Annotated in this window: 190 protein-coding genes and 16 pseudogenes (1 of these 206 only partly in view); 97 read left to right on the top strand and 109 right to left on the bottom strand. The window is 69.2% G+C overall.

What is annotated here, in order from left to right:
- On the top strand, positions 1–290 hold the final stretch of the coding sequence (locus ACH492_RS11480; RefSeq protein ID WP_398985189.1) for a hypothetical protein. The gene continues 1,204 nt to the left of window position 1, outside the view; only the last 290 of its 1,494 coding nucleotides appear in the window; its start codon lies beyond the left edge, outside the window; the stop codon is at positions 288–290.
- Between the two features lie 70 nt (positions 291–360).
- On the opposite strand, the gene ACH492_RS11475 is transcribed toward ACH492_RS11480, so the two are convergent.
- Together ACH492_RS11475 and ACH492_RS11470 are read right to left on the bottom strand one after the other, a co-directional pair.
- Complete coding sequence (locus tag ACH492_RS11475; protein ID WP_398986195.1) at positions 361–1,797, bottom strand: PP2C family protein-serine/threonine phosphatase; 1,437 nt, start codon at positions 1,795–1,797, stop codon at positions 361–363.
- A gap of 238 nt (positions 1,798–2,035) precedes the next feature.
- Positions 2,036–2,596: a DM13 domain-containing protein gene (locus ACH492_RS11470; protein ID WP_398985187.1), complete on the bottom strand. Its 561-nt coding sequence runs from the start codon at positions 2,594–2,596 to the stop codon at positions 2,036–2,038.
- 189 nt (positions 2,597–2,785) lie between these two features.
- Here ACH492_RS11470 and ACH492_RS11465 point away from each other — a divergent pair, with 189 nt between their 5' ends.
- A complete protein-coding gene (locus tag ACH492_RS11465; RefSeq protein ID WP_398985186.1) occupies positions 2,786–3,157 on the top strand; it encodes a DUF4440 domain-containing protein in 372 nt (123 codons plus the stop codon).
- Between the two features lie 77 nt (positions 3,158–3,234).
- Positions 3,235–5,347 (top strand): annotated as a pseudogene (gene ligA / locus ACH492_RS11460) (NAD-dependent DNA ligase LigA).
- 170 nt (positions 5,348–5,517) lie between these two features.
- Here ligA and ACH492_RS11455 read toward each other — a convergent pair.
- Complete coding sequence (locus ACH492_RS11455; RefSeq protein ID WP_398985184.1) at positions 5,518–7,413, bottom strand: Xaa-Pro dipeptidyl-peptidase; 1,896 nt, start codon at positions 7,411–7,413, stop codon at positions 5,518–5,520.
- A 197-nt stretch (positions 7,414–7,610) separates the two neighbouring features.
- Between ACH492_RS11455 and ACH492_RS11450 the strand changes: the two genes are divergently transcribed.
- The 5 genes and pseudogenes from ACH492_RS11450 to ACH492_RS11430 form a co-directional block, all read left to right on the top strand.
- A complete protein-coding gene (locus ACH492_RS11450) occupies positions 7,611–8,099 on the top strand; it encodes a GNAT family N-acetyltransferase (protein ID WP_398985182.1) in 489 nt (162 codons plus the stop codon).
- Between the two features lie 268 nt (positions 8,100–8,367).
- Positions 8,368–9,135, top strand: a complete 768-nt coding sequence (locus ACH492_RS11445; protein WP_398986193.1) for an ABC transporter substrate-binding protein — start codon at positions 8,368–8,370, stop codon at positions 9,133–9,135.
- Positions 9,102–9,932, top strand: a complete 831-nt coding sequence (locus tag ACH492_RS11440) for an amino acid ABC transporter permease (protein WP_398985180.1) — start codon at positions 9,102–9,104, stop codon at positions 9,930–9,932. Before ACH492_RS11445 ends, ACH492_RS11440 begins: the two co-directional genes overlap by 34 nt.
- A gap of 7 nt (positions 9,933–9,939) precedes the next feature.
- Positions 9,940–10,785, top strand: a complete 846-nt coding sequence (locus tag ACH492_RS11435; RefSeq protein ID WP_398985178.1) for an amino acid ABC transporter ATP-binding protein — start codon at positions 9,940–9,942, stop codon at positions 10,783–10,785.
- A 446-nt stretch (positions 10,786–11,231) separates the two neighbouring features.
- Positions 11,232–11,567, top strand: a pseudogene (locus tag ACH492_RS11430) (SDR family NAD(P)-dependent oxidoreductase); the annotation flags it as partial.
- A 69-nt stretch (positions 11,568–11,636) separates the two neighbouring features.
- On the opposite strand, the gene ACH492_RS11425 reads toward ACH492_RS11430, so the two are convergent.
- From ACH492_RS11425 to ACH492_RS11390, 8 genes are all read right to left on the bottom strand, one after another.
- The gene (locus ACH492_RS11425) at positions 11,637–12,536 is read right to left on the bottom strand and encodes a hypothetical protein (RefSeq protein WP_398985176.1); all 900 of its coding nucleotides are present in this window, start codon (positions 12,534–12,536) and stop codon (positions 11,637–11,639) included.
- Positions 12,533–13,543, bottom strand: a complete 1,011-nt coding sequence (locus ACH492_RS11420; RefSeq protein ID WP_398985174.1) for an SPFH domain-containing protein — start codon at positions 13,541–13,543, stop codon at positions 12,533–12,535. The genes ACH492_RS11425 and ACH492_RS11420 overlap by 4 nt, the downstream gene beginning before the upstream one ends.
- Positions 13,544–13,674: 131 nt before the next feature.
- The gene (locus ACH492_RS11415; RefSeq protein ID WP_398985172.1) at positions 13,675–15,375 is read right to left on the bottom strand and encodes a PKD domain-containing protein; all 1,701 of its coding nucleotides are present in this window, start codon (positions 15,373–15,375) and stop codon (positions 13,675–13,677) included.
- A gap of 242 nt (positions 15,376–15,617) precedes the next feature.
- On the bottom strand, positions 15,618–16,196 hold the full coding sequence (locus ACH492_RS11410) for a dihydrofolate reductase family protein (RefSeq protein WP_398985170.1): 579 nt from the start codon (positions 16,194–16,196) through the stop codon (positions 15,618–15,620).
- A gap of 83 nt (positions 16,197–16,279) precedes the next feature.
- Positions 16,280–16,984, bottom strand: a complete 705-nt coding sequence (locus ACH492_RS11405; protein ID WP_398985168.1) for a hypothetical protein — start codon at positions 16,982–16,984, stop codon at positions 16,280–16,282.
- Positions 16,981–18,600 (bottom strand): serine/threonine-protein kinase, encoded by a 1,620-nt coding sequence (locus tag ACH492_RS11400; protein WP_398985166.1) that lies wholly within the window; start codon positions 18,598–18,600, stop codon positions 16,981–16,983. Before ACH492_RS11400 ends, ACH492_RS11405 begins: the two co-directional genes overlap by 4 nt.
- A gap of 124 nt (positions 18,601–18,724) precedes the next feature.
- Positions 18,725–19,465, bottom strand: a complete 741-nt coding sequence (locus ACH492_RS11395) for a carbonic anhydrase (protein ID WP_398985164.1) — start codon at positions 19,463–19,465, stop codon at positions 18,725–18,727.
- A gap of 89 nt (positions 19,466–19,554) precedes the next feature.
- Positions 19,555–20,451, bottom strand: coding sequence for a YbhN family protein (locus tag ACH492_RS11390; RefSeq protein WP_398985162.1), 897 nt, complete (start codon positions 20,449–20,451; stop codon positions 19,555–19,557).
- 294 nt (positions 20,452–20,745) lie between these two features.
- On the opposite strand from ACH492_RS11390, the gene ACH492_RS11385 reads away from it, so the two are divergent.
- Positions 20,746–21,462 carry a flavodoxin family protein gene (locus tag ACH492_RS11385; RefSeq protein ID WP_398985160.1) on the top strand — a complete coding sequence of 239 codons (717 nt, stop codon included), beginning with the start codon at positions 20,746–20,748 and terminating at the stop codon, positions 21,460–21,462.
- 16 nt (positions 21,463–21,478) lie between these two features.
- Here the strand turns inward: ACH492_RS11385 and ACH492_RS11380 are convergent, their stop codons facing one another.
- Entirely contained in the window at positions 21,479–22,372 is an 894-nt protein-coding gene (locus ACH492_RS11380) for a LysR substrate-binding domain-containing protein (RefSeq protein WP_398985158.1), read from the bottom strand.
- Positions 22,373–22,680: 308 nt separating this feature from the next.
- Between ACH492_RS11380 and ACH492_RS11375 the strand changes: the two genes are divergently transcribed.
- The 7 genes from ACH492_RS11375 to ACH492_RS11345 are packed head-to-tail and all read left to right on the top strand — an operon-like array spanning position 22,681 to position 39,066.
- A complete protein-coding gene (locus ACH492_RS11375; RefSeq protein ID WP_398985156.1) occupies positions 22,681–29,412 on the top strand; it encodes an SDR family NAD(P)-dependent oxidoreductase in 6,732 nt (2,243 codons plus the stop codon).
- Positions 29,405–33,973, top strand: a complete 4,569-nt coding sequence (locus tag ACH492_RS11370) for a beta-ketoacyl synthase N-terminal-like domain-containing protein (RefSeq protein WP_398985154.1) — start codon at positions 29,405–29,407, stop codon at positions 33,971–33,973. The genes ACH492_RS11375 and ACH492_RS11370 overlap by 8 nt, the downstream gene beginning before the upstream one ends.
- Entirely contained in the window at positions 33,963–34,331 is a 369-nt protein-coding gene (locus ACH492_RS11365; RefSeq protein ID WP_398985152.1) for a phosphopantetheine-binding protein, read from the top strand. Before ACH492_RS11370 ends, ACH492_RS11365 begins: the two co-directional genes overlap by 11 nt.
- Before the next feature lie 8 nt (positions 34,332–34,339).
- Positions 34,340–35,155, top strand: coding sequence for an alpha/beta fold hydrolase (locus ACH492_RS11360; protein ID WP_398985150.1), 816 nt, complete (start codon positions 34,340–34,342; stop codon positions 35,153–35,155).
- Positions 35,152–36,321 (top strand): glycosyltransferase, encoded by a 1,170-nt coding sequence (locus ACH492_RS11355; protein WP_398985147.1) that lies wholly within the window; start codon positions 35,152–35,154, stop codon positions 36,319–36,321. Before ACH492_RS11360 ends, ACH492_RS11355 begins: the two co-directional genes overlap by 4 nt.
- Positions 36,318–38,180, top strand: coding sequence for a methyltransferase domain-containing protein (locus ACH492_RS11350; RefSeq protein ID WP_398985146.1), 1,863 nt, complete (start codon positions 36,318–36,320; stop codon positions 38,178–38,180). The genes ACH492_RS11355 and ACH492_RS11350 overlap by 4 nt, the downstream gene beginning before the upstream one ends.
- Before the next feature lie 4 nt (positions 38,181–38,184).
- Positions 38,185–39,066, top strand: a complete 882-nt coding sequence (locus tag ACH492_RS11345; protein WP_398985144.1) for a galactokinase — start codon at positions 38,185–38,187, stop codon at positions 39,064–39,066.
- Positions 39,067–39,189: 123 nt separating this feature from the next.
- Here ACH492_RS11345 and ACH492_RS11340 read toward each other — a convergent pair whose 3' ends face one another.
- The gene (locus ACH492_RS11340) at positions 39,190–39,570 is read right to left on the bottom strand and encodes a cupin domain-containing protein (protein ID WP_398985142.1); all 381 of its coding nucleotides are present in this window, start codon (positions 39,568–39,570) and stop codon (positions 39,190–39,192) included.
- Between the two features lie 216 nt (positions 39,571–39,786).
- On the opposite strand from ACH492_RS11340, the gene ACH492_RS11335 reads away from it, so the two are divergent.
- Both ACH492_RS11335 and ACH492_RS11330 read left to right on the top strand, forming a co-directional pair.
- Positions 39,787–40,713 carry a YbhN family protein gene (locus tag ACH492_RS11335; protein ID WP_398985140.1) on the top strand — a complete coding sequence of 309 codons (927 nt, stop codon included), beginning with the start codon at positions 39,787–39,789 and terminating at the stop codon, positions 40,711–40,713.
- Between the two features lie 63 nt (positions 40,714–40,776).
- Positions 40,777–41,157: a hypothetical protein gene (locus tag ACH492_RS11330; protein ID WP_398985138.1), complete on the top strand. Its 381-nt coding sequence runs from the start codon at positions 40,777–40,779 to the stop codon at positions 41,155–41,157.
- A 254-nt stretch (positions 41,158–41,411) separates the two neighbouring features.
- On the opposite strand, the gene ACH492_RS11325 is transcribed toward ACH492_RS11330, so the two are convergent.
- On the bottom strand, positions 41,412–42,203 hold the full coding sequence (locus ACH492_RS11325) for a peptidoglycan recognition protein (protein ID WP_398985136.1): 792 nt from the start codon (positions 42,201–42,203) through the stop codon (positions 41,412–41,414).
- Positions 42,204–42,265: 62 nt separating this feature from the next.
- Complete coding sequence (locus ACH492_RS11320; protein ID WP_398985134.1) at positions 42,266–44,533, bottom strand: FUSC family protein; 2,268 nt, start codon at positions 44,531–44,533, stop codon at positions 42,266–42,268.
- A 160-nt stretch (positions 44,534–44,693) separates the two neighbouring features.
- Here ACH492_RS11320 and ACH492_RS11315 point away from each other — a divergent pair, with 160 nt between their 5' ends.
- Together ACH492_RS11315 and ACH492_RS11310 are read left to right on the top strand one after the other, a co-directional pair.
- Positions 44,694–45,236: a hypothetical protein gene (locus tag ACH492_RS11315; RefSeq protein WP_398985132.1), complete on the top strand. Its 543-nt coding sequence runs from the start codon at positions 44,694–44,696 to the stop codon at positions 45,234–45,236.
- A 19-nt stretch (positions 45,237–45,255) separates the two neighbouring features.
- On the top strand, positions 45,256–46,152 hold the full coding sequence (locus ACH492_RS11310) for a DMT family transporter (protein WP_398985130.1): 897 nt from the start codon (positions 45,256–45,258) through the stop codon (positions 46,150–46,152).
- A 28-nt stretch (positions 46,153–46,180) separates the two neighbouring features.
- Here the strand turns inward: ACH492_RS11310 and ACH492_RS11305 are convergent, their stop codons facing one another.
- From ACH492_RS11305 to ACH492_RS11295, 3 genes and pseudogenes are all read right to left on the bottom strand, one after another.
- A complete protein-coding gene (locus ACH492_RS11305; protein ID WP_398985128.1) occupies positions 46,181–46,426 on the bottom strand; it encodes a hypothetical protein in 246 nt (81 codons plus the stop codon).
- Between the two features lie 131 nt (positions 46,427–46,557).
- Positions 46,558–46,671 (bottom strand): annotated as a pseudogene (locus ACH492_RS11300) (DUF664 domain-containing protein); the annotation flags it as partial.
- 167 nt (positions 46,672–46,838) lie between these two features.
- The gene (locus tag ACH492_RS11295; RefSeq protein ID WP_398985125.1) at positions 46,839–47,363 is read right to left on the bottom strand and encodes a hypothetical protein; all 525 of its coding nucleotides are present in this window, start codon (positions 47,361–47,363) and stop codon (positions 46,839–46,841) included.
- 90 nt (positions 47,364–47,453) lie between these two features.
- On the opposite strand from ACH492_RS11295, the gene ACH492_RS11290 reads away from it, so the two are divergent.
- Positions 47,454–48,356 (top strand): GNAT family N-acetyltransferase, encoded by a 903-nt coding sequence (locus ACH492_RS11290; protein WP_398985123.1) that lies wholly within the window; start codon positions 47,454–47,456, stop codon positions 48,354–48,356.
- A gap of 17 nt (positions 48,357–48,373) precedes the next feature.
- Here ACH492_RS11290 and ACH492_RS11285 read toward each other — a convergent pair whose 3' ends face one another.
- Positions 48,374–49,573 carry a YncE family protein gene (locus ACH492_RS11285; RefSeq protein ID WP_398986191.1) on the bottom strand — a complete coding sequence of 400 codons (1,200 nt, stop codon included), beginning with the start codon at positions 49,571–49,573 and terminating at the stop codon, positions 48,374–48,376.
- Between the two features lie 279 nt (positions 49,574–49,852).
- On the opposite strand from ACH492_RS11285, the gene ACH492_RS11280 reads away from it, so the two are divergent.
- Positions 49,853–50,515, top strand: a complete 663-nt coding sequence (locus ACH492_RS11280; protein WP_398985121.1) for a TetR/AcrR family transcriptional regulator — start codon at positions 49,853–49,855, stop codon at positions 50,513–50,515.
- 40 nt (positions 50,516–50,555) lie between these two features.
- Here ACH492_RS11280 and ACH492_RS11275 read toward each other — a convergent pair whose 3' ends face one another.
- A complete protein-coding gene (locus tag ACH492_RS11275) occupies positions 50,556–51,551 on the bottom strand; it encodes a GlxA family transcriptional regulator (protein WP_398985119.1) in 996 nt (331 codons plus the stop codon).
- A gap of 71 nt (positions 51,552–51,622) precedes the next feature.
- On the opposite strand from ACH492_RS11275, the gene ACH492_RS11270 reads away from it, so the two are divergent.
- Positions 51,623–52,951 (top strand): APC family permease, encoded by a 1,329-nt coding sequence (locus ACH492_RS11270; protein ID WP_398985117.1) that lies wholly within the window; start codon positions 51,623–51,625, stop codon positions 52,949–52,951.
- Here the strand turns inward: ACH492_RS11270 and ACH492_RS11265 are convergent.
- Complete coding sequence (locus tag ACH492_RS11265) at positions 52,943–53,704, bottom strand: alpha/beta hydrolase (protein WP_398985115.1); 762 nt, start codon at positions 53,702–53,704, stop codon at positions 52,943–52,945. The two genes, ACH492_RS11270 and ACH492_RS11265, sit on opposite strands and share 9 nt — an antisense overlap.
- 174 nt (positions 53,705–53,878) lie before the next feature.
- Between ACH492_RS11265 and ACH492_RS11260 the strand changes: the two genes are divergently transcribed.
- On the top strand, positions 53,879–54,496 hold the full coding sequence (locus tag ACH492_RS11260) for a hypothetical protein (RefSeq protein ID WP_398985113.1): 618 nt from the start codon (positions 53,879–53,881) through the stop codon (positions 54,494–54,496).
- On the top strand, positions 54,496–54,852 hold the full coding sequence (locus tag ACH492_RS11255) for a hypothetical protein (protein WP_398985111.1): 357 nt from the start codon (positions 54,496–54,498) through the stop codon (positions 54,850–54,852). Before ACH492_RS11260 ends, ACH492_RS11255 begins: the two co-directional genes overlap by 1 nt.
- A gap of 154 nt (positions 54,853–55,006) precedes the next feature.
- Here the strand turns inward: ACH492_RS11255 and ACH492_RS11250 are convergent, their stop codons facing one another.
- Entirely contained in the window at positions 55,007–55,444 is a 438-nt protein-coding gene (locus ACH492_RS11250; protein ID WP_398985109.1) for a hypothetical protein, read from the bottom strand.
- Positions 55,445–55,522: 78 nt separating this feature from the next.
- Here ACH492_RS11250 and ACH492_RS11245 point away from each other — a divergent pair, with 78 nt between their 5' ends.
- Both ACH492_RS11245 and ACH492_RS11240 read left to right on the top strand, forming a co-directional pair.
- The gene (locus ACH492_RS11245) at positions 55,523–56,107 is read left to right on the top strand and encodes a hypothetical protein (RefSeq protein WP_398985107.1); all 585 of its coding nucleotides are present in this window, start codon (positions 55,523–55,525) and stop codon (positions 56,105–56,107) included.
- Positions 56,108–56,234: 127 nt separating this feature from the next.
- Positions 56,235–58,820: an ATP-binding protein gene (locus tag ACH492_RS11240; protein WP_398985105.1), complete on the top strand. Its 2,586-nt coding sequence runs from the start codon at positions 56,235–56,237 to the stop codon at positions 58,818–58,820.
- Positions 58,821–59,034: 214 nt separating this feature from the next.
- On the opposite strand, the gene ACH492_RS11235 is transcribed toward ACH492_RS11240, so the two are convergent.
- A complete protein-coding gene (locus ACH492_RS11235; protein WP_398985103.1) occupies positions 59,035–60,063 on the bottom strand; it encodes an ArsR/SmtB family transcription factor in 1,029 nt (342 codons plus the stop codon).
- A gap of 433 nt (positions 60,064–60,496) precedes the next feature.
- On the opposite strand from ACH492_RS11235, the gene ACH492_RS11230 reads away from it, so the two are divergent.
- Both ACH492_RS11230 and ACH492_RS11225 read left to right on the top strand, forming a co-directional pair.
- Positions 60,497–60,736, top strand: coding sequence for a hypothetical protein (locus tag ACH492_RS11230; protein WP_398985101.1), 240 nt, complete (start codon positions 60,497–60,499; stop codon positions 60,734–60,736).
- A 74-nt stretch (positions 60,737–60,810) separates the two neighbouring features.
- Positions 60,811–61,782, top strand: a complete 972-nt coding sequence (locus ACH492_RS11225) for a hypothetical protein (protein WP_398985099.1) — start codon at positions 60,811–60,813, stop codon at positions 61,780–61,782.
- A gap of 31 nt (positions 61,783–61,813) precedes the next feature.
- On the opposite strand, the gene ACH492_RS11220 is transcribed toward ACH492_RS11225, so the two are convergent.
- From ACH492_RS11220 to ACH492_RS11200, 5 genes and pseudogenes are all read right to left on the bottom strand, one after another.
- Positions 61,814–62,578 carry a YqjF family protein gene (locus ACH492_RS11220; RefSeq protein ID WP_398985097.1) on the bottom strand — a complete coding sequence of 255 codons (765 nt, stop codon included), beginning with the start codon at positions 62,576–62,578 and terminating at the stop codon, positions 61,814–61,816.
- A 56-nt stretch (positions 62,579–62,634) separates the two neighbouring features.
- Positions 62,635–62,926 (bottom strand): annotated as a pseudogene (locus tag ACH492_RS11215) (SAM-dependent methyltransferase); the annotation flags it as partial.
- A 54-nt stretch (positions 62,927–62,980) separates the two neighbouring features.
- Entirely contained in the window at positions 62,981–64,600 is a 1,620-nt protein-coding gene (locus ACH492_RS11210; protein ID WP_398985095.1) for an FAD-dependent monooxygenase, read from the bottom strand.
- 44 nt (positions 64,601–64,644) lie between these two features.
- Positions 64,645–64,770 (bottom strand): annotated as a pseudogene (locus ACH492_RS11205) (arsenical-resistance protein); the annotation flags it as partial.
- Between the two features lie 174 nt (positions 64,771–64,944).
- The gene (locus ACH492_RS11200; RefSeq protein WP_307665357.1) at positions 64,945–65,256 is read right to left on the bottom strand and encodes a helix-turn-helix transcriptional regulator; all 312 of its coding nucleotides are present in this window, start codon (positions 65,254–65,256) and stop codon (positions 64,945–64,947) included.
- A gap of 147 nt (positions 65,257–65,403) precedes the next feature.
- On the opposite strand from ACH492_RS11200, the gene ACH492_RS11195 reads away from it, so the two are divergent.
- Together ACH492_RS11195 and trxB are read left to right on the top strand one after the other, a co-directional pair.
- Complete coding sequence (locus ACH492_RS11195; RefSeq protein ID WP_398985093.1) at positions 65,404–65,823, top strand: arsenate reductase ArsC; 420 nt, start codon at positions 65,404–65,406, stop codon at positions 65,821–65,823.
- Entirely contained in the window at positions 65,820–66,776 is a 957-nt protein-coding gene (gene trxB, locus ACH492_RS11190; RefSeq protein WP_398985091.1) for a thioredoxin-disulfide reductase, read from the top strand. Before ACH492_RS11195 ends, trxB begins: the two co-directional genes overlap by 4 nt.
- A 122-nt stretch (positions 66,777–66,898) precedes the next feature.
- On the opposite strand, the gene ACH492_RS11185 is transcribed toward trxB, so the two are convergent.
- From ACH492_RS11185 to ACH492_RS11160, 6 genes are all read right to left on the bottom strand, one after another.
- Positions 66,899–68,215, bottom strand: a complete 1,317-nt coding sequence (locus ACH492_RS11185) for a phytase (RefSeq protein ID WP_398985089.1) — start codon at positions 68,213–68,215, stop codon at positions 66,899–66,901.
- A 325-nt stretch (positions 68,216–68,540) separates the two neighbouring features.
- Positions 68,541–69,479 (bottom strand): carbohydrate ABC transporter permease, encoded by a 939-nt coding sequence (locus tag ACH492_RS11180; RefSeq protein WP_398985087.1) that lies wholly within the window; start codon positions 69,477–69,479, stop codon positions 68,541–68,543.
- The gene (locus ACH492_RS11175) at positions 69,476–70,816 is read right to left on the bottom strand and encodes a carbohydrate ABC transporter permease (RefSeq protein WP_398985085.1); all 1,341 of its coding nucleotides are present in this window, start codon (positions 70,814–70,816) and stop codon (positions 69,476–69,478) included. Before ACH492_RS11175 ends, ACH492_RS11180 begins: the two co-directional genes overlap by 4 nt.
- 11 nt (positions 70,817–70,827) lie before the next feature.
- Positions 70,828–72,159: an ABC transporter substrate-binding protein gene (locus ACH492_RS11170; RefSeq protein WP_398985083.1), complete on the bottom strand. Its 1,332-nt coding sequence runs from the start codon at positions 72,157–72,159 to the stop codon at positions 70,828–70,830.
- 38 nt (positions 72,160–72,197) lie between these two features.
- Complete coding sequence (locus ACH492_RS11165; RefSeq protein ID WP_398985081.1) at positions 72,198–73,871, bottom strand: glycoside hydrolase family 13 protein; 1,674 nt, start codon at positions 73,869–73,871, stop codon at positions 72,198–72,200.
- Positions 73,872–74,072: 201 nt separating this feature from the next.
- Positions 74,073–75,344, bottom strand: coding sequence for an ABC transporter substrate-binding protein (locus ACH492_RS11160; RefSeq protein WP_398985079.1), 1,272 nt, complete (start codon positions 75,342–75,344; stop codon positions 74,073–74,075).
- 166 nt (positions 75,345–75,510) lie between these two features.
- Here ACH492_RS11160 and ACH492_RS11155 point away from each other — a divergent pair, with 166 nt between their 5' ends.
- From ACH492_RS11155 to ACH492_RS11145, 3 genes are read left to right on the top strand one after another with little or no spacing between them, the layout of a single operon-like run.
- Positions 75,511–76,017, top strand: coding sequence for a PadR family transcriptional regulator (locus ACH492_RS11155; RefSeq protein ID WP_398985077.1), 507 nt, complete (start codon positions 75,511–75,513; stop codon positions 76,015–76,017).
- The gene (locus ACH492_RS11150; RefSeq protein ID WP_398985075.1) at positions 76,014–76,835 is read left to right on the top strand and encodes an ABC transporter ATP-binding protein; all 822 of its coding nucleotides are present in this window, start codon (positions 76,014–76,016) and stop codon (positions 76,833–76,835) included. Before ACH492_RS11155 ends, ACH492_RS11150 begins: the two co-directional genes overlap by 4 nt.
- A gap of 2 nt (positions 76,836–76,837) precedes the next feature.
- On the top strand, positions 76,838–79,147 hold the full coding sequence (locus tag ACH492_RS11145) for an FtsX-like permease family protein (protein ID WP_398985073.1): 2,310 nt from the start codon (positions 76,838–76,840) through the stop codon (positions 79,145–79,147).
- Between the two features lie 140 nt (positions 79,148–79,287).
- On the opposite strand, the gene ACH492_RS11140 is transcribed toward ACH492_RS11145, so the two are convergent.
- Positions 79,288–80,049 (bottom strand): DeoR/GlpR family DNA-binding transcription regulator, encoded by a 762-nt coding sequence (locus tag ACH492_RS11140; protein WP_398986189.1) that lies wholly within the window; start codon positions 80,047–80,049, stop codon positions 79,288–79,290.
- A gap of 215 nt (positions 80,050–80,264) precedes the next feature.
- Between ACH492_RS11140 and ACH492_RS11135 the strand changes: the two genes are divergently transcribed.
- Both ACH492_RS11135 and ACH492_RS11130 read left to right on the top strand, forming a co-directional pair.
- Positions 80,265–80,978, top strand: a complete 714-nt coding sequence (locus ACH492_RS11135) for a TetR/AcrR family transcriptional regulator (RefSeq protein ID WP_398985071.1) — start codon at positions 80,265–80,267, stop codon at positions 80,976–80,978.
- A 190-nt stretch (positions 80,979–81,168) separates the two neighbouring features.
- Entirely contained in the window at positions 81,169–82,044 is an 876-nt protein-coding gene (locus tag ACH492_RS11130; protein WP_398985069.1) for a universal stress protein, read from the top strand.
- A gap of 24 nt (positions 82,045–82,068) precedes the next feature.
- Here the strand turns inward: ACH492_RS11130 and ppk2 are convergent, their stop codons facing one another.
- The gene (ppk2, locus tag ACH492_RS11125; protein WP_398985067.1) at positions 82,069–82,884 is read right to left on the bottom strand and encodes a polyphosphate kinase 2; all 816 of its coding nucleotides are present in this window, start codon (positions 82,882–82,884) and stop codon (positions 82,069–82,071) included.
- A 37-nt stretch (positions 82,885–82,921) separates the two neighbouring features.
- On the opposite strand from ppk2, the gene ACH492_RS11120 reads away from it, so the two are divergent.
- The 3 genes from ACH492_RS11120 to ACH492_RS11110 all read left to right on the top strand — a co-directional run bounded on the left by ACH492_RS11120 (position 82,922) and on the right by ACH492_RS11110 (position 88,553).
- Positions 82,922–85,306 (top strand): phosphoketolase, encoded by a 2,385-nt coding sequence (locus ACH492_RS11120; protein WP_398985065.1) that lies wholly within the window; start codon positions 82,922–82,924, stop codon positions 85,304–85,306.
- A 98-nt stretch (positions 85,307–85,404) separates the two neighbouring features.
- Positions 85,405–86,103, top strand: coding sequence for an HAD family hydrolase (locus ACH492_RS11115; protein ID WP_398985063.1), 699 nt, complete (start codon positions 85,405–85,407; stop codon positions 86,101–86,103).
- Positions 86,104–86,105: 2 nt separating this feature from the next.
- Complete coding sequence (locus ACH492_RS11110) at positions 86,106–88,553, top strand: glycoside hydrolase family 65 protein (protein WP_398985061.1); 2,448 nt, start codon at positions 86,106–86,108, stop codon at positions 88,551–88,553.
- A 7-nt stretch (positions 88,554–88,560) separates the two neighbouring features.
- Here ACH492_RS11110 and ACH492_RS11105 read toward each other — a convergent pair whose 3' ends face one another.
- Both ACH492_RS11105 and ACH492_RS11100 read right to left on the bottom strand, forming a co-directional pair.
- Positions 88,561–88,854, bottom strand: coding sequence for a DUF1876 domain-containing protein (locus ACH492_RS11105; protein WP_307665383.1), 294 nt, complete (start codon positions 88,852–88,854; stop codon positions 88,561–88,563).
- Between the two features lie 108 nt (positions 88,855–88,962).
- Entirely contained in the window at positions 88,963–90,948 is a 1,986-nt protein-coding gene (locus ACH492_RS11100; protein WP_398986187.1) for an APC family permease, read from the bottom strand.
- 273 nt (positions 90,949–91,221) lie between these two features.
- Between ACH492_RS11100 and ACH492_RS11095 the strand changes: the two genes are divergently transcribed.
- Positions 91,222–92,223: a D-cysteine desulfhydrase family protein gene (locus ACH492_RS11095; protein WP_398985059.1), complete on the top strand. Its 1,002-nt coding sequence runs from the start codon at positions 91,222–91,224 to the stop codon at positions 92,221–92,223.
- Positions 92,224–92,296: 73 nt separating this feature from the next.
- Here ACH492_RS11095 and ACH492_RS11090 read toward each other — a convergent pair whose 3' ends face one another.
- Positions 92,297–93,064 (bottom strand): acyl-CoA thioesterase, encoded by a 768-nt coding sequence (locus ACH492_RS11090; RefSeq protein WP_398985057.1) that lies wholly within the window; start codon positions 93,062–93,064, stop codon positions 92,297–92,299.
- Positions 93,065–93,292: 228 nt separating this feature from the next.
- Here ACH492_RS11090 and ACH492_RS11085 point away from each other — a divergent pair, with 228 nt between their 5' ends.
- From ACH492_RS11085 to ACH492_RS11070, 4 genes are all read left to right on the top strand, one after another.
- Entirely contained in the window at positions 93,293–93,592 is a 300-nt protein-coding gene (locus ACH492_RS11085) for a DUF1876 domain-containing protein (protein WP_398985055.1), read from the top strand.
- 98 nt (positions 93,593–93,690) lie between these two features.
- Positions 93,691–94,416 (top strand): hypothetical protein, encoded by a 726-nt coding sequence (locus ACH492_RS11080; RefSeq protein WP_398985053.1) that lies wholly within the window; start codon positions 93,691–93,693, stop codon positions 94,414–94,416.
- Positions 94,413–94,931 carry a SixA phosphatase family protein gene (locus ACH492_RS11075; protein WP_398985051.1) on the top strand — a complete coding sequence of 173 codons (519 nt, stop codon included), beginning with the start codon at positions 94,413–94,415 and terminating at the stop codon, positions 94,929–94,931. The genes ACH492_RS11080 and ACH492_RS11075 overlap by 4 nt, the downstream gene beginning before the upstream one ends.
- A 162-nt stretch (positions 94,932–95,093) precedes the next feature.
- Positions 95,094–95,603 carry a DUF664 domain-containing protein gene (locus ACH492_RS11070; RefSeq protein WP_398985049.1) on the top strand — a complete coding sequence of 170 codons (510 nt, stop codon included), beginning with the start codon at positions 95,094–95,096 and terminating at the stop codon, positions 95,601–95,603.
- Here ACH492_RS11070 and ACH492_RS11065 read toward each other — a convergent pair.
- The 5 genes from ACH492_RS11065 to ACH492_RS11045 form a co-directional block, all read right to left on the bottom strand.
- Positions 95,575–98,031 carry a SpoIIE family protein phosphatase gene (locus tag ACH492_RS11065; RefSeq protein WP_398985047.1) on the bottom strand — a complete coding sequence of 819 codons (2,457 nt, stop codon included), beginning with the start codon at positions 98,029–98,031 and terminating at the stop codon, positions 95,575–95,577. The genes ACH492_RS11070 and ACH492_RS11065 overlap by 29 nt on opposite strands.
- A 2-nt stretch (positions 98,032–98,033) precedes the next feature.
- Entirely contained in the window at positions 98,034–100,163 is a 2,130-nt protein-coding gene (locus ACH492_RS11060) for a SpoIIE family protein phosphatase (protein ID WP_398985045.1), read from the bottom strand.
- 367 nt (positions 100,164–100,530) lie between these two features.
- The gene (locus ACH492_RS11055) at positions 100,531–101,004 is read right to left on the bottom strand and encodes an ATP-binding protein (RefSeq protein WP_398985043.1); all 474 of its coding nucleotides are present in this window, start codon (positions 101,002–101,004) and stop codon (positions 100,531–100,533) included.
- Positions 101,001–101,195 (bottom strand): DUF5999 family protein, encoded by a 195-nt coding sequence (locus ACH492_RS11050; protein WP_398985041.1) that lies wholly within the window; start codon positions 101,193–101,195, stop codon positions 101,001–101,003. Before ACH492_RS11050 ends, ACH492_RS11055 begins: the two co-directional genes overlap by 4 nt.
- 210 nt (positions 101,196–101,405) lie before the next feature.
- Complete coding sequence (locus ACH492_RS11045; protein WP_398985039.1) at positions 101,406–103,559, bottom strand: ATP-binding protein; 2,154 nt, start codon at positions 103,557–103,559, stop codon at positions 101,406–101,408.
- A gap of 227 nt (positions 103,560–103,786) precedes the next feature.
- Here ACH492_RS11045 and ACH492_RS11040 point away from each other — a divergent pair, with 227 nt between their 5' ends.
- Positions 103,787–106,090, top strand: a complete 2,304-nt coding sequence (locus ACH492_RS11040) for an ATP-binding protein (protein ID WP_398985037.1) — start codon at positions 103,787–103,789, stop codon at positions 106,088–106,090.
- An 80-nt stretch (positions 106,091–106,170) separates the two neighbouring features.
- On the opposite strand, the gene ACH492_RS11035 is transcribed toward ACH492_RS11040, so the two are convergent.
- The 4 genes from ACH492_RS11035 to ACH492_RS11020 all read right to left on the bottom strand — a co-directional run bounded on the left by ACH492_RS11035 (position 106,171) and on the right by ACH492_RS11020 (position 112,786).
- A complete protein-coding gene (locus ACH492_RS11035) occupies positions 106,171–107,592 on the bottom strand; it encodes a cytochrome P450 (protein WP_398985036.1) in 1,422 nt (473 codons plus the stop codon).
- A 3-nt stretch (positions 107,593–107,595) separates the two neighbouring features.
- The gene (locus ACH492_RS11030; RefSeq protein WP_398985034.1) at positions 107,596–108,690 is read right to left on the bottom strand and encodes a terpene synthase family protein; all 1,095 of its coding nucleotides are present in this window, start codon (positions 108,688–108,690) and stop codon (positions 107,596–107,598) included.
- Positions 108,687–109,796 carry a polyprenyl synthetase family protein gene (locus tag ACH492_RS11025; RefSeq protein ID WP_398985032.1) on the bottom strand — a complete coding sequence of 370 codons (1,110 nt, stop codon included), beginning with the start codon at positions 109,794–109,796 and terminating at the stop codon, positions 108,687–108,689. The genes ACH492_RS11030 and ACH492_RS11025 overlap by 4 nt, the downstream gene beginning before the upstream one ends.
- Positions 109,797–109,990: 194 nt before the next feature.
- Positions 109,991–112,786: an ATP-binding protein gene (locus ACH492_RS11020; protein WP_398985030.1), complete on the bottom strand. Its 2,796-nt coding sequence runs from the start codon at positions 112,784–112,786 to the stop codon at positions 109,991–109,993.
- Positions 112,787–113,267: 481 nt separating this feature from the next.
- Here ACH492_RS11020 and ACH492_RS11015 point away from each other — a divergent pair, with 481 nt between their 5' ends.
- Positions 113,268–115,250, top strand: a complete 1,983-nt coding sequence (locus tag ACH492_RS11015; RefSeq protein WP_398985028.1) for a diguanylate cyclase domain-containing protein — start codon at positions 113,268–113,270, stop codon at positions 115,248–115,250.
- Here the strand turns inward: ACH492_RS11015 and ACH492_RS11010 are convergent.
- Complete coding sequence (locus ACH492_RS11010) at positions 115,224–116,408, bottom strand: aminotransferase class I/II-fold pyridoxal phosphate-dependent enzyme (RefSeq protein WP_398985026.1); 1,185 nt, start codon at positions 116,406–116,408, stop codon at positions 115,224–115,226. The genes ACH492_RS11015 and ACH492_RS11010 overlap by 27 nt on opposite strands.
- A gap of 678 nt (positions 116,409–117,086) precedes the next feature.
- Here ACH492_RS11010 and ACH492_RS11005 point away from each other — a divergent pair.
- From ACH492_RS11005 to ACH492_RS10985, 5 genes are all read left to right on the top strand, one after another.
- Positions 117,087–118,172 (top strand): ABC transporter substrate-binding protein, encoded by a 1,086-nt coding sequence (locus tag ACH492_RS11005; protein ID WP_398985024.1) that lies wholly within the window; start codon positions 117,087–117,089, stop codon positions 118,170–118,172.
- 85 nt (positions 118,173–118,257) lie between these two features.
- The gene (locus ACH492_RS11000; RefSeq protein WP_398985022.1) at positions 118,258–119,940 is read left to right on the top strand and encodes a sugar ABC transporter ATP-binding protein; all 1,683 of its coding nucleotides are present in this window, start codon (positions 118,258–118,260) and stop codon (positions 119,938–119,940) included.
- Positions 119,937–120,908, top strand: a complete 972-nt coding sequence (locus ACH492_RS10995; protein ID WP_398985020.1) for an ABC transporter permease — start codon at positions 119,937–119,939, stop codon at positions 120,906–120,908. The genes ACH492_RS11000 and ACH492_RS10995 overlap by 4 nt, the downstream gene beginning before the upstream one ends.
- Positions 120,905–121,969: an ABC transporter permease gene (locus tag ACH492_RS10990; protein WP_398985018.1), complete on the top strand. Its 1,065-nt coding sequence runs from the start codon at positions 120,905–120,907 to the stop codon at positions 121,967–121,969. The genes ACH492_RS10995 and ACH492_RS10990 overlap by 4 nt, the downstream gene beginning before the upstream one ends.
- Positions 121,970–122,073: 104 nt before the next feature.
- The gene (locus ACH492_RS10985) at positions 122,074–123,138 is read left to right on the top strand and encodes a LacI family DNA-binding transcriptional regulator (RefSeq protein ID WP_398985016.1); all 1,065 of its coding nucleotides are present in this window, start codon (positions 122,074–122,076) and stop codon (positions 123,136–123,138) included.
- Positions 123,139–123,383: 245 nt separating this feature from the next.
- Here the strand turns inward: ACH492_RS10985 and ACH492_RS10980 are convergent, their stop codons facing one another.
- From ACH492_RS10980 to ACH492_RS10965, 4 genes are all read right to left on the bottom strand, one after another.
- Positions 123,384–124,220, bottom strand: coding sequence for a carbohydrate ABC transporter permease (locus ACH492_RS10980; protein WP_398985014.1), 837 nt, complete (start codon positions 124,218–124,220; stop codon positions 123,384–123,386).
- Positions 124,217–125,197: a carbohydrate ABC transporter permease gene (locus ACH492_RS10975; protein ID WP_398985012.1), complete on the bottom strand. Its 981-nt coding sequence runs from the start codon at positions 125,195–125,197 to the stop codon at positions 124,217–124,219. Before ACH492_RS10975 ends, ACH492_RS10980 begins: the two co-directional genes overlap by 4 nt.
- A 13-nt stretch (positions 125,198–125,210) precedes the next feature.
- Positions 125,211–126,506: an ABC transporter substrate-binding protein gene (locus ACH492_RS10970; protein ID WP_398985010.1), complete on the bottom strand. Its 1,296-nt coding sequence runs from the start codon at positions 126,504–126,506 to the stop codon at positions 125,211–125,213.
- Between the two features lie 64 nt (positions 126,507–126,570).
- Complete coding sequence (locus ACH492_RS10965) at positions 126,571–127,803, bottom strand: aminotransferase class V-fold PLP-dependent enzyme (protein ID WP_398985008.1); 1,233 nt, start codon at positions 127,801–127,803, stop codon at positions 126,571–126,573.
- Between the two features lie 431 nt (positions 127,804–128,234).
- On the opposite strand from ACH492_RS10965, the gene ACH492_RS10960 reads away from it, so the two are divergent.
- Together ACH492_RS10960 and ACH492_RS10955 are read left to right on the top strand one after the other, a co-directional pair.
- The gene (locus tag ACH492_RS10960) at positions 128,235–128,951 is read left to right on the top strand and encodes a FadR/GntR family transcriptional regulator (protein WP_398985006.1); all 717 of its coding nucleotides are present in this window, start codon (positions 128,235–128,237) and stop codon (positions 128,949–128,951) included.
- Between the two features lie 67 nt (positions 128,952–129,018).
- On the top strand, positions 129,019–129,213 hold the full coding sequence (locus tag ACH492_RS10955; RefSeq protein WP_398985004.1) for a hypothetical protein: 195 nt from the start codon (positions 129,019–129,021) through the stop codon (positions 129,211–129,213).
- A gap of 406 nt (positions 129,214–129,619) precedes the next feature.
- Here the strand turns inward: ACH492_RS10955 and ACH492_RS10950 are convergent, their stop codons facing one another.
- Complete coding sequence (locus tag ACH492_RS10950; RefSeq protein ID WP_398985001.1) at positions 129,620–130,543, bottom strand: glutamate ABC transporter substrate-binding protein; 924 nt, start codon at positions 130,541–130,543, stop codon at positions 129,620–129,622.
- Between the two features lie 78 nt (positions 130,544–130,621).
- A pseudogene (locus tag ACH492_RS10945) lies at positions 130,622–130,808 on the bottom strand (amino acid ABC transporter ATP-binding protein); the annotation flags it as partial.
- A 205-nt stretch (positions 130,809–131,013) separates the two neighbouring features.
- On the opposite strand from ACH492_RS10945, the gene ACH492_RS10940 reads away from it, so the two are divergent.
- The gene (locus ACH492_RS10940) at positions 131,014–131,520 is read left to right on the top strand and encodes a GNAT family N-acetyltransferase (RefSeq protein WP_398984999.1); all 507 of its coding nucleotides are present in this window, start codon (positions 131,014–131,016) and stop codon (positions 131,518–131,520) included.
- 467 nt (positions 131,521–131,987) lie between these two features.
- Positions 131,988–133,361, top strand: a complete 1,374-nt coding sequence (locus tag ACH492_RS10935) for a DUF1996 domain-containing protein (RefSeq protein ID WP_398984997.1) — start codon at positions 131,988–131,990, stop codon at positions 133,359–133,361.
- Between the two features lie 105 nt (positions 133,362–133,466).
- Here the strand turns inward: ACH492_RS10935 and ACH492_RS10930 are convergent, their stop codons facing one another.
- The 7 genes from ACH492_RS10930 to ACH492_RS10900 form a co-directional block, all read right to left on the bottom strand.
- Positions 133,467–133,775: an SCO5918 family protein gene (locus ACH492_RS10930; RefSeq protein ID WP_398984995.1), complete on the bottom strand. Its 309-nt coding sequence runs from the start codon at positions 133,773–133,775 to the stop codon at positions 133,467–133,469.
- Between the two features lie 55 nt (positions 133,776–133,830).
- A complete protein-coding gene (locus ACH492_RS10925) occupies positions 133,831–134,229 on the bottom strand; it encodes a CBS domain-containing protein (RefSeq protein WP_398984993.1) in 399 nt (132 codons plus the stop codon).
- A 58-nt stretch (positions 134,230–134,287) separates the two neighbouring features.
- Positions 134,288–135,835, bottom strand: coding sequence for a DEAD/DEAH box helicase (locus ACH492_RS10920; protein ID WP_398984990.1), 1,548 nt, complete (start codon positions 135,833–135,835; stop codon positions 134,288–134,290).
- 364 nt (positions 135,836–136,199) lie between these two features.
- Positions 136,200–136,403, bottom strand: a complete 204-nt coding sequence (locus ACH492_RS10915; RefSeq protein WP_069775160.1) for a cold-shock protein — start codon at positions 136,401–136,403, stop codon at positions 136,200–136,202.
- 499 nt (positions 136,404–136,902) lie between these two features.
- Entirely contained in the window at positions 136,903–137,250 is a 348-nt protein-coding gene (locus ACH492_RS10910) for a MerR family transcriptional regulator (RefSeq protein WP_398984988.1), read from the bottom strand.
- 708 nt (positions 137,251–137,958) lie between these two features.
- Positions 137,959–139,443, bottom strand: a complete 1,485-nt coding sequence (locus tag ACH492_RS10905) for a UDP-N-acetylmuramoyl-L-alanyl-D-glutamate--2,6-diaminopimelate ligase (RefSeq protein WP_398984985.1) — start codon at positions 139,441–139,443, stop codon at positions 137,959–137,961.
- A 741-nt stretch (positions 139,444–140,184) separates the two neighbouring features.
- Complete coding sequence (locus tag ACH492_RS10900) at positions 140,185–140,466, bottom strand: hypothetical protein (protein ID WP_398984983.1); 282 nt, start codon at positions 140,464–140,466, stop codon at positions 140,185–140,187.
- Between the two features lie 183 nt (positions 140,467–140,649).
- Between ACH492_RS10900 and ACH492_RS10895 the strand changes: the two genes are divergently transcribed.
- Positions 140,650–141,111, top strand: coding sequence for an SRPBCC domain-containing protein (locus ACH492_RS10895; protein WP_398984980.1), 462 nt, complete (start codon positions 140,650–140,652; stop codon positions 141,109–141,111).
- A gap of 424 nt (positions 141,112–141,535) precedes the next feature.
- Here the strand turns inward: ACH492_RS10895 and ACH492_RS10890 are convergent.
- Positions 141,536–141,697: pseudogene (locus ACH492_RS10890) on the bottom strand (transposase); the annotation flags it as partial.
- Positions 141,698–141,761: 64 nt separating this feature from the next.
- Here ACH492_RS10890 and ACH492_RS10885 point away from each other — a divergent pair.
- Positions 141,762–142,007: a hypothetical protein gene (locus tag ACH492_RS10885; RefSeq protein ID WP_398984978.1), complete on the top strand. Its 246-nt coding sequence runs from the start codon at positions 141,762–141,764 to the stop codon at positions 142,005–142,007.
- A gap of 73 nt (positions 142,008–142,080) precedes the next feature.
- Here the strand turns inward: ACH492_RS10885 and ACH492_RS10880 are convergent, their stop codons facing one another.
- From ACH492_RS10880 to ACH492_RS10870, 3 genes and pseudogenes are all read right to left on the bottom strand, one after another.
- Positions 142,081–142,539 carry a PaaI family thioesterase gene (locus tag ACH492_RS10880; protein WP_398984976.1) on the bottom strand — a complete coding sequence of 153 codons (459 nt, stop codon included), beginning with the start codon at positions 142,537–142,539 and terminating at the stop codon, positions 142,081–142,083.
- Between the two features lie 249 nt (positions 142,540–142,788).
- Positions 142,789–143,367 (bottom strand): annotated as a pseudogene (locus ACH492_RS10875) (helix-turn-helix domain-containing protein); the annotation flags it as partial.
- The gene (locus ACH492_RS10870; protein WP_398984975.1) at positions 143,364–144,626 is read right to left on the bottom strand and encodes a beta-ketoacyl-[acyl-carrier-protein] synthase family protein; all 1,263 of its coding nucleotides are present in this window, start codon (positions 144,624–144,626) and stop codon (positions 143,364–143,366) included. The pseudogene ACH492_RS10875 and the gene ACH492_RS10870, both read right to left, overlap by 4 nt.
- Before the next feature lie 67 nt (positions 144,627–144,693).
- Between ACH492_RS10870 and ACH492_RS10865 the strand changes: the two genes are divergently transcribed.
- Positions 144,694–145,308 (top strand): TetR/AcrR family transcriptional regulator C-terminal domain-containing protein, encoded by a 615-nt coding sequence (locus tag ACH492_RS10865; RefSeq protein WP_398984973.1) that lies wholly within the window; start codon positions 144,694–144,696, stop codon positions 145,306–145,308.
- Between the two features lie 600 nt (positions 145,309–145,908).
- A complete protein-coding gene (locus ACH492_RS10860; RefSeq protein WP_398984971.1) occupies positions 145,909–146,082 on the top strand; it encodes a hypothetical protein in 174 nt (57 codons plus the stop codon).
- Positions 146,083–146,223: 141 nt separating this feature from the next.
- Here ACH492_RS10860 and ACH492_RS10855 read toward each other — a convergent pair whose 3' ends face one another.
- A complete protein-coding gene (locus ACH492_RS10855) occupies positions 146,224–146,613 on the bottom strand; it encodes a RidA family protein (RefSeq protein WP_398984969.1) in 390 nt (129 codons plus the stop codon).
- A 72-nt stretch (positions 146,614–146,685) separates the two neighbouring features.
- On the opposite strand from ACH492_RS10855, the pseudogene ACH492_RS10850 reads away from it, so the two are divergent.
- Positions 146,686–146,834: pseudogene (locus tag ACH492_RS10850) on the top strand (LysR family transcriptional regulator); the annotation flags it as partial.
- Between the two features lie 110 nt (positions 146,835–146,944).
- Here ACH492_RS10850 and ACH492_RS10845 read toward each other — a convergent pair.
- Both ACH492_RS10845 and ACH492_RS10840 read right to left on the bottom strand, forming a co-directional pair.
- Positions 146,945–148,000: an asparaginase gene (locus ACH492_RS10845; protein WP_398984967.1), complete on the bottom strand. Its 1,056-nt coding sequence runs from the start codon at positions 147,998–148,000 to the stop codon at positions 146,945–146,947.
- Between the two features lie 3 nt (positions 148,001–148,003).
- Positions 148,004–148,255: a hypothetical protein gene (locus tag ACH492_RS10840; protein ID WP_398984965.1), complete on the bottom strand. Its 252-nt coding sequence runs from the start codon at positions 148,253–148,255 to the stop codon at positions 148,004–148,006.
- A gap of 160 nt (positions 148,256–148,415) precedes the next feature.
- On the opposite strand from ACH492_RS10840, the gene ACH492_RS10835 reads away from it, so the two are divergent.
- Entirely contained in the window at positions 148,416–149,339 is a 924-nt protein-coding gene (locus ACH492_RS10835; protein ID WP_398984963.1) for a LysR substrate-binding domain-containing protein, read from the top strand.
- A 163-nt stretch (positions 149,340–149,502) separates the two neighbouring features.
- On the opposite strand, the gene ACH492_RS10830 is transcribed toward ACH492_RS10835, so the two are convergent.
- Together ACH492_RS10830 and ACH492_RS10825 are read right to left on the bottom strand one after the other, a co-directional pair.
- Positions 149,503–149,871, bottom strand: coding sequence for a hypothetical protein (locus tag ACH492_RS10830; protein ID WP_398986185.1), 369 nt, complete (start codon positions 149,869–149,871; stop codon positions 149,503–149,505).
- An 8-nt stretch (positions 149,872–149,879) separates the two neighbouring features.
- Positions 149,880–150,137, bottom strand: coding sequence for a hypothetical protein (locus ACH492_RS10825; protein WP_398984961.1), 258 nt, complete (start codon positions 150,135–150,137; stop codon positions 149,880–149,882).
- Between the two features lie 161 nt (positions 150,138–150,298).
- Between ACH492_RS10825 and ACH492_RS10820 the strand changes: the two genes are divergently transcribed.
- Entirely contained in the window at positions 150,299–150,523 is a 225-nt protein-coding gene (locus ACH492_RS10820) for a hypothetical protein (protein WP_398984959.1), read from the top strand.
- On the opposite strand, the gene ACH492_RS10815 is transcribed toward ACH492_RS10820, so the two are convergent.
- Positions 150,518–151,453, bottom strand: coding sequence for a LysR family transcriptional regulator (locus ACH492_RS10815; protein ID WP_398986183.1), 936 nt, complete (start codon positions 151,451–151,453; stop codon positions 150,518–150,520). The genes ACH492_RS10820 and ACH492_RS10815 overlap by 6 nt on opposite strands.
- Positions 151,454–153,184: 1,731 nt before the next feature.
- Here ACH492_RS10815 and ACH492_RS10810 point away from each other — a divergent pair.
- Positions 153,185–154,108, top strand: a complete 924-nt coding sequence (locus tag ACH492_RS10810; protein WP_398984957.1) for a glutamate ABC transporter substrate-binding protein — start codon at positions 153,185–153,187, stop codon at positions 154,106–154,108.
- Here the strand turns inward: ACH492_RS10810 and ACH492_RS10805 are convergent.
- Entirely contained in the window at positions 154,102–154,251 is a 150-nt protein-coding gene (locus ACH492_RS10805) for a hypothetical protein (RefSeq protein WP_398984955.1), read from the bottom strand. The two genes, ACH492_RS10810 and ACH492_RS10805, sit on opposite strands and share 7 nt — an antisense overlap.
- An 893-nt stretch (positions 154,252–155,144) precedes the next feature.
- Entirely contained in the window at positions 155,145–155,483 is a 339-nt protein-coding gene (locus tag ACH492_RS10800) for a WD40 repeat domain-containing protein (RefSeq protein WP_398986181.1), read from the bottom strand.
- A 366-nt stretch (positions 155,484–155,849) separates the two neighbouring features.
- Between ACH492_RS10800 and ACH492_RS10795 the strand changes: the two genes are divergently transcribed.
- From ACH492_RS10795 to ACH492_RS10780, 4 genes are all read left to right on the top strand, one after another.
- The gene (locus ACH492_RS10795; RefSeq protein ID WP_398986233.1) at positions 155,850–156,014 is read left to right on the top strand and encodes a hypothetical protein; all 165 of its coding nucleotides are present in this window, start codon (positions 155,850–155,852) and stop codon (positions 156,012–156,014) included.
- Positions 156,011–156,226: a hypothetical protein gene (locus tag ACH492_RS10790; RefSeq protein ID WP_398984953.1), complete on the top strand. Its 216-nt coding sequence runs from the start codon at positions 156,011–156,013 to the stop codon at positions 156,224–156,226. The genes ACH492_RS10795 and ACH492_RS10790 overlap by 4 nt, the downstream gene beginning before the upstream one ends.
- A gap of 310 nt (positions 156,227–156,536) precedes the next feature.
- The gene (locus ACH492_RS10785; RefSeq protein ID WP_398984951.1) at positions 156,537–156,953 is read left to right on the top strand and encodes a peptidase inhibitor family I36 protein; all 417 of its coding nucleotides are present in this window, start codon (positions 156,537–156,539) and stop codon (positions 156,951–156,953) included.
- A 232-nt stretch (positions 156,954–157,185) separates the two neighbouring features.
- Positions 157,186–157,620, top strand: coding sequence for a VOC family protein (locus tag ACH492_RS10780; protein ID WP_398984949.1), 435 nt, complete (start codon positions 157,186–157,188; stop codon positions 157,618–157,620).
- 375 nt (positions 157,621–157,995) lie between these two features.
- Here ACH492_RS10780 and ACH492_RS10775 read toward each other — a convergent pair whose 3' ends face one another.
- Positions 157,996–158,946, bottom strand: coding sequence for an ISAs1 family transposase (locus ACH492_RS10775; protein ID WP_398986179.1), 951 nt, complete (start codon positions 158,944–158,946; stop codon positions 157,996–157,998).
- Positions 158,947–159,019: 73 nt separating this feature from the next.
- Positions 159,020–159,517 carry a helix-turn-helix domain-containing protein gene (locus ACH492_RS10770; RefSeq protein WP_263267636.1) on the bottom strand — a complete coding sequence of 166 codons (498 nt, stop codon included), beginning with the start codon at positions 159,515–159,517 and terminating at the stop codon, positions 159,020–159,022.
- Between the two features lie 102 nt (positions 159,518–159,619).
- Between ACH492_RS10770 and ACH492_RS10765 the strand changes: the two genes are divergently transcribed.
- Positions 159,620–160,264: a dihydrofolate reductase family protein gene (locus tag ACH492_RS10765; protein ID WP_398984947.1), complete on the top strand. Its 645-nt coding sequence runs from the start codon at positions 159,620–159,622 to the stop codon at positions 160,262–160,264.
- Between the two features lie 759 nt (positions 160,265–161,023).
- On the opposite strand, the gene ACH492_RS10760 is transcribed toward ACH492_RS10765, so the two are convergent.
- From ACH492_RS10760 to ACH492_RS10740, 5 genes and pseudogenes are all read right to left on the bottom strand, one after another.
- Positions 161,024–162,562: a carboxylesterase/lipase family protein gene (locus ACH492_RS10760; RefSeq protein WP_398984945.1), complete on the bottom strand. Its 1,539-nt coding sequence runs from the start codon at positions 162,560–162,562 to the stop codon at positions 161,024–161,026.
- A gap of 197 nt (positions 162,563–162,759) precedes the next feature.
- Positions 162,760–163,737, bottom strand: a complete 978-nt coding sequence (locus ACH492_RS10755; protein ID WP_398986177.1) for a zinc-binding dehydrogenase — start codon at positions 163,735–163,737, stop codon at positions 162,760–162,762.
- 292 nt (positions 163,738–164,029) lie between these two features.
- Positions 164,030–165,742, bottom strand: a complete 1,713-nt coding sequence (locus tag ACH492_RS10750; RefSeq protein WP_398984942.1) for a glycerol-3-phosphate dehydrogenase/oxidase — start codon at positions 165,740–165,742, stop codon at positions 164,030–164,032.
- A gap of 93 nt (positions 165,743–165,835) precedes the next feature.
- Positions 165,836–167,353 carry a glycerol kinase GlpK gene (gene glpK / locus ACH492_RS10745; RefSeq protein WP_398984940.1) on the bottom strand — a complete coding sequence of 506 codons (1,518 nt, stop codon included), beginning with the start codon at positions 167,351–167,353 and terminating at the stop codon, positions 165,836–165,838.
- A gap of 54 nt (positions 167,354–167,407) precedes the next feature.
- Positions 167,408–167,871: pseudogene (locus tag ACH492_RS10740) on the bottom strand (MIP/aquaporin family protein); the annotation flags it as partial.
- Between the two features lie 1,047 nt (positions 167,872–168,918).
- On the opposite strand from ACH492_RS10740, the pseudogene ACH492_RS10735 reads away from it, so the two are divergent.
- A pseudogene (locus tag ACH492_RS10735) lies at positions 168,919–169,215 on the top strand (hypothetical protein); the annotation flags it as partial.
- Here ACH492_RS10735 and ACH492_RS10730 read toward each other — a convergent pair.
- Together ACH492_RS10730 and ACH492_RS10725 are read right to left on the bottom strand one after the other, a co-directional pair.
- Entirely contained in the window at positions 169,194–172,796 is a 3,603-nt protein-coding gene (locus tag ACH492_RS10730; protein ID WP_398984938.1) for a hydantoinase B/oxoprolinase family protein, read from the bottom strand. The pseudogene ACH492_RS10735 and the gene ACH492_RS10730 overlap by 22 nt on opposite strands.
- Positions 172,793–173,057 (bottom strand): annotated as a pseudogene (locus ACH492_RS10725) (hypothetical protein); the annotation flags it as partial. The pseudogene ACH492_RS10725 and the gene ACH492_RS10730, both read right to left, overlap by 4 nt.
- A 422-nt stretch (positions 173,058–173,479) precedes the next feature.
- On the opposite strand from ACH492_RS10725, the gene ACH492_RS10720 reads away from it, so the two are divergent.
- Both ACH492_RS10720 and ACH492_RS10715 read left to right on the top strand, forming a co-directional pair.
- On the top strand, positions 173,480–173,809 hold the full coding sequence (locus ACH492_RS10720; protein ID WP_398984936.1) for a transposase: 330 nt from the start codon (positions 173,480–173,482) through the stop codon (positions 173,807–173,809).
- Between the two features lie 165 nt (positions 173,810–173,974).
- On the top strand, positions 173,975–174,595 hold the full coding sequence (locus ACH492_RS10715; RefSeq protein ID WP_398984933.1) for a hypothetical protein: 621 nt from the start codon (positions 173,975–173,977) through the stop codon (positions 174,593–174,595).
- 130 nt (positions 174,596–174,725) lie between these two features.
- Here ACH492_RS10715 and ACH492_RS10710 read toward each other — a convergent pair whose 3' ends face one another.
- Positions 174,726–175,613 carry an MIP/aquaporin family protein gene (locus ACH492_RS10710; RefSeq protein ID WP_398984931.1) on the bottom strand — a complete coding sequence of 296 codons (888 nt, stop codon included), beginning with the start codon at positions 175,611–175,613 and terminating at the stop codon, positions 174,726–174,728.
- Between the two features lie 792 nt (positions 175,614–176,405).
- Here ACH492_RS10710 and ACH492_RS10705 point away from each other — a divergent pair.
- The 3 genes from ACH492_RS10705 to ACH492_RS10695 all read left to right on the top strand — a co-directional run bounded on the left by ACH492_RS10705 (position 176,406) and on the right by ACH492_RS10695 (position 178,857).
- Positions 176,406–177,512 (top strand): PP2C family protein-serine/threonine phosphatase, encoded by a 1,107-nt coding sequence (locus ACH492_RS10705; protein ID WP_398984929.1) that lies wholly within the window; start codon positions 176,406–176,408, stop codon positions 177,510–177,512.
- Positions 177,513–178,129: 617 nt separating this feature from the next.
- Positions 178,130–178,351, top strand: a complete 222-nt coding sequence (locus ACH492_RS10700) for a hypothetical protein (protein ID WP_398984927.1) — start codon at positions 178,130–178,132, stop codon at positions 178,349–178,351.
- A gap of 11 nt (positions 178,352–178,362) precedes the next feature.
- Positions 178,363–178,857: a hypothetical protein gene (locus ACH492_RS10695; protein WP_398984925.1), complete on the top strand. Its 495-nt coding sequence runs from the start codon at positions 178,363–178,365 to the stop codon at positions 178,855–178,857.
- Positions 178,858–179,055: 198 nt separating this feature from the next.
- On the opposite strand, the gene ACH492_RS10690 is transcribed toward ACH492_RS10695, so the two are convergent.
- The 3 genes from ACH492_RS10690 to ACH492_RS10680 all read right to left on the bottom strand — a co-directional run bounded on the left by ACH492_RS10690 (position 179,056) and on the right by ACH492_RS10680 (position 180,010).
- On the bottom strand, positions 179,056–179,526 hold the full coding sequence (locus ACH492_RS10690) for an SMI1/KNR4 family protein (protein WP_398984923.1): 471 nt from the start codon (positions 179,524–179,526) through the stop codon (positions 179,056–179,058).
- 95 nt (positions 179,527–179,621) lie between these two features.
- Entirely contained in the window at positions 179,622–179,795 is a 174-nt protein-coding gene (locus ACH492_RS10685; RefSeq protein ID WP_398984921.1) for a hypothetical protein, read from the bottom strand.
- A gap of 47 nt (positions 179,796–179,842) precedes the next feature.
- Positions 179,843–180,010 (bottom strand): hypothetical protein, encoded by a 168-nt coding sequence (locus ACH492_RS10680; RefSeq protein ID WP_398984919.1) that lies wholly within the window; start codon positions 180,008–180,010, stop codon positions 179,843–179,845.
- A gap of 90 nt (positions 180,011–180,100) precedes the next feature.
- On the opposite strand from ACH492_RS10680, the gene ACH492_RS10675 reads away from it, so the two are divergent.
- Positions 180,101–180,595: a peptidylprolyl isomerase gene (locus ACH492_RS10675; protein ID WP_307665431.1), complete on the top strand. Its 495-nt coding sequence runs from the start codon at positions 180,101–180,103 to the stop codon at positions 180,593–180,595.
- A gap of 285 nt (positions 180,596–180,880) precedes the next feature.
- Here ACH492_RS10675 and ACH492_RS10670 read toward each other — a convergent pair whose 3' ends face one another.
- A complete protein-coding gene (locus ACH492_RS10670) occupies positions 180,881–181,603 on the bottom strand; it encodes a GntR family transcriptional regulator (RefSeq protein WP_398984917.1) in 723 nt (240 codons plus the stop codon).
- A 519-nt stretch (positions 181,604–182,122) separates the two neighbouring features.
- Between ACH492_RS10670 and ACH492_RS10665 the strand changes: the two genes are divergently transcribed.
- The gene (locus ACH492_RS10665) at positions 182,123–184,444 is read left to right on the top strand and encodes a collagenase (RefSeq protein WP_398984915.1); all 2,322 of its coding nucleotides are present in this window, start codon (positions 182,123–182,125) and stop codon (positions 184,442–184,444) included.
- Positions 184,445–184,925: 481 nt separating this feature from the next.
- On the opposite strand, the gene ACH492_RS10660 is transcribed toward ACH492_RS10665, so the two are convergent.
- The gene (locus ACH492_RS10660) at positions 184,926–185,450 is read right to left on the bottom strand and encodes a hypothetical protein (RefSeq protein ID WP_398984913.1); all 525 of its coding nucleotides are present in this window, start codon (positions 185,448–185,450) and stop codon (positions 184,926–184,928) included.
- Positions 185,451–185,947: 497 nt separating this feature from the next.
- On the opposite strand from ACH492_RS10660, the gene ACH492_RS10655 reads away from it, so the two are divergent.
- On the top strand, positions 185,948–186,586 hold the full coding sequence (locus ACH492_RS10655) for a hypothetical protein (RefSeq protein WP_398984911.1): 639 nt from the start codon (positions 185,948–185,950) through the stop codon (positions 186,584–186,586).
- Positions 186,587–186,627: 41 nt separating this feature from the next.
- Here the strand turns inward: ACH492_RS10655 and ACH492_RS10650 are convergent.
- The 3 genes and pseudogenes from ACH492_RS10650 to ACH492_RS10640 form a co-directional block, all read right to left on the bottom strand.
- Positions 186,628–187,364, bottom strand: a pseudogene (locus ACH492_RS10650) (SAM-dependent methyltransferase).
- 249 nt (positions 187,365–187,613) lie between these two features.
- On the bottom strand, positions 187,614–187,841 hold the full coding sequence (locus ACH492_RS10645; protein WP_398984909.1) for an acyl-CoA carboxylase epsilon subunit: 228 nt from the start codon (positions 187,839–187,841) through the stop codon (positions 187,614–187,616).
- A 58-nt stretch (positions 187,842–187,899) separates the two neighbouring features.
- Positions 187,900–189,474, bottom strand: a complete 1,575-nt coding sequence (locus ACH492_RS10640; protein ID WP_398984907.1) for an acyl-CoA carboxylase subunit beta — start codon at positions 189,472–189,474, stop codon at positions 187,900–187,902.
- 765 nt (positions 189,475–190,239) lie between these two features.
- Between ACH492_RS10640 and ACH492_RS10635 the strand changes: the two genes are divergently transcribed.
- From ACH492_RS10635 to ACH492_RS10620, 4 genes are all read left to right on the top strand, one after another.
- A complete protein-coding gene (locus ACH492_RS10635; protein ID WP_398984905.1) occupies positions 190,240–190,791 on the top strand; it encodes an ATP-binding protein in 552 nt (183 codons plus the stop codon).
- A gap of 244 nt (positions 190,792–191,035) precedes the next feature.
- Positions 191,036–192,232, top strand: coding sequence for an MFS transporter (locus ACH492_RS10630; RefSeq protein WP_398984903.1), 1,197 nt, complete (start codon positions 191,036–191,038; stop codon positions 192,230–192,232).
- 364 nt (positions 192,233–192,596) lie between these two features.
- The gene (locus ACH492_RS10625) at positions 192,597–194,798 is read left to right on the top strand and encodes a nitrate- and nitrite sensing domain-containing protein (RefSeq protein ID WP_398984900.1); all 2,202 of its coding nucleotides are present in this window, start codon (positions 192,597–192,599) and stop codon (positions 194,796–194,798) included.
- Positions 194,798–196,096: an ABC transporter substrate-binding protein gene (locus ACH492_RS10620; RefSeq protein WP_398984898.1), complete on the top strand. Its 1,299-nt coding sequence runs from the start codon at positions 194,798–194,800 to the stop codon at positions 196,094–196,096. The genes ACH492_RS10625 and ACH492_RS10620 overlap by 1 nt, the downstream gene beginning before the upstream one ends.
- 38 nt (positions 196,097–196,134) lie before the next feature.
- Here the strand turns inward: ACH492_RS10620 and ACH492_RS10615 are convergent, their stop codons facing one another.
- On the bottom strand, positions 196,135–196,845 hold the full coding sequence (locus ACH492_RS10615) for a GntR family transcriptional regulator (RefSeq protein WP_398984895.1): 711 nt from the start codon (positions 196,843–196,845) through the stop codon (positions 196,135–196,137).
- 300 nt (positions 196,846–197,145) lie between these two features.
- Between ACH492_RS10615 and ACH492_RS10610 the strand changes: the two genes are divergently transcribed.
- The 6 genes from ACH492_RS10610 to ACH492_RS10585 all read left to right on the top strand — a co-directional run bounded on the left by ACH492_RS10610 (position 197,146) and on the right by ACH492_RS10585 (position 203,591).
- Positions 197,146–197,940 (top strand): putative hydro-lyase, encoded by a 795-nt coding sequence (locus ACH492_RS10610; RefSeq protein ID WP_398984893.1) that lies wholly within the window; start codon positions 197,146–197,148, stop codon positions 197,938–197,940.
- 53 nt (positions 197,941–197,993) lie between these two features.
- Positions 197,994–198,758: a LamB/YcsF family protein gene (locus ACH492_RS10605; RefSeq protein ID WP_398984891.1), complete on the top strand. Its 765-nt coding sequence runs from the start codon at positions 197,994–197,996 to the stop codon at positions 198,756–198,758.
- Positions 198,755–199,429 (top strand): allophanate hydrolase subunit 1, encoded by a 675-nt coding sequence (locus ACH492_RS10600; RefSeq protein WP_398984889.1) that lies wholly within the window; start codon positions 198,755–198,757, stop codon positions 199,427–199,429. Before ACH492_RS10605 ends, ACH492_RS10600 begins: the two co-directional genes overlap by 4 nt.
- A complete protein-coding gene (locus tag ACH492_RS10595) occupies positions 199,426–200,319 on the top strand; it encodes a biotin-dependent carboxyltransferase family protein (RefSeq protein ID WP_398984887.1) in 894 nt (297 codons plus the stop codon). Before ACH492_RS10600 ends, ACH492_RS10595 begins: the two co-directional genes overlap by 4 nt.
- Before the next feature lie 385 nt (positions 200,320–200,704).
- Positions 200,705–201,979, top strand: a complete 1,275-nt coding sequence (locus ACH492_RS10590) for an MFS transporter (protein WP_398984885.1) — start codon at positions 200,705–200,707, stop codon at positions 201,977–201,979.
- A 79-nt stretch (positions 201,980–202,058) separates the two neighbouring features.
- On the top strand, positions 202,059–203,591 hold the full coding sequence (locus ACH492_RS10585) for an HD domain-containing phosphohydrolase (protein ID WP_398984883.1): 1,533 nt from the start codon (positions 202,059–202,061) through the stop codon (positions 203,589–203,591).
- Positions 203,592–203,857: 266 nt separating this feature from the next.
- Here ACH492_RS10585 and ACH492_RS10580 read toward each other — a convergent pair whose 3' ends face one another.
- Complete coding sequence (locus ACH492_RS10580) at positions 203,858–204,553, bottom strand: lysostaphin resistance A-like protein (RefSeq protein WP_398984882.1); 696 nt, start codon at positions 204,551–204,553, stop codon at positions 203,858–203,860.
- Between the two features lie 220 nt (positions 204,554–204,773).
- On the opposite strand from ACH492_RS10580, the gene ACH492_RS10575 reads away from it, so the two are divergent.
- Entirely contained in the window at positions 204,774–205,202 is a 429-nt protein-coding gene (locus ACH492_RS10575; RefSeq protein WP_398984880.1) for a nuclear transport factor 2 family protein, read from the top strand.
- A gap of 268 nt (positions 205,203–205,470) precedes the next feature.
- On the opposite strand, the gene ACH492_RS10570 is transcribed toward ACH492_RS10575, so the two are convergent.
- The 6 genes from ACH492_RS10570 to ACH492_RS10545 form a co-directional block, all read right to left on the bottom strand.
- On the bottom strand, positions 205,471–206,283 hold the full coding sequence (locus tag ACH492_RS10570) for an alpha/beta fold hydrolase (RefSeq protein ID WP_398984878.1): 813 nt from the start codon (positions 206,281–206,283) through the stop codon (positions 205,471–205,473).
- A 277-nt stretch (positions 206,284–206,560) separates the two neighbouring features.
- Positions 206,561–206,764, bottom strand: coding sequence for a cold-shock protein (locus ACH492_RS10565; RefSeq protein ID WP_307665468.1), 204 nt, complete (start codon positions 206,762–206,764; stop codon positions 206,561–206,563).
- 424 nt (positions 206,765–207,188) lie between these two features.
- Positions 207,189–207,380, bottom strand: a complete 192-nt coding sequence (locus ACH492_RS10560) for a DUF6381 family protein (protein ID WP_307665469.1) — start codon at positions 207,378–207,380, stop codon at positions 207,189–207,191.
- An 86-nt stretch (positions 207,381–207,466) separates the two neighbouring features.
- Complete coding sequence (locus ACH492_RS10555) at positions 207,467–207,790, bottom strand: aspartate/glutamate racemase family protein (protein WP_398984876.1); 324 nt, start codon at positions 207,788–207,790, stop codon at positions 207,467–207,469.
- 16 nt (positions 207,791–207,806) lie between these two features.
- Positions 207,807–208,061 (bottom strand): aspartate/glutamate racemase family protein, encoded by a 255-nt coding sequence (locus ACH492_RS10550; RefSeq protein WP_398986175.1) that lies wholly within the window; start codon positions 208,059–208,061, stop codon positions 207,807–207,809.
- 362 nt (positions 208,062–208,423) lie between these two features.
- Complete coding sequence (locus ACH492_RS10545) at positions 208,424–210,427, bottom strand: BTAD domain-containing putative transcriptional regulator (protein ID WP_398986173.1); 2,004 nt, start codon at positions 210,425–210,427, stop codon at positions 208,424–208,426.
- Positions 210,428–210,547: 120 nt separating this feature from the next.
- Between ACH492_RS10545 and ACH492_RS10540 the strand changes: the two genes are divergently transcribed.
- The gene (locus ACH492_RS10540; RefSeq protein WP_398984874.1) at positions 210,548–211,438 is read left to right on the top strand and encodes an alpha/beta fold hydrolase; all 891 of its coding nucleotides are present in this window, start codon (positions 210,548–210,550) and stop codon (positions 211,436–211,438) included.
- 131 nt (positions 211,439–211,569) lie between these two features.
- Here the strand turns inward: ACH492_RS10540 and ACH492_RS10535 are convergent, their stop codons facing one another.
- The 3 genes and pseudogenes from ACH492_RS10535 to ACH492_RS10525 all read right to left on the bottom strand — a co-directional run bounded on the left by ACH492_RS10535 (position 211,570) and on the right by ACH492_RS10525 (position 212,623).
- Complete coding sequence (locus ACH492_RS10535; RefSeq protein WP_398984872.1) at positions 211,570–211,746, bottom strand: hypothetical protein; 177 nt, start codon at positions 211,744–211,746, stop codon at positions 211,570–211,572.
- 15 nt (positions 211,747–211,761) lie between these two features.
- Positions 211,762–211,941 (bottom strand): annotated as a pseudogene (locus ACH492_RS10530) (helix-turn-helix domain-containing protein); the annotation flags it as partial.
- On the bottom strand, positions 211,919–212,623 hold the full coding sequence (locus ACH492_RS10525; RefSeq protein ID WP_398984870.1) for a TetR/AcrR family transcriptional regulator: 705 nt from the start codon (positions 212,621–212,623) through the stop codon (positions 211,919–211,921). The gene ACH492_RS10525 and the pseudogene ACH492_RS10530, both read right to left, overlap by 23 nt.
- Positions 212,624–212,807: 184 nt before the next feature.
- Between ACH492_RS10525 and ACH492_RS10520 the strand changes: the two genes are divergently transcribed.
- Entirely contained in the window at positions 212,808–213,860 is a 1,053-nt protein-coding gene (locus ACH492_RS10520; protein WP_398984868.1) for an alcohol dehydrogenase catalytic domain-containing protein, read from the top strand.
- 324 nt (positions 213,861–214,184) lie between these two features.
- Here ACH492_RS10520 and ACH492_RS10515 read toward each other — a convergent pair whose 3' ends face one another.
- The 3 genes from ACH492_RS10515 to ACH492_RS10505 form a co-directional block, all read right to left on the bottom strand.
- Positions 214,185–216,074, bottom strand: coding sequence for an ABC transporter ATP-binding protein (locus ACH492_RS10515; RefSeq protein WP_398984866.1), 1,890 nt, complete (start codon positions 216,072–216,074; stop codon positions 214,185–214,187).
- A 152-nt stretch (positions 216,075–216,226) separates the two neighbouring features.
- A complete protein-coding gene (locus tag ACH492_RS10510) occupies positions 216,227–216,577 on the bottom strand; it encodes a winged helix-turn-helix transcriptional regulator (protein ID WP_398984864.1) in 351 nt (116 codons plus the stop codon).
- A gap of 544 nt (positions 216,578–217,121) precedes the next feature.
- Positions 217,122–218,126, bottom strand: a complete 1,005-nt coding sequence (locus ACH492_RS10505; RefSeq protein WP_398984862.1) for an aldo/keto reductase — start codon at positions 218,124–218,126, stop codon at positions 217,122–217,124.
- 88 nt (positions 218,127–218,214) lie between these two features.
- Here ACH492_RS10505 and ACH492_RS10500 point away from each other — a divergent pair, with 88 nt between their 5' ends.
- The 4 genes from ACH492_RS10500 (at position 218,215) to ACH492_RS10485 (ending at position 223,183) form a co-directional block, all read left to right on the top strand.
- Positions 218,215–219,096 carry an AraC family transcriptional regulator N-terminal domain-containing protein gene (locus ACH492_RS10500; protein WP_398984860.1) on the top strand — a complete coding sequence of 294 codons (882 nt, stop codon included), beginning with the start codon at positions 218,215–218,217 and terminating at the stop codon, positions 219,094–219,096.
- 468 nt (positions 219,097–219,564) lie between these two features.
- Complete coding sequence (locus tag ACH492_RS10495) at positions 219,565–219,990, top strand: hypothetical protein (protein WP_398984858.1); 426 nt, start codon at positions 219,565–219,567, stop codon at positions 219,988–219,990.
- Positions 219,987–222,149 (top strand): NACHT domain-containing protein, encoded by a 2,163-nt coding sequence (locus ACH492_RS10490; RefSeq protein WP_398984856.1) that lies wholly within the window; start codon positions 219,987–219,989, stop codon positions 222,147–222,149. The genes ACH492_RS10495 and ACH492_RS10490 overlap by 4 nt, the downstream gene beginning before the upstream one ends.
- Complete coding sequence (locus tag ACH492_RS10485) at positions 222,149–223,183, top strand: DUF6801 domain-containing protein (RefSeq protein WP_398984854.1); 1,035 nt, start codon at positions 222,149–222,151, stop codon at positions 223,181–223,183. The genes ACH492_RS10490 and ACH492_RS10485 overlap by 1 nt, the downstream gene beginning before the upstream one ends.
- Positions 223,184–223,420: 237 nt before the next feature.
- Here ACH492_RS10485 and ACH492_RS10480 read toward each other — a convergent pair whose 3' ends face one another.
- Positions 223,421–223,552, bottom strand: coding sequence for a hypothetical protein (locus ACH492_RS10480; protein ID WP_398986231.1), 132 nt, complete (start codon positions 223,550–223,552; stop codon positions 223,421–223,423).
- A gap of 378 nt (positions 223,553–223,930) precedes the next feature.
- Here ACH492_RS10480 and ACH492_RS10475 point away from each other — a divergent pair, with 378 nt between their 5' ends.
- The 3 genes from ACH492_RS10475 to ACH492_RS10465 all read left to right on the top strand — a co-directional run bounded on the left by ACH492_RS10475 (position 223,931) and on the right by ACH492_RS10465 (position 228,199).
- Positions 223,931–225,046, top strand: coding sequence for a peptidoglycan-binding protein (locus tag ACH492_RS10475; RefSeq protein WP_398984851.1), 1,116 nt, complete (start codon positions 223,931–223,933; stop codon positions 225,044–225,046).
- 346 nt (positions 225,047–225,392) lie between these two features.
- Positions 225,393–225,725 carry a putative quinol monooxygenase gene (locus tag ACH492_RS10470; protein ID WP_398984850.1) on the top strand — a complete coding sequence of 111 codons (333 nt, stop codon included), beginning with the start codon at positions 225,393–225,395 and terminating at the stop codon, positions 225,723–225,725.
- Between the two features lie 674 nt (positions 225,726–226,399).
- Entirely contained in the window at positions 226,400–228,199 is a 1,800-nt protein-coding gene (locus ACH492_RS10465) for a VanW family protein (RefSeq protein WP_398986171.1), read from the top strand.
- A gap of 149 nt (positions 228,200–228,348) precedes the next feature.
- On the opposite strand, the pseudogene ACH492_RS10460 reads toward ACH492_RS10465, so the two are convergent.
- Together ACH492_RS10460 and ACH492_RS10455 are read right to left on the bottom strand one after the other, a co-directional pair.
- Positions 228,349–228,468 (bottom strand): annotated as a pseudogene (locus ACH492_RS10460) (glutamine synthetase); the annotation flags it as partial.
- Positions 228,469–228,897: 429 nt separating this feature from the next.
- A pseudogene (locus tag ACH492_RS10455) lies at positions 228,898–229,212 on the bottom strand (IS200/IS605 family accessory protein TnpB-related protein); the annotation flags it as partial.

The following is a 229,212-nucleotide window of genomic DNA, read 5'->3' as shown; positions in this document are numbered from 1 at the left end:
CGCTGGAGCTGCGCGAGGGCGGCCGGCAACGCTCTAAGATCTTCGACTACATCTCACTGGCATCGGCGTGCTTCATCGCCGACGACCCCGAACAGGCCGACCGCTACGCCAGGCTGGCGCTCGTCTCGATGGGGGAGACCTCCTCGCACCGGACGTGGGACAGGCTCCGCGAGATGTACCGGCTGACCGGGCACTACGCGGAATACGCAAAGATCCAGGATCTGCGCGAGGAAATCCAGCTGGCCCTGCCCAACAGCCCCTCGAGGAGGTCGAGGAGCACCGATATCTAGCCCGGGTTCCCGGAGTCCCGGGATTCAGCAGCGCCCAGGCTTACGAGGGTCCAGCCAGGCTTACGAGGCTCTACGAACGGATCCTCGCGACCATCACACAGGCGTCGTCCTCGCGGTCGTCCTCACCGCATTCCTCGACGACCGTCCGCACGCACTCCTGCGCGCTGCGGGCCTCGGCGAATCGCGGCGCCAGCCCCAGCAGGCGGTCCGTGTTGCCCACCTCGGCGGCGCTCGTGCGCGTCAGCCCGTCGGTGTGCAGGACAAGCAGATCGCCGGGGAGCAGCTGCAACTCGGCCTGCTCATAGGCGGCACCGGACGTCGCACCGAGAAGCACCCCGTCGGGCTGCTTCAGCGCACGCCCCGTCCCGTTGCGGAACAGCAGCGGGGCGGGGTGTCCCGCCTGCGCCCAGGTCAGGGTCCGGCTCGCCGGGTTGTAGCGGCAGCACACCGCACTGCCGAGCGCGGGCTGCACGGAGGTCTCCAGCAGCTCGTTGAGATGCGCCATGAGCTGTCCCGGCCTGATCCCGGCCACGGCCATCCCACGCAGCGCACCCAGCAGCATCGCCATCGCCGATGTCGCCGTCACTCCATGGCCCGTGAGGTCTCCGACACTCAACAGTGAGTCGCCGTCGGGGAGTTGGAGCGCGTCGTACCAATCACCACCGATCAGTGCGCTGTTCGTGGAAGGCAGATAGTACGCGGCGACATCCAGCACGGCGGGTCCGTCGAGCGGGAACTGCAAGGAGCCCCGCCACGGCGGAAGGACGGCTTCCTGCAACTCGACCGCGACCCGGCGCTCCGTCTGTGCGAAGTGCTGCCTGCGCTCCAGCGAGTCACGGCTCTCACGCACCGCCCGCTGGGTGCGGCGCAGTTCGCTGACGTCCCGCAGGACCGCCCACATGGAGGCTGTGGACCCGTCCGAGTCGAGCACCGGCTCGCCCATCATGTGGACCGTACGGACCCGGCCGTCGGCCCGCATCATGCGGAACTCGCCGTCGATGGGACGTCCGTCGACCAGACAGTCCGTGACCAGCGCGGTGAGCAGCGACTGGTCCTCCTCGAACACGATGGAGGGCAGTTCGTCCAGGGACATGGGGCCGCTCTGCGCGGAGCGCCCGAGGATCTGGTAGAGCTCGTCGGACCAGCTCACCTCGTCGGTGAGGAGATTCCACTCCGCGCTGCCGACCCGGCTGAGCAGCGATCCGGTGCTCTGGGCGCTGTCAGCCTCGTACGCGGCGAGCTCGTCCTCGAAGACTCCGGCGGTCTCATCCGGCAGACCTTCCTTGAGCTGGTCCAAGTGCGCGCCGAGATCGTCGAGATGATGGACCGCCAGGTCACAGAGCGCTCGCTGCCATCGCCCCTGCGGGTCGTACTCGTCCGGCATTGCGTCCCGGCGCACGGCGTCCACGTCGCCGCGCAGCCGACGCGTGCGGGTGATCAGCGCGTCGACGGTGCCGCGCTCGGGCGGCTGCGGGGCGGGACGGTCCGCGAACACATGGGACGGCATGTCGTACTCCGATACAGGCGCGGCCACAGCCAAGTCTCTACAAAGGACCAGTAATGACTGTTGCACAGGCTGCGACGGCCCGTAAGGGATTTGGCAACACTCGATACGGTGGTGCCGCTGGAATATGCCACAGGCCGTCATGGGGGCGCGGCGGCTCGGCGGACGGTGGGGTCCGCCGAGAGCCTCCTTTCTGACGGGGCGTGCGCGCGCCGCGACATTCGTTGCGGACGGGCGAGGGTCAGGCGCGGGCGAGCGGCGCGGCGCCGAAGGAGACGTCGAAACGGTCGCACCAGATGCTGACGCTGGTGTACCGATTCAGATCGAGGCCGGCGGGCAGCGCGTAGTTCTGGTCGCCCTTGTTCCCCTTGAGCTTGCCCAGGCTGACGTACTTTCCGTCGTCGAAGACGCGCCAGCCCGCAGTGCCCTCCTTCACCGGGGCATCGGTGATCCATACGCGCAGATCGGGCCCGTTGCTCGTATCGAGGTTCTCCAGCCGGAGGGTGCGCGTCCCGTCCGCCAGCTGCAGGACCGTCACCGAGCCGCTCGTCCGGTGCTCATGGCTGATCAGCTTGCCGGAAGCCAGGGTCCGGGGCCCTGACGGCGTGGGCGTTTTCGCCCCGGCTGCGGGCTTGCCGGCATCCGGGGTCGCGGTCGCTGCGGGGAGGGCGTCCCGCACGGTCTCGTCCACCCACAGCTTCCACGGCTGGAACCAGTACAGCCCCACGCCGGCCACCGCCGCTCCGACGACCAGTGCCACCACACCCCACGGCCTGCCCAGCCACTTCCGCACGCGCCCCACCGTCGTCTCCTGACGTCCACCGGCCGTCGACCGGGCGTGTCCCGGGTCCGACCTGGTCTCAATTCAACGGCAGGGCGAGCAGTTCGGCACCGCCGACCCTGATGACGAAAGTCTTACGTCGCGCGGACCGTCGTCCCGTGGTCACTGGCCTGACGGGCGGCAGGCCGCCGAGAGGCATAGGCTCCCGCCATGAACGCCGAGGAGGAGCAGTCGGTCGATGCCGCCGTCGAGGGGGAACTGCGGCTCCTGGATCCCGCGGTCCGCGCCTTGCCCCACCTGGTCTCCGAGCTGCTGGACCCGGAGTTCTTCGAGTTCGGGGCATCGGGCGCGCGCTACGACCGTACGACGATCCTGTCCGCCATCGCCCCCTCGCCCACTGAGCGGGTGAACGCCACCGGCGTCAGCGAGCTGTCCGGGAAGCTGCTCGCTCCCGGCCTCGTCCAGGTGACCTACGTGTCGGACCAGAGCGGTCGCCTGGCCCGGCGGAGCTCCCTGTGGCGCAGAACGGCGGAAGGCTGGCGGATGTACTTCCACCAGGGGACGCTGATCAGCGCGGAGTAGCGCCCGGAGAGCCGCGGGCCTGCCGCCCCGGCGGGCGGGTGCGCGGGCCGGGGCCGTTGTCAGTGGTGGGCGGCAGTATGAGAGCCATGACGACTTCGACTGCCGCTCACGCCGCCGCCGCTGCCCTCGCCGACTCCGCCGCGTATGCCGAGGCGGTCGATACCGCGACGCAGGCCGCCGCCGCGTACTACGCGACGGGCGAGAGCACCCTCGACGACGATGCGTACGAACACCTGGTGCGCGGCATCGCCGCGTACGAACAGGCGCATCCCGGCGAGATGTCGGCCGCGTCGCCGACCGGCAAGGTCGCCGGTGGGACAGCCGTCGGGGACGTGCCGCACACCGTGCCGATGCTGTCGCTCGACAACGTCTTCTCCGCCGAACAGCTGCAGTCGTGGGCCGCCTCGGTGGAGCGCCGGATCGGCAGGCCTGTCGAGCAGTGGAGCGTCGAGCCGAAGCTGGACGGCCTCGCCATAGCCGCCCGCTACGAGCACGGCCGGCTCGCCCGGCTGGTCACCCGTGGGGACGGGAGCGCGGGCGAGGACGTCTCGCACGCCATCGGCACGGTCACCGGCCTGCCGGGCCGCCTCACCGAGCCGGTCACACTGGAGGTGCGCGGCGAAGTCCTCATGACCAACGAGCAGTTCGAGCAGGCCAACACGGTGCGCACGGCGCACGGCGGCGCTCCGTTCGCCAATCCGCGCAACGGAGCGGCGGGCACGCTGCGCGCCAAGGACCGTGAGTACACCGTCGAGATGACCTTCTTCGGCTACGGCGCACTGCCGCTGCCCGCCACCGGCGAGGCGCTCGCCGAGCAGCTGGGGGAGTGGCCGCACAGCAGGCTCATGGCGTACGTCGCGGGCCTGGGCGTGCACACCGCCGAGACCACTGCCGTCGCGCCCCGCACCCTGACGGAGGTCGACGACATCCAGGCGCGCGTCGAGGAGATAGGGGCGCTGCGCCCGGAGCTGCCGTTCGGCATCGACGGCATTGTCATCAAGGCGGACCTCGCCGCCGACCAGGCCGCGGCCGGGTCCGGATCGCGGGCCCCGCGCTGGGCGATCGCGTACAAACTGCCCGCCGTGGAGAAGGTCACGACTCTGCTCGGTGTGGAGTGGAACGTGGGGCGCACCGGCGCCATCGCACCCCGCGCCGTCCTGGAGCCGGTCGAGATCGACGGATCGACCGTCAGTTACGCAACCCTCCACAACCCCACCGACATCACCCGCCGCGACCTGCGCATCGGCGACCGGGTGATGGTCTACAAGGCGGGTGACATCATTCCGCGCATCGAGGCGCCGGTGGCCCATCTGCGCACCGGCGACGAGCAGCCGATCGTCTTTCCCGAGGTGTGCCCGCAGTGCGGCTCCGACATCGACACCTCCGAGCAGCGCTGGCGGTGTGTGCGGGGACGAGACTGCCGACTGGTGGCCTCCCTCTCGTACGCCGCCGGGCGCGACCAGCTCGACATCGAGGGCCTCGGGGTGACCCGCGTCGTCCAGCTCGTCGAGGCGGGCCTGGTCACCGACTTCGCCGACCTGTTCACGCTCAGCCGGAGCCGGCTCCTCGAGCTGGAGCGGATGGGGGAGACCAGCACCGACAACCTCCTGGCCGCCATCGAAGGGGCGAAGACGCGGCCCCTGTCCCGGGTGTTCTGCGCGCTCGGCGTACGGGGCACGGGTCGCTCCATGTCGCGTCGTATAGCCCGTCACTTCGCGACGATGGAGCAACATACGCGCCGCCGATGCCGAAGCCCTGCAGCAGGTCGACGGCATCGGCGTGGAGAAGGCCGCACTGGTGGTCGCCGAGCTCGCCGAACTGGCTCCGCTCATCGACCGGCTCATCGCGGCGGGCGTCAATATGACCGAGCCCGGTGCGACCCCGCCGGCCGAAGGAGGAGACGGCGACGACGGACCCGCTGCGGACGCCGGCCCGCTGGACGGGATGACCGTCGTCGTCACCGGCGCCATGGCCGGAGCGCTGGAGAAGCTCTCCCGCAACCAGATGAACGAACTCGTCGAGCGGGCCGGCGGCAAGTCCTCCTCCACCATCTCCAAGCGCACCTCGCTCCTCGTGGCCGGTGAGAACGCCGGATCCAAGCGGGAGAAGGCCGAGCAGCTGGGCACCAGGATCGTCACCCCGGACGAGTTCGCCGTTCTGGTCGGCGACTTCCTCGACCGGAACGGCTGACCGGGCGGGCGGCACGCGTCGGGCTCCGCCGCGCGCTTCCTCAGCCGCGGCGTTCGACCGTGCCGCGGCTGAGGAAGGCCAGCCGTGCCCGCTTCTCCGGCTTGTCGATCTCGGGCCCGAGCCCCTCGTATCCGGCGCACGGCTGAGGCCCGCCGGGCAGGAGCAGTTCGCTACCGCCCGACCGGCAACGTGACGCTGCTGACCCCGCTCCGCACCGTCAACCGCGTCCCCGCCGGATGGCGAAGCGTGTGGTCGTAGTCCGTCGAGATCAGCACCACACCCAGCCGGTGTCCCTTCTTGAACACATAGTCCTGCGGCTGCATCCCCCACCCCAGCCGGTACTCACGCCCTTCCACGACCCGTTCCTGCCACGCGATCGAGTTGCGGTTGCGGGCATCGAGCCAGCCGCGCGAGACAATCTTGAAGTCCGCGGTCTCGGTGCGGTGCGTCGTCCGGTAGGTGCAGCCCGTGTCGGACGGGATGCCCTCGCCGTAGCAGACCAGCTTCGAGGTGTCCGCCACCGTGCCCGCCGTCGCTCGCGTGTCCGTTCCGTAGTCGACCAGCAGCGCCGTCACGTACGGCGACGTCCCGTCCAGTGAGGCCCGTACCGACACTTCCGGCACGCCGCTGACCCGCAGATCCCGGGACAGCGGGCCGGTCGTGTACGCGAGCCGGTTCGGGTTCGCCGCGTCCGGGCCGGCCACCAGTGCTTCCGCCCTGACCGTGCGTCCAGCGTCCGACAGCGACTGTTTCTCCGACGGACCGGGCAGCGGCGCGAGGCCGTCCGCGTTCAGCCGCAGCGTCAGATCGCGTGTGCCGCGCGCCGGCCAGTCGGACTGCTGACGCCAGCTGAAGTCCGCCTGCTCGACATCGACCGGAGGCGCGTCGAGGGCGCCGTTGTCCAGGTCGTACAGCCAGTAGTCGAACCACTGGTGCAGCTGCCCGAGCCACTCCTCCATCCGAAGCGGCATCGGATTGATGTGACCCGCCTGATGCAGCCACAGCTTGCGCGGCACGTCGTGCTTCTTCAGGGCGTCCCACAACTGCCCGAAGTGCTGGGTCTTCACATTCCAGTCGTTGCCGCCGTGCACGGCGAAGACCCCGGCCCTGATCTTCCGTACGCCCTTGAGGTAGTCGCGCTCCGCCCAGAACCGGCTCCAGTCACCGGTCGTACGGTCCTGTTCCGCCGTCAGCCGGTCCAGCACGCCCTTGCAGATCTCCCGGTCGGTGCGGCTGTAGACGTACTTGGCGAGGATGTCGGTGTCCTCGCCCTGGTAGCCGCCCGGTGCCACGACCCCGCCGTTCGCCCGGTAGTAGTCGTACCAGGACGAAATTCCCGAGATCGGCACGATCGCCTTCAGGCCCTCAACTCCCGTCGTGGCCACGGCAGTGGGCAGCGTCCCGTTGTACGAGATCCCCATCATCGCGGTATTGCCCGTCGACCAGGCCGCGCCGACCGGCCTGCCGTCCAGGTCCCAGCCCCTGGCCCGGCCGTTCAGCCAGTCCACTGCCGCCTTCGCGCCGAGCGTCTCGTCGCGGCCGCCGGAGGTGGGGCACCCGGTCGAGCCGCCCGTGCCGACGCTGTCGACCTGCGCCACCGCATAGCCGCGCGGCAGAAAATAGTTGTCCGTATAGCCGGGGAACGGAACGGAAGGACCGACGAGGCCGGGCACCCGCTCCTCACTGGAGAGCCGCCTGCCGGCCGGCAGGCCGTCCTCGTCCAGATCCACCTCGTGGTACGGCACATCGTTGCCGCCGCCCCAGTACGGACTGGCCTCGATGATCGTGGCGACCTTCAGCCCGGCGTCGGTCTCCTTCGGCCGCAGGATCCGCATCCGTACGGTGTCGAGCCGCCCGTCACCATCGCTGTCCGTCTCCGTCTCGACGTCCACCTGCTGCGAGATCGCGTCGGCGCGGGAGAAGGCGGGCTGGGTCTCATTGCCGACGATCTTCAGCGCGGGGTCGTCCGCCTGCGCGGCGGGGGCGGGCAGCGCCGCCAATAAGGAAGCTGCGACGGCGGCGACGCCCAGCCGCCGTGCCGTACGTACAACGGTGGGTCTCGCCATCGTGTCTCCAGAGCCGGGAAGTGACGATCACGCGGGAGCGCGCGCACATTCCACCGCGTGCGAGCCGCCCCGCGCCAGACCGCAACTCCTGCCACGCACGCCCCGTGTGAGAAGGGAGGCCGCTCCAGTGGCGAAGACGGCCGGCCGCCGCCTTCTGCCCATTCGTGGACGGGCGACCGGCAAGTAATACTCTCCACATGACTTCGCGGATGACGGGCGCAGGCGGCGGCGCGCGGCGGGAGGCTGTACGCATCAGACGAGCCACCGCCCGTGACGCGAAGCGGCTCACCGCACTCGTAATCAAGTCCCGCGCCTACGAGGGCCAGTACGCCTCGGTGATCGCCGGATACCGGGTGGGCCCCGACTACATCGAGACCCACCACGTCTTCCTGGCCGTCGGCGAAAACGAGAGGGTGCTCGGCTTCTACGCCCTGATCCTTTCCCCGCCGGAGCTGGACCTGATGTTCGTGGCAGACGCCGCCCAGGGCCTCAGCATCGGTCGCCAGCTTTTCGAACACATGATCGACGAGGCGCGCGACGCCGGGCTCACCGCCGTGCGCATCGTCTCGCACCCGCCGGCTGAGGGCTTCTATCGCAGCGTGGGCGCGCAGCGGATCGGCACGGTGAGCGCGAATCCGCCCGCTGTGATGTGGGACCGCCCCGAACTGGTCATCCCGATCCCGTAGCGCGGGAGCGGGCCGGTTCCGGTCGGTGCGGCGACAGGAACACGGGTCCCGTACCGCACCCGCCGCCGGTCAGGCAGTGCACGCATCGTGGACAGCTCCGTCACCCCGCACCCCGAGTGCCTTACGATCTCCGACGGACGGTAGCGTCGAGGCGACCGCCCGAAGTGCACAATTATGGAGGTCAACCGTGTTCAGGACGGCCAGCGGACATCGCAGTCACCGCACCAGCATCCGGGCCCGTGCCACTGCCGGTGCCGTGGCGGCGGGGATGTTCCTTGCCGTGGGCTGTTCCTCCGGCGACGACGGACCGGGCGAGGCGGCGGGCGGCGTGCCCGTGGTGTCCAAGGGCAAGCTGACCACCTGCACGCACCTGCCCTACCCGCCGTTCCAGTTCGAGCAGAAGGGCAAGGTCGTCGGCTTCGACGTGGCCCTGATCGATCTGGTGGCGAAGAACCTCAAGGTCGAGCAGGAGATCCTGGACACGCCGTTCGAGAACTTCAAGACCGGCGCCTTCCTGAACTCCGGCAGTTGCGATCTCGCCGCCGCCGGCATGACGATCACGGACGAGCGCAAGAAGAACGTGGACTTCTCCGTCCCGTACTTCGACGCCACGCAGGCGCTGCTGGCGACGAAGAAGAGCGGCGTGACGTCCCTGGCGGACATCAAGGCCAAGAAGAAGAAGCTCGGAGCGCAGGCGGAGACCACCGGCGAGAGCTACGCCAAGTCGCAGGGCTTCGACCCGGTCGCGTTCGAGAGTTCGGACGCGGTGCTCAACGGGCTGCGTACGGGCCAGGTCGACGCCGTCGTCATCGACTACCCGGTCGTCCAGGGCTGGCTCAAGGACAAGGCGAACGCCGCCGAGTTCACGCTCGGGCAGAACATCGAGACCGGTGAGCAGTACGGCTTCTCGGTGAAGAAGGGCAACAAGAAGCTCCTCGCCGCGATCAACAAGGTGATCAACGACGCACGCGCGGACGGCACGTACAAGAAGCTGTACGAGCAGTGGATCGGCCCGCTGCCCCAGGGCAAGTCGTGACCTCTCGGCTTACCAGGCGCCAGCGGCGCCGCGTCTCGCAGGGCATCCAGTACGCGGTATTCGTCGCGGCGCTGATCGTGATCGGCTTCCTGGCCGACTGGGGACGGCTGCAGAACCAGTTCGCGCAGAAGGACCTCGCCAAGGAGCTCTTCCCGGCGATCATCACCACCGCCCTGCGCAACACGGTGATCTATACGCTCTCCGGATTCATCTTCGGCCTGGTGCTCGGCCTGGTCATCGCCTTGATGCGGCTGTCGTCCGTCGCCCCCTACCGGTGGGTCGCGAGCGTCTACATCGAGTTCTTCCGTGGCCTGCCCGCCCTGCTGATCTTCATCTTCGTGGGTGTGGCGGTGCCGCTGGCGTTCCCCGGTACGCAGATTCCCGGCGGTACGTACGGCAAGGTCGCCCTCGGTCTCGGTCTGGTCGCCGCCGCCTATATGGCGGAGACGATCAGGGCGGGCATCCAGGCGGTGCCCAAGGGGCAGATGGAGGCGGCCCGTTCACTGGGCTTCTCGCACGCCCGGGCCATGGTGTCGGTGATCATCCCGCAGGCGTTCCGCATCGTGATCCCGCCGCTCACCAACGAGCTCGTCCTGCTCTTCAAGGACTCCTCGCTGGTGCTGTTCCTCGGCGTCACCCTCGAGGAGCGGGAGCTGACCAAGTTCGGCAGGGACCTGGCCAGTCAGACCGCCAACTCCACCCCGATCCTGGTCGCCGGGCTCTGCTATCTCCTCGTGACCGTGCCGCTGAGCTTCGTGGTGCGCCGCCTCGAGGCCCGCGCCGACAAGGCCAGGTGAGGACGAGATGTCACAGAAGACGGAGACGGTGGACAGCATGGGCACGGACGGCCCGGAGATCGAGATCCGGGGGCTGCACAAGTCGTTCGGGGACAACGAGGTGCTGCGCGGCATCGACCTGGACATTGCCCGGGGCGAGGTGGTGTGTGTCATCGGTCCTTCGGGTTCGGGCAAGTCGACGCTGCTGCGCTGTGTGAACCTGCTGGAGGAGCCGACTTCGGGCCAGGTCTTCGTCGGCGGCACGGAAGTCACCGATCTCGACGTGGACATCGATGCGGTACGCCGCCGTATCGGCATGGTCTTCCAGCAGTTCAACCTGTTCCCGCACCTGAACGTGACCGAGAACCTCACGCTGCCCCAGCGGCGGGTTCTGGGCCGGAACAAGGCGAGCGCCGCGGCCGTCGCCCGGGAGAACCTGGAACGCGTCGGCCTCGCCGACAAAGCGGACGCCTATCCGGCGCAGCTGTCCGGCGGGCAGCAGCAGCGGGTGGCGATCGCGCGGGCGCTGGTGATGGGCCCCGAGGTGATGCTCTTCGACGAGCCGACCTCCGCGCTCGACCCCGAGCTGGTGGGCGAGGTGCTTTCCGTGATGCGGCTGCTGGCCGCCGAGGGCATGACGATGATGGTCGTCACCCACGAGATGAGCTTCGCCCGGGAGGTCGCCGACCGTGTCGTGTTCATGGACGGCGGCGTCATCGTCGAGCAGGGCCCGTCCGCGCAGGTCGTGGGTGATCCGCAGCACGAGCGGACCAGGAACTTCCTGATGCGCATCCTGGATCCGGCCGCGGCCGAGGCCCCGGTCGAGGACGCCGGGCCCGATGTCCGTAAGCCGGTTGACGGTCCGTCCGAATGATGTTGGGATCCCACGTCAGCGTCGCGGTGTACCCGGCAAAGAGACCGCCGTGGGCATGGAGGCGCCGCATCATGGGACAGCCATGGACGCACCCATCGAGCCGGACGGCCGCATCGCGGCCCTCGGCAACCAGCTGATCGACTTCCACCTTCGCTCCGAGAGGAGCTCGCCAGGCTTCGCGAGGACGCCGAAGCCTGGCTCGACGGCCGGGCGGAGCGGCCGCGTGAACTGCGGGCGCACTGCCTGGCCTTCTGCTCGGCGGTGAGCCGGCATCACACCGGCGAGGACGCCGGGGCCTTCCCCGCTCTCGGCGAGCTTCACCCGAACTGCGGCCGGTGCTCGAAGAGTTGGGCCGCGACCATCACGTAGTGGCCGGGATCCGGCGCGGACTGGAAGAGCTGCTCGGGCGGCCCGGTCCGGACACGGAGCCCGTGGACGCACAGCGCGTACGGACAGCCCTGTCCTGGATCGCCTTCCCCACCAGCGCCGCCTACTGCGCGGCCAAGTCGGCCGAGTGGTCCGTCACCAACTCGCTGCGGGTGCAGCTGGCCGAGCAGCAGACCCTGGTGACGTCCTTGCACGTGGGATACATGGACACGGACATGGCCGCGAAGGTCGACGCCCCCAAGAGCGATCCGGCGAAGGTCGCCCACCTGGCGCTCGACGGCATCGAGGCGGGCGAGTACGAAGTCCTCGCCGACGAGATCAGCGGGCAGGTCAGGGCCGGGCTCGCGGCCGGCCCCGCCGCGCTCTACCCGCAGCCGGCGCAGGCCCGCGGCTGAGACGTCCCGCGGCTCCTGTTTCCCGGCGGGTGCCGCGGGACACCCCACCGCGCTGCGTCGCCTGCGCGCTCAGAGCAGGAGGCGCAGCGTGGTGGCCGCGATGCCGAGCCGGACCGTCTGGCCCCAGGTGAGTTCCAGTGCGTCGCTCTCGATCCCGTCGCCGAAGGCGACCAGCCGGTCGGACTCGACGACGAGCCGCAGCTGATCCGTGCGTTGCAAGGTGCCCTCGACCAGTGAGGTGCCGGTGGCGGGGGAGGGCCAGGCCTCGCGTACGAACCAGACGAGCCGCGGATCGGCGGGGCCCGGGAGCGTCAGCGTGCTGCCGCGCTCCTGCCACAGGGACCGCAGCCAGCCGGTGGAACCGGTCCCGGTGCCGACCAGGACGCCGGAGGAGGCCTGCGCCTCGGGCGGCGCTGCCTCGTCGTCATGCCCGATGCGGTAGCGGGCGGTCTGGTGCCCCGGCGCGCCGAGGTAGATCTCGTTGAGGGCCAGGAGTCGCTGGGTGTCGTCTGCGACTGCCTCCACCATCGTGAGTTCTTGCGTCGTGCCCCGGGGAGCGGCTGCCGCGGGGAGCAACATGGCCGCGTCGGCCACGTGGTGGCGTACCAGGACGCCCGGATTGCGGCCGGGGTCGGTGTCGATCCCGATCACCGGCTGGCCGGACAGGTACTTGGCCGCGTTGGCCACCAGCCCGTCCTGACCCACCACGACCACCACGTCCTCGGGGGCGAACAGAAAACGGTCGAGGTCCGCTCGTTCCACCCGGGCCTGGCGCCACTGCAGCGGAATCGCCGCCGCCACCTGCGCGAGCACCCGCCGCGCACGGTGGTGGCGCTCGGTAACCTCCTCGATGCCGCGCCCGCGAGAACGAAGGAAGAAGCCCGCCTGGCCGTGCGTGCCGTGCCGGGCGAGCAACTCCTCGTACTCGGTGGTGCGATGCACGAGCACCGCGCGCGGCGCGAGGCTCACGCCTGCTCCCCGTGGGGGCGGCCGAGCTTGGCCAGCAGGCCGGTGAGGACGTCGGGGGAGACGGTGAGGCTGTCGATGCGGGGCAGGTTCTCGGCCAGCAGGGTGCCGGTCAGGGCGTGCAGGGTGGCGGCGTCCACGTCGGCGTGCACCCGCAGCCATGCGGCCTGGGCCTGGGCGCGTGCCTCGCCGACCTCGCGTGCCGCTTCGGCTTCGGCCCTGGCCAGCCGGACCGTACGCGCGGCCTCCGCCTCCGCCCGTACGCCGTCGGCCGCGGCGCTCTCCTCGGCCTCGCGGCGCGCGTTGGTGCCGCGCTGGTCGACCAACTGCTCCTCCCGGCGGGCCAGTTCGATCTTGCTGGCGAGTTCGTTCTCGGCGATGGCGCGCTCGCGCTCCACGGCCACGGCGCGCCGCTCGTACGTCGCCCGGTCCGCCTCCTGCTGTATCTGCTCCCGCGCCGGGGTGCGCAGCGCCCGCTCGACCTCGGGCTCGGGCCGCAGGGCGACGACGCGCACGGCGACGACGGCGATTCCGGTGGCGTCCAGCCGGGGCTCGGCGGCCAGCCCCTGGCCTATCCGGTCCCGTACCGATGCGACGCCGTCCACCAGTGCTGCCGCCAGCGGTGTGCGGGCCAGCACGTCGAGAGCGTGCTGCTGGGCGGTTTCGGTGAGGAGGGTGGAGAGCTGCTCCAGCGGGGCGCCGCGCCAGACGCCGGTGTCAGGGTCGATGGAGAAGTCGAGACGGGCGGCGGCGGTGGCCGGATCGCTGATCCGGTACGTGACCGTCGCCTGCACCGTGACGTCCTGGAAGTCGGACGTACGGGCGTGGAAAGCCATGGCCAGTTCCCGGTCGTCGACCGGGACTTCGCACAGCGCGGCGGTCAGGGCGCGGAACCAGAAGCTCAGTCCGGGGCCGTCGTGGACGAGCCGTCCGCGCTTGTGGTGGCGGACATGGGCGGTGGGCGCGGAGCGAAGATGGCGCCATCCGAAGCGCCTGATGATGTCGGCCATGACAGCCTCCCCTTTTCGTCGTACCGACGATATAGAGACAAGGGCTTATCGTCAATACGACGAAAGGTGACGTTCCTGTCGAGCCGAGGGGGCGGCTCGAAGGTGCGAGCCGCCCCCTCGGGCGGAAGCCGTCAGCTCACGGTGACGGTGTGCGCGGCCTCGGTCAGTACCTGCCGGCCGTCCTCGGCGGTCACCACCAGCCGCGGCAGATACGGACCTTCCCGGCCGTAGGCGTGAGTGACACTCGACTCGCTCGTCTCCTGCTGCGTGCCGTCACCGAATTGCCAGCGGTAGCGGTTTCCGACGGCGGGCTGCCTCCCGTCCACTGTCACGGTCAGCCGCACCTCACTGCCGACAGGCGCGTCCTTCGGGACGCTCAGCAGCGCCCGGGGCCCGCCGGGCGGCAGCCTGAACCACTCGCGGACGCTGGGGTTGAGAAGGAACGAGTCGGCGTACTGCCGGGCGCCGTCGATGTCCGGGTGGGCGACGGCCGCCGACAGACACTGCGCCGGAGTCGGGCTCAGCTCCGGGCAGGCTCGTGTGCGCAGCGCGAGCGCCGGGTCGGCGACCGGGGTGTTCCAGACGGTGGAGTGCGGGGCGAGGACAGCGCTGTCCACAGTGAACAGGCCATCGGCAGCGACCGCGTACGGGCCGTCCGTGGAGGATTCGTTGGCCGCGGCAGCCGCCTTGCGATAGGCGTCGTTCGCCAGTTGGGTGTACTGCTCGTAGCGTTCCGCCGCCTGGCCGAGCGTGCCCTTGCAGGTGGTGAGCCGTGCGCCGGTCAGACCCCGGCCGGAGCAGGTGCTCGCCGGGAGCGGGGCACTGCTGCGGCTGAGCGCGAAGTAGAAGTCGGCCACGATCACCTTCGGCCGCCCCGGCAGGGAATGAGCCTTCTCGATCGCCGCCTGCATGCCACGGCCGCCATATCCGACCTTCGCACCGCTGAAGTACGGCACGTCCTTCGCCGGGTTCTCCGCTGCCGCGCCGATCCCCGAGCATTCGCGCCGCACGGCCTCGGGCAGGTTCTTCGAGCCGGGTGTGATGGCGGCCGCGATACCGAAGAACGGGTCCATGTCATTGATGCACCCGTTGACCACCACCAGGTCGAGACCATAACCGCCCGCCCGGGCCTGCGCGCCCGCCTGCTCCAACTGGCAGAAGATGTCTGGCACTTGCTGTGTGACCTCGCCGAACTCCATCTCCCCGTCGTCGTCCGGGTCCTGCTTCTCGCTGCTCCGCAGACAGGCCGAGTCGTCGTTGCCCGCGGGGAGTTCTGGCGCGTCGAGCACCGCGCCGGAGATCGAGTAGTCCATGTGCTGATGCCCACGCCCGGTGGCGCGGCCGAGCAGCTCGCCCGTCAGATACGGGAACTTGTGGTCGTGGTCCAGGCCCTGCCCCCAGACCACGGAGTCGCCGACGGACGCCACACGCACCGGGTCGCAGCCCCGGCGGACGGTGTCTCGCCAGACCTTGCCGTAGGGGCCCGCCTTCCCGTCGGCGGCCGACGAGACGATGTGGGCGTCGAACTGCAAGGCGGTGTCCGTCGCCGGAACCCGGTCGAACGGGATGCTGAACTCCGCCGTGCCCACGCTCGCGTCCATGGCGACGCGCCCGACGGCCAGCTGCTCCCCACCGGCGCGCACGCGCCACTCCACGGTGGCCCCGGCTTTCGCCGCCGCCGGGTCGTACACCTGGACTCGGCCCCGTACGGGCCCGCTGCACACCGGATTCGGCGTCAGATCGACATCGAGGACGAGAGGGTACGCGGATCCGGGCGGGCCGGCCGTCTGCGCTGCGGCGGGGAGTCCGCCCAGCAGCTGGCCGAGGAGCACCCCGGCCACTCCCACGGCGGCCGGCCGCCGCGCCGTGACGGATAAGCGGGATACCCCCGTCCCGCGAGGCGCGGAGCCCCCACCGCCGTCCGCCCGCTGCCGTGTCACCCGTCGTAGCCAAGCGTCGATCACATCAACACCCCTGATTCCACTGCTGTTTGGATCCTTTACGCAGTGATCATGGCTGGCGGGCAGGGGGCCGAACCGCGAGCCGGGGGCTAGGGCGGAGTGAGACTGGTCACTTACCCACAGTTATCGAGCGCCGTCCGGTAGCGCAGCAGCACGATGCCCGAGTTGAACGGCCGGGTCTCCACCAGTCGCAGCCTCGGGATCTTGGTCGCGTCCGCGAAGAGCCGCCGGCCGTGCCCGAGGACGACCGGGTAGACGAACAGCCGGTACTCGTCGACGAGCCCGGCCGCGATGAGAGCGTGCACGAGGCTGATGCTGCCCGTCGTGACGATGTCCTTGCCCGGCGTGGATTTGAGGGCCTGAACCTCATCGTGGAGGGGTCCTCGCAGCACGGTCGTGTGCTGCCAGTCGGGGTCGCGCAGCGTGCTGGAGGCGACGTACTTCGACACGGCATTGAGATAGTCGGTGACGCCCGTCGTGTCGTCCGTCTGTTTCGGCCAGTAGCCGTGCATCTCCTCGAATGTCACCCGGCCCACGAGGAAAGCGTCGGCTGCCGCCATATGCGCACCCAGTACCGCCTCGAGGTCGGACTGATCGGCTTCCGCATCGTCGCCGGCCGGACTGAACCAGCCCGCTGTCGCATCGATGACGCCGTCGAGAGTGATGTTCTCGGTGACGATCAGGTCTCTCATGTCGGGGCCTCCGCAGTCGGCACTGGTCTGTCAGTGAGGACCGTTTCGGCCGACCGGACTCATCGGTCTCGTGCCGCGGAGATTCAGGCGCACCGGTACATGAAGTGCGTGGAGGCGGTGTGCCGGGTCGGCGAGATGATCCGCAGTTCCGCGCCGGCCCGGTACTCGCCCCGGCCGTGGAACGTCCACAGCAGATGCAGCCGTGCCTGCTTCTGGCCGCGCGTCATCTTCTCCCGCAGCAATTCCGAGGCGGTGCCGTCGCTGCGTACCCAGCGATACGTGACGGTGCCGGACCGTCCGTTGGTCTTCACGACGCCCACGACGTCCGCCGTGCCGTCACACCCGGGTCCCTCCACCGCGGTGCGGACCGTCACGTCGCCCACGGCCAGGGCGGGCCCGTAACGCTGCCAGGCGAGGAAGGCCAGCACGGCCAGCAGTACGGTCCCGGCCAGGGCGTACCGGCGCAGCCCTGAGCGGCGGCGATCGGGGGGCTGCGGACCGGCAGGCCGGCCGGGCAGTGTGCCGTGCCAGAGCTCGGCGGTGGTGTTGTTGGGGTTGTGCCGGTGGACGGCCGCGGTCACTCCGGGGCCGAAGCGGAGGACCTCGCCCTCCACCCGGTCGGGGGCGACGCTCGCCGGCTGCCTGCCCTGGACCAGTGTGGCTCTCTCCGTCACAGGCTCCGGGGCGGGCCGTTCGAACCAGTGACTGCCCAGCGCGGTCGCGCTGTACCCGTCGCTCTCGGCCTCGTCGCGAGTGGGGCCGTCGTACGGACTCCGTGGATCTTTCATTGGATGGTGCACCGCCGGATCAGGATCTGCTGCGAGGAACTGCCGTTCGCGGCGGCCGGGTTCGTCGTGGCCCGTACACCCCAGTAGCAGCCCTTTCCCTGGAAGGTGTGATCCAGGGTGATGGTGTACTGCGTGGCGCCGCTGCGCTCGAAGGCCTGTGAGCCGTCCTGCGCGCCCAGTTCGCCCTTGGCGTTGCCGGTGAACCACTCGATGACGATGGTCACCGGGCCGGTCCCGTCCGTCGCGACGTCGATGGACGCGGATGCCCCCGTTGTACTCGTCTGCCGCAGGCTCGACACGGATACCGACTTCACGCGCACGGGAGGAGTGGCGGGAGCGGACGGGCTGGTTTCGGTGGGCGGCGCGGACGTCGGCGTCGGGGAAGCCGCTGTCGACGACGGAGGGGGTGACGGCGGCCCGGTGGTCGCGTCGGCGGAGGGAGAAGCGGAAGAAGGCGAAGGGGAGCTGTCGGGGGAGGGGCTGCCGGTCGGCGACGGGCTTGCGGAAGTGGGCCCGTCCCCGGGCGAGGTGGTGGCCGCGCCCGGTACCGCGCTGGTGGTGGCGAGGGCCTGAGCAGTCGTCTGCCGGGAGTCGTCCCCCTTCGCTCCCGCGGCGATGGCGACCATCACGGCCACCACCAGCGCGGCGACGCCCGTCAGCACTCCCCGCAGGCCCGGTTTCCAGCTGCCGCCCCAGCCGCCGCCCACTGCCGTCGTGGCCAGCTCGGTGGTCCCCGCGGCCTGGCCCGAGGCCGAGGGAAAGAGCAACGGCAGGAGGGCGGCGAGCGCGGCGAGTCTGCGCTGGCCCCGCTCCTCCCAGTCCGGGCCGTAGGCGGCCCCGGCGATCTCTTCCAGTTCCGCGACGAACGCCGCCGCGTTCTCGGGCCGCTCCTGCGGCTCCTTCGCCATACCGCGCCTGATCAGCGGGCGCACGGGCTCCGGGGTCTCTTCCTCGGGAACCGGTGCGCCGATGTGCTGCAGCGCAAGCTCGGCGAAGTTCTCGCCGGAGAACGGTTTGCGGCCGGTGAGGCATTCGTAGAACGTCGCGGTCGCGGCATAGACGTCGGCCGCAGGGGAGGCGGGCTCCCCGTTCCACTGTTCCGGGGCCATGTACGCGGGAGTGCCGGCCACGCCCGGCGTGCTGCCGCGGCCTGCGGCGATGCCGAAGTCGACGAGCTTGGAGGAGCCGTCCGCCGCGACCAGGACGTTCTCCGGCTTGTAGTCGCGGTGGACGACACCCGTGCGGTGGGCTGCGGCCAGCCCCAGCAGCGAGCCCTTGAGCACCACCAGGGCTGCTTCGGGGCCGGTGGCGCCCTCCCGCAGCAACAGCGTGCGCAGGGCGATGCCGTCGACCAGCTCCATCACGATGGCGGCGCCCTGCGGCGCCTCTACGTATTCGTACAGCCCCACCACATACGGCGAATCCAGGCCACCGAGCAGACGCGCCTCTGCCCGGAACTCCTGGACGAAGGCGGAGTCCGTCCGCAGCCTCTCGCTGAGGTATTTGACGGCCACGGGCACGCCGGTGGCGTCATGAACAGCCAGGACGACCCGCCCGCTGCCACCGGAACCCAGCTCCCGGGACTCCGTGTACCCGGGCACCGACCATGCATTCATCCTGCCCCCCTAGGCACCGCGGCAGAATAGCCCACCTGCTCTCCCCATGACAGACACACTTCCGTCACGACTGGTTCCCGCGAGGGCGAGGGCGAGGGCGAGCGGCACTGGCGAGGGGCGACGCTCAGTGGACCGCGTGGACGAGTTGTGAATGCAGCTCGTAGCGGGCTCCAACGATGGCGAGGTCCCCGGCCGCCACCTTGTCGGCGAGATCGGGCTCGGCGGCGAGGCGTGAGCGGACCAGGCCGACGTTGCGCGTGACGGTGGAGTCGACGCGGGCGTCGCCGTGCTGGCTGTGGTCTATGGCCGGGCGTATCTGCTCGGCCAGGTACTGGATGTGTGCGGGAAGCTGTTCTCCGGCCTCGTCCGCGTGGACGGCCGCGGACACCGCGCCGCACGACTGGTGTCCGAGGACCAGGATCAACGGTATGTCCAGTTCCAGTACGCCGTAGGCGATGGAGCCCAGGACGGCTTCGTCCAGTACCTCGCCGGCCGACCGCACCGTCAGCAGGTCGCCGAGCCCCTGGTCGAAGACCAGCTCCGGCGGTACGCGCGAGTCGATGCACCCCAGGATGACCGCGAACGGGTGCTGACCCGGCACGAGCGCCTGGCGCACGGACGGGGACTCGTGGGGGTGCTGCTGCTGGAATCTGCGCCACCGCCGGTTGCCGGCGGACAATGCGCGCAGCGCCTCGTCCGGGGTGACTTGCTGTGTGCGCGGGGCCGGTATTCGGGGTGCGGCCGTGGCGGGTGTGGTGCCGAGTGTGAGGCCCGCGCCGACCGTGGCGGTTCCCGCGAGGGCGGCACGGAGCAGAGCACGACGTCCTGTGCCGGCAGGCACGGGCTGGTGTCGGTTCAGAATCATGCCGTGAACCCAACCACCGTCGGACGGTTCGCGATTCGTGTTTGTGATCTGTTGGCGCATTTATGAACTGATCATGGCGGGGACCGGTCTCAGATCACCTTCGAGCGGACCAGGACACCGAGCACCAGGGCGCCGGGAACCAGTGGCAGCCACACCGTGATGATCCGGTACCCGAGGACGACGGACGTGGCCACCGCGATCGAAACCCCGGTGGTGACAAGGGCGATGACGAGCCCCGCGTCCACCGAGCCGATGCCGCCAGGTGTCGGTACGACGGCGGCCAGGGTGCTCCCGGCAAGGTAGGCGATCCCGATGTGGACCATCGGCACGGACACGTCCAGGGCCATCGCCACGGCGACCAGTCCCGCAGCCTGAATGGTGGGATAGGCCAGCGCGCCGCCCCACAGGGCCAGCACTCTCGTGGGCCTGCTGTGCACCGAGCGTGCGTCGCTCAGCGCGGTGTCGACAAACGCGCGGACGGCCCTGCGCAGCGGCCGTACCGTCCCAAGCGTCACCGCCACCGCGCAGACCAGGCATCCCGCCACGAGCAGCAGCGGGCCTGCCGCGTCCGGCATGAGACCCTCCAGTCGCAGCGCGTTCGGAGAGGCGGCGAGCAGCACGAGCAGCAGAGCGATGCGGCCGGTGCCCGCCGCCAGCATGTGCAGGGCCAGAGCGGCACAGGACCGCGACAGCGAGAGCCCGCAGCGCTGGAGAAAACGCAGATTGACCGTGCCCGCGCCGAGGCCCGCCGGGAGGAGATGGTTGGCGGCTCCGGCGGCGAATTGCGTCACGAAGAGCCGCACCGCGGGGAGCGGTTCGAGGGTCGCTCCCTGCCGTGTGAAGGAGACGGCGACCCAGCCGAGCACAGTGAGTGCGGCGGCCACCAGCAGCCAGCGCTGGTTGGCCGAGAGGAGTTCGCTGCCGCCTGCCGTGATGAGAGGCCAGTGCTGGGCCGCCCAGAGGCCGACGGCAGCGATCGGCACCATGCAGGCGATCTGTCGCAGTGGCAGTCCCCGGAGGGGGTTTGCACGGGGGGTGGCCATGGCCTCGGTTTGTCTCCGCTCCGCACACACCGCCAGGACAACGTCGCGTCACCAGGCTGCCCACGGTGTGCGACGCGCAGGTGCCGTACGGCCGACCGGCGTGGGGCGCGCCGATTGCCGGAAGACGACGGCGTCACCTGGCGTACCGCTGTGAGCGCACGGCGCGCGCCTGCGTGCGCTCGTGCCCCGAGGGCAGCAGTCTGGTGCTGGTGTCCCACCCCTACGAGGAGACGGCCGATGCCCGCGACGACGTACCGCTACGACGGGCTGCGCGCCCTGTTCGTCAACTGCACGCTCAAGCGCTCCCCGGAGACCAGCAACACCGAGGGCCTGATCGAAAAGAGCCGCGCCGTCCTGGACCAGAACGGCGTCGCGACCGAGGTGATCCGCGCTGTGGACCACGACATCGCGACCGGTGTCTGGCCCGATATGACCGAGCACGGCTGGGAGAGTGACGCCTGGCCCCAGCTGTACGAAAAGGTCATGGCCGCTGACATGCTCATCCTCTGCGGGCCCATCTGGCTCGGCGACAACAGCTCCGTGATGAAGCAGGTCGTCGAGCGCCTCTACGCCTGCTCCAGCATCCTCAACGACCGTGGCCAGTACGCGTATTACGGCCGAGTCGGCGGCTGTCTGATCACCGGCAACGAGGACGGCGTCAAACACTGCGCCATGAACGTCCTCTACAGCCTCCAGCACCTCGGGTACACGATTCCGCCGCAGGCCGACGCCGGCTGGATCGGCGAAGCCGGTCCGGGCCCGTCCTACCTGGACCCGGGTTCGGGTGGCCCGGAGAACGACTTCACCAATCGCAACACGACCTTCATGACGTGGAACCTCATGCATCTCGGCGCAATGCTGAAGCAGGCGGGCGGCATCCCGGCCCACGGCAACCAGCGCTCCGAATGGGACGCCGGCTGCCGCGACGACTATCCCAACCCCGAACACCGCTGACCCCGTCGGCCCGGATTCAGCCGGCGGGTTCCCGTACGGGTGTGTTGTGCCGGGCGTGCGACAGGAAGGCTCGGGCGCTGCGGCTGAGCGGGCCGCGCGGGTGCACGATGCCGACGGCGCGCAGCAGCGGCGGGGTGAAGGAGCGGACTTCGACGCGGTGGCCGAAGGCCCGTAACACCATGTCCCGGTACCAGATCAGCGAGCCACGCCCGTTCACGACGCTTGTCACCCAGGCCAGCCGCTCGTCCGCTTCCACCACCGCCACAGGACGCACCCCGAGTCGGCCGAACATCGCCTCGAGCTCAATGCGCCGGCCCGTGCCGGGAGTGGGCAGCACCATCCGCAGGCCACCGAGCATCCGGAACGGCATCGGGTCGGGCAGCCCGGAGCCCGGTGGCGAGATCAGGACGACCTCGCGGTCCTGAAGGTGGTGCGTGGACAACTCCTTGTCGACCGGGAGATCGACCAGGCCCAGTTCCGCCACGCCGTCGGTCAGAGCGCGTATGAGCGCCTCGCGGCTGTCGTGCGGGAGCAGGCGTACTTCGATGCCGGGGTGGCGTTCGGCGAAGGAAGGCACCAGGTCGGCGGCGAGGTCGAGGGAGAGGGTCGGGGTGGCGGCCACGATCAGTTTGGCGTGCGCTCTGCCGCCGTGTGCCGGGCCGATGTCCTCGATAGCCGCCACGGCGTCGAGGACCGTGCGAGCCAGGCGTACGACACGGGCGCCCTCGGGTGTGAGGGTCGCCCCCCGGCCCTTGCGGTCCAGGAGCTCCACGCCCACTCCGCGTTCCAGGGCCTGGATGGAGCGGGAGAGGGCGGGCTGGGCGACGTAGACGGAGCTCGCCGCGGCTGTGATGGAGCGGCAGTCCGCGACGGCGACGAGGTAGCGCAGCTGTTGCAGTGTGGGGGTCATGGGCGGACGTTAACCGCCGGGCAGTGCAGGGTGTAAGAGGCGTGTTGCTATCAAGTGCCCAGCTCTACAAGGAAGTTGATATCAAGTCAGGTTGCGTTCCATACCGCTGCGGCATGGGTGGCGGATGTGCGTTGACAGTGCGGCCCCCTCGCCGCAGGATGCAACGCGGCATCACACGTTACCCGTCGGTTACTTCTCGCCGGGTGCCCGTACACGTCCTCTGCCTGCCGCGATCCGACCGTCGCACGGCCTGAACCACCGCTCCCTCGCCCGGCCCTGGTGGGAACCCCGGAACCCAAGGAGAGCCCGTGATCTCTCAGCCCGCCCGGCAAGCAGGCCGGGACCTCGTCGTCGTGGTCAGCCCGTTCGAGGAGCCCGACGCCCCGATGGTCGCGGCCGCGGGACGGGCCGGTGCGCTGGGCCTGCTCGACCTCGGCAGGGATCGCGACCGGGCGCGCACCGCGATGGCCGGGCTGCGGGGCCGCTACGGCGTCCGCCTGCCGGCCGGATGCCCGCTCACCCCGGACGAACTGCCCGCCGCCGTGGAGACCGTGCTGCTCACCGAGCCCTGGTGGCGCTCCGGCACGGAGGTCTGGGCGGCCGGTGGCAGGCGCCAGGTCTGGGCCGAGGTCATCAGCCCCGCCGAGGCTGCGGCCGCCGTCGCCGCCGGCGCGGCCTGCCTCGTCGCCAAGGGACACGAGGCCGGCGGCCGGGTCGGCGAACTGACCACTTCCGTACTGCTGCAACGGCTGCTGGCCGACCCCGAGTTGACCGTGCCGGTTCTGGCGGCAGGAGGCATCGGCCTGCACACGGCGGCCGCGGCCGTCGCGGGCGGAGCCGCCGGCGTCGTACTCGACACGCAGCTCGCGCTCACCACCGAAGGGGCGGCCCGACTTCCCGCCGCCGTCGAGGCCGCGATCCGGGCCATGGACGGCAGCGAAACCACCCTCGTCGCGGGCTACCGTGTGTACACCCGTCCCGACCTGGCACCGCCGAAAGGGAACATCGCCGAACTCCTCGGCGCCCGCGGCCTGCACACGCAGCCACTACCCATCGGACAGGACGGGCCGATCGCCGCCCGGCTTGCCTCGCGCCACCGCACCACCGGCTCCGTCGTACAGGCCGTCAGGGCGGCCATCACCGACCACCTCGAAGCGGCAGTACGAGCCCGCCCCCTCCAGCAGCGCCCGGGCGAACGCCGCCTGCCTGTGGTCCAAGGCCCCATGACCCGCGTCAGCGACCGGCCCGCCTTCGCCTCCGCCGTGGCAGAAGCGGGCGGGCTGCCCTTTCTGGCCCTGGCCGTGATGGACGGCCGGGACGTGCGCGAGCTGCTCAGTGAAACCGCCGAGCGCCTGGCCGGCCGGGACTGGGGTGTCGGACTGCTCGGCTTCGCCCCCGACGAACTACGCCGCGAACAGCTCGCCGCCGTGGCCGGGATAGGGCCCCCGTACGCGATCATCGCCGGCGGCCGGCCCGCCCAGGCCGCCCCACTCGAAGCCGCCGGGACCCGGACGTATCTGCATGTGCCCTCCCCGGGACTGCTGGAGCAGTTTCTCGCCGAGGGAGCGCGCAGGTTCGTCTTCGAAGGGCTCGAATGCGGCGGCCACATCGGCCCGCGTGCCGCCTTCCCGCTCTGGGAGGAGCAGATCGAGCGGCTGCTCGCGTGCCCGTACGCCGCCGAACTCGACGTGCTCTTCGCCGGTGGTATCCACGACGAGCGATCCGCGGCGATGGCGATGGCAGCCGCCGGTCCGCTCGCCGAGCGCGGGGTCCGGACCGGCGTCCTCATGGGCACCGCCTATCTGTTCACCGAGGAGGCCGTCGCCGCCGGAGCCGTGCTGCCCGGCTTCCAGCGGACGGCGATCGAGTGCGAGTCCACCGAGCTGCTGCGCACCGCCCCCGGTCACGCCACACGCTGCGCAACGACGCCGTACGCCGATGCCTTCACCGCCACCGCACGGCGGCTTCGGCAGGACGGCGCGAGCCCTCATGAAGTCTGGGAGGAGCTGGAAAAACTCAACCTCGGGCGGCTGCGGATCGCCAGCAAGGGCCTGCGCCACACCGGCGCGGGCGCCGTCCCGGTGGACGAGAAGGAGCAGCGCCGCGAGGGCCTCTACATGCTCGGCCAGATCGCCACCGCCCGCACCGCCACCACCACGGTCGGGGCCCTGCACGCCCAGGTGACCGAGGGAGCGACGGCCCTGCTCGCCGAGCGGGCGGAGCAGCTCCGCAGTCTGCCGGCCAAGGACGACCGGCACGACGAAGCCCCGCTCGACATCGCCGTCGTCGGCATGGCCTGCCGCTACCCCGGTGCGGACGACCTTGCCGGGTACTGGTCGAACGTCGTCGCCGGGACCGACTCCGTCACCGCAGTGCCCGCCGGCCGCTGGGACACCGCCGCCTACCACGATCCCGACCCGGCGCGGGCCGGGGAGCGGACCCCGTCCCGGTGGGGCGGCTTCCTGCCGCCCGCGCCGTTCGACGCACTCGCCCACGGCATCGCCCCGGCCTCGCTCGGCAGCATCGAACCCGTGCAGCTGCTCGCACTCGACATCGCTGCCCGCGCCCTAGCCGACGCCGGTTACGCGGGGGAGCGGCACTTCGACCGCTCCCGCACCTCGGTCGTCTTCGGCGCCGAGGCGGGCACCGATCTCGCGGGCGCCTACGGCTTCCGCGCACTGCACCCCGGCTACCTCGGTGAGCTGCCGCCCGAGCTGGACGCCCAGCTGCCCCGGCTGACAGAGGACTCCTTCCCCGGCGTGCTCGCGAACGTCATCGCCGGGCGGGTCGCCAACCGCCTCGACCTCGGCGGCGCCAACTGCACCATCGACGCCGCCTGTGCGTCCTCGCTCGCCGCCCTCGACCTGGCCTGCAGGCAACTGCGCGACCGGGACAGCGACATGGTGCTGTGCGGCGGCGCCGATGTGCACAACGGCATCAACGACTACCTGATGTTCGCCTCCGTACGCGCCCTGTCGCCCACCGGCCGGTGCCGCCCCTTCGACGCCTCCGCCGACGGCATCGCCCTCGGCGAAGGCGTCGCCTGCCTCGTACTCAAGCGACTGGCGGACGCCGAACGCGACGGCGACCGCATCTACGCCGTCGTCAAGGCCGTCGGCGCCTCCAGCGACGGACGTTCCCTCGGCCTCACCGCACCCCGCCCCGAAGGGCAGCGTCGCGCACTGGAACGCGCCTACCGGCGAGCCGGAGTCACGCCCGCCGAGATCGGCCTCGTGGAGGCACACGGCACGGGCACCGTCGTCGGGGACAGCACCGAACTGGCCGTCCTCACCGAGGTGTTCGCAGATGGCGACACGGGCTCCTGCTCGCTCGGCTCGGTCAAGTCGCAGCTCGGCCATACGAAATGCGCGGCGGGCCTGGCCGGGCTCGTCAAGGCGGCTCGGGCCGTGCACTCCGGCGTGCGGCCGCCGACCCTGCACCTGACCAGCCCCAACCCCGCCTGGCAGCCGGATACCAGCCCCTTCTGCTTCGACACCGAGGCCAGGCCGTGGGCCGCGCCCGCCGGGCAACGGCTCGCCGCGGTCAGTGCCTTCGGCTTCGGCGGCACCAACTACCACGCGGTCCTCGCCGGCTACGGGGATGCGGGCGAGCCCGCACACGGGCTGGATGCCTGGCCCGCCGAGCTGTTCTGCTTCCGGGGCACCGACCGTGTGGCCGCACTCCGTGCGATCGACCGCCTCGCCGCCAGGCTGGAACAGAACGACGCGGCGGGACGTCCATGGCCGCTGCGCGACCTCGCCGCCGAGACCTCTGCCGGAGAGTGCGAGATCCAGGTCGCGGTCGTCGCCGAAAGCCTCGACGACCTGGCCGCCAAGCTGGACCTGGCCCGGGACTTCGCCACCGGCGAGGGCATACATGTGCGCAACGACGCGGGCGAGTCGGGCCGGACCGCCTTCCTCTTCCCTGGGCAGGGCAGCCAGCGTCCTGGCATGCTCGGCGATCTGTTCATCGCCTTCCCCCGGCTGCGGACGATGCTGTACGCAGCGGACCCGCGCCGCGTGAGCAGGATGTTCCCGTCAGCAGCCTTCACGCCCGAGGAACGGGCAGCCCAGCGCGCCGCCGTCACCGACACCCGGACCGCCCAGCCCGCCCTCGGCCTCACCGGCGCCGCCGCGCACCTCCTGCTCACGACGCTCGGCATACGTCCCGACTGCACGGCAGGCCACTCCTACGGCGAACTGGTCGCCCTCTGGGCCGGCGGTGTCTATGACACCGCGACCCTCCTCCGGCTCAGCGACCGCAGGGCCGACGCGATCCTCGCCGCCGCCGGTGACGACCCCGGAGCGATGGCCGCGGTGCCCGCCCCGCCGGGGGAGCTGCCGGAACTGCCACCCGGCTGTGTTGTCGCGAACCACAACTCGCCGTCCCAGTGCGTCATCTCAGGGCCCACGCAGGCGGTCGACGCCGCGATCGGCGCGCTGCGCGACGCGGGCATCGCCGCCGAACGCATCCCGGTCGCCTGCGCCTTCCACAGCGGCGTCGTCGCGGGCGCCGCCGACGCGCTGGCCGCGGAACTGGCCGGTTCGGCCGTGGCCGGGCCCGCGGTCCCGGTCTGGTCGAACACCACCGCGCGCCCCTACCCCGCCGACGCGGTGGGCGTACGGGAGTTGCTGGCCCGCCAGCTCGCCGAACCCGTGCGTTTCGCCGAGCAGATCGAGGCCATGTACGCCTCCGGGGTACGGACCTTCGTGGAGGCCGGGCCTGGCCGGGTGCTCACCGGGCTCGTCGGCCGCATCCTGGGCGACCGGCCGCACGCCGCCGTCCCGCTCGACGTCCCGGGCGAACACGGGCTGAGCCGCCTGGTGACCACGCTGGCCGAACTCGCCGCGGCGGGCGTCCCGTTCGACCCGGAGCCTCTGTTCAAGGGCCGTACCTCGGCCCTGCCCGCCGAGACGCCCAGGCGCGCCGGCTGGCTGGTGGACGGCCATCTCGTACGGACGGCGGACGGCGAAGCAGTGGCGGGCGGCCTGCGCCCGGCCCGGCGAGTGGCGGCGGCCCCTGCCCCGGCGGCCGCGGACCGGCGGGAGGACGCCGTACTGGAGTACCTGCGCGGAGCCCGGGAGCTGGTCGCCGCGCAACGGGACGTCCTGCTGGGCTACTTGGGGGCCGACCGCGTGCCGCTACCGGCGACCGCACCCGCGCGGGAGCCAGAACCCCTCGCGCCCCGGCCCGCCGCCGACGAGTCCCAAGCCGGCCCCCTGACGCGCGAGCAGCTCATGGACGCCGTACTGGAGATCGTCCATGTCCGCACCGGTTACCCGAGGGAGATGCTCGATCCCGCACTCGATTTGGAAGCCGACCTATCGGTGGACTCCATCAAGCGGGTGGAGATCATCGGTGCGCTGGCCGACCGCATCGGGCTGCCGCGCGGTCAGGACGGCCCGGCGGAATCGGCCGTCGAGGAACTCTCCCGGCTGAAGACCATCAGCGGCATCGTCGACTGGATTGTCGCGCGAGGACCTGTCACCGAGCCTGAAGCGCCCCCGGCCGCCGAGGCGCCCAAGCACCAGGACGCGCCTCGCCCGACGCTGCCCGCGCGACTCCTGGTCGAGGTCGCTCCCGTGGGGCCGCCCACCACCCGCGACCCGGCCGATGTGCTACCCGGCCTGCGGTTCGCCGTCGTCGACGACGGCCTCGGGGTTGCCCTCGCCCTCGCCGCCGCGCTGGAGTCGCACGGCGCCGAGGTGCGCACCCTCCACCCCGACCGCCTGGCGGACGCCGCCGGGACCGACGGCGTCGTGGACCTCAGCGCGCTGCGCCCCGTCCCGGACCCCGTGCTTCCGGAGACCTTCGGCGCATTGCGCGCGACATTGACGGCGGGCACACGCCGACTGCTGCTCGTCACCGGACGCGGCGGAGCGTTCGGCCGTTCCGTGCCGTCACACGAATCGCCGGTCCCCGCCGATCCGATCCCCGGCGTGGGACTGTACGGCTTCGCCCGTACCGCGGCGATCGAACACCCCGGCACCGCCGTGCGCGCCGTGGACATCGACCCCAAGGACCGCCCCGAGCGGATCGCCGCCCATCTGATCGCCGAACTGTGCGCCCCCGAGGAGCCAGTGGTCATCGGCTACACCAACGGCACTCGCAACACTCTGCGCACCGTCGCCGTCCCCCTCCCCGTCAGCGAAGCGGCGCCACCGCTTCCGATCGGCCGCGACGCGGTGGTGCTGCTCACCGGCGGGGCTCGTGGCATCACGGCTCGTACGGCCATCGCCATCGCCGAAGCCACCGGCTGCCACATCGAACTCATCGGCCGCACCCCGCCCCCCGACGACGCCGAGGACCCGGCAGTCGCCCACGCCCACGACAGGGTCGCCCTGCGTGCGGCCCTCGTACGGCAGGGCCTGCGCACCCCCGCAGAGATCGAGACGGCCGCGACCCGCATCCTCGCCGCACGCGAGATCCGTACCACCCTCGCCGTCCTCACCTCCACTGCCGCTTCCGTGCGCTATCACGCGGCGGACGTCACCGACGCAGATGCCGTACGCGCGGTCATCCGCGACGTACGTACGCGCCAGGGCCGCCTCGACGGCATCGTGCACGGAGCCGGAATCCTCGAGGACAGGCTGCTGCGCGACAAGGCCCCGGCGTCCTTCGCGCGGGTGTTCACCACCAAGGTCGACGGCGCCCGCCATCTCGCCGACGCCGCCGCGGACCACGGCGACGGCCCCAGCCCCGCCTTCCTGGTCATGTTCGGCAGCATCGCAGGCGTCCTCGGCAACCGCGGCCAGGCCGACTACGCGGCAGCCAACGACGCCCTGGACACCCTCGCGGCCACCCCGGCCTGGTCGCGCCGCTTCCCCGGCCGGGTCCTCGCCATCGACTGGGGCCCGTGGGCGGCGGAGGCAGGCGGCATGGTCACCCCGGAGCTGGAGCGGATGTACGCGAGCCGCGGCATCCCGCTCCTCGATCCGGCCGCGGGCACGGCCGCGTTCCTCGCCGAGCTGGCGCACGGCACCACCGGCCAGGTCGTACTCCTCGCGGAAGAGGCTTCGGGGGAGAGCTCCCATGCCTGACCGCGGCCCCCGCCCGGCCGACGCCGCCATCATCGGCATGGGCGCCGTCTTCCCCGGGGCCGCCGACCTGGCCGCGTACCGTCGTAACCTCTTCGCGGGCACGGACGTCATCAGCGAAGTACCACCCGGCCGCTGGGACCCGCAGGTCTACTACGACGCGAACGGCACCGAAGGACCTGCGCGTAGCGATCACTTCTACTGTCGGCGCGGCGGTTTCATCGACGACCTCACCGCCTTCGATCCGACCCGATTCGGCATCATGCCCGCGGCCGTGGCCGGTGCGGAGCCCGACCAACTGCTCGCCCTGCGGGTCATCGCCGAGGCCGTGGCCGATGCCGGAGGCGAGGAGCGGCTGCCCGCCGACCGCTCCCGGATCGGCGTCATCCTCGGCCGTGGCGGGTTCATGGGCGTCGCCACCGCCCGCCTCGACCAGCGCGTGCGCACCGCCCACCAGCTGGCCGCGACGCTGCGCGAACTCGTTCCCGAACTGGGCGAGGAGCGGATCAAACAGGTCCGCGAAGCCTTCCAGGCGGGGCTGGGTCCCGAGCGGCCGGAGGCGTCGATCGGCCTCGTACCCAGCTTCACCGCCGCCAGGGCCGCCAACCGCCTCGACTTCCGCGGCCCCGCCTACACCCTCGACGCCGCTTGTGCCTCCTCGCTGCTCGCCGTCGAGCAGGCGGCCGGCCTGCTGGCGTCCGGCAGCTGCGACCTGATGGTCGCCGGAGCCGTCCACCACTGCCATATCGCCACACTCTGGAGCGTCTTCACCCAGCTGCGGGCGCTCAGCCCGAGCCAGCAGATCCGCCCCTTCGACCGCCGCGCCGACGGAACGCTGCTGTCCGAAGGCACGGGCGTCGTCCTCCTCAAGCGCCTCGCCGACGCCGAACGCGACGGCGACCGCGTCTACGCCGTCGTACGAGGCGTCGGCGTGGCCGGCGACGGCCGGGCCGCGAGCCTGATGAGCCCCCTGGTGGACGGCCAGGCACGCACCCTGCACCAGGCCTGGGCGCAGGCCGGCCTGGACCCGGCAGCGCCCGGCGCGCTCGGTCTGCTGGAGGCGCACGGCACCGGAACGCCGGTCGGTGACGAGGCCGAACTCACCACCCTGGCCCGCGTCTTCGGTCCGCGCACGGCAGGCGCCGAGCCGGTCGCGATGGGCTCCGTGAAGTCGATGCTCGGTCACACCATGCAGGCTTCCGGGATGGCCGGGCTGATCAAGGCCGTACTCGCGGTGCACGACGGGACGCTGCCGCCGACGCTCCATCTCGACGAGCCGCACGAGGGCTTCGCCAGGACGCGTATGCGCCCGGTGACGGTGGCGGAGCCCTGGGACCGCGGGAGCGCGCCGCGACGCGCGGGCGTGAACGCCTTCGGCTTCGGCGGGATCAACGCGCATGTGGTGCTGGAGGAGGCGCCGGGGGCCTTCGCCGCGGGCCACCTGCTGGGGCCGGGCCGACCGGTAGCGGCAGCGCGCGCCTCCGCGCCGACCGACGATCCCGAGGTGACGCTGCTGGCCGCCAGTACTCCCGGCGAACTGGGCCGTTTGGTAGAGGAGTTGCGTGTTCCGGAGCAGGCGGTGCAGTCGCCCACCTCCGACGGTCCCTGCCGTCTCGCCGTGCTCGGCCTTACCCCGAAGCGCCGGGCTCTGGCCGCGGCGGTCGTTGCCCGGGGACGGCCCTGGCGCGGACGCGGCGGCGTGTGGTTCACACCGCGCCCCCTGCTCGCGCACGATGCCCGGCCGGCCCTTCTCTTCCCCGGCCTTGAGCCGGACTTCACGCCGCAGGTCGATGATGTCGCCGACCGCTTCGGGCTGCCGCGGCCCGCCCTGACCGGCGGCGGCACGCTGGTGGAACGGGCGGTGGACGCCATCGCGGTCGGCCGCTTCTTCGCCCGCGTACTCCCCGAACTGGGAATCCGCCCACGGCTGTTGGCGGGGCACAGCCTGGGCGAGTGGACCGCGATGGTGGTCGCCGGGATGTACCCGCAGCACGCCGTCGACACCTTTCTCGACTCGCTGCGGCCGGGCGATCTCGACGTCCCCGATCTGGTCTACACGGCACTCGGCTGTGGGGCGGAGCAGGCCACCGACGCTCTGCACGGCCTTGACCGTGTTGCGGTGAGCCACGACAACTGCCCCCACCAGGCGGTGCTGTGCGGCGAACCCCGCCCCGTGGCCGAAGCGCTGACCCGGCTGGCCGACCAGGGCGTACTCACCCAGGAGCTGCCCTTCCGGTCGGGCTTCCACACACCCATGTGGGCGCCCTACCTCGACCAAGTGCGCGCCGCCTTCGCCCGACTGCCGCTCCGGCCGCCGGACGTGCCCGTCTGGTCCGCGACCACGGCCGCCACATATCCGGGTGAGGAGCAGGACGTACGGGACGTGGTGTTGCGCCATCTGCTGGAGCCGGTGCGCTTCCGGGAGTTGACGACACGGTTGTACGCCGAGGGCGTGCGGGCCTTCGTACAGATGGGCCCCGGCAGCCTCCCGGGCTTCGTGTCGGACACTCTGCACGGCCGGGACCACCTCGCGGTCTCCGCGGGCGCGTCCCGGGGCGGCAACGGGCTGGACCAACTGCGCCGGCTGGCGGCGGCGCTGTGGACGGAGGGGCTGAACCCCCGCTGGGACCGGCTGACGAAGCGCGCGAATGCGGTGCTGGGGCAGGGCGTTGTGAGGTGCGGTCCGGGGTCGAACGGCACGCCGCCCGCCGAGTCGGCCGCGCCCGTCGCTGTGACCGCGCCCGCTGCCCCCGAGCCGAGTCTCGCGCGGCTCGATCTCGGCTCTCCGCTGGTGAGTCTGGGTGGCGCGGTGTCCCCGCTCCACCTGGCTCGCCCGTCCGGGAAGGCACGGACAGCCGACACTGACCAACCACCTGTACTGCTCTCGGCCCTCGACGCCGTACTGGAGGAGACGGAAGACGCGGCGCGCGCCGTCGCCGAAGCCTGGCGCGCGGCACCCGCCCCGCAGTCGCCGACGCGAACCGCCCCCAACACCCCGGACGAAACGGCGCCTGCCCACCGCACCCGGCGGCGGCTGTCCCTCGAGACCGTGCCGTACGTCCGCGACCACTGCGTCTATCTCCAGCCCGACAGCTGGCCCGATGCCTCGGACCGCTTCCCCGTCGTCCCCATGACCACGCTGCTGGAGCTCGCCGCGGACGCCGCCCGCCGCGCGGTACCCGGAGGCGTGGTGACCGGTTTCCGCGACGTTCGCGCGTTGCGCTGGCTGGCCGTCGCCCCGCCCGTCGACGCGGAGTTCAGCGTGATCCCCGCCCCCACCGGCGGCCAGGTCCGCGTGGAGATCGGCGGGTGCGCGACCGTCACCGTCGTCCTCGCCGACCGCCACTGCGTACCTCCCGCACCCGATCTCTCGGCGCTGACCCGGGAAGTACCGCCTCCCGTCAGCGCCGAGGCCCTCTACCGCGACCGGTGGATGTTCCACGGTCCCCAGTTCGCCGGCGTCCATGAGGTGACCGCTGTCGCCGACGACGGCATTCGCGGGGTGCTGCGCGCCCTGCCCGCGCCGGGCGCGCTGCTGGACGCCGCCGGGCAACTCCTCGGCCACTGGATGCAGTTGCGCCTGCCCGCCGACCGGCTGGTCTTCCCCGCGTCCCTGGACCGGATCAGCCTGTACGGGCCCGCCCCACGTGACGGCGCGCTGCTGCACGCCACCGCCCGCATTCGCGCCGTACGGCCGGGCTCCGTACACGGCGACGTGGAACTCGTAGCCCACGACGGCACCGTGTGGGCCCGCCTGGAAGGCTGGACGTACCGGCGTTTCGCGGCCGACGAGCGGGTGTGGCCGATGAAGTTCACTCCGGAGGTCTGTGGCATCGGCGAGCCGCAGCCCGGCGGCTGGTGCCTGGCCCGGCGCCGCTGGACCGACCCCGCCTCGCAGGAGCTGGTGATGCGGCGCTATCTGGGGGCCGCCGAGCGGGCGGCGTACGAGCAGCGCCCGCCGCGGGCCCGCACGGCCTGGCTGCTCGGGCGGATCGCCGCGAAGGACGCCGTACGCCAACTGCTGTGGGACGGGGGCGCGGGGCCGCTCTTCCCCGTGGAGGTCCCGGTAGGCAACGACGACGAGGGCCGCCCGAATGCGCAGGGCCCGCTCGCCGCCGGACTCCGGCTCTCCCTCGCCCACAAGGACCGGCTGGCCGTGGCGTACGCCCACCCCAGCCACGCGGTCGGCATCGACGTCGAGGCGGTCACCGAGGACCCCGCGGCGCTGAGCCGTATCGCGCTCACCGCAGACGAGCGGCGGCTGGCCGGCCAACTCGCCGCGCGTGAGGGGTTCGACCGGGCCCAGGCACTGACCGCACTCTGGTCCGCCAAGGAAGCCGCCGCCAAGGCCGAGGGCACCGGCCTGGGCGGCCACCTGAAGCAGTGGACCGTCAGCGAGGGCCCCACCGGGCTCCGCGTGCTCTCTCCGCGGGGCCGCACCCACACCGTACGGATCAGCACGGTCCACGATCTGCCCGGCCCTGACGCTCGGCCCACCGCCCATGTTGTCGCCTGGACCCAACCCCCCACCCCGAACCCCATGGAGGCCAGCCATGGCATCTGATCCCACCGCCGAACAGATACTCGCCGAGATCACCGCCATGCTCGTCGAGACAGTCGGCGACGAGTTCCTGCTCGCCGACGAGGTGACCCTGGCGACGACGTTCAACGAGGACCTGGCGCTGGAGAGCATCGAGTTCGTCGCACTCGCGGAAATGCTCCAGCAGCGGTACGGGTCAGCCGTGGACCTGATCGCCTTCCTGGCCGAGAAGGACATGGAGGAGATCCTGGCCATGACGGTCGGCGATCTCGTGTCCCATATCGCCGGCACACCCGCTCCGGCCGCCGCCGGCACACCCGCTCCGGCCGCCGCCGGCACACCCGCTCCGGCCGCCGTCGTCGCCAACGCCCCGGCCGGCTGAGCCCGGCCATGGCCCAGATTCTCGCCAACTCCCTCCGCTTCCACGTCCACCGGCTGCCCGCCGCCGACGCGGACAGCGGCGCGGGCGCGACCGCCGTCTTCCTGCACGGCCTGGTCGTCGACAACCTCTCCAGCTTCTACTGCACCCTCGCCGTCCCTGCCGCCCAGGCCGGGCACGACGTCGTCCTCTACGACCAGCGCGGCCACGGCCGCACCGAGCGCCCGGCCACCGGCTACGACATCGACACGTCAGTACGTGATCTGACCGCCGTGCTCGCCGCTCTGGGTCTCGACGAGCGCCCCGTGCATCTCGTCGGCAACAGCTACGGCGGCACGCTCGCCCTGCGCACCGCGCTCGCGCGCCCCGACCTCGTCGCCGGGCTCATCCTGATCGAGCCCCCGCTGAGTGGCCCCTGGATCGAGAACATGCTCGACACTCTCTCCGTCGCCGCCCTGGGTCTCGAAGGCAGCCAGGTGCCGCAGGAACTCGCCTCGCTCGGCGCGCGCAAGGCCGCCCGGCTGACCGCCACCGCCGACGAACTCCTCAACCGCACGACCCTGATCGACGACATCGCGGCGGCGCGGCCGTTCACTGCCGAGGACTTCGCCCGGGTGCGCTGTCCCGTGCTGGCCGTCTGCGGGGAGCATTCCGAACTCACCCCCGGGGCCCGGCAATTGGCCCGCTACGCCCCCCGGTGCACCGTCCGCGTCCTGCCGGGTCTCGGCCACGACGTGCTCCAGGGCGGCACCGGCGAGCTGCGCCGGGCAGTCCTCGACCGACTGGCCGAGGCTGCGCGACGGCAGCCCGAGGTGGTGACGGTATGAAGGTGCTGTTCGTCGTCCCGCCGCTCGCCGGGCACGTCAACCCCACGGTCGCCGTCGCCGCCGAACTGACCGCGCGCGGACACCAGGTCGCCTGGACGGGCCCCGCCGAAGTGCTCTCCGGTCTGCTCCCCGCACGTGCCACTCTCCTCCCGTCCGGCGACCGCACCGGACCTGGAGGCTACGGCGCGCTGCACGGCCGCTGGCGCGATCTGCGCGGCGTCGCCGCTCTGCGCTTCCTGTGGGAGGAGGCGCTCATCCCGCTCGCCCACGGGATGATGCCCGGAGTCGAGGCAGCGGTCGACGCGTACGGCCCCGATGTGCTGGTCGCCGACCAACAGGCCATCGCCGGAGCCGTGATCGCCCAGCGGCGCGGACTGCCGTGGGTGACATCCGCGACGACAACGGCCGAGTTCACCAGGCCCTTCGCCGGTTTCCCCAAGGTGGGGGAGTGGGTGGCGGACAGGATCGCCGGATTCCTCGCCGCATGCGGCGCACCCGCCGGCTGGGACCCGCGCTTCTCGGACCGCCTGGTTCTGGTCTTCTCCACCCCCGAGCTCCTCGGCGCGGACGAAGCCGGTCCCGATCACCACGCCTTCGTCGGACCCGCGCTCGGCTCCCGCCCGGCCGACGCCTCGCCCTTCCCGTGGCGGCGACTGGATCCCGTACGCCGCCGGGTGCTGGTCTCGCTCGGCACGCTCAACCGCGAGGCGGGCGGCCGCTTCTACACCACGGTCCTGCGGGCCGCCGGGCGTCTGGCCGACCATGTGCAACTCATTGTGACCGCACCCGCCGACCTGGTCGGCGAGGTACGGGAGGATCATGTCCTGCTTCGGGAGTACGTTCCCCAACTCCCGTTGCTGCCACACCTCGACGCCGTGGTCTGCCACGGCGGGCACAACACCGTCTGCGAGGCACTGGCCCACGGCCTGCCCCTCGTCGTCGCGCCGGTCCGTGACGACCAGCCCATCGTCGCCCAGCAGGTCGCGGCGGCCGGGGCAGGCATCCGGGTGCGCTTCGGCCGTCCTCGCGTGGACGAGATCCACGCCGCCATGAGCGCTGTCCTCGACGACCCGCACCACCGCCGGGCCGCTCGCCGCATCCAGACGTCCTTCGCCGCGGCCGGCGGTGCCGCGGCCGCGGCCGACAGGTTGGAGAAGCTGCTATGACACAGTCCCGTACTCGCGTCCCATGGGCCGCGATCGCCGCCCTGGCCGGGCTCACCGCAGGCACGGTGCGCGCCCGCCGCCGACTGGCGGCCGTACCCGTGCTGGACATGGACGCCCCTGCGGACAGGGTGCCCGCCGACGGCTGGCAACTGATCACCGCCCGCGGCGTCGAGGTCGACAAAGCCACCCTGGCCGCCGCGGTCGCCTACGCGGAACGAACCGGTCTGCAACTCCTCGACCTGGTCCCGGGCCAACTCGACACAGAACACGCACTGGGCCTGCTCCGTGATCTCGACCTCAAGGACTCACGCTTCGCCCGCACGGGCAAGGTGCGCGGCGCAGGACACGCCCTGCTGGTGGCCGACCACGTCCGGGACCGGTCGGGGGCCGAGGTGGAGACGGACCTCGACACCGTGGAACTGCACACCCTGCTCGGCCGTTTGAAGGAGTACGCCACCGCCGCGACCGGTATCGCCGTCGCCCCCGGAGTAACCGCCCCGGCGCCCGACCTCGCCGGGAGGGCCGCGGAGCTGCGCGCCCAGGGACTGCCCCCGCGCCTGGTGGCCGTCGTTCAACTGGCAGGCCTGGCGCTGCTCGTGCGCGCGGCCGCCGCGGACCGCCGCTGGGGCGCAGCGGCACTCGCCCTCTACTGGCTGCAGCCCGCCCTGGTCCTCGGCGGCCGGGGCAGCCCGCTGCGCCCGGCAGACCTGACGCGCGTCACCGCCGCACGGCCGCTGCACTGTGCCGGCACCGCCATGCGTACCGCCACGGGCGACGACCCCGGCTTGGCAGGAACGCTGTCCGAGCTGGAAGCGCTGCGGCCCGGCTACGCCGCCGACCTCAAGGAGGGCACCGACAGGTTCCTCGAGCCCCGCCGCCCCGACTGCCCCTGGTGCGGCTCCACCGAGCTGACCGTACGCACCCACATGCCGGACCTGTTCCAGGGCAAGCCGGGCCACTTCACCCTCGAACAGTGCGGGGGCTGCGGGCACACCTTCCAGAACCCCCGCCTCTCCCTCGCCGGCCTCGACTTCTACTACCGCGACTTCTACGACGGCCTCGGCGTCGGCGGCGCCGCTCATGTCTTCGGCACGATGGGCCCCTCGTACCGCGGCCGCGCCGCCATGCTCAAGCCGTTCGGCAAGCCCGCCGCCTGGCTCGACGTGGGCACCGGGCACGGCCACTTCTGCGACAGCGCCCGCGACATCTGGCCCGACACCCGCTTCGACGGCCTGGACATGGCTGCCACGGTGCGCGAGGCGGAGGCCCGCGGCTGGATCGGCACCGCCCACTGCGGTCAGTTCCCCGAGCTCGCCGCCGGGCTCGTCGACCGCTACGACACCGTCAGCATGTACCACTACCTGGAACACACCCGGGACCCGCTCGCCGAGCTCGACGCGGCCGGCGAGGTGCTGCCTCCCGGCGGGCATCTGCTCATCGAACTGCCCGACCCCGAATCCCGGCTCGCCCGTCTGCTGGGCGCGCACTGGCTGCCCTGGTTCCAGCCCCAGCACCAGCACTTCATCCCGGTCGCCAATCTCCGCCAGGCGCTGGCCGAACGCGGGTTCACGGTCCTGGCCGAGGAGCACGGCCCGGCCCACCAGTCCTGCGACTTCGTCGGCGCCGTCCTCCTCACCGCGAACCGGATCGCCCTCAACCCGTACGCCCCCTGGGGACCGGGCGACGCAACCGTGGCCCGGCGGGCGTTCCGCACAGCCGTACAGACCGCGGCGCTGCCGTGCTACGCGGCGGCCGCGGCCCTGGACTCGGCGCGCGCGGCAGTGGCCCGCGCCACCGATGGCGGCAACGCCTACCGTCTACTTGCCCGCAAGTCGCCACCGTCACCTGGGGCGAGGTGACGGAATGAGCACCCTGGACATCGCCCGCCGTCATACGGCCGACCCGCTCTTCCGGCTGGTCGCCTACGCTCTCGAATCGGCACACGACCGGCCCCGGGACACGGTGTGGAGCGCTCCGCACGCCTTCCACATCGGCTCGCCGCACCTCGTCGCCGCCGCCGGCTGGCCGGTGGCCGCGGCGGCCGCACCCCGCGACGACGGTCTCGTACGACTGAGTTCGCTCGCCCACCCGGCACAGAGCTGCGAACTCCCGCTCACCGGCCCGCCACCGCCCCACCCCGACTGGGCGGCCCGCACCTACGCCCTGCTGCGCACCATGGCCGACGCCGGATACTGCCGCGGCGGCATCGACCTGCACATCCACTCCACGCTGACCGCCGCGGCCGGTCTTTCGAGTGCCGAACCGCTGGAGTGTGCCGTGGCGCTCGCGGTCGCCGATCTGCACGTCGGACGTACAAGGCCGCGCCCGCCGCGCGACAGGCTGGCCGGCCTTGCGAGGGCCGCAGCGCCCGACGGCGACGAAGCGCTGCGCGAGGCCGTGCTGTTCGCGCGCCCCGGCCGGGCCCTGCTGCTCGGCGGTCACGGCCGGCGCCGCGTCCGCTTCGACCCGGCCGAGCACGGCGCGCGGCTGACGCTGCTGGTGACCCGCGCAGAAGACCCCGGCGCACCCGACATCCAGCGCGCTGTGGAGAGCGCGCGGCGTGCGGGTGCGACGGCCGCCTGGTGGCCCGGACTGCGGCCCGAGCGCAGCGCACTGGTGCTGCTGCCGCAGGACCGGGTGACCCATGTCCGTACGACGGTGGCCGAGGAGTTCCGCACCAGCGGACGGCGCGTGCCGCGCTTCGTGAACATCACCGTGGCGGGCGCGGCCCGCCGCGAGGAGTGAGAGCAACGAGGAGTGAGAGGGAGAAGGAGGAACACGCCATGAAACCAAGGGCCTTACCGGACCGGTCACCTGACCGAACAGCGGACCGGCCGGGAGAGCTTCGTACGGGATTTCGTACGGGATTCAGAGGCTGATGTGGTACGCCTTGCGCAGTGTCTCGTGCACCGTCCAGGTCGTACGGTCGCCCTCTCGCAGCACGCACGCCGTCCCGGGCCCGACGTCGAGCGTGTCACCGCCCTCGACGTCGATCGTGGCGCGTCCGCCGACCACGACGAACAGCTCGTTGGCCTCGGTGTCGGTGACCACGCCAGGAGTGATCTGCCAGATCCCGCGCAGCTGCTTGCCGTCGGCGGACTCCCACAGCACCTTCCCGGTCACGACGGGTTCGCCGGAGATGATCTGGGCCGGGTCGAGTGGCTCCGGCTCCAGTTCGGCGTCGGGAATGTGCACGGCGAAGGACGCGGGAGCCGGATCCGGAGCGGCGGCGTGATCAAGGTTCGTCATGGCGGGTCACCTTAGCCGGGAGCCTGCGCACATCTACCTCCGGGCCGGGCGCTGTTTCAGTCATGTGCGCCTTGCCCTTTCGTCGGCTGCTGGACACCGGTGCGTTGCACACGGCGGGCAGTGTCCTTACGTGCCCGGCGCCTCGCCGTCGCGCGGCCTGTGAATGTGGAAGGACGGCTGGCTGTGGCTTTGTCCGGGACGCCGGTCTTGCGGAGGGTGCCGCTACGTCAGATCGCGTGCCTGATCCCGCTGGTGCTGATCACCCTCTGGGTGGTGACGCACTGGTCGGTGATCGCCGAGGGGGCGGGGAGGCTGCGCGGTGCGGATCCCGTCTGGCTGCTGATCGCGGTGGCGGTGACGGGATTGTGCTGGGTGGCGGCTTCCTGCGTACGGCAGGGAGCGATCCTCGAGCGGCTGCCCGCCGGGCGGCTGCTTGCCTCGCAGTTCGCCGCGGGCGCCGCCAACCATGTGCTGCCCGCCGGCCTCGGCGCGCATGCGGTGACGCTGCGTTTCCTGCGTAACTGCGGCATTCCACTGTCCCGGGGTACGGCCTCGCTCGCCCTGTACTCCCTGGTCGAGCCGATCGCCCGCTTCGTTCTGCTGTTCGCCCTGCTGGCTGCCGTCCCCGGAGCCCTCCCACTGGACGAAATTACCCCGGACGGACGCACCCTGCTGGTCCTGCTCCTGGTGGTGGCCGCGGCCCTCGCGGTGCTGGCACTGGCTCTGTTCGCCATACGCCCGCTGCGTCGCACCGTCCGTGGCTTCCTGCACACAGCACTGACCGACGCGCGCGCCCTGCACACCCGGCCCTCCCGGGTGCTGGCACTGTGGGGCGGCGCGCTGGCGTTTCCCGCGCTGCAGGGCTGTGTTCTGGCGTCGGTGGCGGTGGCTCTCGAGGTGCCGCTGCCCTGGCTCCATGTCGCCATCGCGTACCTGGCGGCGAGCATCGCGGCAGGGATGGTGCCCACGCCGGGAGGTATCGGCTCCGTCGACGCGGCCCTGGTCCTGACGCTCGTCGCGTCAGGCGTGCCGCTCACCGTGGCCACGGCCACGGTGCTCGGCTTCCGGATCATCACGGTGTGGCTGCCGCTGCTTCCCGGGGCCCTGGTGCTGGGGGCGCTGGTTCGGTGGAAGGTGCTCTGAATCGGGCGCGCTCCCCGAGCGGATGCACGCGGCTGCCCTGATGCTGAAGGAATGCGGCATCGAGTGAGCGGTGAGATATCTGTGGGCAGCCGCCGGCCGGGAACGGCCGGGGTGCACACGGACGGGAGTACAGCGGCCTCGGTCGTGTACGAGACGCTTGCCGCGATCTTCACCCCTGCGCTGCCTGGGACCGGCGCCATCATGTCCCCTCCGGATGGGCGCCCGGTGGTGTCGACCAGGTCCTTCGACGTGCGGACCAGTCGCCCTCTGAGCACTCCCGTCCCGCTGCCCGAAGTCGTCCGCACGCGTGTCTACGGCCGCCCGGAAGACATCGAGCGCCTTGTCCGCGGACTTCAGACGTACTTCGACGTGACTGACGAGGGTCATCGCGACATCGGCTCCGGCGAGGAGGAGCGCGAGCTGCGGATTGGCCCGAACGGCTGACGGCGGCGGCGTGCCCACTGCGGCAAACCCTCAGTCGTTTGCTGACGCACTGCCACCTGACTCATGAGTCAGGTGATGGGGAGAGGTCTGCTCCGTGGCTCCCATTCCGGTAACCGGATCGGCCGTCACCCTTTCCGCCGCTCAGAGTCGACGAGGCCCGACGGCAGTGCGCCCTGAACGGGCGCGGCGACGCGCGGCGCCATGCGTCAATCGCCACCGTTCGTACATGGAGGCTCTGTGTCCGGCTCTGCGCGTCAGGGGGTGGATGCCGGGCCGACGGGTCGCGACTGGAGGCGGGCGGCTCGATCGCGGATCTGGGGGAGGAGCGTGTAGAGCGCGGCGCCGGGGCACCGCGTCCAATACCCGTCGCGGTGCCCGGAGATCGTATGGAACACGACCCGGCTTCCCTTCGGATACTTGCTGGCGTCGTTGGTGGAGACCAGAACCGTGCTGCCGCGTGGATCGACCCCGTACAGGCCGAGCTTCCACGCGGAGAGTCGGGCGATAGCCTCCAGCATGGGCGTCGGCACGGTCGAGCCTTCGCCGAAACTGCCTATCGCCGCAATGCCTACGGTGCCGACGTTGAAGCCCATGGTGTGCGCGCCGACGACAGGGTTGGCGATGCCCCCGGCACGTCCCTCGTAGATGGTGCCGGTCTGGTCGACGAAGAAGTTGTAGCCCACATCGTCCCAGTCCCGGTTCTCGGTGTGGTCGCCGGAGAGATAGCGGATCAGATCGGGGACCTCTCGTTGGGTGTAGTCGTTACCGCTGTTGGTGTGATGGATGAAGACCGCCTTGACCGCGCTCGCGGTGAGATCCGGCTTCCGTCGACGCATCGGTGCGGCCTGCCAGACCGTGCGCGGTACGACGGCCGGCCGAGCCGCGGCCCACGGGGCGGCGGGCTCGGCCCGCAGGTGAGTGGGGCGGGCCTGGCGGGCCGTGGTAGCCCGCCTGCCCGCGTCACCCGCGGCCAGCGCGGCACCGATCAGGCCTGCCGTGGCCGCCCTGCCCATGCCGCTCAGCAGCATGCGCCGGTCGATGGTCATGACCATGAGCGTAAGGCGGCACCCCTGGGTGCGCCTCCGCTGCTCGCGGACGCTCCCGCGTTCTACCAGCGGGACTTTCCGGGTGCGCCGCTCCTGAGCGGCGGCACCGAGCGCTCGATATGGCCGAGTTCCGCGGTGAGGCCCTTCAGCCACTGTTCGAGGTCGATCAGCATGGGCAGCGGTGGCCTGCCCGGTACCTCGGCGGGCGTGTGGGGCGCCGGTGGGGGAGAAGGCGTTGGCGGCGGTCTGTTGCCCGCGCAGAGGGCGGCGAGCCGAGCCGTGGTCAGAGCGAGCCGGTCCGCGGTCGTACGGGCCCAGGCGGCGGCGTCAGGGGTGACGGCGGCCGGGGGCAGATCGAACCGGGGGAGCCAGCGGGAGCCGACCAGGATGTGGTTCGCGGTGATGAGCACGGCGTGCCAGTCGGCATGCCCGGCCGAGTGCTCGCCCGGTTCGCTTCGGTACTGCGCGTACGCGGTCTCCGCGAGGCGCAGTCTGTGCAGGGTGGGGTACGTGGACGGCAGGGGCGCGGCCCCCGGCGGGTTGGCCAGCAGCGCGCCGACGGTGCCGGTGATCAGAGGCCCGTAGGAGTCCAGCAGGCCGGCCACAGTTCTTCGCACCTCCCGCCGGGCACCGGCCGGCCAGGCGAGCAGCCCGCACAGCAGACCGATCACGCTGCCCGTGACCACATCCACGATTCTGGCCTCGGCGAGCTGCCAGGAGGCGGGGGCGAGTTGGGCGAACGCGGCGGACACCACCAGGGTGAACAGCCCCTGCGCCCAGGCGATCCCGAGAAGCGGTCCGAGCGCGAAAGCCGCCAGCATGCCGGGCGCGAGCAAGGCCGCGTAGGCGTCGGTGTGCTGCCCCAGCACGAGCAGCAGCGTGCCCGCCGCCACCGCGCCCGCGAGCGTGCCGACGAGCGCCGAACGCACTGCCGCCCAGGTTTCCCCCGCGGTGGTGCGGCCCAGCGTCAGTACGGCGAGGAGAACCCAGAAGCCGTGGGACAGGTCCAGGGAACCGGCCACCAGCCGGGCAGCGCCCAGGCCCAGCGCGGTCCGGGCGGCGTTTTGGAACTGGACCGAGTGCAGCGTCATATTGCCGACGAGGCGCCGCCACCACAGGCGGGCGGTGCCGGTGTCGGCGTACCAGAAGAGCTCCCGCGGAGGGAGCGGCCGGGTGCGCCGGCCGTCGAGCCCGACGCCTACGGCGGTCTCCAGCATCCTGGCCGACTCGGCCATGCCCAGGACCGCGGCCTGGCGGCGTAGCTCCGCAACAGGCGGCACGGCTTCCGGCCGGCCGGTCGCCTGCCGGATGCGCAGTGCCTGGAAGTCCCGTATCGCCTGTTCCATGGACCCGGGCAGCGCGTTTGGCCGTCCCGTGCGCAGGGCTGCCGCAGTGGCGGCGCAGAGCGCCGCGATACGGCTGAGAAGATCGGCCGAAGCGGCGGCCGCGTCCGCGCCTCGGCGGGTCGCGGCGGTCGGCGGGTTGTCACTCAGCCGTGCCAACTGGTCCAGAAGTGTGCGGGCCGCGACACCGGCCTGCGCCATGGCACGGTCCATGCGCCCGGCCCCGGCGGGCCGCTCGGCGGGCGGCAGACGGGAGAAGCGCACCTGGTGCCCGATGGCGCGCAGCCGGTCGGCCGAGCTGTCGACCGGGCCGCCCGTCGAGCTGTCTCGAGGACCGGCGTCCGGCGCGGCGGTGCCCGCTGAAGACGCCGCGGCCCCGGTGGCGGCCCGGCCCGCGGCCTCGACGGCATCCGCCAGGCTCTCCCTGTAGGAGACGGTCGGTGGGGCAGGCAGCAGGAACACTTCGCAGGCCGCGAGCAGCAGCACGCCAAGGGTGAGGCCTGCCAGCCGCGCCCCCAGGGTGTCCGGGGCGTAGGGCGGGAAGCAGGCCAGGATGTAGAAGAGTTGCAGGCCGGGTGCCGCCCCGGCTGGGCGGGGACCCGCCACCGCCGCGAAGGCGAGCGTGAATCCGACGACCAGCATCCCGAGAACCGCCGCCCAGGTCCGTACGGCCAGCGCCGTCCCCAGGGCGACCAGAACCAGGCCGACCGGCAGCGCCCGCAGCATGACGGCGGCCCGCTGCCGCCCGGACCCGGGAATCGGCGACAGCATTCCGAGCGCCACCGGTCCGAACAGGGCGTAGATCGCCATATGGGGCTGGTGCAGCCCGTACACAAGCGGATAGAACCCGGCGGACGCGGCGACGGTGACCCGGATCGCCCGGTGCACGATCTCCGTACGCTCCGGCTTTCGCGTATCCGGCAAGGGCACATTCCTCTCAGCCGTTGCCCGCCGTGGCGGAGCTGTCGGGCGTGCGTCCTCGTCCATTGTCGGCGCGCGACCGACGGCCCGCAGCCCGGACCGTGGCCCTCCGCGCCGGGCGGTCCGGATCGCGGGGTACGGCGGGCCGGGGCCACCATGGCAGGGAGTACAACGGCCCGGCCCCGGCGGCACAGGGTGCCGGACCTTTGCGGACGTGGGAGGTCGCATGTCTTCCGAACGCGCTGCCCCGGTCATCTGGGACACGATGGAGCGGTACTTCGCTCTGCTGCAGGCTCATGTGTCCGCGGAGCGGATGCGGGACGAAATCCTCACCGACGACTTCCGCACGGGCTTCGTGGACGGTCTGATCTGGCAGGGCGAGCAGGGGCTACGGGACTTCCTCGGCGCCCGCACCGAGTTCTTCGACGAAACCCACACCGTGGAGCAGATGTCCACGCCGGTACGGCTGCCCGACGGCCGCTGGCTCGCCCACACCCGGCTGGAGTTCTTCCTGCGCCATCGCCTCGACGGATCGCCGGTGAGTGACACCTTCACCGGCAAGGCGTTCCATGTCTGGGAGTTCGCTCCGGCACCCCGGCCGGGCGACGCGTCGGGTGACGGGCGACCAGGTGATGGGCGATCAGGTGATGAGCGGGAGGGCCACTGGAGGGTGGCGGCCCAACTGGTCGAGGGATTCGCCGCCCTCGACGAGAACGCCCGACAGCTGTTCTCCCGGCCCGCGTCCGGCCTGAATCCCCGCGACCGCTGAGCCCTGGAGGCCGTCCACGGTGCATACCCTGCTGCCGGTCCTCTTCGCGCTCTGCGCGGGGCTCAGCAACAGCGTCGCCACCGTGCTGCAACGCAAGGCCGCCCTGAGCGTGCCGCGTTCCGACGGCCTGCGCGCGGGCCTGATGCTCGATCTGCTGCGGCGCCCCGTCTGGCTTGCCGGAATCCTCGCCGTCATCGCCGCGGCCATCTGCCAGGCGCTGGCTCTGGCGACCGGACCACTGACGGTCGTACAGCCCCTGTTCGTCCTCGAACTGCCCCTCACGTTGATCGTCGCTTCACTCCTGCTGCGCCGACGGCTCCCGCGCGTCGGCTGGGCGGCGGTGGCCTTCGTCGTGGTGGGTCTTGGTGTCGCCCTCGCCGCCGCGTCCCCCACGGGTAACCGCACGCATGTGCCGCTGGACCGCTGGGGCCCTGCCCTCGCGGTCTGCGTGTGCGCGGTCGTCGTGCTCGCCGTCACGGCGCTGCGGCGCACCGAGGGCCGGGTCCGCGCGGCCTGTCTGGGCACGGCCACCGCCATCAGCTACGCGCTGACCGCGGCACTGATGAAGGCGTCGATGCACATTCTGGACGATCAGGGAATCGCCGGCTTCTTCACCGCCTGGCAGACCTACGCCTTCGCGCTGGCCGGCGTGGCCGCACTCTTCCTGCTTGAGAACGCGATGCAGGCCGGCCCGCTGGTCGCCTCCCAGCCCGCCATCACTCTGGGCGACGCGCTGGTGAGTCTGGCCCTCGGCGTCACCCTCTACGAGGAGCACGTCCGCTCCGGTTGGTGGCTGCTGCCGCAACTGCTCGGCCTCGCATTGATCGCCTTGGGCGCCGTCGCACTCTCCCGGATCCCGCTGACACAGTCCGTGGTCGCGCCCGACGAGACACGGAAGAGTACGGAAGCGCCCTAGGCGAGCAGATGCGAACCCGGACCGCGCATCAAGCCGCCCGGCTGTCCTGCCCTCTGTCCTCGGGCAGGACGGTCCGAAGCCGGGCGACCAGACCGAAGAAGGAGGCCTCGTTCCCGGCCAGACCGACGGCGCGCAATGCCTCGTCGGCCTCGGCGATCGGGACAGTCAGCAGCGGAAGGGCGAGCGGGGCCTGTCGTGGGTCGCCGAGGACAGCCCGGGTGGTCTCCAGCAGCCGTACGTACGCCTGTGCCGCGGCGAGCTCAGGATCGGTCATCTCGGTTGCCTCCTTTGGAAGGTGTCGGACCGTCAAGCATCTCGCGCGGCACTGACAACGGCGGTCGCCCCGCCCCCCGGCGGCCGCTGTCGCGTCCGCCGGGAAGCCATGACCCTCAGGCCCAACAGGGCTTAGTAGTAGCCCTTTTCACCGTCCAGAAGCTCCCGGATGGTATCCACGTGACCCGCGTGCCGGGCGGTCTCCTCGACCATGTGGAGGTGCGTTCGTCGGCGACGTAAGGAGCGCGAATGCGGGGAGGCGTCATGGGCGCCGACGCTACTTCAGCGGTCGTCATGTCGTACGAGGGTTTTCACGCCGGTGAGGCACAGCTGTAGCACCGTCAGATGTCGTACCTGGTCGGCAGGTTGGAAGCAGGGCCTTGCTCAGGGGCCCGCCTGGTCCAGGGTGTGTCCTACTCGGTGTCAGGTCCCTGTGCTCGCACCTCCTGGACATGCTGGAGGGAGTCACGCAGGTCGCTCAGCCAGGTGTCCGCATTGCGCTGCACCAAGCGGACGCACCACGCCAGTGCTTCGCTGCGGCTTCGGGCGACGCCGCCGGCGATCAGTGTGTCGAGCACCTGGCGCTCGGGCTGGCGCAGGCGTGTCATCACCGGTGCGGAGACGGTGGTGTACATGGCCCGCTTGTCACCGCACTCCACACCCCACGAGACCTTGCGCCTGAACCGCCGCTCGGCCTCGCGCGCCACCTCGATGCGCTCTTCGCGCGTACGTTCCCGGAACTCCGATATACGTCCCTCCAGGGACGCGTCGCGTTCCGCCTCGGTCGCCTCGGCGCCGAGGTCAGGCTCCGGGATCCGGCCGACGACGGTGATCTCCTCACGGTCGACGGTCACGTCCAGGAGCTCACTGAAGAGTCCTTCAGGCACCCGCCCGGCGAACCAGCCGCGCAGCACCTGTTCCTGCTCGGTTGTAATCATGTAATTCAGATTAGTCAGCTGCGGCGACGGACGGAAGAGTGTCCGCCGACGGCGTAGCGAGTCACGGAATCTCTGACTAGAGTCAGAGATATGAGCGAAACAGCGGCCCAACAGGTTCGGTCGTTCAACCGCACCGTGACCCAGCGGATCGGCGCGCTCTACGACAAGTACCTCGCCCGGGACCGGCCGCTCGGTGCGTCCCGCGTGCTGTGGGAGATCGGCAACGACGGCGCCGAGGTCAGGTCTCTGCGTTTCCGTCTGGGGCTGGACTCCGGTTACCTCAGCCGTCTGCTCCGGTCCCTCGAAAGGGACGGCCTGGTGGCGACGGAGTCGGACCCGTCGGACAGGAGGGTCAGGATGATCCGCCTCACCGAGCGAGGCCGGGCCGAACACGCGGTGCTGAACGAGCGCAGCGACGACCTGGCCCGATCGCTGCTGGCCCCGCTGAGCACAGCGCAGCGTGCCCGGCTGGTGGAGGCGATGGGGGTCGTGGAGCGGCTGCTGACCGCGAGCCTGGTCGAGATCGTCGTCGAAGACCCGGCCACTGAGGCGGCCCAGACCTGCCTCCGGTCGTACTTCGCAGAACTCGACACCCGCTTTGCGGCCGGCTTCGATCCGAGCCTGAGCATTCCGGTTCAGACCGCAGAACTCACCGAACCCGCGGGCCTGCTCCTGGTCGCCCGTCTGCGGGACGAGCCCATCGGCTGTGGGGCCCTCAAGCTCCATGGCGCAAGTCCCGCCGAGATCAAACGTATGTGGGTCTCGGCGTCGGCCCGAGGTCTCGGCGTCGGTCGACGGCTCCTCGAAGAGCTGGAACAGCACGCCCGCCGACGGGGCGCCCACCTTGTGCGGCTCGAGACGAACAAGACGCTGGGCGAGGCCATCCACCTCTACCGTTCCGCCGGCTACGTGGAGGTCGCCCCCTTCAACGACGAGCCGTATGCCCACCACTGGTTCGAGAAACGACTCGACGACGTCAACTCGGGGTTGTGAGCAGCCACTCCCCGGAATCAGCCCGCGCCGGGGCCGGTCCAGTCGGCCGCCACGTGGGCGACGCGTACGCGCTGCGGATGGTCGCCCACCGCCACGGACGCGACCTTCTTCCCGGTGGCGAAGTCGATCGCGGTGACGCGGTCCGCGCCGCTCTCCGAGATGACGCAGGATGTGCCGTCGCCGCTCACGGTCGCCCAGTACGGCTTCGAGGCCGTCACCAGCGGCCCCTCCCGGAGCGTTGCCCGGTCGACGATCGTCGCGTAGTCGTCCATCGTCCCGGCGATGCACAGCTTGTCGCCCGCCGGGTTCATCGACATGCCATGGTGACGGGAGTCGTTGACCCAGGTGGTGCGGTCCTCGCTGGTCGCGGGGTTCTTCGGCAGCGTCTTCACCCGGGTGATCCGGTCGGAGGCGACGTCGTACTCGACGAAGCCGTTGAAGAAGGAGACCTGGAAGTACAGCTTCGACTCGTCCGGTGTGAAGGCGACGGGCCGGATCGCGTCGGACAGGTCCTTGCGGCCGAAGGCGTCGAGGCGCCCGCGCATGTCGATGACCTTGACCTCTTTGAAGGTCGTGGCGTCGACGACTGTGATGCGGCGATCGCCCTTCGTCCAGTCCAGCGCGGGGTCGTCCAGCGCGGTGTTGACCTCGCCGATCGACATGTTCCAGAGGTACTTGCCGCCGTTGGTGAAGACGTTCTCGTGCGGTTTGTCCCCGGTCCTGAAGGACCCGACCTGCCTGCCGGTCCGGATGTCGAGCACATGCACGGTGTTGGACGTCGAGGCCGAGACGGCCACGCGTGTGCCGTCGGGGGAGACCGCCATATGGTCGGAGCGGTAACCCGACACGGGGAAGCGCCAGTTGATCCGGCCCGTGACGAGGTCGATCGACACGACGTCGGCGAAGCTCGGGCGGGAGACGACCATGGCCGAGCCGTCGGGCGTGGAGTACATGTCGTCGACGAACTGGTCGTGTCCCTCGCCGGGGCCGTTGCGGATGCCGAGGAAGTAGATGAGCTTGACCGGGTTCAGGTAGATCTCCGCGAGCCGTTGGTCCTTGTCCGGAATGACGTTGATGCGGCCGATCTTGGAGAAGTCGCCTTTGGACGCGATGACATCGGCGGTGCCGTCCCAGTTGTTGCCCACGAGCATCACCTCCTTGAGGTCCAAGGCGCCGTCACGTGGGGCTGCCGCCGTCGCGGAACCCGCGCCCGCCATGGCGAACGCCGCGGCGAGAGCGCTGAGTAGGCGCAGGGACGCGCGGCGCTGAGGAACACGCACGGACACGATCCGCCGTGAACGCCGGCTTGTGGGCAAGGACATCGTCGTCCCTTCCGTGGGGGAGTCGGGTGCGGCTTGTGCGAAGAGCGGTGCCAGCGGCCCAATCTGAAAACGCGTGCGTTCAGATTGGGGCTACTGGAAAGTAGCCAGAGGCGGGACACTCCACAAGACTCACGACACGAGAAAATGCCAGGACCGATGAGGGAGGGAGGGCCAGTGGCGGGCAGGATCAGACAACCCACCGGCCGCTACGCGGGCAGATCCGCCGAGGAGCGGCAGGCCGACCGGCGTCAGCGGTTCCTCGACGCCGGGCTCCAGCTCTTCGGCGACAGTCCCGGTTACCGCGCCACGACCGTGGCGGCGCTGAGCGAGGCCGCGGGACTGTCGACCCGTCAGTTCTACGAGGAGTTCCGCACCCTCGAAGACGTACTGGCCGCGCTGCACCTGCAGGTCAACGACTGGGCGGAGGAAGCCGCCCTGACCGCGCTCGCAGGCGCCGACGGTCTGCCGATCGCGGAACGCGCCACGGCCACCTTCCGTGCCTACGCCGCCAATGTCACCGGCGACCCGCGTCGTATCCGCATCACGTTCGTCGAGATCATCGGTGTCAGTCCGCGCCTGGAGGAGCAGCGCCTGGCCCGGCGCTCCCGCTGGGTGGACCTCATCCGCGCGGAGGCGGCAGCGGCGGTCGAGCGAGGTGAGGCGGCGCCTCGTGACTATCGCGTCGCCGCGGCGGCCTTCATCGGAAGCGTGAACGGTCTCCTGCACGACTGGAAGGCCGGCTGGGTGGACGCGACGCTCGATCAGGTCGTCGACGAACTCGTGCAGTTGCTGCTGGGCATCCTGCGCCCGGTCGACCGGCGGCCGCCGAGCCCATAGCCCGCCCGGCCCGTAGCCCGCCCCTGCGCGTAGATCGCCCTCAGCGCAACGGGGAGGCCTGCCCGGCGACTCTCCGGCCCGCGCGATGGCGGAAGACATGGCGGTACGTCTGCGGGGACACCGTCGTGATCCGCCGGAAGTGGTGCCGCAGATTGGCCGCCGTGCCGAAGCCCGTACGCCCTGCGACGAGCTCCACCGGCTCGTCGGTGGTCTCCAGCAATTCCTGTGCCAGCCGCACCCGTTGCTCGAGGAGCCATTGCAGCGGAGTGGTCCCGAGGGTGTCGCGGAACCGGCGGGCGAAGGTGCGCTCGCTCAGCCGCGCCACGCGGGCCAGTTGCGGGACGGTGAGCGCCTCGTGGAGGTTCTCACGGGCCCACCGCAGCACCGGCTCGAGACCGGCGTCCTCCTCCGGCCGCACCAGGGGCGTGACGTACTGAGTCTGGCCGCCCTCACGGTGCGGTGGCACGACCATACGGCGGGCCACCTCGTTGGCGACCGCGGAGCCGTGGTCCCGGCGTACGAGGTGCAGGCACAGGTCGATGGCGGCCCCGCTGCCGGCCGACGTCAGGATGTTGCCGTCCTCGGTGTAGAGCGCGGACGGGGTGAAGCCGACGTCCGGGAACCGGTGGGCGAAATCGCCGATGTTCATCCAGTGCGTCGTCGCCGGCCGGCCCGTCAGCAGCCCGGCGTGGGCGAGGACGTACGCGCCGCTGCACAGCGAGACGATCCGGCGGCCCATCTCGTGCGCCTTGCGCACCGCGTCGACAAGGGGCTGCGGCGGGGCGAGCTGCACGGGGCGGGCGCACGCGGCCACGATGACCGTGTCCGCCTCGACCAGGTCGTCCATGCCGTACGGGGCGTCGACCGTCATCCCGGTCGCGCTGCGCACAGGGCCGGGCTCCGTGGCGCACATCCGCAGCTCGTACCAGGGCGCCACGATGTCGCTGCGGTCGAGGCCGAAGACCTCGCACGGGATGGCCAATTCGAAGGCGGGGCTCCCGTCCGTGACGGCGACAGCCACGATGTGTCGGCTCATGGCAGAAATTTATCGCATCATGGCAATTCTGCCGATGGTCCACAGCAGGCCAGGTCAGCCAGGGTGCACCTATGAGCCATACGAACATCCGGCCCGCACGTGGCCGACTCAGCGCACCCCAGGGCGCGGCACTTTATATCGGCGCCGTGCTGGGAACCGGCGTGATCACCTTCCCCGCGCTGGCGGCCGAGGCGGCAGGTCCCGCCTCGCTGCTGGCATGGCTCGGACTGGTAATCCTGTCCGTGCCGCTCGCCGCGACCTTTGCCGCGCTCGGCGCCCGCTATCCGGACGCCGGCGGGGTGTCGACCTATGCGCGGCTGGCGTTCGGTGAGCGGACCGCGGCGGTGGTCGGCTGGTGCTTCTACTGTGCGGTGCCGCCGGGCGCGAGCGCCGCGGCGTTGTTCGGCGGCGCGTATGTCTCTTCGGCCCTCGGCGGCGGCAGGACGACCACCGCCGTGACTGCCATGGCACTGATGGCGGTCGTCACCGCCTCCAACGCCGTGGGCCTGCGGATGACGGGGCGGGTGCAGCTTGCGCTCGCGGCGCTGCTCGTCCTGTTGCTGCTCGTCGCGGTCGGACTTTCCCTGCCGCACGCACGGATGGACAACCTCACGCCGTTCGCGCCGCACGGCTGGACTGCGATCGGATCGGCGTCGGTGCTGCTGGTGTGGAGCTTCGCCGGGTGGGAGGCCATCACGCACCTGGCGGCGGAGTTCCGGCGCCCGACCCGGGACCTGCCGCGTGCCGCGGGAGCGGCGGTCGTTGTCGTGGGCGTGCTGTACCTCGCGGTTGCGTTCGCCGTGGTCACCGTGCTCGGCTCCGCAGCGGCGGACACGGACGCACCGCTGGGCGACCTCATGGCCAAGGGTCTCGGCGGCAACGCCCGGCTGCTGGCCGCCGCGGCCGCGGTGCTGCTGACGCTGGGCACCATGAACGCGTACTACGCCGGCGCGGCGAAGCTCGGTGCCGCACTCGGCCGTGACGGTGCGCTGCCGGCCTGGCTGACCCGCGGCAGCATGGTCGGCGAGGCGCCGCGGCGCAGCCTGGGCGTCGTCTCCGGACTGGCGTTCGTGGTGCTGCTGGCCGTGGTCATGGCGGATGCCGGTGTGGAGCCGCTGGTGCTGCTGGCCAATGGTTCGTTCGTGGCGGTGTACGCGATCGGGGTCGCCGCGGCCGTCCGCCTGCTGCCGCGCCGCAGCAAGGGGCGCGCCGCGGCCCTGGCGGCACTTGTCGCGGTCCTGGCCCTGCTCGCGATGAGCGGCAGATACCTGGTCTGGCCCTTGGTGGTGACAGGAGCGGCGCTGGTCTACCTGCGGATCAGCAGACGCCGCGGGACGGCGGAGCCGACGCGTCCCGCGGACACGGCCGCCGGCGCGGGCGAACGGACCCGCTCACCATGACGGCCGCTTGCGCGGGGCGCGAGCCTCGGCAGCGGTGGCGATGACGCGAGCCACGTCCGCCCCCGCCTTGAGAGCACGCGGGTCGGTCGTGGCCCGGCAGCGGCCGAGCGCAGGGTCGTACTCGGTCGCGATGACTCCGGCGTGATCCGTATCCAGCTCCGCCAGCTGCACCGGCCAGTGCCGTGCTTGCAGCGCGGTGTGGAGCGCGCGGGAGCGGTGGCTGCTGACCATCGAATCGGCCGACCCGTGAACGAGCCGGACAGGCACCGGCGAAGCGGAGGTCTCGGCAAGATCGTGCAGGGGTACGGAGCCGGTGCTGCGGGCGGGCCGGTCGTAGTCACCGGCGATCCCGACCACCGCGGCAGGGCGCCAGCCGTCGGTCAGGTCGGGGCGCAGTGCGACGGCAATCGCGGAGCCCGCTCCGGCCGACCAGCCCGCAAGGACGATGTGCTCCGGATCCCCCCCGTGGACCGATGCGTTGTCCCGTACGTAGCGAAGCGACGCGATGAGGTGGGACCGGCCACCGTCGGCAGCGTCCGAGCGCCAGTCCGGAACGAAGACCGTCCTGCCGTACGAGGCCGTCTCCTGGGCCAATGTGGCCAGGACGTCTCGCTCGTCGGGCCCGACACCGTGCCAGAGCAGTACGCAGGACGCCGGCGTCTGGTGCCGAGCAGGTCGGTACACATCGAGGAGCCGGCTCGCCGCCCCCTCGGCGAGGACATACGGCACGGTGTGCGCTTCGGTCGTCAGCATCGTTACCCCCAGGGACTCCCCAGGGAGCGTAACGAAGGGCAGCACCCGGGTGGGCAGGCAGACCACCGCTTCTCGTCAAGACCTCACGCTGCGCCCCAGAGGCGGTCCGTTTGGCCGGCGAATTGCTGGCAACTCGCTTTGAGAAATGCCCCATCGTGAACCGGGAAGGCAGTCATGTCCACAGTCCTGATCATCGTCGCACTCGTCGCGGTGCTCGTGATCGTCTCCGCCACGGTGCTCTACCTCGGGCCGGGTAAGGGAGGTGGCCGACGAGGGCTCAAGCGGCGGTTCGGGCCCGAGTACGACCGGGCCGTCGCCGGCCACGACGGCGACACAAAGGCCGCGGAACGCGAACTGAACGAGCGCGTCAAGCGTCACGGCGCTCTGAAGGAGCGCCCGCTGGCGAACGAGACGCGTGAGCTGTACGTCGCCCAATGGACCGTTCTCCAGGAGCGCTTCGTCGAGTCCCCGGACGGGGCGGTCGCCGCGGCGGACCAACTGCTGGCCCGGCTCGCGGGGGAGCGGGGTTTCCCCGAGGCCGCGCGGTACGAGGAGCAGCTCGCCGCCCTGTCCGTGCACCACGCGGAACTGGTCGGCGGCTACCGCCGGGTCCACCGCGCGGCGCACGGGCAGGCGAGCACGGAGGAGCTGCGCGAGGCGATGGTCGACGGCCGCGCGCTGTTCGAGGCCCTGGTCACACCCCGTCCCGAGGACACCCGTGTGCACCGTTCCGGTGCGGTGGGGCTCGGTCGGCGCGGACATCTGCTGAAGCCGAAGGGGAGTGGCGCCTGATGGCGTACGAAACGGAGCGGACCGAGTCGCCCGGGCGCCCCGAGCCCTCGCGGCCGCAGGACCGGCACCCGGCGGTGCAGCTCATCCCGCCGGACGAGCGCGACAAGCTGGCGCTGCGCCTGCAACAGTCCCTCACCGGCTTTGTCGACGGACCGCGGCACGCGGTCGAGGAGGCGGCGGCGCTACTGGACGAAACCGCCAAGAGCATCACGGCCGCCCTCACCGAACGGCGTCACTCCCTCCGCGCCGGCTGGCAGAGCGCGAGTGAGGACCGATCGACGGAGGCGGACACGGAGGAGCTGCGGGTCGCCCTGCGCGCGTACCGCGAGGTGACGGAACGGCTGCTGCGCTTGTAGACCGTGGACTGCCGGCGGTTCAGTGAGAGCAGGATTCCCTCGCCACCTTGCCGGGGTTGCTGTCGGCGCTCCCCCAAGCGGCCGCGTTCGCCTCGAACTTCTGGTGCAGTGGACCGTCCTTCACGACCTCCACGAGCCCGCCGCCCTGGTCGGCTCAGACCGGGTAGTCGGCATGGCGGTACTCGTCGGTGTACGCGGAGATGACGTCCTTCCTGCCGCCCTGGTTGTTGTACATCGAGTGGCTGCCGTACCCGACGAAGATCCGCGGGTGTTCCAGGCCCCGTGCCGCGTGCCCGCGGTCGTTGTTCCAGCTCTCCGCGTCACGCCAGGCGACGACGCGGTGGCCGCCGTGGGCGCTCAGCAGCAGTCGGCCCCGGGTCCAGTCGTTGCCGTTCTTCCGCCAGACCACCTCGACGTGCTCGAAGTCGTGGCGATGCCCTGAGGGCTTGAAGCCGCTGGTGGCCTGAGCCGGCTTGCCACCCCTCGGGAGGGTGCCGTGGCGGTCGTCGCAGAGCCTTGGCGCCCTGTACACCGGCTCGGCAGCGCCGGGCGAGTCATCGTCACCCGGATGGTCGGCCGTTTTCACTCGCATGCCACCCGGGTCGCGCCATCTCGGCCGCGCTCGGAAACGCTGAGTTCCAGCCGCCTCTCCTCCAGAAATGGGAACAGCATGGCCATGTCGTCCGTCCCTGGCCCGTGGATACGTTCGCCTTACGGGTATGCGATCGCAGTGGTGCTCACCGCGACGGCGTTCGCCGCCGCCGGGCCCGCCGCGGCCGACGCAGCGCCCACCAGCCATGGTGGCGGTGACGGCAGTGCCGGTTCCAGGCCCACCGTGGTGCTGGTGCACGGCGGTGCGTTGATCGGCAGCGCCGCCGCCGGCAACCCAGAGGTGAAGTCGCTCGTCTACATATCCGCGTTCACGCCGGACAAGGGCGAAGTCCTCGGGACCAATGCCACTGCGTTCGTGGGCAAGGCCATCGCCCCCGACCTGGAGCGGTTCGAGGCCAAACATGCCCGCTCGCACCCCGTGGAGGTCAACTCCTCCCACGTCGCAATGATTTCGCACCCCGACGCCGTCACCGGTCTCATCCTCACCGGCGCCGGTGCCCAGTCGCCCGCGAAGCCGACCCTGGCCGAGACGGGCTCCAGGGCCCGGGACCTCACGGCTGTCGGCGGTGTCGCAGTGGCCACGGTGCTCGCGGGCGCGGGCCTCGTCGGGGTTACCCGCAAGCGGCGGAATTCGAAGCGCTGATGACTGAGTACTGACGTCCCCCGTCGGCCGATTGATCACCAGCAGTTGCCGCAGACGGCACCGGCTTCCTGAAAGATGGCTTGTCCTGTAGCCGCCGCACATGGGGCGTCTCGATAGCATGGGCCTTGTGACGACGCCGTTACCCAGGCCCGGAACGGTCCGGACAGCCGCTGAGTTCGTTGCCCTGCTGCGCAGCGTGAAAACCCAGTCCGGTCTCTCCTACCGGGCTTTGGAGCGCAAGGCCCGCAGGGTCGGCGACTATCTGCCGGTGAGCACTGTTGCGAGCGCGCTCAGCCGGGTCTCGCTGCCGAGTGAGGAAATGGTGGTGGCACTGGTCCGGGCGTGCGGCGGTGACCTGGCGACGGTGGCGGAATGGGTCGAGGCGCGCCGCGCACTGGCACTGCGAGAACGTTCCGCACCAGTGGCAGACCCGCCCGGGGCGGCTCCGGACCGGCCGAACGACACCACGGGGGGCGATCACGAGGACCGGAACGGGGCGAAGGGACGGCAGCTCGTCCCTTGTCTGCTCCCGCCGGACCTGCCCCTGTTCGTCGGCCGGGATGGTGAGGTGACCGAAGCCTGTCGGCAGCTCGACCAGGGAAAGCCCGGGCCGGTGACCTTATTGGTCACCGGCCCTGCCGGTGTCGGCAAGACAGCCTTTGCCGTGCGCACGGGGCATCTGCTCGCTTCCCGGTTCCCGGACGGTCAGCTCTACGTGGACCTGCGGGGCTTCGGTGACGAGCCGGCCGAGCCGTTCATGGTCCTGGGCGCCTTCCTGCGCGTGCTCGGCGTACGCGGCGGTGCGGTGCCCCCGGAACTGACCAGCCGGATCCATCTCTACCGCACCCTGCTGGCCCAGCGTCAGATGCTCATCGTCCTGGACAACGCGGCCGATGCACTGCAGGTGAGCGACCTCCTGCCCAACGGCCCACGCTGCGCCGCCATCGTCACCAGTCGAACCACGTTGGCAGACCTGGGCGGTCGCCGAATCCCCCTGAGGGTCCTGGACTCCGCAGCAGGGCTTGCCCTGCTGCGCACGATGCTGGGCCCGGACCGGACCGCCGCAGAGTCCGACTCGGCCCGGTCCATCGTGGAAACTTGCGGTGGCCTTCCCCTCGCAGTTTGGGTCGCCGGGGCACGACTGGCCGCACGACCGCATTGGCCATTGGCCAAAGTGGCCCGCGCGCTCACCGACGAGCAGCGCAAGCTCGACGAGTTGGCGGTCGGCCACATTGCCGTACGGGCCAGCCTCGAACTGACCTACCAGGGGATGGCCTCGACAACAAGGCACGCCCTGCAGATGCTCGCCCTGCTGCCTGGACCGAACTTCGACGCCTGGGCCCTGGCCGCGCTCCTGGACGTAGGCCTGTCCCACGCGGAGAAGGTATTGGATGACCTGGTCGAGGTACACCTTGTGGAGATCGGGTCGGTCGGCGCCACCGGGTTCCGCTACCAACTGCACGACCTGGTGGGGCTGCTCGGCCGGGAGCGGGCGGAGCAGGAGGTCTCGCGACAGGATCGCACGGCCGCGCTCACCCGGCTGCTTGGCGCGAGCCTGCACCTCGCCGACCTCGCCGCAGACACCCTCAGCGTTGACTTCCAAGGCATCTCACAGACCGACCTGGCATCCTGGCGGCTCTCCCCGACGGACACCGACCAGCTGCTCGCCGACCCGCTGACATGGTTCAACGACGAGCGTCAGTTCCTTATCGACGTAGTGGAGCAGGCGCTTGACAGAACACAGGTCGCGCCGGCGGCCGGGCTGGCCACCGCGCTGACGACACTCTTCCAGGTCGGAAGCCACTTCGACGACTGGGAGCGGCTCCAGGGCCGGGCACTCAAGGCAGCGCTGCACATCGGTGACAAGCGAAGCGCCACCAAACTCCACCGGTGCCTCGGCGAACTCACCACCATCCTCGACCGGTATCCGGAGGCGCTGGAGCACTTCGAGCAGGCCCTCCTGCTCGCCGAGGGGCAGGGCCCGGCTTACCGGGCCAGTGCCACGGCCGGGCTGGCCTACGTGCACCGACTGCTCGGCCAGTACTCCTCAGCCGTGTGTCATTTCGGGCAGGCCGCCGAGCTGGCCCGATCGGCGGGAAACGTCAACTGTCTCGTCTACGCAACCAACGGCATTGGCGTCATCGACCTCGAGCAGGGGCGTGTCGAGGCGGCCATGGAGCGGTTCACGGATTGTCTGCAGGTGAGCCGACTCGCGGGCTACCGGCCAGGCGAGGCTCAGGCCTTGCGATGCCTGGGACAGAGCCACCGTGCACTCGGCGCCTACCCGGCCGCCGCCGACTGCTTCCGGCAGGCCGCCTCGATCAGTGAGGACCTCGGCGACCGGCTCGGCGCCACACACGCGACCTGCTGGCTCGGGGACGTCCTGGTGCGACAGGGCGAGCATGGGGAGGGGCGCCGATTGCTGGCCCGGAGCCTTTGGAGCTACAGGGAATTCGGCAACCTCTGGGGCGAGGCGGCGACGCTCTACGCGCTCGCGGAGGCGCAACTCGTGGCCGGCCGACCGGTGTCGGCCCGCCGACGAGCTGAAGCCGCCGTCAGGCTGTGGCGGCAGATCGGCTCCCGAACCTGGCTGGCCGTCGGCCTCGACACCCTGGCCAGGGCACACACTCTGGCCGGCGACCTCGAGGCCGCGACCCGGGCTCGGGACGCGGCCACAGCGGCGCGGACAGCTTTGGACAGCGCCGGCCGATGACCGGTCGTCCGTGTTCGGACGATCCCCATCGGTCCAAGAGGAACACATCACAGCCGAGTGGAAAAGCAAGCACGTTGAAGTGCACGTTACGCACGGTCGTCGCCGGAGCTGCGGTGACGGCCGGGCTGGTTCTCATGACCGCGGCGCCGCCCGCGGCCTGATCTGCCGGGCCCCGCTGCCCAGAGGGCGCATGGGCACTGGGACTGACGGCCCGTCAGGGGCAGCCCGCGTCCTGACGAGCCAGGGGCTCAGGAGCGGTGGCCGGGCCGCTCTGGCTTTCCAGGAGTTCCAGGCCCAGGGGAGTGAGGGTGTGGTGGATGGTGTTGCGTACGCGCAGGCTCTGGATCAGGCCCGCGTCGCGCAGCACAGTGGCATGTTCGCTGGCCGACGCGGGCGAGATGTCCAGGCGGCGGGCTATCTCGCTGCCGGTGGCGTTCTCCGATCCCGCGATCATGTGGAGGGTCGCGGCCCGGGTACGGCCAAGAAGCCGGGCCAGTGCGTGGGCTCCCGTCGCGGCCGTGCTCTGTCCCGGGGAGCCGATGCGGCGGCTCACCGGGTAGACCAGGACCGGCGACAGGGAGGTGTCCCGCAACGTGATGGGCGTGCCGCTGCAGAAGTAGGACGGCACCAGCCGCAGTCCGCGCCCCTGGAGATACAGGTCCTGGTCCTGGGGATACGCGATCTGCAGCACGGGTGGATCCCAGCGCACTGTCGGGTGCAGGCCGCTCAGCAGGTGGTTCGTCCCTCCGGCCAGGAACGCTCGGGCGCGGGCCGCGCGATCGGTGTCCACCGCGGCCCGGATCTCCGCCCAGTACGGGCACAGAGCCTGCTGGTTGTAGCGGCGCAGGGCGGTGCCGAGCCCCCGCAGGGCGGCAGGCCGGCCCGCGGCGAGCGCGGTGGCCCACGACGGGAGCTTCCGTTCCTGCCCGAGAGTCGCCACGTCGGTCCGCAGCCGCGAGCGGGAGGTGGACAGGATCGTGTCGATGCCCGCTTCGGGATCGGTGACCCCGCCGGCCGGCGTCAGAAAGTCGGGCGAGTACCCGCGTGGCGGGGCGAGATGGAGCAGCGGCCGGGCGGCCGGGTCCAATGACGCCCGGACCCGGGCGCGCCATCTCTGCACCCCGATATCGCTGTCGTGGCCACCGAGTACATGCAGGCTGAGCAGAGTTTCCCAGGCGGGATCCGGTCCTGGTGCCAGGTGGATCCGGCCGAGGTCCTCTGCGCTGAAGTGGATGCGCAGCACGAACGTGCCCCCCGTAAAAAGCTGCTACCCCATTTGTCTCACTCTTCCCGCTGAACGCCCGGCGCGATAGCCCTGATTCCGCCATCCGCCGTCGTTCGGTGAGGACCGAAAGTCGTTTCTTGCAGTCCGGCTCTCTGCCTACTTTCGAGGCCAAGAACCACGGGGGTAGGCCGACGGAGGCCGCCGACGGTTTTCGCAGCCACCCCCGTCGGCAACGGAGGAGCATCATGAAATCTGCACGCCGCACGGCGGGACCTTTGCCGTCGCCGCAGCGCTGGTAGCCGGAACTACCGCTCTGGCCACCGCACCTGCATCCGCCAAGAAGACAGCCGCAGCCGCACCTGCCCAGGTCCAGCGAGCGAGCTGGGACGGCAACATCTACCTCTACTACAGCGCTTCCGGCAACAGTTCCTGGAGCAAGTACTGGGGCTGGGTGGATGACTTCGCGGGTCACACCTTCGCAGCCGGTGGTGAGGGACACGGCCGGCTGGTGAAGAACAACGTGTACCGCGCCTGGAACAACGACGTGAACCACGCTGCCCGGATCTACTACAACGAGAACCAGAACGCGAGCGGCAACGGGTACGACGACTTCTACCCCGGCGACGCCCGGGCGCTGAACAGCGGCGTGCGCAACAACAACGCCTCGCTCAGCTGGTGGTACCTCGGCTGATTCCTGCTCGGGCCCGCCCGCAGACCTTGCGGGCGGGCCCACCGCACGGCCGCACACGGGGAGGACTCGACGACATGCGGGCGCGAACGATTCGAAGTACACGGCGGCTCGGGGCGGCCCTCGCGCTGCTCGCCGCCTCGGCGGGGTGCGCGCAGGGGCGGGCGGCCGAGCCGGGGCCCACGGCATCCGGGCCGCCTCCCGTGCACGGGGTGCCGACCATGCTGGACGTCGGTTCGCTGGTACTGCCCATCGAGCCGTATCTGTTCACCGACCGCCAGGTCGCGCGACTGTTCCGGGCGCGTGCGGCCCTGACCACGGCGTGCATGCAGCGCTTTGGCCACCGCTGGTCCGCGCCGTCCGTCGCCGGCCTGGACACCGGGACACTGAACCCGGCCAACACAGCACACCGGTACGGCATCACGGATGCCGCGGAGGCGGCCCGACTCGGGTACCACCCGGCTGTCGGCACGGTGCCGAGGCAGGCCAAGAAGAAGAACCCGGGGCCTCGACCCGGGCCGCGAGGCATGCTCGCTTTGACCGGGCTCAACGACGACGGCACACCGGCACGTGCGGATGAGCGCGGGCGCACCCTCCCCCCGGGCGGATGCCAGGGCGAGGCCACAGCCGCCCTGTCGGGTGACCCACAGAAGATCGGGAACCGGGAGCTCGTCGGCGCGATCAACATCGGCAGTTACCGTGATTCACAGACTGATCCTCGCGTGGTCGAGGTCTTCCGCGCGTGGTCGCTGTGTATGCGGCGGCACGGCTATGACTACGCCGACCCCACCCGCGCGCCCGGCAAGGACCCGAGGTTCACCGGTCCGACGGCAGGCCGGGCCGAGATCGCCCTGGCCGGCACGGACGTGGCCTGCAAACGGGAGGCGAACCATCGGTGTCTGGTCCTCGGTCGACGCTGCCTACCAGCGGCGGGCGATGGCGGAGAAGTCACAGGAACTCGCCGCAGTCAAGCAGGACATCCGCATCCAGCTGGCCAACGCCGACCGGGTGCTGACGGGCCGCTGACATGGCTGACGGGGCGCTGCTGAAGGCAGGCGTGGCCGCGGACAAGGCACACCGTCAGGGCGTTGGGATGCCACCCGGGCGGGCCGGGCGTCCGAAGCGTACGGGGACGCCGGGCGAGTACAGCACGCTCACCGGGTCGCCGACCGGCTTGGGGAGGCCCGCGGCCGTGATGAGGTCCTCTTCGCACTCGACCAGCTCCGCTCGGTGCAGGGGCCAGCGTGGGTGGGTGTTCGGCAGGTACATCTGCCGTCCGAGGAAGGTGTTGTGCATGCCCCAGCGGGCCGTCAGGAAGTGCTCGAGGTCGGTGGGGTCCTGGACGCTTTCCCTGATGCGTACGGTGATCCGGCTGTGCGCGCCGCGCGGCCCCGGCCAGCGCCTGGTGCTGGTGTAGGTGATGGTGTCGTCGTTGTGGCGGATCGTCATCCGGGACCACAGGTACGGCAGCCGGAACGCCGTTCGTGCCACCGCTACGGGTATGAGGCGGGAGGCGTCGAGCGAGCGGAAGACGACGCCGCGCCTTCCGTGGGCGTCCACCGAGTAGAGGCGGACGTTGGTCTCGGGGAAGGTTCCCAGATAGGGGACGCCGGGGAGGCGGAACCAGCCGACGCGGTGCATACGGAAGGCTACGAGGCCTACATAGGTGACCCCGTCCAGTGTGTCGGGGACGGTTCCGGCCGGCAGGAGGGGGGCCACGTCCTCGGGGTCGGCGGCCCAGTGCAGGAAGGCCAGGTCGAGCCACGACTGGGTGAGCAGCGGGTTCTCGGTGGTGCTGGGCGGGTCGGCGGTTATCGGTTCCGGGGCGAGCGGTGTGAGCGACACGGCGCCCAGCATCGCAGACGCCTTTGACACAGTTGGCCCCACCCCGCCCTTTTCGCTCAGTGGCCGGCGAGAAGTGTGTAGAGCAGGGGGATCCGCGGGGTGGTGTCGGGCAGCCGCCACCATCCGCTGGGGTGGGGGTCATCCCTGGCCACCGGGGCCAGGGAGCTCGTCACTTTCGCGCAGCTTCGCGATCCGCAGGCCGGCCGAGATGAGGGCGTTGATCACCTCGTCCAGGCCGTGCATCTATTCGAAACTTTCGGCCGCGCCCTGCACGGCCTCCCCGTCGGTGTAGGTGTACGTCGAGTCCCGGCGGACGGCGCCGCGGTTGCCGAGGTAGTCATGGCGAAGACAACGACATTCGCGCCGGAGCGGAAGACCGCGTCACCGACACCGTCGAACGCATCACCGGCCGCCCGGCCCGCGGCTTCCGCGACTTCGCCGAGGGCGAGATCCGATGACGCGGTCGCTGTTCGCCGCCTCATCGGCCCGTGGCAGCCACCGGTCGAGGTATCTGAGGAGACCGGTCAGGTCCGTGCCTCCGGCGCGGTATCCGATGTAGCCGTCCGGCCGGACGAGGCAGTGGGTGATGCCCCGCCATGGCCCGCTCGTACCAAGCGTGTGGACGTGGAGCAGGTGGTCGCGACCGCCGGTGGCGGCCGCGATCCCGTCGGTGTCCCACACCTCGTGGTGCCCGCACAGGAGCAGGTGGTACCCGGGAGCGGCCGTCATCGGCTGCAGGTCGCCGGGAGAGTCGGGGAGCCGGTCACCTGCCCGCGGGCCGTGCCTGGGCGAATGCGGGCCCTCGGTCGTGGCGAGGCTGCGCCGGTAGTGGATGGCCAGCTGCGAGATGGTACGGAAGGCCGCGGCACGCAGGAAGGGAAGGCGCAGGGCCGCCGGTGCGAGGCGGGGTGCGACGTGGGCGCGGGCCAGCTTGAGCAGTGGATTGCGGCTGGTGACGATGGTGAACGCGCGGTCGGTGAAGCGCAGCACGTTCCGGCCGACGGGGGCGCGTTCACTCTCGTACGTGTCCAACAGAGCGTCCGGAGCGGCGCCACGGCAGACAAGGGCGAGCTTCCAGCCGAGATTGAGCGAATCCTGGATACCCGTGTTCATGCCCTGGGCACCGGCGGGGCTGTGGATGTGGGCGGCGTCGCCGGCGAGGAAGACGCGGCCGGCGCGGTAGTGCCTGGCGCCGCGGTTGTAGAGCCTGAAATCGGTCATCCATACGGGGTCCCGCAGGTGCAGCCGGTCGCCGGCGTAGCGGTCGACGATCTCCTCCAACTGCCCGAGTTCCACCGGGCTTTCGGTCTCATCGTCTCCCGGCGGCCGCATCGCGACCATCCGCCAGCTCGCCGGTGAGACCAGTGGGAAGAAGAGCAGGATCCCGGCCTCGGTCATGTACGCGTGCGCAGCGCCCTTCTCCAGACCGTCCACCTCCAGGTCCGCGAGCACGAACGTCTGCGGGTAGGCGTAGCCCTCGAAGCCGATACCGGCCTGCTCGCGGACCGTGCTGTGCGCACCGTCGCAGCCGACGACGTAGCGGGCGGTCACCTCCTCCTCGCTCCCGCCCTGATGCCTCAACCGGCAGGCTGCATAGGCGTTCTCGGCCGTCGGATCCATATCAAGCAACTCGGTGCCCCGCTCGACCGTCGTACCGGCCGCGGCGAGATGAGCGCCGAGAGCGCTCTCCGTCTCGGCCTGGGACAGGAAGAGCAGGAAGGGGTACGGGGTGTCGGTGACGCCGATGTCGAACAGCGGCAGGCGCACGGTACGACCCGGAAGATGCATCCGCAGCTGCACGCCCGGGTTCCCACGCGCGACCAGCTCGTCCGTCACGCCGAACGGGAAGAGGGCCTCCAGGGTCCGGGGCTGGATGGCCAGCGCTCGTGACTCCCGGGCCCGATCGAGGTTCCGGTCGATGATCCGGAAGCGCGCCCCGTACGCATGCAACTGCGCCGCAAGAGCCAACCCGGTCGGCCCGGCACCCACCACCAGTACATCGAGAGATTGACCCGCAGCCATGGCAGCAGTGTGCCGCCGAAGTGCTCACCGCGCTTGCCGTGGCATCAGCCTGCGGGGGTGAACTTGTTGCGCCAGGCCGGCGATACGTACACGAGCGCGATCAGCACCGGCACTTCGATCAGCGGGCCGACGACGCCCGACAGGGCCTGCCCGCTGGTGACGCCGGTCGTTCCAGATGATGACCATCGCGATGCAGCGGGCGAGGCCGACGATGATCAGGCCGAGTCCCATCGCGATCAGGATCCACACCGCAGGGAACCGGTCGAGCGTGGAGAGCTTGGCGACGATCGAGGCATCCTCACCGCTCTGCGGCTGCGACGCGGTGCCGGGTTCGGTCGCGGCCATCAACAGGCTCGCTTTCGGTCGGTCTCGACGGTCGTACGAGCGGTGGTGGCGAGATCCCCGAACGAACCGGCGAGCGTCTCGATGACCTCGGGTCGCAGTTTGTAGTAGGTGAAGCGCCCGCACGGCTCGGTCTCCACCACTCCGGCCTCGCGCAGTACGCGCAGATGGTTGGAGAGGTTGGTCTGCCGGGCGCCGGTCTCCTCGACCAGGTGGGTGGTGCACAGCGTCTCGTGGGCGAGCAGGGTCACGATCCGGAGCCTGAGCGGGTCGGCCAGCACCCGGATCAGGTCAGTGTCGACTGACGTCATCATGGGCTGATACTCTCACATCATCTGGAGCTGATACCAGTCCGGACTGAGCGAAGGGCCCGTGCCGCTGCTCGACTCCTTGCCCGGCTGAACCACTCTGTCCGTACACCCGCGCTGAACAACTCCGCATACTCCGCAAAGGAAGAACCGATGTCCTCCAGCCCGCTCGCCTCCGTGCTCTTCGTCTGCGTCCACAACGCCGGGCGCTCGCAGATGGCCGCCGGATTCCTCAGCCACCTCGCGGGCGACCGGATCGAGGTCCGCTCCGCCGGTTCGCTTCCCGCCGACCAGGTAAACCCGGCCGCGGTCGAGGCGATGAAGGAGGTCGGCATCGACATCTCCGGCCAGCGGCCGAAGGTGCTGACGACCGAGGCGGTTCAGGCGTCGGACTACGTCATCACCATGGGCTGCGGGGACGCCTGCCCGATCTTCCCCGGCAAGAAGTACCTCGACTGGGCTCTGGAAGACCCGGCGGGCCAGGGCGTTGAGGCCGTGCGGCCCATCCGGGACGAGATCAGGACTCTGGTCGAGGGCCTGATCGCCGAGGCAGCGCCGGAGACCGCGAAGTGACCACCGAGAACGAGATCCGCAACGTCATCGTCGTCGGCTCCGGCCCGGCCGGCTACACCGCCGCCCTGTATGCCGCGCGCGCCTCACTGGGGCCGCTGGTGTTCGAGGGCTCGGTCACCGCGGGCGGTGCGCTGGCCCAGACGACCGAGGTGGAGAACTTCCCCGGCTTCCGCGACGGCATCATGGGCCCGGAGCTCATGGACAACATGCGCGCCCAGGCCGAGCGGTTCGGCGCCGAACTGATCCCCGACGACATCGTCACCCTCGACCTCACCGGCGAGATCAAGACCGCCACGGACACCGCAGGCAGAGTCCACCGCGCCAAGACCGTGATCGTCGCGACCGGCTCGCAGCACCGCAAGCTGAACCTGGAGGGCGAGGACGCGCTCTCGGGCCGCGGTGTCTCGTACTGCGCGACCTGCGACGGATTCTTCTTCCGCGAGCACGACATCGTGGTCGTCGGCGGCGGCGACACAGCGATGGAGGAGGCGACCTTCCTCTCCCGGTTCGCCAGCTCCGTCACCGTCGTCCACCGCCGCGACACACTGCGTGCCTCCAAGGCCATGCAGGAGCGGGCCTTCGCCGACCCGAAGATCTCGTTCATCTGGGACAGCGAAGTCGCCGAGATCCACGAGGAGGACGGCAGGCTGGCCGGCCTCACCCTGCGCAGCACCGTGACCGGCGAGAGGTCCGAACTCGCGGCCACCGGCCTGTTCGTCGCCATCGGCCACGACCCGCGCACCGAACTGGTCAAGGGCCAGCTGGAGTTGGAAGGGGACGGCTACCTCAAAGTCGCCTCGCCCTCCACCCGTACGAACCTCCCTGGCGTCTTCGGCGCGGGTGACGTCGTGGACCACACCTACCGTCAGGCGATCACCGCCGCAGGCTCGGGCTGCGCCGCCGCTCTGGACGCCGAGCGCTACCTCGCCGCCCTCGCGGACAACGACACGTAGAGCGGCGAGCGGCGCCCATGGCCGCCCCGCAGAGGTGCCGGCCCGCAGCCGGGTGGGACGCCGAACCGATCAGCAGTCGGCATCTCCCGTGCTGCCGCGGGCCATCACCTCAGTCCGGTGCGTCACATGTCGGCGGCGTCGACCACCGCGCCTAGATCGACGAACTTGAAGCCCGTCGCCTCCCTCTGGCCGCCCTCGCCGTTTGGCACCGCGGGCGTCTCATGACCGTCCTGGACAACCAGAAGGCCGCGCGGATAGCGGGCGCCCAGCGGCTGGTTGAGCACAGCCGCGCCGTCGCACTCCTCGCTGCCGTCGAGCGTTGCCGAGGCGGCGCCGATCCGGAAGCCGCCCTCGTACTCGTTGTGCTCGGAGATCTCCCGGTCGTACAGCGCGAATGTGTCATCGCCCTGGCTGGAGGCCATCAGATAGCCGTCGCCGTCACGCTCCTGAAACAGCGTCAGGCCCTCGACATCGGCCGCCAGTCGCTTGCCGCCGTACCCGGGATCGGCGCCCAGGTTGCACTCCTCGGTCTGTTCGTCGTAGACGCCGGGGACGCCGTACTCCCTGACCTTGTCGACCAGTACGGGCTTGCCGCTGAGGTCGGCACGCATCCGCCAGATGCCGATGTCCTCCTGCCCGGCGTAGAGCATCCCGTTGGCCGGGTCCACGACCATGCCCTCGACCTGCGGCAGTTCATCGGGCTCGGCACACGGGCTCCAACTCGCGCCATTGGGAAGGCGGAAGGACGACGGCAGTTCGAGCGTGCGGATCTTGCGGTAGCCGACTGTGCCTGCCGCCGTCGGCTTCAGTTCCAGGAGCGCGACTGCCGTGCTGTTGCGTCGGCTGACGAGGGCGTACGGTCGCCCGGTGCTCTTGTCCGTCCAGGTCGCCAGGCCATAAGCGGTGCGCTGCTCGTTGATCTCGGACTGACTCGCGGAGAACACGGGCGCGGCCGCCGGATCCGTGACGTCGGTCAGCGGGCGTCCCGGCCGCGACGGGTCGATGCGGTAGATGCGCAGCCGGTCATTGCCGCGGTCGCTCACCACCGCGACGTCTGCGCGGCCGGCCGGCGTCCGCAGTCCGGAGACGAGGTCGACGTTGTTGAACCGGCCCGGCGCGTCCCCCGCACCGGGCGGCGCGGGCGCGGCAATCGACTGCACCTGCCTGGCATCGAGGTCGTAGACCCGCAGGCCGCCCTCCTTCGCCGTGGCGACGACCAGACTGCGGGCCGGATCGGCGGCGTTACGCCAGATCGCGGGGTCGTCGGCGTTGGCGTTACCACCCGCCTCGTCGTCGTAGAGGGCAGGGGTCTCCGCGGTGGGGGTCACCGTGGGCAGAGCGGAGGGACCGGCCTGCGCGGGGGCCGGGGCGAGGAGGGCGACAAGCGCGGCGCCGAGAGCGGCGGCTGCCGCCGGTCGTGGGGAGCGGTGCAGTCTCACTGGCGCTTCCTTAATGTCGGGGACATGCCGATGGTCCGTCAGGGAGCATCCGGCCAAAGGGCGGCGCCAAGCCGTCATCCAGGTGATGGGGCCGTGTTCGGATCGTGAATTCGCCCGGGCGGCGATGCGCCGCGGGATCTGGGCGACTGCCGGTTCGGGGGGGCCACACTCCCATTCTGGGCGAGGGAGCTGAATCTCGCGCCCGCAGCGGCTCGCACCCTCCACAATGAAGGCCCGGACCGCTCAACGGTCCGGGCGATCACGTGCTTGACGTCGGCGATGGTGCGGATCGCGGCTGATGGTCTCGGCCACGACGGTGCGCCGGCTATTTGACGGAGCCCGCCATCACCCCCTGGACGAAGTGCCGTTGGAAGGCGAAGAAGACGATCAGCGGCACCACCAGGGAGAGGAAGGCACCCGGTGCCAGTACTCCGATGTTGCTGCCGAACTGCCGCATCTCGGACTGGAGGGCGACGGTGAGCGGCTGGGACTCGCTGTCGGCGAAGAGCAGCGCGACCAGCATGTCGTTCCAGACCCAGAGGAACTGGAAGATGGCCAGGCTGGCCAGGGCCGGCCGGCCCAGTGGCAGGATCAGCCGGGAGAAGATCCGCCACTCCCCGCCGCCGTCCATCCGGGCAGCCTCCAGCATTTCGCGCGGGATCTCGGCGAAGTAGTTGCGCAGCAGGAAAATCGCGAAGGGCAGCCCATAGGCGACATGGAAGAGGATCACGCCCGGGATCGTGCCGAACAGCCCGACGGCGCCGAACAGTTTGGCCACGGGCAGCAGCCCGATCTGTACGGGCACCACGAGCAGACCCACGACCACGAGGAAGATCGCGTTGCGGCCGGGGAACTCCAGCCAGGCGAAGGCGTATCCGGCCAGCGCCGCGATGCCGACGACCAGCGCGGTGGTGGGCACAGAGATCAGGACGGTGTTCCAGAATGCCTGCGTGATGCCGGAGTCCTGGAACAGGGCGGTGTAGTTGTCCAGGGACAGCTGCCCCGGATCGGTCAGCGCCGTCCACCAGCCCTCGGCCGCGTTGTCCTGTTCGGAGCGCATCGAGGAGAGGAACAGCCCGGCCAGCGGGGTGATCCACACGAGTGCGACGACGAGCAGGACGGCCTGGACCAGACCGTTGCTGAGCCACTTGGTCAGCACGCCCAAGGGCCGCGGGCGCGGCCGGTGCGGCTGGAGGGGGACGTGGACGGAGGCCTTGGCGACCGGCTGGGACGGATTGCGCTCGATGGTGCTGCGACCGCTCATGCTCCGCTCCTTCGGAAGCGCCGGACGTTGAAGATCATGGCGGGTACGACCAGGAGCAGGAGCAGCACGCTGAGGGCGCTTCCGAGTCCCTGGTTGTTGCCGCCGCCGAAGGACACCAGCCACATCCGGGTCGCAAGCACATTGGCCTCTTCCTGGACCGGCCCGGGCGCGATGATCCAGACGAGGTCGAAGACCTTCATCACGTTGATCACCAGGGTCACGAAGACCACCGTCAGCACCGGAGCGAGCAGCGGCACCGTGATCTTCCGGAAGATCTGCCACTCATTGGCGCCGTCCATCCGGGCTGCCTCCAGGGCGTCCCGGGGGATGGCAGCCAGTCCTGCCCCGATCAGCACCATCGAGAAGCCGGTCCAGATCCACAGATAGGCACCGATGATCGCCGGGGTGACCAGAGCGGGGCCCAGCCAGGAAATGCCCTGGTAGGGGGCTGCGAAGTTCTCCGCCGGGAGCCGGACGGTGTACGAACCGGCCTCCAGGCCGGGGAAGTTGAACGAGCCGTCCGCGGCGGTGGTGGCCTTCGCGGCCACCTTTCCGTCCCGTACCGCCTCGACCGACATCCCCGGCAGACCCTTCTCGGCCGGGTCGACCTTGCCCGGCCTGCCGCCTCCGCCGGGAGTGAAGTCCAGGTAGACCACGCCCTTTACCTCGTCCGCGGCGGGCGCGGCAGAGGACGCGGCATGTGCGGGCCGGGCGCCGGACGGCATCTTGTCCGGTGCCACTCCGACAAAGCCCAGGCTGACGGACTTTCCGGGGCTGACCGTGTCGGTCGTACGGTACGAGCCGCCCGGGTCCCCGGTCAGTCCCTGGCCCTGACGGGCTCTGGCGGTGGGGTACGCGGAACGGTCGTCGAACGCGTCGTGGACGCCGACGGCCACGGCGTTGAGCACACCCCGGTTCGGGTCTTCCTCGTACGCGAGACGGAAGATGATGCCGGCGGCCAGGAACGACACCGCCATGGGCAGGAAGAGCACCAGCTTGAAGGCGGTCGCCCAGCGCACCTTCTCGGTGAGCACCGCGAGCACCAGGCCGAGACCGGTGAGCAGAACCGGCGCCACGACAACCCAGATGGTGCTGTTGCGGATCGCCTTGAGCGTCGCGGGGTCACTGAATATCTCGGCGTAGTTCTCGCCGCCGACGAAGCGGTCGCCGCTCGCGTCGAAGAGGCTTCGTCCGGCGGAGAACAGCACGGGGTAGACGACCAGCGCGCCGAGCAGCAGCAGGGCGGGCAGGACGAACACCACCGCGATGTTCCGCCTCCTGCGGTGCGCCCGCCGCCGCGGATTCGCGGCGGGGGCGGATGTGGTGAGTGCAGCCATGGTGCGCGGCCTCAGCTCTTGTACGCCTTGGCGGCCGCGGCTTCGAGCTTGGCCGCGGTGGCCTTCGGGTCCGAGGGGTCGCGCAGGAAGTCCTGGAGGAGCTTCCACTCGCCCGCGCCCTTGGTTCCGCCGAACGCGGCCGGGGCCTGGTCGGACATGTCGAAGCGCACCGAGTCTCCGGCCTCTACCAGTGACTTGGCCGTGGAGCGGGTGGTGTCATCGACGTACGAGGCGAGGTCCACGTCCTTGTTGGGGGAGAGGAAGCCTCCCGCACCGGCCCACACCGAAGCCGCTTCGGGGGTGGCCAGGAACTCCAGCAGCCGCTGCGCCGCCTTCTTGTTCTTGCCGTCCTTGAGCACCACGGCCGCGTCACCGCCGCTCACCACCGGTGCCTTGCCGCTGTCGACGCCGGGGAACGGGAAGAACTTGGCGTCCTCGCCCAGCTTCTTGCCGAAGTCGTCCTTGGCCATACCGCCCACGAAGTCGCCCTCGTAGACCATGCCGGCCTTCGGCTCGGGGCCGAAGACCTGCTCGATCGAGCCCGGGAAGTCGGTGCGCAGCGCGCCGGCCGAGCCGCCCGCCACGAGCTGCTTGTCCTTGAACACCTCGCCCAGGGTGGTGAGCGCCTTGACCACGCTGGCGTCGGTCCAGGGCAGTGTGTGGGCTGCCAGCTGGTCGTACTTCTCCGGTCCCGCCTGGGAGAGGTAGATGTTCTCGAACCAGTCGGTGAGGGTCCAGCCGTCCTCACCGGCGACGGCGAAGGCGGGCAGTCCGGAGTCGGCGAGCGTGCGGCCCGCCTTGAGCATGTCCGAGTAGCTCTTGGGCTCCGCCACTCCGGCCTGCTCGAACGCGCTCGGGCTGTACCAGACGGTCGACTTGTGGGCCGCCTTGAAGTAGAGGCCGTAGTAGGTCTTGTCGACGGTGCCGTAGTTCTTCCACACCGTGGCGAGGTTCGCGCCGGCGGTCGTTTCGGTCTTCTGCGAGAGGGGTTCGAGCCAGCCCTCCTTGGCGAACTGCTGGAGTACGCCAACCTGAGGCACCATCGCCACGTCCGGGGCGTTGCCGCCCTCGATCTTGCTGCCGACGAAGGTGGAGACGTTGTCACCGGTCGGCACGAAGACCGTCTTGGCGCCGGTCTCCTTGGTGAAGGCGTCCAGCACCTTCCGGAAGTTCTTCTGCTCGCTGCCGGTCCAGACTCCGGCCACGGTCACGGTCTGGCCGTTGAGTTCCTTGCCGCCGCTCGCCGGGCCCGGCGAGCCGCCGCAGGCCGTCGCGCCGAGGGCGAGGGTGAGTACCGCCGATGCGGCCGCCGTGGTCCGCCGGGTCGTCGTGGGTCGTCGCATGGTGACAGTCCTTCCGAGGGGTGGGAATGGTGGGTGGTTCAGGGGGTGGGGCAGTCGCCCGTCCACCACGCGGCGGTCGCTCCGGGGAGCACACCGTCCGGGCAGGGACCGCTGGAGAGGAGTGGAGTGCCCGCGACCGGCGCGGGCACGGGCTCGGTTCCGAAGTTGATCGCGCAGATCAGCCCGTCATCGCGGGTCATGGCCAGGACCTGTGGAGGCGCCTCCAGCCAGCGCAGGCTGCCCTCGCCCAACTGCGGCAGGCTGCGCCGCAGTTGAAGTCCTTCGCGGTAGAGGTGCCAGAAGGAGCGGGTGTCGGCCAGCGCCCGGTCGGTGGCGTGCTCGGCGAACCACTCGGGCTGTGGCAGCCAGGGCCGCGCGCCGGCCGCACCCTGGCTGAAGCCGAACGGTGATGCGTGGCCCGACCAGGGCAGCGGCACCCGGCAGCCGTCCCGGATGCGCGCGCGGCTGCCGGTGCGGTGGAAGATCGGGTCGGTGAGTACCTCGTCCGGCAGGTCGAGGACTTCCGGGAGGCCGAGCTCCTCGCCCTGGTAGACGTACGCGGCGCCGGGCAGCGCCAGCATCAGCAGGGCGGCGGCGCGGGCGCGTGCCGCACCGAGCCCGCTGGCCTCCACGCCGGGCTCGCCCGCGTAGCGGGTGACCGTGCGTACCTGGTCGTGGTTGTTGAGCACCCAGGTGACGGTGGAGCCGGTCCCGGCGATGTCGCGTATCGCCTCCGTGATGGTTGTCCGGAAGGCTTCGGCGTCCCACGGGGCGCTCAGCAGGTCGAAGAAGAACGCCTGGTGCAGCTCGTCGGGCCGTACGTACTCGGCGTGTTCGCGCGCCGTCGGTACGGAGACCTCGCCGACGAGCAGCCGCTCGTTGCCGTCCCGGTCCGCGTACTCTTCGCACACGGACCGCCAGCGGCGCCACACCTCGTGGACCTCGGGCTGGTTCCAGGCCAGCGGGTTCACCGAGTCCCTGGACCGCTCGTCGGCGGCGGGGTCGTCCGAGTCGGGCAGCTCGGGGTGCTTGAAGAGGCCGGCGGCGACATCGATGCGGAAGCCGTCGACACCCCGGTCCAGCCAGAAGCGCAGTACGCGCTCGAAGGAGTCGCCGATCTCGGGGTTGCGCCAGTTCAGGTCGGGCTGCTCCGGGGTGAACAGGTGCAGATACCACTGTCCCGGGGTGCCGTCGGATTCCGTGATCCGGCTCCAGGCGGGCCCGCCGAACATCGCGCGCCAGTTGTTGGGGGGCTCCGCGCCGTCCGGGCCCAGGCCGTCGGCGAAGTGGAAGCGGGCGCGGGCGGCGCTGCCGGGGTCGGCGGCGAGCGCTTCGCAGAACCACGGGTGCTCGCTGGAGCAGTGGTTGGGGACGATGTCGAGCAGCAGCTTGAGTCCGAGCCGGCGGGCGTCGGCCATCAGCAGGTCGAACTCGGCCAGGTCACCGTAGACCGGGTCGACGTCGCAGTAGTCGGCGACGTCGTAACCGTGGTCGTGCTGCGGCGACGGATAGAACGGGCTGAGCCAGATGCCGTCGACACCGAGCTTCCTGAGGTACGGCAGCCCGGCACGTACGCCGGCCAGGTCGCCGATGCCGTCCCCCGTGCTGTCGAGGAAGCTGCGTACGTACACCTGGTAGATCACCGCGTCGCGCCACCAGGAGGTGGCCGTGCGGGGGGAGTGGCCGAGGACGGCCGGAAGAGCTGTGAGCATCTCGCGTTGACCCGTTCCTGAAGGATGCGAGTGCGCCCCAGAGCGGGTGCGCTGTTATGCATGCATGTTAAGTAGGAGTGACGGCAGCGTGTCAACGATGCTGCGAGAAACGGTCCAGGTATGCCCGTATATTTGGGGGTATGCCAGAGTGGGCTGCTACTTAACAAGTAATTAGCGAGCTGAGGGAGACGGCAGGCAGATTCAGCCCTTGCGGGAGATCGATCCCAGCTCGCGGGACAGCCGTGCGACGGCCTGCTGCGGCGTCTGCCGCAGCGCCATGACGTCCTGGACGACGGCCTGCACGGCGAGGCTCACCTGGTCGTACCGAGGGCTCTTGGGGCGCGGCTCGGCCGCCAGCACGCTCTGCCGCAGTGTCGGCAGATACGGGTAGGCCCGGATCAGAGCGGGATCCTCGTACAGCGCGGCGCGTACCGGTGGCAGCGAGCCCTCGGTGAGCACCTGGCGCTGGACGCGCTCGCTGGTGAGATAGGCGATCAGGTCGGCGGCCGACTCCGGGTGCCGGGAGTGGCTGCTGACCGCGAGATTGGAGCCGCCGAGCACACTCGTGCCCGGTCCGGACGGTCCGGGCAGCGGCACCGCACCGAATGCGCCGGCCACCTTCGAACCCGGCGCGTTGGCCACCGAGTACACGTAGGGCCAGTTCCGCAGAAAGAGCAGCCGGCCGTCCTGGAAGGCCTGCCGGGACTCCTCCTCCTTGTAGCCGCGGGCCTTGGGGGAGATCCAGCCGTCCCGTACTCCGTCGGCCAGGAACTCCAGTCCGGCCCGGGCCGCGGCCGAGTCCACCGTGACCCGGGCGCCGTCGTCCCGCAGGATCGAGCCGCCCGCCGAATGAACGGCCTCGGTGGCGTTGACCGTCAGTCCCTCGTACGGCAGGAACTGGCCGGCATAGCCGTCCATGCCGTACTCGGGGGCCAGATCCCGGGCCTGCCGGGCCAGCTCCGCCCAAGTGCGCGGCGGCCGTTCGCCCGCCCGCTCGAGAATGTCCTTGCGGTAGTACAGCAGCCCGGCGTTGGTGACATAGGGGACGGCGTACAGGCGGCCGTCGAAGGTGGCTGTGTCCACCACGGGCGCCAGGAAGGTGTCCAGCGGGAACTGCTCCGGCTGCAGGGGGGAGATCCATCCTGCAGCCGCGAACTCGGAGGTCCAGGCCACATCGATGTTCAGTACGTCGAACCGGTCGCTGCCGGACCGTAGCTCGCTGATCATCTGGGCCCGGGTCTCGTCCGCGGAGTCGGGCAGCTCGACGAGCGTGACCTGTTCCTTCGCGTGGCCGCGGTTCCAGTCGTCCAGCAGCGGACCGAGATACTCGGTGAGATCGCCCGCCGTCACCAGCGTCATGGGCCCGCGGCCCTTGGGAGCCGCGGTTTCCGACTGGGCGCCGAAGCCCGCGTAACCCGCGAGGATCACGGCGACAACGAGGAGCCCCCTACCCGCGGCATGCATCCACCGCATAGGTTCCTCCCAGTGCACCGATCCGGCCGCGCCGCCGTCCCATGTGGCCTATGTATACCTGTTAGGCATGGGCGATACTAGACGTCCAGGCGGAGAAGGCGGGTGGCGCGAACCACACCCTGTATCCGAGCCAACAGGAAACTACGGAGCGGGAGGGAGGGAGCGCGTGCGGCTGCCGCTCCTGGCACTTCTCACCCGTGGTCCGGCGCACGGTTACGAGCTCAAGCAGGACCTTGAGAAGCTCCTGGGTGCCGCGTACCCTCAGCCGAATGTCGGCCAGATCTACGTCACTCTTGGGCGGCTGGAAAAGGCCGGTCTGATCGCAGGCGAGGACGTCGAGCAGTCCGGCAGGCCCAACAAGCGTACGTATCGGCTCACCGACGCCGGGCGGGAGGCCGTACTCGCCTGGTTCGAAGAGACCACGGACGAGCCGCGGGTCAGGGACGAGTTCTTCATGAAGGTCGCCCTCGCGCCCGAATCCGGTCTTGCCGACCCGATCACGCTGATCAACAAACAGCGGCGGCAGTACCTGAACACCATGCGTGACCTGTCGAAGCTGGCCGCGGCCGAGGACCGGGACAACAGGGTCTCCCAGCTGCTGATCGAGGGCGCGATGCTGCATCTGCAAGCCGACCTCGACTGGCTGGAACGCTGTCAGGAGGAGCTGGAATGAGCGAGGACACCGCTCTTGCCGCGCCGGGCGCACCCGGTGCCGCGCCTGGTCAAGGTGCCGCGCCTGGTCAGGGGGACAATGTGCCGATCGTGCGCGCCGAGGGTCTGACCAAGACCCATCACGGCGAAGGCGCACCGGTTCACGCCGTTCGCGGAGTGGATCTGACCGTTCAGCCCGGGGAATTCGTTGCTGTCACCGGTCCCTCCGGCGCCGGCAAGTCCACGCTGCTCCACCTCATCGGCGGGCTCCAGCGACCCGACAGCGGCCGTCTCTGGCTCGACGGCCGCCGGGTGGACGAGTATCGCGAGGCCCGCTGGGCGGTGCTGCGCCGCCGGAGCATCGGCATCGTCTTCCAGTTCTTCAATCTGGTCTCCGACCTGACGGTCGCCGACAACGTCGAACTGCCCGCGCTGCTCGCGGGCGCCTCGCCCAAGGCAGCCCGGGACAGCCGGGCAGAACTGCTCGCCGAACTCGGCCTCGAAGGCAGGGAACGGTCCATGCCGGGCGAACTCTCCGGCGGCGAGCAGCAGCGCGTCGCCCTGGCCAGGGCACTGGTGAACCATCCCGCGCTGCTGCTCGCCGATGAACCGGCCGGCAGCCTGGACAGCAAGGGCACCCGTGAAGTGCTCCGGCTGCTCTCCCGGTTCCATCAGCGCGGCCAGACGATCCTGCTGGTCACCCATGACGCACGGATGGCCAGCGCGGCCGACCGTGTCATCAGCTTCTTCGACGGGCGAATAGCCGACGACGCGGCACTCGGCGCCGGGAACCGCACCACCGGCCGCGGCGTCTCCGGCGTACTCGAACTGAAGGAGTGACCGTGCGGGCCACTCTGCGCTGGGCGCACGCCGATCTCCGGGCACACCGCGGACAATCGGTGTTCGTCGTCCTGGCCAGTGCCGGCATCATCGCTTCGCTGCTGCTGGCCGTGGCCTTGTTCAGCTATGCCGCCAACCCGTGGCAGCGGATCTTCACCCAGTCCCAGGGCGCCCATGTCTGGCTCCACACCCGGGTCGCCGCGGACATGGCGGAGCTGTCCGAACTGGACGGGGTCGCCGGTGTCTCGGGGCCGTACCGCACCGGTCAAGCCACCCTTGAATCCCGTGGGGTGAGGGCGAGCGTGGCCCTTCGCGCGGCGGACACCCGCCCGCCGGAGATCGCCCGGCCACTGGTCACCGAGGGGAACTGGCTCGATACGCAGGCAGAGGGCGTCGTACTGGAGAGCTCCCTCGCGCGGGTGCTCTGGGCGGAGCCGGGCGACACCCTGACCGTCGCGGGATCGGACGGCACCGCGCGCACCCTCCGGGTGGCCGGTGTCGCCGAAGCCGCGGAACCCCGCTACCGGCCGGGCGGAGAGCCCGGTATCGGATGGGTGCTGCCCGGCACGCTCGACCGCATCGCACCGCGGAGCGCCAGCCACAGCGTGGGACTGCGGCTGGACGATCCGGACGACACCGACTTCACCGTCCAGCAGGCTGTCACTCTGCTCGGCGCCGACCGTGTTGCCCAGGTGGCCAAATGGCAGCAGGCGCGCGCCGAGGCCGGGGGCGACGAGCGGCTGCTCGGGCAGCTCTTCGCCGTGTTCGGGCTGGGTGCCCTGCTGGCCGCCGCGCTCGCCGCATCGGGGGCGATCAGCGCCCGTATCCGCGGACAGCTGAGGGACATCTCGATTCTCAAGGCGATCGGATTCACGCCGGGCCAGGTGGTACGCGGCTTCCTCGTCCAGCACCTCGCCTTCGCGCTGCTCGGGGTCACCCTGGGCACTGCGGCGATCGCCCTCCTGGGTGCCCGGATACCCGGCCCGATCGGGGAGGCGGCCGGGGTGTGGCAGGACCTGCCCGGGCACACCGCCCTGATGATCGGCGTCCCCAGCGGCGCGGTGCTGCTGATCGCGACCGCCACCTCACTCGCCGCCTGGCGAGCCGGCCGGGTCCCGCCGGTGCCGGTCGCCCGGGCGGCACTCCCCTCAGCCGCACCGATGACCGGGCTGGGCCGCCGGGCGCTCGGCATGCGGGTGCCGCCCGCGCTGGTACTCGGGTGGCGGGCTGCGTTCCCCCGGCGGCCGCGCACCCTGATCACCGTGGCCCGGCTTGCGCTGCCGCTCCTCATGATCACGGTTGCGCTCGTCGCCTGGTCCACTCTGGACATGTTCCGCAGCCGCCCCGCGGACATGGGAGTACCCGCAGCGCTGACCGTACGGGCCGAGCAGCCCGGCAGCCTCACCGGCCAGGATCTCCAACGCGCGCTGACCGCGCCCCCGGACGTCGCCGCTGTCCATCCGGGCGTGGAGGTCGCGGCGCTGGTGCCGGGACAGACCGGCACCATCACACTGCGAGGGCTCGGCACCGCCCGCGCTGCTTACCCCTTCACCGTTGTCGAGGGGCGCCCCGCCAACGGCCCTGACGAGGCGGTCGCCGGACAAGGCCTGCTCGATCTGCTGGACGTACGGGTCGGAGACTGGGTCCGGATGACGGTTGAGGGTCGGCCGCAGATCCTGCACATCGTCGGACGCAGCATCGAACCGGAATCGGGCGGCCGGGTCATCTCGACGACGATCGACACGCTTGAAGAACGCGACCCGGCACTGCGGCCGGACTTCTACCATCTCGTCCTGCGTCCCGGCGCGGAACCCCGTGCGGTGAGCAGCGCTCTCGCCGAGGCGGCCGGAGGCGCCCTGGAGATCCGAGAGACATCCAACCCGGCGGACCGGCTGGAACCGGCGCGGGGCGTGATCGCGGCCCTTGTCGGAGTGCTGGCCCTGATCGGACTCACCGAGCTGCTGACCGTCATCGGCACCGGCGTCCGCGACCGCGGCCGTGATCTGCTCGCGCTCAAGGCGATCGGACTGACACCTCGTCAGATCAGCTCGGCGATCGTGGCGGCCGCCGGCTTCACGGCACTGCTGGCTGCCGGGATCGGCACAGGGCTGGGGGTGCTGTCCGGCAGCTGGCTGGTGGACACGCAGGGCCGCTCCAGCGGTATGGGTGCCGGTATTGCCCATGTCCCGCCCGCGCTGTTGCTGGCTTCGGTCGTGGCCGGCGCGGTGCTGGGTGCTGTCGCAGCCGCGGCGGTACCGGCGACCCGGACCGCGCGCCGCCGACTGGCGGATTCGTTGACCGAGACCCTGTGATGTCACCGAGACCCTGTGATGTAAAGGGGCGAGCCCGGCGGCTCGGCACTCTGCGCGCCCCCGGCGTGGATGACTTGCGCACGCTGCTGCCGCAGGATCTGCCACCCCGCCCGGTGGGCAGCGCTCGCTGAGCGGACTGCTCACACCCGGTGGACCTGGGGACCCAGCAGCGCATAGCGCTGGGCCTCCGCAGCGGTGAGCGAGGTATCGGTGATGATGGCCTCGAACTCCGCCACCTCGGCGAACCGGCAGAAACTCACCGCGCCGAATTTGGTGTGGATCCCCGAGAAAATCCGGCGTCTGGCCGACTTCATTGCCTGTGCCTTGACATGTCCGACTGCCGGATCGGGGGTGGTCAGCCCGTACTCACAGGAGATGCCGTTGGCCCCGACATACGCCAGATCGATGACCAGGCCGGCCAGCATGTCTGTCACCCAGTGATCCACGGTGGCCATCGTGTTGCCCCGCACCCGACCGCCCAGCAGGAGTACCTGCGTGTTGTCCTGCCCGGCCAGCACGCCGGCGGTGGTGATCGATGCGGTGACGACGGTCAGCCGACGGTCCTGGGGCAGTGCCTCGGCGATCAGCTGTGGGGTGTAACCCTCGTCGATGAAGACGGTCTCCGCCTCCCCGAGCAACTCGACGGCTGCCGCGGCGATTCGGGCCTTCTGTGGTACGTACCGGGTGGTGCGGGCGGCGAGTGTCGTCTCGAATCCGGCGCTCTCGACGGGATAGGCCCCTCCGTGCTTACGCCGGACCAGGCCGCTGTCTTCCAGCATCCGCAGATCGCGGCGCACGGTTTCCAGGGACACCGCCAACTCCACCGCGAGGGCGGCGACGTCCACCGATCCGTTGTGTCGCGCGACCGTGAGAATGGCACGCCGACGTTCGTCGCCGTCCAGGGTCTTCTCCTCTTCGGTGTGCTGAAGGGCCCTGGTCTTCCCTGTGAGCCTGCCAGGATTCTCCACAAGATCCATCGGCCTTGACCAGTATGTCTGTATTGGGCATGAGTGTTATTGTCTCTCGTAAGTTATATACAATAACTCTCAAGATTTATTATTGCAATCGAAATAGGGGGTACGGTCTGTGACGACGATTCGATGTGCTGGAGGACGCCATGGCCGCTGAGACACGGAGCCCGCGGGCCCGCTACCGCGAGCAGACCCGCGCCGAGATCAAGGAGATCGCGCTGCGTCAGCTGGCCGAGGGCGGCGCGCAGGGGGTGGCGCTCACCCGCATCGCCAAGGAGGTGGGGCTGTCCGGCCCGGCCCTCTACAGGTATTTCGCCAGCCGCGACGACTTGCTCAACGACCTGATCCGCGATGCCTACGACGATGTCGCCGCGGAGGTCGGCCGGGTCGGCGCTGACGCACAGGCCGGCCCGAGGCTCGCTCTGCGCGCGCTCGGTGCCGCCTATCTCGACTGGGCGGTGGCGCAGCCGCACCGCTACCTGCTGATCCAGGGCAGTCCGGTGCCCGGTTACGCGGCTCCGCCGGACACCGCGCAGCGGGCGAGGGCGGCCATGGGGCCGTTCGTGAAGGTCTTCGCCCAGGGCGAGGCCACCGAGGTGGTGCGGCCGGTGGTCACCGAGATGGAGGGGTGGGTGCGCAAGGACCCGGCGGTCGCCGACTGGCTGCACGCATACACGGGCCTGGCCGCGGACGACGCACGCGCCGGGACCGCGCTCGCCGGGACGGTGCTGGCCTGGTCGCATCTGCACGGAACCACCAGTCTGGAGGTGTCCGGCCAGTACGCCGGCATGGGAGACCAGGCCCGGACCCTGCTGAATGCCCAACTCGACATGCTCGCGGACGCCTTCGGGCTGAGGTGAGGAGCGAGCGGTCGCGGGTCCGGTTGGGGTGTCCGGCCCGCGGCAGCCGCTTCTGGTGCCTGGCCAGTTCCGACCTCGGCTCCGCACCAGGTTTCGACTACCGTTGACAGCGTCTCGCCCGATGCCCGCATCGCCTTCGAGTTCTCAGAAAAGTCCGAATTCTGAGGGGGGAAGGAAGAAGGTGGGGACAATGGAGCTGCCCCTCGTCGTGGGTGTGGACGGATCCGAGTCCAGCCTGCGGGCCGTGGACTGGGCGGCCGATGAGGCAGCCCTGCACGGGGTGCCCCTGCGGCTGGTGAACGCGTCGTTGTGGGAGCGCTACGAAGGGGCCGCATTCGACGAGGGACCGGACCGCCCCTCGGAGCGGGTGATGGCCGAGAACATCGTCGGCTCCGCCGCGGAGCGCGCTCGCCTCCGCGACCCGGACCTGAAGATCCTGACGGACATCCTGCCCGATGACACGGTGACCGCCCTGCTGAGTGAGGGCCGCAACGCCTCCGCCCTGGTCACCGGCTCGCGCGGCCGAAGTGGACTCGCCGAGATGCTGCTCGGCTCGGTCAGCCTGGCGGTCGCCGCGCGTGCCGACTGCCCGGTGTTCGTCATCCGCGGCAGCCACGCCACCCAGAGCATTACGCACCGGCGGATCGTCCTTGGCGTCGACAAACCCCCACAGGGCCTGGCCGCCGTTCGCTTCGCGTTCCAGGAGGCGCAGGCACGCCGGGCTGCCCTGCACGCCGTCCGGGCCTGGCGCTGTCCCGCGCACGAGACGGCCGATCAGCCTCTGCTCGCGTCAGACGCGGCCCACTACCACGAGAGCCAGGCCGCGGAGACCCTCGAAGAGGCGCTGCGCGAAGCCGCGGCGGACCACCCTGCCGTCGAGCTGCACCGGGAGACGGCCGAAGGCCCCGCCCGCAAGGTGCTCATGAGAGCCTCGGCAGCGGCCGATCTGCTGATCGTCGGCGCCCAGCGGCGGCACGGGCACTTCGGGCTCCAGCTCGGCCGGGTCGCCCACACGATGTTGCACCACTCCGTCTGCCCCGTGGCCGTCGTACCGCAGCGGGCGTGATTGCCCGTGAGCGCCAAGGCCGGCTCAGCCGGTCAGACCGGCCGCGTGGTCGGGGACGTACGTCTGCAGATCACGTGGCGGGCGCACATAGCCCGTGGACGGTGGCCGCGGCGGCAGCTCGAGCGCCGGTGGGGGCACTTCGTGGTAGGGGAGGGACGCGAGCAGATGGGCGATCGTATTGATGCGTGCTCTGCGCTTGTTGTCACTCTCCACGACGAACCACGGCGCCTCCGCGATGTCCGTGTGCACCAGCATCTCGTCCTTGGCCCGGGAGTACGCCTCCCAGCGGGTGATGGACTCCAGGTCCATCGACGAGAGCTTCCACCGACGCGTGGGGTCATCGAGGCGACGCCTGAACCGCTGCTCCTGTACGGCGTCGCTCACCGAGAACCAGTACTTGCGCAGCAGGACCCCGTCCTCGACGAGCATCCGCTCGAAGATAGGGCACTGGTGGAGGAACCGCTGGTGCTCCTCCTTCGTGCAGAAGCCCATCACATGCTCGACGCCCGCCCGATTGTACCAACTTCGGTCAAACAGTGCGATTTCGCCCGCGGCGGGCAGGTGCGCGATGTAACGCTGGAAGTACCACTGCGTGCGCTCGCGCTCGGTGGGCGTGGGCAGAGCCACGATCCGTGCGACCCGGGGGTTGAGATGCTCCGCGACCCGCTTGATGGTGCCGCCCTTGCCCGCCGCGTCCCGCCCCTCGAACACCACCACGAGTCGCGCGCCTTCCGCGCGCACCCATTCCTGGACCTTCACCAGCTCCGTCTGCAGCCGCAGGAGCTCCCGCTCGTACAGCGCACGCGGCAGCGCTTCGGGCCGCGCCTTCTTGCCGGCCATACCGCCTCCCACGCTCGATGACGTAACGGAGTCACTCATGCCCAAGGTCAAGCACCAGGACAGCACCGTACTGACCGAGGAGGAGCTGCGCACCCTGGACGCCCACTGGCGTGCCGCGAACTATCTGGCCGCCGGGCAGATCTATCTGATGGCCAATCCGCTGCTGAGGGAACCTCTGGAACCCGTGCACATCAAACCGCGGCTGCTCGGCCACTGGGGCACGTCCCCGGGGCTCAACCTCGTCCACACCCATCTCAACCGCGTCATCAAGGCCCGCGGGCTCGACGCCCTGTGTATCTGGGGCCCCGGACACGGGGGCCCGTCGGTCCTGGCCAACTCCTGGCTCGAGGGCAGCTACAGCGAGATCTACCCGAACGTCAGCCGGGACGCCGTCGGCATGGAGACGCTGTTCCGGCAGTTCTCCTTCCCCGGCGGGGTGCCCAGCCATGTAGCCCCGGAGACCCCCGGCTCGATCCACGAGGGCGGTGAACTCGGCTACGCACTGGCGCACGCGTACGGCGCCGCACTCGACAACCCGGATCTGCTCGTCGCCTGTGTGATCGGCGACGGCGAGGCTGAGACAGGACCGCTCGCCGCCTCCTGGCACTCCAACAAGTTCCTCGACCCCGTCCACGACGGGACGGTGCTGCCCATCCTCCACCTCAACGGATACAAGATCGCCAACCCGACGGTCCTGTCCCGCATCCCCGAGCCCGAACTCGACGACCTGCTGCGGGGATACGGACACGATCCGATCCACGTCACCGGCGACGACCCCCTCCAGGTCCACCGTGCCATGGCCGCCGCCCTCGACGGCGCCCTGGAGCACATCGCCATCCTGCAGCGCACCGCGCGTGAGGACGGCGTCACCGAGCGGCCGCACTGGCCCGTCATCGTCCTGCGTACGCCCAAGGGCTGGACCGGACCGGCCGAGGTCGACGGGGTACCGGTCGAAGGCACCTGGCGCTCGCACCAGGTCCCGCTGTCCGGCGTACGGGAAAACCCGGAGCACCTGCGGCAGTTGGAGGCATGGCTGCGCTCCTACCGGCCGGAGGAGCTCTTCGACACGCTGGGCCGCCCCACCGCCGACGTCCTCGCCTGCGTCCCCGAGGGCGCCCGGCGCCTCGGCGCCACCCGGCACGCCAACGGCGGCCTTCTCCTGCACGACCTGCCGATCCCCGATCTTGACCGCTTCGCCGTGCCCGTCGACAAGCCGGGATCGACCCTGCACGAGCCCACCCGGGTCCTCGGCAGTCTCCTTGAACAGGTCATGGAGGCCACGTCCGGGCGCCGGGACTTCCGGCTCGTCGGGCCCGACGAGACCGACTCCAACCGGCTGGGCGCCGTCTTCGGCGCCACCGGCAAGGCCTGGCAGGCGCAGACCACCGCGACCGACGAACACCTCTCCCGGCACGGCCGGGTCATGGAGGTCCTCTCCGAACACCTCTGCCAGGGCTGGCTGGAGGGCTATCTCCTCACCGGCCGGCACGGACTGTTCTCCTGCTACGAGGCCTTCGTCCATATCGTCGACTCGATGGTCAACCAGCACATCAAGTGGCTGAAGACGTCCCGGGCACTGACCTGGCGGGCCCCCGTCGCCTCGCTCAACTACCTGCTGACCTCTCATGTCTGGCGGCAGGACCACAACGGCTTCTCGCACCAGGATCCCGGCTTCGTCGATCACGTACTCAACAAGAGCCCCGAGGTCGTACGCGTCTACCTGCCGCCGGATGCCAACACCCTGCTGTCCGTGGCCGACCACGCCCTGCGCAGCCGCGACTACGTCAATGTGATTGTCGCCGGCAAACAGCCGTGCTTCGACTGGCTGTCGATGGACCAGGCCCGCGTCCACTGCGCCCGCGGCGCCGGCGTCTGGGAGTGGGCCGGAACGGCGCACGGCGAGCGCGAGCCGGACGTCGTGCTCGCCTGCGCGGGCGACGTCCCCACCCAGGAGGTGCTGGCCGCCGCGCAGCTGCTGCGCCGGCACCTGCCCCACCTCGCCGTGCGGGTCGTCAACGTCGTCGACATGACCCGGCTGATGCCCCGCGAGGAACACCCGCACGGGATGGCCGACTTCGAATACGACGGACTGTTCACCCGCGACAAGCCGGTGATCTTCGCGTACCACGGCTACCCCTGGCTCATCCACCGGCTCGCCTACCGCCGCGCGGGCCACGTCAATGTCCATGTCCGTGGCTACAAGGAAATGGGCACCACCACGACGCCGTTCGACATGGTCGTACGCAACGACCTGGACCGCTTCCGGCTGGTCATGGACGTCATCGACCGCGTCCCCGGCCTCGGCGTGCGCGCCGCCGCCGTACGCCAGCACATGGCCGACGCCCGCACCCGCCACCACGCCTGGATCCGCGTACACGGCACCGATCTGCCCGAGATCGCCGACTGGATCTGGACCGGTTGAAACCCGTCCCCCTATCGACGAAATATCGACGAAATGAGGTGAACCCGACGCAGAACAGCACGGCAGGCCTGCCCCGGGCACTACGGGGCACGGCGGCCATGGTCCTTGACACCGACGGAGTGATCACCGACTCCGCGCGGGTGCACGCCGCCGCCTGGAAGACGGCCTTCGACGCCTTCCTGCGCGACCACCCTCCCGCCGATCCCGTCCAGCGACGCCCCTTCGACGTAGTGGAGGACTATCTGCGGTACGTAGACGGCAGGTCGCGCCTCGACGGGGCCGCGGCCTTCCTGGAGTCCCGGGGGCTGCGGCTGACCGACGCGGACGTGCAGGCCGTTGCCGCGAACAAGGAGCGGCTGTTCACCGCGCGCCTGCGCGAGCACGGCGTGGATGCCTTCCCCGGCACGGTCCGACTGCTGCACACCCTCCGCTCAGCAGGCGTGCCCCTGGCCGCCGCCTCCGCCTCCCGGCACGCCCGTGAACTCCTCGAACACGCGGGAGTGCTGAGCCTCTTCGACGCTCTGGTGGACGGCGGCGAGGCGGGACGCCTGCAACTGCCCGGCAAGCCCGACCCCGCGCTGTTCCTGGAGGCGGCCCGTCGGCTCGGCATGCCCGCCTCACGCACCGCCGTCGTCGAGGACGCCCTGGCGGGAGTGGAGGCGGGGCTGCGCGGCGGCTTCGGCCTGGTCGTCGGCGTGGACCGGGCCCGTACCGACGAGACCCGTGCTGAACTGCTGAAGCACGGTGCGGACATCGTGGTCCGTGACCTCGCGGAACTTCTTGACCCGGAGGACTGACGATGCGCGACTGGACCTGGGAGTACGAAGGCTACGACCCGGAACAGGAGCGGCTGCGCGAGTCCCTGTGCACCCTCGGCAACGGCTACTTCGCGACTCGCGGCGCGGCCCCCGAGTGCACGGCCGACCGGGTCCACTATCCGGGTACGTACGCGGCGGGCTGCTACAACCGGCTGATCTCGGACGTGGCGGGACGACAGGTCGAGAACGAGGACATGGTCAACCTCCCCAACTGGCTGCCGCTGCGATTTCGTACCGACTCCGGGAACTGGCTCTCCCCGGACACCCACAAGATCCTGGGCCACCAGCAGACGCTGGACCTGCGCGCCGGCACGCTTGAGCGCACCCTGGGCTACGAGGACGAGAGCGGCCGGCGCCTCGCGGTGAGGCAGCTTCGCCTGGTGCACATGGCCTCCCCCCATCTGGCCTTGCTGCGCACCGAGTTCATCGCCGATGACTGGTCCGGGGAGATCGAGGTCGAGTCGGCGCTCGACGGAACGGTCACCAACAGCGGAGTTGAGCGCTACCGGCAGCTGGCCGGCCGTCACCTCACCCACGTCCACACCGGGACGTCGGCCGCGGACACCATGTGGCTGCGCTGCCGCACCAGTACCTCCGACATCAGGATCGGCCTGGCGGCCCGCACCGTGGCCCACGTGGCCGATGCGGCCCACGTCCCGGCCTCGGCCGAGGCGACCACTCGCCATGAGAACCTGCGGGTCTCCCAGCTCCTGCGCCTGCCCCTCGCCCCGGGCCGGACCGTCACCGTCGACAAGACGATCGCCCTGCACACCTCCCGGGACCCGGCGATCAGCGACCCGCTGCACGCCGCCGTCGACCGGGTGAACCGCGCCCCGGACTTCGACGCCCTGCTGGCCTCGCACCGCACGGCCTGGCGCCAGCTGTGGCGCGCCGCCGAACTCGACGTGCCGAACAGCGAGGGCCCGATCCTGCGGCTTCACCTCTTCCACGTCTTGCAGACGCTCTCCCCGCACACCGCCGAACTCGACGCCGGCGTCCCGGCCCGCGGCCTGCACGGCGAGGCCTACCGCGGCCATGTCTTCTGGGACGAACTGTTCGTCCTGCCCTGTCTGAACCTGCACTTCCCCGAGGTCTCCCGGGCCCTGCTCAGCTACCGCCACCGGCGCCTGGAGCGGGCCTGCTTCGCCGCTCGCGACGCCGGACGAGCAGGGGCCATGTACCCCTGGCAGAGCGGCAGCACCGGCCGCGAGGAGACCCAGCAGCTGCACCTCAACCCGCTCTCGGGGCGCTGGCTGCCCGACCACTCCCGGCTTCAGCACCACGTCGGCTCGGCGATCGCGTACAACGTGTGGCAGTACTGCGAGGCGAGCGGCGACATGGAGTTCCTGCACACCAAGGGCGCCGAAATGCTGCTGCAGATCGCCCGGTTCTGGGCGGACGCGGCGGCGTACGACAAGACGCTCGGCCGCTACCGGATCCGCGGAGTCGTGGGCCCCGACGAGTACCACGACGCCTACCCCGGCGCGAAGGAGGCGGGCCTCGACGACAACGCGTACACCAACGTCACCGCTGCCTGGGTGCTCGCCCGCGCCCTCGACGTACTGCACAGTCTCCCGGAGCCACGCCGCAGGGATCTCGTCGAACGTACCGGACTCGTCGACGGCGAACTCGACGCGTGGGAGGAGGTCTCCCGCAAACTGCATGTGCCCTTCCACGCCGGTGTGGTCAGCCAGTTCGAGGGCTACGGCGAACTTACGGAACTCGACTGGGACGCCTATCGGGCCCGCTACGGCGACATCCGGCGCCTCGACCGGATCCTGGAGGCCGAGGGGGACACGGCCAACAACTATCAGGCGTCCAAGCAGGCCGACGTGCTGATGCTCGGATACCTCTTCTCACCGGCCGAACTCCAGGGCCTCTTCCACCGGCTCGGGTACGAGCTGGACGACACCGCCTGGCAGCGCACCGTGGACCACTATCTGCGCCGCACCAGCCACGGCTCGACGCTCAGCAGTCTCGTGCACGGCTGGGTTCTGGCGAGGGTGCGGCGCGCGGAGGCCTGGGCGTTCTGCCAGGAGGCACTGGCCGGGGACATCGCCGATCTGCAGGGCGGCACGACGGGGGAGGGCATTCACCTCGGCGCGATGGCCGGCACCCTCGATCTCGTACAGCGAGGACTGACCGGCCTGGAGACGCGGGGCGGCGCGCTGCGGCTCGACCCCGTGCCGCTGCCGGAGCTGTCGGAGTACGGCTTTGCGATCCGCTACCAGGGGCACTGGGGTGTACGGCTCCGGATGAGCGCGGGACAGCTGCAGATCACCGTGCCCGACTCCGACCGGTCACCGATCGACATCGCCCTGCCGGACCGCACGGTGTCCGTTGCGCCCGGGGAATCGTGCACCCTCACCCTGCCCCAGGAGCAGTCCGCGGGCCAGGACGGCACAACGATCGCGGGGCATCAGGTGTGAGCCCGGCCTATGCCCCCACTGTCCAGCTGTACGGCGGACCGAGGGGCGCTTCCGCCCCGGCACCCACCCTCTCCATGTCGCGGTCCGCGACCCGCATCAAATGACCCGCGAGGTCTTTGAGCGCGCGGCTCGCCGCGAGCTCGTCACCGATCTCGGGGACGTCCGCGTCCTCTGCGCTGCACCGTGCGGTCCCCTGCCCCGTGAGCGTCGAGGAGCCGGTGTCCAGCACCGCACGCGCCTTCGTCGTTCCGTCCTCCTCGGACAGGTACAGTCCGACCTTCCATTCCAGAGTCCGTTTCATGGCCTACCTCCTCGCGCACATGTGCCCGCAGTCCGGGCACCGCCGCGTGGTCCTGTCTCCAGGGTCCTCCCACTCGGGTCCGGCCGCGATGTACACAGTCGAAAATCCTTACCGGTGCGTGCTGACGTCGTCGCTCTTGCGTGTCGTGGTGGGTTCTCCGCGGCGGACGGAGCCGGGGGCGCGGGCGGCCGGGTGGTCGGCGCGGGCGGAGGAGGTGAGCTGCCAGGGGACGCTGGTGACCATGACGCCGGGGGTGAAGAGCAGGCGGCTCTTGAGCCACAGCGCGGACTGGTTGTGCAGCAGGTTTTCCCACCAGTGGCCGACGACGTACTCGGGGATGAACACCGCGACCACGTCCCGCGGGCTGTCGCGCCTGATGGAGCGGACGTACTCCAGGACGGAGCCGGTGATCTCGCGGTAGGGGGAGTCGAGGACCTTGAGCGGCACCTGAATCCCGTAGTCCTCCCACTGGCGCTGGAGCGCGGTGGCCGCGTCGCGGTCGACCGCGACGGTGAGGGCTTCCAGGCGGTCCGGCCGGAAGGCGCGGGCGTAGGCCAGCGCCCGCAGGGTCGGTTTGTGGATGGTGGAGACCAGCACGATGGCCAGCACCCGGGAGGGCGGCACCATTTCGCTGCGCGGGTCGGTGACCGCCAGTTCGGCCGCGGTGGCGTCGTAGTGACGGCGGATGCCGCGCATCATCACCCACAGCACGATCGCGGCGAGCACGGCCAGCCAGGCTCCCTGGGTGAACTTGGTGGCCAGCACGATGACCAGGACGAGTCCCGTGATCACCGCGCCCACACTGTTCACGACACGCGCCATCTGGTGGCGGCGGCGCAGGCTCCGGTCGGTCTCGGTGCGCAGCTCGCGGTTCCAGTGCCGGACCATGCCCGTCTGGGAGAGCGTGAAGGAGGTGAACACGCCCAGGATGTAGAGGTGGATGAGGTTGGTGACGTTGGCCTTGAACGCCCACAGCAGCAGTCCGGCCACGACGGCGAGGGCCAGGATGCCGTTGGAGAAGGCGAGCCGGTCGCCGCGGTTGTGGAGTTGGCGCGGCAGGTAGCGGTGTTGCGCGAGGATCGAGGCGAGCAGCGGGAAGCCGTTGAAGGCGGTGTTGGCGGCGAGGATCAGCACCAGGGCGGTTGCGGCCTGGATGAAGTAGAAGCCGAAGCTGTTCTCGCCGCCGAAGACGGAGGCGGCGAGCTGGGCGATGACGGTGCGCTGGGTGTAGCTGCCACAGTCGGTCAGGCCGGTCAGTCGGCAGGGGTCTTCGACAATGTGCACCTTGGCGACGATCGCGAGCGTGGTGACGCCGACGAACATGGTGATGGCGATGATGCCCATCGCGGCCATGGTCGCGGCCGCGTTCTGGGACTTGGGCTTGCGGAACGCCGGTACGCCGTTGGAGATCGCCTCCACGCCGGTCAGGGCCGTACAGCCGCTGGAGAACGCGCGCAGGACCAGCATCACCAGGGCCAGTCCCGCCAGGTTCGCGTCTGCGGGGTCCGGTTCGATGCCGTACGCGGCGGTCTCGGCGACCGGCGCGTCCCCGACCAGGTAGCGGAACAGGCCCGTGCCGACCATGATCAGTACGCCGCCGACGAAGAGATACGTCGGGGCGGCGAACGTGTTGCCGGACTCGCGTACGCCGCGCAGGTTCATCGCGGCCAGAAGGGCGACGAAGACGAGCGCCATCAGCACCCGGTAGTCCACCAGCGCCGGCACCGCCGAGATGATGTTGTCCACGCCGGAGGCGACCGAGACGGCCACGGTCATCACGTAGTCGACCAGCAGTGAGGCGGCGACCACCAGACCGGCGGAAGGCCCCAGGTTCGCCGAGGCGACCTCGTACGAGCCGCCACCGCTCGGGTAGGCGTGCACGACTTGCCGGTAGGAGAGCACCACCACGGTCATCAGCGACACGACCGCGGCCGCGATCCACGGCGTGAAGTGCAGATACGCCAGGCCACCCAACGTGAGCACCAGCAGGATCTCCTGGGTGGCGTAGGCCACCGAGGACAGCGGGTCGGACGCGAAGATCGGCAGGGCGAGGCGCTTGGGCAGCAGCGTCTCGCCCAGCTGCTCGCTGCGCATGGCCCGGCCGATCACCAGCCGCTTGAGTATCCCGGTCACGTTCAGCACGGCGCGAGCGTATGTCGGCCCACCCGCCCGTCAGCACGACTCCGACGGGGGGAGAGGCATCAAGAACTCGTTAGGATTCCCTGCCGCTGCGTACATATGGCCCAGCTACGCCCGCAGCAGGCGATCGGAACCCGTGGCCTCACCGGCATTCGGGCCGGCCGGCTGTCCTACGGGCATGATGATCCGCGAACCTCGACCAAGGCACCGAGGACAAGGGTGGTGACGATGACCCGGGACAGCGACACTCCGCAACGGGCAGCGCTCGGAACATGGCCGACCCCGCTCGAGCCCGTGCCACGGCTGGCCCGGGCGCTCGGGCTCGGCACGGACGACTTGTGGGTCAAGCGTGACGACCTCACCGGCCTGGGCGGCGGTGGGAACAAGGTGCGCAAGCTGGAGTGGACCTGCGGCGCGGCGCTCGCCGAGGGCGCCACCGTCCTGGTGACCACGGGTGCGCCCCAGAGCAACCACGCGCGTCTGACCGCCGCCGCCGGCGCCCGGCTGGGGCTCGACGTCGTACTCGTGCTCGCCGGCAGCCCCGGATCGTCGGCCTCCGGGAACCTGGCACTCGACGGTCTCTTCGGCGCCACGGTCGTATGGGCCGGTGATGCCGGCCACGGGGGGCTCGCCTCCACCGCCGAGCAGGTGGCCGAACAGCTCCGGGGACGGGGCGCTGTCCCGGCGCTGATCCCCTTCGGCGGTACCAGCGTCATCGGCGCGCGCGGTTACGCCGAGTGCGGGCGCGAACTTCTCACCCAGGCCCCGGACTTGGCGACTGTGGTCGTCGCCCTCGGCTCCGGTGGCACCATGGCCGGCCTCGTCGACGCGCTGGGCGCCGCGCGAGTGCTGGGCGTCCATTGCGGAGCCGTCACCGATCCGGCCGGGACTGTGTCCGAGCTGGTCTGCGGCCTGTCCGGCACGCACTGTGAGCCAAAGACGCTGAGACTGCGACTCGACCAGGTCGGCGACGGCTACGGCGTACTGACCGAGCAGGTGATGGCAGCCCTGACCCTGACCGCCCGCACCGAGGGCATCGTGCTCGACCCGATCTACACCGGCCGCGCGATGGCCGGTCTGATCGCAGCGATCCAGGAGGGTGATGTCGTGCCCGGACAGCGCACGGTCTTCCTGCACTCGGGCGGCCTGCCCGGCCTCTTCGGCCACCCGGCGACGCTCGCGAAAGCAGAGGCCGCACTGACCGTCGAAGGTCATCGCACTCTGCGTTGAGGGCGGGTTGCAGCGACCGGCTTCTTCTCCGCCGGGCTGTCGCCGTCTGCAGGGCGCAGACGGGGACCGGAGATCAAGTCAGCGGGGCCAGGATGCGCCGGGCCTGCCGTCCCGAGCCGAGGAGTCGGCCGTCCGCCGTCCATACCGTGCTGTCGTCGACCGCCCAGCCGCTTCCCGCGTGTTCGGTGCGGATACGGACCAGCGCCCAGCCGTCGACGGGCCCATGGTCCAGGGCGTCGCCGTAGTGGACGGTCAGTTCGGCCGAGGGAACGGGCCTCGGTGCGGTCCAACGCGCGAAGAGCGCAGGGGGCAGGGCATCCGCCAGGATGACGACCGCCTCGGCGTCCAGCCCGCGCCCGTCGGCGAAGCGCACCCAGGCCGTCAATTCGGCGCGGTCGCCTCCGCCGAGTGGCCTCGCCGGGGTCGCGGGACGTATCTCGAGGTGCCGCGCGAACGCGGCCAGACGCTCCGGCAGCTCCAGCGCCTCGCAGTCGTCCGCTCCGGGCACGGCGGGGGCCTGGCTGCCGTCGTAGCCGGGGCCGGGGTGCGCAGTGCCGAACACCGCTGAGCCCCGTAGCACCACGGCGCCACCCTGGTCGGCGACGAACGACGCGAACGAGGTGCCGCGCCCGGCACGCTCGACCGCGGCCTCGATCCGGAGAGGATGGTCGTCGACCGGTGCCAGGAAGTGCGTGGTGAGCGTCCGTACGACGGGTGCCTCGCCGAGCAGGCCGCGCATTCCGGCCAACCCCTGTGCCGCCAGATAGCCGCCGTGTACGCCGGCCCACGACCACCACGAACGACCGACGCTGACCCTTGTGCCCGCAGCCGTCATGCTCATGTCGCCGCACCGTCCTCAGTGAGTTTGAAAACTGGACTTACGATCCCCACCTTACTCCAGCAGGCTGGAAGAGAGAACCCGTTGCGGAGTGAACTACGCCGAAGTGCAGCACTGTCTTGGCGACTTAGGCCGGCGCGGTCATCGCACCGATGTCGGCCGTGGGGGATCCTGGAGACAGGACCGCGTCGTGGTGGCGCACTCGGGCCGGACGCGGCGAGGAGGTGTGCGATGACTCGGACGCTGGAGTGGAGCGTCCGCCTCCACCTGTCGGAGGAGGACGGCACGACGAAGGCCCGCGCGGTACTGGACACCGGTACCGCTACCCTCACCGGTCACGGGGTCGCCCGCTGCAACCCTCAGGACGTGGACATCCCCACGATCGGCGACGAACTCTCGGCGAGCCGTGCGATGAGGGACCTCGCGGTGCAGCTGATGAGGGCGGCCGACGCTGAACTGGAGGCCGCGGGCGCCGGAGCGGCGAGCGGGCGCGCCGGGCCGCCGTACAGCTGGTCGGACACGGCGACCTAGGTCTGGGGTCACCGAAGACCCGCCGCGACAGGCTCGCAGTCACTCCGACCGGTCGTTCGCGGTGCGGAGTCGGGGCCTGGGCGCCTAGGCTCGGTTGTGTGCTGCACATCGTTGACGAACTGGCAGGCCGTGGGCCGCTGCGGATCTGCGCCCACGTGCCACCGCCCGGCGGGCCGGGCGGATTGACCGGTCTGCGCGTGCTGCTGGTCGCGGATGTGCTTGCGCGCGTCGTCGAGCTGCGCGGCAGACAGGTCCTGCTGGGGCGGACGGGCCCGAGCGTCCCGTCGGCCGCCGCTGTCGGTATCCGGCCGGCCGACGCCCATGGGACCCCGGACCACATCGCCGACATGCTCGGCGGCCCACCCGGCGTACACCTCACCGACCGCGCGTACGAGGGCGGAAGCGGCGCCTCCCTCCAGGTGGCAGAGGCGCATACCTCCGTGTCCCTGGCGGGACTTGAGGAGCAGGATCCGCTCGCCGTACGCCTGCTCCTGCTCTCCCACGCCCATCATGAGCCGGTCGCGCTCCGTGCCGAAGCCCTCGACGAGGCCCGCCGCACGCTGGCTCGATGGCGGCGTGCCGTAGCCGATTGGGCGGAGCAGCCGTCGAAGCCGATGCCCGCCGACCGCGTGGGCCCGGTCCGTACCGTGCTGGAGGACACGCTGGGCACCCCCGCTGTACTCGACCTGCTGCGGGATCTGGAGACGGCCAAGGACGTGTCGGCCGGAGCGAAGTTCGAGACCTTCGCCCATCTGGACCGCGTCCTCGGCCTGGAACTCGCCCGCGAGATCGGCCACCCGCACCCCGCGGGAGCGCCGGCATGAGCCCGCTGCGGCGGCTGGTCGTCCTGCGGCACGCCAAGTCCGCACGGCCCGAGGGCGTTCCCGACCATGAGCGCCCCCTCGCCCCTCGCGGTCTGCGCGACGCCCCCGCCGCCGGCCGCTGGCTGGCGGAAGCCGATTGCCTGCCCGACCTCGTCCTGTGCTCCACCACCCGCCGTACCCGCCAGACCTGGGAGTTGGCCGCCACGGAGCTGGGCAGCGCCCCGCCGGTGCGATACGAGCCCCGCCTCTACGCGGCGGACGACCAGACCATTCTCGATGTCGTACGCGAAGTGCCCGCCGATGTCGGGACGTTGCTGCTGATCGGACACAACCCCGGCCTCCAGGATCTGATCCTGCTGCTCGCCGACGAGGCACTCGGCGGCACAATGCAGCGCGCACAGACGAAGTTCCCGACGTCCGCCGTCGCCGTGCTGACCTGGCGTGGCACATGGTCCGCTCTCGCACCGGGCGCCGCGCTGCTCACCGACCTGGCCGTCCCCCGTGGACAGCGGTGAGCCCGGCCCGGATTCACCGCGGCGTGGGGCCGCAGTGCACTGGGCTGAAGCGGCCGGGGGGGGGTGCGCGTGTCGACCGTATGGCCGGGGCCGGCGGCGGCCCCATGGTGGTTTCGGAGACACAACTCCTCGCCGGGACCGCCCAGAACCAAGGATCAGTGAATGAACAGCGCAGACTTGCTGGCAGATGCATTCGAGCGCGTCCGGGAGGCAGTACACGGAGCGGTCGAGGGGCTTTCACCGGATGACCTCAACGCCCGGCTGGATGCCGACGCGAATTCGATCGGCTGGCTCGTATGGCATCTGTCGCGCATCCAGGACGATCACGTGGCCGATGCGGGTGAAGTGGAGCAGGTGTGGTTCTCCCAGGAGTGGGCGGCCCGCTTCGGGCTGCCCTTTCCCAAGGGAGCGACCGGGTTCGGCCACTCCAGCAGACAGGTCGCCGCGGTACAGGTCCAGTCGGCCGAGCTACTGCTCGGTTACTACGACGCCGTCCACGAGCAGACCATGCGGTTCGTGCGCGGGCTCGACGACGCGGCGCTGGACCGCGTCGTGGACGAGTCCTGGTCGCCGCCGGTCACTCTGGGAGTCCGTCTGATCAGCGTCCTGGCCGACGATCTGCAGCACGCCGGCCAGGCAGCGTTCATCCGAGGCTCGCTGGAGCGCCGTTGAGAAGCGGCTGTTCGGTCCAGATCGTCTTGCCGTCGCGCGTGTACCGGGTGCCCCACCGCTCGGTGAGCTGGGCCACCAGGAAGAGTCCGCGGCCGCCCTCGTCTGTGGTGCGGGCCCGGCGGAGGTGCGGTGAGGTGCTGCCGGTGTCGGACACCTCGCAGATGAGGTGGTCGTCACGGATGAGCCGTAGGGCGATCGGCCCGCTGCCGTACCGGTAGGCGTTGGTGACCAGTTCGCTGACGATCAGTTCGGTGGTGAAGACCATCTCCTCCAGCCCCCACTCGGCCAGCTGGGATGCCGTGAGCATCCGGGCCTGAGCAGCGGCGGTTGCCTCCACGGGCAGCTCCCACATGGCCACCTTCTCCGCTGCCAGAACGCGGGTACGGGCGATGAGCAGAGCCACGTCATCGGCCACGTCATCGGTGGGCCGGTCGCGCAGCAACGCGCCCTCCACCGCGCGGCATGTCTCTTCCAATGAGCGGGTCGGCGGGGTCAGTGCCCCGCACAGATCGGCCAGACTCTCGTCGACGTCTCGCTTGAGGCCCTGGATGAGGCCGTCGGTGTAGAGGGTCAGGAGACTGCCTTCGTCCAGTTCCAGCTCGACGGCCTCGAACGGCAGCCCGCCCAGGCCCAGCGGCGGGCCTGCAGGCAGTTCGAGGAGGTGTACCTGTCCGGCAGGCGTCACCACCGCGGGCGGCGGGTGGCCGGCGCGGGCCACGACGCAGTGCCGCGAGACCGGGTCGTAGACCGCGTACAGGCAGGTCGCGCCAATGACTTGAGGGGAACATTCGTCGGTCGGTTCCTGCTCGGCCGCCAGACGGTCCACGAGATCATCGAGGTGGGAGAGGACCTCGTCAGGAGTGAGGTCGAGATTGGCCAGGGTGTGTACGGCGGTACGCAGCCGGCCCATGGTGGCCGCCGCGTGGATGCCGCGGCCGACCACGTCGCCGACGACGAGGGCGACGCGGAGCCCGGAGAGGGGAATGACGTCGAACCAGTCACCGCCGACGCCGGTCGTCGCGTCGGCCGGCAGGTAGCGGTGGGCGACTTCGACGGCCGGGTGCCGGGGCACCTCGTGCGGGAGCAGGCTGTGCTGCAGGGTGACGGCGGCCTCGTGCTGCTGGGTGTAGCGGCGTGCGTTGTCGATGCACACCGCGGCGCGGGCGGCGAACTCCTCGGCGAGTGTGAGGTCGTCCTCCTCGAATGGCTCGACCCGCTTCGACCGCCACAGACTGAGCAGGCCGAGCACGAGCCCCCGCGCGACCAGCGGCACCACCATCAGAGAGTGGACGCCCAGACCGAGGGCGCGCTCAGCCCGCTCGGGGTCCAGGGGGAGCCACCCGGCAGGGCCTTCCAGCTGCGCTTGGAGGATCGGACGCCGCTCGGCCAGGCACCGCGCTTGCACAGTTCCCGGCGGTATCTGAATGGTGCGGCCCACCGGATACATCACCTCCGCCGTGTTCCGCAGGATGCTGCGGATCGCTGTCCGGCGCACGGGTCCGAGCGTCTCCTGGGTGGGCTCCTGGCCGCGGGTCACCGGCTCCAGCAGGTCCACGGAGACACAGTCAGCGAGGTCGGGGACCGCCACTTCGGCCAGCTCACGCGCTGTCTTCGCCACGTCCAGCGTGGTGCCGATGCGGGTGCTGGCCTCGTTGAGCAGGGCCAGCCGACGGCGGCCCTGATAGCGTTCGGTCACGTCCTCGACCGTCTGCGTCACCCCGAGGATCCGTCCGGAGGGGTCCTCCATCCTGAAGGCCGATACGGACACGACCAGTTCACGGCCGGGATCCCGGCGCAAACGGGCGTGCTGCTCGGTGAAGATCGAGGACCGGCCCGTCGCCAGTACCTCCCGCAACTGCCTCTCCACGGAGTCGCTGTCCTGCTGGATCAGGAAGTCGCTGGTGTGGAGCCCGCGATGCTGCTCGGCCGGTATCTGACTGAACTTGGAGATCGCCCGGTTCACACGCAGGATGCTCAGGTCCGGGGCGCGGACGGACAGACCGATCGGGGACCGGCGGAACAGCCCGTCCAGGACCGACCGGTCCGTCTCCCACTGGACAACCTCCTCGGCGGGCGCACAGACGAGGACCCATTCGCGGGGGGAGTCGCCTCTCACGGTCATCCGGGCCCGGCACCCCAACTCCGCCCGATGGCCGTCGCGATGCCGGACGGGCACGACCCCGAACCATCCCCGGTCGCGTACGCATGCCGTCACCGCGTCCATGACGACGTCCTGGTCGCGCGGGTCGACCAGAAAGTCGACCGCCGGCCGCCCAAGCGCCTCCTCGGGCGGGTACCCGAGCAGCGACTCGGCCCGCTCGCTCCAGCCGACGACCCTCCCGCGGTCGTCCAGCACCACCAAGGCCGCGCGCCGCACCGCAAACGGGTCTTCCGGGCCTTCGCTGAACGTTGTCACCGGAGTGTCCATCCCTACCACCCTTGCACCTTCCGAGCGGGACCGCCCAAGCCGTGCCGCTCAGGGTGACTTCTCACCGGGCCTGGCGGACGCAGAGTTCTGGCGAGGAGCACCGCCACATCGTCCTGGGCCGCGGAGGGCAGCAAGCGGTCGAGGATGCGGTCGCAGATCTCCTCCAACGGGTCGTCGAGGTGTCGCAGCGCCTGAGCGAGCTGTCGCATGCCCTGGTCGAGATCTCTGTCGCGAGCCTCGATAAGTCCGTCGGTGTACAGCACCAGCAGACTGCCGGGGGGCAGCGGCACCTGCTCGGTCGGGAAGTCCTGTCCGCCCGCTCCCAAGGGCGTACCCGGGGGCCCGTCGAGGAACGCGATCGTCCCCTGGGCGTCGGCCACGGCCGGAGGCGGATGACCGGCCCTGGCGATCAGGCAGCCGCCGGCAGCCGGGTCGTGGACTGCGTAGACGCACGTCGCCATTTCGTTCTCCCCCAGGTCGGCCACGGCGGCATCCAGGGAGCGGAGGATCTGCCCCGGGGGGATGTCGTGGCGTGCCAGCGTTCGCACCGCTGTGCGCAGCTGTCCCATGACGGCCGCGGCATGGATTCCGTGCCCCATGACGTCCCCGATGACCAGCCCGGTCCTGCCGTCAGGCAGGGCGATGACGTCGAACCAGTCGCCGCCGACCTCGTGGTCGCTGGCGGGGAGGTAGCGCCCGGTGAGTTCCAGGCCGGTCACTTCCGGCAGCGCGTTGTTCGTCAGGCTGCGCTGCAGAGTGAGGGCCGCCTTTCGCTGCCTGGTGTACATGCGCGCGTTGTCGATGTTCAGCGCGGCTCGGGCGACCAGCTCGTCGATGAGCACGCAGTCCTGCTCGTCGAGCGGCTCGCGGCCGCGGCTGCGCGTCACCACCACGGCGCCGAGCACCTTGCCGCGGGCGACCAGCGGGACCAGTCGGGCGGAGCCCACACGGGCAGCGAGGTACGTACGCAGTCCCTCGGCGCCCGGATCGTTGATCAGCGCCGGGATGTCGGACAGGTAGAGGTTCATGGGGTGCCCATCGGCGATGACCTGCTCGTACACCGACCCGAGCGGAACCTGGAAGGTCAGGCCCGCTGCCAGCTTCTCGGCAGGGGCCAACGGATCGGTGAAGGCGGCCGCCATACGACGCACCACGCCGTGGGTGGATGCGGCCGCCTCATCGGGGTCGAGTACCTGTTCCAGCAGTTGTACGTCGGCCGAGTCGGCCAGTTGGGGCACCAGCACCTGCACCACTTCTTCGGCGGTCTGCCGTAGGTCCAAAGTAGTCCCTATCCGCGCGTCGGCCTCGGCCAGCAGGGCGAAGCGTTGCCGTGCCTGCTCGGCCTCGGCCTGAGCCTGCTGCCCCTCGGTGATGTCGATCAGGGAAGCGATCACTCCCAGCGGCCGGCCGGCGCTGCCGAGCAGCGGGGCATAGGAGCAGGACCAGGTCCGGTCGTGATCGGGATCGGCCGGGGTGCGCCCGGTGCGGCGCACGTCGACCACCGCTCTACCGCTGTCCAGGACCTGCCGCATCACCGTCTCCAGCGCCGCGGCGTTGACCCCTGGCGCGACCTCGGTCGGCCGCTTGTCGAGGTGCTCGGCCGCGGAGACGCCGTTCATCCGCGCCAGTGCGTCGTTGACCCGAAGAAAGCGCAGATCGGGGCTGAGCGTGGCCAGACCGATGGGGGACTGGGTGAACAGACCTTCCAGGGCAGCCAGCGAATCCCGCATTCGCAGCACCGCGGAGGTCTCCACGGCGATGGCCAGGAGGCCCGCTCTTCCCTGCGGGTCCACAGACGGGCAGAGCCACATCTCCATCGGCACGAGGTGCCCGTCACGGTGCCGCAGCGGGAGGGTTCCGACAACCGTCTCACCCGCCATGACCTTCTGCGCGAGCTGCTCGGCCGACTCCCGGTTGGGCTCTGGGACCAGTATCGAAATCCCGTACCGGCCGAGCAGCTCCTCCGGCACGTAGCCGAGCAGGTCCTGGGCGGCGAGCGACCACTCCACGACGCGCCCCCGCGCATTGACTCTCCACAGCGCGATCGGAAGCAGGTCGCGGAGCACACCCGCGTACCCGATCGCCGACAGGGGGTGACCCGGCACATCGCTCGTCGACTCGTGTGTGTCCACGCAATGACCTCACCCCGGGGCGTGGGGGCTCTGCTTGCCGACCACTCCCTGGCGATCTTCCCGGCGAGCGCTGCCGACGCACAGTCGATGCAGCGGCTTCGGGTACGGCGACTTTGGGCGCAGCTTTTTTGGGACGCAGTTGCTAACACATCAGCCTATCCGAGGCGCTGGCATGGGCGAACTGAGCATCCCGTACCCGATGGCTCGTGGGAGCTGTTTCATGGCGTGGACGGCGATAGTGAGGCCCAGGGCCGGGAGGCTCGATGGAACTCGTCTCCAGGACCCTGGGCCATATCGATGGCTGTCATGTTGTTCGCGTGTCTCTGTGCGGTCGATAGTTCCTCCTTCCGCCGTGAGGCGCAGCCCTCTATACGGGGCCGGTGCAGGCTTGCAGCTCGAACCACACCACCTTCCCGACGTGTGTCCGGTCGCTGCCCCAGCAGCGGGACAGCCGGTTCAGCATGTGCAGCCCCCGGCCCTCCTCGTCGTGCTCCTCGACATGGCGCCTCAGCGGTCCGGCCGGATTCGCGTCCTCGATCTCGCAGCGCAGCCCGCCGTGCGGGGCGGGCAGGCAGAAGGTGAGGCGGATCGGCCCCCACGCATGGCGCAGGGCGTTGGTCACCAGCTCGCTGACGAGCAGCTCCGCGTCGTCGACCTGATCGACGAGCGCCCAGTCAGCCAGCTGGGCACGGGTGAGTCGCCGTGCTTCACGCACCGAGGACGGGTCGCTGGGAAGGAGCCAGGACCTTCTACGGGCGGGCTGGGCCGGGATACCGCCGAGCCCGGCATGCCATGGCGCAATAGCCGCGGTCTCGGGCATGGGTGCGGTGAACGGTTTCATGCCGCCCTGCCCTCCATGGCCTGAACAGTCTGAGCGGACCTGCCGTCGGGCAGGAGCTCACCCATGTCCTCGAACACCGTCACACCGTTGCAGAGGAGGCCCCACCCCTGCTCGGGGTGGTAGGCCACGAGGCGGGCGGCGTCATGGTCGGGCGCGGTTGAGGTGGGGCAGGATGGCTGGTGCTGGCACATTTGTGGTCGGACCTTCGATTCTCCGCCCGGCTGGGGTGGATCTCGTATGACGCGACCATCATGTGCCGACAGAGAAAGTGACGGGGAGGGGATAAATCCCCGGATTGGTACCTGAAACCACCCGCAGTGGGCCCGCGACGTGCTTCGCAGGGTGTCGACGTCATCGCTCCGCGTGCGGCGCCGCTGCGGATTCCCGCATTCCCGCCCCTGTCACTGGCCGGCCGCCGCCTCCCGAGGAGCCCACGGAGTCGAGGCCGAGGAGCCGTACAAGGCCCAGTCCGCCGCCCGGTCGAGTCCCATCTTCGCTCCGCGCCGGACTGCCGCGGCATATCGGCGATCGCCGAGATCGGTGCGGAGCCTGATCTCGGCCCCCTCGTGTCCCGCGGCCAGGTGCCGGAACCCGGACTGCGAGATCCCTATGGAACGCCACACGACCTCCGCCGCGCCCAGCAGCCGGGCACCGCGTTCCGCCTCGCCGGCTGAGGCGGCCGTCCAGGCCAGCGCCTCCATGCACAGGGCGATTCCCCACCCGTCCCCTACGACCCGGCGGGCGTTCAGGGCGTCGCGGAGGAGTTCTGCCGCACGGCTCGGCTCGCCCTGGCGCCAGAGGTGGAGGCCGAGCGCCCACAGGGCATAGGAGCGGGACCAGGGCGCGTGCGCCTCATTGCACAGGTCCAGGCACTCCTTCCCGACATCCGCGGCACGCGGATCGCCGGACATGGCGCATGCCAAGGTGAGCTGATACAGAGCGGTCATCAAGCCATTGCGGTCGCCGGCCGCGCGGTGGCCTTCCACGGCTTCTGCCAGAAGGCCGATCGCCTGGCGGAAGTCTCCTTCGTAGAGCGCGCGTCCGCCCAGGTACTGCGTGGCGTGGACCAGGGTCGAGGCATCGTGAAGCCGGAGAGCGAGAGCCCGGCACTCCTCCAGCCGCGGCAGCGCAGAGGCCGTGTCGCCCCGGAGCACCGACAGCCAGCCGTCCACCCACAGCGCCTTGCCGCGGGCCACCGTGTCCTGCGGCGCGAGCGCCAGTGCCCTGCCGAGCCAGTGGCGGCCCTCGCTGATCAGTCCGCTGCACAGCCAGTGGAACCACAGCGACGCGGCGATCTTCAGCCCCGCCTGTGTCTGGCCGGGCTCGCTGAGGCAGAACTCCAGAGCGGTGCGGATGTTGGCGTGCTCGCTCTGCAGCCGGGCGAGCCAGGTCTCCTGGCGCGGGCTCAGCCACTCCGCCTCCGCGCGGTCCACCAGCTGGAGGTACCAGTCCCGGTGGCGGCGCTGCAGGGCCGGCTTCTCCCCGGCATCGGCCAGACGCTCCGCGCCGTACTGCCGGATCGTTTCCAGCAGGCGGTAGCGCACCTGGGTACCCTGCTCCTCCCGGATCAGGACCGACTTGTCGACCAGCCCCGCCACCAGGTCGAAGATGCGCTCCTCGGGTATGCCGTCACCCGAGCAGACCGCTTCGGCCGCCTCGAGCCCGCAGCTCCCGGCGAAGACCGACAGGCGCGCCCACAACCGCTGCTCACCGGGGGAGCAAAGATCGAAGCTCCAGTCGATCGACGAGCGCAAGGTCTCGTGCCGGGGCAAGTCCGCCGTGGTCTGTGCCGGGGAGAGCTCGAGACGCTCGTCCAGCCGTCGGAGGAGTTCTTGGGGCGTGAGCGTCCTCAGTTGCGCCGCCGCCAGTTCGATGGCGAGCGGGATGCCGTCCAGGCGCCGGCAGAGCCGGACGACCGTTTCCAGGTTTTCGGCGCCGAGGGTGAAATCCGGCGACGCCTCGGCCGCCCTCCGCTGGAGCAGCCTGACCGACGCGTAGTGGCCGGCCTCCGCGGGGCGGAGCGTTCGATGCGGTTCCGGCACGGCCAGTGCGGGCACCGAGAGGACTGACTCGCCGTCCACCCCCAGGGGCTGGCGACTGGTGACCAGCACGCACAGCCGGGGAGCCGCACGCAGCAGCCGGTCGGTGAGCGCCGCGCAGCCGTCCAGGATGTGCTCGCAGTTGTCCAGGATCATCAGGGACCGCGCGTCACGCAGATGGTCGCAGAGCATGTCCGTCGGGTGTCTGGCCGACTGGTCCCGCAGCCCGAGCGCGGTGGCGACGGTCTGCGGGAGCAGCCCTTCTTCCTCCAGCGCGCCGAGCTCGACCAGCCATACGCCGTCCGGGAACGCCCTTCGCGTCTCGTCGGCAACTCCCATTGCCAGCTTGGTCTTGCCCACGCCCCCCACACCGGTGAGGGTCACCAGGCGAGAGTGCCGCAGCATCCGTTTGGCCTCGGCCAGCTGCCGTCGGCGGCCGATCAGCGAGGACTCGTCGCCGAAGGAAGTGCCCCGCCGGAGATGGGGACGAGTGCCGTTGGCACCGTGGGCGGACATAACACCATGGTTGCACCCTGCGGGAGGCGGACTGGATTCCTCTTCGGCCCCCCGCCCGGCGGGGACGGCCGGAGCTGCGGAGGAATAGGCTGGTTTGCGTCGGCCCGGCACAAACGGCAGGTACGCCGTGGACAGGGGACCGATCCGAGGAATCGATGGCTGTCGTGGCACCAAGCGTCTCGACACGTCGGCAAGAGGGCAAGCTGCCTGCCGAGGTGACGAGCTTCGTGGGACGTCGGAACGAGGTGGCCGAGGTCCGCCGCAGGCTGTCCGGATCGCGCCTGGTGACGCTCACCGGTGTGGGGGGAGTCGGCAAGACGCGGCTGGCGTCACGTGTCGCAGCCGAGGTCCGGTCGGCGTTTCCGGACGGCGTGTGGCTGGTCGAACTCGCGGGCCTGGAGAATTCCGAGCTGCTCGCCCAGACCGTCGCCGAAGCGCTGGAGATCCGGGACCACTCGTCCCGGCCGCCACTGGACATCCTCACCGACCACCTGCGGGACAAGCGCACGCTGGTGATCCTGGACAACTGCGAGCACCTGCTGCCGCAGTGCGCAGTGCTGGCCGATTCCCTGCTTCGATCCACCGCCGACCTGAAGATCCTGGCCACCAGTCGGCAGGTGCTCGGCCTCACATACGAGCACACCCTGGCCGTGCCGACGCTGGACCTGCCGAGCACCGAGAACCCCCGGCTCTCCACCAAGTCGCTGACCCGGTGCGACGCCGTACGGCTGTTCATCGAGAGGGCGGGCGCCGTCCTGCCCGGCTTCTCCGTCACCGAGGCCAACCGCGAAGCAGTGGAACGGATCTGCCGGCAGCTGGACGGCATCCCGCTGGGAATCGAGCTTGCCGTCGTCCGGCTGCGGGCCCTTTCCGTACAACAGTTGCTGGAGCGGCTGGACGACCGGTTCCAGTTGCTCACCGCCGGTTCGCGGGTGGTGCTGCCGCGCCACCAGACACTGCGCGCGCTGATCGACTGGAGTTACGTTCTGTGCACCGACCAGGAGCGGCTGCTCTGGGCTCGCGCCTCGGTATTCACCGGCGGCTTCGACCTGGAGGCGGCCGAGGAGGTGTGCTCCGGCGACGGCATCAGCCGCGAAGAGGTCCTCGACGTGGTGACCGGGCTGGTCGACAAGTCCGTCCTCCTCAGAGAGGAGCCCCATGCGACGGTGCGCTACCGGCTGCTGGACACACTGCGGCAGTACGGCCGGGAGCAGCTCGTCGCAGCCGGGCAGACGGGACCTTGGCAACGGCGCCACCGCGACTACTACCGGCGGCTGGCGGGCGAAGCGCGTGCCGAGCTGTTCGGTCCGTCCCAGGTGGCCTGGTTCACCCGGCTCCACCTGGAGCACACCAACCTGCGCACAGCCCTGGAGTACAGCTTCGCCGAACCGGGTGAGGCCGAGACCGGCCTGGCCATGGCATCGGACCTGCTCTACCACTGGATCACGAGTTACTACCTCGGCGAGGGACGGCGCTGGCTGGACGAGGGCCTCGCCATCTGCACCGAACCGAGCCAGGTCCGGGCCCGAGCGCTGTGGACCAACAGCTGGCTGGCCGTCATCCAGTCCGAGACCGCCGCGGCGGCGGCCATGCTCGAGGAGAGCGGGAAGCTCGGGAAACAGCTCGCGGACGAGTCCGTACTCGCCTACACCGCGCTGTACTCCGGCATGATCGCCATGTACCGGGGGGACGCCGAATCCGCGATCGGGCTCTACGAGGAGGCGGTGGCCAGGCACCAGGCCACCAACGACCCCGTGGGACTCGCGCTGTCGCTGATCCGGCTCTCCCTGCTCCACTCGTTCCTCGGTGACTCGCCGCGCGCCATCTCCATCGGCGAGGAGTCCCTGAGGGTGTGTGACGCCTACGGAGAGGGCTGGCACCGGGCCTACACGATGATGGCGCTCGGAATCGAGGTCTGGCGCCAGGGCGACACCCGTCGCGCCGCCGAGCTCGAAAAGGCGAGCCTGGGCTTCAACCGTTCGCTCGACGATCCGCTGGGGGTCGGCGTCAACCTCGAGGTGCTGGCCTGGATCGCCGCCACGGAGGAGCACTACGAGCGCGCCGCCCAGCTCCTGGGCATCCTGCAGACCGTCTGGCAGGCGATCGGCGCGCCGCTGTCCGGGTACGGGCACCTCGTCAAGTACCACGACGAATGCGAGTCCCGCACGAGCCGCACCCTCGGCGCGACGGCCTTCCGTGCCGCGGCCAAGAAGGGCTCCCGGCTCTCCTACGACGAGGCGCTCAGCTACGCGCTCGAGGAGCACCTGGCAGCGGTGGAGCCGGGTGGAGAGGACGAGCGGCCCTCCCCGCTGACCCGTCGGGAGACCGAGATCGCCCAGCTGGTCGCGCAGGGGCTGAGCAACAAGGAGATCGCGGCCACGCTGGTGATCGCCCAGCGCACGGCGGAGGGCCATATCGAGCACATACTGAGCAAACTCGGCTTCACCTCCCGTGCCCAGGTGGCTGTCTGGGTCTTCGAACACGACCGCGCGGCAGGCGGGGACGAGCGCTCCCCCGAGGGCGAGCGGTGACCGGCTGAGTCGGCCGCTGGCTGAGCGTCGCCGCTCGGCAGATCGACAGATCGACAGATCGGTGGGTGGGTGGGTCGGTGTCAGGGATTCGTACCCCTCGCGCCTGCCCCGAAGCGGCGCGGCTCCGGGAGCATGCGGAGGGGACCGGTACCCAGGGCCGCTTCCGGCTTCGGCCGGATCGTCGTCCCGGGCACGGGCCGCAGCTGCCACCGTGTGCTGACGGCGGCGAGAGCCAGGTTCGCCTCGGCCAGGCCGAAGGTGTCACCGACGCATTTGCGGCTGCCTGCGCCGAACGGCACCATCGCGCCGCGCGGCACTGATGACGCCCGCTCGGGAAGCCAGCGATCGGGGTCGAAGCGATCGGGGCCGGAGAAAGAGTGGGGGTTGCGGCCGAGAACGTAAGGGCTGAACAGAACGACCGTACCCGGCTTCAGCTTCTGTCCGCACAGTTCCGTCTCGCCGGTGACGATCCGGCTGAGCAGCCAGGCGGGCGGATAGAGGCGAAGGGTTTCGGTGACGACGCGTCGGGCGTAGTCCAGGGCGGGCAGGTCGGCGAAGGCAGGCAGCCGGCCGTCGAGGACGCGGTCGGCTTCGTCCTGCAACTGCTGCTCGACCTCGGGGTGCCGGCTCAGGAGGTGGAAGGTCCACGCCAGGACGCTCGCGGTGGTCTCGGTGCCGGCGATCAGCAGGGTCATGACCTGGTCGCGGATGTCGTCATCGGTGAAGCGCTCACCGCTTTCCTCGTCCTGGGCCCCGACCAGGATCGACAGCAGGTCCCCGTTGTCCGCCCCCGAGAGCCGGCAGCCCTGGACCGTCTCGTCGATGACTGCGCGCAGCCTCCCGCGTGCTTGCTCGAAGCGCCTGTTCTCCGGAGTGGGCAGTCGCTCCAGGAGACCGACCGGCGCGGTCATCCGCCGGTAGATGCCCCGAAGGATGATGGGCAGACACTGCTGTACGTCGGCAACGGCCCGACCACCGATCGTGGTGGAGAACAACGTTCGCGTGGTGACCCGGACCGTCAGCGCATGCAGTGTGGCGCCGAGGTCGATGGCACGGCCTTCCTGCCACGAACCGAGCACGGCGTCGATCTCTTCGCACATCACGGCGGCGTACGACGCCGTCCGGCTGGAGTGAAAGGCGGGCTGCACCAGCCGGCGCTGCAACCGGTGCTCCGCCCAGGCCGAGGTGAACAGGCCGTTGCCCACGAGGGGGCGGACCTTGTCGAACAGCGGGCCGCCCTTGTCGTAGGTACGCGGGTCCAGCAGGACCTGACGTACGAGCTCGGGGTGGCAGGCCAGGTAGGCGCGCTGGGGGCCGAGACGGACCTCGACCAGGTCGCCGTGGGCGGGCAGGGCAGCCAGGAACTCCAGCGGACGGCGCCGCAGAGGGATCGCATGGCCGAGAACGGGGAGCCGGCCGGGAGCGACGCCCTTCGTCGACGGCGCAGCCATGCCGGTGCCCGACAGGCGGGTGCTCGACCGCAGGCGTGCAGTCTGGGCCACTCTTCAGCTCCTCGTCATGGATGGTGTCGCCGTCTGCGGCCTGCCGCTATCGGTATGGGTACGGGTATGGGCATGGGTGTTGGGCCGTGCTCGGAATCGGGTGACGGGAGCGGTGAGACTGATCCAGCCCGAGGTGGAACCGTCCCAGACGTAGCCGTCGCCGAAGTAGCGAGGCGTGAGGTACTCGAACTCCGCACTGCCACCGATCAGATGGTCCAGGCCGTTCAGATACGCGCGGATGTCCGCCCGCGTTGCGTATGGACCGTTCAGCACCTGGTCCCGGGCTGCGATATAGGCCCGCTCATGGTGCTCGACCAGCTCACGAAGCCGGTCGACGCAACTCTGCAGACCGAGTCCCTCGCGCTCGATCAGCACGCGGGCCACCGTCATCTTGTCGTCCTGCGCATGCTCCTTGCGCCACGAGAGCAGGTCGTTGACGATGATCATCTGCCGCATGCAGTGCGTGTGCACCTCCGCGAGCAGCCGGTCGCATCCGGTCATGTTGACGCCCGCCGCGTATTCGGTCATCAGCCGGATGAAGTCGCAGCCGAAACTGTTCAGACGCACGGTCATACAGGTCTCGTAGTCCGGCACCCGCCCCGTCAGCTTGAAGCGGATCTCGGTGACGCACCCGCGCAGAAACGCCTCGAGAGCACCGGCGAACCGTCGAGTCTGACCAGGAGAGAGTCCAGGACTGATACGACGCCACAGCTCCTTGCCCGCCAAGCCGTAGGGAAAGTCCTCGCTCCCGCCGCCGTCACCGTGGAAGTCGTCCATGATGTCGGCGAACACCTCGCGCGCACCGGCCTCATCGGCTCCCAGCGCCGAACGGTCCGAGACGAAGCTGTCGATGACGGTGACGTACTGGTACCAGTCGGCGACGTCGAGCGCCCGCTGCTCGTCGGCGTACGGCACGGTCAGTGGTCCGTACAGTCCGTTCCGCTGACGTAGGAAGGACAGCAGGTCTTCCTCACTCGCGAAGCAGTCGCCGAGTCGGCGGCGCACCCAGCCGTTCGACCGGAACTCGATCTGCGCCGCCTTGGGGTGGTAGGCCACCGGCAGCAGCCGAGGCAGCTCGGGCAGGAAAAACTCGGTCATGACGTCCTTACGGAAGCGGCGTGGGCAAGTTGGCGCAGGGTTTCGACGGCAGCCTCCGGGAAGGGGGCGTGGTCGAGGGCATTCATGGCTCGGCGCAAACGACGGGCGATCATCCGCTCCACCGCGATGCGGGCACCGGTGGCTTCCAGAACGGCACGCACGGAGTCGGCCTGCTCCTCGGTCAGATCGGGGCGGCCCACCAGAGCACGCAGAAGGCGGAGTTGCGCAGGAGTGGCTCTTGCGACGGCGAGAGCCATCAGCACGGTGCACTTGCCGTGGCGGAAGTCGTCAGTGATGGGTTTGCCGGTCGCCGCGGGATCGCCGAATCCTCCCAGGAGGTCGTCCCGGAGTTGGAACGCTTCTCCGATGGGAAGGGCGTAGGCGGTGCAGGCTTCCATGACGGCGGTGCTGCATCCGGCCAGAGCGCCACCGAGATGCAGCGGTCGCTCCACGGTGTACTTGGCGGTCTTGAAGCGGCTCACAGTCAGGGCATAGGCGATATTGCCGGTCGGCCTGCCAGTGCCGAGCAGGTCGAGATACTGGCCGTACATGACCTCGGTACGCATGGCGTTCACCACGCCAAGGGCCGCACGCATTGGCACGGGCGCGAGGCCCGCCGAGTGGAGCAACTCGTCGGACCAGGCCAGTGCGAGGTCGCCGAGCAGGATGGCGGCGTTTGCACCGAACTGGTCGGCGTCCCCTGGGCCTTGGCGGCTTCGGTGACGGTCGGCCAGGGATGCGTGGACGCTTCGATGCCCTCTGCGCGTGTCGCTGTCGTCCATGACGTCGTCATGAATGAGGGCGGAGGTGTGGAACAACTCCAAAGACGCCGCGGCCCGCAGCACCGGTTCCGGGTCTCCGCGACCATGTGCGGCGCACCAGCCGCACACGCACATCACCGGTCGTATTCGTTTGCCGCCCACGAAGAGGAATCTGCGTAACGTGCCGATGAGTTCGGTGAGTTGGGGAGGAGCCGAACGGCTCTTCGCCGCCAGAAAATCCGCAAGCACCGAGTCGACCGCTAGCCGGATCTCCACCATGTCCAGCACGGCGTCATTGAGGGCCATCATGGTGTGGCCCCCCGCACCTGCCACGGCAACGCGCATGGCCCCCCTCCGAGGGAGCGAGACGAGGAAGCAAGAGCGAGCAAATCAGTGCGGAGACATGTACTCCCCGTTCGTTCGCCCTTGATGCTTCACCTCTCCACCCCGGGGGAAACCACGATGCTGCTGCCCCTGGCGCATCATTTCCCACCATGTGGTGCACGACACGGCGCGCACGGCCTACCGTGCGCCGTTGACTACGCGGATGGTGCTCCGCTAAGCGGCTCGTGCCGCACCATCTCCAAGCGGCGCGGCCGCAGCCCCGTCGCGACCAGCTCGTCGCGCGCCCGCGCCGCAACATTCCCCGCCCCGCACTGACCGGCCAGGTCCACAGCACGGTGCAGGGGCTCGGCCGCTTGCGAGAGGAGTCCGGCGCGGCGAAGCGCGGTGCCGAGTTCCACCAGAGCACCCGCGAGTTCGTACGACGACGGCGCCAACTCCAGCGTGGTGACGGCACGCTGAAGCAGAGCAATCCCCTCGGGCCCGTCCGTCACCCGGGCGAGCACATACAGCCCTTTCCCCACCGCCGTTGCCGTACCGAAGCGCTCGGCGCGGCGCAGCGCCTCCCGTGCCAGGTCCAGCGCCCGCCCAGCGTCCGTTGTCCGGGTGGCCAGCGCGAGATGGGGCAGCCACGGGCACCAGGCCGGATTGCGCATACCGCGCAGATCGAGGCGGCGGCCCACCGCGGCCAGCTCTTCGGCAGCCTGCTTGTCCATTCCCTGAGCCAACAGCAGTTCGCCGTGGACGGTCTCGGCATCGGGAAGCGTCACGGCCGACGGGAACGGCTTGCCGAACCGGCGTTCCACTGCCAGCTCCTGGGCAGCGGCCGTCTCCCCGCGGGCCAGCAGGATTTCGATCAGGCTTGCCATCGCGTACCACTGGGCATGGGTGCCCGCGGTCCCCAGGCGGTCCCCGAGCTGCAGTCCGGCGCGTACGAAGTCCTCGGCGTCGGTGAGCCGGCCTTTCCAGAAGCGGATATAGCCGAGCAGGCTGTAGGCGAGCGAGAGGTGCACCCCTCGCCAGCCCTGCTGTTCGTACTCTGCGATGGCTTGCGAATACAGCTCCTCGGCCCGGTCCGGGCGGTCGCAGTACAGGAAGGTGAGCGCCACCAGCGACGGGGCTTCGAAGCCCCACTGCTCGTCCGTCCACCTCATCCCGCCCGAACCCAGCGCCCGCTCCGCGAACTCCAGTGCGGTCGCCGCCGGTTCGCCGCGCACCATCGCATCCCATGCGCGCAGCCCGTAGAGATAGCGTTCGGTCTGGCTCTGGCCGGACAGCCGCTGTGTGAGTTGGCTGAGCCGACGCGACAGGACCGGCGCTTGCCGGTCGTCGGAGGTGAACGCCGACAGCATGAAATGTTCCATGAGCATGCGCAGACGTACTCGAGAGTCCGTGGCGATACGGAATTCCTCCATCGCCACCTCCGCGGCTTCCGTGAGCCGGTCGCAATGCGACAGCGCCCTCCCGAGACGGATGACGATGCTCTGCCGCAGTTCCGACGGCAGAGCCGGCTCCTGCAGCGCAGCCCGCAAATGGTTCACCGTCACCGTCGGATCGTGCAGCAGCGCCGGGGAACCGAGTTCGTGCAGCACGTTGGCCCGCAGTCTCGCGGGCGGAGGCTCGCGCAGCGCGCGGCTCAGACAGCGCCGGGCAGCGTCGGGAGCACCGCGGTGCACATACTCCCTTGCCGCTTCGCGCAGTTGCTCCGCCACCCAGGCGTCGCCCTCCGGTTGTGTCTCCAGCAGATGTCGAGCCGCCACGGCCGGACCCTCGCCCGCCTCGACGAGCTCCCAGGCGGCCTTGCCGTGCAGTGCCACCCGCATCGCGGGCGGGATGGCCCGATAGACCGCGGTCGCGATCAGCGGATGGACGAACTCCGGCTTCATGCCGTACGTCAGAATGCGCTCGGTCCTCAGCACATCCGCCGCTTCCGCGGCCTCGGCCGGTCCCAGCGCTGCCAGCGACGCAGCAAGGCTGAAGGTCGCCTCGGAGCCAAGGACGGCCACGGCCCAGGCCAGCCGCACCGCGATCGTGCCCAGCTGCTCCAGCCGGTCCACCAGACCACCGCCCTTGGTCTCGGCCGCGAGGTCCCGCAACGTACAGGCGTTCTCTCGCCTGGGGACCAGGTGACGGTCGCGTACCTTCGCCGCCAACTCGACCGTCTCAAAGGGGTTCCCGCCTGTGACCAGCCAGGCTTCGTGACAGAAGTCGTCGTCGACCCCGGTGCCCAGCGTCTCGCGCAACAGATCGGCGACCGCGGTCGGCGTCAGCGGCGCCAGGTCCAGCGGACGCACCCGGTTCCGCTCGACCATGTCGCTGAACGCCTGGGCCTCATCCGGCATTTCCTCCGGGCGGTAGGCGACGACCACGAGTACGGGCAGGTCCTCGACCCGCGCGGCAAAGGAGTTCAGCCAGGCCAGGGACTCCGCATCCGCCCAGTGTGCGTCGTCGACGACCAGGACCAAGGGGCCGCGCCGTACCGCGACATGAGTGACCACCCAGTCCAGACCGTCCCGCACCCCCTGCGGATCCGGCACCGCGCGCTCCGCGGCGGGACTCAAGCCGACACAGGGACCGATGATGCCGTACCAGTCGCCCAGCACCTCCCGGCGCTCGCTCTCGGTGTACGAGGCCAGCAGCGGCTGGAGCAACTGCCGCACCACATGGAAGGCCAGACTCTGTTCCTGCTCGCCGCCTTTCGCGAAGAGCCCTGTGCAGTCCCGCTCGGCCATAAGGCGACGCACCTCCTCCAGGAGGGTCGTCTTGCCTGCCCCGGCCGGTCCGGTGAAGGCCAGCAAGCCACCGCGGCGTGCGGAGGGGATCACCGCACCCGCCGTCGAACGGCCGCTCACCGCGTCCAACGCCGCCTTGACAATGACCAGTTCGGCGTCTCGCTCAAGGGTTCTGGGAACGATCCGTATGTCCCGCTCGCGCTGCTCCTCGTCCGGTTCTCGGCCTTCGGCTCGCTGCGTGTCCGACCGGTCCGTGACCACCTGTTCTCCTCCCGGCACGGTGAGCATGCCCGTCGGCGATCTCGCTCTTCACGTAGCGTATCTCCCGACTAACCGTCAGCGAGAGGACGGCGGAGCATGTACATCCTCAAGAGTGGACGCGCCGTTACATGGTCCCGCTCCTCCGCCATGACGGCCGTCCCTTCCGCGGTGGGGCCCCGCCACCGGCATTGACCTCCTCGTGTCCACGCGGCCGGCGTCCGACGATCGAGGTACGGCCTCGTCCGACGAGTGGCGTGAGTCTGGCCCGGGCGGCGATGTCGCAACTACCGCGACCTCTTACCACGCAGCAGTCTTATCGGCCTCGACCATGCCTGGATCTGTCGTTAATTCAGGTGAACTCCGAATCATACGTCCCGATTAGAGGCAAGGATCCTCTACCTTCCTGCCGTCCCTACTCCATCGTGGAGGTCAGGGACGACGCTTCTGAGCCGGGCACAATCTCGGGGAGTTCGTGTTGCGTATGGTGCTTGAGCGCGCTGACGGGGGAGGGTCGCCACAGGCCGAGCTGCGCAGCAGGTGGCTGTACGTGGCGGGAGTGGGTCAGGCCGTGTGCATCGGCTCCGCGGTCGCCGCTGGGGTGGGCGGGCGGTTCGCCCAGCTGGGGCTGCCGGTGGCCGATGTCGGGGTGCCCGCCGCGCACGGAGTGGCCGTCCTCTCCATCCTCGCGCGGGCGCGATCGGCCACGGGACGAGTGCGGCTGCGCCTGCTGTTGCTCGGCCTGTCGACGGGTGCGGCCGGCATGCATGAGCTTGTGCTGCGCCAGTTGACAGCATTGCTCCGGTCGCCCACCGGGATGCTCTATTCGGCGGTCGAACTGCTTGCCGTGGCCGGCATCGCCGTCGCGCTCTGTCTGGGCGTGGCCGGGCTGGTAGTCGCGGCCGGCGACGGCGGCACGCGGCTGACCTGGCTGCGACGGCTGTTGGACGGGTGGATGATTGCTGGATCGTTGTTCACCCTTGGCTGGGTACTCCTCCTGCATCGGGCGGATCTGGGCGGTGACATCCTGGCAACGCTGTCCGATCTCGGCCGAGTGGTCGCGGACATCCTCGTCCTGGGACTGTTGCTGGTCCTGCGCTTCGCCATGCCACGCGGGCAGCGTGCGTCCGTCACCGTTGCGGCATTCGGTCTTGCGGTCTTCGCGATAAGCGACATGCTCCGCGTCTTTTCGGCAGAGCCGGTCGTCTCAACCACGATTCCGGTCACCGAAACATGCTCGATGACCGGTATGTTCCTCATCGCCGCAGCGCCGTGGCTGCCCGGCGGCGACAGCGTCCTGGGCGTGGACCGGCGGGAGTTGCCCGTGGCGGCAGTGGTGGCGGCGTTCCTCCCCGTAGTCGTTTGTGCGGTGGCCGTGGTGGTGCACACCTTGTCCGGTTACCGCCTCGATGTGGTCATGCTGGTCGTCGGAGGCACCGTGTTGTGTGCACTGAGTGTGCGTCAAGGCGTGGTGCACGCTGACAGTCTCTGCCTCACGAGGGAGGTCGCCACCCGCGAGGATCACTTCCGTACGCTCGTCCAGGGTTCGAGTGACGTGATTGCTATCGCCGGCGAGGACTGTGTCCTGCTCTACATCAGTCCGGCTGTGCGACAGGTCTTCGGGTACCGGCCCGAGGATCTTCTTGGCACCCGCTTGCCGCTGCTCATTCACCCCGACGACTTGCCGCCGCTGAAACAGACCATCGGGAAACTGAGGGAGGAAGACGAACTCAGGAGCCACAGTCTGAGCCGTCGTGTTTCCTGCCGGATGCGGTCGGCCGACGGACAATGGCGCCACATCGAGTCAATGATCAGCCTTCACCACGACGGATTGATCGCCAACAGCCGGGATGTGAGCGAACGAGTCGCGCTGCAGGCACAGCTGGAGCATTTGGCGTTCCATGATGCGCTGACCGGCCTGCCCAATCGTGCTCTGTTCGCTGATCGGATCAAGCACGCCCTGGCCAAGCGGTCGGCCGACAGTGCACCGCCCGCAGTGCTCTTCCTCGACCTGGACGGCTTCAAGCAAGTCAACGATTCGGCCGGGCATGCGGCAGGTGATGAACTGCTCATCCAGGCCGGGCAGCGGCTGCAGGCAGCGGTACGAGCGGAAGACACCGTTGCCCGCCTCGGCGGCGATGAGTTCGGCGCACTGCTGGAGGGGGAGGCTGGGGCGTGTGAGTCCCGGACGCGGGAGGTGGCGGAGCGGCTGCTGTTCGCCTTGACGCAGCCCTACCGCCTCGCCGGTACCGAGGCCGTGGTCGCGGCTTCGATCGGGCTCGCGGTGGCCACCCCGGGTATCACCCCCGACGAATTGATGCGCAATGCCGACCTGGCGATGTACGGCGCCAAGGCCGCAGGCAAGCGACGCATTCAGATGTATCAGCCGCAGACGCACGGCAGTCAGCGTCCAAGTTGGGCGGCAAGTGACCGTGTCATTTCAATGAACAAAGTCGTCATGGAGTAGTTGGTCGCGGACTGCGTCGAAGCCCTCGAGGGCTCGTGCGAGTTGCTCTTCGGTGTGCACCGCGATGTAGCTGCTTCTCAGGCGGGGCGACGCGGCGGGAGGGAGTACCGCGTTGACATATACACCTTGCTCAATCAGGAGATTCCACGCGATGAGAGTGCGTTTTTCGTTCACTGTATCGATGGGGACTATCGGTGCTTGGCCGGCGCCCGTTGGATAGCCGAGCGACGCCAGTTCCCTTCGCATGAAATCCGCCTTTGAAATCACTTCTTTGGAGCGCCACGGCTCCTCCTGAAGTATGCGCAGCGACTCCAGAGCTGCTGCCGTGTTGGCCGGGCTCAAGCTCGCGGAGAACAACAGGCTGCGTGCGTTGTGGCGGAGGTACTCAATTACCTCCTCATCGCCGAGGATCGCTCCGCCAGTTGATCCGAAAGCCTTGGAGAAGGTGAGCGTGACGAGTGGCACTTCCTCCACGAGGCCGTAGTGGGCGCACGTTCCCCTGCCCTCGGCCAACACGCCGACGCCATGCGCGTCGTCGACGAGGAGAGTGGCTCCGTACTGTCGGCACACCCGTACTAATTCAGGCAGCGGACAAAGGTCGCCCTCCATGCTGTAGACGCCGTCCACCACAACCATCCGACCGGCCTGCTTGGGAAGTTGATCGAGTTTGCGGCTCAGATCCTGTGTGTCGTTGTGCGCGAACCACTGGACCCTGGCCCGACTGAGCCGAGCGGCGTCGACGAGGGAAGCGTGTGCCTGCTTGTCGATGAGAATGTGATCCCCTGGACCGCAGAGGCCGGTGACAGCAGCTAGGTTGGTCTGATAGCCCGTGGTCAGCAACAGGGCGGCTGGTTTGCCGAAGTACTTGGCGAGCTTCCTCTCCAAGTGGTCATGGAGTTCGAGGTTGCCATTCAGGAGCCGAGAACCCGTGCAGCCCGCGCCATATCGGCGCGATGCTTCTGCGGCGGCGTCACATACCCGTGGGTCGGTGCTCAGTCCTAGGTAGTCGTTGGAGCCGCACATGATGACCTCGCGGCCGTCTGGAAGCCGAGCCACGCCCTGGTCCCGCTCGCTGAAATTGAGGTAAAAAGGGTAAAGTCCGCTCTTTTTCAGTTCGAGGGAACGGCTATACCCGGTGCACTTTCTGGTGACGCTCATAAATGGCCTTCCCCCCCGAGGGCTCCCGGAGTTGAGCGAGCGTATCGGCTCATCCGCGCAGGGACCCGCCCAGCCCTGCAAGCGAATAAATATTCTCCGATTCCGCACGCAGGTCTATAAAATGCAACCTCAATTCGGTCAAAATTGATCATTCTCGATAGTGGGCCCTCTCCAACCTCCCGGTGAGGCCTGGTGAAGGACGAGGACGCTTCGCGTCACCGCGTCGCGCCCTGCCGGGTTGATTACGCGCCCCGCGACGGGAGTTCCACGCAGTGTCAGGCCGCCGGAAGGCTCCGGCGGCCTGTGAGGGTGCCGTGGTGGGCTTCCCACGGTGAGCGGGTCGTGAGCTGCTCACCGGGGATCCTCGGTTGAGCAGGATGCTTACGGCTTCTCCTGGTCGTGGAGCGCGCTCACCTCCTGGGTCGGCTCGGACGTGCTTCGGAAACGTCGATGCAACCCTCTTGCCGCTGGCGCCAAGGCGCCTATATAACGTTGTAAAGCCAGTCGGAGACAGCCCGGAACTGAGCCAGTCACACGGCTTTCCCGCAGCTCACAGCCTCTTTCGGCAACCGTACGCCCACGCTCCGGTCATCCAGGGCGGCACGGCTGCACTCCCGCACTGCCCGCGACCGTACGCCGCCCGGCGGCGCCGTCCCGTCCGCCAAGGAGTGTCCTTTCATGACCACCACGCGCAGGTCCCGCACGCTCTCCGCCGTAGGCCTCTCCGTCGCGGTCATCACGCTTGCCGCCACCGGCTGTTCGAAGTCGGAGACGACCGACAACGGGGGCAGCGACGCGTCCCAGGCGGCGCAGTCCGCCAAGACGCCGGAGGCGAGTTCCGGCCCGGGCTGCGCCCTGACCGCCTACGGTGCCCCGAAGGTCGACCTGAAGAACGCAATCGTCGGCTTCTCCCAGTCGGAGAAGGAGGCCAACCCCTTCCGCATCGCCGAGACGCAGTCCATCAAGGACGAGGCGGCGAAGGTCGGGGTCAAGAAGCTGCTGACCACCAATGCGCAGTCGCAACTGTCCAAGCAGATCAGCGACATCCAGGACATGCTCGCCCAGGGGGCACAGTTCCTCATCGTCGCCCCGCTCAACTCCGACGGTCTTGAGCCGGCCCTCAAGGCCGCGGCCGACAAGCATGTGCCGGTCCTGACGATCGACCGGAAGATCAACGCCACGGCGTGCAAGGACTACCTCGCCTTCCTGGGTTCGGACTTCGTGGAGCAGGGCAAGCGGGCAGCCGACGCGATGATCAAGGCCACGGGCGGCAAGGGCAAGGTCGCCATTCTGCTGGGCGCCTCCGGAAACAACGTCACCACCGACCGCACCAAGGGGTTCGTCGACCAGATCAAGGCCAAGGCGCCCGGCCTGGAGATCGTCGCCCAGCAGACCGGCGAGTTCGCACGCGACAAGGGCCAGCAGGTCATGGAGCAGCTCATTCAGTCCAAGCCGGAGATCACCGCGGTCTACGCCGAGAACGACGAAATGGGCCTCGGCGCGCTCACCGCTCTCAAGGGTGCCGGCAAGAAGCCCGGCAAAGACATCAAGATCGTCTCCATCGATGGCACGCGTAACGCCGTCCAGGCCCTGGCCAACGGCGAGTACAACGCGGTCATCGAGTCCAACCCGAGGTTCGGCCCGCTCGCCTTCGCGACCGCGCAGAAGTTCTACGGCGGCGAGTCCATCCCGGAGAACGTCATCATCTCCGACCGCGCCTATGACGAGGCCAACGCCAAGTCGTCGATCGGCGGAGCGTACTGATCCATGCCGCTGCGGGCCGGCACGACCCCCGTCTCATCTCGTGGCGGCCTGGGAACCATCCAGACGATCTCCGGAGGCCAGGTTCATGGCACCCCCCGAAGCGGCAGCGTCCGCTGCGGCAGGCGCGCAGCCGCCGAACGCACCGGCGCTGCTGGAGGCCCGCGGCGTCAGCAAGCGGTTCCCCGGCGTAGTCGCCCTCGACGACGTCTCGTTCACCGTTCGCGCGGGAGAGACCCACGCCCTCGTCGGCGAGAACGGGGCGGGCAAGTCCACCTTGATCAAGGTACTCACCGGCGTCCACCGCCCCGACGGCGGCGAACTGCTGCTGTCCGGACGGCAGATGCACTTCACTCGCCCCTTCGAGGCGCAGCAGGCGGGCATCTCCACGATCTACCAGGAGGTGAACCTTGTCCCTCTGATGAGCGTGGCCTGCAACATCTTCCTCGGCCGTGAGCCCAAGTCCCGTTTCGGGCTCATCGATTTCGGGCGCATGCACAGCGAGACGGCCGAGCTGCTCGCCCGGTTCGGCGTCCGCGTCGATCCCCGGCGGCCGCTGCACACCTTGGGCGTCGGGACGCAACAGATGGTCGCGCTGGCGCGCGCAGTGTCTGTCCAGGCACAGGTGGTGGTCATGGACGAGCCCACCTCATCCCTCGAACCACGAGAGGTGGAGACCCTGTTCCAGGTCATCGGCGATTTGCGGCGGCAGAACATCGCTGTCGTCTACGTCAGCCACCGCATGGACGAGCTGTATCGCGTCTGCGACCGGGTCACCGTCCTGCGCGACGGCCGGCACGTCCACACAGGCGACCTGGCCGGCGTGGACCGCATGCACCTGGTGTCCATGATGCTCGGCCGGGAGATCACGGAGGTCCGCCGGCACGGCGTGACAGCATTCGGCGGCGAGGGACATGACGTCGCGCGCCGACCCGTCCTCAGGGCCAACGGTCTGACCCGCAGACATCAATTGGACGACATCAGCCTGGATCTCCATGCGGGTGAAGTGCTCGGACTTGGCGGCCTGTTGGGATCCGGGCGCAGCGAGACGGCCAAGGCGCTGGCCGGCGCCCTGCCCCTGGACGCGGGAGAGATCAGCATTGCCGGCAGGCCGCTGCGTCGGACGACCTCCGCGAGTGCCATCCGGGCCGGGATCAGTCTGTTGCCCGAGGACCGTAAGGCGGAGGGCATCGTGCCGGGCCTGTCGGTCCGGGAGAACATCGTGCTCGCCGCCATGCCCCGGCTGTCCCGGGCCGGCGTCGTCTCGCGCAAGCAGCAGGACCGCATCGTGGACGTTTTCATGAAGCGGCTGCGGATCAAGGCTTCCAGCCCGGAGCAGAAGGTCGGTGAACTCTCCGGCGGCAACCAGCAGAAGGTGCTGCTCGCGCGATGGCTGTGCCTGGAGCCCAAGGTGCTGCTGCTGGATGAGCCCACTCGCGGCATCGACGTCGGTGCCAAGGCCGAGGTGCAGGCGCTGATCGACGAACTGGCCCAGGAAGGCCTCGCCGTCCTGCTGATCTCCTCCGACCTCGAGGAACTGGTCGAGGGCTCCGACCGGATCGTGGTGTTGCGGGGCGGGTCCGTGGCCGGAGAGCTGACCGGCGATCAGGTCGGCGAGAGCGCACTGCTGGAAGTGCTCGCCGACCATTCCGCAGCCGCCGCTCCGGAAGGAACGGATCCCGCCCCGGACTCCGACACCACCGGCACCGGCACCGGCACAGGCCCGCACGTCCCGGCCAAGGCCTCGGCCGGCAAGGAGGATCTCCGATGACCAGCCAAGCGACCGTAGTGCCGGGGCGCGGCCCGTCACAGCTGCGCGGCCCCGCATGGTTCCAGGAGTACGGCGTGTACGTCGCAGTGGCCGCGCTGCTGGTCTTCAACGCCTTCTTCACAGAACACTTCGTCACCGTCGACAATTTCCGCACCCAGCTGATCCAGGCCGCCCCGGTTGTCATCGTGGCTCTGGGCATGGCCCTGGTGATCGGCACCGAGGGCGTGGACCTGTCCGTGGGTTCGGCCATGGCGCTGGCCGCCGCCCTGCTGCCGCTCTACCTCGGCTACGGACTCGTGCCGGCCCTCCTCATCGCTCTCCTGGCCGGCGCCGTGGTCGGCGCGGTGAACGGCACCTTGGTGTCGCTGGTCGGTCTTCAACCCATCGTCGCCACCCTCGCGCTGTTCGTCGGCGGCCGCGGGATCGCCCTGGTCGTGGCCGACGGCCGGCTGAAGCAGATCGCCAACCCCGATCTGCTCGCCCTGGGCACTGGAAGCTTCCTCGGCATCCCGCTGGTCGTTCTGATCGCCGGTGTGCTGGCGCTCGCCGTGGCCTTCCTGGTACACCGCACCACTTTCGGCCGACAGGTCGTCGCGATCGGTGGCAACCGCCCCGCCGCGGCACTGGCAGGTCTGCCGGTCAAACGGGTCCTGACCGGTGTGTACGTCCTGTGCGGCGTACTCGCGGCGCTGGCGGGCGTGCTGGCCACCGCCCGGCTCACCGCCAGCGACCCCTCCTCCCTGGGCAACTTGATGGAGCTGTCCGCGATCACGGCCGTGGTCGTCGGCGGGACACCGCTCAGCGGCGGTTCCATCCGCGTCCTCGGCACCGTCGCCGGCGCCCTGCTCATGCAGCTGCTGCGCGCCACCCTGGTCAAGCACGATCTGCCCGACTCCACCGCCCAGATAGCCCAGGCGGCCATCATTCTCGCCGCCGTCTACGTCGCCCGGGAGCGCCGATCCCGATGAAACTCCTCTCAGCACTCGGTTCCTCCGAGGCCGGTTCCCGACCGCCGGCCGCATCCGTTCCGCCCGGCAGCCCGCCCCGGCAGGACGTGGCGGCCGAACAGCCGACCGGCAGGGAGCGCTTCGCCTCACTGGTCCAACGCCAGGGCGTACTCGCCGTTCTGGTCCTCGTGGTGGCTGTCTCGTCGTTCGTCTATCCGACCTTCGCCACCATGGACAACGCCCGCGGAGTGACGGTCCAGGCATCCTTCCTCGCCATCGTGGCACTGGGCATGACCCTGGTGATCATCACGGGCGGCATCGACCTGTCCGTCGGCTCGGTATTCGCGCTCGGCGGCGTACTCGCGGCCTGGGCCTCGCAATGGGGCATCCTCCCCGCCCTGGTGGTCCCACTCGCCGTGTGCGGAGCGATCGGCGCCCTCAACGGACTCCTCATCGCACGCGCCGGTCTGGCGCCGTTCATCGTCACCCTCGCCTCGCTGCTGGCCGCCCGTGGGCTGCTGCTTGCCATCACCGACGAGGGCGCCAGCACGTACCTGGTTCCCAAGGAGTCGGCCTTCGCCCACATCGGGCAGGGCAGCATCTGGGGATTCGGCTATCCGATCCTGATCGCGGCAGTGCTCTTCGGCGCCGGAGGTCTGGTCCTGCAACGCACCTCCTTCGGCCAGACACTGTTCGCCGTGGGCGGCAGCGCCGACGCGGCGACGCTGATGGGTCTCCCCGTCGCCCGAGCGAAGGTGATGGTCTACCTGCTCAGCGGGCTACTGGCCGGCCTGGCAGGCGCGATCAACGCGGCGCGGCTCTCCTCCGGCGTCACCATCATCGGTGTCGGCATGGAACTTGACGCCATCTCGGCGGTCGTCATCGGAGGCACGCTGCTCATCGGCGGCGCGGGTTCGGTGAGCGGCACACTGTGGGGGGTGCTGCTGCTCGCGGTGATCCAGAACCTGATCAACCAGATCGGTTCGCTCAATTCCTCCTACCAGTCCGTGGTCAGCGGCGGCTTCCTGATCGTGGTCGTGGTGGCGCAGCGATACCTGGCACGGAGCCGCAGAACCACCTGAGGAACGCCGGGTGCCGCACGGCCGCAGTGTCGGCCGTGCCCGGCGCACAGCATGCCGGACCCGGATGTCTCCGGGGCCCCGGTCCGGTCCAGCGAAGGAGTGCAGTGGGCGTCAGTCTGAAAGACGTCGCGCAGCGGGCGGGCGTTTCGGTCAAGACCGTGTCGAACGTGGTGAACAACTATCCCCACGTCACACCGCACATGCGCGCAAAGGTGCAGCAGGCCATCGACGAACTCGGTTACCGCCCCAACCTCACCGCGCGCCATCTGCGTAAAGGACGCACCGGCATCATCGCCCTCGCCGTCCCCGAACTCGGCAACCCGTACTTCGCCGAGTTGGCCGGCGCGGTCATCGACGCGGCCGCCCGGTACGACTACACCGTTCTGGTGGACCACACGGCCGGACTGCGTGAGCAGGAGGTCCTGGTCAGCCAGGGATTTCGCTCCCATGTCATCGACGGACTCATTCTGAGTCCGATCCATCTGGAGGCCGAGGACCTGACCGGGCGGGACGAGACTGCGCCGCTGGTGCTGCTGGGGGAGCGGGAGTACGAGGCCCCCTACGATCACATCGCCATCGACAACGTGGCCGCGGCTCGTGAGGCAGTCCGTCATCTCCTCTCCATCGGACGCCGGCGGATCGCCTTCATCGGTTCCCGCACCGGCCGCGAGCGCCAGCCGGCACACCTGCGGTTGCGCGGCTGGCGGGAAGAACTCGTCGCCGCCGGACTGGAGCCCGACGAAAACCTGGTCGCCGCAACCGACGGCTACGGACGCGTCGACGGCGCCACCGCCATGGCTGCTTTGCTGGACCGCGGTGAGCGGCCCGACGCCGTCTTCGCCTACAACGACCTGATCGCCATCGGGGCAATGCGTACGCTCACCGAGCGGGGCCTCATCGTGCCCGACGACGTCGCCGTGGTCGGCTTCGACGACATCGAGGAAAGCCGGTTCGGCGCCGTCACCCTCACCACGATCTCCCCCGACAAGCAGGCCATCGCCCGTCTCGCCGTGGAGAGCCTCGTCGAACGGCTCGCCGGCCATCGGGCCGAACCCCTCCGGGCCCGGCCCGGATACCGCCTCCTCGTCCGCGAGTCCACCAGTACCGGCGGGCCCGCCGCGAAGGCGGTCCGAACCGGGCACCGCCAGGACCTGGCTGCCCCCGGCTGAGGTGCGAACCCGGCTGCTCCGCACGAACACCGCTCACGACCCGCTTGATCTGCTTGCCCTGCGCGCAGGAGGCGAGGACTTCGCGGAACCCCTCGACATCGGGCAACTCGGGCATGACATCATCCGCCGATCTTCGTACCCCCTTGGCGGTTGGCAGTACATCCAGGGTGGCACCACGAATGGATCACCACCAGGCGACCACCACCGGGCGATGCGCAGGCCCTTAGGTTGTGGCCCCGCGGCCACTACCCCTTGACCGCACCCGAGGTGAGCCCCTGGACGATATGGCGGCTGGCGAAGGCGAAGAGCACCATCGTCGGGAGAATCGTGAGCACCGCCGCCGCAGACATCGAACCCCAGTCGATGTTGAAGCTCGAGATGAAGCCGTTCAACGCCGTGGGGATCGTCTTGTTGTCGTCGCTGTTCATGAGCGTGACCGAAAGGAAGAGTTCGTTCCAACAGTTCACGAAGTTGAAGATGAACGCGGCGATGATGCCCGGCTTCATCACCGGGAGGAGCACCCGGAAGAGGGCCCCGAACCGTGAGAGGCCGTCGATCATGGCGGCTTCCTCCAGTGCGTCCGGGATGTTCGCGAAGAATCCACGGAGCATCACCGTGCAGAAGGGGATGCAGACCCCGACGTACACCAGGATGAGCCCGAGCCGGTTGTCCACCAGTTTCAGCTCGGTCATCATCAGGTACAGCGGGCCCAGCGCGATGAAGGTGGGGATCATCTGCGTGATCAGAGCCGCCATCAGCAGCGCGCTCTTGCTCCGGAATTCGAAACGGGCCAGCACATAAGCCGACAGCATCGAGATCGCGGTTGCCACCGCGCCTGCGACCGTCGCGACGATCAGACTGTTGGTGAGATAGACGCCGAACTGCGCATTGCTGAACAGTCCGGCGTAGTTCTCCAGCGAGAAGTGCTCCGGCCAGTAGGCGATCGGGAACGTGAAGATGTCGCCCGGGCTCTTCAGCGATGTGATGGTGATCCAGTACAGCGGGAAGACCGTGACGACCAGCCAGAGCGCGAGGAAGGTGACTCTGGTGACGCGTCCCGGAACGGACTCCTTGTTGATCACGAAATTGCTCCCTTCTTCTCGCGCGTGGCCATGAGGTAGAAGACCGAGAAGACAAGCAGCACCGCGACGACGATGAGACCGAGCGCGGACGCCTTCCCGTAGTCACCCTGCTGCGTGATCGTGATCATCCACGTGGTCACGATGTGCGTCTCGTTGTTCGGGCCGCCGCCGGTCATTCCGAAGATGATGTCGGGGAAGTTGAAGATCCAGATCACCCGCAGCAGCACGGTCAGCGCCAGCGTCACCCGGATGTAGGGGATGGTGACCTGGAACAGTGTGCGGACCTTGCCAGCCCCGTCGAGTTCGGCCGCCTCGTACAGCTCGTTGGGGACCGACTGCAGTGCGGCGAGGATCATGATGGAGAAAAAGGTGACGCCGTACCAGATGTTGGCGACGATGACGGCGATCATCGCCATCTTCGGATCCGCGAGCCAGGCGATCGGCTGGTCGATCAGTCCCGCCTTCTCCAGAAGGTCGTTGACGACCCCGAACTCGCTGTTGAACATCCAGCGGAACAGGATGCCGATGAGGAATCCGGAAATGGCCCAGGGGAAGAAGATCAGCGCCTGGTACAGCCCGCGGAAGCGGAAACGGCGGCGCAGCCACAGCGCGATGGCGAAACCGATCACGAACTGGGGAATGATGGAAGCGAACACCCACAGCGCGGTATTGCTGAGGACGGTGCTCCATGCCGGATCCGTGAAGATCGCCTGGAAGTTCTCGAAGCCCACCCAGGACGTGTCGGTGAGGTCCGTGAGGTTCCAGTGGCGGAAGGCCATCTGACTGCCCCGGAGCATGGGGTAGTAGATGAAGACAGCGACGAAGAGCACTGCCGGGGCCATGTACGCGGCGATGACCAGGCCGCGGCGTGCGGTGAAGGCCGGCTTGCGCGGACGCTGACCGGACGTTGTCGGTGCGGGCCGAGCGCCCCCCTTGAGGGAGGGGCGCTCCACCTGCTCGTAGGTCGATCGGGTCACGTCCGCCTTCCCCTCAGCCCTTGCTCTTCCACTTCTCGGTCCAGTACTTGTCCCAGCTGTCGAGCAGCTGCTTCGGGGTCATCTTGCCGAGCAGCACCCGCTGGATCTCCGCGTCGGCCTTCTGGGACCACTCGGTCCACCAGGGCGCGTCACGGGGCTGGGTGACGGTGATGTACTTGTCCGGGTTCTCGGTCATCGTCACGTAGCTGGCCCACGGACCGGTCTTGTAGAACTCGTCCTCGCTCGCCGCCTTGAGGATCGGGACCAGGCTGTTCTCCTTGCTGAAGGTGGTCGACGCCTCGCCCTGCGAGAGGAACTTGATCAGCTTGATGGACTCCGCCTTGTGCTTGCTGCCCTTGGCGATCCCCCAGCCGGCGGTCGCCAGCGGCTGAACGGCCTTGCCGCCTGGACCGGCGAGCAGGGGAGCGGTGGTCCACTGGTCCTTCTTGATCGCCTTCGACTGCCCCACCGTCGCTATCACTTCGGGGTCCTGCAGCAGGAACGCAGTGGAACCGTTCGAGAAGCCCTCGACCATCTCCGGGTATCCCCATGCGACCGACGACGGCGGCGACGCCTGCTTGAACAGCTTGAAGTAGGTGTTCAGCGCGTCGAGGGCCTCCGGCGCGGAGAAGATCGTGCTGCCGTCGGTGAGCTTGTAGCCGTTCTCGCGGTCGATCTTGTCGGCGACGTACGCCTCGATGGCCGCGGTCACATTTCCGTTGGCATTGGTTCCGCCCCGGAACGCATAGCCGTACTTGCGCTTGCCCTTGTCCTGGATGGCGGTGGCCTGCTCCAGCAGCTCGTCCCAGTTCGTGGGCGGACTACTGGATCCGGCTTCCTTGATCAGGTCCGTACGGTAGAAGAGGCTCAGCCCATAGAAGCCGTACGGGACGAAGTACGTGTTTCCCTTGGCGTTCTTGGAGGCCTTGGTGGCGTTCTCGGTCATGTCCTTCCAGCCGGCCCACCCCTCAAGGTCCTTGCCCATGTCGTGGAGCCAGCCGTTGGTCGACCATGGGCCGGCGGTGATGTCCCGGACTTCCAGGGTGTCGACGCCGCTGCCGGACTGGAGCATCTGCTGGATCTTCTGATCTGCCTGGTCGGTCGGCGGCGAGATCAGATTGACCTTGATCTTCGGGTTCTCCTTCTGGAAATCGGCGATGAGTTTCTTCAGGAGCTCTGTGCGGGCGGGGTTCGTCAGGCTCTCCACCATCTGAAGGGTGACGGTCCCGTCACTCGCACTCGTGGAGCAGCCCGTCAGTACCATCGCGGCAGCGATGCCGAGGGCGGCTATTGCCTTCCTTCTTCTCAACTGTCCTCCTCCATAGGTGTGATTCCGCAAAGCAGCGTCGGATGGGAACGTGCCTCGCGCGTCTCTACGGTGCGGCGTCCGCAGTGCGGGCCCACTCGCCGAGCACCGGGACGCAGCGCTCGGCGAAGTACTCGAAGTCGGCGGCCGTGTTGTACACATGCGTCGACAGACGGATGTAGCCGACGCCGTCGAAGCTGGTGAACGCCGCTGCGACACCCAACTCCTGCGCCACCCGATCGCGCAGCGCGTCGGCGGCGGCATGGCTGGTGGCCAGGCCTGCGGGCAGGCGCACCAGCCGCAGGGCGTTGACCGGCATGCCGACGTCAACTGCGCTGCTTGTACCGGTGAGTTCGGCGAAGGCGTCGCCGACGATTCGCTCCGCATAGTCGGCCAGGTCCTGCATATAGCTGCGTGCCGTCTTCCAGCCCCAGGTGCGCTCGATGAAGTCGAGAGAGGCCGGCGCCGCGAGATAGCTGGTGACGTCCACCGTTCCCTGGGTGTCGAAGCGCTCGGGGAACGGATCGGCGGCGCCCCAGGAGTCGATCAGCGGATAGAGGTCGTCGCGCAGCGCGCCGCGGGCGACCAGAGCCGATGTGCCACGGGGGGCGCAGCCGAACTTGTGAAGGTTGCCGATCCAGAAGTCGCACTCCAGACCGGAGAGAGGACCGTCGATCAGGCCGGGAACGTGCGCCCCGTCCACGAGGAGCGGGATGCCGTGCCTCCGCGCCTCCGCGCCGATCCGCTCCACGGGCATCCGGCGCGCGGTGGCCGAGGTGATGTGGTCCACGACGATCAGTTCCGTCGCGTCGCCGAGTTCGGCGGCGATCGCTTCGTAGGCGTGCTTCTCGTCGGCGTCGAGGGGAACCCTCACCGTGCGAACGGTGCCGCCCCAGCGCCTCGCGAGGCGCTGGGCCCCCATGGTGACGGCTCCGTAGCCATGGTCCGTCACGATGATCTCGCCGCCGCGTCTGGCCGGCAGGTTCGCGTAGACGACGCTCGCGCCGCCACTCGCATTCGGTACGAGAGCGAGGTCCTCCACGGCGACGCGCAGGAACGCGGCGATGTCAGCCCTGGCAGTCGCGACCCGCTTGGGGAGCGCCGGGAACCACACCAGCGGGGACCGTTCCATTTCCTTGCGCAGCCGGTTCTGTTCGTCCTGCGCGACGACCGGCACCGCCCCGAACGATCCGTGGTTGAGATGTTTGTGCCCGGGGTCCAGCGACCAGGCTTCCGCGGCGGCCCGCCCGTCAGGGAGGAGCAGCGGGCGTGGTGCTGGGGTGAGGTCGGTCTCGCTCACGTGACTCCGATCTCCCGTGATCTTCCAGATCACGCGTGACATCAGATGATTCTCAAAAGAGATATGACGACTTGGGGCGGCATCCTGACACGCGGCCCCTGGCGAGAGCAATAGCCTCGCGCCGGTTCGTGTGGACGCGTCAGCCTGATGACCTGTGGTTGACCGGCTACCCTCCACCAAGCGCCGAGTTTGACCTTGTAAAACAAGGACGATCGGCGCTAATGCCTTGTGTTGTCGTTCGCTGCCTGGCGCCTGACTGTGCGTCTGCTATCGGCTGGTCTGTAGTCGTGATCGGGTCGAGAAGTCCTCCGGGCGTCGTCCGGGCACCAAAGTCGTCTAATGACTTCCTGTTGAACCGGATGCACTGTCTGATGACTCGGTAGACTGTTCGGAGGCCGGGCGATGCTGCCGGGCCATCCGGAGAGGAAGCGATGTCCGCAGTCGACAAGGCATTTCACGGCCTCAGGCACATGATCGCCACCGGTCGTCTCGGCGCGGGGGAGCGTATTCCGCCCGAGAACGAGCTGTGCGAGGAGCTCGGTGTTTCCCGGGGGCCCCTCCGCGAGGCGGTGCGGATGCTCGTGGCGCTGCGCATCGTCGAGCCGCGTCACGGCTCGGGCACCTACGTCTCCCAGCTGCGGCCGGAAGACATCATCGGCAGCCTCTCGTTGACCGTCGATCTCCTGCCGCTGAGCGGGCTGCTCGAGGTGTACGAGCTCCGGCGCGTTCTGGAATCCCACGTCGCCGCCCAGGCGGCTGCTCGTGTGAACCCCGAGACGCTGAAGACGATCTTCGGACACATCGAGGCGATGGAAGCCATGGAGGCGAAGGACGACCCCTCCAAGATCTCCGAGCTCGACCACCGCTTCCACTCGGCGATCGCCCGGATCGGAGGCAACCCGACTTTGGAGTCCCTGCTCGGCGTGTTCCGCGCGCGCTCACGCGCTTACCAGGTGTTCACGCTTCCCGAGAGCGCTGAGATCAAGCGCGCAAGCGATGAGGAACACCGTGCGATTGCTACCGCGATCGCCAATCGGGACCCTGTCGCCGCTGCCAGCGCGGCGGCGACCCATGTCGCTCACACGGAGAGATGGCTGCACGCCTTTCTGCCGTCTGCGGAGGGGGACAGCCCGAACACGTCGTCGTGACGACCATGCATGCGGCTGCGGCAGCTGCATGATCAGTAACGGCGATGGTCCGCGTCACGCCCTGGCCGTGGCTGAGCACGGCATCGGCGCCGCACTCTCCGCACTCGTCCCTGGCACCCGGCTGCACGAGGGCGTCTGGGAGTTCGAGGGGCCCAGTGAGAGGGACATCAAGCTGCGCGGTCGCGGCGTGGTGCTACTGCCCACCTTCCACTGGACCGGCATCCCCTCATCGCCCACCTGCCCGATGGCCCCCTGGTCCTGACCTACCCGGCCGGTCCGGGCCTGCCGCTCCTGCCGACCCGTCCGGGCGGCAAGGACGACGCGCCGGCCGGGGTGCTCGGGCGAACCCGCGTCGACATACTGCTCCTGCTCGCGGAGGAGCACACCACCAGCGAGCCCGGCGGCTGCGAGTCAGCAATGCCGCTGTTTCCGCCCACACCGCCGCGCTGCGCGGCGCGGGCCTGATCACCACGGCCCGCGCCGGACGGTGGTCCTGCACCAGCGCACTGCTCTGGGGAGTTTGCTGGTTCAGCGACGCAGTGGAACGCGGAGCGCGACCAGCTGAGGTCCAGAGGCCAGTGCCGCGCTGGGGCTACGGCTTGGGCGTGCGCGACGCGCCTCGGAGGGGCGCCGCGCCTGCGAGGCGCCGATGGGCAGTGTCGGCGCAGTCAGTAGCGCTCGACCATCGACGCCCCGCCGTATCTGGAGCCGGAAAGGCCAAGCGTCGCGTCGTATGCCCTCTTGTGATCGCCGCTCTTGTCGTGCGCCTCGATGGCGTCCGAAACCGCGTCACGCAGCGCCTTGTCATCCTTGTTCATGCCGATGCCGTAGGGCTCCTCGGTGAACGGGCTCCCGACGACCTTCAGTTTCTCCGGGCGCTGGGCTGCGTAGCCCATGAGGATGGCATCGTCCGTGGTGACGGCATCGACCTCGTCGTTGAGCAATTTCTGAACGCACTCGTTGTACTTGGACGTTTCGACGGTCGTGGTGTTGTAGTCGGGCTTCTTGATCTCCTTGATCGCGGTCGAGCCCTTGACCGAGCAGACCGTCTTGCCCTGAAGGGAATACGGACCGCTGATCGTCCCGTCGTTCTTGCGGACCAGGAGGTCGGCGCCCGCCGTGTAGTACGGGCCGGCGAAGCCCACTTTCTTCTTGCGCTCGTCGTTGATCGTGTACGTGCCGACGTACAGGTCGACCTCGCCGCTGGAGATGGAGGCCTCGCGGTTGCGGGTGTCGACCGTTTTGAACTCGATCATGTCCGGCGAGAACCCGAGGTCGGCGGCGATCATCTTGGCGATCTCGATGTCGAAGCCGGACCGCTTGCCGCTCGCGTCCTCGAAGCCGAGGAACGGCTGGTCGTTCTTGGCGCCGATGATGAGCTTGCCCGCCTTCTGGGCCTTCTTCAGGGTCGGAGAGTCGATCTTGACTTTCTTGGCGACCTCGTAAGTGGGCAGCGTCGGCTGTTCCCCGCTGTCCGAGCTACCGGTGGGATTGTCACCGGTACTGCCGGACTCGCTGTCACAGGCGGTTGCCGTGAGGGCGACCGCAAGCACGGCGATCGTCGCGAGTGCGGCGGACTTGCAGGGCTTCATCGTGAAACATCCTTCGTATCAACAGCTGCGGCAGGCTCAACGGTTGGGGACAAGGGCGTCGCCGCAGGACGTCGCGCGTCAAGGGTGCAGGATCTTGGACGTAAGTCCTTGGTCCGGTCGCTGCGTGGGTGTTGCGGAACTCATCCGGCGAGGCCCCTTCGACGATCTTGCCGTCGGCCACGAGCACGACCCGCTTCACGGCGGACCGTGCAAAGCCCATCTCGTGCGTGACGACGATCATCGTTGTCACGTCGCGCGCGAGCTGCGTAGGGAGGACAGTAAGGAGTCGATCCTCTCGGCGTCATTACATCTGAGCAGAACTTGAGCATCACGGTCCGGCTACGGCCGGACATATCCGGCATGGGCCTGGGCTGCCCGCCGGGCACACCCATCTCGATCCACGGAGCGGGCCGGCCGACTTGCTGCCCCCTCCACACTCGCCCGAGTGCGAGGATGCGTAGCGTTCTCCCATGCCTGAACTCCAGCGCCTTCGCCTCGACCATGCCCCGGCCCTGCTCGCGTTCGAGCAGGAGAACCGGGCCTACTTCGCCGCGTCGATTCCAGACCGTGGCGACGACTACTTCAGCCATTTCGAGGCACGGCACCGTGACCTGCTCGCCGAGCAGGCCGCCGGGCTGCACTTCTTCCACGTGCTGGTGGGCGGCGGCGGTGAGGTGCTGGGGCGGGTCAACCTGATCGATGTGGCGGACGGTTCTGGCGAGCTCGGGTACCGGATCGCCGAGAGAGCGGCCCGTCAAGGCCTGGCCACGACCGCCGTCCACCAGACATGCGCCCTGGCTGCTACGGAGTACGGTCTGACCATGCTGCGGGCCGTGACGACGGTGGACAACGCCGGCTCGCGAGCCGTGCTGGCCCGTACGGGATTCGTACCCACCGGCGAGACCTTGCTGGGCGGCCGCCCAGGGATCTGCTACGAACGTGACTTGAGTGGGCTGTTCCGGGCCCCCGTCGCGTGATGATGGCGGCTCGTGGAGCCGGGGTGGGCGTCCGGGCTTCGCCCCGCACCCCCGAACAGCGCGATCTGCACGGCGACTTGCTGGACCGTCTGCACGCCGGCGGCGTAGCCTCTCCCGCTGATGCCCCGCTGATGCCCCGCTGATGCCCCGCTGAAGGCCTGCCCCATGGTGCCCGAACAGCAGCAGGGCCCTTCGGCGCCCGCCCGGCGCACGGACTTTCAAAGACCTTCGGTTCTTGTTGAGCAGAACAGGCCTCGTCTCCGTATGTGTCGGTGTTGTGCTGTGCCTCCGCCCGAGCGGGTGAGGGCACGGTCCGACTCGGCCGAGGGCATGAAGTCCCCGGTGTGCGAAGGCAACCAAGGAGGGGCGGACTTGTGAGCTACAGACAGAGACACAAGCGGTCCAGATGGATCGGCATGACAGTCGCGGGAGTGGCAGCAATGGCCGTGGGGGGCGGGGCTCTCCTGATGACCGACAACAACGCCTCGGCCAGCCGGGAATCCGCGAAATCCGCGCGCCAGCTGGCGGCGGCGCAGGCGCCGATGACCATCAACTGCCCCGACGTCGCAGTCCGTTTGTCGAGTGTGCCGCAGGAGGCGCGGCCCACTGTGGACAATGAACTGGCGCAGCTGGATACCCAGGTCGCAGATGCCTATGGGCAACTCGCCGCGGGTGGCGCGAAAGCCGACCAGAATTGGGTGCGCGCGCGGGTGTTGGATCCGCTGTCGTCCCAGCGCCGCAGCACACTGGACCGCATCGCGGCCGAGATCGACCGGGTCTCGACCAGCCCGGAGGGACTGGACTCGCTGGCGTCCTGCACGGTCAAGCGGGACGACGTGGCCCCCGCTTCCGCGTCCGGGGCCGACGCTGCGGCTCCCGGCGCCCCCGCTTCGAGCGCACCTGCTCCGGGTGCCTCCGCTCCGGGTGCTTCCGCTCCGGCTGCAGGCGGTCAGGCGCAGACCGGTCCCCGAAGGTCGGACTTCGTGGACATCCGCAAAGTGCGGCCCAATGTCGCCAACCCCCGCCTACAGCCCAATGCCTCCCGCGGCACGTTCAAGTCGCGCTGCGGGCGTAACGAGAACAAGCACTTCAACCCCGACAACGTGATCGTCGCACCCGGCGTCAGCAACGGCGCCCACCACATGCACGACTACGTCGGCAACCTCGAGACCGACGCCTTCTCCAGCAATGACGACCTTGCCACCGCCGAGACGACATGCACCAACGGAGACCGCTCCACCCACTACTGGCCGGTCCTGCGACTGCGCAACGGAAAGAACGAGGGTGACGTAAACCTCCCCGGCGGAGGACAGGACGGCAACGTCGGCCGCATTCTCCAGCCCGCTTCAGTGCAACTCACCTTCCGCGGCAGCCCCGTCGGCAAAGTCACGGCGATGCCCACGTTCCTGCGCATCATCACCGGCGACGCCAAGGCGTTCACCAACGGAACAGCCAACGCCAACGCCTCGTGGAGCTGCACCGGCTTCGAGAACCGACAGCTGAAGGACAAGTACCCGCTGTGCCCGCGGGGCAGCAATGTGGTGCGTACCTTCAAGTTCCAGAGCTGCTGGGACGGCCAGAACACCGACAGCGCGAACCATCGCACGCATGTGGCCTTCGCCCAGGCCAACGGCTCGTGCCCCAAGGGATTCCGGGCCATCCCGCAGCTGGTCCAGCGGGTCACGTACAAGATTTCGCCCGGCTCGGTGTTCGCCGTCGACAGCTTCCCCGAGCAGTTGCACAAGCCGGTGACGGACCATGGCGACTTCATCAACGTGATGTCCTCGTCGCTGATGAGGAACGCAGTGAGCTGCATCAACAACGGCCGTAGGTGCGGCTGACGCCCGGCCCCGGCACGGCGAACGCTACGTCGCTGCCGGGTCCACCACAGTGCGGGCGGGCGGCACGGCCGGCCGCCCGCCCAGGTCAGTAGTCGCCCGTCCCGGTCACATGCGTGCTGCTGTACCGAGCTGTGCTGAGGCCGTCTCGAGCGGGGTGAGGGCCGGTGCGCGGACGACCGTGGGGGCGGTGTGGCAGGTGAAACCGAGGCGTGTCAGCGCCCTGGTCACTTCGCCGGCGGTGAAGTCGCGGCGATCCTGTCCGGTGATCACTTCGCCCACCTGCTTGACGGGGAAGATGCGGCGGCCGATGGTCACGGAGTCACCGGTGACGGGTTCAGGCTTGATGCCCGTCATCGATTGCTGAACGTCACTCTTGACCAGGTCGAAGGGGAAGCGGGCGATGACGCAGCGCATAGTGCCTCAACAGGGTTGGAGGGAAGGGCGGACACGGAATGCCGGCCCGGGGAGATCAGCGTGTGAGGGTGAGGACGCCGAGGATGTACCCGTCCTCGTCGACCACAGGCGAGGCACCGAGCTTTCGGGCCCGCATGGCGTAGTCCGCTTCGTGCAGCGACGTTTCGGACAGGGTGAACGGCCCCCGGTCGTGGACGATGTCCCGCAACCGCGTGTCCTCGGCGTACCAGGAGCCGCTGCGGTACGCGGTGAGCTGGGCCCGGGAGACCAGGCCGGCGCAGCGGTCGTCCTCGCCGCGGACGATCAGGTGCCCCACGCCGGCGCCGATGAGGACGGACAGGGCGACATCGACGATCATGTCATCGCCGACCTGCGGTCCCGGTGAGGTCATGGCGTCGGCGGCGGTCAGCCCGATCCGGTCCGTCTGCCGCGGTTGCGTGAGGATCAGCGTCAATGGACACCTTCTGTGTTCGGTGGATCAATGGACCGCGGCGACCGCCGGGGCTGCGACTTCATGCGGCGCTTGTGTACGAGGTCGGGCGCTGCGAGGTGCCTGCCCGCCCTTGGGACGAAGCGGGGGAGCGGCGGCCCTGGGCGCTGCGGCTGCGTCGGCCACCGGTGGAGGAGGCGCTGCGCTTGGGGCGCTCCACAACCGGTGCGGTGATGGTGACGGGTACACCCGAGGGGGCCTGGGCGCCGGTGATGCGGCTCAGTTCGGCCTCGCCGGAGCGGACCTGCGCGGTCTGCGGGGTGATGCCGGCGGCGGCCATCAGGCGCGCCATGTCGCGGCGCTGGTTGGGCAGGACCAGGGTGACGACGCTGCCGGACTCGCCGGCGCGGGCGGTGCGCCCGCCTCGGTGCAGGTAGTCCTTGTGGTCGCTGGGCGGGTCGACGTTGACGACGAGGTCGAGGTTGTCGACATGGATGCCGCGGGCCGCGACGTTGGTGGCTACCAGCACCGTGACATGACCGGTCTTGAACTGGGCGAGGGTGCGGGTGCGCTGGGGCTGGGACTTGCCGCCATGCAGCGCGGCGGCACGTACACCACTGTGCAGCAGGTGCTTGGTGAGCTGGTCAACGGCGTGCTTGGTGTCCAGGAACATGATCACCCGGCCGTCGCGGGCTGCGATCTCGGTGGCGGTGGCGTACTTGTCGGCACCCTGGACGTGCAGTACGTGGTGCTCCATCGTGGTGACCGTGGCTGCCGAGGGGTCGACGGAGTGGACCACGGGGTCGTTCAGGTACCGGCGGACCAGTAGGTCGACGTTGCGGTCCAGGGTGGCGGAGAAGAGCATCCGCTGACCTTCGGGGCGTACCTGGTCGAGCAGTTCGGTGACTTGGGGCATGAAGCCCATGTCGGCCATCTGGTCGGCTTCGTCCAGGACGGTGATACCGACACGGTCCAGGCGGCAGTCGCCGCGCTCGATGAGGTCCTTGAGCCGTCCCGGGGTCGCGACAACGACCTCGGCCCCGCCACGCAGGGCGCCGGCCTGGCGGCCGATCGACATCCCACCGACCACCGTCGCCAGCCGCAGCTTCAGCGAACGGGCGTACGGGGTGAGCGCGTCGGTGACCTGTTGCGCCAGCTCCCGGGTGGGAACCAGGACCAGAGCCAGCGGCTGCCGGGGCTCGGCGCGTTTGCCCTCGGTTCGAGCCAGCAGGGCCAGGCCGAAGGCGAGTGTCTTGCCCGAGCCGGTGCGGCCACGGCCCAGAACGTCGCGGCCGGCCAGGGTGTTCGGCAGGGTTGCAGCCTGGATCGGGAACGGCACGGTCACGCCCTCGGTGCGGAGCGCCGCCAGCAGCGGCGCGGGCATATCCAGTTCGGCGAACGCCTCGACGGCAGACAGGGCCGGGGTAACGGTGACGGGGAGCGCGAACTCCCCCTGCAGTGCGGCGGGACGGCGTCCGTAGCCGCCGGAGCGGCTGGAGGTACCCGAGCGGCCCGGATTGCCCTGGCGCCCCTGCGACTGCGAACGGAAGCCGCCGCCTCTGCCGGAGCCTGCGGTGCCGCCCTTGCGGGTGCGGGAGTAGCGGTCGTTCGTGCGAGCTGCGCGGTTCATGCAAAACCTTCCTCGATGCGGCACGCATCCAGGAATTCTCGGCAGCAGTGAGCGGCATAGAGAATTGCAAGAACGAGCCGAAGTGAAAACTAAGACGAAGCCCGGCCGCCGCCGACGCAAAAGGCGGGAGGCGGACACGTCAAATTGACTGACATGCACCGCAGCGGCTGGGATGCAAAATCATGGGGAACGGGCGGACCTGTGTCCTGCAGGAGTCGTGAGCGAATCGTCCGCCGTACGGTGAGGAAAACTGTTGCGTCTCGCCGTGTGTGAAGTCGCTGCGGCCCGGCCGGCCCGGAGAAATGCAACGAGCTGGGGCCCGCACCCCAAGGTGCGGGCCCCAGCTACGTCGTGCGCGTCAGCCTCAGGCGGGAACGATGTTCTCGGCCTGCGGGCCCTTCTGGCCCTGCGTGACGTCGAAGTTCACCTTCTGGCCCTCCTGCAGCTCGCGGAAGCCCTGGGCGGCGATGTTCGAGTAGTGGGCGAAGACGTCAGCGCCGCCGCCGTCCTGCTCGATGAAGCCGAAACCCTTTTCCGCGTTGAACCACTTGACGGTGCCAGTAGCCATGTCATATCTCCTTCGGGGCAGTGCCCGGTGCCCGCACTGTGCGAGCTCCGCGTCGCCGCGATGATTGCCCCGTCCGGAAAAGAATCCGGAAATACAGAAGTGCACGCTCCGGCAATAACGCCGGCACGGGCACTTGAAGTCTCTGGGAACCACAACTGCAACTGAGAACTACGGTAGCACGGCGCAAGCGGACGGGCGCGGCGAGTAATATCACTCCGCCCGCTGCACCATAAACCCTCATGGGGCATCGCTCGAATATCTATGCCTGCGGCACTAGATATTCGGGTGCGCGGAGCTCATCCGAGTCATACGAGCGGAACGGACTGCGCTGCCGACGCGGCGTCGGGTATGCGAACGCGACCTCTTCGCCAGGCCGGCGAACCCCAGGCCTGTCAGGGTGTCCCGTGACTTGGGGCGAGGCTTCGCCGATGCTCGGGGCGTCAGTCAGGTGTCAGTCAGGTGTCAGTCAGGCGTGAGTCAGGCGTCAGTCAGGCGTCAGTCAGGAGCCGGCGGCTCCGCCCGAGTCTGCCGTGGGCCGGCGCAGTTCCTCGTTGATTCGCAGGGCTTCCTCGAGCTGGTCTTCCAGAATGACGATGCGGCAGGCTGCGTCGATCGGCGTGCCGGCGTCGACCAGTTCGCGCGCGCGAGCGGCGATACGCAGTTGGTAGCGGGAGTAGCGGCGATGGCCGCCTTCGGACCGCAGCGGGGTGATCAGCCGGGCTTCGCCGACCGCTCGGAGGAAGCCGGGCGTGGCGCCGATCATTTCGGCGGCGCGCCCCATGGTGTAGGCGGGGTAGTCGTCATCGTCGAATCGATCGGTGGTGTGCGGCGGGATCTCTGGGGGCATTTGCACCTCTTTCTGGAACGCGTCGAGGGGCCCCGATGCGTACACACCGGGGCCCCGAGGGGTATCAACACCATCTGCCGGCGCTGTGCGCTGGCTTTCGTATTCCGCGTGTCCGTCCTTGAGACCGGAAGTGCGGGGATCGCGGATGTGTGACCGGGGACCACCTTCCAATCGGGGCCTGCGGTACCCGGGCGAACGAGATCCTCGCCCGGGCGATCCTGATGGCGTCTACTCCTCTCTGTTTCTTCGGGTCGTAACTGCTCTGAACATGCGGTGCTGCACGACGACCCCGGGGGTCGCCCGGCCCGGCCATCAGACCTGGGATCTTCTTGCACTTCCTGACCCCAGGGCTCCATTGCCGTGCCGTGTACTGCTCGCGCCAGTTCGTCTCTGTCGCGTATCGCTGACTTCGTCGGCTACGGAAGAAACTCTAACCATGTGAGGGCGTAATTTCTACCTTTGACACGGTAGATTTTCCTGGTCCAGAAGAGAAAATATTTTCGCACTGCCGCAGCTCCGGGGAGCCGGGTCCACCGCGTCGCGACGTGCTCCCGGCTGCCGGCCCGCCCCGCGGGCGTACCGCCAGGGTCACGCGAGCCGCGTCGATGCGCTCGGTGTCCGGGGTGTCGCCGCGGAAGAGCCGGCGGTCGAATGATCCAGTCGGCCGCTGTCGTGAGGCGGCCGGCATGCGGTACGTAACTACTGCTGCTACTGCGCGGTGAGTTCACGCACCGTGGCCATGTCGCTGAACGCCAGCAGCTGTTCGCCGACGATCTGATACGGCTCACTCCCCTTCCCGGCGACAAGGACGATGTCGTCAGGTCCGGCGCTGGAGAGGGCGTAGTCGATGGCCTGGCGGCGGTCCGCGCACCGCTCGAACCGGGTGCCGGTCGCCAGCAGGCCGGGCGTGATCTGATCCAGGATCGCCTCGGGGTCTTCGTAGCGCGGGTTGTCGGAGGTGAGGACAACCAGGTCGGAGAGGGTCCCGGCGATCTCACCCATTCGTGCGCGCTTGGTGGTGTCCCTGTCGCCGCCGCAGCCGAAGACGGTAATGACCTCTCCGGTGGCGAATTCCCGGATGGCGGTGAGCACTTTCTCCAGCGAGTCGGGGGAGTGGGCGTAGTCCACGATGACGGATGTGCCGCGGGTGGTCTGGAATCGTTCGAATCGTCCAGGGACCGGTGGCATCCGGTCGAGCGCGGCGACCAGTCCGGCCAGGTCGTGTCCCAGAAGGTGGCAGGCCGCCACGGTGGCCAGCGCGTTGGCCACCGAGAACCGTCCTGGTACGGGGATCGCCGCCGGGTACTTGTATCCGGCGTGCTGGAGGGTGAAGCGCGTGCCGAAGGCGTCCATGCTCAGGTCGCTCGCCCGGTAGTCGGCCTCGGCGTCGATGGAGTAGGTCGTGACCGCGCCAGGCATCATCGCCCCGATTCCCGCTCCCACAGGGTCGTCCGCATTGACTACTGCGCGTCGGCACAGCCCCTGGAACAGGCGCAGCTTGGCATCCCGGTAGTTCTCCATGGTGCCGTGGTCGTCCAGGTGGTCCTGGGTGAGGTTGGTGAAGATGCCGACGTCGATGAAGGCGTGGTCCACCCGGTGGGTCAGCAGGCCCATCGACGTGGCCTCCAGGACTACGGTGCTCACCTCGCGGTCGCGCATGTGTCCCAGCAGGTACTGGAAGTCGGGTGACTCCGGTGTGGTCAGCACAGATCTCGGCATGGGGATCAGTTCATCGCCGATCCGGCTGCCGGCCGTCCCGATCACGCCCACCCGCGCGCGTTCGGCGATGCGCAGAACGGACTCCACCATGTACGACACCGACGTCTTCCCGTTGGTGCCGGTGACGGCGACCATGTCCATCTCGCGCCCGGGCTCGCCGTAGTAGCGGGAGGTGACGACCGCGGCCGCCGTACGCGTGTCGGGGACCCGTACGACGCACACCCCGGTTCCCGTGGCCTGCACCGCCGCCGGGAGGTCGGACACCGATGCGTCGACGAGTACCGCCACAGCGCCGCGCGCCAGGGCGGGGCCGACGGCTTCGGGGCCGCCTTCGCGGTGACCGGGCACCGCGATGAACAGGGACCCCGGCGAGACGCGATGGGCGTCGAAGCATGTTCCCGCGGTGATGCGCGTCTCCGGATCGCCCAGAAGGACCTCGTGGTCGTGCCCGGTCAGCAGTTCGCTCAACTTCACAGGAGGTCCTCTCGGGGGTGCGGACAGACCGGATGTCGGCCGTCGCCGGTAGTGGCGACGGCACGTCGAGCAGCCGCGGGAATGGTGCAGGGGTGCCGGGTGGCGAGGGGGCAGTGGCTGGGTGTCCCGGGAAACCGGAAGAACCGCAGAAATCAGAAATCACGAAGAAGGCGGCCGCGAGTGGTGCCGGAAGGCTGCGCGGGAGCGGAGAAGAGGATCCGGACCCGGTTCGTCAGGAAGTGGTTAGCCGTGGCCGTGCAGCGCGCGGCAGCGAGTCGTCCTGGGCGCAGTGGGGCACAGCGCGCGCGGGGCCCCTCGCAGGCACTCCCTCATCGCGTGTGTGCAACCCATGGGTGGAGTGTACGTCGCGAAGAGCGGCCCCGATCCCGCCCGCGGGCAACCAGCCGGCTGGGCCCTGGCGTGCGCATGGCGCGGCCTCGACCCACTCACTCCAGGGCTCTGTCACCTCACCGGGCCGACCGCCGACGGCGGGGACGGCAGCTCTGGACGAAGACCTTGAGCGGTGTGCACTCGGCTGCGCAGACCATACGGGAGACGATCTCCGCGTGGCGGCAGCGACCGTGCGTCTCGGACACGACGGCTGGACACGAACTCCTCGCGTACGTGCGCCAAACGGCGCGGGCCACTGCGTGATGCGCACTCAGGTCCTGGGCACGCCGGCGAAGTGGTGGCATAGGCGTGCCGTCTCAGCAGTGGAAGCACAGCCGATTTGAAGCCCTGTCAGACCTCCATCACGGCATCGCACTGGGCACAGACGAGCGGCGCGTACTTCGGTGTGTACCACGATGAACCGGGTTGCTCCGAGGGCTTCCAGGGTGCCGCTTCCATGGCGAAGGTGTCCTGACCGCACAGGGTGCGCGGCCCTGGAGTGGTGGAGGAGCCGGGAGCGGCGTTCGCCGCGTGCACGCGGAGGACGGGCCGCTCCTCAACCGATGACATGCCGGTGGAGGATCGCGCTCCGGGCCGCTGATCGAGCTCATACATCACGAAGATCTCGCTCATGTCCCGACGGTAGGCCGATACGGCGGATCATGCAGTGGGGACTCGGGCAGATCGGCCGCGCGCTGACCAGCGGCAGGCGGACCCCGCCGCAGCCTCCGCCGCTGGTCGTCGGCGCGTTGCGGGCCCCAGGTGCCCGCCACTCCTACCATGTGTATGACAACACCTTGGTTCAGGAGGTTCGTCATGACGCAGGAGGGCGGCCTGAGACTGCATATGCGGCGTGTCCTCGTCGGCGCACCGCTCTCAGTCGTATTCCGTGCGTTGACCGAACCGCAGGAACTGTCGAAATGGTGGGGCCCTGATGGGTTCACCATCCCGAGTGTGGAGAGCGAGCTCCGGCCAGGGGGTGGCTACCGGATCGCGATGCAGCCTCCGGAGGGTGAGCTGTTCTATCTGGCAGGGGAATTCCGCGAGGTCGCCCCTCCGGAACGTCTGTCCTACACGTTCCGGTGGGAGGATCCAGACCCTGAGGACCAGGAGACGGTGGTGACCCTGTCGCTTCGCGAACTCGACGCTACGTCGTCGGAGCTGGTGCTCACTCAGGGTGACTTCGCTACGGAGCGGCGCCGCGCTCTTCACGAGGAAGGCTGGACTCAGGGGCTCGACAAACTCGAGGCGCTCGTGTCGTCGGCGGCATCGCCCTGAGATGTCGCCATGTCACTGGGCGCTACAGCTTCTGCATGCCGCCGCCCTCGCCATCGCCGCGCTCACGCTGCGCCTGGCGGCCACGTAACCACGCGGCAGCGTGTTCGAGCCGAAGTACGACGGCTTCCGGCTGCACCACGCGAGATCCGGCAGCCAGTCGACGACCCGGGAGTGTGTCCGGCGGTGACGTGCGGGCAACTGACACTGTTCGCCGTCCGTCGCCGCATCGGGCGTTCCCACGCCCAGCGGATCAGCGGCCGCAACTGGCCGGAAGAGGAGATCCTGAGCGCGATCTGTGCGCAACGGGCCGCCACAGCCGGATTGACGGACACCTGGGCGGGGATGGTGATGAGGTTGATCCGGTGCGCTTTGGCGATCCGGGACTCCGAAGGCGAGCGCCTGGTCGCCCCGGAGATGCTCGACTACGCTCGGGAAGGTCCCGCCACGGTATGCCGGTTCGGACTCGGAACAGGATTCCGTTGATCACCTTGCGGTGATCGCTCCAGCGCCCTCCACGCCGCCCGACAACAGGCAGATGCGGCTCCAGCCGCACCCACTCCGCGTTCGTCAGATCGCCCCGCCCCATGCCGAGCACAACGACCCAGCCTTCAGACAGTCACATGATCCGCCGGACAGGCCCTAACCCCCACTTGCTCATCAGCACCCACAGCTACCGGCACCCGGCCTCCCCACCGCTGAGCTACTGCGGCCTGCGGGGAGCCTTCGATCAAGTCGGACTGCTGCCCCGCCAGGTCTGGGCCGACCGCATCCTGTACGAGGCCGCCCAGACCACCGACCCGGTACACCTCGTCCGTCTCTTCGGTATCCACCCCCACATCGCCGTCAAGTACGTCCACACAGCCCACCCCGACAAGGCCCTGCCGAGGATCCGATGACCTGATCGTCTTGACGAGGCCGCGCTGGGTCGGGCCGAGAGCCAGAGCTCGCTGATCACGAGCATCCGCTGACTCACTCGGCGCGTCGGGGCACGCGGATCAGGGTCTGCTGGCCGTTGGCGACGAGCTTCCGGGCGCCGTCGGGCTGGACGCCGCGCACCTCCAGCTGACACACGGTCAGGGTGCCCCCGGGCTTCAGGACGGTGCCGATCGCTTCGAGGTGGTCGCCGACGGCGGGCGCGAGGAGGTTGATCTTGTACTCGACGGTGAGGACCTCGGAGTCCTCCTCGAACAGCGTGAGTGCTGCGTAGCCGCCGGCGCTGTCGGCGATGGCGCTGGTGGCACCTGCGTGGACGAAGCCGTGCTGCTGGGTCACCTCGGGCCGGGCCGGGAGCACGATGTGTACGCGATCGGGTCCGATGTGCGCGAGGCGCGCGCCGAGGTGGGACATGAGGCCCTGCAGGTCGAAGCTGTCCCGGATGCGCTTCTGGACCACGGGGCTCGCCTGTTCCAGCCGTGTCTGGTCTTCCACGTACGTGCTCTCCTTCGGGTCCGTGTCGGATGGAGCGGGACGGGCGCGTCAGCCGACCAGGCATTCCACCAGCAGGTACCCGCCGATGGCGATCATCATGGCACCGCTGACGCGGGTGACGACCCCGGCGGCCGAGGGCCGGGTCTTCAGGACAGTGCGGGCCAGGACACCGACGGCAAGGTAGACGACGGCGCAGGCAGTCAGGTGCACCATGCTGAGGAACCCGGTCTGCGCGGCGACCGGCCAGCCGCCGGTGGTGTCGGAATGGAGGTACACGTAGCCGCCGCGCTCGCTCTTGCCCTTGCGGCGCTGGACTGCCTTTGCCTGTTGACTTCCGCGACCGTGGATACGCCAGCCACCGCCGTCCGGGATCCGGCCGGCCTTCTTCACGTCGACGTGCACCATGTGGCCGGGCCGTCGAGCAGTGATCGTCCGCAGCTCTCGGTTGGTCTTGCCGTTGGGGTCGATGAACTTCCGTCGGTTCAGACCGAGGGCGGCCAGGTGGCGGGTGACCGTGCAGCGCGAGATCACAATCCCGTCGCCGGCGAGCTCGTGGACGATGCGAGTGGCCGACCACTTGTGAGCACGCCGCATCTCCTCAATGCGTGTAGCCACGTCGACTGGTGTCGCACTCGGCTGATGGTGCGGCGTCGAGCTTCGATCAACCAACCCGAGTTCGCCGTATCGCCGGTGCCGGTTCACCCACTTCGACGCCGTTGCTCGGGAAATCCCCATCTCTGCGGCGACATGCGCGATCGGACGAGTCTTGCAACGTTCGATCAACCGGCGGCGCCCCTCCACGGACAAGGGTGCGTTCGCGTGGGTCATGGTGTCGTCGAGGCTGTACGGGACGTGTGGTGCCGTGCGCCGGTGACGATGAGTGAGACGTTCTGTCCGCCGAAGCCGAAGGAATTGCTGAGCACGGCCTCCTGGGGGACGTCTCGTCGCTCTGCGACGACATCGAGATCGATGTCGGGCCCGACGCCGGCCGCGGTGAGGTTGCGGGTCGGCGGGATGACGCCGTGCTCCACACTGAGGACGGCGATGAGCGCCTCGATCGCACCAGCCGCGCCAAAGAGATGACCGAGTGCCGCCTTGGGGGCTGTCACGGTGGCGCGGCCGAAGACCTCCCTGATCGCGTGTGCCTCGGCGACGTCGCCGACCGGAGTTCCGGTGGCGTGGGCGTTGATGTGGCTGATCTGCTCGGGAGCCAAGCCGGCTTGCGCGAGGGCCTTCCGCATGGCCGAGATCTGACCGGAGCCGTCGGGAGCGGGTGCCGTGATGTGGTAAGCGTCGGCGGCGATGCCGGCGCTCGCGAGTACCGCGTGGACGCGCGCGCCTCGGGCGCTGGCGTGCTCGGCGCTTTCGAGCACCATGACAGCGGCGCCTTCACTGAGGACGAATCCGCTGCGATCCGCGGCGAACGGCCGGGACGCTGAGGCGGGTTCGGCGGTGTGCCGCGACAGTGCTTGTGCCTGGGCGAAGCCGGCGACGGTGATCGGGGTGATCGCGGCCTCGGTCCCGCCCGCGATGACCACGTCCGCCTCGCCGGCACGGATGAGCCTGGCGCCCAGGGCGATCGCCTCGGCACCGGAAGAGCACGCCGAGACGGGTGTGTAGACCCCGGCCCGTGCGCCGTATTCGATACTGATCAGCGCCGCCGCCGCATTGGGCATGAGCATCGGTACCGTGCGTGGCGAGACGCGCCGCGTCCCGGCCGCCTCCAGTACGTCGTCTTCCTTCAGCAGCGTCCGTATGCCCCCGATGCCCGTGCCGATCGCTGATGCAAGCCGGTCCGGGTCCACCCGCGGGGCACCGGCATCGGCCCAGGCTTCGGCCGCTGCGGTGAGGGCTGCCTGCTGCGAGCGGTCGAGCCGCCTGGCCTGCACCGGCAGCAGCGACTCGGCGGGGTCGATCGCCATCGTCCCCGCGACGGTCTCGGGAAGGCCGGCATCCTCGTGGCCGCGAAGGACGCCGCCGCGGATGCCGGACTCGCCGGCAAGCAGGGCTTTCCAGGTGGACTCCACGTCTCCACCGAGTGGTGTGATCGCGCCGAGTCCGGTCACAACGACTTCAGTCCGGTGCATGCCCTTCAACCTTTCTTGTATGTGATACAAGCAAACGAAGCCTTGTTGTATCACATACAATTTGGGTGTGGAGAAGAGGCGAACCGAAGCTCGATCAACGTCGGCTCGGTCGCGTGACCGCGGTCGCGCGACGAGGCGCCGGCTGATTGAGGCAACTGCACGGCTCTGCAAGGAGCGGCCCGGCACTGAGGTGAGCGTCGCGGAGATCGCGAACGCGGCGGGCGTCTTCCCCAATCAAGTCACCTACTACTTCGGCTCCAAGGACTCGCTGCTCGTGCACGCCGCCTTTCTCGGCTTGCTGCACGACGCCCGACGGATGGAGCGCATCGGTCGCCAAGCCCTCGATGCGGCGACATTTCGGCGCAACATCGCCCGCGCCGTACTGGCCATGCCCTCGCTCCCATCGGTCGCGCGAGCACTCGCAGCCGGGATCTCCAAGCCCGAACTCGCCCCTGTGGTCGACCGGCACCTCCAGTTGCTATTCCGGCAATCCGAGCGCTTCGTGAGCCAGCTCATCGACGCTCGCGGCTGGAGGGCCCGTCGACCGCTCGACGTGGAGGCCAGGACGTTCTGGAGCACCGCGCTCGGCGCAGTGCTGCTCGCCCGCGCCGGGGCACACGGCACCGTCGCCGACCTAGACCTCGCCGGAGCATTGACCATCCACGACGAACCCGAGGGCTAGCTCAGTCGAACGGGCCTGCGGCGACGACGTGCGCGGTTCCCGCCCGACGGTGGCCTTGTCGCGGTCGGCGTGTCCGCCGTCGCCGACGAACTCCACTGTTGCGGCTAGAGCAAGGCGTCAAGAACCTGCTTGCCAGCAGTCGGATCCGACCCCAGGCCGACGTGGGTCCTACAGGGACATCTGCTCGTGCTTCGACCAGGCCAGGCCTCATCCGCAAGCCCGAGTCGGATTCCACGCCGAGCAGCAGGACACCTCTGCTCCCGGGCTGGCAGCACCTGCTGGAGCTGGTCGACGAGGCCGCCGACGACGAGCGCCCCCGTGGGAAACCGGCCGGAGGCTGCGACCGGATGGCAGGATATCGACGTACTAAGTCATTTTTGCCGATCGTGGTGACGGGTCTCCCATCGCACAATGGGAGACCTTGGCTGGCCGTACGGCCCTTGGACTGAGAGAAGATCTCCTGTGCGTTTCCTCGACTCCTCCTCCTTCACCGCTGAACGTCCCTGGGGCGCGCTCGACCTCGCCGCTCTGGACGACGCGACCGTGCGGCTGCACTGGACGGACTAGCCCTACCGGTGGCACGTCAACGAAGGGCCGGAGGTGTTCGTGGTACTCGACGGAGCGGTGGACATGCACTACCGCGTCGAGGGCACCGAACAAGTCGAACGCCTCACACCGGGCCGGGTGTGCTGTGTGGAGCCCGGTGACGAGCACGTGGCCCGCCCAGTCCCCGAGGCCCGCATCCTGGTCATCGAGAAGCGCGACAGCGACTGACGGCCCGCCGTCGGCGCCGACCGCCGCCCCGCACCGCGGCGGGGCTGAGCGGCGGGTACCTGCGGACGCGAGGAGGCTGGTCACCTCGGCGATCCTCGGGCAACGACGCCCCCGTTCCCCCAGATCCGATTGCGCCAGCGGTTACGCGGTGGCCCGCCGTGCATACACCTCGATCTCGACCCTCATGCGGGGATCGGCGAGGCCGCACATGAGCATCGTGGCGGCCGGCCGGGCCGAGCCGAAGGCGCGACGCAGGACCGGCCAGCAGGGCTCGAAGTCGGCCCGGTCGGGCAGCAGATACCGCACCCGTACCACGTCGGCGAAGGTGCACTTCGCCTCGGCCAGCGCGGCCTCGATGTTGCGCAGGCACTGCTCGGCCTGGTCCACCACGTCGTCGGAGATCGTCATGGTGGTGTAGTCGAAACCGGTCGTCCCGGACACATGGACCCAGTCGCCGTCGACCACGGCGCGGGCATAACCAATCTGCTCCTCAGACGTCGAGCCGCTGAGGATCGCACGTCGCTCTGTCATGCGCAGCACGCTAAGTGACCAGCACAGATACGTCTAATACAGCTTCAGGCATGGGGTGATATCTCTAAGCGTATGGAGCGCCCCGAACTTCCCCTCCCGCAGCTGCGCGCCTTCGTCGTGCTCGTGAGGAACTCCATTTCGGCCATGTCGCTGCCCGCCTGGGCATCGCCCAGCCCTCGCTGAGCCAGCAGATCCGGCGGTTCGAGGTAGAGGCCGACCACGTCGCGCATGATGAGGCGGTCGCCTCGCCACACCAACCGAAACGGTGAAACTAGTTGGCGGTTTACGCCTGCACCTTGCGCTGTGCTCTCGTGGCCCCGGCCGTCTGCCCCTATGTTTTAGAAGCTGGCGGTACGGCGGGAAGGTCGAGGGTCAGTGAACCGGAGGCTCTAAGACTGCCGATCATGGTCAGGCCGCTCAGCAAGGGCCTGTTGGCGAATTCGGCGAGGACGCCCCGGTCGACTCCGCACAGCGCGAGAGCCGCTGCGGCCACCGGCATCCGGGCACGGTCGGCTCCGTCGGCGATTTTCACCCCGACAGCGCGGCCATCCGGCAGGGCGGCCACTTGGACCCCTTCGAACCCGTCCTTGGCCAGCAGGCCCGGGACGGCTCGCATCAGCCGTGCGACATCCCGCCAACTCCCGGAAGCCATTTCCGGATACTCGCGTATGGCGTCGGCGACACTGGCCTCCATAGTGCCCGGCGCCGCAGAGGCGATCCGAGCCACAGCTCGGGTGAGGCCGCGCAAGGAGACGGAGAAGAGCGGTGCTCCACACCTGTCGACCGTCACTTGCGCGATCATCTCACCCGTCAGATCCTCCACCGCAGCGGCGATTGATTGTTGCAGCAGATGCCCGGCGTCGAGGTATGTGTCGAGCGGCCAGCCCCGGGCCTGAGCCGTCATCAGCATCGCTGCATGCATGCCGGAACCGTTCTGCGCGAGCCGGGACAAGCCGTGTCCACCACGGACCCACGCTTCACGCACCGCGGGATCGCACGGCCAGTCGGGCGTATTGCCCAGGTCGGCTTCGATCAGCCCGGCAACCGCCAAGAGGCGCAGGACGCCCACCAGGTGGCGCTCCTCGCCTGAGTGACTGGCCGCAGCCAGCGCTAGCAGTTCACCATCCAGAAGCAGCCCGGCGCGCAGCAAGCCCACGACCTGGACGGGCCGGAGTGCGGAGCATGGGCAGAACGCGGCCTCAATGTCGCCGACTTGGAACTCCACGCCGCCGTCGGCTGACAGGACGACGACCGAGCCGTAATGGACCCCTTCGATGAGGTCTCCGCGCACCACATGGGCGAGCGGCGCATGGCGGGGCTCACGAATAGGTGCCGCCTTTGCCGGCGCACGCCCCGGGTAGCCAACTTCCCCGTCGGTCTGCGCCACCCGTCAGGCCCCGAACTCGATGCCCGCGGCTACCGCGGTGCTGGGCACGGTGTCCACCCGGCGGCGGGCCACGAAACAGCCGCCGACCAGGGCCGCCACGGCCAGCGGCAGGCACAGCACCGTGGTGTTGTATGCCCCCTTGTCGGCGTACATCAGGAGCTGGTTTTGGGCGTCGGGGGCCCAGGGCAGTTGATAGCGGGCTCGTGTGACCCGGCAGTCCTCGCAGTGGGTCCACACGAGTAACGAGCAGACCATGATCAGGCTCCAGGTGCCGAGGGGTCTGGAGCCGGTCGCCCGACAAGCGCGTAGGTTTCCGTAGCCACACCGACACTGTGCCGATGCTCCTGCCATTGTTCCAGTGGATGTTTTTGAGTGTTAATCATTAGAGAATCCGACGATCGTTGGGCGGGGCTTCGTGTTCGATCTCCATCGGCTCCGCCTGCTGCGCGAGCTCAAGCATCGGGGCACGCTCGCTGCGGTCGCCTCCGCTTTGTCATACAGCCCCTCTTCGATCTCCCAGCAGCTCTCCCTGCTGGAGTCGGAGGCTGGGGTCCCCCTCCTTGAGCGCGTGGGGCGCGGCGTGCGTCTGACCTTGCAGGCTGAGGTCCTGGTCGCTCACACCGAAGCCGTGCTGGAGCGGTTGGAGCAGGCCGAAGCCGACATTGCCAGCTCTCTGAGCGAGCTGACCGGGACCCTGCGCATCGCCTCTTTTCAAACTGCTGCTCTGGCTCTCGTGCCGACGGCACTGACACTGCTACGCGACGCCCATCCCGGTCTTCGCATCCAGGTCACCCAGATGGAGCGTGAAGGCGCGCTCTCGGCTGTGCTCGCCCACGATGTCGACCTGGTCATCGATGTGGAATACCCGGGCGTTCCCAGCCCTCGTCTCGCGGAACTCGAGCGGGAGTTCCTCGGTGACGACTCCATGCACCTGGTCCATCCGGGTGTCGCAAACATGACCAAGCTGCAGGAGGCGCTGCGTATGCTGGCCGCTTACCCATGGGTCATGGAACCCGATGGCACGGCTGCTCGCCGCTGGGCGATGACCGTGTGCCGTGGCGCCGGATTCGAACCCGACGTGCGCTACGAGTCGGCCGACCTCCTTCTCCACCTGCGGCTCGTGGAACAAGGACATGCCGCCGCCCTGCTCCCAGACCTCGTATGGCTTTGCCGTCGGCCAACTATCCCCTTGCGGCCGGTGCCCTTCGGTCGGAAAACGCGCACACTGGTCACCGCTGTGCGCCGCGGCAGCAGCCGCCACCCCGCCATCCAGGCCGTTCGGCAAGCTCTCGTAACGGCGGTCGGCAAACATTTCAGAGACCGGAAATCTCGGGTTTAAGCCTCTAGCCTATTTTTTGTCCAGGGATCCTCGCGCCTAAGTTTTGCGCTCTCCGGTGAGGAACGTGTGCTGAACGTGGCTCTGGACAGATTTTCGTAGGGCAGGTCCATCGCCTGCTAGCCATAAGCCCCTCTCCCGGCCGTACTGCAGACTCCGGATGCGTTCAGAGGTTGAGGTCCAGTACGCGGACCGGCTCCCCTGCCCATCGGTGCGGGGCGGTGGTGGCGATGATCGCGCCGTCGGGACGGTCCGGTGTGGGCTGCGCCGCGTACTGGCTGTGCGCCGCGGCCCAGGTCTCCTGCCGCGCGACGGCAAGGGCGGCAGCCAGGTCCAGATCGAGGACAGTGATGCCGGGCAGGGAGGCCAGATGCTCGGCGGTGCCGGGCCGGGCGCGATCGGCTTCGACTAATGCGCACGCCGGGGCATACAGGAACCAATCCGCTTCGGCGTGGGCGCGGTGGATCAGGCGGGAGGCGAGGACGTTGCCCTGGTCGGCCGCTGCCATCGCGGTGTCGTCCAGGACGATGTGCATGGCGTCGCTCACCGGCTGGTCACCTGAGCCAGGCGCCGGTCCAGCTCGCTGTCCAGGTCCTGTTCCTCGGCAGCGGTCGGCGCGTAGCCGTTCCACTTCTTCAATGCAGCCAGAGCGTTCTCCGCGCGCTCGGCGCGTTCTTGCGGAGTCAGCAGCGTCTCGGCGAGACGGGCGAGATACGCGCGCAGCGACAGACCCTCGGCGGCCGCGATCGCGGCCAGCCGGTCTTTGGCTTCCTCGGGGATACGGATGTTGGCATCGGGCATCGTCGTGCTCCTTCCCATCCCTCAAGGGTACGGATACGTACCCGTACCCGTCACGTGCAATCTATTTCCAGTCACGACCCCGTTGTGTGGCTGAATCCGGTGCCATGCTGTGACGGCGGTGATCCTCCAGTCCCCAGGGGAGGCCCCCGTTTGAGGAGCATGTGTCCGGGACGAACGGTTTCGACTACGCCACCATGACGATCTCCGACGACGTGGTGGACCCGGCCGGGCAGTGCCTGCGCAACATCGAGGCCGCTCTGGCCGAGGCGAAGCGCACCTTCGACCATGTGGTACGGGGCGATATCTGCTGCCCGACCGGGCCGACTTCGAGCCCTGTCGGCCGATCCTGCGCCGCGTCGATCCCCACGCGTTCGCGACCCCTATGAGGATGGCGGGCTGTCGCCTGCCACACAGGAGGTCTGTCTGACCGCTTGCCGGAGCGCTTGCCGAACGGCCTGGATGGCGGGGTGCTGGCAGCTGCCGCGGCGTACGGCCGTGAACAGTCTGCGTGCCTGCTGGCCTGCTGGCAGCGGGTGCAAGGCCACGGCTGGCGGACAGCCCTGCCACACGAGGGCCGGGAGGAGGGCGACGGCATGCCCCTGCTCAACGAGCCGCAGGTGAAGGTAGTGGTCGGTGGACTCGTAGCGCACATCGGGTTCAAATCCCGCATCACGGCACAGGGTCATCGACCAGCGGCGGGGGACCGTCCCCTCCGGTTCCATGATCCACGGGTGGTCAGCCAGCGCGCGCAGCGCCTCTTGAGGCGACGCACTCGAGTCGGCGTTGCCCCGTCGAGCCAGGTGCAGGGAGTCTTCGCACAGGTCCTCTTGCTCGAGTTCAGCGGGACGAGGGCTGGGATCGCCCGGGTATTCCACGTCAATGACCAGGTCGAAATCGCGCGCGAGCAAAGCCGGTACAGCGCTTTCCCGCTCCATCTGGGTGACATGGACGCGCAGGAGCGGATGGGCGTTGCGGAGAAGCGTCAGCGCCGTCGGGACGAGAGCCAGCGCAGCAGTTTGGAAGGAGGCGATGCGCATGGTGCCGACGAGGTCGGTCAAGGAGGTGGCGATGTCGGCTTCCGCCTGTTCGAGCCGCTCGAGCAGGGCTTCGGTGTGGGCGACGAGGATCTCGGCCTGCGGAGTCAGACGCACGCGTCGGCCGACGGGCTCTAGGAGAGGGACCCCAGCTTCTGATTCCAAAAGCGCGAGCTGCTGGGAGATGGTGGAAGGGCTGTACGACAGAGCGGAGGCGACCGCGGCAAGCGTGCCGCGGTGCTTGAGCTCCCGCAGAAGGCGGAGCCGGTGTAGATCAAACATCAAAACCTCGAGAACAGTCGTTTTTCTCAATGAATATTGCTCGAAAACATGCGCTAGAACAAGGAGCTATCTGTCGGCACAGTGGTCGCGTGCTGCAGAGCCGACCACCGCTCCGTGCACTAGCTGCCGCGGATCACGCTCACAAGGCTGCTCCGTGCAACATCTCCTGATCGGACGCACCGACCGATCCTGACGGCCGCCAGGATCGACCATCCGGCTGTGCGCCTACAGTTCGTCCGTCCCTGAATCCTCAGCGCGATCACCATGTCCTCTCGCTGGGCCCGGCCTGCCCAGCCGCGCGCTGGTCGCTCTCCTCCCGGCTCTTGCGGGAGCTGCTTGAAACCTGCTCTTCACTGTTCTCGGCCCGCCAAGGCGCACCCAACTGGCTTCCCGCAGCGGCGACGAGCCCAAAGCAGCACGACAAAGGAACAAGCGTGCAAAAGCAGTCAGTACGGCGGATTTATCCTGATCTTCCGGTTCAGGAAAAGCAGCCGATCGTGGTGTCGGTGGGTGAGCCTTCGGGTTCGACGTTGGCCCCGCGGTTGGATCGTGCCGGCCTCGCCCTCAGCGGAGCTGTGCGGTGGGGGAGTGAGTCGGCATGTGCCTCTCTGCTGGAACGAAGACCAGCGATGATGCTGCTGGATCTGCCCACGACAGAGGTTGACGGCATGGCCAGGCTCGTCCGGGCCGCGTCATTGATCGCCCCCGTTGCCGTGTTGCGGCACGAGGGACTTGATGCCGTCGTCGCATTCGCCGCCGGGGCGTTCGATGTCATCGATCGGCGAGCCCCGGCCGCTGAGCTGGCCTGGCGCATCCATGCCGACCTGAGACGCTGCCCGCCCACGCCGCCGCCTCCTGCGTATGCGAGGGGCACCGCAAGCCAGCGCCTCCTGTTCGACGTGCTCGCCAGAGCGCAGGCTCCCGTCTGCTGCCACCATCTGAGACTGCTCCTGGGAACGCTATGCCTTCCCATGACACTGCGGGCACTGAGAGCGCGGATGCGGCGGCTGCTGCCCACCTTCGCTGATCACGCCCTGGAACTGGTCGTCGATCAGCAGTGGGGGCTGGCTACCTTCCGCACCTGGAGTGCAGGAGATCCAGGCTCCCCTGCCCCAGTGCGGCGAGGGCGTGGGGCGCCTCTCCAACTTCCCGCTACGCGCGGGAATCCCCCTCTGACAGCACGTCCGCATGCCAAGCAGGATTCCTCGCGTGAACCTGTCAGACAGCCTGACAGGGTTCGGCGGAAAGCCACCCGGCCCTCATAGGCGGAGCTCTGCCGCAAGCTGGAAATTAGCCGTCTGATCTGCGAGGTTGCAGGGCCCTGCAGCGGCCGCACCGTCTCCCGTACAGGAAGGGAACCATTCGTCACGTTCAACGAACCGGGGATCCCACCTTCGGTGACTATCAGGATATGGGCCTGTCCAACAGGCAGAACGGCATCCTCCGGGATGTCGTCAACGGGCCCATGCAGAAGGCCGGCGAAATGCACAGCCGCCGCCTGGCAACTGATCGAACCCCAAGCGAACTCATGCCCCTGAGCCATACAGCTCTGCGCCCAGTCCCTGGTAGCCGGCGTCGGCGACGATCTCCACGACGGCCCGTTGGCAAGGAGCTTGGCCAGGCCTAACTGTCAGGCACCGATCGACAGGACGGCGGCGCGGGCCATGCTCGGCAGGATCGGCATCGGGGCGCAGGCTGCTCAACCTGTTGAGAAATGAAGGACGCTGCATTATGAAGCCCTCCAAGTCCGCCGCCTTCGCGACGATCGCTGCGCTCGCGGTCGCCCTCACCACAACCGCCTGCAGCGGCGAGTCCGGTAATGCGTCCAGCGACGGGCCCACCAGCAGCTCGAACGGAACCCATCCGCGGCTGCCCACGTACACGGTCGCCAAGGACGTCAAGATCGACTCGCCAACCCTGCGCAAGGCCCGTAAGGCCGGCAAGCTCGTCATCGGCGCCCATAGCGACCAGCCGTTCCTCGGCTTCGAGGAGAAGGACGGCAGGCGCTCCGGCTTCGACATCGAGATCGCCAAGATGGTCGCGGCGGATCTCGGGTTCACGCCCGACAAGATCGAGTTCAAGACGGTCGACACGAAGAACCGCGAGGCCGCCATCTCCAGCGGCCAGGTCGACCTGTACGTCGGCACGTACACGATCAACGACGAACGCAAGAAGAAGGTGGGCTTCGCCGGCCCGTACTACAGGGCCGGCGCCGACCTTCTGGTCCGCAAGAACGACGGCACGATCGGGGGCCCGTACTCCCTGGAGGGCAAGACAGTCTGCGCGGTCAAGGGCTCCACCGCCCTCCGGGAGATCCAGAAGCCCGAGTACAACACCACGACCTTGGAGACGACCAAGGACACGGAGTGCGTCCAGCAACTGCTCGACAAGAAGATCGACGCCGTCACCACGGACGACACCATCCTCATGGGCTACGCCGCCCAGCGCCCGGACAAACTGAAGGTCGTCGGCAACCCGTTCACCGAGGAGCCCTATGGCATCGGCATGAACAAGGACGACGAGGCGCTTCGTCAAGCGGTGACGGACGCGCTCGAGGCGCACGACGAGAACGGCAACCACAAGAGGGCGTACGCGGCGACGCTGGGCCTTTCCGGCTCGAAGTACAACGGGGCGCCGGTCGTCGAGCACTACTGACACGAGGACTTCCCGCCCTTCTGGCCGGTCGACGGGACCTTGTAGCGGTGTCCGCAGTCGGGCCACGGGGCCTTGCTCTGGGGCGCGTCGTACTTGGTGCCGGGGCGGTGCACGTGACCGAGGTGCCGTCGCCCATCTGCCACTGGATGGAGGCTACTTTGGCCGTGGCGGTGACCGTGACGCCGCCCGCCGTCGCCGAGGCGGTCGCCGGCCCGTACGTCGTCGGGCCCTGCTCCACCCACAGCCACATCCGCCCGAGCGGTGGGGGAAGGGCGCCTGCGCTGCGCGCCCAGCGCCGCCCTGACCCTCGCGGTGGCTGCAGACCTGCAAGGCTTGAAGGAACGGGGCTGAGATCGCCTTGACAGGGGCAGCACACAGGTTCGGCGCCTGCGCGCTCACGCTGCACGGCGGTAGGGGCACGTCGCGGCAGACCGCCACTGAGAGTCGGTCACCATGCCCGGGTCCGTAGCGTCTGCCAGAACGGCATGCGGAAGCCGGTGACGGGTCGTTGCGTACCCACGTTCCACGTCTGGATGCCATCGGATGACCATGTCACCAGGTGCCCGCCGTCCTGTGTCCACCCGATGGGTGTGTTCTCCTCCTCCGCCGGTCAATGTGCGCCCGTCTCCGTCCGCAACGGACCACAGGCGGACGGCCTTCTCGTCCGCGGGGGCCAGCGATCGGCCATCGGAGGACCAGGCCACCCGAGGGTCGAAGGTGGACCCGCCGTAGACGAACGTGTGGACGGGCGCCGTCCCTGTGCCACACGAGCGCGCGCCCGACGCTGCCGCCGGAGGCTGTGGCCAGTTGTCGGCCATCCCGTGACCAGCGAAGATCGTCGACCGATCCCTGCCAGTCGGGGGAGGAAAGGGGCACGCTTCCGCCGCCCTTCCCAAGGCGGTGAATCACCAGGGGTGGTTCGTCTTCCCCTCCGCCGCCGGTGGCCAGCCGACCGCCGTCCGGTGACCACGCGAGCCTGTCGACGGACGTCTGCTCCTGGAAGCTGCGCACGGTGCGCAGCTTCCAGGTGTCCGCGTCAACCAACGCAGCTTTGGTTCCCAAGCCGCCTCCGACAGCCAGGTGGTGACCGTCCGGCGACCAGGCCAAGGTGGGCACGTCCCACCGCGTTCAACGTCCTCATTCCCACCCGTGCCCCGGTGCCGGCACGCCAGATATAAACGGTTCCGTCGTAGGTGCTCGCCGCTATCCGCACTCCGGAGGGCGACCACTCGACGTTCGCGATCCTGTGTGGTCCGCCACGGAGAGTGCGGAGCGGCTTCAGCTCTGCCGCGTCAAACAGGCGCACGTTCCCATCCGAGTCCCCGATGGCGATCCGGCGCCCGTCCGGCGACCAGCGGACGAGCCAGTCGACCACGCCGTCTTCGGTACGGGAGGACACCTGCGAACCGGTGCGCGTGTCCCAGAGAATGAGCGTGGTGGGGGAGTTGCCGCTGCCGTGGACGGAAGCGGTGTACCGCCCATCGGGGGAGAGGGCGGCGTCGTTGACGCCTCTCGCCTCGGTCGCGAGCGCCCCGAGCCCCAGGCCCGACCACGGCTGGTCAAGCAGTGGGAACGACTCCGTTCCCACACGCGGCGTGCCCCGGAGAACGCGGCTACCGCGGCCATGCACCAGCGATACGCCGCATATTGCTGGTGAGTTGGGCAGACGATCGAGTCCGCCGCCCACGCGCTGACGCGCGCCCGCGCCCAGCAGTTGCTGCCTGCAGAAGTCGATGTCGAGATGTTGGCCGCCCAGCTCCTGGCCCTCTATCAAGGTCTGCTGGTGCTCGTCCGGTCCGGTACTGCCGCCGCCAAACTGCACACCATCACCGATGGAGCCTTGGCGTCGATCGGCGCCAGGCAAGCCAAGACAGCCAAGCAGGCCAAGAAAGAGGAACAGCGATGAGTGATCAACAGCAGCTCTGGGACAACTACGCCGCGTGCTGGTCGGCCGACCCCGCGATACGACTCGCCGCGCTCGGCGCGGTCGCTGTCGACGACGTCACCTACCGGGACCCGGGGACCGAGGTCGGCAGCCTGGCCGAACTGGACGCATACATGGACGGCTTCGCCCGGGGCGTTCCCCGGACACCGCTTCCGCATCGACGAGGTCCTTGACCACCACGACCGGTCACTGGCCCGCTGGACCCAGGTCGGCCCGGACGGCGAGACCTTCATGACAGGCGTGAGCAGCGCGGTACACCGGCACGGCCTCCTCGCCGACGTGACCGGATTCTTCCTCCCCGCCTGAACGGTTCCGGCAGGCCGCCGGGCATAGGAGACGGAAGCAGTTCGTCCCAGAGAGCCCGCGGCGAAGGTCAGGGTGATCGTTTCTGCGGTGAACTTCGCGACCCGGGAGGGTGAGCGCGCGGTCTGCGGGGTGTGGAGCGGTGCGGGGCGCGCTACCTGTATCCGTGTGATGACAACCATGACGCGTTCCGCGGTAGCCGCAGTCCTTGCTCTGGTGCCGTTGAGTCTGCCGTCGTCGGCTCAGGCCACCGGCACGGTGATGCAGCCCGGCACAGGTACGACAACCTCCGCCGTGCGTGCGGTGGGCTGCCCCGATGGCTACGTCTGCATTTACCCGGACATCAACTTCGGAGGGCAGCCCTGGGTCCGTCGGGCGGCTGACGGAAGTGTGAAGGACCTGCCCTCACAGATCCGCGACGACGGCAGCTCCATCAGGAACAACTCCGGCAAGACCGCCCGCGTCTACGAGAAGCGCAATCACCACGGACGGTGGGTTTGTGTGACCCGCAGCGGCGGCTCCATCCATGACCTGCGCTCCTACAACCTCAACGACCAGACCCGCTCACTGAAGATCAACAACAACGACTGCGGCTGAACACGGGCACAGTTCCTTCCAGTTGGGCTGGTACGAACGTCACCCCTGACACGGTGAGCGACGGCTACAGCCAGCGGAAGGTCGGGCGGTGCCCGACGTGTGAGCGAGTCCACCGCGAACTCCAGGCGGAACGAGCAGCCGCGGAGGAAATAGCGACGTGGGGCGCGCAACAGGCGCACGGCGATGAAACCCCGGGATCTCGGTGAGCAGCACGCGCCAATATGGTGGACCGATGGCATCGATCAAGCAGTTCCAAGTCACCTTCGACTGCGCAGAACCTGAGCGCCTCGCTCGTTTCTGGTGTGAGGTGTTGGGGTACGTCGTACCGCCGCCACCGGAGGGGTTTGCCACTTGGGACGATTTCAAGCACTCGCAGCCACCTGAGCAGCGGGACTCATGGTTCGCCTGCAGTGATCCCTCAGGTGTGGGCCCGCGACTGTACTTCCAGCGCGTCCCCGAAGGGAAGGCCGCCAAGAACCGGCTGCATCTTGATGTGCGGATCGGCACCGGACTCGTGGGTAAAGAGCGCCTCGCCGCACTTGAGGCCGAATGCGCACGACTGGTCCCGCTCGGCGCGGTACACGTGCGAACGCTGCGTGCCGATGGCGTCAACGAGTCGTGCATCCCGATGCAGGACATCGAGGGCAACGAGTTCTGTATCGACTGAGAGCCGCGAACGTGTCCTCCCAGATCAACTGAGACGGCACCGGGCAACCGTGCGTCCGGCACCAGATCCACTGAGATTTCCAGCGCCGATCACCACTGGGGACACAGAGCGATCACCGTCACAGATCACCGCGCATCTACCCGGTCAGGATTGTGATCGACCTTCTGCGACGCCGGCTCACCCACCCCCTCGCGAAATCCGGCCTCGGATCCGGCAGCTCGACGTCGCCGCCTGGACCCGACGTCTGATGCCGAGTGCTCACCTGATCTGCTTCTGCGCGTGACAGGGCCGGAGCCGGTCTGCCGGTCCGGGGCTCCGTACCCATATCCCGGAGAGATCCAGATGGGTACTTGTCGAGTCGCGCAGGTGGCGCCGTCAGCGGTTCGTTCGAGATCGTCGAGCGTGAGGAACCGCAGACGGGACCCGGGTACGTGCGGGTTGCCGAAGGGGACTGCGCCCGCTCCCAGGGCTTCGGCGTAGTCGCGTGATGTCCATTTCGTGATCATGTAAGCCCCAGGAGGGTGAGCGGGCGTCGCGCGTCGCGGGCGTTGCGACGCAGGCTGGCCGCGATGTTCGGACGCCAGTCAGCCGCAGGGCTCCGATGGCCAGGTTGCGCCTGGTCGCCATCGCTCGGGGCGTGTTGCCGGTCCGCAGTTGTGAGGCGTCCTCGGTGAAGGTGGTGTCCCGGACGTGGTGCAGGGCCTCCACCTTCCAGTGCTCGCGCACCAGTGCTGCCAGCTGTGCGGGTGTCGCCTGGTCGGCGGTGAGGCTGGTGACGGCGTAGACGGTCTTCACGGTGGTCTTACCGGTCTTGCGGTCGGTGCGGCGGCGCTTGATCTGGACGGCTTGGCGGGCGCCGGGGAAGAGCAGGTTGTTCACGCTGGCCACCTTGATCCGGCGGATTTCGGTGCGTCCGTGGCCGCTGCCCCGGGTGCGCCCTTGGAGCGGGATCTGCTGCCAGGGCAGGGACTTCAGCTGCTTGCGCAGCTTCTTCTGGTTGCCCTTGACGATCACGATGTACTGGGTGCCGCGGCCCAGTAGATACGTAGCGTGCTCGCGCTGGGTGTGCATCGGGTCGCTGGTGACCACCACATCGGCCAGGTCGGCGACGGCCTGAAGCAGAGGCTGGAAGCAGGTGATCTCATTCGTCGTCTCCTGCACGTCGAGCTGGGCCAGGACCAGGCCGGTAGTGTGGTCCAGGGCGGCGAGCAGGTGGATTTTCCGGCCCTTGGCCTTGGCCGCCCCGCGCAGGCTCTTGCCGTCCACGGCCAGACCGTGCAGTCCGTCTGCTCTGTGGGGGCGGCGGTCGGCAAGCCAGCGGCCCACGGCCTGGTCCAAGGCGTCGCCATCGAGTGTGCCAGGTTTTCGTCTGCCTCGAGAGGAAGGCGCCCCTTGGCGATCAGGACGCCTCCGCGAGGGCGCGTTCGTAGGCCGCCTGGAGGACTGTTGAGGCCAGCGGGCGGTCGGGGCGCGGGCGGGGGGTGCCCAGGTGCACCTCGCGGAGTTCGTCCATTAGGTCTTCCCAGAGAGATGGCCCACCCTCCTCCAGCAGTCGTGCGCGGACGGTCAGTTCGGGTGTCGTGGGGCGGTGCCGCATTCCCCAGGAACCGAGCGCGACCATGATGGGGACGGTCTGGATGCCCGCCTCGGTGAGGCTGTAGGTCGCGCGTCGTCCTCGCCCGGTCTCCTCCTGCGTGAGGAGACCGCCGGCGAGGAGGGCCTTGAGGCGGCTGCTGAGGATGTTCGACGCGATTCCCTCCTTGGAGTGAGTGAGCAGCTCGCGGAAGTGGCGGCGCCCACCGAAGATCACATCGCGCAGGACGATGAGACTCCACTGGTCCCCGAGTGCCTCCACTGCCGCGTTGATCGCACACCCGGACCGCGGTTCGTCTCGCATGCCCACCTCCAGTGATTGCATTCTGCCACCACCAAGCCTACGCTCATCCCCGCAGGTGATTGCAGTTCGCAATCACGTCCATCGAGGGTAGGAGGCCACGCCATGTCCCGTGTGAGGGTCCACAACTTCTCCGTCTCCATCGACGGCTTCGCCACGGGTGAAGGACAGAGTCTCGATGCTCCGTTCGGCCACGCCGGCCATCGACTCCACGAGTGGTTCTTCCCGACCAGGACCTGCCAGCAGATGCAGGGCAAGCCGGACGGGAGCACCGGGGTCGACGAGGCTATCGCCCGCACCTGGGATGCCGGCATCGGGGCGGAGATCATGGGCCGCAACAAGTTCGGTCCCCAACGCGGGCCGTGGGGAAACCATGAGTGGAACGGCTGGTGGGGGCCCAACCCGCCCTTCCATACCCCAGTGTTCGTGCTGACCCACCATCCCCGTCCCTCGGTGGAGATGGAAGGCGGCACCACGTTCCACTTCATCGATGCCACGCCGCAGGAGGCGCTCCGTCAGGCGCGCGAGGCCGCAGGCGGCCTGGATGTGAGGATCGGCGGCGGGCCGACCACGATCCGCCAGTTCCTCGCCGAAGACCTCATCGATCACCTGCACATCGCCGTCGTCCCGGTCGTCCTGGGCCGTGGCGAGCGCCTGTGGGCCGGACTCGAAGGACTCGAGAAACGCTTTCAGGTCGAGTCCGTAACAACCCCCAGCGGCGTGACGCACATGACCTTCACCCGGCCGTAGCGCCGGCCCGAGCGCGAGCGGTGGTCCGGCACCTGGACCAGGGCCTGCACCGCGTCGGCAGGCCCGGCAACTCCTCGACCGGGCCGGGCAGCACGACGTCCTCGCACTGGCGCATCAGCGCGTCGATCAGGATCTGCTACCGCCGCCTCGCCACGGGTCACCGCAGCTCGCCTCGCCGCCCGTCTCACCTCACGAGAACGCTGAGGCACTGTTCTCGGCTGACCGCTGAGCTGGCAGATCGTCACGAACTGGACGTCCTACGACTACGCCGAAGCCCTGCGCCCGCTCCTGGCCTGCTCCGAAGCGCCGCGCGCGATGGCCGTCACGTCACTGGCGAGCCATGGGGTGGACGACGTACTCGTAGAGCGGATGGCGATCCATGACGAGCAGGGCGCCCTCGCGCGCCCCCGAACCAGCAGATGCCGCAGGGCGGGCGGTCGGAGCCAGTCGACGCCCGCGGCCCGACGACCCGCGCGGACAATGAGCTGCGGAAGGGCTGCGGTACCAACACGCCTCAGGCGGACGCATGGTCGGAGACCGTGAAGAACGCTATCCCCGCGAGGGCCGCCCGTTGGGCCGCAGTGTGGACAACGAATGGTTCGGGGTGAGCTACTCCACCGAGACCCCCCGCGTTCAGCGGATCTGGTGGCGGATCAGGTCTGTGTTGCGCCGGCCGGTAAGAAGCGTACGGCGCACCCGCTGAGGCAGCCCCCGGAGCAGCCGCGTGGGCCCGGCACACGTCGTGTGTGGGGCAGGCCGCTACCGGCCGATCAGCGGCACCACTGAAAAGGCGTGGTCCTGCCAGAGCAGACGAGAGGTCTCCTCCGGGTAGGCGGTGACCACCGGTCGGGCGTCGAGGAGATGCACGAGGCGTTGCTCGGCGTCGAATGGGGGCCAGCCGGGGTCGCCGTGGGCGGCGAACGCCGTAAACGCGGCGCGGATGTGCGCGGACAGCGCCTCTGCCTCCGGGGAGGGGTTTTCGCCGATCAGCGTGGCGGCTTGCCCGCTGCTCAGGTTGCCGAAAACGAGCGGCACGTCGAGGCCGTGACAGGCGCCGAGGGCACCGCCCATAGCCGGGCCGGGCCAGGTCAGCTCGTAGACGTGCGCACGGCCGCCGGCGGCGATCTGCGCCTGGGCGAGGTGGATGGTCGGCATGCGGAACAGCCAGTCCGAGTTGACCAGTTCGTACAGCTCGTCCGGCCCTGCGGCCGGGAAGCCGTCGCGGTACCGGCGTGCGCCGTCCGGGCCGGGGGCGAAGACTCGTAGGGCGGTCGCCGCCTGCTCCTGCGTCACCTGGCCGAGCAGGCCATCGAGCGCTGAGAACAGCCGGTGCTCGTCGCGAGTGTGGCCGACGACGAGTTCGACGTCCCGGCCGGCGCCGTCGGCCAGGGCCTGCCAGGGAGTGACCGGCAGAACATCGCCGTCGACGACGGGCGAGAACGGGATCGACCTGTGCGCGACCTGGCCCCAGCGCTCCACCCACTGGGCCATCTTGGCGGCGACCGCATCACCGGCGGCGGGCAGCCGGGCCGGGGCCACGGTGGACAAGTCAGCCACCGTGGGCCGCAGCCCCAGCTCAGAGGCGCAGGCGGCGGCGATATCGGCGGCGAGCGCCGCTGAGAAGAACGTGCCCGGGACGCTCTGCGCGACGGCCCTGCGGAAGAGCCCGGCCGCACGCGGCATCGCCAGCAGCCCGGCGACCGATCCGGCGCCCGCCGATTGGCCGAAGACCGTGACCCGGTCCGGGTCGCCGCCGAATGCCCGGATGTTGTCGCGCACCCACTCCAAAGCGGCGACCTGGTCGAGTAGGCCCCGGTTGGCGGGCGCCCCCTCGATCTGCGCGAAGCCCTCGATGCCCAGACGGTAGTTGAACGTCACCAGGACGACGCCGCCGTCCCGCGCCAGGCGGCCGCCGTCGTATTCGGGGAGGCCGGACATGCCGATCACGTAGGCGCCGCCGTAGATCCACACCATCACCGGAAGTCCCGCACCCGGGTCCGGCTCGGGCGACCAGACGTTGACCGTCAGCCAGTCATCGCCCGCCGCGTCCTGCGACAGCGCGTCCATGCCGAACGCACCGGCCTGCGGGGGCGGGGGACCGTACGACACGGCCGACCGCACGCCGTCCCAGCCCCGAACCGGCCGCGGTGCGGCGAAACGGAGCGCGCCGACCGGCGGCTCAGCGAACGGGATGCCGCGGAAGACCGCCAGGCCCTCCTCCCGGCTTCCGCGCACTGCCCCGGCTGCCGCGCGGACTTCGGGCCGGGACCCGGACGACTCGGACGTGGCAACGGTCATCCCAGCTCCCTCTGTGGGCAGTTGAGCGCGATCAAAGGCGCGCGCGGCTTGCACCGCGGATCATCCCGCCAAATCAAGCTGCGGGCCAACCATTTACGGGGCACTCAGGAATGGACGGGTCGACTACCGTCTACGACCACATGGCCAGGGCCCTGACCCGAGAGTTGGGTCAGCTGCCTTGGCTCCGTGCCTGTTCGTTACGGGATACGTACGACGACCTTGCCGGTGGCCTGATTGGTCTCCATGTACTGGTGCGCGTCGGCGATCTCCTCCAGCGTGAAGACGCGGTCCAGGTTGGCGTGGTAAGTGCCCTTGGACACCGCGTCGACGATGTTCTGGAGGGCTTCGGTGCCGGCGGAGCCCTGGAGGTCCTGGCTGTGGAAGGCGGTGAGCCTGGTGCCGGAGGGGATCATGGCGACAGGTTCGAAGTCGGGGACAGCCCATACGCCGCTGAGCATGCCGGTGACGCACACTGTGCCGCCGCGGGCTGCCAGGTGAAGGGAGTCCACGAGGGTGGGGGCACCCACGAGGTCGAGGACGTAGTCCGGGCCGCCCGGGCGGATGGCACGTACCTGGTCGGCGATCGCGCCGGTGTCCACCACGACGTGGTCGGCGCCGCGGGTAGCCAGCAGCTCCGCCTTGGCCGGACTGCGGGTGGTGGCAATGGTCTCCAGCCCGCGGTCGGCGGCCAGCGACAGCGCGGCCATGCCGACCGACGAGGTGCCGCCGCGCACCAGCAGTGTGCCGCCGCCGACGATGTTCAGGGCGGCCAGCGAACCGTATGCGGTGAGGTAGGTCTCGGGCAGCGCGCCGAAGGTGGCCCAGTCCAACGTGGTGGACACCGGCATGAGCAACTCGTCCGGCAGCAGCGCGTACTCGGCATAGCCGCCGTCGAAGGCGCGGCCCATCTCGCCCATCACGGCGGCCACCGTGGTCCCGGGCGACAGCCCGGAGCCGGACGACTCGGCGACCACGCCGACACATTCGATGCCCAGCACCCGGGGGAAGCGGACGCTCGGCGAGTGGCCCTGCCGGGTCATCAGCTCCGAACGATTGAGCCCGAACGCCTTGACCTGCACCAGCGTCCAGCCGGGCCGCGCCTCGGGCCGCGGGATGGTCCGCACCCGCAACACCTCGGGCGGTCCCGGCCGTTCGGCAACGGCCGCTTTCATCATCGTCTCCACGTCTGTTCCCTCTCTGTCCAACAGCGCCGTACAGGTCCTGCAACCCATCCGGGGCAGCAGATCATCCGTGCACGGGCAATATGGACCGCACCGGACCGCACCGGCGACAGCGCATGGGCGAGGGCGCGGGAGGAAGAAGCATGCTTTGCGGCGTCCTGCGACCAGCGCGGGCTTTCCCGAGGCGCGTTCGGCGGAGGGCTGCCGATTGCCCCGAAGCGGGTTGGCTCCGTTCGCGAGCGGCCGGACAGGTCCTGGCGGGACCGCTCCTGGCTTTCGCCCCCGCTCAGCGCACCGGGATGATGTCGGGGGCGCCGAGCCGTACCGCGTCGGCGGTCTGGTCGTCCGGCTGTTGCTGGGCCTCGCGTTCGGCCGCCACCCGCTTCAGGTAGTGGTCGACTTCGCGGTCCTGCTGCGCCCGGTCCCACCCGAGGTGAGGTGCCATCAGTTCGGCGACGGTGCGCGCCGCGTCCACGCCGCGGTCCCAGGACTCGATGGAAATCCGGGTACGCCGGGCGAGCACATCGTCCAGATGGCGGGCTCCCTCATGGGTCACCGCGTACACGGCCTCGGCGCGCAGATAATCGTCGGAGCTCGGCAACGGCTCGCCGAGCGAGGCGTCGGCCGTGACCATGTTGAGCAGTTCGTGCACCAGGGAGCCGTAGCGGTTCAGCAGGTGCTCGATGCGGGCGACATGCAGCCCGGAGCGCTCGGCGAGTCTGTGCCGGGAGTTCCACAGGGCCGGATAGCCGTCGGCGCCGAGCAGCGGAACGCGCTGCGTGACGCAGTCGGCCACCTTCTCGTCCAGCCCGCGGGCCGCCTCGTCGACCGCGTCCTTGGCCATCACCCGGTAGGTCGTGTACTTGCCGCCCGCCACCACGACGAGTCCGGGGACCGGATGCGCGACCAGGTGCTCCCGGGAGAGCTTGCTGGTCTCCGCGGCCTCTCCGGACAGGAGCGGGCGCAGACCGGCGTACACGCCCTCGACGTCCTCCGCGGCCAGCGGCGTGACCAGAACGCGGTTGACGTGTTCCAGCAGGTAGCTGACGTCCTTGGAACTCAGCGCGGGATGGGCCTTGTCCAGTTTCCAGTCGGTGTCGGTCGTCCCGATGATCCAGTGCCGCCCCCAGGGAATGACGAACAGCACGCTCTTCTCGGTGCGCAGGATCAGCCCGGTGTGGGAGATGATCCGGTCACGCGGGACCAGCAGATGCACGCCCTTGGAGGCGCGGACGTGGAACTGGCCGCGGGTGCCGGCCATGGTCTGGGTGTCGTCCGTCCACACGCCGGTCGCGTTGATGACCTGCTTGGCGGACACCTCGGTCTCCTTGCCGGTTTCCAGGTCCGTGACCACGGCGCCCACCACGCGCTCGCCCTGGCGCAGGAAGCGGCTGACGCGCGTGCGATTGGCGGCCAGTGCCCCGTAGGCGGCTGCCGTACGGGTGAGGAACATGGTGTGCCGGGCATCGTCGACCTGGGCGTCCCAGTACTGGATCGCGCCGGCCAGTGCGTCGGAACGCAGCGCGGGCGCCTCGCGCAGGGCCTGGCGCTTGAGCAGGTGGCGGTGGCGCGGCAGGCCGCTGGAGGTGCCCGAGGCCGCGGCCATGGTGTCGTAGAGCAGCACGCCGACGCCGACATACGGGCGCTCCCAGACCCGGTGTTGAAGCGGGTAGAGGAAGGGCACCGGCCGCACCAGATGCGGGGCCAAGAGCTGGAGTAGCAGTCCGCGCTCCTTGAGCGCTTCGGCGACCAGCCGGAAGTCCAGCATCTCGAGGTAGCGCAGGCCGCCGTGAATCAGCTTGCTGGAGCGGCTGGAAGTGCCCGAGGCCCAGTCCCGGGCTTCGACGAGGCCGACCCGCAGGCCCCGGGTGGCGGCATCCAGGGCTGCCCCGGAGCCCACGACACCGCCACCGACGACCAGGACGTCCAGCTCGCCCTCCCCCAACCTGACGAGGGCCTCCGCGCGTGCCTCGGGCGACAGAGCCACCGGATTCACCATCGGACTCCTATCGGACTCCTAATCGTGCTGCGGTCGTGCGCTGCGCACGTGGCCGGTGGCGTCCGCGTCCCACGGGCGCCACCGGCCGTGGGCCTAATCGACCTTGGCCCAGTCGAGCGTGCGCTCCACCGCCTTCTTCCAGCCCGCGTATCCTTCCTCGCGCTGCTCCTCGGACCACTGCGGCTCCCAGCGCTTGGACTCCTGCCAGTGGGTGCGCAGCTCCTCGGCGTCCCCCCAGAAGCCGGTGGCCAGACCGGCCGCGTAGGCGGCACCGAGCGCGGTGGTCTCGGCGACGACCGGGCGGCTGACCGGTACGCCGAGGACATTGGCCTGGATCTGCATGCACAGGTCGTTGGCCGTCACGCCGCCGTCGACCTTGAGCACGTCCAGATGGACGCCGGAGTCCTGCTCCATTGCCTCCACCACGTCGCGGCTCTGGTAGCAGATGGCTTCCAGGGTGGCGCGCGCCAGGTGGCCGTTGTCGTTGTACCGGGCGAGGCCGACGATCGCGCCGCGGGCGTCGGAGCGCCAGTACGGGGCGAACAGGCCCGAGAAGGCGGGAACGAAATACATGCCGCCGTTGTCCTCGACCGTGCCGGCCAGCGTCTCGCTCTCGGCGGCGGTCTTGATGATCTTCATCTGGTCGCGCAGCCACTGCACCGCGGACCCGGTGACCGCGATGGACCCTTCCAGGGCGTAGATCGCCGGGCTGTCGCCGAACTGGTACGCCACGGTGGTGAGAAGGCCGTTCTGCGAGCGGACCAGTTCGGTGCCGGTGTTGAGCACCAGGAAGTTGCCGGTGCCGTAGGTGTTCTTGGCTTCGCCGGGCGCGTAGCAGACCTGCCCGACCGTGGCCGCCTGCTGGTCGCCGAGCATCCCGGTGATGGGGATGGCGGCGCGCAGCGGCCGGGAGGTACGGGTCTCGCCGAACGCCTCCCGGTGGGAGGACGGGCTGATGGTGGGCAACATCGCCCGGGGGATGTCGAAGAAGCCCAGCAACTCATCGTCCCAGTCGAGGGTTTCCAGGTTCATCAGCATGGTGCGGCTGGCGTTGGTCACGTCGGTGGCGTGGATTCCGCCCTCGGGGCCGCCGGTGAGGTTCCACAGCACCCAGCAGTCCGTGTTGCCGAAGAGGGCATGGCCCTGCTCGGCCGCCTCGCGGACGCCGTCGACGTTCTCCAGGATCCACTTGATCTTGCCGCCGGAGAAATAGGTGGCCGGCGGCAGGCCCGCCTTGCGGCGGATCACGTCGCCCTGGCCCGAACGTTCCAGGGCGGCCGCGATGGAATCGGTGCGAGTGTCCTGCCAAACGATGGCGTTGTAGTAGGGACGGCCGTTGCGGGGGTCCCAGACGACGGTTGTCTCCCGCTGGTTGGTGATGCCGATCGCCGCCAGGTCGGACGGGGACAGGTTCCCGTGCCGGAGGGCATTCTGGATCACCGAATTGGTGCGTTCCCAGATCTCCACCGGGTCGTGCTCGACCCACCCCGAGCGCGGGAGTATCTGGGCGTGCTCCAGCTGGTGCTTCGCCACTTCGTTGCCGTCATGGTCGAAGATCATGAAACGGGTGCTGGTGGTTCCCTGGTCCACTGCGCCGACGAAGTCCGCCATGGCAATGCCGCCTCTCTTGTGGGATGGACTGGTTGCGGCCTCACGCAGGGCCGGTCAGCCCTCGGGGGTCCGGACGCGTCCGAGGGCTCCGGCTCCGCGGTCGGCAGGAACCGGCTGATGAAGAACGTGTAGAGGAACGCTCCGAGCAGGGCCGCCGATCAGCGGACCGGTGATCGGCACCCAGAAGCAGAAGTTTCGGCACTGATCTCGCCACGCTCCGCCGTACCCGGTGAAGAAGCCGGCCGGCCGGGGACCGAAGTCACGGGCCGGGTTGATTGCGTATCCCGCGTCGGTGCCCCGGGCCATGCCGATGCCTACCAGAACGATGATGAACGGGGCGAGGTTGGCGCCCGGAGGTGTGTTCAGCAGGTTCGTGATCGCCATGATCAGCAGCAGGATCGCGGTGCCGATGACCTGGTCACGGAAGGCGCCCCAGTCGCTGACCGGCAGGTTCGGATTGCCGTTGTCGGGAGGGTGGAGAAAGCGCCCTCGGTCTTGACCGTGTGCCTGAGGTCGGCTGAAAGCTCGCCGACCAGCCCTGGTCTTTTAGGACGCTCAGCCATGGGAGCCCGCTTCCTGCCGGCTCAGGACCGGCCGTCGCTTGCCCGAGTCCCCCAAGACGTCATCGTATGACGATCAAGAGTCCGCCGCATGCGAGGCGGCGTGGCCCCGCACTGAACAGGGCGGAGACCGACGCCCGCGTCGTCGGGGGGAGGGAGAGAGCGGCGCGGGGAGCTCACGGGGCGATGCCGAGCGGCATCTCCGGTTCGAACCCTGACCGCAGCCGTCAGTCGACCTTTGGGGCGCCCGTCAGCGGGAAACCGCAGGTAGGAGCCGTGAAACCGGCTCGATCAGTCCCCGCAGCCAGGGCACATGGCCCCGGCGGACGTGCCCAGGGCTGCAACTTCCCGGAGAGCACCACGATGGTCAGCCGTCACTCAGCTTGCGCAGGCCAGAGGAGTCGAGCCGGCGTTCGCGTCGGGACGCGGTTGTACACGGGTGCGGGAGCTGCTCCGACCCTTGTTCGGGTGATGTTCACGCGTTTTGACAGCACTAGGGTTCTGGCCGGTCCAGCACTTGATGCGCTTGGTGAAAGTGCTCGTCCCACCATGTCGAAGGCAGAGCTGTATGCGGCGGTCCGGCGTAGCCACCGTGGCGGCTTGGCGCGTCGAGATCGGCACTGACTCCTGGCCCGGGCGCAGCACGTGTCGAGGTCGTGCAGCGGTGCGGTGCACGCGAGCGCGCGCAGCCGCCGCGCGAGCCCTTCGTCGGCGGCCGGGGCCTGCGCGGGCCGCGGCCCCGCGCTGAGCTGGGGCGGAACGAAGTCCGTCGAGGCAGGCGAAGTCACGCTGCACAGATTAGGTCCTCGCCCTGACAACGGCCGAAACGGCGCAGAAGCGACCGCCCGGCTACGCTCCGTCCGCGTCCTCCTCCGCGACGAGATGCGCGTACGTCTCGACCAGCTGCACGCGCGAGTCGTCGAGGTAGTCCGCGAGGAGCCGCTCCGTGCCCGACCGGCCCCCCCGCAGGGCTTCTGGAATCGCCCGGTTGCGTACGAGATAAGGCGGGTTTCCTCGGCGAGCAACCGCATCGGGCTGCGTACCGAAGGGCCGTCCCTGGAGCGCGGTCTACGAGGCGAACTCCCCAGCGAGGTCATGGTGCTGGAGGCCGTCCAGGTGCCGCCGGACGGCTGCCCGGTGGTCTTTCTCGCCGACCATCCCACCACCGGCGGCTATCCGGTGGTGGCGGTGGTCGACGAACGGGATCTCGCGGCGGCGGCACAGACCGTGCCCGGCACACCAGTGCGTTCCGTACCGGTTCGCTTCGCCCGCTCCACCGACTACGACCCGGGCGTGCCGTAGCCCCCGCCGCCGGGCGTGTGCATCACGAGGACGTCCCCGGGGCCGACGTCCACCGAGTCCACGCCGTGCAGCTCCGTCACGCTTCCGTCGGCACGCTCCACGAGATTGCGGCCGAGCGCTCCCGGCTCGCCGCCCGCCATGCCGTACGGCGGAACGCGTCGGTGCCCGGTGAGCAGCGCCACCGTCATCGGCTCCAGGAAGCGGATTTTGCGGACGACTCCGCGGCCGCCGCTCCAGCGTCCCCGGCCGCCGCTGCCCGTCCGTACCGCGAAGGCGTCTACGCGCACCGGGTAGCGCCACTCCAGCACTTCGGGGTCGGTGAGGCGCGAGTTGGTCATATGGGTCTGCACGGCGTCGGCGCCGTCGAAGCCGTCGCCCGCGCCGGAGCCGCTGGCCACCGTCTCGTAGTACTGCACACGGTCATTGCCGAAGGTCAGATTGTTCATCGTGCCCGAGCCCTCGGCCTGGACGCCGAGCGCGGCGTACAGCGCGCCGGTGACGGCCTGCGAGGTCTCCACATTGCCGGCAACGGTTGCCGCGGGGTGGGCGGGGGCGAGCATCGAACCGTCCGGCACGCGCACCTCCAGCGGCTCCAGGCTTCCGCTGTTGAGGGGGATGTCCTCCTTCACCAGCGTGCGGAACACGTACAGTACCGCCGCCATTACGACGGACGTGGGGGCGTTGAAATTCCCCGGCTGCTGCGGCGATGTGCCGGTGAAGTCGATGACGGCGCTGCGCGCCTCGCGGTCCACGCGCAGGGCCACCTGGATGACGGCGCCGTTGTCGGTCTCGTAGCGGTACTCGCCGTCGCTGAGACCGGCGACGATCCGGCGCACCGACTCCTCGGCGTTGTCCCGCACATGCCGCATATAGGCATGGACCACGTCGAGCCCGAACTCGTCGACCATGCGGCGCAGTTCGGCGATGCCCTTCTCGTTGGCGGCGATCTGGGCGCGCAGGTCGGCCAGGTTGGTGTCGGGCGCGCGGGACGGATATGCGGCGGTGGTCAGCAGTTCCCGCGTCTCGGCCTCGCGCAGCTGCCCGTCCCGCACGAGCAGCCAGTTGTCGAACTGCACGCCCTCCTCGTCGATGGTGCTGCTGAAGGCGGGCATGGAGCCGGGGGTGATGCCGCCGATCTCGGCGTGGTGCCCGCGCGAGGCCACCAGGAAGCGCAGCTCATCGCCGTCGAACACGGGCGTCACGACGGTCACATCGGGCAGATGCGTGCCGCCGTGGTAAGGGTCGTTGATCGCGTAGACATCGCCCGGCCGCATCCCTCCCCTGTCCCTGTTGCGGCGCAGCACCTCCTTGATGGACTCCCCCATCGAGCCGAGATGTACGGGGATGTGCGGAGCGTTGGCGACCAGGTTGCCTTGTTCGTCGAACAGGGCGCAGGAGAAGTCGAGCCGTTCCTTGATGTTGACGGAGTGGGCGGTGTTCTCCAGCCGGACGCCCATCTGCTCGGCGATGGCCATGAAGAGGTTGTTGAAGACCTCCAGGAGAACCGGGTCCACATCGGTGCCGACTGCGGTCTTGCCCGGACGTGGGCGTACGCGCGTCAGCAGCAACTGCCCGTTCTCGTCGACGACGGCACGCCAGCCGGGGTCGACGACGGTGGTGGCATCGGCTTCGGCGATGATCGCGGGTCCTTCGACGGTGTCCCCGGGGCCCAGATCCCGGCGCCGGTACAGGGGCGTCTCGCGCCGCTCGCCGTCCACGAACATCCGCACCGTGGCGCGGGGGGCGAACTCGCGGTCGCTCTTGGTCTCGTCGACGACGTACGCGCCGTGTTCACCCGCCGTGCCCACGGCCTCGACCGAGACCGCCTCGATGACCACTGGCTTGTCCATGGTGAACGCGTAACGCGCGTGGTGGGTCCTCTCGAATGCCTCCTTCATGGCCGTGACGGTGTCCAGCGGCACGGGCAGGCTTGCGTCCGTGCCCGCGTAACGGAGCAGCACGCGCGCGTGCGTGCTGATCGCGTCGTCCGGGATGTTGTCGTCGCGCAGTTCGGCGCGGGTGCGGGCGGCGAGCTCGTCGCAGAGTGTGCGTACGCGCGTGACTGCCCGCTTGTCCAGCCCCGCCTCCACGGACTGCTCGCGCATGGCGGTCGCGTCGGCGAGACCGATGCCGTACGCGGAGAGCACTCCGGCCAGCGGCGGCACGAGCACGGTGTTGACGCCCAGGGCGTCGGCGACCGCGCAGGCGTGCTGGCCACCCGCCCCACCGAAGGAGGTGAGGGCATAGCGGGTGATGTCGTGGCCGCGCTGTACGGAGATCTTCTTGACGGCGTTCGCCATGTTGAGGACGGCGATCTCCAGGAAACCCGCGGCGACTTCTTCGGGAGTGCGCTTGGTGCCGCTCTCCTCGTGCACCTCCTCGGCGAGCCCGGCGAAACGCTCGCGCACGATGTCGGCGTCCAGGGGCTGGTCGCCGCCGGGACCGAAGACGGCGGGGAAGTGGTCGGGCTGGATGCGGCCGAGCATCACGTTGGCGTCGGTGACGGTGAGGGGGCCGCCGCGGCGGTAGCAGGCGGGACCAGGGACGGCGCCCGCGGAGTCGGGGCCGACGCGGTAGCGGCGGCCGTCGAAGTGGAGAACGGACCCGCCGCCGGCCGCGACGGTGTGGATGTTCATCATGGGCGCGCGCATGCGGACGCCCGCTACCTGGGTGCCGAGCTCGCGCTCGAACTCGCCGGCGTAGTGCGACACATCGGTGGATGTGCCGCCCATGTCGAAGCCGATGACTCGGCCGAATCCGGCCTGCTCGGAGGTGCGGGCCATGCCGACGACGCCGCCGGCCGGCCCTGACAGCACGGCGTCCTTGCCACGGAAGTTGGCTGCTTCGCGCAGGCCGCCGTTGGACTGCATGAACATCAGGCGGATGCCGCCCAGTTCGGCGGCGACCTCGTCGACGTACCGCCGCAGGATCGGTGACAGATAAGCATCCACGACGGTGGTGTCGCCGCGGGGTACGAGTTTGATCAGCGGGCTGACCTCGTGGGAGCTGCTGACCTGGGTGAAGCCGAGGTCACGGGCGGCTTGGGCGATCCGGCTCTCGTGGGCGGGGTGGCGGTAGCCGTGCAGCAGTACGACGGCGGCGCTGAGGAAGCCGTCGGCGCGGGCCTGCTTCAACTGCTCGGTGACAGCTTCCAGATCGAGCGGCCGGACGGTCTCGCCGTGCGCGTCGAGGCGTTCGGGCGCCTCGATGACGCGCTCGTACACCGCCTCGGGCAGCACGATCCGGCGGTCGAAGAGCCGGGGCCGGTTCTGGTAGGCGATGCGCAGGGCGTCCCGGAAACCCTCGGTGATGACAAGGACGGTCGGCTCGCCACGGCGCTCCAGCAGGGCGTTGGTGGCGACTGTCGTGCCCATCTTCACACTGTCGACCTGGTCGGCCGGGACGGGCTCGTCCGGGCCGACGCCGAGCAGCAGCCGGACCCCGGCGACGGCCGCGTCCCGGTACCGCTCTGGGTTGTGCGAGAGCAGTTTCCGGGTCACGAGCCGTCCGTCGGGACGTTTGCCCACGATGTCGGTGAAGGTGCCGCCACGGTCGATCCAGAACTCCCAGCGCCCTGTCATTCCCCCATTGTGGCAAGGGGACCGTCCAGTGACACGGCGGCGAGCGCGGCCAAGAGCGCGTGTTCGGCGCTGCGGTCGAGCCGTGCGCTGGGGCCGCGGGCCCAGTGGCGTACCTCCGCGCCCGCCAAGCCGCTTCAGCTGCGGCAGCAGGTCGGTGCAGCGGCGCGCCACCCGTGCGGTGCCGGCCGTGGCGAGCCACAGTACGGACGCGGACCGGCTCGGCGGCGGCTGCTCGGGCTCGCCGCCGGGCGCCGTCCCCGACCGCCGAGGCGCTCCCGGTGACGCGTTGACGTACCGGGACACCTCGTCGGTCAGGCACTCGGGGTCTGGCAGACGGGGCAGAGCTCGTAGCGGCAGTCGTTCACCACGCTCCCCCAGCCGCGGCACTCGTCGCAGTCGCGAGCTAGGGCGATGTTCGCTCGGGGGGCAGGAGCGTTGGGGTGGGCTCCAGTGGTCATCAGGTCATTTTCCTCGGGTAGAGGGCTACGCATAGTAAAACTATGACATTCTGCGCATAAATATGCAAACCCGCAGTGAGCCCTTGGGTCCGGCGCGGTGGACAAGTCGGCCCCCGTGCGCTCAGCCGATGCCTGTCAGCGCGCCTGCCCAGGCATGCAGTTTTTGTTGAACGAGCAGTTCAGCCAGGCGTTCACGATGCACGGCACCGTGATGCTGCTGTGGGCTTGATCCGCTCTGACGGACATCCGAGATCAGGGGTTCAGCCCCGGGAGGACCCTCGCCGCTCGTTCACGCCGGAGTTCAAGGCCGAGATCGTCGAGCTGTGCCGTCGCGGTGACCGCTCGGTCGGTCAGATCGCCAAAGACTTCGATCTGACCGAGACCGCGGTGCATGACTGGGTGAAGCAGGCTGAGGTCGACGCGGGCGAGCGCGACGGGCTGACCAGCAGTGAACGTGAGGAACTGACCGCGCTGCGGCGGGAGAACCGCCGCCTGCGGGAGGACGTCGACATCCTCAAGCGGGCCACGGCTTTCTTCGTGAAGGAGACCCGGTGACGGTGCACCCGTTCATCGAGGCGGAGAAGCAGGGCGGTCATATCGTCAAAGGGCGTGTGAGCTGCTGAGCGTCTCCCGGCCCGCCTTCTCGCCCGCCGCACCGGCAAGCCTGGTCCCCGGCTGCTCCGCGACGCTGAACTCGCGGAGCAGATCACCGACGTCCACATGAGATCGCGTGGAATCTACGGCGCACCGCGTGTTCATGCCGTGCTCCAGCGGGAAGGCGCCGGATGCCGCCGGACTGCAGGGCGGGCATCGCAGCCGACGGCACTGACCACGATCGCCGAATCGCTGGCTGCCTCCCGGCCCGATCACATTGTCCGGAGCTTCCAGCTCGACCCCACCAGGCTGGATGCCCGCTGGTGCGGCCTGCGAACCGATCCGGTCGCCGATGCCCTTAAGGTCGCCTGCCGCCAGAGTCGCTCCACCCATCCGGTGATCCTCCACTCGGATCGCGGCTGCCTGTACACCAGCCGGCAATTCGCGGCTCCGGCCGACGAGTTCGGAGTTCGGCTGTCGGTTGGCCGCAAAAACGGACAGTACCGGGACAACGCGCCCGCCGAGTCGTTCTTCGCCACCATCAAGCGCGAGTTGCTCGGCATCGCCGCCTGGCCCAGCATGGCCGCCGCGCTCGCACCGCGGTCTTCGACTTCATCGAGAGCCGGTACAACTGCGTCGTCTGTACAGCAGCCTTGGTTACTCCGGTCCCGCCGACTACGAGACCGCACTCGCAGCCTGACCACCACACCAATGGTGCCCGTCACAGCGGAACAAGCTCAGCGCTGATGTTCGCTACACGCTTTTCGCCGGCCTCACGAACTGGATCATGCCGCTGCAGACCGGCGCGCCTGATGTGGCGTCCCCCGGTGGAACGCGCTCGCGGCGGTTCCGTGTTGCGTCCTGCTGGGCAGTACATCTAGGGCTCTTCGGTGGCGGGTCCTTCTTCGGTCAACCCGCTCCTGGCCTTGATCACCGGAGTGATGAGCAGGTCGTACACGACGATACCGATGACTCCGCCGATGAGTGGACCGACAATGGGAATCCACCAGTAGCCGCTGAACCATTCGAAACTCCCGGGGAGAGCAATAGATCCCCAGCCTTCGAAGAATGTGAACAATCGGGGGCCGAAGTCCCGTGCGGGATTGATCGCGTACCCGGCGTTGGTGCCGAAAGTCAAACCGATCGCGACGACCACCAGGCCGATGAGGAACGGGCCGAGATTGGACATCGGAGCCGTATTGCGGGTGTCGATGAGTGCACAGATCAGCAGAAGCAGGATTCCGGTCCCCACGATCTGGTCGAGCAGGGGTCCCCACCATGAACCTCCGAAGTATTCGGCGGGGAATGTGGCGAAGATCGAATATGTGCCGAGAGATTTGTCCCGCGGGACTCCCGCCTTGGCGTTGGCCGCGTCGATCGCCCACCTGTAGGACGCGTAGACGAGCGCGGCGGCGACGAAGGCGCCCACGACCTGCGCCAGCCAGTAGGGCAGGACCTTCCGCCAGGGGAAATCCCTTCGAACCGCGAAGGCGAGGGTCACTGCGGGGTTGAGGTGGGCGCCGCTGATGCCACCGGCCACGTATACGCCGAATACCACGGCGAGGCCCCAGCCCCACGAGATGATGAGCCAGTTGTCGGCCCCGAAGTCGGCGGTTTGTCGGCCTGAGCCGGGCAGACCGACGACTGCGACGGCCACCGACCCGATGCCCAGCAGAAGCAGGACGAACGTTCCCAGGAACTCGGCAATCATCTCACCGCCGAGGCCTTCTCGATAACCGCGTCGATGCACAGTGCGTTCAGCCATCGGCTCTCCCTGGTCGGAATGGAACATACCTGCCATCGGAAACGTAGGCGGAGGGGAGCCCAGCGGAGTGAGCCTGCTGGCGAGTCCCCAGAATTTCCCCCCTGTGGAGCACAGCCGAGCTGCGCCAATTGCCCGGCGGAGCGCTGAGCCGAGCCGGGGATCGCCGAACGGCCCACAAATCGACACCGATCAGTGCCTGTAAGGTCCGGAGAAGGGGACGTACGTGCGGCTGCCCGACGTATTCGCGTCCAGCCGCACCCTCCGGTCCGCGACGTCGCCAAGGACCTCAAGGCCCGGGCGCAGCACACCGCCGGACCGGGACACCTCGTCGGTCAGGTGCTCAGGGTCTGGCACACGGGGCAGAGCTCGTGGCGGCCATCGTTCACCATGCTCCCCGAGCCGCGGCACTCGTCGCAGTCGCGAGCTAGGGCGATGTTCGCTCGGGGGCGGGAGCGTTGGGGTGGGCTCCAGTGGGCATCAGGTCATTTTCCTCGGGTAAAAGACTATGCATAGCAAAACTATGATATCTCTCGCATGAATATGCCATGTTGTGACTGGGCGCTTCAGTTGGCGGATCAGTGGCTGAGTCAGTGATCTCACCGGCTGCTTGAGGGGCGCAGTAGCGCCGGGGTCGGTAGGCCACGGCTCTGCGGGTTCCTGGGGAAACAAGAGCGTTGAGTGGAGCACTCAACCTCAGCGAGGCACGCTGTACCTATGCGGTCGCTCTTCCGCTCACCTCCTCGACCAGGAGCGCGCGGTCACAGTGGGGTCCTCTTCGTGCTGGTGAAGTGTGTGCCTTTCGCGATCGCGCTGGCCGTGCTGGTCATCGAGCTCTCGCCTGCACACTTCATCTACACGGGCCCTCTTCTCACCGCGATGCCCGCGCTGGCCGCGGTGACGATGGGCCCCAAGGGCACCACCGCGGCGGCGGCTCTCGCCTTGGCGATCAGCGTGACCACCGCCACCTACAACCAGGCCTGGGGCACCCTTCAGGTCTATACCAACTTCCTGGCTCTGGCCCTGGTGTCCATGGCCGGATTCATCATGAGCAGCGCCGTGCAGACTCGCAGACAGAGCGAGCTCGACCAGGTTCGCCGGATCGCCGTGGCGGCCCAGGAGGTCGTACTGCGGGCTGTACCCGCGCAGCTGGGCCCGGTGCGGGCGGCCAGCCTGTGCCTCGCAGCTGGGACGGGGGCACAGATCGGCGGCGACCTGTACGAGGCCGTGGAGACGCGGTACGGCGTCCGGATGATCGTGGGGGACGTCCGGGGCAAGGGGCTGTCTGCCATGCGCGCGGTCGCGGTGGCGCTGGGCGCGTTTCGCGAGGCCGCGCACTACGAGGATGACCTGGTGGAGGTCATGAACCACTGCGCGGCCGCGCTGCGACGGGAGCTCGCCGTCCCGGGTTCGTACGCCCAGGAAGTCCTGATGGAGGGATTCACCACCGCGCTCGTGGCCCAGGTGCCGGACGAACCCGTCGTGCAACTGGTCAACCGTGGCCATCCGCCTCCGCTGGTGCTGCACCAGGGCAGGATTCAGGCCCTGATGCCCGCCTCGCCACTGCCGCCTCTCGGCCTGGAAGACCTCGTCAACGGCCCTCCCGCCAAGCCCGAGAGCTATCCGTTCGTACCCGGCGACCGTCTGCTGCTGTACACCGACGGCGTGATCGAAGCCCGCAATCGCGACGACGACTTTTTCGCCCTGCCGGAGACCATGGAGGGGATACGCGCCGGCGCCACCCCGCCGGAGTTCCTGGAAGAACTGCACCAGGCATTGATCCGCCACACTGAGGGTCCCTTGGCGGACGATGTGGCGATGATCTTCGTTGACCGGGTCGATGAAGAAGTCGGCAAGCAGATCGGCGCAGCTGCCACCTCCTCACGTGACAGGCCGCATTGACTGCCTCGGCTCCCACCTCTGCGCGGGCGGCCTGCCCGCCCCGAGCGGCAGCGGCCGCCTGCAGCCGAGGCGACGTGGACCGCTCTGATCTCGATCGCCTCCGCCTGGCGCGACGACCCTGAGCTGCCCGCAGAACTGCGAGAGGCTGTATCCAACGGCACGCTGTAGGTCGGCTTGGCGCTTTCAACCGTCTCGCCTGAAGACTGAGAGCCGGCGCTCAGCTCCACGCGGAGACGGTGTCCATCACGGCGTGCTCGGCATCGCCCGGCTCCACAATCTCCCGCTCGGCAAGGGCTGACCCCGCCTCACGGGCCGGTGGGCAGGAGATGGATCAAGCCGACCCAGTGTGCTCGTCGGCCTCGGTGTGAACGGCGCGGACGCTCCCACCAGTGTGCAGGGTGACAGGTGCCTGATCGGGTGGCCCGCCGCCGGGGGACTCGGCGCCCCAGATCGGCCCCTGCATTCGCCGAGTCCATGAGCACCGCCGGGCCGTCCGTCGTCCAGATACCGCAGTCCTCCCCGACGATGGAAGAGTCCGCGAGGACGCGGCCGGCAGCGCCCACCAGCTCAGGCGCTTTCCGAGGCGTACGAGTTGGCGCCGTAGCGGCGAAGCCGACGTGGTCGCCGACACATCGGCGGCCACGTTCCCGGGGAGCCCTGACCTGCCCCTCACCGCACCGCTGCCGCCGGGTGAGGAGTGGCCGAACGAAGCCATCGTCCTGGCGATGCGGCGAGAGACGGCCGAATGGATGAACCAGGCATTTTTGATGCGTTTGGTAATTGACGCCACATCGCACAATGACAATTCTGAAGCGCACCCAAAGAAGCCATTTGTATGAGGGGAGGAAGAATGCTTTCCGTTTCAAAGTGGGGTGCGGTGGCGGCAACGGCGGTCTCGCTGGCAACTCTCACGAGTTCTGCCTCTGCATCCCATGACCCGTACTCCCTGGACATGGTCATGGGCAGAGGGCGCACAGAGGTCATCCGGCTGACGTCGACGAGCACGGGAACCACGGTGGTCGACAACGGTACATCCGGACCCGGGATCGGCGATCAGATCATCATCACCGCGAACCTCTTCCGCAACGGTGTCGGCCATGGCACCGAGGGGGCAGTGTGCACTCGAGTGGCAGCAGCAACCACCCTCTGCTCGGGAACCTTCAGCCTTCCCCGTGGGCAGGTGTCATGGCAACACCTGAAGACCACCCCCATGGGCACCCCGCCCAGCGACTTCGACATCGCCATCACCGGTGGCACCGGTGCGTACGCCACTGTCCGCGGCTACGCCCGCGTCGCCCGCATCGCTGAGTCGGGCGGCGCCCTCACCCTCTATCTCCTGCACTGACCCCCCTCTGGCCACAGCACGCCCCGGGGCTGAGCTTGTCACATGGCCAGAGCGCGCTCTTGACCACCGGTGAGCGGGAGTTGTGCGACAGCCTCGTGCCTGCCTCACTGGCGTTCCGTAATCGGCCGTGAGGAGATAACCCCACCCGACTTGACTAATCGCTCGAGAAGTCAGCGGATGTATGCGCGATTGTCTCCTCTAAATGTGCAGATTGGCTGTCGAACAGCTGCCAACGGTGAGTGCGCCCACCGTAGTTGCACTCAGCCAGTCCGCCAAGTCGATGCCCTGACGCCAGTGCTCGCCTTCGTGGGTGCACCACACCGGCCCGGCCGGATCGCGGAAGTCCACCAGGGACCAAATGGTGCAGCCCCAGTCGTAGACTGGTACCAGGCCGGCAGGGATCCGACCGGAAGGATCCGGCCCCCCTTGATAGATCTCTGCGAGGTCGCTCCAGTCGCCCTGGGAAGCCCCTCCGCGAACGCCCAGGATGCCCTCGGCCGGGCCGAAGCCTCCGTTCGCCACCTCCAGATAGAGGCGCCGCAGCAGCGGCGGAAGAGGGAAGCCGATGACCTTCTCCGCCTCCGTGACCGCCTCCAGCGTCGCCGGTGCCGGCAAGCCGCGAGCCCCGGCACAACCCCGGACAGCCTCGATAACCTCATCATCCGTCACGAGAGCAGCTTCCCAGGCTCTCCGGGCTCCGTGCGTGGAAGAGTCGGCAGGAGACGGGGTTGGTGGGCTCGGGGGCGTCAAGGGCGTCGATCCGTTCAACGGCGCACCCTCCGGTCCGCGACGTCGCCAAGGACCTCAAGGCCCGGGCCTGTACCCCGGAATCCAAAGTCGAGCCGTTCCGGGTCCGGGACGAGGGTTCCCCGCTGCAGATGGTGCGTTCCGTAGGCGGTCCACGCCGCGGCGTTCTCCTGGTCGTTGCCCACGTCCACGGTGCCCCCTGTCGTCTGCCGTCAGAAGGGTGCCCGGACCTGCTCGGTCATGAACCGCCCTCGAGAGTCTTTGCCGTCTCCATGTCCAGAGGGACGGCAGACTCGTCCAGGCGCAGCCTCTGCTCTCGGCTCAGCCCCAGCATCTGGTCCTGCGCGATGGCGTTCAACGCCACCGCGGCGAAGCCCCCGTGCAACGGCGCAAAGTGCGTGGCCATGGCCTCCGACCGCGCGGTGGAGCGGGTGTTTCTCCGCGTCAGGGTGGGTCTGGTGTGCGTTCCGGTGGCTTCGGGTGTCAGGATGGGGCCATGAGTAACGTGTTCTTCGATATCACCATCAACGACGAGCCCGCCGGCCGGATCGTCTTCCAGCTGTTCGATGACGTGGTCCCCAAGACCGCCAGGAACTTCCGCGAGCTTGCCACGGGCGTGCACGGCTATGGCTACGAGGGCTCTTCCTTCCACCGTGTCATCCCGGACTTCATGCTCCAGGGCGGCGACTTCACCGCCGGTAACGGCACGGGCGGCAAGAGCATCTACGGCCAGAAGTTCGCCGACGAGAACTTCCAGCTCAAGCACACCAAGCCGGGCCAGCTCTCCATGGCCAACGCGGGCCCGAACACCAACGGCTCGCAGTTCTTCATCACCACCATCGTCACCGACTGGCTGGACAACAAGCACGTCGTCTTCGGCGAGGTCGTCGAGGGCATGGACCTTGTGAAGAAGATCGAGGGTCTGGGCTCGCGCAGCGGTGCCCCCAAGGCGAAGGTCACGATCGCCAAGTCGGGCGTCGTCGAGGACTGATCCCGTTTGCGCGGCGTCCGCCGCGCGACGTCCGGGGCTGGGCGAATCGTCTCGGCAGCGGCGCCCGGGCCTCCGGTCTGTCCGGACCGGTCCCGGGCGTCGCGGGCTTCACAGTGGCTTTCGCACGCCGACTCCGCCGCTGAGCCGGGCCCTTCGGCGAGGCGGCGGGCTGCCGGTGTCTGTGAGTCGTTGTTCGGGGGTCTGTCCCGACAGCGGGATGGCGCAGCGCGTCTCGCACGAGCTCGATGCGGCCGGTGAGACTTCGGGGGCGCCGGGGGCCGAATGTCAGCCGGTGGCGGCAGGCTTCCGCCGGGAGCGGCGTGCTGCGGGGATCTCGGCGTCCTTGAGGCCCTTCGCCCACAGGGAGCGGACATGGCCCAGGTGCCGGGTCATGCAGGCCTCGGCGGCCTGTGCGTCACCGGCCAGCATCAGATCGAGGAGCTCCAAGTGCTCCTCGGCGGACGGCAGCAACTGGTCGCGTTCGTCCAGTGCCGTCAGTCCGTAGAGGCGGGAGCGCTTGCGCAGGTCGCCGACTGTCTCGACGAGACGCTCGTTGCCCGTGAGGCCGAGCAGGGTGAGATGGAACTGGCGGTCGGCCTCCAGATAGCCGATGAGGTCGTGTTCGCGGGCGGCGCGGACGATCTCCTCCGCCACCGGCCGCAGTGCCTCCAGGTCTTCGGGGGAGGCGCTGCGGGTGATCCGGCCGATCATCGGGACCTCGATCAGGGTGCGGATCTCGGTGTACTGGTCGAGATCGCGCTCATTGACTTCGGTGACTCTGAATCCCTTGTTCCGCACCGGTTCAACGAGACCTTCGCGGGCGAGGTCGAGCATCGCCTCGCGCACGGGGGTGGCGGAGACGCCGAAGTCCTCGGCGAGTCCAGGCGCCGAGTAGACCTCGCCAGGGCGGAGTTCGCCGGAGATGAGCGCGGCCCGTAGAGCATGAGCCACCTGGTCGCGCAGCGACTCCCGGGCGGTGACAAGGTTGTGCTGCTTCAGGTGCCCCATGGTGTTCCTTCCGTGCCGCCGCGGTTCACCAGAGTACAATGTCACGTTGCTTCCGTGGCTGGTGAGGGTGCAGGTGGGGGGTGTGAGCGGAACTCCAGGTCCGCGCGGCCCAGTTCGCCGGCGGTTGGTGGGGGGAGCGCCGACCGCCTGACGGAGGTGTGCTCGCCCCCGAGGTCAGCCGTCGAGGAGTTCGCTCGTTCAGGATTCGATCCGTCGGGTGTTCGCGGCAGCGCGCCGGACGTCAACCGGCGGGCGAACAGCCGGGCGCGAGGGGTGAACCGGGGCGGCGGGACAGGGTGAACGAGGCGGCGGGCAGAAGGAGTTCGCCGGGCGCCCGTTTGGTCACCGGAGCCCGTCCCCTTCGGACAGGGTTCCGCGAAGTGGGATGTGCACAAGGGTTGTCAGTGCAATGTCACATTACTACGTTACGCATCACATGGCGGAACTGATGGTGACATGCCATCAACTCCGTCTGTGGCAACGCACTTCATCCTCCGAACCCCCACTCAGGAGACATCGGTGTCGCAAGACGGATACGCACCCAGACCTCTGCTGACCGCAGTGATAGCGGCCGCAGCGCTGCTGGCCTCCCTCGCACCACTCGTCCAGGCCTCCGCGGCGCCCGCGCACCCGAAGCCGGCCGCCGCTCCCGCCGGGCCCGTCGACCGCCACAACCCGCACGACGAAGTGGAACGCCTCGCCGCAGCACCCAAGTTCACGGCCCGTACCGCGCCCGCCCCCGGCGGGCTGCCGCAGGGCCGTACCCCCGGCGCCCGTACGGCAGGCAGGGCCACGACGGCAGCGGGCGCTCCCGCGGTTCCCTGCACCCTGGACGGCATCACCCCACTGGGCCCGGAGCAGTTCGCCGACTTCCTCGCCGATCCGGCCGTCACTGCTGACGGTTGTCTGCGCGACGTCATCTGGACCTGGGACGCCCGCCTGGCCCCCGTCATGTCCGACGCCCACGTCCAGGCCGTCTCCCGCCGGATATCCACGCTCTCCCCGGCCCATGACGGGAAGAACGGCAGCCATCTGCTGGAGATGCTCACCTACCTCCACGCCGTGGTCTACCACGACTTCTCACGCAGCGAGATCGACGTCACCGACGCACCCACCACCGAGGCCATGCGCCGCGCCATCAACGCCTTCGGGACAGCGGCCCGTTCCTTCACCGTGACACGCACCAACGCCGACTCCCTGCGCGAAGCCCTCTACGCCGGCAGTGGCCCCGGCCTGCGCCACTCCCAGCTCGGACTGATCCAGAAGGTGCTGGCCATGCTGGACCAGTACCACCCCACCACGTACAAGGACCCCGCGTGGGGCGGCGCCGCGCTTGCCGGGCTCTCCGTCAACTACCTGGGGATCTACCCGGGCAACAACGACACCTCCTTCCGCGCACTGGTCGCCCGGAACACGACCTACCGCAACGTCTTCAGGAAGTTCGCTGCTTACACGCACCTCAAGGGCACGGCGAACGAGTGGGTGGTACGGGATGCGCTCGGCGAGTACGGCCGCTTCGGCCAGATCGAGGCAGTGAAGCCCGAGACCGTCTCCGGCCTCGGCGCGCTGCTGCCGGTCACCACGCGTAACTTCGGCGAAGGCAGCCAGCCTTGGGCCAAGGTGGCGAGCTGGCTCAACTTCTACGAGGCATGCAAGCCGTACGGGGTGTGCAAGGACGACATCGAGCGCCGCATCTTCCCGTACACCTACCGCTACGACAACGGAGCCATGAAGGTCCGCACCGGGCTGGACCGGGCCACCGTCGACCAGCTCTACTACGCGAGCAAGCAGGTCAAGGCGCAGTTCCACCGCGTCCTGGGCACCGATGCGCCGCTGACGGGTGACACCAACACCTCGCTGAACATCGTGCTCTACGCCTCGCGCGCCGACTACGAGACGTATCACCCGCTGCTCACCGGGATGGACACCAACAACGGGGGCGTCTACATCGAACGCGGCGCGACCTTCTACACCTACCAGCGGCGCGTTCCGCAGGACTCCTCCCTCACCCTGGAGGAACTCTTCCGCCACGAGTACACGCACTACCTCAACGGCCGCTGGGCGGTGCCCGGTTACTTCGGCGAGGGCCCCTGGTACCAGGGGGACCGCACGACCGCGATGGACGAGGGCACGGCCGAGTTCTTCGACGGCGCCACCCGCGACGACGGCATCGCCGTGCGCAAGTCGCTGGTGCAGGGCGTCATCGACGACACGGCGGGGGGCGGGCCGCGCATGAGCGTGAACCAGTTGCTGCACGCCACGTACGACGGCGACGGCTTCCGCTTCTACGACTACGCCGGCACCTTCTTCGAGTTCCTGTGGACCGAGCGCCCCTCGCTGATCCGCGAGATGTACGGACACCTGCGCGCCGACGACCCTGCCGCCTTCGACGCCTGGCGCAACCGCCTCGGCGGGGACGCCGCGCTGCAGCGCGCGTACGACAGCTTCCTTGACGCACAGATCGCCCGGGTCGACGAACTCTTCGTGCCGAACACCACGTTCAATCCGAACGAGCGGCTTCGGGACTCCTCGGCCGAAGCGGTCCGCGTCTCTTTCGCGACCGCCACCCAGCTCAGTCCCACCTGCGCGACCGCCCCGGATCCGACGATGCGCCGTTTCATCTGCACCGGTCGGATCACCGCGAACCTCACCGACCCCTCGAGCCCTGACCGCATCTTCAAGGACATGTCCGAGACGGTCGACTACTTCATCCTGGACCGGGCTCGCCCCGCGTCCACCAACCTGACCGACATGAACTGCCACTTCGGCAAGGTCGACCTCTGGACGAGCCGCCGCGCCGGCACTGCCGACTACACCTGCGAAGGCCCGCTGCGCAGCTGACGGCATGAGCCCCCGGGCCGTACGGTGCGCGGCACCACCGCCGTACGGCCCGGGGAGGGGTTCTACTCCGACTCAGGGGGCGCGCGATCAGGTGGCAGGGTCGAGCTGGCGCGACCGTTTGGCAGATCACTCTGGCATGGCTGCTGCACCGTTCACCGGTGATGCTCCCCATTCCGGGTACCACGGGCCCCCGTTCACCTGGCCGAGAACCTCGCGAGCGCCGAAGTCAGCCTGACGGACGACGAATTCGACGCGATCGCCCAGCTGGTCCCCGAGGACGAGCAAGGCGTCACGTCGGCATGACCCGACAGCTGAGCTCAGCCACAGCTTCACACAGGGCCGACGACCTGGCTCGAGGTTTCTCCGTCCCGGGTTCCACGGTCTTCTGTTCAGCCCGTGGCGCCGGTCGGGTCAGGTGGCACACCAGGTCGGTGGTGGCCAGACCGGCTTCAGCCCTGTGGTGAGGCGATTCTGAGAGGAGTCACATGGCCCGGACGGCTTTGCTGGCGCGTTCGATGAACTCGGTCATCGCGGGCCAGTAGGCGCGGGTTTCCTCGGTGAGCTGCTCTTCGGCGGCGGTGTCGCCGTCGGCCATGGCGCGCATGAGGCGGGCGGTGGACGGTGTGGCCTTGTCCAGGGCGGCGGCTGCTTCGGCGACGTCGTCCGGGCCTTCCAGGACGACCACTTGCACGCACCGCAGGAGGGAGGCGTACACGTCACGTATCTGTTCGCGCAGTCGCAGCAGCTCTGTGCGCCGCCCGTCGGGGTCAGCGGTGCGAGCAGCCTCGGGGATCTTCCAGTACAACTCGCCGATGGCGACGGCCTTGTCGATGACAGCCGCATAGGCGGCTCGCCTGGCTTCACGCTGACGGGCGAGCCGCTGTGACTCGGTTGCGGCCTCGGCCTGCAGCCGTGCGGCGTTGGCGTTCCCACGGCTGGTAACCCAGCTGGCCAGCACGGCAGTTCCTGCCGTCAGCGCAGCCACCCACAACGTGTTGTCAGCCACATCCGCCAGTGTGCCAGCGAGGACTGGAGAGCGATGCCTTGGTGGAGTTGTAGGCGCAGGTTCCAGCCGGGCACGGGCGGGTCTGACGCAGATGGCTGAGGTCGCACCTTCGATGGCCTCACCAGTAAGCAGCCTTCGCAAAAGCGCCACAAGAGCTACGCACAGCCTTCGACAGGTGCCATTAGCGTTGCTGTCCGCTCGATCCCGCGCGCGAACTTGAAACAGGTCGCCGGCGTCCCTGCGGCGCAGTCAGCACAGAAAGATCACGGATGGACTACTGCTCCTCGTGCCGTCGGACCCTCAATGGGGCCCTGGTTTGTCCCGGGTGCGGCGCATACGCCCCGGACATCGCCCCGCCTGTCCCTCACCTCGGTGACGCGGCTGCAAAGACCGCGACGACGTGGGAGGCGTGGCGCACGGAGGAGTTCCCGGCCTCGCAGTCCTACCGCGGCCCTCGTTTCTCCGATGCCGCATCGATCGGTACCGAGGTGTCCGACATGTCCGAGGATGCGATGTCGGACGCATCGGACGCCGGGCTCTGCAGCGGCTCCGAGCACGCGGCTGCCGCGGTGCAGGGCCGCGCGGCCCGGCGTCGGCAGATGGCGATCTGGAAGAAGAAGCGGCGTCGGGCCGCAGTCGCGTCGGCGGTCGCGCTCGTCGGCGGTGGACTGACCGTCGCTGGGCTGCCGGACGGACCTTCGACCGACCCCGCACAGGCAGCCTCGGCGCCGGAAACCTCGGCCACGCCCCGGACGCACACCACCGGCTCGTCGGCAGCGGAGGCGGACGCCCCAGTTTCGCGGGATCACGGCACCAGTACCAAACCGCCCAAGACCACCAGCCCACCGCGGAACGCCACGGGCACCGTGGCAACTACTCCGACGAGGCGCCCGCCGAAGAACACCACCGTCACCGCCCACCCCACCGCGACGACGAGCCCGCAGCCCCACACCCCACCTGTGGCGGCCCCGGCCGGCGGAGTGTCCGGCCCCCACGCCGACCCTGCGGCCCCGCAGACGACCAAGCCTCCGTCCGCCTCCGACGACGACTCCGCGGGGAACACGCCGACGGCGAGCCCTGCACCGACAGCTACGTCACCGGGGCAGGTCTGCGTGCTTGTCCTGTGCGTCGGCTGATTGTGCCATTGCGATCGCGCCGGGCGTAGAGCTCCTCACAGTCAGTCGGACGTCTGACGCAGGACCATGCAGACGAAGCCCCAGGTGTCGCGGTAGACGCGCAGCCATTCGGCGCGGCGGGTCGTGGCCAGCGCGAGCGCCTGGGAGCTGTCCGGATCGGCAGGGTGATCCAGTGCCCATGAGGCCAGCGTCCCCACAGGGTCCACTCGTAGTTGTCCAGCTCTTGGCGCGTGCTGACGTGCCCGTAGACGGGTGTCCACCCGTCGGCGACTACGCGGTCCATGGTGGTCGCCAGATCGGTGAAGTCCCCGAGCATCTCGACGGCCTCGTGGGAGGGATCACGGTCCCAGAATCCCTCACCGATCAGGACGCGTCCGCCGGGAGCCAGGTGTTTGCGTGCCGCCGCGAGGGTGGGAAGCAGGCCGCCGAACGCATGCGTGGCCCCGACACTGAGTACCAGGTCGAACGAGTCCGAGGAGGTGAAGTCTGCTGCCTCCTGGCGGTGGAGAACGAGGCGCTCTTGGACGCCGAGGTTGCTCGCGGCCTCACGGGCGTGCGCCAGTGAGTCCTCGGAGATGTCGACGCCCTCGGCGTGCAGGCGCGGGCGCGTGGCCAGGGCACGCAGAAGCCATTCCCCACCGCCGCAGCCAAGGTCGAGCACGCGCTCGTGGCCGCCGGGGATGGCACGTTCCAGCAGTTGGTGCACCGAGTCGTCGTCGAGCGGGGACTTTATCGGGTGATCAGCGTGGGCGAGTCTGGAGATCTGTTCACGGTTCACCGGCGCAGCTTGCCAGTGCCCGCGGTTGCACGCACCTGCATTCTCTCCGTGGACGGGACGCCGCCCAGGCAACCGTCGATCCACGGGCCGGCTTCGGGGGAGTGCCGGATCGGCAGCCCGGACGGCATGACCGTGGTGGGCGGCAAGGTGCTGCTGTCATTCGAGAGCCTGTGCAACGCCAGGGCATAGCTGATGGCTCACGCGGCGTGTGGCGCGGCGCCGATATCGGGGTGGTGTGAGACTGCGCAGTCAGCGGGTCGGTTCGGCGGGTGTTGTGGTCGTGAGATTGATCAGGCGGGGGAGCGTCTGTCGACGTAGGGCGATGGCGGCGGCGCGATCGGTCCAAGCGGAGACCGGGGGTCTGCGGGGTGGTTCGGGGGCGGCTGCCACGGTGGCGGCGCGGGCTTGGACCACAGCGATGACGGCGGCCAGTTCTTCGGGGGTGGGCTGCCCGTACAGCACCTTGATGGGGGGCATGGTGTGCTCCTGGATGGGAGAGGAGGGGCGTCGGCAACGTCCGGCGCTGGCTGTTGGTCTAGAGCGGGATGTTGCCGTGCTTCTTCGGGGGCAGCGTCTCTCGCTTGGTTCGCAGCGCCCGCAGGCCGCGGATGATGTGCTGCCGCGTCTGGGACGGCGTGATCACGGCGTCGATGTCGCCTCGCTCGGCGGCGATGTAGGGGTTGAGGAGCGCTTCCTCGTACTCGGCCATCACCTTCGAGCGCTTCTCCTCCAAGGAGACTGGGTCAGGGACTTCGGCCGCGGTCTGCGCTTCGGGATGGAGGACGTCGACGGCGCTCTGGCCGCCCATCACCGCGATCTGTGCGGTGGGCCAGGCCAGGTTGAGGTCAGCGCCCAGGTGAGTGGAGCCCATGACGTCGTAGGCGCCGCCGTATGCCTTGCGGGTGATTACGGTGATGAGCGGGACGGTCGCCTCGGCGTAGGCGTAGATCAGCTTGGCGCCGCGCCGGATGATGCCGTTGTACTCCTGGTCGGTGCCCGGCAGGAAGCCGGGGACGTCCACGAAGGTCAGTACGGGGACATTGAAGGCGTCGCAGGTCCGCACGAAGCGGGCGGACTTCTCACAGGCGTCGATGTCCAGACAGCCGCCGAACTGCATCGGCTGGCTGGCCACGATGCCCACCGGATGGCCCTCGACGCGGCCGAAGCCGGTGACGATGTTCGGCGCGAACAGCGGCTGTGTCTCGAGGAATTCGTGGTCGTCGAGGACATGCCCGATGACGTGATGTATGTCGTAGGGCTGGTTGGGGGAGTCCGGGATGACCGTGTCCAACTCCAAGTCCTCGGCACAGACCTCCAGTTCGGCCTGCTCCGGGTAGGCCGGTGGTTCCTCGAGGTTGTTGGAGGGCAGGTAGGACAGCAGTGACTTGACGTACTCGATGGCGTCCTTCTCGTCGCCCGCCATGTAATGCGCGACACCGGTGGTGGTGGTGTGCTTGCGGGCGCCACCGAGCTCCTGACGGTCGACGTCTTGGCCGGTGACGGTTTTGATGAGATCCGGCCCGGTGGTGACCATGTGCGAGGTCCGTTCGGTCATCACGGTGAAGTCGGTCAGGGCAGGGGAGTACACCGCACCGCCTGCGCACGATCCCATGATGAGCGAGATCTGTGGGATCACCCCGGAGGAGTGCACATGGCGGCGGAAGATCTCGCCGTAGACGCCCAGGGCGCTGCCGCCGTCCCGGATGCGGGCCCTGCCGGCGTCGTTGATGCCGATGAGCGGGCAGCCCGTCTTCAGCGCGAAGTCCATCACCTTGACGATCTTCCGGCCCGCGGCTTCGCCCAGAACGCCGCCGAAGACCGAGCAGTCCTGGGCGAAGACGGCCACCGGCCGGCTGCCGACCGTGCCGTAGCCGGTGACCACGCCGTCCCCGTACGGGCGAATCTTCTCCAGCCGCGCGTTGCTCAGGCGGTGCCCGGCGATCTCGTCCAGCTCGACGAAGGAGTTCTCGTCGAGCAGTTGCTCCACGCGCTCGCGGGCACTCACCCGGTCTTTGGCATGCTGCTCCACGACGTGCACGGCCTCGTTGATCCGTCGCAGCAGAGCGTTGATCTGCCCTGCGGCGGAGTTATCGCTCTCCACTGCGGCCATCGGGAGTCTCCCTGTCCTTGCGTGTAGTGGCGAAAACGTGGGGGTTGGCCCTGTCGACGATGCCTCGCTCCGGATGCATAGTAGAGAATCGTTGAACGATTCTTCAATGGCTTGGGAGCCTCTCATCCGTTCGAGCTCGAGTGCGAGCTCTCTGCTGCCGATGGACGCCCATGCGGTGGTGCGCGGGTTGTGTCCGGCTCGCGGGTGCCCTCCTGGTCGGCGCATCGCCCCAGACTTCCCGAACGCCAGTGGTACGGATCGGATGAGGCGCCGCTCAAACCGTAAAAGGGATCTATTTACGCAAAAATTACGAAACGGGCTAGGCGAGCCTTGAAGGTCGGGGGTGGGCGGTCATCGATCCCGATCGGGGGTGGGGCATTCTGGTCGCGCTTGCCCCTCCTGCGTGGAATTGGTGCAGGTGGGCTGGGGTGGAGCAGTGAGTTGAGGGTGGCGGAGCCGTTCCCCGGTCGTTGGCATGCCCGCAGCGCAGCAGCCATCAGGGAAGCCGTGGAGGTGCAGTGCGGAACTTCGTTGCCGGCTGAGGAAGGGGTTGACAGGTGTGGAAGTGACTGATAATCCAGAAAAAGGATCGTAGAACGATCCTACGCACTGGAAAGGCGGAGGTCGCGACTCGCGATCGGGATCGGCTTCCCGTCCCGTGATCCGGCCGATGCCGCGGCATCAGCCATCATCCAGCCGCTTCGAGCCTTCTCGCAGGCGGACCGCCGCGCGGCGTAGTCCGCGCACATTCCCAGTGAGCGCGCAATGCCTCCTTTCACCTCCATTCAGGCGCAGCCGGTCATCCCGGGTGCCGATACCGCCGACACTGCTGACGGTGCCGAGACTGCCGACTGGGAGACCTGGGTCCTGCCTTCGACGGCCGCATCCGCTCAGTCCGCCCGCCGGCAGATTGGGGACCGGCTGCAGGCGTGGGGCCTGCCGCATCTGGTCGATGATGCGGAGCTGATCGTCTCCGAGCTCCTCACCAATGCGATCTGCCACGGCTCGGAGCACGACCCGGTCTGGCACACCGTGCGGCGAATCCACACTCCGGCCGGGGACGCGGTTCGTCTCGAGGTCGGTGATTACGGCCGGGGGTGGAGTCGTGTCCCGGCTCCCCGTGAGGCGGGCGACGACATCCACTGCGACGGGCGGGGGCTGTACCTGGTCGAGGCCCTGTCCTCGAGCTGGGGTGCCTGGCGCCTGCCGCACGGCCATGTGGTGTGGGCCGTGCTGCCGATTGATGCCGAGCTTGTCGGCTCCCGGGCGGCGAACGACTTCGTGCCTCGGGTTCACCGAGATGGAGCCGAGTTGTAGAAAAAACTTCCGTCCCTCTTGAAGGATCGTTCAACGATCTCTACGTTGGTCCCACGTCGAGCCGCATGTGCCTGTAGTCGGGATCTCGTGAAGAGGCCAGAAGCACGGACGGCAGCGCTGAAGAACGTCTTGACGCCAGTTCCCCTTCTTTCTCCCCCGTGAGGTCACCGTGACATCCACTCCGACCAGCACTCCGACAACAGTGGGGGGCGAGACCACCGGCCCCTTCGCCTGGTTCCGGTCTATGTCCCCGCAGGGTCGTCGAGCCTTCAGGGGCGCATTCGGCGGATACGCCCTCGACTCCTACGACTTCCTCGTGCTGCCGATGGCCATGGTCGCCATCACGGCCTACTTCAGCCTCACCACGGCACAGACCGGGCTCCTGACCACGGTCACCCTGCTGGCGTCCGCGATCGGCGGCATCCTCGCCGGTGTCCTGATCGACAGAGTCGGCCGGGTCAAGACCCTCATGATCACCGTGGCCACCTACGCCCTGTTCACCGTGCTGTGCGGCTTCGCCACGAGCTATCCGATGCTGCTGGGCTTCCGGACATTCCAGGGAATCGGCTTCGGCGGTGAATGGGCGGCCGGAGCCATCCTGGTTGCCGAGTACGCCAAGCCGCGCTACCGCGGCCGGGTCCTCGCCTGGGTCCAGAGTTCCTGGGCGGTCGGCTGGGCGCTGGCGGTCATTGTGGGCACCACGCTCATGAACAATGTCGACCCGGACCTCGCCTGGCGTGTGCTGTTCTGGACGGGAGCCCTGCCGGCGCTGCTGCTGGTATACGTGCGGCGCAACGTCGAGGACGCCCCGGGAGTGACGGAGCGGCTCGCGAAGAAGGATGCGCGCGTTCCGCTGTCCTCCATCTTCATGGGCGGCCTTGCCCGCAAGACGTTCTTCGCCACGCTGCTGTCCACCGGCGTGATGGGCGGGTACTACACCTTCGCCACCTGGCTGCCCGCCTACCTCAAGACCGAGCGCGGTCTGACGGTCGTCGGTACCGGCGGCTACCTCTTCGTACTCATCACCGGCGCCTTCTGCGGCTATGTCACCGCCGGTCACCTCGTCGACCGTCTGGGACGCAAGGTGGCTTTCGCGCTCTTCGCGTTCCTCAGCGCAGGACTTCTGGTGGCGTACGTCAACATCCCTCCGGGCTCGAACACCCTGCTGCTGTACCTCGGATTCCCCCTCGGCTTCAGCGCATCCGCCATCTTCTCCGGATTCGGCTCCTACCTGGCCGAGCTCTACCCCAGCGCAGTCCGCGGCACCGGCCAGAGCTTCACCTACAACGTCGGACGCGCGCTCGGGGCGATCTTCCCGACCGCTGTGGGCTTCTCCTCCGCAGGTGTCGGCGGTGCGCTGATCTACGGTGCCATCGGCTACGGACTCGCCCTCATCGCGCTTCTGGGACTGCCCGAGACGCGCGGAACCGAGCTCACCTGAATCAGCGCCTGTACTGGGGCGCACATCTGACCAACTGATCGGTGGTGGCTGGGTGATGGAGCAACCAGCCACCACCGACATGGCCGGAGTCCCCATTCCGGCATCGTGCTGCGCGACAGCACAGGCGCGGTCACGACGTTCGGACCGGCGGCCCGTCGGCGATTGATCCGACGACCCGCATGTTCCTCGTGCACCTCCGGCAGGCGGGTCGGCAGCATCACATGAAAGGTTGCATCCCTTGCGCGCGAGAGCCCGCCGATCCCCAAGAGCACGGCCCCGGCACCGTTTCCGGCCCGACCTCACAGCGGTACGCCACCTCACTCGGCCCAAGAACTGGCGAGTCCGGAACAAACTGACAGCCGTCGTGCTGATCCCCGGGCTCCTGGCCGGGGTCCTGACGGCCGTCAGCCTTTCCCGCACCATCAACGACGTAGACGACTATGGACAGTTCTCCGCCCTCGCCCGTCTTCAGCAACCGGCCCTCCGCCTGGTCCACGCCCTCCAGGACGAACGCGACGTCACAGCCGGATTCATCGCCGGCCGGCGCAAGGGCGCCGAGGCCAATCCCCGGCGGCAGCGCGCGGAAGTCGACACCGCCGCCGCCCTGTACCGCCAGGCCGCCGACGACATCGACACCTCCCACGATCTCCAGCTCTATGTAGCCCTTCGCTCCGCCGCGGAGGAACTTCGCAGCCTTCCGGCGCTGCGTACTTCCGTGGACGAAGCCAACTTGACGCAGAGCTCGATCCTCGCCTACTACACCACCGCCATCAACAGGCTCATGGACCTCGGACCGGCCCTGGCCGCACACAACGGCGGCAGCAAGGCCGCCAGGCAGGCGCGGGCTCTCAACGCGCTCTCTCGCGCCGTGGAGCACACCAGCCGAGTGCGAGCCGACCTCAACAGCGTCCTGACCACCGGCACCTTCCTCGTCGGCCAGTTCCCGGACTTCGCGGGCGCGGTCGCGCGCCAACAGGAGTCCGTCGACGACTTCCTGGCCACGGCCAACGAGGCACAGCAGAACCTGTACGCCGACACCGTCAAGGGCGTATCGGTCAGTGCCACTCAAGCCATCCAGGAACGCGCTGCCGAGCAGGCACAGGCCCCCGGCGTCGACGTCGACCCGGCGACATGGAGGAAGGTGTCCACCCACAAAATCACGCTTATGCGCGAGGTGGAGTCACAGATCCTCGACCGCCTCATCGCCCTCAGCGGCCAGGCGCACGCTTCCCGGCAGAGCGCAGCGCTGTCGGGAGCGGCAGGCTTGCTCGCCGTATTTCTGGCGACCGGCTGGGTGGTCACCGTCGTCGTACGGTCCATGACCCGCCCGCTGAAGACCCTGCGCATCTCGGCGCTTCAGGTCGCCAACCAGCACCTGCCCGAGGCGCTCACACGGCTGCGGCAGGCCGACATCGATGACTTGGGCGACTATCGGGCCACACCGACCGCTGTGGCGTCCAATGACGAGATCGGGGAGGTCGCCGAGGCATTCGACGCCGTGCAGAATGCCGCCGTCGCTCTGGTGAAGGACCAGGCCGCACTCCGCGCCCACATCAACGGCATGTTCATCCACCTCTCCAGCCGCAATCAGCACCTGGTGAGCAAACTGCTCACCGAGATCGGAGACATGGAGCAACACGAGGCCAACCCCGATCACCTGGCCCGGCTCTTCCGGCTGGATCACCTGGCCACTCAGATGCTGCGCACGGACGAAAGCCTCCTGGTGCTCGCCGGCTCCGACACCGGGCGCAGATGGCAGCAGCCGATGCCCCTGCCGGAGATTCTGCTGGCCGCCAGCGCCGAGGTGGAGCAGTACACCCGCATCGACTGCCGGCCTGCGGGCGAAGTCGCCATCGTGGCGGACGCCGTCACCGACCTGGTGCACCTGCTCGCCGAGTTGATGGAGAACGCCACGGTCTTCTCCGGCGCCGGCTCGCGCGTCACCGTGACGTGCCGGCCGGCTCGCGGCCATCACACCGACCTCGTGATCTCCATCGAGGACCAAGGCAGCGGAATGACGGCCGAGCACCTGGCGACCGTGAACCACCGCCTGGCCTCAACCCTGTCCCTCGATCCTGGAGCGGGACAGAGCATGGGCCTGTTCGTCGTCGGCCGCCTCGCGGCCAAACACGGCATTGGCGTGCACCTGATTCCCTCCCCGCGTCAGGGGACCACGGCCCTGGTACGGATTCCCCGGGATCTGCTGGCCGGCCGCGGCCCTTACCACACGCCCGGTCACGGACATGCCACCCGGTCGGTCCTTGCCGACTCCGCCGCGGCGGGCGAGGCCCCGGCCCACCCCAGTCCGGTCGGAGCGACGGCTTCGCCGGCGGTGCCCGCATTGCCACTCGTGGGCGAAGCTGCTCCTGCCCGCGGCGGACACCGGACCACCGACGCCGAACCGGCCTTCGGCTCCCCACAGGAATGGCTGGACCACCGCCGCTTCGCCGAAGGCCTGCACGCCAGTGGAAGGCCGTCACCCGCCTCGCTCGCCAGCCAGCCCAACCACAACCCCACCAGCAGCGACACCCGCGGCAACCCGCCGACGGGAGAAGGGCAATCCTGATGTCAAGACCGGCCACCGGCACCGGCCTACTGCTGTGCACCGCCCTCCTCCTCACCTCCGCCTGCACAGGCGAGCCGGCCGTACCGCCATCCGACGCCACTGTGAACATCGGCTTCCTCGCGCCGCTGTCCGGTCCCGCCGCCTCAGCGGGCGCCGAGACCAAGCGGGGCGCCGAACTGGCTGTGGACATCATCAACGGCCATCACCCCTCGATCCCCCTGCCGCTTGGGCCAGGAGCAGGTCTTCCCCGCCTGCACAACGCCAAGGTCAAGCTCCAGGCCGCCGACACTGCGGGCCCCCCATCGCGTGGCGCCACCGAAGTGGCGCGGCTGGTGAGCACCAAGCATGTGGTCGCCATGGCCGGGGGATACGAATCAGCCGTCACCGAGGCCGCCAGCGCACGCTCCGAGCGACTGAAGATCCCCTTCGTGAACGGAGGTTCCTCGGCGTCATCGCTGACCGAGCGGGGACTGGACTGGTTCTTCCGCACCGGTCCCTCCGACCTGAGCTACGGCCGCGTGGTCTTCTCCCTGCTCAAAGAACGCCAGAGCAAGGGAACTTCCGTCAAACGCATCACGGTCGTCCACACCGACGATCAGTACGGCAATGACGGATCCGCCATGATCAAACGTCTTGCCTCCCACATCGACGGCAAAGTCGTCGCCGACATCAAGGTCAGCGCCCAGTCCACCGACCTGTCCTCCCACGCCCAAACGGCGAGCGGATCGGATCCCGATGTCGTCCTGACCCTGCTGTACACACCCCAGGCTCTGGCGCTGAGAGCTTCCTTCGACCGTCTCGCCTACCGGCCACCCGCGCTCATAGCGTTCGGAGGGGGCTATGCGGATCCGGCTTTCATCCAGAAGGACAAGCGCGCCGCAGAGGGTGTCTGCAGCCGCTTCGCCTGGTCGGCCGACCTGGCCCAGCACAACCCCACGGCCAGGGCTGTCGCAGACCTCTACAAGCAGACCTACCACGCCCCCATGAACGACGACGCCGCCCGTGCGTTCACAGCCGTCATGAGCCTCGCACAGGCGATCAATGATGCCCGGTCCCGCACACCGGCCGATATCCGCTCAGCACTGGTGAACATCGATGTTCCAGGGCGGGACACGATCATGCCGTGGGACGGCGTGAAGTTCGACGACAACCATCAGAACATCGGAGCCCGGGGCATCGTCGAGCAGATCCAGAACGGGCGGTACCGCCTCGTCTATCCCTTCGATGTTGCCAGCGCACAGCTGCATTGGCCCATGGCCGACGCCGGCGGACAAGAGGAACCCCGGTGGCGACAGTGAGTGATCAGGCAGTCGGGGCCGTGCTGGGCAGGCCCGCTCTACAGGCGTGAGCCACCTTCAGCGATGCGGTCGGAGTACCTCTGGACGAGCTGTTTCTCGGCGTCGTCGAGGTAAGCGGCCAGTAGCAGCTCGGCCTTGACCCTGTCCGCTGCCTTGAGGGCGGCGAGGATCTCCCGGTTGCGCGCCAAATACGGTTCATGGAAGCTGCGCGGATTATCCATGGCGTGAAAGACAAGGCGCAGTTCGGCCAGGATGCCGCGCATCAGCTCGTCCAGACGTTTGCTGTGGGCGAGGGCCACGACGGCGTGGTGGAAGTGGATGTTGGCGGTGCCGAGCTCGCGCCAGGCGCCTTCCTTGGCGGCCTTTTCCCCTTCGGCGACCGCAGCCTCGGCCGGGCTCAGGTCGTAGGGCGGTACCCCGAGATTGCGTACCGCTGCGCACTCGATGAGTCTGCGTACCTGGTAGATGTCGGTGACATCCTGCACGGTGAGCATACGGACGAATACGCCGCGGTTGAGCTGGTGGACCAGCAGCCTCTCGTGGGTGAGCAGGCGAAACGCCTCTCGGAGAGTGTTGCGGGAGATCCCCAGGGCGTTGCCGATGGTGTCTTCGGAGAGCTTGCTCCCTGGTGGCAGGTAGCCCTCGGCGATGCGCGTACGCAAAATGTCAGCGACCCGGTCGGCGGTGCTGGAGCGCCCGAGCAAGGCGCGGTCATTGACGAGCGCGGCTTGGTCGACCTCGGCTGTCATGGCTTCCATCCTTCTCACACAGGCCGACGGTGCGCCCGACGGTCTCCCAGGGGCGGTTTCCCTCCTGTGTTGTCTAGTCAACCGGAAATCTGCCCACGAAACAACAGAGCCCTTGTCGGATCGTTCAACGATCCTCTATATTTGCTGGTGTGGCCGTGAACAGTCGCGCCCCAAGATGCACAGACGTCACAGGTCAGGGCAGGGGGAGAGGCGGAACGTAGTTCACGGGCCACCGGCCGAACGCCCGACTGCACGCGCGCGGCAATAATTCCAGTGGGCAGTGCGACGAGAGGAAAGCTGATGACGACAGTCGCCGATCCGCAGGCCCTGCCCCCCGGCGAGGCGCGGGCAGTGTTCCGGGACGGGGCGAGCTTTCCCACCGCAGGGTGGTGTGCCACTTACACCCAAGTCAATCTCATCGCAGTCCCCGCCGACTGGGCGTATGACGTCCTCCTGTTCTGCCAGCGCAACCCCAAGCCTTGTCCCGTCCTGGATGTCACCGACCCGGGGTCCTGGTCCACGACACTGGCCGGCGGCGCAGACCTGCGCACCGACGTTCCCCGCTACCGCGTCTGGGAGAACGGCCGACTGGTCGACGAACCCTCCGACGTCATTGATGCCTGGCGCAACGACCTGGTCACCTTCCTCATTGGATGCAGTTTCACCTTCGAGACCGCGTTGACCGACGCAGGCGTACCGATGCGCCACGTCGACCAGGGGCGCAACGTCGCGATGTACCAAACGAGCCGCGAGTGCCGCCCGGCCGGCCGGCTGCACGGCCACATGGTGGTGTCCATGCGGCAGATCCCGGTCGACCTCGTCGGTACCGCGACCCGCGTGAGCGGGCTGATGCCCTCCGTGCATGGAGGCCCAGTACACGTCGGGGAACCCGGCGCTCTGGGCATCGAGGACCTTGCGTGTCCGGACTTCGGTGACCCGGTGGATGCGGAGCCGGGCGATGTGCCCGTGTTCTGGGCGTGCGGCGTCACGCCGCAGGCAGCTCTGATGGCCTCGCGTCCGCCATTCGCGATAACTCACGCACCCGGATACATGCTGATCACCGACGCCCGAGACACCGACTACCGCCTCGTATGACGGCGCGGTGGTACCTCGTGCCGAACGGACTGTTCCAAGGAGACCAGGCAGCGATGACAGACATCGTGATCGACCTCAATGCAGACCTCGCAGAAGGCTACGGACGGTGGGTGCTCACCGACGACGAGGCCATGTTGTCGGTCGTCACCAGCGCGAATGTCGCCTGCGGCTTTCATGCGGGCGATCCGAGCATCATGCGCCGGGTCTGTGACATGGCGGCCGAGCGCGGTGTGAGGATCGGCGCCCAAGTCTCCTACCGGGACCTGGCCGGGTTCGGCCGCCGGGCCATGGACGTACCGGGCGACGAACTCGCCGACGAAATCACCTACCAGATCGGTTCCCTTCAGGTGTTCGCCCGGGCCGCCGGAGCGACGGTGTCCTACGTCAAGCCGCATGGCGCGCTGTACAACCGCGTGGTGTCCGACCAGGAACAGGCATCCGCCGTGGCTGCGGGCACCCGGCTCGCCGACCCCACACTGCCAGTGCTGTGCCTGCCCGGCTCCGCCATGCACGTGCAGGCTCAGCGTGTCGGACTCCCCGCGGTCGACGAGGCATTCGTCGACCGTGCCTACACGGCGACAGGGACGCTTGCCCCCCGGGCCACCCCCGGTGCGGTGATCACCGATCCACAACAGGTCGCCCGCAGGGCCGTCGCCCTCGCGCGGGACGGCCGCGTCACTGCGCTGGGCGGCGAAACCGTGTCCATACGAGCGCATTCCCTGTGCCTGCACGGGGATACCCCCGGAGCGGTCGAACTGGCCAAGCAGACACGCGCGGCGCTGGAGGAGGCCGGAGTCAGGGTGGAGGCGTTCGCATGAGACTGAGGCCGGTCGGGGAGGACTCCCTGCTTGTTGACCTGGACACGCCTGAAGAGGCCCAGGCCTGGCACGCTCAGTTCCTGAGCCGCCGTAGCGCAGGAACACTGGCGCCGGTACGCGAAATCGTGCCCGGAGAGAAGACCGTTCTCCTGTACGGGGTGTCCGATGTCGACGCCCTGGAGGCGGAGTTGCGCCAGTGGTCCGTGCCCACGCTGGCGGCCGACAGCGGACCCCTCCTGGAAATCCCCGTGCACTACAACGGGGCAGATCTCGGCGCGGTCGCTGAACTGTGGGGAGTCGCCGAAGGGGACGTGGTACGGATCCACAGCAGCATCGAACACCGCGTGGCCTTCTGCGGATTCTCCCCAGGATTCGCGTACATGACCGCGCTCGGCGAGAAACACCACGTGCCGCGCCGTGCCGCACCACGCACCTCTGTACCCGCCGGCTCCGTTGCGCTTGCAGGCCCGTACACCGGCATCTATCCGCGTGCCTCCCCCGGCGGCTGGCAACTGATCGGAACGACCCACGTGCGCCTGTGGGACATGGAGCGCGAGCCCGCAGCGCTGCTGATCCCCGGCATGCGAGTGCGGTTCGTCCCCCAGGAGCCCAGGTTGGAGAGCACTGACGGACCTGCAGCAGGAACGAATGCCGAAAGGCGCATCGCATGAGCGGCGGCAAGGTGGAAGTCGTACGGGCCGGCGCGCTCACCACCATCCAGGATCTGGGCCGGTTTGGTCACGCCAGCCTTGGCGTGCCGCGCTCCGGGGCACTCGACCAGCCGGCACACCGACTGGCGAACCGACTGGTGGGCAACCCCGCCGACGCGGCAACACTGGAGACCACGCTGACCGGGGTGGCCGTGCGCACCACTCAGGCCGCGATCGTTGCAGTGACCGGGGCGCCGGCACCGGTGCGGGTCAACGGTCGGCCGGCGGCGTGGGCAGGCGCAGTACACCTGCCGGCTGGCGCCGTGCTCGAGGTGGGTACAGTCACCAGCGGCTTGCGCAGTTATGTCGCCATCAGCGGAGGCGTCGCGGTACCTCCCGTCCTCGGAAGCCGCTCCACCGACCTGCTCTCCGGCCTCGGCCCGGCCCCGCTCAGGGGCGGGGAGACCCTGCCCCTGGGCGAGATAGTCGGCTCACCGCTCCATGCCGACACGGTGGTGTGGCAAGGGCCCCCACAGGAACTGGTGCTTCCTGTACTGCTCGGCGCGCGGGACGACTGGTTCACCACCACCGCGGTCAACACGCTCGCCACCGCCCGCTTCCGTGTCTCTCCCAGCAGCAACCGCATCGCGCTGCGGATGGACGGGCCCACTCTCGAGCGGGCTGTACACCTTGAAATGCCCAGCGAAGGCATGGTGGTTGGGGCGGTCCAGGTGCCGCCCGATGGGAAACCTGTCCTCTTCCTTGCTGACTGCCCCACCACCGGCGGCTATCCCGTGATAGGTGTCGTACCCGAGAACCGGCTGCCCGCGGCCGCCCAGGCGGTGCCGGGCCTTCAGGTCAGATTCGTGCCGGCCCGCCGCCGTGACGTGTTGCAGAGGGCTGTGAACTAGGCATTTTCCTTGTACGAGTGGGGAGTTGAGGGCAAAGCCGGTGCGGGCCGACGGGCACCGGGTGCGCGCTGCCCCGTCACCTTCCGCGACCTCTCCCTGCGCCAGTACGTCGTCGTTCCGGCGTCCCCGGCGACTCAGCCGGGCTGCACCCCGGTCCTGTACCTCGCCCCGGCCCGCAGGATCCGGACCGGAGTGCGCGGGGAGGCGATGTGGTTATCACGGGAGCCGTCCGCGGTAAAACGTTGATGCGACATCGGGGCCGCAGAGATGCGTGTCGCTGGGGTTCTCGTGGAGGCTGGAGTCACGGGATGCACGGGCAAGGTCCGCGCCGGCGGCTCGGGAAACTCCCCGACGCCACTTCCCCGGCTTCGTTGTGAGGTGCACCGTGGCATCTACTCCAACCGGCCCTCGGGCAGTCGGCGAGGAGGTGGCTGGTCCGTTTTCCTGGTACCGGTCGTTCACCCCGCAGGGGCGCCGGGCCTTCAAGGGGGCGTTCGGCGGATTCGCTCTTGATTCCTACGATTTCCAGGTGCTGCCGCTGAGCATGGTCGCCATCGCGGCCTACTTCAGCCTCACCCAGGCACAGGCAGGGCTGCTGACCACGGTCACTTTGCTGATGTCCGCGATCGGCGGCATCCTCGCCGGCGTGCTGATCGACCGGGTCGGCCGGGTCAAGACCCTCATGATCACCGTGGGCACCTACGCCCTGTTCACTGTCCTGTGCGGCTTCGCCACGAGCTTTCCAATGCTGCTGGTGAGCCGCGCTCTTCAGGGCATTGGATTCGGTGGTGAGTGGGCGGCCGGTGCCGTCCTGGTCGCCGAGTACGCCAGGAGCCGCTACCGCGGCCGCGCGCTGGCCTTCATCCAGAGTTCCTGGGCCGTCGGCTGGGGACTGGCGGTCATCGTGAGCACCGTGGTGATGGACAATCTTGACCCCGCCATCGCCTGGAGGGTGATGTTCTGGACCGGTGCCTTGCCGGCACTGCTGGTGGTCTACGTGCGCCGCAAGGTCGAGGATGCCCCGGAGGTGACCAAGCGGCTCGCCGAGAAGGACGCGCGCGTCCCGCTGTCATCGATCTTCCGGGGCACCCTGGTGCGCAGGACTTTCTTCGCGACTGTGCTGGCCACCGGCGTGCAGGGCGGCTACTACACCATTGCCACGTGGCTGCCGACCTACCTCAAGACCGAGCGTGGCCTGACCGTTGTCGGTACTGGGGGCTACCTGTCCGTGCTCATCACCGGTGCCTTCTGCGGCTACCTCACCGCCGGCTACGTCGTCGACCTCCTGGGACGCAAGAAGTCCTTCGCCTTGTTCGCGGTTCTCAGCGGAGGCCTGCTGATGGCCTACATCAACATCCCCCAGGGCGCCAACAGCCTCCTGCTGGTCCTCGGCTTCCCCCTGGGCTTCTGCGCTTCCGCCATCTTCTCCGGATTCGGCTCCTACCTGGCCGAGCTCTACCCCAACGCGGTCCGCGGCACCGGCCAGAGCTTCACCTACAACGTCGGACGCGCCATCGGAGCCTTCTTCCCGACCTCAGTGGGCTTCGCGGCAGGCAGCGCAGGCGTCGGCGGCGCTCTCATCTACGGCGTCATGGGCTACGCCGTCGCCCTCGTCGCCCTCCTCGGCCTACCCGAAACCCGCGGCACCGAACTCACCTGAGTGCCCGTTCTTGAATGCTGGTCATGGTGCCGCCCGGTGCCCAGACCGTTTCAGGTTTGACGCTCGTTACGATTCGGTGGTGCAGAAGATCCGAGTGGCTGAGGTCCTGGCGGCGCTGTCCCTTACTACCGATCTCGCCGCGGGGATGTCGTTCGAGAAGGGTCTGCGCATGTGCGCGGTCGCCACGACGTTCGCCGATGCCGTGCTCGGTGTGGACTCGGTGACCCGCCGGGTGGTCTTTGAGACGGCCTTGCTGCGTTCGGTCGGATGCACCTCTTTCGCGCCGGAACTGGCCGAGGTCTTCCGTAACGATGTTGCGTTCCAGGCCGCTTTGAAGCGACTTGACCAAGGCGACGAGGCGGTGTTCGCAGCCCAGTTGCGTACCTTCGGCGACTGGGCCGGCGATGAGGGTCCGCGCCTGGCTCAGACTTTCGTCGACGTCTTCCCCACGATGGGGGTGGAGGCGATGCGCAGTGGTTGCGAGACCAGCCGCGCGCTTGGCGCCGGCTTGGGTCTGTTGCCGGAGTCAGTCGCGGCTCTGGACGATGTGTACGAGCGGTGGGACGGACGCGGCATCCCCGATGGCCGCCGTGGGTCGCAACTGTCGCTGGCCGCACGGATCGTGCAGGTTGCGGAGCAGGCGGTTCTCGCGCATGCCCTGGGCGGTGCACCGGCCGCGGTGGCCGAGGTCCGTCGGCGCTGCGGGGGCCACCTCGACCCGGACCTGGCGCGGGCTTTCGTCGCCGGCGCGTCGGCCGCATTCGCGCCGTTGGGGCAGCCGAATGCGCTCGCCGCGGTGCTCGATCTCGAGCCGGTGCCGCACGTCACCGTTCCGTTCGGTTCGCTGCCGCAGCTGTGCGCGGTGCTCGCCCAGGTGGTGGATCTGAAGAGCCGGTGGCTGCTCGGGCACAGTGAGCATGTCGCCACACTGGCCGGAGACGCCGGTGCACTCGCGGACCTGGATCCGGCCGCGGTCACCGACTTGCGTTGTGCCGCACTCCTGCACGACCTTGGTCGGGTCGGGGTTTCGGCCAGTATCTGGGACCGGCCCGGTCAGCTGGGGATGGTCGAGGTGGAAAGGGTCCGGATGCACACCTACTGGACCCAGCGGATCCTGGAGCGGGTGCCCGCGCTGGCGGCGCTGGCCCCGACCGCGTCCGCGCATCACGAGCGGATCGACGGTGGTGGTTACCACCGCGGAGATCCCTCCAGGAGCCTCCCCTTCGCCGCCCGGATCCTGGCCGCGGCAGACGTTTTCGCCGCACTCACCGAGCCGCGGGCGTACCGCGAGGCGTTCACCGTGGATGCCGCGGCCGATCTGCTGATGCGTGAGGCCGACACCGGAGGAGTCGATCGGGAAGCGTGCGCGGTCGTGATTGCGGCGGCGGGTCTGCCGCGGCCCAGCCGAGTGCTGCCGGCGGGCCTGACCGAGCGGGAGGTGGAGGTGCTCTGCCTGGCGGCCCGAGGTCTGAGCAACCGACAGATCGGCGAACGGTTGTCGATCTCGAACCGGACTGTGGGGCACCACCTGGCTCACATCTACGACAAGACCGGCCGACGCAGCCGGGCCGGTGTGGCAGTGTTCGCCATGGAGCATCGACTGCTGCCCTGATGCACCCAGCATCCACCCGTCAGTGATCACAGCCCCCTCCGGATGACACGCTTCCGGTTCCGCCCTCGGTTCACGGCTGGTATTCGTCCAGACGCCGGATTGTGGATACCCGCAGCAACTGTCGCGGCCTGCAGTGAGCACGCACTCTCATGACACGCGGCGAGTACGAGTGCTCACTCTCGCTCAGCTACGTCCTGATGCACTGGCACACCGCCGAGGCCATGCACGTCCGCTGCTGTTGAGTCTCAAGGTAAGGGTCGCGCGCTTCAACTGGCACTCCACCACCGGTCTGCCCCCCAGGCGAGGACGTATCCCTCCCCGTTCAGGGCCCAGTGCAGCGCCGCGGGTGTCAGCAGGCTGCCGGATCTGCGACGCAGTTCGCAGAAGACCACGCCGGCGGCCGCTGTGCCGACGATGGCCGCGACAACAGACAGCGCGACGCCGAGCGTGCTGTGGCCGAAGACAGCCCCGACCGCACTGTTGGCTCTGGTGATGCCCAGCGAGGGAAGCACGTGCCAGAAGCCGAAAAGGATCGAGGAGACCGACGTTGCCCAGCTGACGCCCCATCGCCGCTCGACCATGGCCCACAAGACGCCCCGGAACGCGACTTCCTCGAGCAGTACGGTGCCGAACGGCACGCGGATCAGTACCCGGAACAGCATCTGCCCCACGGACAAGTCGTCGGCACGCTCATCCAGGAACAATGGGCGGGTGATCGGAACGGCCAACGCCATGAGATAGCTGACCAGCACCGCCCCGGCCAGGATCAGCCCCCACCGCAGTCCGCGGCCGAACGTCGCCTTACCGAGTCCGAGGCCGGCCCAAGTGATGCCGTCCCAGCGAGCAATCAGAATCAGCACCGCGGCCGCGGTGAGGCAGACGGGGACGTACAACTCAGGTGCGAGCCGGTTGTTCAGCGCGTTCACGACTACGAGAACGGCGACGGCCAGGAAGATCCGCATGGTGATGCCAGCATCGTCGATCGGGCACCGTCACCGCTGGTTTCTCCGGCGTGTCCAGGCACGGCGCCCAGAGGCGGCGCATCGAGTCCCGTCTCGCTGATAGGTCGGTCGACCGATGCCGCCATAGCGAGCCTTGGCGATCATTTGGCTGCACCCGGGCCTGTCGTCGCCCAAGTCTTCGACGGCCGGCCGCGCAGGAAAACGAGGAATGGGAGTACAGATGACCGCCAGTGTGAGGATGAGCCCGCAGGATGCCCGGGCGTTGAGGAACTGGGAGGTGGTGGCCCAGATGTACGCCGATCTGAGCCGTGGGAACGGTGAGGCGGTCCTCCGCACGCTGAGCGACAAGATCGAGTGGGTCGTCACCGCAGGGTTGCCGTACGGCGGAACCTACCGCGGCCGTCACGCGGTGCTGGCCAACGTTTTCGCCCGGTTCGACAGCGAGTGGGAGGACTTCGCGGTTACTCCGGCTGAGCTCTTTGCCGTTGAGGACGTGGTGATCGCGCTCGGCAACTATCAGGGGCGACGCCGTGAGACAGGTAAGGCGATGACGGCACGCTTCGCCCACGTGTGGCGCTTTGAGCACGGTGTGCCGGTCGCCTTCGAGACCATCGCGGACACCCGCACCATGGTCGCCGCCATGGCGTAACCAGCCACCACCAGCCGGTCATCCAGCGAACTTGTACCTCGGGTATGAGGCCGAGTTCACGGCCGTAGGCACCGAACGCGGCCGCCACCGTGCCAGTCGCCGGGTACTCGGCTCCGGACCAGGTGCCGCTGCCGGCCCCGCTGTTCACCGGGGTCCGGCGTCGGGCCGATACGTCCCCCGCCGCCCGCCACAGAGGGGTGTACACCGGCAGCAGCAGCGCGTTGCTCAATCGCGCCCAAGTGCCGTATGGGTGCTGATCTGCTGCCGATCACGGCCGGGGCCGGGGCCGGCTCAGGTACTCCGCGATGCGTTCCCCCCATGTACGGATGTCGGCGCGCGTTCGGGACACATGCAGGTCGGCGTGCGGCAGCAAATGGGCCAGCCTTTCCGCGGTGGACAGGGGGTGGCCCGGGTCATCCACCCAGGCCAGGATCAAGCTCGGCCGGCGCAGCGCGGCGATTGCCGTGGGGGAGGGCAGGTCGGACAGCGCCAGGCCACGCAGGACGGACGGCAGTACGCGCTCGGCGGGCGTTGGTGGGAACTCGGGAACGTCGGCTACGACTGCGGGGCGAGGCTGTTTCCGCCTGGCGGCGAGCCAAGCGTCCACTCCCGCTCGTTCGATGGTGTCGGCGGATTCCCGGTTGTCCCGCGCATGCGCCTTCCGCGTCGTCCAAGCCGTGGGTGGGATGAGCAGGACCAGTCGGGAGAACCGGTCGGGCGCCTGGATGGCGGCGTGCAGCACGGTGCCGCATCCCATCGACGCGCCCATGGCGTCGAGGGGCTCGGCGGCGCCCAGGTGATCGAGCAGGGCCAGCAGATCGTCGGCAAGCGAGGGATAGGTGTAGTCGGTGTCCACGGGGTCGCCGGTGGATCGCCCGTGCGCCCGGGCGTCATAGCGGACCAGGCGCTGCCCCGCGTCCAGGACCGGCGCCCAGTCGAACAGGCCCATCCGGTCCTCGGCGGACTGACTGACGAACCCGCCGTGCGCGTACACAGCGAGGGGGCCCTGGCCGACGTCGTCGTAGACCAGCTCGGCCCGGCGATGCCGGAAGCGGCCTTCCCTGACCGTGTGCCTGCCCACTGCCCTCATAGCCGCGCGCGCCTCGTCTCGGCACCTCTGCGTAAATCTTACGACTGCGAAATCAGAGCGGTCCGGCTGGAACGATGGAGAAACGGGCGGTCGCGGGCGTGACAACGCAGCCCGTCCCCCCGCTCAGCCCGGAGGAACCCCCGATGCCGGCCCACCCCAGCCGAGGAATTGCGACTCTTTGGGCAGAGGCGCCGGTAGTTGACGCGAAGGCTCTCACGTCGCTTCTCGGCGCGCCCAGGGCGAGGCTGCTCGGCTGGCCAACGGCGCCCTACCTGCGGTGGACTTGCTCTGCCTGCGGTCCCTTGGGCCCCTGGGTGACGTCGTATTCGACCTTGTCACCCTCCTGCAGCTCTTTGAAGCCGGTGGTCTGGATGGCGGAGAAGTGGACGAACACGTCCGGGCCGCCGTCGTCCTGCTGGATGAAGCCGAAGCCCTTGTCAGCGTTGAACCACTTCACAGTGCCTGTTGCCATCAGTCCAAATCCCTTGTCCCATGCCGCGGCACGACCTTGGCCGCGCCCCGTAGCCCATCGCGGCTACAGCTCCTGAACCTTGCCACCGCGAGCCGGCCTCCGTCACTGAACGCACCGCCCAAGTCGCCCGGACAGCTGGTACTCCAACGGCATTCGGGGGGCAACTGGATCCGGCATCGCCATCCTCGTGTTCTTCCGTCGCGCCCGGCACCCGGGCAAGGAGTCGGCCGCCACGAAGGCGGGCGAGGCCCAGCCGGACGTCGCCCGCGCCACCCAACCCGCAGGTCGGCGACCTGCTGCAGGCATTGTCCACCAACTGCCCCGACCAGCCCTTGCTACAGACGCAAATGACCGGCCGGTGGCCTCTCGCGCGCCTGGAGGGTCGCGGGGGCAGCCACCGGCCGGTGCATTGGGGGCCGGGCTGTTACAGCATGGGGTCTATGTCGCCGGCGCCCATGCCGCGTTCCTGCTCGCTTTGCTCCTTGAGGCGACGGGCCTTCTCCTTCAGCCGCTGACGCTCTTCCGGGTCCGTGACACGCTCTGCGGCCTGCTCCATCTCCTGCGCCTTCTGACGCATCTGCTGGGCACGACCGCCAGACTCGCCTGCAACGCTCATGATCACTCCTTGGTGTGACGGGGTGAGCGGGCCACACCAGCGAACCAGCGCCCCCACGCCCGCGCATCTCGAACGGTCACCCACCGCTATCTACGCAGCCCGAGAGCCCTGTCGGGCTTCCAGACCAGCGCGATGAGGGGATCAAGGATCAGGTGAACCTCGGCGTGGCTCAGATCGTGAACTCGCTCAGCAGGCCGGAGTGCTTCTTGGGGTGCGGGGCGGCGTACTTCCCCTTGTTTGCTGGTCCGCAGGCCCAGGGACACCAGTGACTCGACGAGTTTCACGGCAGCAGCAACGCCGTCGATCACCTGCGCTCCGACCTGCCGGGAGAGCGCTGGGCCCAGCGGTGCCATGCCCGCGCAGCCGAGCACGATGGAGTCGATCGGCCCCTGGCCACGGCCTCCATGCACATCTCGGTCACGATCTTCATCGTGCCGAGGCCGGATCATCGAGATCGAGCACAGGGATGCCGCAGGCGTGCACCGCTTGGCAGGCGTCTGCGATGACGTAGCGTCTCGCCAGGTCCCGGGTGTGTCCGATCGTCCGGGAGAGGGTGGTTACGATGCTGAAGCTCCGTCCGAGGAGCACAGCGGTGTGCATCGCTGCCTCGGCGATCCCGATCACCGGCCCGGCCGCCAACTCCCGCGCTGCGTCGAGCCCGGGATCGCCGAAGCAGGCGATGACGTGGCCGCCGGCCCGATGGACTCGGGCCCCATGGTCGGGCTGACGGCCGTGACCACGGTCGACGATGCCGCAGCCGCCCGCTCGCGCGGCCGATGCTCTCCGTCATGGCCTGGGTGGTGTTGGGGTTGATCACTCGGACGTGGGTCACTGATCCGCCATCTCGCGAGGCGGCTGAACGATCCTTGGCGAACGCCCTTTCCAGCGCGATGAACTGTTGTAGGCAACTGGGGCGGGGCTGCCCGCTTGGAGAGGCGTGTCGTGTTCTCAGCTGGTGTGAGCCGGTAGTCGGATGCGAAAGGTGTCGCGGTGTCAGCCGTTGGCGTCGCTCGGGTCACGGACCGCCGCGCAGCACTCAGCTGTCAGTCGCCGTCGGTCGGCCGTACCGGAGCACACAGCGCGGTGGCGATGTCGGCGAGGTAGTGATCGACAGGGCCGAGGGTGACCAGGCCGCTGCCCGCACCTGCGAGCTCGTCGGCGGCCGGCAGCAGGCGGGTGTAGACCCGCTCCAGCACGACCTGGTCACCGACCTCCAGCGCGACAGCGGCCTCCAGACAGCAGCACGCCTCGTACAGCAAGTCCCGTGGAGGCTCCGGCAGCGCGCGCAGTGCCGCCCGCGCCTCGGTATGGCGACCGGCTGCCACCAAGGCGAACGGCTCGGCCCAGGGACGGAAAGGGCCCCAGTCCGCCCGCAGGTCGACCTCGGCCGACTTCAGCCCGGACGGCGTCTTGTGCGCCAGTCGCAGGCACAGCAGCGCGAGTGGCAGTATGCCGCGCTCCAGGCCGGGCATACCAGCACCGTTCAGCCGTGCGGCGGCACTGCGGTAGGCGGCCTCAGCCTGCGACAGCCGCCCGGACGCGGCCAGCCGTAGCGCCCCGTACCACTGGGTGAAGACGCCCGCCAACGGCAGTTCGTGGCGCCCGGCCAGGCGGTCCGCGGCGGCGGCATGCCCGTCCGCCGCCGGGAAGTCGCCGAGCGCGCTGCGTGCCTGAAGGCGGATGAGGTGGCCGAGTACCTCGTAGGTCACCAGTCCGTGCCGGGCTGCCAGCCCGATCAGTTCCGCGCCGATCTCATCCCGCCGCGGGGCGAGGCCCGCCCGGATGAAGGACTGCATGAACGCCCCGTTCAGCGTGAACGCCAGCAGCGCGGGATCGTCGAGACGACGGGCGATCTCTTCCGCCTCGTGGGCGGCTTGGGGGCCGCGTTGTGTCCGGGCGCCGCGCATCTCCAGTGCGATCGTGGCCAGCAGGCGGCAGCGCGCCGCCTCGTGCGAGTGACCCGGCAGGGCGGTGAGGGCGCTCTCGGCGGCCGCGACAATCCGCTGGGCCAGCTCCGGATCGTCGCTACGGGTCCAGATCGCGGGGACGTCGTAGGCACCGATCACTCGGGCGGTCAGTTCCGGGTCGCCGAACTCCTCCGCCGCCGTGATGGCCTCCATGCGGTGCTGTTGGGCCGTCTCCAGGCCACCGCCCCCGGTCACCGCGAGGTTCCGGATCAGGCTCACCGTCGTCTCAAGGCGGGCGCGGGCACCGGTGGAGACCGTGCGGTCGTAGGCTGCCGCCGCCCGCGTCCACAGCCGGCCCGCCGTCGCCGTCGGCTCAGCCGGAAGATCAAGGCCGGGCTCCTGGTTGAGGATGTCCGCCTGCAACCGGCGCAGCTGCGGGCCGGGGTCCACGCCCAGCTGGTCGGCCAGGACCGCCCGGGCCCTGCGCAGCACGCCAAGAGCATCCCCCTGACGGCCCTGCCGGTACAGCGCCAGCGCCAGCAGCCGCCAGGCGTCCTCGCGCCAGGGATGATCGGCAAGGTGTACGTCCAGGTCGGGCACCACCTCGGCGGCCCGGCCGAGGGCCAGTTGCGTCCCGGCTCGCCGCTCCACTGCTTGCAGCCGCAGCTCAGCGAGGCGGGAACGCTCGCTGCGTGCCCAGTCCTCCTGCGCGAACTCGGCGTAGGCGGGACCTCGCCACAGCCCCAGTGCTTCCTCCAGCCGCGGCAGCGCATCCGTGGCCGGCAGATTCGCGGCGGCGCCGACGGCTGCCTCGAAGCGCCAGGCATCCACGGCGTCCGGCTCCGGGCGCAGCGCGTACCCCGGTCCTTCGGTGACCAGCAGGCGGGCAGGGGCCCGGGGCGGACGGTCCGGTTCCAGGGCTCGGCGAAGCGCGGCGACAAAGGTCTGTACGGCGCCCACGGCGCCCGGCGGGGGAACTGTCCACAGGTCCTCGACCAGGTGGGCGACAGGGACGACACGTCGGCGGGCCACGATCAGCCGCGCCAGCACGGCCCGGTGCCGCGGCCCCTTCAATGCGAGCGTGCCACCGCTGCTCTCGGCGACCACAGGCCCGAGCACACCGAATGCGACCCGCTCCATACCCACCTCTCCGGACATCCTGCCGCCACCGTACGCGCTGATTACCTGCTGATTACCTGCTGATTCGCGCCCGGCAGGCTCGAGGTGTCCGTCACCTTCCGCCTTCCGAAAGGGCGAACCATGACACCGTCCATCCCCGGCTTCGACTACCGCCGCGTCCCTGTCGCCGACGATGTCGCGCTCAACGTCGCCGTCGCAGGATCCGGCAGCCCGATCGTGCTGCTGCACGGTTTCCCGCAGACCCACCTGATGTGGCGGCACGTGGCTGTCGACCTCGCGGCCGACCACACGGTCATCTGCCCCGATCTGCGAGGTTACGGCGCCAGCGACAAGCCCGCCGATACTGCCGTCACAGACGGGACCGTCTACTCCAAGCGCACCATGGCCGCCGATATCGTCGCGCTCGCCCATGCGCTGGGCCACGAGCGTTTCGCTCTCGCGGGGCACGACCGGGGCGCCCTGGTCGCTGTCCGCGCCGGCCTCGACCACCCCGAAGCCATCACCCACCTCGCCTCGCTCGACGTGCTGCCCACGCTCGACATGTGGGACGTCATGCGGGGCACCGGCGCGGCCGTCGGCTTCCACCTCTACCTGATGGCCCAGCCGCCCGGCCTGCCCGAGCAGATGATCCACGCCACAGCGGACGCCTTCTTCGGCCACTTCCTCGACATCTGGACGCACAACCCACAGGCGATCCCGGCCGAGATACGCGCCACCTACCTGGCAGAGTCTCGCGCCGCCGTCCCCTCCATCGTCGCCGACTACCGGGCCTCCGCCGGCATCGACGTCGAACACGACCGGGCCGACCGGGACGCCGGGAACCAGCTGCGGATGCCGGTGACCGTTCTCCAGCAGGACTGGGGCGCGGCTTTGGGCTTCGACGCCGCCGCGCTGTGGAACGCCTGGGCACCCGACTTGCAGCACACCACCGTCTCCTGCGGCCACTTCATGGCCGAGGAAGCCCCCGCTGTCGTCGTCAAGGCCATCCGGGACCTCCTCGCCCGCTGCTGAACGCGTTCACCCACCCCGACAAACCAGCCCAGCCCGCGAGTTGGCTACGAGCGGACTGCCCCGGAGATGTGGCTCCCGTCCACAGACCAACGTCCCGCAGGTGGGAATCAACTGAGAGAAGGCGAGTGGCCTCACGGCGTCGGGGCCGCCGGCAGCCGCCGCACTGATTCGTGCAGCCTGCGGCGGCGAAGGTCGGGCATGCCGTCTGGGCCGCCGACGTCGTGGAGCGCCGACGACGCGATCGTCCAAGCGCCGACGAGCCCAAGGACGTAGGCGAGGGTGTCGAGCATCGCCTCCACGTCGCGCACGACGACCTCGTCGAACAGGTGCTCCTTGTCGCCGAAGTAGACATAGATCAGGCGCTTGTTGGCGCCGGCCTTCTCGGGGATGCGATCGACGCGTGCGCCGGCCGGGCCGTGCTCCTGGAACTCGCTGCTTGAGAACTGATCGCCGGACGGTCGGCTGGAGGGAAAGGACCGGTCAGCGAGCTGGGGCCTGCTGATCGGTCCGGTCCTTCAGGTCTCGCTCGTGCAGTAGTCGTGCGGTCTGTTCGGACACCGGCGCGGCCAGCAGTGCGGTGACCAGGTCGACCAGCCGGCTCGTGAACAGCCGGTCGTCCCTGCGTGGGCGGGCGGCGGCACGGGCGGCGAGTTCGGCGTGGCAGAAGCGCAGGGCGGTGAAGCGGGTGTGGAGCACCGTGGTCGACTCGGGAGGCAGCAGAGGCTCCACCAGGCGCCGCCAGGCGTAGATGCTTGACCCCTCGTTCGGCACGACGAGCTCTACCAGGGGTTCGGGCCGGTTGAGCAGTTCGGCCACGATCTGCAGGAACTCGCGGCCGCCGTCGGGATCGGCGAGCTTCGCGGCAGCTGGCAGCACCAGGGCGGCGGCAAGGGGGCGAAGATCGACTGTGCCGCTGTCCTCGCATTGCTGCAGCAGTACCTCCCGGCGGGCGTCCACCGCAGGGGTGTGTTTGTCGAGTACGGCCCGCAGCAGACCCGCACGGTCACCGAAGTGGTACTGCAGGGCCATCGCGTTGCGCTGGCCGGCGGCCCGTTTGATCTCGCTGAGCGAGACACCGTCGACGCCCTTCGCCGCGAACAGCTGCTCGGCGGCGCGGATGAGTGTGCCGCGGGTGTCACGGGGCTTCCGGCTCCGGGGCGGCGTGGCCGTCTCATGTGCTGTCACGGATGCCCATGATAGCGTCATCACGGCAAAGTGATATGGTCGCATTAAATGTTAAGTCAAGCACCTTGATGCGTGTGGGAGCCCCATCCATGTCCTTGGACTTCGAGACCGACCCCGACTTCCAGCGGCAACTCGACCGGATCGATGCCACCGGCGCCGCACTGAGCCTGGATGGAGGAATCCAGTGAAGGCTCTGACTTTCCACGGCCGCCGTGACATCCGCTACGGGGACGTTCCCGACCCGGCCGTCACCAGCCCCACCGACGCGGTCGTCCAGGTCACCACGGCCGGTATCTGCGGCAGCGACCTGCACATTTACGGCGGCAACCCGTTCAGCCCGGAGTTGGGTTACACCCCCGGACACGAGTGCGTCGGCGTGGTCGTCGACACCGGCAACCAGGTCACCCGCTTCAAACCCGGCGACCGGGTTCTGGTTCCCGCCTCGGCCGGCTGCACCCTGTGCAGAGCCTGCGCGACCGGGCTCACCGCCAGGTGCGAGCGCGCTCGTTCCTCGACGGACCTCTGCTACGGAGTGAGCCCGCAACTCCAGGGCAGTCAGGCCCAGTCTCTGGCGGTGCCCCATGCCGAGGTCAACCTGGTGCACCTGCCCGAAGGTATCTCCGACGAGGCCGCCGTCGTCCTGACGGACAACGCCCCTACGGCCTGGTACGGGTGCCGCCGCGCCCGCATCCAGCCCGGCGAAACGGTCCTGGTCATCGGCCTCGGGCCGGTCGGCCTCATGGCCGCGCAATCCGCCTTCGCCATGGGCGCCGCCCGTGTGCTGGGCGCGGACCTGGTCGCGGAGCGCCGCGCCTTTGCCGCCACCCTGGGCGTCGAGCCGGTCGAGGGCGAGGACGCACGGACGGCCGTACGGGAGATGACCGCAGGGCGCGGACCGGACGCCGTGGTGGAGGCCGTGGGCTCGGACGCCACCATCCAGCTCGCCCTCAAAGCCGTCCGGCAGGCTGGACGGGTCAGCGTCATCGGGGTCAGCCAGAACAAGGCGTTTCCCATCCACATGGGACTGGCCCAGGTCAAGGAACTGGAGTTCGCCATTGGACTGTGCTCGGTCCACTACGAACTCCCTGCCCTGATCGCCCTCACCCAGGCCGGACGGATCACGCCGGAGGTTGTGGTCTCCCACCGCTTCGCCCTCTCCGAGGGCCCCGCGGCGTACGAACTGTTCGACAGCCGTGCCGACGGTGTCCGCAAGGTCCTTCTCGACCCTGCCCGCTGATCCACGTCGGTGCTGCCGCCGCGTCACGCACCTCCGTGCCGGCAGCACCACGACCGTTCAGCGGGCGTTGGGGCCGTCCAGACAACCTGGTCCGGTTTCAACAGCCATAGCCTGCTCCTCGTCAGTCGCCGGATACCCAAGGCTCTCAGACCCCGGAGCGGTGGCGGCCGGTTGGCCTGTACCGGGGCTCGGCCGGACCGGGCCGGGCTGCGATACGGGTCATCCGCCCGCCTGCTGGTGCTTCAAGTGGCGACAGGGGAAGAGCATCGATCTGCCCGTCGGCGACAAGGACTTGGCGGCCGCTGTCGGTGCGGTGGGTTGGGGTCAATGGACAGGGTGTGCCTCCTCTGCTCCCGGGTGTTCGAACTGGGTGCGGTACAGCTCCTCGTAGCGGCCGCCGGCGGCCAGGAGTTCGGTGTGGGTTCCGCGTTGGACGACCTGGCCCTCCTCGACGACCAGGATCAGGTCCGCGGCTCGTACGGTCGAGAGCCGGTGGGCGATCACCACGGCGGTACGGCCCGCAAGCGCCTCCCCGAGCGCCTCCTGGACGGCCGCCTCGGAGGTGGAATCGAGGTGGGCGGTCGCCTCATCGAGAATGACGACCCGCTGGCGGGCCAACAGCAGCCGGGCGATGGTCAGCCGCTGCCGCTCGCCGCCCGAGAGCCGGTAGCCGCGCTCGCCGACGACAGTGTCCAGGCCGTCGGGCAGCGAGACCACCAGCCCTTCCAGGCGGGAGCGGCGCAGGGCATCCCAGATGTCGTCCTCGGTGGCGTCGGGCCGGGCGAGGAGCAGGTTGGCGCGGACGGATTCGTGGAAGAGGTGGCCGTCCTGGGTGACCATGCCGATCGTCTCGCGGATCGAGTCCGAGGTCAGGTCGCGAACGTCTATGCCGTTGAGCCGTACGGAACCGGCGTCGGCGTCGTACAGCCGCGGCATCAGTTGCGCGATCGTGGACTTGCCCGCGCCGGAGGAGCCGACCAGCGCGACCATCCGGCCGGGTTCGGCGCGGAAGGAGATGCCGTGCAGAACCTCTGTGCCGCCGCGGGAGTCGAGAGTGGCGACCTCTTCGAGGGAGGCGAGGGAGACCTTGTCGGCGGAGGGGTAGCCAAAGCGGACCCCGTCGAACTCCACGGACACCGGCCCGTCCGGCACCCGGCGGGCGTCCGGCTTCTCGGAGATCAGCGGTTTCAGGTCCAGAATCTCGAAGACCCGCTCGAAACTGACCAGGGCGCTCATCACCTCGACGCGGGCGCCGGCCAGTGCGGTCAGCGGGGCGTAGAGGCGGGTGAGGAGCAGGGCGAGGGCGACGACGGCTCCCGGGTCCAGGTTGCCGCGCAGTGCGTAGTAGCCGCCGAGTCCGTACACCAGGGCGAGGGCCAGGGCGGACACCAGGGTGAGGGCGGTGATGAAGACGGACTGGGCCATAGCCGTACGGATGCCGATGTCGCGCACCCGGCGGGCCCGGGCGGCGAATTCGGCGGACTCGTCGGCGGGGCGTCCGAAGAGTTTGACGAGGGTCGCGCCCGGGGCGGAGAACCGCTCGGTCATCTGGGTGCCCATGGCGGCGTTGTGGTTGGCGGCCTCGCGCTGCATCTTGGCCATGCGGGAGCCCATCCGGCGGGCGGGGAGAACGAACACCGGCAGCAGGACCAGGGCGAGCAGGGTGATCTGCCAGGAGATGCTGAGCATCACGGCAAGCGTCATCAGCAGGGTGACGAGGTTGGAGACGACGCCGGAGAGGGTGTTGCTGAAGGCCCGTTGGGCCCCGATGACGTCATTGTTGAGCCGGCTCACGAGTGCGCCGGTGCGGGTGCGGGTGAAGAAGGCGACCGGCATCCGCTGGACGTGGTCGAAGACCGCCGTGCGGAGATCGAGGATCAGCCCCTCGCCGAGATTGGCCGACAGCCAGCGGGTGAGCAGACCGAGCCCCGCCTCGGCGACGGCGATGACAGCGATCAGCAGCGCGAGCCGGGTGACCGTGCCGGTCTGCTGGCCTTTGACGATCGCGTCGACGACGCGGCCGGCGAGCACAGGTGTCGCCACGGCGAGTAGGGCGGTGACCACACTGAGCAGCAGGAAGCGGTAAAGCTGCCGACGGTGTGGCCGGGCGAAGGAGACGATGCGGCGCAGGGTGGCCCGGGAGAAGGGTCTCCGGTCCTGCTGGGCGTTCATCGCACTGTGCAGCGATGTCCACGCGGTGACTTCCATGTCCATGGGGTGCCTCCGGAATCTGGTGGGCCGACGCGGTTCCCGTCGGCCGGCACGGCCCGGGGCGCACCCAGAACGCTATGACCTAAACCGAACTTGAGGTCAACCGATTCCTCTCGGTCCTTCAGCGGGCCCGCTTTTCCAGGTTCACTTGCCACTCATGCGCTGTCGGTGGTCGGCGGGTTGACCATCGCCTTCCCCACGCCCGCTGGATCACCGGCCAGAGGCCCGAGGTCGCCGGCGGTCTGTTCCTGGGACCGGCGGGGGAGCGGTGACGCGGCGCCACCCTGCAAAGCCAGGTCAATCGGTTGACTGGTCGTCGAAGGCATCCTGCGCGGCCAGGACCGTGGGCAACTGCCTCTGCAGCAGACCGGGAGTTCCATCAGCTTGTCGGCGGTCTCGCGGCCCATGTCTGTCAGGGAGAACTCGACGTGCAGCCTGCCGGTGGTGTGCACCTCCCGCCGTACGTAACCGTCACGCTCCAGGGCGTGCAGCGCCTGACCGAGCATCTACTGGCTCACACCCTCGACGCGCCGGGCAAGCGCGTTGAACCGCACAGGTCCGTCCGCCAACGTGCCCATCGCGAGCATTCTCCAACGGCCGGTGATGTGATCCAGGACTGACCGCGAGGGGCACACGCGGGCAAACACGCCGTATTCGATGTCGCCGAGGCGCCGAAGCCGCGGCGGTGTTCAGCGGACACGACAACGCCGGTCCGCTGCCCGACCCGGCGGCCATGCCCGTCCCGAGTCCGCCTGGTGTTCGCTGACGCGGCCCGGCGCCACTGAGTACTGCCGACCGCGACACCTGGTACCAGGGCGCTACCTGTGAGGTGTCGGTCCACCGCCGCAACGTCGTCGGCAGGAGAGCCGCGTGGGTTCCCTCGCGACCTCCTGCCGACAGATTCGCAGACACCTGGGGAACGATGTCCAGACCGGCCGTCGTGTGCGATGGCCGGTCTGCCGCTGCCTCCGTACCGGTGATCGTGGACCTCGTATCCCCGCGACGCCAGTCATCCGGGGCGTCGCTCGGATCCGCATCGGGGGCTGGCTATCACCAGGACGGCATCATTGCTTCGGGGTAGCGGGATCCAGCCGCGCCGCGCGGCAGGATCTCCTGGACGCGGGCGAGGTCCTCCGGCGTGAGAGTGACGTGCGCTGCCGCGGCGTTCTCGGCGACCCGCTGCGGGTTGCGGGTGCCCGGGATGGGCACGACGTTGTCGCCCTGGTTCAGCAGCCAGGCCAGCGCGAGCTGCGTGACCGCGATGCCCTTGGTGTCCGCGAGCGCGGTCAGCCGGCGGATGGCGGCCAGGTTCCTCTCGTAGTTGCCGGGCTGCCAGCGGTCGTCCCAGCTGCGCATGTCGTCCGTGGGGTACTCGGCGGCGGGTTTCACTGTGCCGGTGAGGAATCCGCGGCCCAGCGGCGAATACGGCACGAATCCGATACCCAGCTCACGCACCACCGGCAGCACGGTCTCCACGGCGCGCTCGAACACCGAGTACTCGGTCTGCAGCACGGACACTGGGTGGACGGCGTGAGCGCGGCGGATGATGTCGGGACCCGCCTCGCTGAGTCCGAAGTACCGCACCTTGCCTTCGGCGATCAGCTCGCCGACCGTGCCCGCCACGTCCTCGATCGGTACGTCCGGGTCGACGCGGTGCTGGTACAGCACGTCGATGTGGTCGGTTCCGAGGTGGCGCAGGCTGTTCTCGGTGACCTCGCGGATATGCTCCGGCCGACTGTCCAGCGCGACCCCGACGTTCTGCGGATCGCTCAGGTCGAAGCCGAACTTGGTGGCGATCGCGACGTCGTCGCGGAAGTCCTTCACGGCGCGGCCGAGCAGTTGCTCGTTGCTGCCGGTGCCCATGCCGTACAGCTCGGCGGTGTCGAAGAGAGTGACGCCTAGTTCGTACGCCCGGCGGATGGTGGCGACGCCGCCGGTTTCGTCAGCGGCCCCGTACGCCATGGTCATGCCCATCGTGCCAAGGCCAATCGCCCCGACCTCAAGGCCCTGCGTGCCGAGCTTGCGCTTCGGCAGTTTCTTGTCGTGCTGTGTCATGCCTTCAACGCTAGGAGTGCGCCCGCCGCGAGGTCATGGGGCGGAGACCGCATAGGGTTGCCTAATCCTCTCAGCAAGGGAGTGCTTCATGCTGGACCAGCTCGCGTCGGCCATCGCCCGGCACAGCGACGGCCTGTGGTCCGACAGCGCGGTGCCACGCCTCGCGTTGGTCGCGCTCGACGAGCTCGTCGCCCCCCTCGACCTGCTGTACGAGCCGATGATCTGCTTCATCGCCGACGGCGCCAAACGCGCCATCGCGGGCGACCGGAGCTGGGTGACCGGGCGCGGTGAGATGTTCCTCAACTCGCTCGTGCTGCCGGTCACCGCTACGTTCGAGCGAGTGCCGTACCGCTCGGTGGTGTTGCGTCTCGACGGCCGGGCACTCGCCGACCTGCTGCTGGAACTGGACGGAACAGACCCGCGCACGCTCCCCAGTCCCGGCGGGCAGATGGCCGCTCCGATGACGCCGGAACTCCTCGACGCGGTCAACCGGTGGGTGGGGCTGCTCGACACTCCGGACGATATCCGCCCACTGGCGGCCCGTATCGAAAGCGAGATCCTCTACCGTCTTCTCGGCAGTCCGTTCGGCCCGTTCCTGCGGCAATTCGCGCTGGCTGACTCCGGTGCGGCCCGGGTGCGCGCGGCGGCCGCCTGGATCTCCGAGCACTACACCGAGCCGCTCAGCATCGACATGATCGCGGCGGTGGCGCACATGAGCACCGCCACGCTGCACCGGCACTTCAAGACCGCCACCGGTATGAGCCCGCTGCGTTTCCAGAAACACCTGCGACTGCAGGAGGCACGGCGGCAGTTGGTCGCCGGCAACACCACGGCGGCACTGGTGGCGGAAGCGGTCGGGTACGCGAGCGCGACCCAATTCAACCGCGAGTACCGGCGCGCCTACGGCCTACCGCCTGCCCAGGACGCGTCCCGCCTGCGCGGCCGGCTGGCGAAAGCCCGGGGGGCGTAGGGACAACGCCGCCGCGGCAGGGGATAGCGCCGGCGCAGGCCGGGGCTCCGGTGGGCAGCGCGGTCCGGTTGTAGTCCGGCCGCAGGGCGTTCAGCGCAGCATCGATGGCGAACCAGCCGTACTCGGTGTGCTCGCCGGAGGACTCACTTCTGTGGTGTTGACCGACGTCGAAGGCGAACTCAGGCCTCACCAACACATTCGGTCCCCACGTGAACTCGCCAGTTACGTGCACTACCGGGATCGTCGCCCGCGCGTCCAGCTCTCTGAACTCGAACTCGAACTCGAACTCGAACTCGCCGGTCGGAGCGGCAGGGGCCAGCGGCGCTGCGGAAACGGGACAGGGCCCGGTCGCGGGGCCCGTACGGGCGGACCTGACCTGGGATCAATTTCGTGGCCGAACCGCTGACCGAAGGTGCCTGCGTGGCTAGCATGAAACCCGAATTCGCTTCCGCGACAGGGGGAACGCCTGTGCTCGAGATCGATGCGCTGCTCGACCAGATCGTGCCGGCAGCCGAAGCGGCGGTCGTCGCCTACGGCGTGAGTGTGCTGACCAGGGCCCAGGACGAGACGGCAGGGGCGACCGTACGGATGGGGCAGCGGCTGCTCGCCAGGATCCTGAACCGCGGCGCCGACGCCGACCCCGTTCGAGTCACCGTCACCAGCCTGGCGGACGCGGGCGCGGACCGGGACATGCTCGCTTTACGGCGCGCGGAATTGAGGATCGCGCTGCGCGATGCGCTCAGGGACTCCCCAGGCCTTGCCGATGAGCTCTCGGCGCTGCTGCCGGAGCGTCCCGCCCTCCAGGCCGACGGCGAGCGCAGCGTCGCCCTCGCCGGAAACAACTCCGGGATCATTTCCACCGGCGACGGTGCGAAGAACACCCTGCACCAGTGAGCGGCAGGCCCGGTCTCCAGAAGCCGGACCCCGCCGAGCACAAGCCTGACCAGTCGGGCGGCGACCGGTCGGTGAACGTGGACGGTGACAACTACGGCATCGTGAGCACCGGCGACAACGCGAACAACGTGCTCATCCTTCCCGCAGCGCGCCCCGCCGAGAACTCGCTGGCAGGGAAGGCCAATCTGCTCGCGGACAGGGTCAGCGGCTTCCTGAAGCGTGAGGAGGAGCAGCAGCGGTTATGGGATCCGGCCCCGCTGCCTGTGCGCTGTCGACCGGCACCTCCGACGTTGACCGGCCGCCGGAACAGCATCCTCGACGTCTCGGCCAAGGCGGCGGCCACTCTCCCGCTGGACCTGACGGGTCCGCTGGAAAAGATCGCGGCTGTCTACGAGGGGACAAAGCCCGGCAGACTGATGGTGCTGGGCCAGGCGGGTTCGGGGAAGACCATCCTGATCCGGCGTTTCGCAAGGGCCCGGCTGGAAGCTCGCACTCCAACCGGCGAAGCACCGGTACCGGTGATCTTCAGTCTGGGATCGTGGAATCCCATCACCACTCCACTGCGGGACTGGCTGATCGACCGGCTGGAGCGGGACCACCCCTTTCTGGCCGGGGCCGGCCCCGACGGATCGACGTGGGCCGCCGCGCTGGTCGGTGCCGACCGCGTGCTGGCGATCCTGGACGGGTTCGACGAGATCGCCAACGGCCTGCACGGGGCCGCGCTGCTGGACCTCAGGGCCACCACCGTGCCGCTGCTGATGACGAGTCGCCGCGCCGAACTCGAAGCCGCCGTGGGAACAACCGCGCTCTTCGCCGGTATCGAACTGACCGACCTCACCCTCGACGACTCCGTCAACTACCTGCTGCACGACACCAATACGCCGGCCTCCGACACGACCCCCTGCGACTGCACGGACACCACCACCCCGACCGGGTGGGAGTACGTCCTGAACACGTTGCGCCGTCACCCCGACAAACCGGCCTGCGCCAATCTCGCCGCTGTGCTGACCACCCCCCTGATGGTCACACTCGCCCACACCGTCTACAAATCCGGCCGAGATCCGGTGAAGCTGCTGGAAACCGAGGAGTTCAGCACCCGAGGAGCCCTTGAAGACCATCTCCTGGACAACTTCATCCCCACCGCCTACGACCGCTTTCTCAGCAACCGTCCCGCCGCGAAACGCCGGCCCTGGCGCGCCGAACGCGCCCGCCACTGGCTCGGCTACCTCGCCACACACCTGAAAAAACTCGACACACACGACATCGAATGGTGGCGACTGGGAACCGCCATGAGCCTCTCTTCGCGCATGCTCGTCTCAGGGGTCACGAGCGGGCTCGTGTCAGGGACCATGCTCGGACTCGTCTACGGGCTCACGCGCGAGCCCGGAGAGGCATCCTTCAACGTGCTTCTGAACGCGCTGGGGATCGGGCTGGTCTTCGGGCTCATGCACGGATTCGGGTCAAAACTCAAGGTCGGCGGCGCATTTGAACCGTCGCGCATGCACATACAGATCCGCGGCGGGTCGAAGAGAGTGAAGGAGAGTTTCCTCCCCAGAATTCGGGGCGGACTCGCGGGCGGGCTGGTCTTCGGGGTCGTGTTCGGGCTCGGATTGGCGGTCTATGCGGGTCTCCTGGCTTACCCCTGGACCGTGATCGCCTTGGTGTTCGGGCACTGGCTCGTGGCCGGGCTCGCGCTCGGACTGGCGGTCGGGCTCATACTCGCGCTCATGGCTGGGCTTGAGGCTCTCATCGAGACAAAATCCTCGGTCAGCCCGTCGGACCTGTTGAACACGAACCGCACGACCGTGCTCGCCCAAGTGCTCGCGGTCGGGCTGGCGCTCGGGCTCGGGTTCGGGATCGTTGTCGCGCTCGTGAACGGGTTCGCACTCGGGGTCACGAGCGGGCTCGCGGCCGGGCTCGCGGTCGGGCTCGGGGTCGGCACGTTGACCGCTTGGGGCCGGTGGGTGGTCCTGGTCCGCGTCTGGCTGCCCCTGACAGGGCGGCTCCCGTGGGCGGTGAACGCCTTCCTGGACGACGCCTACCAGCGAGGCGTGCTGCGCCAGGTCGGCGCGGTCTACCAGTTCCGCCACGCGCGGCTCCGGGATCGTCTGGCCGAGGTCTACGAGCAACACGAACAGTCGACGGCAGGTGGTCGCTGATGGGTGTCAGGCACCGCACGGCACGCAGCACAATGAGGTACGGGGCCGGAGTCGCCCTTGGAATCGCGGCGACCGTGACAGCCGCGGTCGGAATCCTGGGGGCGTCAGGCTCCCAAACCGCTTCCGCTGAACCGGTTTCGCTCACGCTGCACTACACCTGCGCATTTTCGGGCCTCGGCAACCAGCCCGTGACGATGGAGCTCGACTCGGATATCCCGAATTCGATCAAAGTCGGCAAGGCCAGCCCGAAATCCGCCTTGGACGGAGTGGCGACGGTGGGTGCGAGCTTCACGCAGTTGGCCGCCCTGGCCGGCGCGAAGACCATTGAGGGCTCGTTGGACGGGAACGCCACCGTGACCGCACCGCAGGGCAGCATCCCCCTGACCGTGCCCATGACGATCCCCAGGACCACCATCCCGGCCTCCGGTTCGTTCGACGTCACCGCCAAGGGCACCGCGCCCTCCCTCACCTTCAGCCGACCCGGCAATGCGAAGGTCACCGTCGGCCACCTCACTTTGCACCTCACCCCGAAGGACGCAAACGGCAACACGACCGCCGTGGGCACGATCAACGCACCCTGTGCACTGGAGTCCGGGCAGAACACGGTCCTGCAGTCGCTCGTCATCACGGAGCCGGTGAAGGCAACGGCGACGGCGACCGGCGAGGCCTCCTCCGGGACGACCGGCGGGACCGGTTCCGGAACGACCGGCGGGACGACCACGGGCACGCGGCCCGGAGCAGGGTCCGGCCGTTCGACGTCGGGTACGTCAGGTACGTCAACTACGCCGAGTGCGTCAGCACCCAGCTCGCCCGGGTCCGCACCCCGCGCCCCGATCGCTTCGCAAGGAGCACCGACCGTCGATACGGCACAGGACGATGCGACCAGCGCCGCCGACGACAACACGGCCGATGACGTGGACCCCCGCAATCCGATCGTGCTGACGATGGGAGTCCTCGCCGCGGGTGGCGCCGCCGCCGTTGTCGGTTTCGGCTCACGGCTGAGGAGGCGCCGCTCCGGCGGCGCAGACGACTGAGCTTGATCTTTAGCTTCCGTCCGTCCGTTGCTGGTGCTCAGCTGCCTCGTACACCGCGAACTCCTCACGCGTGCCCACGAAGTGGACTCTGACCGCTGCCCATGCCCAGCTCCGGCTCGCCCGGCCCCTGGCCGAGGACCTCCGCCGTCCCTGGGAGAAACCTGTTGGCTCTGTGAGCCATGTTCTCTCAACCGACCTGCTGACGCAGCGATTTGCCCCCGAGCGCAGCCTGCGGGCCTACTGCACGCCGGGCGTCAATTCGATGCGCATGCCGTCGGCTTCCCGGAGGACGTAGACATGGTCGGTCTTCGCGCTCCAGCCGATGGGCACGGCGTAGTAGCGCCCGTCGCGCGACAGCACACTCTCCATGGCAGGCCAAGGATCAACTCGTCATGTACAACACGCCCTTACCGGTCCACGCGGACGTCCCACGCTCCGGCGGACCCACGACCGTGTGTCCACATCCGCGTCCGAGTCGGCGCTCGGCGGGCTGCCGCAGGCGTCAACTCCTCGTGGAATCGACGAGATGTGGGCCACATCCCGGAAGGCACGTTGAGACAAGGCCGCACGGGCTGCGTATCGCCTCACAACGAAAGAGCGAAGCCCGACCCGTGCCGCCCGGCTCTCCGTCACAGACCCACCCCTGCGACCACCATCCGACGTTCTGATGCGTATCCGCCCATGAAAGACATCGCTGGCCTGTCCGCGACAAGACATTCCACGGACGTTGGTTGAGGAGGACTGCCGGTGGGATTCAACGACACCGAACCTCAGCGAGCTCACAATCCAGGTTCTGATCTCGCGCAAGAGATACGGGACTCCTTCCAGGCCGTGCTGGACGCCTTGGACGCCGCACGCGCCGACCTCTACGCGGTCGACGAGCGGCAGGGCTGGCCCGAGTCCCCGCCGCCGTCCTGGCAACAGCCCAGCGAACCGGCCTGGGACGCAGGCCTCACTCATCCGACCCCGTCCCTGTCCTCGCCCCCGGCTCCGCTCCCATCCCGACGGACACAGCCGGTGGGGACTGGGCCCGCGTGCCTGGATCCGGATCCTCCGCATGCCGTCGAGCCGTATGTGGTGGAGCCGCTGCGGACCGGTGGCGTACGGCAGGTCGACGCTCCGGAGGATGTCGTGGTGGAGCCGCTGTGGTTGCGCGCCACGCATCTGGAGCCTGTTCCGCCCCCGTCATTGGGAACGCCACCGCCGGTGGGAGAGCCGCCGATGGCGAGTGGCGCAGGCCCGACGTACGCCGCGCCGCCGCTGACCTTCCCTCCCCCGCAGGAGGGCGCGCGCGGCCGGACCGGTCCGCGTCCGTACACCGAACGGCCGGCTACCCCCGGGCGCCCGGCTCCGCCCTCGGACCAACTCCTCGCCCCGTCCTCGGAGGCGCCACCGCCACCGCCACCCGTCCGCGCGCACGCGAGGAACAGAAGCCGAGGATGGCGGCGCTTCACCGACCGGCGGGACACTCGTGTCGCCGGAGTCTTCGGACTGGGCGCCGTGAGCGGACTGATCCTCGCCTCTTCGCTGCTGGTCGGCGAAAACCCCGCACCGGCGGTCCCGTCCGCGCCCTCCGAGCAACTGGACCGGCCGCCGCTGCCCGACAACCCCGCACCCAGCCTCCCCGAGATCCCGGGCACGGGTGTGCTGCGCCAGGGCGACAGCGGCCATGGGGTATACGAGCTGCAGGTCCGTCTGCTCCAGGTCCCGAACATGTACGACGGCGGTGCCATCGACGGTCGCTACGACAAGGAGGTCCGATCGGCGGTGGTCAGATTCCAGCAGTGGTACGGCGTCCGCGGTGACGAGACGGGCGTCTACGGCGACAACACGCGCCTCGCCCTCATGTTGCGAACCAAGTAGTAGGACTCCGTTACTTCCCCGCCGACTCGGGCGGCTGCTTCGGTTTCGGAGAAGGTCCGTCAGATGCCGGGTCCAGGTGAGCACCTGGCCGGAGGGCTCCAGGGAACTGCCAGGAGCCAGCGCCGTTGCCGCGTGCAGCGCCCCGGCTTGCCCGCTGGCCGGCCTACTACAACCGGCGGCGACGCCACTCCGGCGACCGGTTACCTCACCCCGGGTCGAGCTCGAACGGTGGATGATCACATCACGTAATCTGTCACGCGTTGCGGGAAACCCGGTGCCCACTCCCGAGGTTCAACCAAGCAGGTGGCACGCGCATTGTGTGGACAGTCCAGCGAGAGGAAATCCGATGATTTTCATCACGGCCAAGTTCAAGGTCCGCCCTGAGTACGCCGACCGGTGGCCTGAGATCGCCGCCGACTTCACCGCCGGCTCGCGCGGTGAGCCGGGCTGCCTGTGGTTCGACTGGTCGCGGAGCATTGAGGACCCCACGGAGTACGTGCTGGTCGAGGCCTTCCGAGACGACGATGCCGGGGCAGCGCACGTGCACTCCGAGCACTTCAAGACCGCGCAGCGGACTCTGCCACCCCACCTGGCCGAGACACCCCGGATCGTGAACGTGAAGGTCCCGCATGACGACTGGTCGCTGCTGGGTGAGATGGCAGTCACCGGCATGGAATAGCCCGGTCTGTCCGCGACGGGGGACGTGGACAGACCGAGGCGGCGGTGGGGCGGGCGCTACCTGTGGGCGCGGACGAGGCGGGTGCCGGCCTTCCGCGGTCCTGCCAGGGGTCTGTAGCACGCGGGCGGTCGAAACGGCGAACCCGTGCTCGGCCAGGATCTCCATCCACCGGTGGGGTCGGTAGTCCCACCGCTTCACCGCGAGCGGGTCCTCGTCCCCGGACCGGTCGACGTACGAGGCCCGGCAGCCGTAGCAGCCCTCTACCGGCGGGCGCTGCGAGAACGCGAGCACGCCACCCGGCGCCGGAGGTCGGACGGGAGCACAGTCTGATCTCGCCCTCGCTCGTCCTGTACGGGGGACCTGGTCGGCGCTGCTGAGGCGGTTCGGCCAGTGTCGACAGCGGTTGTGTACGTGATGCGCGGCGGATTCCGTCAACGGCATCGGCTCGCCGAAGCCCGATATCGCGTTGTCGAGGGCACGCACCTTGCGGCACTGGAGGCGGGTGCGATTCCCAAGGCGCCCCAGGCGGCCTGGGGCGCTTCTCCATCGTGACGGAAATTACATTCTTCCTATTTCCTCCATTTTGTGGATTATTCTGTGCGAATTCACTTGTTCAGGCTGCTCTGGCTGGTCAAACGCACGTTTCCAGGCCGGTGGGCGCTACAGGGAGAGATATGGGACTCGCACGCAGTAGAACGGGCAACTGGCGGATTGTTCTGCCCGTCGCAGGTGGGGCTGTCGTGCTCGGGTTGGGTGGCCTCTACATCGCCGGGCTGGTGGCCGGTGACGACATCGCAGAGGGCACACGGGTGCGCGGGGTCGACATCGGCGGAATGGGCCGGGCGGAGGCCCGGCAGGTCCTGGACCGAAGGCTCGGGCCGGTCTTCGCGGCGCCGGTCGCGTTGAAGATCGGTGACCGCATCGAGAAGGCCGATCCCGGCGGGCTCGGGCTGTCCCTCGACACTGCGGCGACCGCCGACCGCGCCGCAAGCGCAGGATCCGATCCGGTAACGGCAATCGGCAGGCTCTTCGCCTCCGGCGGCCGGGACGTCGAGCCGGTGATACGCATGGACGAGCGGAAGAGCCGGGCGGGAGCCGACCGCATCGCCGCGGCCAGCAAGCGGCAGGTCCGGGATGGGGCGATATCGTTCGAGAAGGGCAGAGCGACGGCCGTCGCTCCGGTCACCGGCGTCGCCCTGATCACAGACAAGGCGCTGGACACTATCCGCGACGGCTACCTCCGCACTCCGGACGCCGCCCCCGTCGTGATGCCGGTGAGGCAGACGCAGCCGCGGATCGGCCCGCACGAGACCGAGCGGGCCATGAACGAGTTCGCCCGGCCCGCGATGTCCGGACCCGTAACGCTCACCCTCGCCGAGAAACGCATATCCATTGGCACCGCCGCGCTCGGCAGGCATCTGGCGATGAAGCCCGACAGCCAAAACCGCCTCGTGCCGGCCCTCGACTCCAAGGGTTTGCTCGCCGACCCCGCTGTCTCCCGCCCGGTGCGGGACGCCTCCCAGGGCCCGCGGGATGCCGTGCTCCGGCTCGACGGCGACGACCGCGTGGTCGTGGCCCAGGAAAGCTCCGTGGGGCGGCAGGTCACCGCGAAGGCATTCGGCGAGGCCGTGGTACCCCTGCTGACCGGCTCCGGCGCGGCCCGCACCGGTGAGATCGCCACCGTAGCGGTTCAGCCGCAGCTCACGAGTGCATCGGCACAGCGGCTCGGCATCAAGGAGAAGGTCTCCTCATTCACCGTCGCTTTTCCGCCCGCCCCTTACCGCAGCACCAACATCGCGCGCGCGGTGGAGCTCATCAACGGCTCTCTTGTTCTCCCCGGACAGGAATGGAGTTTCAACCGAACGGTCGGTGAGCGTACGAAGGGCAACGGCTTCGTCGACGGCATCATGATCAACAATGGTCAGTACGTGAAGTCGCCCGGCGGCGGCGTCTCTGCAGTCGCCACCACCATGTTCAATGCCATGTTCTTCGCGGGCGTCAAGCCCGTGGAGTACGGCGCCCACTCCTTCTACATCGAGCGCTATCCCGAAGGCCGCGAAGCCACGGTCGCGTGGGGCACCCTCGACCTGCGCTGGACCAACGATTCTGGTCACGCCCTCTATATCAAGGCCGAATCCACCGGCACCTCGGTGAGTATCACCTTCCTCGGCACGAAGAAGTACGACGAGATACGTGCGACCAAGGGGCCGCGCACCAACATCAAGCCGCCGGGGGCGCGCACGGGCAGCGGCCCGAAGTGTGAAGTCCAGAGCCCACTCGAAGGGTTCGACGTCGCTGTCGGCCGCGTCTTCGTGCGGGACGGCCGGGAAGTCAAGCGTGAAGACTTCAAGACCCACTACACGCCTCGCGACAAGGTCACGTGCACCCCGGATGAACCGGCCTCCGCAGCGGCGGTGGGCCGACCGGACGCACCCCGCGCGACGGCAACGAGTGACAGCGCCACACTCGGCTGATTCGTTGTCCGCGTACTCGCGAAAATCCCAGTCGGGTACGCGTGAACGGACTCTTTCGCTGATCTTGTGATGCTGCACATGGCTGCTCGTCCCCGGGGCCGCCCCGGTGGTGATGCCGGGGCGGCCCTGGTGGGTTCGGAACCGGCAGGTCAGACCTGGCCGGCCTTCTCCAGTGCGGTGCAGCAGGTGTCGACGATCAGGCGCGTCACGACATACGGGTCGACGTTGGCGTTCGGGCTGCGGTCCTCGATGTAGCCCTTGCCGTCTTCCCCGCCCGCCGCACCGTGTCGGTATCAGGGGTGCTGCCGGCACTCCTCACTTTGACGTCGCTCCCCGTTCTCCCCATGGCGGTACCTGCTTTCGTTCGCATTCGCTGCTTGCTCCCCCTGAAATGGCCCCGAGTGGCTGGACCGTGGCCGCAGCGGGACGATGCGCACGAATGCGCAGGCATTGCCCGAACCGCAGCCTGGGGCGGCGCTGTTGCCGGCAGCGAGGGGTTGTCCTCCAGTTGTCCGGGGAAGCGCTGTTGATGGATCTCACTTCACCAACGTCGGCAAGGTCCGTGCAAGCCAGGAACCACCGTCCGGCCAAACCCTTGGGTGGCCCGGTCGACACCCCGGTCAACGCTCTCGGTGGACACCCCGGTCCCCTTTCGGTTCGGCCGGAGCCTGACGACACGCTGTAACTCAGCACCGTTCCTAATCAGTGAGCAGGAGTGAGTCTTGGACCCACTGCCCGGCACTGCGCGCATCCCGAACGGTTTTGGGTGCGCTGGTCTCCCGCGTTCTGTGTCTGATCCCGGTCCGGGGGCGTGCCTCGTGTGCACGGTCCGTGACGGGGCGGCGGGTTTCCTCACGTCCTCGGGTGCCGCGATCGGCCTGGACGGTCCGATGCCCCGCAGCATCGCTCTGGTGCTGGGGGGGCGGTGTCGTCCGTCGCCGGATCGGGTACCCGAGGGCGCGCCTGCCAATCGCGACCGAGGCCGCGTCATGGCGAGTCATGGTTCGTTTGCT

The sequence above is a fragment of the Streptomyces sp. NPDC019443 genome (assembly GCF_044389785.1).
Classification (GTDB): domain Bacteria; phylum Actinomycetota; class Actinomycetes; order Streptomycetales; family Streptomycetaceae; genus Streptomyces.
This window is presented reverse-complemented; position numbering and strand designations above follow the sequence as displayed.

Excerpts from the sequence above, each read along its gene's own strand:
- ACH492_RS11025 (WP_398985032.1), bottom strand. The coding sequence starts at position 109,796 with ATGCGCGTTGCCGTGGCAGGTGCGGGGGGCCACACCATGATGGCCCTC.
- ACH492_RS10815 (WP_398986183.1), bottom strand. The coding sequence starts at position 151,453 with ATGTTTGATCTACACCGGCTCCGCCTTCTGCGGGAGCTCAAGCACCGC.
- ACH492_RS11150 (WP_398985075.1), top strand. The coding sequence starts at position 76,014 with ATGAGCGAGGACACCGCTCTTGCCGCGCCGGGCGCACCCGGTGCCGCG.
- ACH492_RS10480 (WP_398986231.1), bottom strand. The coding sequence starts at position 223,552 with ATGGAGAGTGTGCTGTCGCGCGACGGGCGCTACTACGCCGTGCCCATC.
- ACH492_RS11095 (WP_398985059.1), top strand. The coding sequence starts at position 91,222 with ATGACCCGGGACAGCGACACTCCGCAACGGGCAGCGCTCGGAACATGG.
- ACH492_RS10465 (WP_398986171.1), top strand. The coding sequence starts at position 226,400 with ATGGGACTCGCACGCAGTAGAACGGGCAACTGGCGGATTGTTCTGCCC.
- ACH492_RS10960 (WP_398985006.1), top strand. The coding sequence starts at position 128,235 with ATGTCCGCAGTCGACAAGGCATTTCACGGCCTCAGGCACATGATCGCC.
- ACH492_RS10755 (WP_398986177.1), bottom strand. The coding sequence starts at position 163,737 with ATGATGAAAGCGGCCGTTGCCGAACGGCCGGGACCGCCCGAGGTGTTG.
- ACH492_RS11070 (WP_398985049.1), top strand. The coding sequence starts at position 95,094 with ATGAACAGCGCAGACTTGCTGGCAGATGCATTCGAGCGCGTCCGGGAG.
- ACH492_RS10915 (WP_069775160.1), bottom strand. The coding sequence starts at position 136,403 with ATGGCTACTGGCACCGTCAAGTGGTTCAACGCGGAAAAGGGTTTCGGC.
- ACH492_RS10910 (WP_398984988.1), bottom strand. The coding sequence starts at position 137,250 with ATGCCCCCAGAGATCCCGCCGCACACCACCGATCGATTCGACGATGAC.
- ACH492_RS11435 (WP_398985178.1), top strand. The coding sequence starts at position 9,940 with ATGTCACAGAAGACGGAGACGGTGGACAGCATGGGCACGGACGGCCCG.
- ACH492_RS10580 (WP_398984882.1), bottom strand. The coding sequence starts at position 204,553 with ATGCGGATCTTCCTGGCCGTCGCCGTTCTCGTAGTCGTGAACGCGCTG.
- ACH492_RS11270 (WP_398985117.1), top strand. The coding sequence starts at position 51,623 with ATGAGCCATACGAACATCCGGCCCGCACGTGGCCGACTCAGCGCACCC.
- ACH492_RS11110 (WP_398985061.1), top strand. The coding sequence starts at position 86,106 with ATGCGCGACTGGACCTGGGAGTACGAAGGCTACGACCCGGAACAGGAG.
- ACH492_RS11130 (WP_398985069.1), top strand. The coding sequence starts at position 81,169 with ATGGAGCTGCCCCTCGTCGTGGGTGTGGACGGATCCGAGTCCAGCCTG.
- ACH492_RS10630 (WP_398984903.1), top strand. The coding sequence starts at position 191,036 with ATGTCCCCGCAGGGTCGTCGAGCCTTCAGGGGCGCATTCGGCGGATAC.
- ACH492_RS10990 (WP_398985018.1), top strand. The coding sequence starts at position 120,905 with ATGAAACTCCTCTCAGCACTCGGTTCCTCCGAGGCCGGTTCCCGACCG.
- ACH492_RS10715 (WP_398984933.1), top strand. The coding sequence starts at position 173,975 with ATGAGATCGCGTGGAATCTACGGCGCACCGCGTGTTCATGCCGTGCTC.
- ACH492_RS10510 (WP_398984864.1), bottom strand. The coding sequence starts at position 216,577 with ATGCTCGGTCAGGCGCTGCACGCCCTGGAGCGTGACGGTTACGTACGG.
- ACH492_RS10545 (WP_398986173.1), bottom strand. The coding sequence starts at position 210,427 with ATGGAGCGGGTCGCATTCGGTGTGCTCGGGCCTGTGGTCGCCGAGAGC.
- ACH492_RS11010 (WP_398985026.1), bottom strand. The coding sequence starts at position 116,408 with ATGAGCGTCACCAGAAAGTGCACCGGGTATAGCCGTTCCCTCGAACTG.
- ACH492_RS11050 (WP_398985041.1), bottom strand. The coding sequence starts at position 101,195 with ATGTGCCAGCACCAGCCATCCTGCCCCACCTCAACCGCGCCCGACCAT.
- ACH492_RS11405 (WP_398985168.1), bottom strand. The coding sequence starts at position 16,984 with ATGAAAGATCCACGGAGTCCGTACGACGGCCCCACTCGCGACGAGGCC.
- ACH492_RS11305 (WP_398985128.1), bottom strand. The coding sequence starts at position 46,426 with ATGACCGATCCTGAGCTCGCCGCGGCACAGGCGTACGTACGGCTGCTG.
- ACH492_RS11350 (WP_398985146.1), top strand. The coding sequence starts at position 36,318 with ATGACACAGTCCCGTACTCGCGTCCCATGGGCCGCGATCGCCGCCCTG.
- ACH492_RS10680 (WP_398984919.1), bottom strand. The coding sequence starts at position 180,010 with ATGGCCACGCACTTTGCGCCGTTGCACGGGGGCTTCGCCGCGGTGGCG.
- ACH492_RS11445 (WP_398986193.1), top strand. The coding sequence starts at position 8,368 with ATGTTCCTTGCCGTGGGCTGTTCCTCCGGCGACGACGGACCGGGCGAG.
- ACH492_RS11100 (WP_398986187.1), bottom strand. The coding sequence starts at position 90,948 with ATGCGCAGCGAGCAGCTGGGCGAGACGCTGCTGCCCAAGCGCCTCGCC.
- ACH492_RS11285 (WP_398986191.1), bottom strand. The coding sequence starts at position 49,573 with ATGGCGGGCGCGGGTTCCGCGACGGCGGCAGCCCCACGTGACGGCGCC.
- ACH492_RS11315 (WP_398985132.1), top strand. The coding sequence starts at position 44,694 with ATGTCTTCCGAACGCGCTGCCCCGGTCATCTGGGACACGATGGAGCGG.
- ACH492_RS10785 (WP_398984951.1), top strand. The coding sequence starts at position 156,537 with ATGACGCGTTCCGCGGTAGCCGCAGTCCTTGCTCTGGTGCCGTTGAGT.
- ACH492_RS10635 (WP_398984905.1), top strand. The coding sequence starts at position 190,240 with ATGCCTCCTTTCACCTCCATTCAGGCGCAGCCGGTCATCCCGGGTGCC.
- ACH492_RS11250 (WP_398985109.1), bottom strand. The coding sequence starts at position 55,444 with ATGCGAGTGAAAACGGCCGACCATCCGGGTGACGATGACTCGCCCGGC.
- ACH492_RS11395 (WP_398985164.1), bottom strand. The coding sequence starts at position 19,465 with ATGATTCTGAACCGACACCAGCCCGTGCCTGCCGGCACAGGACGTCGT.
- ACH492_RS10730 (WP_398984938.1), bottom strand. The coding sequence starts at position 172,796 with ATGACAGGGCGCTGGGAGTTCTGGATCGACCGTGGCGGCACCTTCACC.
- ACH492_RS11065 (WP_398985047.1), bottom strand. The coding sequence starts at position 98,031 with ATGGACACTCCGGTGACAACGTTCAGCGAAGGCCCGGAAGACCCGTTT.
- ACH492_RS10645 (WP_398984909.1), bottom strand. The coding sequence starts at position 187,841 with ATGCCCCCCATCAAGGTGCTGTACGGGCAGCCCACCCCCGAAGAACTG.
- ACH492_RS10870 (WP_398984975.1), bottom strand. The coding sequence starts at position 144,626 with ATGCACCGGACTGAAGTCGTTGTGACCGGACTCGGCGCGATCACACCA.
- ppk2 (WP_398985067.1), bottom strand. The coding sequence starts at position 82,884 with ATGGCCGGCAAGAAGGCGCGGCCCGAAGCGCTGCCGCGTGCGCTGTAC.
- ACH492_RS11180 (WP_398985087.1), bottom strand. The coding sequence starts at position 69,479 with ATGAGCGGTCGCAGCACCATCGAGCGCAATCCGTCCCAGCCGGTCGCC.
- ACH492_RS10500 (WP_398984860.1), top strand. The coding sequence starts at position 218,215 with ATGCTGGACCAGCTCGCGTCGGCCATCGCCCGGCACAGCGACGGCCTG.
- ACH492_RS11200 (WP_307665357.1), bottom strand. The coding sequence starts at position 65,256 with ATGATGACGTCAGTCGACACTGACCTGATCCGGGTGCTGGCCGACCCG.
- ACH492_RS11210 (WP_398985095.1), bottom strand. The coding sequence starts at position 64,600 with ATGGCTGCGGGTCAATCTCTCGATGTACTGGTGGTGGGTGCCGGGCCG.
- ACH492_RS10615 (WP_398984895.1), bottom strand. The coding sequence starts at position 196,845 with ATGACAGCCGAGGTCGACCAAGCCGCGCTCGTCAATGACCGCGCCTTG.
- ACH492_RS10605 (WP_398984891.1), top strand. The coding sequence starts at position 197,994 with ATGACAGACATCGTGATCGACCTCAATGCAGACCTCGCAGAAGGCTAC.
- ACH492_RS10770 (WP_263267636.1), bottom strand. The coding sequence starts at position 159,517 with ATGCGAGACGAACCGCGGTCCGGGTGTGCGATCAACGCGGCAGTGGAG.
- ACH492_RS10485 (WP_398984854.1), top strand. The coding sequence starts at position 222,149 with ATGGGTGTCAGGCACCGCACGGCACGCAGCACAATGAGGTACGGGGCC.
- ACH492_RS11165 (WP_398985081.1), bottom strand. The coding sequence starts at position 73,871 with ATGCTCACAGCTCTTCCGGCCGTCCTCGGCCACTCCCCCCGCACGGCC.
- ACH492_RS11175 (WP_398985085.1), bottom strand. The coding sequence starts at position 70,816 with ATGGCTGCACTCACCACATCCGCCCCCGCCGCGAATCCGCGGCGGCGG.
- ACH492_RS11370 (WP_398985154.1), top strand. The coding sequence starts at position 29,405 with ATGCCTGACCGCGGCCCCCGCCCGGCCGACGCCGCCATCATCGGCATG.
- ACH492_RS10930 (WP_398984995.1), bottom strand. The coding sequence starts at position 133,775 with ATGCGCTGCGTCATCGCCCGCTTCCCCTTCGACCTGGTCAAGAGTGAC.
- ACH492_RS11465 (WP_398985186.1), top strand. The coding sequence starts at position 2,786 with ATGAACGCCGAGGAGGAGCAGTCGGTCGATGCCGCCGTCGAGGGGGAA.
- ACH492_RS10790 (WP_398984953.1), top strand. The coding sequence starts at position 156,011 with ATGAGTGATCAACAGCAGCTCTGGGACAACTACGCCGCGTGCTGGTCG.
- ACH492_RS10620 (WP_398984898.1), top strand. The coding sequence starts at position 194,798 with ATGTCAAGACCGGCCACCGGCACCGGCCTACTGCTGTGCACCGCCCTC.
- ACH492_RS11295 (WP_398985125.1), bottom strand. The coding sequence starts at position 47,363 with ATGATTACAACCGAGCAGGAACAGGTGCTGCGCGGCTGGTTCGCCGGG.
- ACH492_RS11450 (WP_398985182.1), top strand. The coding sequence starts at position 7,611 with ATGACTTCGCGGATGACGGGCGCAGGCGGCGGCGCGCGGCGGGAGGCT.
- glpK (WP_398984940.1), bottom strand. The coding sequence starts at position 167,353 with ATGGCGGACTTCGTCGGCGCAGTGGACCAGGGAACCACCAGCACCCGT.
- ACH492_RS11275 (WP_398985119.1), bottom strand. The coding sequence starts at position 51,551 with ATGAGCCGACACATCGTGGCTGTCGCCGTCACGGACGGGAGCCCCGCC.
- ACH492_RS10540 (WP_398984874.1), top strand. The coding sequence starts at position 210,548 with ATGACACCGTCCATCCCCGGCTTCGACTACCGCCGCGTCCCTGTCGCC.
- ACH492_RS10575 (WP_398984880.1), top strand. The coding sequence starts at position 204,774 with ATGACCGCCAGTGTGAGGATGAGCCCGCAGGATGCCCGGGCGTTGAGG.
- ACH492_RS10795 (WP_398986233.1), top strand. The coding sequence starts at position 155,850 with ATGTTGGCCGCCCAGCTCCTGGCCCTCTATCAAGGTCTGCTGGTGCTC.
- ACH492_RS10710 (WP_398984931.1), bottom strand. The coding sequence starts at position 175,613 with ATGGCTGAACGCACTGTGCATCGACGCGGTTATCGAGAAGGCCTCGGC.
- ACH492_RS10515 (WP_398984866.1), bottom strand. The coding sequence starts at position 216,074 with ATGGACATGGAAGTCACCGCGTGGACATCGCTGCACAGTGCGATGAAC.
- ACH492_RS10830 (WP_398986185.1), bottom strand. The coding sequence starts at position 149,871 with ATGCACATCGTCCTGGACGACACCGCGATGGCAGCGGCCGACCAGGGC.
- ACH492_RS11400 (WP_398985166.1), bottom strand. The coding sequence starts at position 18,600 with ATGAATGCATGGTCGGTGCCCGGGTACACGGAGTCCCGGGAGCTGGGT.
- ACH492_RS10600 (WP_398984889.1), top strand. The coding sequence starts at position 198,755 with ATGAGACTGAGGCCGGTCGGGGAGGACTCCCTGCTTGTTGACCTGGAC.
- ACH492_RS11390 (WP_398985162.1), bottom strand. The coding sequence starts at position 20,451 with ATGGTGCCGATCGCTGCCGTCGGCCTCTGGGCGGCCCAGCACTGGCCT.
- ACH492_RS10565 (WP_307665468.1), bottom strand. The coding sequence starts at position 206,764 with ATGGCAACAGGCACTGTGAAGTGGTTCAACGCTGACAAGGGCTTCGGC.
- ACH492_RS10935 (WP_398984997.1), top strand. The coding sequence starts at position 131,988 with ATGACCGACAACAACGCCTCGGCCAGCCGGGAATCCGCGAAATCCGCG.
- ACH492_RS11120 (WP_398985065.1), top strand. The coding sequence starts at position 82,922 with ATGCCCAAGGTCAAGCACCAGGACAGCACCGTACTGACCGAGGAGGAG.
- ACH492_RS10840 (WP_398984965.1), bottom strand. The coding sequence starts at position 148,255 with ATGGTCTGCTCGTTACTCGTGTGGACCCACTGCGAGGACTGCCGGGTC.
- ACH492_RS11290 (WP_398985123.1), top strand. The coding sequence starts at position 47,454 with ATGAGCGAAACAGCGGCCCAACAGGTTCGGTCGTTCAACCGCACCGTG.
- ACH492_RS10940 (WP_398984999.1), top strand. The coding sequence starts at position 131,014 with ATGCCTGAACTCCAGCGCCTTCGCCTCGACCATGCCCCGGCCCTGCTC.
- ACH492_RS11075 (WP_398985051.1), top strand. The coding sequence starts at position 94,413 with ATGAGCCCGCTGCGGCGGCTGGTCGTCCTGCGGCACGCCAAGTCCGCA.
- ACH492_RS10765 (WP_398984947.1), top strand. The coding sequence starts at position 159,620 with ATGTCCCGTGTGAGGGTCCACAACTTCTCCGTCTCCATCGACGGCTTC.
- ACH492_RS11170 (WP_398985083.1), bottom strand. The coding sequence starts at position 72,159 with ATGCGACGACCCACGACGACCCGGCGGACCACGGCGGCCGCATCGGCG.
- ACH492_RS11260 (WP_398985113.1), top strand. The coding sequence starts at position 53,879 with ATGTCCACAGTCCTGATCATCGTCGCACTCGTCGCGGTGCTCGTGATC.
- ACH492_RS11380 (WP_398985158.1), bottom strand. The coding sequence starts at position 22,372 with ATGACCCCCACACTGCAACAGCTGCGCTACCTCGTCGCCGTCGCGGAC.
- ACH492_RS10470 (WP_398984850.1), top strand. The coding sequence starts at position 225,393 with ATGATTTTCATCACGGCCAAGTTCAAGGTCCGCCCTGAGTACGCCGAC.
- ACH492_RS10750 (WP_398984942.1), bottom strand. The coding sequence starts at position 165,742 with ATGGTGAATCCGGTGGCTCTGTCGCCCGAGGCACGCGCGGAGGCCCTC.
- ACH492_RS11365 (WP_398985152.1), top strand. The coding sequence starts at position 33,963 with ATGGCATCTGATCCCACCGCCGAACAGATACTCGCCGAGATCACCGCC.
- ACH492_RS11005 (WP_398985024.1), top strand. The coding sequence starts at position 117,087 with ATGACCACCACGCGCAGGTCCCGCACGCTCTCCGCCGTAGGCCTCTCC.
- ACH492_RS11385 (WP_398985160.1), top strand. The coding sequence starts at position 20,746 with ATGCCCGCGACGACGTACCGCTACGACGGGCTGCGCGCCCTGTTCGTC.
- ACH492_RS10595 (WP_398984887.1), top strand. The coding sequence starts at position 199,426 with ATGAGCGGCGGCAAGGTGGAAGTCGTACGGGCCGGCGCGCTCACCACC.
- ACH492_RS10560 (WP_307665469.1), bottom strand. The coding sequence starts at position 207,380 with ATGAGCGTTGCAGGCGAGTCTGGCGGTCGTGCCCAGCAGATGCGTCAG.
- ACH492_RS11360 (WP_398985150.1), top strand. The coding sequence starts at position 34,340 with ATGGCCCAGATTCTCGCCAACTCCCTCCGCTTCCACGTCCACCGGCTG.
- ACH492_RS11030 (WP_398985034.1), bottom strand. The coding sequence starts at position 108,690 with ATGACCGAGTTTTTCCTGCCCGAGCTGCCTCGGCTGCTGCCGGTGGCC.
- ACH492_RS11225 (WP_398985099.1), top strand. The coding sequence starts at position 60,811 with ATGCGGGCGCGAACGATTCGAAGTACACGGCGGCTCGGGGCGGCCCTC.
- ACH492_RS10610 (WP_398984893.1), top strand. The coding sequence starts at position 197,146 with ATGACGACAGTCGCCGATCCGCAGGCCCTGCCCCCCGGCGAGGCGCGG.
- ACH492_RS11045 (WP_398985039.1), bottom strand. The coding sequence starts at position 103,559 with ATGTCCGCCCACGGTGCCAACGGCACTCGTCCCCATCTCCGGCGGGGC.
- ACH492_RS11410 (WP_398985170.1), bottom strand. The coding sequence starts at position 16,196 with ATGAGAGACCTGATCGTCACCGAGAACATCACTCTCGACGGCGTCATC.
- ACH492_RS11345 (WP_398985144.1), top strand. The coding sequence starts at position 38,185 with ATGAGCACCCTGGACATCGCCCGCCGTCATACGGCCGACCCGCTCTTC.
- ACH492_RS11245 (WP_398985107.1), top strand. The coding sequence starts at position 55,523 with ATGGCCATGTCGTCCGTCCCTGGCCCGTGGATACGTTCGCCTTACGGG.
- ACH492_RS10760 (WP_398984945.1), bottom strand. The coding sequence starts at position 162,562 with ATGACCGTTGCCACGTCCGAGTCGTCCGGGTCCCGGCCCGAAGTCCGC.
- ACH492_RS10780 (WP_398984949.1), top strand. The coding sequence starts at position 157,186 with ATGGCATCGATCAAGCAGTTCCAAGTCACCTTCGACTGCGCAGAACCT.
- ACH492_RS11160 (WP_398985079.1), bottom strand. The coding sequence starts at position 75,344 with ATGCGGTGGATGCATGCCGCGGGTAGGGGGCTCCTCGTTGTCGCCGTG.
- ACH492_RS11135 (WP_398985071.1), top strand. The coding sequence starts at position 80,265 with ATGGCCGCTGAGACACGGAGCCCGCGGGCCCGCTACCGCGAGCAGACC.
- ACH492_RS10895 (WP_398984980.1), top strand. The coding sequence starts at position 140,650 with ATGACGCAGGAGGGCGGCCTGAGACTGCATATGCGGCGTGTCCTCGTC.
- ACH492_RS10640 (WP_398984907.1), bottom strand. The coding sequence starts at position 189,474 with ATGGCCGCAGTGGAGAGCGATAACTCCGCCGCAGGGCAGATCAACGCT.
- ACH492_RS11195 (WP_398985093.1), top strand. The coding sequence starts at position 65,404 with ATGTCCTCCAGCCCGCTCGCCTCCGTGCTCTTCGTCTGCGTCCACAAC.
- ACH492_RS11325 (WP_398985136.1), bottom strand. The coding sequence starts at position 42,203 with ATGACCATCGACCGGCGCATGCTGCTGAGCGGCATGGGCAGGGCGGCC.
- ACH492_RS10950 (WP_398985001.1), bottom strand. The coding sequence starts at position 130,543 with ATGAAGCCCTGCAAGTCCGCCGCACTCGCGACGATCGCCGTGCTTGCG.
- ACH492_RS10825 (WP_398984961.1), bottom strand. The coding sequence starts at position 150,137 with ATGCCCGATGCCAACATCCGTATCCCCGAGGAAGCCAAAGACCGGCTG.
- ACH492_RS11475 (WP_398986195.1), bottom strand. The coding sequence starts at position 1,797 with ATGCCGTCCCATGTGTTCGCGGACCGTCCCGCCCCGCAGCCGCCCGAG.
- ACH492_RS10695 (WP_398984925.1), top strand. The coding sequence starts at position 178,363 with ATGCTTTCCGTTTCAAAGTGGGGTGCGGTGGCGGCAACGGCGGTCTCG.
- ACH492_RS11420 (WP_398985174.1), bottom strand. The coding sequence starts at position 13,543 with ATGGCCGACATCATCAGGCGCTTCGGATGGCGCCATCTTCGCTCCGCG.
- ACH492_RS10855 (WP_398984969.1), bottom strand. The coding sequence starts at position 146,613 with ATGACAGAGCGACGTGCGATCCTCAGCGGCTCGACGTCTGAGGAGCAG.
- ACH492_RS10810 (WP_398984957.1), top strand. The coding sequence starts at position 153,185 with ATGAAGCCCTCCAAGTCCGCCGCCTTCGCGACGATCGCTGCGCTCGCG.
- ACH492_RS10670 (WP_398984917.1), bottom strand. The coding sequence starts at position 181,603 with ATGGGGCACCTGAAGCAGCACAACCTTGTCACCGCCCGGGAGTCGCTG.
- ACH492_RS11000 (WP_398985022.1), top strand. The coding sequence starts at position 118,258 with ATGGCACCCCCCGAAGCGGCAGCGTCCGCTGCGGCAGGCGCGCAGCCG.
- ACH492_RS10995 (WP_398985020.1), top strand. The coding sequence starts at position 119,937 with ATGACCAGCCAAGCGACCGTAGTGCCGGGGCGCGGCCCGTCACAGCTG.
- ACH492_RS11105 (WP_307665383.1), bottom strand. The coding sequence starts at position 88,854 with ATGAAACGGACTCTGGAATGGAAGGTCGGACTGTACCTGTCCGAGGAG.
- ACH492_RS11455 (WP_398985184.1), bottom strand. The coding sequence starts at position 7,413 with ATGGCGAGACCCACCGTTGTACGTACGGCACGGCGGCTGGGCGTCGCC.
- ACH492_RS11320 (WP_398985134.1), bottom strand. The coding sequence starts at position 44,533 with ATGGACGAGGACGCACGCCCGACAGCTCCGCCACGGCGGGCAACGGCT.
- ACH492_RS11055 (WP_398985043.1), bottom strand. The coding sequence starts at position 101,004 with ATGAAACCGTTCACCGCACCCATGCCCGAGACCGCGGCTATTGCGCCA.
- ACH492_RS10675 (WP_307665431.1), top strand. The coding sequence starts at position 180,101 with ATGAGTAACGTGTTCTTCGATATCACCATCAACGACGAGCCCGCCGGC.
- ACH492_RS11090 (WP_398985057.1), bottom strand. The coding sequence starts at position 93,064 with ATGAGCATGACGGCTGCGGGCACAAGGGTCAGCGTCGGTCGTTCGTGG.
- ACH492_RS10505 (WP_398984862.1), bottom strand. The coding sequence starts at position 218,126 with ATGACACAGCACGACAAGAAACTGCCGAAGCGCAAGCTCGGCACGCAG.
- ACH492_RS11265 (WP_398985115.1), bottom strand. The coding sequence starts at position 53,704 with ATGCTGACGACCGAAGCGCACACCGTGCCGTATGTCCTCGCCGAGGGG.
- ACH492_RS11355 (WP_398985147.1), top strand. The coding sequence starts at position 35,152 with ATGAAGGTGCTGTTCGTCGTCCCGCCGCTCGCCGGGCACGTCAACCCC.
- ACH492_RS11015 (WP_398985028.1), top strand. The coding sequence starts at position 113,268 with ATGGTGCTTGAGCGCGCTGACGGGGGAGGGTCGCCACAGGCCGAGCTG.
- ACH492_RS11085 (WP_398985055.1), top strand. The coding sequence starts at position 93,293 with ATGACTCGGACGCTGGAGTGGAGCGTCCGCCTCCACCTGTCGGAGGAG.
- ACH492_RS11255 (WP_398985111.1), top strand. The coding sequence starts at position 54,496 with ATGGCGTACGAAACGGAGCGGACCGAGTCGCCCGGGCGCCCCGAGCCC.
- ACH492_RS11115 (WP_398985063.1), top strand. The coding sequence starts at position 85,405 with ATGGTCCTTGACACCGACGGAGTGATCACCGACTCCGCGCGGGTGCAC.
- ACH492_RS10900 (WP_398984983.1), bottom strand. The coding sequence starts at position 140,466 with ATGAGCGAGATCTTCGTGATGTATGAGCTCGATCAGCGGCCCGGAGCG.
- ACH492_RS11340 (WP_398985142.1), bottom strand. The coding sequence starts at position 39,570 with ATGACGAACCTTGATCACGCCGCCGCTCCGGATCCGGCTCCCGCGTCC.
- ACH492_RS10920 (WP_398984990.1), bottom strand. The coding sequence starts at position 135,835 with ATGAACCGCGCAGCTCGCACGAACGACCGCTACTCCCGCACCCGCAAG.
- ACH492_RS10655 (WP_398984911.1), top strand. The coding sequence starts at position 185,948 with ATGTCCGAGGATGCGATGTCGGACGCATCGGACGCCGGGCTCTGCAGC.